The organism is Glutamicibacter sp. BW80 (genome assembly GCF_002332385.1).
GTDB lineage: Bacteria > Actinomycetota > Actinomycetes > Actinomycetales > Micrococcaceae > Glutamicibacter.
Genome location: NZ_NRGV01000015.1, coordinates 1 through 229,584 on the forward strand (window position 1 = coordinate 1; position 229,584 = coordinate 229,584).

Genomic DNA, 229,584 nt, shown 5'->3' on the forward strand with positions numbered 1-229,584 from the left:
CATGAAAAATCTGGGCTAGCCGGCCGGTTTCTTTTCTGCGGAATTCAAGAACGCAACGACCAGGACCGCGGCGATGGCCACCAGGCCGGGCAGCATGAGGGCCTGGCCCAAGCCCACCGCGGTGGCCTCGTCTATCGCGTCGGCGCCCTGGGCCCGGACCTTGAGGATCTGTGCGGAAACGCGCGATTCCATCATCACGGCGATCAGCGCCGAACCGAGCACCGAGCCGATCTGCCGAGTGGTGTTATAAATGCCCGAACCGGCTCCGGCGTCGCGCGGGGTCAGATCCTTCGTCGCGGCCAGCGAAAGCGAGGGCCAGATCATCGCGGAGCCAAGGCCCTGCACGGTAGAAGGGACCAGCAAGGTCCACAGCGGTGTCTCGGCATGCATCATGAAGGCGTACACCACTGTCGCTCCACCGAGCAGTGCAAAACCGGGAACCGCAAGGGTGCGCGGATTGAGCCTATTAACCGTCTTGCCCAGCACCGGTGCGGCAAAGATCGCCACAATGGCCATCGGCGAGATCATCAAGGCCGACTGCGTGGGGGTCAAGCCTCGCACATTTTGCAAGAAGAACACCATCGGCAGGCTCATGGTCGCGATGCTCAGGCCCATGCAGCTAATGGCGAGATTCGCCAACGAGAAATTGCGAACGGCGAACAGGCGCAGCGGAACCAGAGGTTCCTTGGCCGTTTTCGATTGCCACCAGATGAAGACGCCAAAGAGGACTATGCCCAGAGAGATCAGATGCCAGGAGGATAGCGGGCCGATAAACGGTTCCCAATTCGTCGCCTCGCCCTCCTGGATGCCAAAGACCAGCGCAAACATGGCAACCGCCGAAAGCAGCACTCCGACCCAATCGAAGGAGTGCGCCTGCGGTGCCAAGCGGGGCACGAATTTCAGCAGCATGATGAAGCTGAGGACCGCAATGGGCAGGTTGATGAAGAAGATCCATTGCCAGCCGATGGAATCCACCAGCAGCCCGCCGGCAATCGGGCCGACCAAGGTGGCGATACCGGCCACCGCGCCCCATAAGCCCATCGCAGCTCCGCGGTGCTGGTACGGGAAGAGCCTGGTAATCAGCGTCATTGCCTGGGGTGAGATCAGTGCCGCGCCCAGGCCCTGGACCGCTCGTGCAAAGGTCAGCGAGGCCAGTGAGGTAGACAGCCCGCACCAGAGGGAGGCGAGCGCGAAAACCAGCAACCCGATCAGGTAGATATTGCGCGGACCAAAACGGTCACCCAGACGGCCGGTGATCAGCAGCGGCACCGCGAAGGTCAGCAGATAGGCACTGTTGATCCACAAGATCCCCGAGATGTCTGCATCCAGGGATTCCATGATCGCGGGCATGGCCGTGGACACGATGGTGGTGTCCAACAGGATCATGAAAAAACCAATGACCAGAGCCCAGAGGGCGCTCCATGCGGTTTTTCGATCAAAGTCTGCTTCGGGGCTCACAATTTTTGGCACTGACCAAGAATAATGCTTGCAGGGTGAAACTAAAATAGCGCGGTGGGCTCGGCCCCGGAATCAGTCGAAGCTCACAGTGCCATCGATGCGGGTGGTCACATCGCCACTGACCCAAACCCCGTATTCGGTCGCCTCGATATGCAAGATGGCTTCACGGCCCACACGCGTTCCCTGGCGCACCGTGTAGCGCTGCGGGGCAAGGCCGGATTTAGTCAGCCACACGCCAAACCCGGCATTGAGCGAACCGGTCGCCGGGTCCTCTTGGATGGCTTCGCCCGGAACGAAGGCCCGAACCTCGAAGTCTGCCGGAGGCTGCAGCACCACCGAGCCGAAGCGCTCCTCCGAACGCGTCTGATCGGAGTAGTCCAGGGGACGCAATTCTTCGCGGGTTCCGGAGATCCGCGGCAGCACGGTGGCGTGAGGCTGCCAGACGCCCTGGGCCACGCTTGACGCGGTATACGGGCCAATGACTCCAAGCTCCAAGCCGTCCAAGGCTGCGTAATCCGGTTCGATCCCCAGCACCAGGTCGGCGTCGCGCAACACCAGCCCCGCATGGTGGGGGCCGTTGACCAGCCACTGGTGCGCGATGACGTCTTCTGCGTTGATCCCCAGCCCGGAGATCGCCCACTGCAGCACGTCAGCTTCCAGCGGACCGCTGCGCGTCAGCGGGGGAGCGAGGAAGGCGAGGCGGCGTGCATGGTCTGCGCCGGCCTCGCGCTCGATCCGCACCTGGATCAGCCCTGCATCGCATTGCTGGATCAGATGCCCGTTCGGGCTGGCCTCACCGCCCGCCTCGATCCAGGCGTGCGCGGCCCCAAGAGTTGGGTGGCCGGCAAAGGGCAGTTCGGTGGTCGGGGTGAAAATGCGAATCGCGTAGTCGGCTTCGGCGTTGCTGGGGGAAACGAAGAAGACGGTCTCGGAAAGATTCAGCCACTGGGCAAAGCGCTGCATCTGCTCGGAGTCCAATTGATCTGCCTCAAAGACAACGCCGAGCCCATTGCCATTGAAAGCAGTGGGGGCAAAAACGTCAACCTGCTGATAAGCAAATGTGCGATACATATAAGCATCGTGGCACATTATTCAGCAGGTTGACACGGTGTTACGCGCTTGCACCCGTCATGACGGCAGGCTCATAGCGCGGGCACAGGTTAGTACCAATAGTGGGCTACATCGATCACCAATCGCGATCCCTGATCCGGGGCGGAGAGGACGAAGGCCCTCATGGGCAGGCGTGCCCGCGTGGAGATTCCGACCTTGGTTTGGCCTTCAAAACTTCCCAGCCAAACTTGCTGGCGGAAGGTCTGATAGTTCAGCGTCTTGACGGTGGCGCCCGGGTTGTAGCTCGGGCTGGCCCCGGCCTTCAACAGAATTTCCAGTCGAGCTCCGCCTGTGGTGCTCACTTCCTGCCCCGAGCCAATACCGGTCAGCGCGCTGACGTATTTCACCGAGTAGCCGGCCGGAGTACCGCTGAGGTCCAGGACCATCCGGTCAAAGCAGGTGTGGCGTCCGGTACGGATATTCGTCATCGACGACGTAGTTGAGCTGGTTGAGGTTTTGGCCAAAGAACCCCAATATACGGTTTCGCAAGCGATCGCTGGGCTAGCGGCCGGGGCGGCTGCCGCCACGGGAGCCACCGAGAGCATCGTTGCTGCAGTGAGCGCTGTGAGTAATCCGAGTTTGGTGCGGCGCATGTGGACCACCGGCTTTCTATCGATTGCGCCCTGGAGCCCGGTTCGAGCCCTTGAGACTACTAAAGCCCCGTCGCCAACCAGGTGCAATAGCCCGCAGCGAACTGGAATTCATCTGGTGCGCTTCCGTAATGCGTGCGGGCTCTGCGGGGTTTACCCAAGGTGTCGCACAGCCTTCGGCTAGGGTCTTGTGACATGCTTGAAGGATGTTGCCAAGCCCATCCGCACCAATCGATGACACTGTCGACGAAGTAATTGAAGTTTCCCGCTTCCTACCCGAATCGTTGCAATTTCTGGTGGTTGTCGCCGTTGGATTAACCATTGCCGCGATCCTCGCCTTCGTGATCAGCGGGCTGACCCACCGCATTTTCCAACGCACCGGGCTCGGGGAGATCAACGTCAAGGGCGCGCGGATTCCGATCTTCGGCACCTTCGCTTCGATCATCCTCAAAACCTCGATCCTTGCCTTCCAGCGGGAAGCCGCGGGCTACAAGTTCTGGCAGTTTGCGCTGCTGATCTGCCTGGTCTTCTTCCTCACCTGGCTGATTATTGTGCTGGTGAAGATCGTCGAAGAGGTAGTGCTGGCAAGAATCCGAAGCCGCTTCGGCCCGGGCCGCCGGCTGGCCAAGGTGCAGACCCAGGTGGGACTGCTGCGCCGCGTGCTGATAGCGGTTTTGTGCATCATCGCGGTAGCCGCCGTGCTGCTGACAATCGAGCAGGTCAGGGCGTTGGGCGCAGGTATTCTTGCCTCAGCCGGCCTGGCCTCGGTGGTTGTCGGCCTGGCCGTGCAGTCCTCGCTGGCCAACGTGTTCGCCGGGCTGCAGATTGCCTTTACCGATTCGGTCCGCGTGGATGACATCGTGGTGGTGGAAGCCGAACGCGGCACGGTAGAGGAAATCACGCTGACCTATGTGGTGGTGCTCCTGATCGACGGTCGCCGCATGATCCTGCCCTCGACCTACTTCACCACCACGCCATTTGAGAACTGGTCGCGGCGCAGCACCGAAATCGACGGAAATATCACCCTGCAACTGAAGCTCAACGCACCGATCGAATACCTCCGTACCCGCACCACCGAATTGCTTGAATCCTCGGATTGGTGGGACGGACGAACTAACAGCCTGCTTGTGACCGATACCTACGGCGGGTTGCAAACGGTGACCATTTATTTATCTTCCAGGGACCCGGGGGACCTGTGGAACCTGCGCAATATGCTGCGCGAGAAGCTCTTGAGCGAGCTGGTGCAGGGCTACCCGGAATGCCTGCCGGATCCGCGCACCATGCAAAACCCGAATATGTAGTGCGGGCGCCGGCTCAGAGGCGCAGCGCCGCCGGGCCGTAGTCGAGGTACTGCTGCTCGCGGGAGGTCGACTCGCGCAAGGCCTGGATGAGCAGTTCGGCCTTGTCGATGAGGTCCTGGATCATCGAATCGTCGCGTTCGATCCAGATGAACTCGGGGACGGCCTGCACCGGGACGAAGTTATGGTGCTGTTCCCAGACGAATAAGGTCCGCTGCGCGCCGATGACATGCTGCTGCCAGAGCACCTGGCGCAGGTAGTTCTTCGGAATCTTCTTAAACGGCTTATTGGTGGTCTTGATTTCGGCGAGCACCGGAGAACCGTCCTCGTCGAATCCCAAGCCGTCGGGGGTTGCCAGGTGCAGCCGGGAATGCTGCGCATGGAAAAGCTGGGAGGACGGGAAGATGTTGAAGTTCTCCTGCACCCAGGCGGCGATCACCGGTTCGCGGCGCCGTCCGTGATCGGTGTAGGTATTTCCGGAGAACCCCGAGCCATAGAGCTTGTCCCAGGCCGCGTTGCGGATGGACTTCTCCGTGGAGAGCTTCGCGACGTCGGTGGCGGTGATGCCCTGTGCCCGTGCCCGCAACCATTCGATGCGGTTGGTGGAATCTGCCAACACTCGTTGGAGGCATTCATGGTCAATCCGAGGCACGCTAGTCACCTGATCCATTGTTCCCCATAAAGGGCCCGAACCGGTGCAGCATCGCTGGCGACGGTGCGTGAGCCTAGTCGCTGACGTGGGCGATGGCCGCTAATAATTGCTGCAGCGTTGGGGTGTCGTTGCCCCGGAACTTCTCTTCGCCGTTGGCGAGCAAACGGATCACGGGTGTTGAAGTCACACCCATTTCCTGGCCGCGGGCGACCTGTTCGACCACATCGATTTCTTCGACGGCCAGCTGCGGAAGCAGTTTCGCGGCGCGCAGGACTACCTGCCGGGTCCGCACGCACGGGGCGCAGAAAGGCTGGGTATACAGTTCAAGCTTCATCGCCTTCGAGCCTACTGCGAAATGGCCCCGAACGCGGTGAGCTGGCTCCTACCGCGGGATGAGATCGCCCACCAAGAACTCCATCGGCGCTCCGAGGCGCCCAGCGGGCGGACTTGGGAACATTGGAATATGCTTCAGAACTCGAGGGTTTCCAACCCACTTATTTCGGCCAGAGGGCTCACCCGCAGCTATGGCACCACGCACGCGCTGGACGGCATCGATGTTGCCCTGGAACTCGGGACCGCGGTGGCCATTATGGGCCCCTCGGGTTCGGGGAAGTCCACTTTGCTCCATGCTCTGGCCGGCATCGAATTGCCGGACTCAGGCACGGTGACACTCAACCTTCCCGGCCAGGGGCCAATACAGGTCGAGCAGCTCAAGGACGCCGCGCGCACCAAGCTGCGCCGCGAGGCGTTCGGATTCGTCTTCCAGTCGGGCCTGCTGATTCCCGAGCTCACGGCCGAGGAAAACGTGGCCATGGCCCTGATGATCAATGGCGTGCCACGCGGCGCAGCAATCGCGCGCGCCGTGGACGCCTTGCAGCAATTGGGTCTGGCCGGAATGGAGCAGCGCCGCATCGGCCAGCTCTCCGGCGGCCAATCCCAGCGTGTGGCGATCGCCCGCGCCCAGGTCACCGGGGCCAGCGTGGTCTTTGCCGACGAGCCGACCGGTGCCCTGGATTCGGTCACCGGCACCGAGGTGCTGGACACCTTGCTGCGCTGCACCGTCGGGGCAGGGAAGACCCTGGTGATGGTCACCCATGACCGGCAGGTGGCCGCGCGCTGCGATCGCGTGCTGACGCTGCACGATGGAAAGATCACCGCAGATGATGCGCTGGTTGAAGGGAACCGCTCATGAATATCCTGCATATGGCGTGGCTGCTGGGGCGGCCCACCAGCGCCAGCCGCACCCCGCAGCTGCTCACCGCAGGTGCCTATACGATGGTCAGCGCCATGGTGCTCATCGTGCTCGGCGGAGCCTGGTCCTTCACCAAGCTGGACGGCGATGCGCAAAGCTTCTATGTGCCACTGGCGGCGTTCGCCTTGGTGCTGCTGATCGTTCCCTTGCTCGTGCTGGGTTCCTCGGCCGCCAAGCTTTCGGCGCGGGCCCAGGACCGGGCCTTGTCCTCCCTGCGACTGCTGGGGGCCACCGGATTCCAGGTGCGCGCCGTGGCGGTCATCCAGGCGGCGGTGACCGCGCTGGTCGGCGCCCTGGCCGGAGTGCTGCTGTATCTTGCGCTGGCTCCGGCCGTGGCGCGGGTCCCCTTCCAGGGCCAAGCCATCGGCACGGGGATCTTCCTGCCGGCCGGTGCCGCGGCCTTGGCGGTATTGGCCGTGGTGCTGCTTTCGGTGCTCAGCGCGCTGGCCGGACTGCGCAAGCTGGTGATCACCCCGCTCGCCGTGGCGACCCGGCGCGTGGCCCCGGTGCTTAGCTGGCTGCGCGCGGTCATTGCGGTCGGAAGCATCGTGGTGCTGTATACGCTGTTCAGCAACGTGGGGTTGCTGCCGGTTGGCCTGGGCGTGCTGATCGCGGTCATCATCGGCGGATTCGCGCTGGGCTTGCTGGCGCTGAACCTCATTGGGCCGTGGCTGGTGGCCAAGGTGGGCACCTCGAAGCTGAAGACGGCCACCAGCGCCGAGCAGCTGCTGGCGGCCCGGATGATCCTGGAATCTCCGGTGGCCGCCTGGCGCCAGGTCTCCGGGGTGGCCATGGCCTCCTTCGTGGCGGTGATCGGCGGAACCGGGGCGGCCATGTTCGACTTCGGGGATGCCCAGAGGACCGGTACCTGGGAAGACTATCTCGGCACGGATGTGCTCACCGGCGTGCTGGTGACGCTCGGCCTGGCCCTGATTTGCGTCGCGATCTCGGCGGCCATCAGCCAGTGCGCAGGGACCTTGGACCGCGAAGAGCTGTATTCCGGGCTGAGCAAGCTGGGGATGGACCTGGGGGTGATCAACGCGGCCCGGGTGAAAAGCCTGATGATTCCGGCACTCACCGTGGCGATCGGCTTCACGGTGGCATCCGTGGTGCTGGTGCTGCCTTTTGCCTCGCTGGCGCTGCTGATGAAACCGCTGACCGTGGGCACGGTGCTGGCGGTGCTGGCGGCCGGGCTGCTGATGATCAGGATGTCGCTTAATATTGCAGATCCTCGCCGGTTGTTGCTGGCGGCTTCGCATCGTGACTAATGAACCGGGGAAATATTAGGTGCCGCTAAAGCGATTCCGCGCAAAGAGACGTGGATTACATGTCCTTCGTGTTGCGTATTGAATCGCAATCAGCGTAATGTTGCATGCGGTTCGCATAGGCTAACCTAAGTAACCGCTATCTCATGACAACTCGCTACGTCTGGATTATGACCCATGAACATTTCGCGCCGTGCTGGCCTGCTGGCAGCATCCTCCGCAATTCTGGCACTCGGCCTCAGCGCCTGTGGCTCAGCTTCTTCTTCGGAACCCACCGCCTCGGCGACCGCGGAGGCGAGCTACGCTCCGGTGAGCATTGAGCACATCTACGGCGAAACCGAGATCACCAAGAAGCCAACCAAGGTAGCAACCATTTCATGGGTCAACGCGGACGCGCTGCTGGCGCTGGGCACCGTTCCGGTGGGCATGGATATCGATGCTTACGGGCAGAACGACAACAACTCGACCGATTGGAAGGACGCGAAGCTTGAAGAGCTGGGCGCTTCCATCGGCTCGGAAAAGGCTCCGACCCAGTACGACATCGCGGACGGGGTGAACTTCGACGAGATTGCCCGCTCCAAGCCAGACGTGATCTTCGCGGCCTACTCGGGACTGACCCAGGAGCAATACGACAAGCTCTCCAAGATCGCCCCCACCGTGGGACCGCTGAAGGCCAACTACCTCACCAGCTGGCAGGACACCACCGAAGCGGCCGGCGACCTGCTGGGCAAGAGCGAGCAAGCCGAGAAGCTGGTCTCGGATCTGGAAGGCGAACTGTCGGCGCAGGCGGACAAGTTCCCTGCGCTGAAAGACGCGACATTCGCTTCGATCGATCTCTCCAGTCCGAAGACCATGTATGTCTACGCCACGGGGGACAACCGCCCGCGTTTCCTGACCTCCTTGGGCATGAAGCAGGCCGAGATCGTCACCGAGAACACCCCCAAGGACGCGTTCTTCTTCGAATGGTCCCCGGAGCGCGCCAACGAATTGGAGGCAGACGTTGTCTTTGCCTCGGCGCTCGCCGGGGACGACATCGACGACGTGGTCAAGAGCAACAAGCTCTACGGCCAGCTTCCTGCGGCAGCTACCGATGCGGTAGCGATCCTCGGTGATGATCAGGCAGTTCTCTCGGTTTCGGCGGCCTCCCCGCTGTCCATCGAATGGGCAATCGACAACGTGGTGCCCACCATCGCCAAGGCCGCAGAGAACGCGGCCAAGTAAGCCTTAAGAATTCATCGCCAAGTAGTGCAATTGCGCTTCCAGGGAACTGCTAGCCGCGCCAGCCAGGCGCGGATCCAGGTCGGGGTAGACAAGATCCAGCAACTCCGCTGGTTCGGCGTCTGCCCCGGCCTTGCCGAGTTTCACCAGGGCGCCGCGCACTTGCTCCAGACGAGACTCGCGGTGCTCCCGGTAGGCGTTCAGCAATTTATGCGAGCCAGTATGCTGCTCGCCATGGGCCGGATGCAGCGGCATGTCCGCCAAGGCCGAAAGCCGCGCCAAGGAGTCCAGGTAGTCGGCCAGCGTTCCATCGGGATGCTCAAGAATAGTGGTTCCGCGGCCGAGCACGGTATCTCCGGTGAACAACGCACCTTGCTGGCCTTCACGGACAAAGCACACCGAGTCCGAGGTGTGGCCCGGGGTGAAGAGCACGCGCAGGGTGGTTGCGCAGTATTCGAGCCGCTCGCCATCGCTCAAGGGTTCGGCGTTGCGGCAGAATTCGGCGAGCCGGGCCCGCACCGGTGCTCCGGTCAGCTCATGGAGCAGCGGGATCCCTCCGGAATGATCCCCATGGCGGTGCGTCAACAAAATCATTTGGACATCAAAGGCCGCCAACGCGCGCAGATGCGCTGGCATGTCGGGCCCCGGATCCAGCACGAGGACTTCGGTGTCGTGGCTCAACTGCGTGGTCTGCGGGTCGAAGAGCAGATAGGTATTTGTCCCCTCCAAGGTCATTTCCGAGGGGTTGTCCGCGCGCAGCACGGCAATACCGGGGGACAAAACGGTGGGAAAAGCAAGATGTTCCATGACAACGAGTGTAGGAAGCAATGACGGCCACCGAAAGCACCAAGCGCAGCAGCGCGCCGAAGATGAAGCTGGGACGTAAGATTGCCGCCTGCCTGGGCCTGCTGGCCGTGCTGGGGATTGCGGTGATCGCCTCGCTGATTTTTGGTGCGCGACCGGTTGCGCTGGGGACCCTCGCGGATTCTTTTACGAACTTTGACGACGGCGTCTCGGACCATGTGGTCGTGCACTCGCGCATTGCCCGGACGGTGGGCGGAATTGTTGTCGGCGCCGCCCTTGGACTCTCCGGTGCCGCCATGCAGGGGTTGACCCGCAACCCGCTGGCGGACTCCGGAATTCTTGGCTTGAATGCCGGCGCGGCCCTAGCGGTCGTTACGGGTATCGCATTCTTTGGAATGACTTCTCTGACCGGCACCATGATCGCTGCCTTCCTCGGCGCCGCGGTGGTGATGGCCTTGGTGTATGTGGTGGCCAGCGTGGGTCGTGAAGGCGCCACGCCGATCAAGCTTGCGCTGTCCGGCGCGGCCCTCTCGGTGGGATTCACCGCGGTGACCAGCGCGGTGCTGATGGTTTCAACCCTGGCCCTGGACGAGTTCCGCTTCTGGCAAATCGGCACGCTGGCGGCCCGGGGCGTGGAAACCTACCTGCTGGTCATCCCGGTCGTTGCCGTCGGTGCGTTGATCGTGCTGGGCACCGCGCGGGTCTCCAACGCGGTGGCCATGGGCGACGATTCGGCGACCGCGCTGGGCTTCCGGCTGGGACGGGCGCGAGTCCTCGGATCGGTGGGCATCGTCTTGCTGGTCGGAACCGCCACCGCGGTGGCCGGGCCCATTGCCTTTGTCGGGCTGATGATTCCGCACGCGGTGCGGCTGCTCGTCGGGTCGGACTACCGGTGGCTGATGCCGGCGAGCCTCATCGCCGGGCCGATCCTGCTGCTGGTCGCGGACACCTTGGGGCGGGTGATCAATCCGCCGGGAGAAATCCAGGTCGGCGTGATGTGCGCAATTCTTGGAGCGCCGCTATTCATTATCATGATGCGCAGCGGCATGAAGTCGGTGACCCTGTAATGGCACCAGTACAAAGCGTGCTGCCCGCCCGGCGCAAGCAACGAGTGCTCTCCAGCGTGCTCTGGCTGCTCCTGGCTTTCGCCGCAGCCTCCGTAGCCTATATTTTCTGGGGCCGGGACAGGCTGCCGGCCGAAGAGATCTTCGCGGTCTTTTCCGGTGAAACGGTGCCCGGAACCAGCTTCATCCTGCTGGAGGACCGGTTGCCGCGCATTGCGGTGGGTGCCCTCGCCGGGGCCGGGCTGGGAATTTCCGGTTCGCTCTTCCAGCGCTGGCTTGCCAATCCGCTGGCGAGCCCGGACGTGATCGGCGTGGGCTACGGGGCGGCCGCCGGCGCCATCGTGGCGCTGATCTACTTCGGCACCACCGGCTGGCAGCTGAATGCCGCCGCGCTGGCCGGCGGCCTGGCCGTGGCGGCTCTGATCTACTGGCTGTCGGCTTCGGGCAAGCGCACCGGTTCCCGGCTCATCCTGGCCGGTCTGGCCATCGGTGCGATGCTGCAGGCAATCATCCAGTACCTGCTCACCCAGGCCCAGCTGAACACCGCCGGAGACGCGATGCGCTGGCTGACCGGGTCGCTCGCGCCGAGCACCTGGGAACGTGCCACGATCCTGCTGGTATCCCTGGGAATCCTGGCGCTCTGCTTGCTTCCGGTGGTGGTGCGGCAGCTGAAGCTGCTGGAACTCGGAGACGATGCGGCCGCGGCGCTGGGCCTGAACGTTTCCAGGGCGCGGATCTTGCTGGTGTTCGTGGCCGTGGCATTTGGCGCCATCCCCATTGCGGTCACCGGGCCGCTGGCCTTTGTCGCGTTTCTCGCCGGCCCGATCACCGCCGCGCTGACTCGCGGGGCAATGAATATCTGGCTCGCCGGGCTGACCGGAGCGGTCATTGTGGTCGTTGCAAACTTTTTCGCCGCAAATCTGTTTTCGGATTTGTCGCTGCCGGTGGGCGTCATCACCGGTGCATTCGGCGCACCATTCCTGATCTGGGTGCTGGTGCGTTCCAACTCAACAGGAAGCGGGGGATAACCCATGGCCCAACTCCAGGCAACCGATCTGACTCTGGCCTATGACAAGGTCACTATCGTGGACGAGCTGTCCCTGGATATCCCCACCGGGCAGGTGAGCATCGTTGTCGGGGCCAACGGCTGCGGCAAGTCCACCCTGCTGCGGGCGCTGTCGCGTCTGATGCGCCCGGCCGGTGGCCAGGTGCTGCTCGACGGGCAGGATATCCACACGCGCCCGGCCAAGGAGGTAGCCCGGACGCTCGGGCTGCTTCCGCAGTCGCCCACCGCGCCGGACGGAATTACCGCCCGCGAGCTCATCAGCCGCGGCCGCTACCCGCATCAGGGGCTGTTCAAGCGCTTCGGCCCCGAAGACGAGGCGGCGGTCAACCGCGCCCTGGACCTGACCGGCACCATGGAGCTGGCGGACCGCGCGGTGGACGAGCTCTCCGGCGGACAGCGCCAACGCGTGTGGATCGCCATGGCCCTGGCCCAGGAAACCGAGCTGCTGCTGCTCGATGAACCCACCACCTTCCTGGACGTAGCCCACCAGCTCGAAGTGCTGGACGTGATCAGCGAGCTGAACCGCACCCGGGGAATCACCGTGGTGATTGTGCTCCATGACCTGAACCTCGCCGCGCGCTATGCCGATCACCTCGTGGCCCTGCGCGGGGGAAAGATCTACGCCGCCGGCCACCCCAACGATGTGGTGACCGAACGCACCGTCAAGGACGTGTTCGGCATGCCCAGCCGGGTGATCCCGGACCCGGTAGCCGGCACCCCGCTGGTGCTGCCCATCGGCCGCCACCGCGTGCTGCGCACCGAAAACGTGCTGGCCGCACAGGGGATCGTGCGCTCCGCGGAGAGTGCCCAGGCCCCTAAGCCGGCGGCGCAACCGCCGAAGCCTGCGGCCCCCGAACCGGAGGCCGCGCAGGAGACGCGGATGCGTCCGGGATCCGAGCATCTGGCAACCCTGGCCTACCAGTGCACCGTCTTGCGCACCCAGGATCTGGCGCCTTCCTTCCGGAGGATCACCATCGGCGGCGCCGACCTGGCGCACTTCGGAACGAACAGCCACCCGCTGGATATGCGGATCAAGCTGCTGCTGCCGCCTGCCGGAGGTTCGGCATTGACCCCGCAGATCGCGGCCCTGCGTCCACGGGCCCTATCCAGCCCGGCGGACCAGGAAGGCTGGTACCGCCGCTGGCTATCGATCGACCCGGCGACGCGCGGATATATGCGCACCTACACGGTGCGCGCCTTCCGGGAGATGGGGCACCGCGACAACCTCGGGGATACCGCCGAACTGGATATCGACTTTGTGATGCATGGCGAGGTTGTCGATGGCCGCCTGCGCGGCGGCCCGGCGACCGAATTCGCCGATCGGGCGCAGATCGGCGACGAACTGCTGCTGCTGGGTCCGAACCGGGCGTTGAGCGATGAAACCTACGGGGGAATCGAATTCCGTCCGGGCGGCGCCGGCCGCGTGGTGCTGGCCGGCGACGAGACCGCGGCCCCGGCAATTTGTGCGATTCTCGAGGCGCTGCCATCCAATGTGACCGGCCACGCCCTGATTGAGGTTCCGGAGACCACCGACATTCTGGGCGCTTCCACCCGCTCCGGAGTATCGGTGCAATGGCTGACGCGTGGCACCAGCGAGCATGGGGTGCTGCTTGCGGCGGCGGTACGCGACGTGGTGGCTATTCCGGCGGCCGGCGCGGTGCATACCGACGCGGATCCCGAAGACATTGACGTGGACGCGCAGATCCTGTGGGAAACCGGCGCCGCAGAATCCGCACCGTTCTATGCCTGGATTGCCGGCGAGGCGGGCATGGTCAAGGACCTGCGCCGCTATCTGGTGCGCGAGGCAGGCATTGACCGAAAGCAGGTGGCCTTCATGGGGTACTGGCGTCGCGGAAAGACCGAAAACTAGGCGAAGCAGTTAGAGATGAGGGCGGTTTCCCGGGACTTTTATCCTGCGGGAAACCGCCCTCTTTTGTGCTCAATGACCTTGGATTAGCACCGCGGACTGCCTGCTGCATCTGCAACGAGCAGCCCCAATATCCGGGTGAGCTCGCTGCGGTCCTCCGCACCGAGGCTCGCGAAGAATTCCTCGTGGCTTTGCTTGCGTTCGGCATGCAGAATTTGCAGCAGCTCGCTGCCCGACGCGGTCAGCGTGATCAAGCTGGCGCGGCGATCGGCGGGATCCGCGGTGCGTGTGGCTAGCTCCTTGGCGACCAGCTGGTCGATGACCTCGGTGGTGGAGCGCGGGGCAATGTGCAGCCTTTCGGCTAATTGCGAGTTGCGCATTCCCTCGGTTCCTTCGCGTCCCAGCAACATCAACGTTCGTACTTGATGCGGGGTGATGCCGTAGGGCGTGAGGGTATGGCGCCACTTGCCGCGAAGCAAACGCGAACTGCGGTTGAACAGGTCGACCAAGTCAGGGCCGGACTCTTGGGTAGGCATGGTTAAAGAATAGGGTGTTCTTCCCGACAAACTCAAGATGGAACCACATAGTGAGGTAACCTCTGTTATTCTGGTTTGTGAACACAGAGATAAATGGAGGTGCGCATGATTCCCATGGCAATGGGTGGCCCCGGCGGCGGGCGCCCGGGGGATGCAAAACAGGATAAGGAATGGCTGGCGGAGCATCCGGTCTCGCTGCACCGGGTGGCCGGGCTTTTTCGCCCGCACCTGAGAACCGTCATCGTGGTGATATTGCTGATCGTGGCCTCATCGCTGATTGGGCTGGCGCAACCATTTATCGTCCGTGAACTCATTGACGTGGCTATTCCCGAGCAGGACGTCAAGCTATTGCTGGCGCTGGCTGGCGGGCTGGTCCTCATTGCCTTGATCAACGCGGTGCTCGGCGTGATTCAAACGTGGCGAGCGACCCTGATGGGCCAGAAGGTGATGCATGGATTGCGCACCGGACTGTTCGCCCACCTGCAGAAGCAGTCCCTGGCCTTTTTCACCAATGCTCGCTCGGGGGAGGTGCAATCCCGGCTGACCAACGACGTCGGCCAGATGCAGTCGGTGATCACCAACTCGGCGACTTCGATCGCCTCCAACCTGACCACCGTGGTGGCCACCGCTTGCGCGATGGTCGCCATTTCCTGGAAGCTGAGCCTGATCTCGCTGGTGGTCCTGCCTCCGGCCATCATCCTGGCCAGGCAAACCGCCAGGCTGCGGCGCAAGATCACCGGAGCGCGGCAGCGGGAAATGTCCACGCTCACCTCGATTATCGAAGAACGTTTGAGCATCTCCGGGGTACGCCTGGCCAAGGTGATGGGTACCGGCACGCTTGACGCGGAGCAGTTCACCGAATCCAGTTCGAAGCTCATCGATCTGGAGATGCGTAGCGCTTTGGCCGGTCGTTGGCGCATGGCCGCGATGTCGATCATCTTTGCCGCGGTGCCAGCGGTTCTCTACATCGTGGCCGGTCTTCCGGTCACCGGGGATGGCATGAGCATCGGCACCTTGGTGGCCTTTACCGGACTGCAGGCAGGGATCTTCCGCCCGGTGCTGGGGCTGATGAGCATCTCCATCCAGTGGGTCTCGGCGATGGCACTATTCAGCCGGGTCTTTGAATACCTCGATGCCGATCAGGCGCTCCCGGTCCCGCATAACCCGCGCCAGCTCGTGGCCAGCGAGGTGCGCGGAGAACTGGAGCTCAAGGATGTGAGCTTCCGCTATCCCGGGGCGCGCACCGACACCTTGCGGGAGCTCAACCTCAAGCTAGCGGCCGGTACCGTCACTGCCATTGTGGGCGCCACCGGTTCGGGCAAATCAACGCTGGGCTCGCTGCTGCCGCGGCTCTTGGATCCGAGCTCTGGCAGTGTCACCTTGGACGGCGTAGATCTTCGCGAGGTGAAGCCACAAGAGATCGCCGCGGTGGTCTCCGTGGTGGCGCAGGAAAGCTATCTGCTCCATACCAGTGTGCGCGAGAACCTGCTCTGGGCCGCGCCGCACGCCAGCGAGGGGCAATTGTGGCAAGCCTTGGAGGCGGCGCAGATTGCGGAGCTGATTCGCGGGTTGCCCGAAGGGCTGGATACCCGCGTCGGTCAACGCGGCCACCGTTTCTCCGGCGGCGAACAGCAGCGGCTCGCGATCGCACGCACCATGCTGCGCAGCCCGAAGCTCCTCGTCCTGGACGAGGCAACCAGTGCCCTCGATACGGTGACCGAGGCGCTGGTGCAGCAGGCCCTGGATCGATTGTCTTTCGGGCGCACCACGCTGCTGATTGCGCATCGGCTGAGCACGGTGTTGCGCGCAGATCAGATCGTGGTGCTCGACGAGGGGCGGATAGCCGAGTCCGGGACCTTTGAACAGCTGGTGAAGCTCGACGGGAAATTTGCCCGCCTAGTGCGCAATAGCGAGTTCGCCCAGCAGCCCGGCTAGTCGCAGAGCGGCGTGGTTGGTGCGTGCGGTGCGATTGCGGCTAAAATTTTAGGCAACGCAGTCTCCAGGGCGGCATGCTCCGCTGGCGTGAGCGAATCGAACAGCGTTTGGCGAATGAACTCAACGTGCTTCGGAGCCGCTTCGCGAATCACCTGCCAGCCGAGTTCGGACAACCCGATCTGGTGGCCGCGGCGATCCGAGGCATCTGAGCAACGGGTAATCAGCGACTTGGCCTCCATGCGGCGCAATAGGTGCGAGAGCCGGGAGCGGTCCCAGCGCAGCTCCTCGGCCATCTCGGCGGGGCGAAGGGAAGACTCTTCGGCCTCGGAGAGTACCGCGAGGACCGAGTATTCTCCGGACTGCATGGCGGAGTCCTGGGTGAGCTGACGATCCATGGCGCTGGGGAACTGCCAGAGGAACTCGCGAATGGTCCGCCAGAGGTCTTGCTCGCGGTCGTTGAGCCAGCGGGTATTTTCGGTTCCCATGTTTTCTATTCTCCTGAAGCGTTAAGTGCTGCGGGGCAGGCCAGCAAAGTTGTTGACACATCAATTATCTCGTGTAATGTTGTTTTTAGCAAGAGTTGATGATGCGTCAACCATAATGGTTGGGCGTACCGCCACGTAAGGAAGTAGAAACATGCTGAAGATCGCCATCATTACCGGTTCCACCCGCCCAGGACGCAATAACGCCGCAGTGGCGCAGTGGGTGCTGGAGCAGGCGCAGCAGCGCAACGACGCAAGCTACGAACTGGTGGATATCGCCGACTTCAACCTGCCGCTGCTGGACGAGGCCTTCCCGGCCGCGTACCAGAACTACCAGAACGAAGCCACGAAGAACTGGTCGGCTAAGATCGCCGAATTCGACGGCTACGTCTTCATCACTCCCGAATACAACCACTCGATCGCACCGGCCCTGGCTAACGCACTGTCCTACCTGAACGCGGAATTCTCCAACAAGGCAGCCGGAATTGTCGGCTACGGCTCGGCCATGGGCGCGCGTGCGGTGGAGCACCTGCGCGGCATCCTTTCCGAACTGCAGCTGGCCCACGTGCAGAAGACCGGCATGTTCTCGCTGTTCACCGACTTCGAAAACTTCTCCGTATTCAAGCCGACCGAACAGTCCGCCGCCTCCGTCCAGCCGATGTTCGACCAGCTGATTTCCTGGACGACCGCCATGAACACCGTGCGCGCCGGCGACATGGCCAACGCCTAAATTTTCATCAAGAGAACTGCGCGAAGCCGGCAAACAAACTTTTCGCAGTTCTGCGCAATTGACTACTTTTTTACCAGCCCAGCGGGTTAACCTGAGAGCTAAGAGCCTCAGAGGAACTACGCCAGATGCTTTAAGGGGAGAAATGACCAAAGAATTTTCGACCAAGGGTGCCTACGTCACCGGAGGCGAGTTCAGCCGGGATACCAACTACATCCAGGACCGCATCGTGGCGGACCCGCGCCCCGAAGCTTTTGCCGCTGGCGTGCCCAATAGCTCGATCGGCCACCCGCAGGCCGGGCTCGGCGACGGTGCGCAGCTGTGGCCGGTGGAAGCCGGGCGCTACCGCCTCGTGGCCGCACGCGCCTGCCCCTGGGCCAACCGCACGCTGATTGTGCGCCGCCTCCTCGGCCTGGAAGACGCGATATCGGTCGGCTTGCCCGGCCCAACCCATGACTCGCGCAGCTGGACCTTCGACCTGGACGCGGGCGGCAAGGATCCGGTGCTGGGTACCGAGCGTGTGCAGGAAAACTATTTCAAGCGATTCGCGGACTACCCGCGCGGCATCACCGTCCCGGCAATCGTGGATATTCCCACCGGGGCAGTGGTGACCAACGACTACCCGCAGATCACCTGGGACATGTCGACGCAATGGAAGGAATTCCACCGCGATGGCGCGCCCAACCTGCTGCCCGAAGATCAGCTAGAGCAGATGCTGCCACTGATCAAGCGCATCTTCACCGAGGTGAACAACGGCGTCTACCGTGCCGGATTCGCCGGCGACCAGCGGGCCTACAACGACGCCTATGACCGGCTCTTTGGCACGCTGGACTATCTCGAAGAGCGACTGGCAACCCGCCGCTTCCTCATGGGGGACCACATCACCGAGGCCGATGTGCGCCTGTTCACCACGCTGGCCCGCTTCGACCCGGTCTACCACGGTCACTTCAAGACCAACCGCAACAAGCTGATCGACATGCCTAACTTGTGGGGCTACGCCCGCGACCTGTTCCAGACCCCAGGGTTTGGCGATACCACCGACTTTGAGCAGATCAAGGCGCACTACTACGTGGTTCACGAAGACATCAACCCCACCGGGATCGTGCCGAAGGGGCCGGAGCTGAGCAACTGGCTCGAAGCCCACGGGCGCGAAGAGCTGGCGGATTCCGGACCGTTCCTCGACGGTACCGCACCGGGCGAGGTGCGCGCCGAAGAGCGTGTGGCCGCGGGGCATAACCCGATGTATCCGGCCTGAATGAATCGAAGGCAAACCCGCTGAACCGACGCATCGAGAGGTCCTGGCAATGTCCCGGCGAGAACTCACGGAGTTTTCACCGGGTCATTGCCCGTTAAAAAACGAACATGGCACACCTGGTCATCTGCACTTGTGGGGTGGACATGGCAGGATTATTCATATGACGATCATTGCGGCAGCTGACGGTTCTGCACTCGGTAACCCTGGACCTGCCGGTTGGGCCTGGTATATCGACCACGAAAACTGGGGAGCCGGGGGCTGGGACCACGGAACCAACAACATGGGCGAGCTTCAAGCGGTGCTCGAGCTCTTCCGCGCCACGGCCAAAGAACCCGAAACCGAACTGAAAATCCTGTGCGATTCCCAGTACGCCATCAACTGCATCACCAAGTGGATGCCGGGATGGAAGAAAAAGGGCTGGAAGAAGTCCGACGGCAAGCCGGTGCTCAACCAGGACATTCTGCGAGAACTAGACGCGGTGATCGTTGGACGCAAATACACCTTTGAATGGGTCAAGGGCCATGCCGGCCACGAACTCAACGAGGAAGCCGATGACCGGGCCCGAGCCGCCGCCACCGCATATCAAAGCGGGAAGGACCCGGACGCCGGGCCCGGCTATACCGGCTCCTCGGGCACGATTGCTGGCAACGAACCGGGCCAAGCCCCGCCTCCGGTGGCTGAGGCCGCCGCCGAACCAGCCGTGGACGTGGCAAGCACCGTCTTCGAATTGGAGCAGGGTCTGCTCGACGCGCAGGTGCGCGCGAACTTCACCGAGGTCAGCGATTTTCTGCACCCGAGCTACCAGGAAGTCTGCCGTGACGGTTCGCTGCTGGATGTCTCCACCGTGCGCTCGATCCTCGACGCCGGCGGTGCGCTTCCGGCCACCGGTCCGGTGCAGCTGCTCACCGCGCGTCCGCTGGATTCCAAGCTGGTGCTGATCGCCTACCGGATGAGCCCGGAAGGCTCGCAGGTTTTGGTCTGCTCCTCGTGGTGGCAGCAGACGGAGCGGGGCTGGAAATTGCGTTTCCGCCAGGAAACAGTCGAGAGCCACGCCTAGATTTTTGCCCTTTCGCACTAGTGTTAGTTGACAAGCAGCAAGCACTTTAAGGATTTTCATGGATTCGGTCATTACAGAAGATTTCGCGCCCCTCGCCGAAGCGCTTGACGCCCGAGCGGCGGAAGAAGAGGGCTATTCGGCCCAGCTCGCGATTTATCACCGCGGGCAGCTGGTGCTCAGCCACGCGGTCGGCGATCATCTCGCCGGCGACGCGGTGACCTGCGTCTTCTCCTGCACCAAGGGCCTGGGGGCGCTGGTCATCGCGATGCTGATTCAGGACGGCTTGCTCGATCCGGCCAAGCCGATCGGAACCTACTGGCCCGAATTCGCCAGCGGCGGCAAGCAGCGCCTGACCCTGGGCGAAGTGCTCAGCCACCAAGCCGGCGTGCTCGGCGTCCCCGGGGGAGTTCCAAGCGAGGTTCTGCTCAACTCGGCCGAATACGCCAAGGTGCTGGCCTCGATGCCGAGCATCTGGCCGCAGGGACAGAATATCGTCGGCTACCACGCCATCACCATGGGCGTACTCATGGAAGAACTGGTACGCCGGGTCACCGGCCAGGAACTCAAAGAAGTCTACGAACAGCGCATCCGCAAGCCGCTGGGAGTCGACGCCTTCATCGGCCACGGCGCAGAACTCGAACCGCGCTACCGCGACGTGCTGCCCGCGCTGGATGAAGCACCTGCCTTCATGGACCCGTTCTCGCCGTCCGGGCTCTCGGTCAACTCCACCTCGGGCTTCGCCCTGGAATCCGGACCGGTGTACAACTGGCACGAACTGGCGAACTCGCCACAGGTCCGGCAGCTGGGTCCCGCCTCCATGGGCGCGGTGGCCAACGCCCAGGCGCTCGCCGGGATCTACGCCGCGTCCTTCGGCGCGGTGCCGGAGCTCGGCGCCACCGAGGGGCTGCTCAGCGCAGATACCTGGGCCGAGGTTTCCACCGAACTCGTCTACGGACCGGACCGCACCAACGGTCAGTTGCAGGCCTTCGCCGTCGGTTTCATGAAACCCACCGCGCGCAAGGACTACGGCTCGATCTTCGCCTATGGGCATGACGGGGCGAATTCGTCGCTGGCCTTCGCCGACCCGGCCTACCAGCTGGGCTTCGGCTACATCCCTTCGCGCAATGAAGGAGAAAAGGATATCTCGACCGGCGTGCGCCTGAGCCAGCTGGCCCGCCAGCTCATCTTGGCCAAGGGAGCGAAATGAAATTCCTTGCATTAGGGGATTCCTTCACCGAAGGTGTCGGAGATATCAGCATGGTGCGCCCTAACCGGGTGCGCGGTTGGGCCGACCGGGTGGCCGAGGTGCTGGGCACCCAGGGCGACTGGGAATACGCGAACCTTGCCATTCGCGGCAAGAAGATCTCCCAGGTCATCAACCAGCAGCTCGACGCCGGGCTGGCGTTGGAACCCGATCTGGTGACCATCTATGCAGGGGGCAACGACATTCTGCGCCCCAGCGCCGATCTGGACGCGCTCATGCGCGGTTATGACGGGATGGTCCGCCGATTTGCCGAGTCCGGCAGCACCGTGGTGCTGTTCACCGGGTTCGACACCGTGGATTCCCCGCTATTCAACAAGACCCGTCCGCGGACCGCCATCTACAACGAGAAGATCCGCGAAATCGCTGACACCCATGGTGCGCTGGTGGCCGACTACTGGCGCTGGCGGGAATTCTCGGACCTGCGCTATTGGGCGGGGGACCGGCTGCATATGAACGAATTCGGCCACGCGTTGATGGCGCGCAAGGTGCTCGAACTGCTCGGCAGGCACGGCATCGTTGAGCCCGAATGGGCCGGGCAGATCAATCTTCCGGGGTTGCCGCAGCTGCCGGTCAACTCCCGTGGCGAGAGATTACGCGAGGATATGGGCTGGGTGAAGGAGCATTTGGGACCCTGGATCAAGCGCCGGCTGACGGGCACGTCCTCGGGAGACTCCTTGCCAGCGAGATATCCCGCCTATGTAAAACTCGCTCAAGGCTCCAGTGCAAGTTAATTTGTGAATCTAACCGAGCCGCCGGTCTTGGATAGAAGCATGCGGTGCAGGTAAGATGGTGATGTGTTTTGGATCATCAGATCCACGGCACAGCCTTCGACGGATGGCGGGAGAGACCCGTTCACACCATGGATGGGCGCCGTAGGAGCAATTCCTCCCCAGGAAACTCTCAGGCCCCCGTACCGCCATCACGAGGCAACTCTGGAAAGAAACCGGCCCGTTCCGGTTCACCGAAGGTGCAAGCGCCCGGCTTTGTAGGTCGGATGCGTAAAACTCTCAGGTTATGCAACAGGGATGGGGAGGGACAGAGACCTTCCTTTGGCATGCGCCAAGACAGATCCCCCTGGAGATAACTGCACCATGACTATTACGCAGACCTCGGCATCAACGAGTAGCGAATTCGTGTCCCGCCACATTGGCCCACGTCCGGCCGATGCAAACCACATGCTCCAGACGCTGGGTTACTCCAGCCTCGACGAGCTGATCGACACCGCAGTTCCGGCCGACATCCGCCAGGGTGCGGCATTGGATCTTCCTGCTGCCCTGAGCGAAACCGAAGCGTTGGCTCACCTGCGCAACCTGGCATCCAAGAACGTGATGAAGACCCAGATGATCGGCCAGGGCTTCTACGACACCTTCACGCCAGCGGTGATTCGCCGCAACATCGTGGAAAACCCGGCCTGGTACACCGCCTACACCCCGTACCAGCCAGAAATCTCCCAGGGCCGCCTCGAAGCGCTGCTGAACTTCCAGACCATGGTCATGGACCTGACCGGCCTGCCCATCGCCAACGCCTCGATGCTCGATGAGTCCTCATCGGCGGCCGAAGCCGTGCTGATGATGCGCCGTTCGAATAAGAAGAAGGCCAGCGGCAAGACCGTGCTGGACTCGAACATCTTCCCGCAGACCATCAAGGTCATCGAAGGCCGCGCCGACGCGCTCGGCTTCGAAATCGAAGTTGTTGACCTCTCCCAGGGTCTGCCGGAAGGCGACATCTCGGGTATCGTGCTCCAGCAGCCGGGCAACGACGGCTCGATTGCCGACCACAAGCAGATCATCGCCGCCGCCAAGGACGCCGGCGCGATGGTCACTGTCATCGCCGACCTGCTCTCGCTGACCATGATCACCCCTCCCGGTGAACAGGGCGCGGATATCGCAGTGGGCAACACCCAGCGCTTCGGGGTGCCGCTGTTCTTCGGCGGACCGCACGCTGCCTACCTCGCCGTCGGCGCGGGCCTGCAGCGCTCGATGCCCGGGCGCCTGGTCGGTGTCTCCACCGATGACGCCGGCACCCCAGCCTACCGCCTGGCACTGCAGACTCGCGAGCAGCACATCCGCCGCGAGAAGGCCACCTCCAACATCTGCACCGCACAGGCGCTGCTGGCCATTTGCGCCTCGATGTATGGCGTCTACCACGGCCCGGCGGGCCTGAAGCAGATCGCGACCCGGGCGCACAACCACGCTCGCGTCATCGCCAGCTCGCTGGTTTCCGGCGGCTTCACCCTGGCGTCCGACTCCTTCTTCGACACCGTTGTGGTCAACGTCGAGAACGCGGAAGCGGTCATCGCCAAGGCGGCCGAAGCCGGCATCAACCTGCGCAAGGTTTCCGAAACCCAGGTGGGCATCTCCACCGATGAGGCAACCACCGCGGATATCGTGCGCACCCTGGTCGAGGTCTTCGGCGTTGAGCTGTCCGTACCGGAGGGCTTCGAGATCCCCGAGGCGCAGGTGCGCACCAGCGCCTACATGACCCACCCGATCTTCAACACCATCTCCTCCGAGACCCAGATGATGCGCTACCTGCGTCGCCTCTCGGACCGCGACCTGGCCTTGGACCGCACCATGATCCCACTGGGCTCATGCACCATGAAGCTGAACTCGGCCGCCGAGATGGAATCCATCACCTGGCCGGAGTTCGCCACGATCCACCCCTACGTTCCCGCCGAGCAGTCCATCGGCTGGCGCGAACTGATCACCGACCTCGAAGGCCGGTTGACCGCCATCACCGGTTACGCCGGCATCTCGATCCAGCCCAACGCCGGCTCGCAGGGCGAATACTCCGGGTTGCTTGCCATCTCCGGCTACCACGCCTCGCGCGGCGAATCCCAGCGCGACGTCTGCCTGATCCCGGCTTCGGCCCACGGCACCAACGCGGCTTCGGCCGTGCTGGCAGGGATGAAGGTCGTCGTGGTGAAGACCGCAGCGGACGGCACCATCGACGCAAACGACCTGGATGCCAAGATCGAGGCCAACAAGGACGTCCTGTCGGCCATCATGATCACCTACCCATCCACCCACGGGGTCTACGACGCCGACGTGCGCGAGGTCTGTGACAAGATCCACGCCGCGGGCGGCCAGGTCTACATCGACGGCGCGAACATGAACGCCCTGGTGGGCCTCGCGCAGCCGGGCCAGTTCGGCGGCGACGTCAGCCACCTGAACCTGCACAAGACCTTCTGCATCCCGCACGGCGGTGGCGGACCGGGTGTCGGCCCGGTCGCTGTCGCCGAGCACCTGGTGCCATTCCTGCCCGGCGACGCTTCGGGCAGCTACACCGAACGCGACGGTGTGCCGGTAGTGTCCACCGCTTTCGGCTCCGCCGGCGTGCTGCCGATCTCCTGGGCCTACATCGCGATGATGGGTGGCGACGGGCTGACCGAAGCAACCAAGACCGCGATCCTGAACGCAAACTACATTGCCAAGCGCCTGAACGAGTACTTCCCGATCCTGTTCACCGGCAACAAGTCCCTGGTGGCCCACGAGTGCATCCTGGACCTCCGCGAACTGACCGCGAAAACCGGTGTGACCGCAGAAGACGTGGCCAAGCGCCTGATCGACTTCGGATTCCACGCACCAACGCTGTCCTTCCCGGTCTCCGGCACCCTGATGGTGGAGCCAACCGAGTCCGAGGACCTGGCGGAAATCGAACGCTTCATCGAAGCGATGATCACCATCCACCAGGAAATGCAGGAAGTGCTGTCCGGGGTCTACACCATCGAAGAGTCGCCGCTGCGCAACGCACCGCACAGCGCCACCGCGCTGATCTCCAGCAATTGGGACCGCAAGTACAGCGTCGAGCAGGCCGCCTTCCCGGTAGCCAGCCTCAAGCGGGACAAGTACTTCCCGGCCACCGGGCGCATCGACGGCGCAGCCGGTGACCGAAACCTGATCTGCTCCTGCCCAGCTCCTGAAGCCTTCGAAGACTAGGACATCGCGATGACTGAGACAAGCACCGATATCAAGCACACCGCGCTGCACGGCAAGCATGCCGAGCTTGGCGCTTCGTTCACCGACTTCGGCGGCTGGGATATGCCGCTGAAGTATGGTTCGGAACTTGCCGAGCACAAGGCCGTGCGTTCCACCGCGGGCCTGTTCGACCTGTCCCACATGGGCGAGGTATGGCTCACCGGTCCCCAGGCCGGCGAGGCGTTGAACACCGCGCTGGCCGGCAACCTGTCCATCATGAAGGTCGGCAAGGCGAAGTACTCGCTGATCCTCAACGAAGCGGGCAAGATCCTTGACGACTTGATCGTCTACCGCCTCGGCGAAGAGCGCTTCCTGGTCGTGCCAAACGCCGGCAACGCGCCGGTTGTGGCGGCCGCACTGGCCGAGCGCGCAGCAGGTTTCGACGTCGTGGTGGATGACGCCTCGGCACGCACCTCGCTGATCGCTGTACAGGGCCCGAACGCCGAGGCGATCGTGGCATCGCTGGCGGCGGATGAGCAGACCGCAGCCGCGGTGCAGGAACTGAACTACTACGCGGCCATCGAAGTGGTTCTCGGCGGAATCGACGTGCTGCTGGCCCGCACCGGCTACACCGGCGAAGACGGCTTCGAGCTGATCATCGCCAACGAAGACGCCGCCGCCATCTGGGACAAGACCGTCGCAGCCGGCACCGGCCACGAACTGGTCCCTTGCGGGCTGGCTTCGCGTGACTCCCTGCGTCTGGAAGCCGGCATGCCGCTCTACGGCAACGAGCTTTCCGTCGAGCGCACCCCCTTCGATGCCGGCTTCGCACCGGTGGTGTCCTTCAAGAAGACCGAGAACTTTGTCGGTCGCGAAGCGCTGGAGGCACTGCGCGGACAGACACCGCCACGCAAGCTGGTGGGCCTGAAAGGTCTGGGCAAGCGCGCCGGCCGAGGCGGGTACGCCATCGTCAAGGATGGAGCGACCATAGGTGAGATCACCTCCGGCCAGCCATCGCCGACCTTGGGCTACCCGGTAGCACTGGGCTACGTAGATGTTGCATTTAGTGAAGTGGGAACCGAGCTAGATGTCGACCTTCGTGGCAAGACATTGCCATTTGTGGTCGTAGAACTGCCGTTCTACACCCGAGCAAAGTAACGTTTAACCTAAGCGGGCGTTCGTAAGACGCCCACCATTTCCCTTGGGAGAGGAATTATCGTGAGTAAAGTTCTTTCATCGTTGCGCTACTCGGCCGAGCACGAGTGGATCGATGCAGCATCACCAGCCAAGATCGGTATCACCCAGATCGCCGCCGACGCACTGGGCGACGTGGTCTACGTTGACCTGCCAGAAGTTGGCGACACCGTCACCGCAGGCGAGACCTGCGGCGAAGTCGAGTCCACGAAGTCGGTTTCCGACCTGTACTCGCCGGTGACCGGCACCATCGTCGAGATCAACCAGGAAGCTGCAGACAATCCTGCAATCCTGAACGAAGATCCATACGGCAACGGCTGGCTGTTCACCGTTGAAGTTGAGTCCGAAGGTCCGCTGCTTTCGGCAGCAGATTACGCCAGCGCGAACGGTGGAAACGTCGAGTAATGAGCAACAAGACTTTTGAATCCCTCGCCCCGGCGTCGCTGACGCAGTCGCTGGCAGAGCTGGACCCGGAGATTGCGCAGCGCATTGACGCGGAGCTCGCTCGTCAGCAGCGTGGCTTGGAGATGATCGCTTCGGAGAACCATACCGCGCAGGCTGTGATGCAGGCGCAGGGTTCGGTGCTGACCAACAAGTACGCCGAGGGGTATCCGGGCCGCCGTTACTACGGTGGCTGCGAAGAGGTTGACGTGGTGGAGACGTTGGCGATTGAGCGTCTGAAGGCACTGTTTGGTGCGGAATTCGCGAACGTGCAGCCGCATTCGGGGGCGCAGGCCAACGCTTCGGTGTTCCACGCGCTGGTTCGCCCGGGGGATACGGTGATGGGTCTGAACTTGGCTCATGGTGGTCACCTGACCCACGGGATGAAGATCAACTTCTCGGGTCGTCTCTTTAACATCGTTCCTTACGGTGTGAATGAAGAGACTTATGAGGTGGATATGGATGAGGTGGAGCGCCTTGCCGTGGAGAGCCAGCCGAAGATGATTGTTGCTGGTTGGTCTGCGTATCCTCGTCAGTTGGACTTCGCTCGTTTCCGTGAGATCGCTGACAAGGTCGGCGCGTACTTGTTTGTGGATATGGCGCACTTTGCTGGTTTGGTGGCTGCTGGGTTGCATCCTTCGCCGGTGCCGCATGCGCATGTGGTGACCTCCACGACGCATAAGACTCTTGCTGGTCCTCGTGGCGGCATTATTTTGTCGAATGATGCTGATATTGCCAAGAAGATCAATTCGGCGGTGTTCCCTGGTCAGCAGGGTGGCCCGTTGGAGCATGTGATCGCTGGTAAGGCTGTGGCGTTCAAGATTGCTGGGTCACAGGAGTTCAAGGAGCGTCAGGCGCGGACGTTGGCTGGGTCGCGGATTTTGGCTGAGCGTTTGGGCCAGGCTGATGTGGCGGCTAAGGGCATTAGCGTGTTGACCGGTGGTACGGATGTGCATTTGGTTTTGGTTGACCTGCGTAACAGCGAGTTGGACGGACAGCAGGGCGAAGACCTCTTGGCACAGGTGGAGATCACCGTGAACCGCAACTCGGTGCCGTTTGATCCGCGTCCGCCGATGGTGACGTCGGGGTTGCGTATTGGTACTCCGGCGTTGGCGACTCGTGGTTTCTCGGAGGCTGCGTTTGGCGAGGTTGCGGAGATTATTGCGCAGGCTTTGATTGCTGGTGCTGATGGTAATGCTGGTGTGTTGCCGGAGCTGAAGCAGCGTGTGCTGGATCTGGCGCAGGCTCACCCGCTCTACCCGGAACTCGCGAAGGTTTCCGAGTAGCAGCTTTTAAGTAAGGAAGGCCCGGAAAGCAAAAACATCGCGTTCCGGGCCTTTCGTCTCTTGTGCGAATGCCAAACAGGCCACTATCGTGCATCACCGTGGACGGGGATCATCCTATTCTCTGCCTCACCACACACATTAGGTGTGAGCATCACCTATTGCCCCAAGTTCTAAGGATGTGAACCGTCATGGCGGTTAGCGTATTCGATCTTTTCTCGGTTGGTATCGGACCTTCCTCCAGCCACACCGTGGGACCAATGCGTGCGGCGCACGCATTCATTGCCCAGGTAATTCGCGAGGGGAAGATTGAGGCACTCGAATCCCTGCGCATCGACGTGTACGGTTCGCTTGCAGCGACCGGACGCGGGCACGGGACCTTCACCGCAATCATGCTCGGGCTGGAGGGCTTCGAACCTGAAGCCATTCTCCCGGCACAGGTAGATGAGCGTCTGGCACAGATGGAATCCACCGGTATTCTTCGTCTCGGATCTCAGTTGGAGGTGCGCAAGGATCTGAATTACAAGGTCAGTGACATGATTCAGCACCCGTTGACCGTCCTGCCCCGGCACACCAATGGCGTGAAGTTCATAGCCTTGGATGCAGCAGGTGCAGAACTGCTCAACGAAACATTCTTCTCCGTCGGCGGCGGTTTCATTGTCCGCGAAGGCGCCGAAGAACGTATCGAGAAGAATATCGAAGAGAAGATCAAGCAGCAGCCGTATCCCTTTACTACCGCTGCGCGCCTGATGGAACATTCGCAGAATACCGGCAAATCGATTGCCGAGATCATGATGGCCAACGAGGAGACCCTCCGTACCCGGGAAGAAATCCGCTCCGGCCTCGTCCACATCTACGAGGTCATGGAACAGTGCAAGGATGCATCGCTCGAACGCACCGGCGTGCTGCCCGGAGGATTGAAGGTTCGCCGCCGGGCACCCGAGTGGCACGAACGCTTGCGCAAGGAAGACAAGGATCGCGATCCGGTCTACTGGCAGGAATGGATCAACCTCGTGGCGCTGGCCGTCAATGAAGAAAACGCTTCGGGCGGTCGAGTCGTGACGGCCCCAACCAATGGTGCCGCGGGCATCATCCCTGCCGTCCTGTTCTACGCAACCCACTATGCACCAGGGGCCAAGTACTGGAACGAAGAGGAAAAGAACGACGCCGTGGTTCGCTTCCTGCTCACCGCCGGGGCGGTTGGCGTGCTGTACAAGGAACAGGCTTCGATCTCCGGTGCCGAGGTCGGTTGCCAGGGCGAAGTTGGTTCGGCTTCGTCGATGGCGGCCGGTGGGCTAGCCGAAATTCTTGGCGGTACCCCAGCCCAGGTTGAAAACGCAGCGGAGATTGCCATGGAACATAACCTTGGACTCACTTGCGACCCGATTGGTGGCCTCGTGCAGATTCCATGTATTGAACGCAACGCGATTGCCGCTTCCAAGGCGGTGAACGCGGCCAAGATGGCGTTGATGGGCGACGGCGAACACCACGTCACCTTGGACGAAGTCATCATCACCATGCGCGAGACGGGCAAGGATATGAGCGATAAGTACAAGGAAACCGCAATGGGCGGTCTGGCCGTCAACGTGGTTGAATGCTAATTCAGTACCCCTGATAAGCGTGCGGTAGGCATTTGCCCGCCGCACGCTTTTTTCATCTGGCGGATGTGATCTTGTCGCCTACGTGGCAACTATTGCCCAAGATGATGATAGAACTGAGGAGAAGGTTCTCGGGCGCACGCCCGAATGGATTCTAGGAGGTGAGCTGCATGGACGACGGTTCTAGTCGATCTATGTTCACGCGACCTCCGCATATCAGCCGCTGAGTTACACGCTAGATCCTGTGCAGCAGTGAGTGGGCTTTGGAGAGCCGCGCTTCAAATCCCTCCTCCACGCATGATTTCAGCCAACGATCACTAATGGACTTCTCACCTAGATTTCGCTAGGTGAACGCCTGCCGGTGATTCGCCCGCACCTCTGGAATGATGCGCCAATACACCGTTTGGGCTGATGACCTTGCACATTTCCAAAGAAGTAGACTTCTCTACTATTTCAACGCAGATCCAGGAGCATCTCGGCTCACCGGATTTCAACGAGCTTGCCTTCCTGCTGCGCGGGCTGAGCTTGCAGCAAACCCTCCAGCAGCTGCACCGGCTGCCGGCCAAAGACATGGCAATCGTCTACCGGCTGCTCGCCAAGGATCAAGCCCGGAGGGTTTTCGAACGCCTGGATCCTGCAATCCAGGCCGAATTGATCGGCAGCTTGCAGCAAGACGCGGTCAGCGAAACCTTTGCCGGGATGGCAACCGATGATCGGGTGGCGCTGCTCGATGAACTACCGGCGCAGCTTGCGGCGAAACTGCTGCGAGGCCTAGCTCCGGAGCAGCGCGAGGCGGTCAACGTCCTGCTCGGATATCGCGCTGGGGTGGTGGGGCATCTGATGAATCCTTACTTTGTCACGACCCGCCCAGAGCTGAGCGTTGCCGAAAGCCTGCAACGGGTACGAGGCCAATTGGATAGTGCAGAGAGTATCTACACGCTGGTAGTGACCGACGAAACGCGTCGCTTGCTCGGGGTAATTTCACTGCGCGCACTGATGGCCGCCGACGAAGAACAGCGGGTATCGGAGCTGCTCACCGTTGGAGTCGGTCTGAGCGCCGAGCAGTCCGCAACCGAGGCGGCTCGTCAAGTGGTGCTTAGCAAGGAACTGCTGATCCCGGTGGTGGATTCCGAGCAGCGGGTCCTCGGAGTCTTTAGCTCCACCGACGCGATCTCGATTCTGGCCGCGGCCGATGAGGAACGCGCTGCGCGCGGTTCCGGTGCCGAACCTCTGCGGCGTCCCTACCTGAGCACCGCGGTTGGTTCTCTGGTAAAAAGCCGCATCGTATGGCTGCTGGTGCTTGCCGTCGGGGCAAGCCTCACGGTCCAGGTGCTTTCGAGTTTCGAAGAAACCCTCGAGTCGATGGTGGTGCTCAGCTTGTTCATTCCACTGATCGTCGGCATCGGCGGCAACACCGGAAACCAGGCGGCGACCACGGTCACCCGAGCAATTGCGATGGGCGATGTTCGCGTCGGGGACCTCGGGCGGGTCATGCTGCGTGAGCTCTGTGTGGGGCTCATCCTCGGATTATGCCTGGGAACCCTCGGATTTGCGCTGGCCGGATTCATCTTCGGCGGATCCATTGCGCTGATTATCGGGATCACACTGGTGGCACTGTGCACGATAGCGGCAGGAGTCGGCGGAATCATGCCGATTATCGGCAAATGGCTGAAAGTCGATCCTGCGGTCTTTTCGAATCCATTCATCTCAACTTTTGTGGATGCCGCCGGGCTGATCGTGTACTTCAGCGTGGCAGTTGCCGTCCTCGCAAACTAGCATGCCCCAGCTCATGGCAACTTGTCTGTTGGAATAATATCCGGGGCTACAGCGTCACACTAGATATGCCTCTAAGTAAATTGTTCACCCCAGTCACCATCCCTACGCGCAGCGGAGCGGGCCTGATGCTGCGCAACCGGGTCGTGCTGCCACCTATGTGCCAGTACGCTGTTGACAAGACAGACGGCGTGCCCACGGACTGGCAGCTAGTTCACCTCGGCTCGATGGCCCATGGCGGTTTTTCGCTGATCGTCACCGAAGCTTCGGCGGTGGTACCCGAAGGCCGGATCTCGGATCGTGACGCCGGAATCTGGAACGAAGAGCAGGTCCAATCATGGGCACGCGTCAACGAATACGTGCACGCGCACGGTGCCGCAACGGCCATCCAGCTGGCTCACGCCGGGGCAAAGGCCTCGACCCATGGTTGGCTCCAGGAGCTCGAAGCCGAGCAGAAGACCGGAAGCATCGCCGTGTCCGAGGGAGGGTGGGACACCGTCACCTCCACGCCGAGCGAAATTTACGGTCTGAAACCAGCGAGCGGAATGACTCAAGAGCAGATCGCCGACTCCGTCCAAGCCTGGGCCGCGGCGGCGGAGCGTGCCGATGCCGCAGGTTTTGACATGATACAAATCCATGCGGCCCATGGATACTTGATTCACCAGTTCCTCTCGCCATTGTCGAATAAGCGAACCGATGAGTATGGCGGAAGCTGGGAAAACCGCACACGCTACCTTCGCGAGATCGTGCATGCGGTCGCGGCCCGCTGGCCCGAGAACAAGGCCCTGGGCATTCGCTTCTCCGGAGACGATTGGGTCGAAGCCGGCTGGCGCATCGCCGACACCATTAAATTGGCCGAGGAGCTCTACGCGGCAGGAGTGCGGGCCTTTGACCTTTCCAGCGCCGGAATCGGTGCCTTCCATGGCCCCAGCGGTCCCGGATACCAAGTCCCACTGGCCCAGGCGGTTAAGCAGGCACTGCCAGATGACGCCTTTGTGACCGCCGTGGGTGGAATTACCGAAGCGCATCAGGCCGAGCAGATATTGGTGACCGGACAGGCCGACGGCGTATGCATCGGGCGGGCGGCATTGGGCGACCCGCAGTGGCCAAACCGCGCCGCGCAGGTCTTGGGGGCTAGCAAGTCGCACCCCTCGCATTACTGGCGTGGGCGCTGGTAAAAAACTTAGGTCGGGTGGCTATTTGGGCTTTGCCCATGCGATCTTTTCGCTTTGCTCTTCCAGCTATCGACGCGCGGTGTTAGGTTAGTCACACGGAGCTAGTCGCACGGCGGCCAGGGGTCGCGTGCGGAAGGGAGTCAGCATGGCACTACGCGCGGATTCTAATGGAATCGACGCTTCGCTTTATCGGGAAAATGGTTCGTGGTGCACCGCTTTGGTGGATGCATCATTGGGAACCACCGCGGCGCACGAGGCAGCTGACCGATTGCCGGGGGAAGTGGCCAAACTACTGAAAAGCCAGCAGGCCAGCTCCAATGATATTGAAGCTGTGACCGGGGCTTTGGAACCGGCGAAGGGGCTTCGTGCACCGGTAGCTCGATTCATCGCAGTCCATGACGGGACGGTGGTGCTCAACGAACTCATTCCTGGATTGAAGGTCGAATCCGCCGCCGTGGATGCGGGGCCATTTCCGAATTTCACCGCCCTAGCCAGGGCGCGGGGTGGGGCATTTTCCTATCTTGTGGCCGAGGTCGGGCGCGATGGCGGAGAGGTGCACCTGTACAACACCACATCTCCGGAGCGAGTGGGCAGCCGCGGGATTGTGGGCTCACCGGAAGAAACTCACCATGCACGCAAGGTGCCAGGCGAGTATGACCAGCCGAAGAATCAGTCCGCGGCCGATGAGATGGCGCGACGCAACGCCGAGGAAGTTGCGGAACTGATCACCGAAATGTGCAAAGACACCTATATCAGGCTCATCGTGCTTTCCGGCGACGTGAAATCGCGAGAGGCCATCGCTGGGATGCTTCCGGTGGCGCTCAAGCCGTATGTCGAGGTCTTGGATGCGCACACGCGCACCGGCGGCGCGGATACCAAGCAGGTTGATGACCGCATTTCGCAGTTGGTCTCCGATACGCACGCCGAAGCGATAGCGGAGCTTGAGAAACGGGTGTCGGCTCAGGCTGGCAACGGCCGCGCGCAACTGGCCGTAGGCCTCGCCGAGGTGGTGACAGCGCTTCAATCCGCTCAGGCAGAAGTGGTGCTCGTTGGACAGTATCAAGATGAGCACACCCTGCGGGCGCTATCGGCCGAACCTTGGGTGGCCCATGAAGAGGGCGATGATCATTCGGACCTGGTCATGGGGCAGTGGCCGGCTCCAGAGGTGCTGCTTCGAGCGACGGCGTTGACGGATGCCACAATCCGTTATGTTCCCGACTCGATTCTTCCCGATGGAGTGGGCATCGCAGCCTTGCTGCGCTGGGCCAAGTCCTAAAACCGAGAAAGCTCCGCCGGTGAGAGCGCATGATGCGTGCTCACCGGCGAAGCTTTTTAGTGCCACCCTAGCTACGGGTTAGGTGCGTTATGGTCGTGGGGGTTCGCGTCCGGCTGGCTGGGATTGGGGTAGCCTTCCTGCGGTGGCTGCGCCGGAGGGTAGGCCGAACCGCTCTGTGGGGCGGGAGGAGCCCAATACGCCGCTGCCGGCGGAACCGGTGGATAGGCCGCCGGCCAAGGCTGCAACAGCTGTGGGGCACGGCGCTGCGGTGCCGGCCCGGCCGTTCTCTCGATATGCCGCCGCTTGGCCACCCAAAGCAGGATGTAGGTCACCAGCGCGGTGAATCCTATCGAAGTAAGCAGGCTAGAGAGCGAAGATTGCGTGGCGTTGATATCGACGGCTCCGACGGCGGCCAGCAGGAACAAGCCCACATTGTTGATCACGTGTATTGCGATGGCAGCTTCCAATCCACCGGTGCGCCAGGTGAGGAAACCTGCGGCTATGGCAAAGAATGCCACGTCAAGCAGCCCGTAAATATCGTACAAGTGACCAAAGGTGAATAGCGGCACCGGAAGCAATATCGCGAACAACGGGTGTTTAAGCCAGCTGCCAATGGTTTGCATGAGCATCCCGCGGAATACGATTTCCTCCGCCGCTGCCTGGAACGGCACCAGCAGCACCACGAGCAAGGCGAAGAAGAGCGGATTCGCGGGAAGGTTCTCTGCGGGGACATTCGTTGGAGCCACGAGGCCGGCGGCCTCGATGCCTAAACTAATCCCAAAATAAACTGCATAGAGCACGACCGCGATCCCGGTGCACAGGCCCAGCCATTTCCAGCGGATCTTGCCGGCCACGGAGATCAAGAGCCCCAGTGGTTTGGGGCCGAGCAGCAGGTAGGCGAAATACGCTACCGGGATCAATACGATCAGCGAGAGCATGGTGAAGAGGAAGACCGCAGGGTCGGCCATGTTCATGCTGTCGAAAGCCATCATCACCGGATCGGTCGGCTCGTCAAGCCGCGTCCCCAGCGAGCTGAAGAGCACGATCATGAGGCCTATGAGCAAGATGACAATTGCCACCAGGTAGAAACCCGTGGCCGTTCCCAGCAATGCCAAGGGGCGCCACCACGCATACTTCGGATCCCGGCGCATCAGACGATGGAACTCGTATCGAGGTTCATCGGCGCTTACTGCATTGGGTATAGGCCCATTAATCTCTGGCATGCTCATAATATAATTTTCGCCCCGAACAGGTTCATTAGGTATGAACCTTGCGGAGGATTTGTTGGATCATCCTTTAGGGGTGTTCATTACCCGGTGTACAGGTTGGCTGACTAGACTTGGGCGCGACGAGTTCTGAAAATTCCTTTGAGGAGTACACCGCACGTGGGGCATCACCATCACGATCAGCCGATTTTGCAAGACCCGAGCCGCAGGCGCCGAGCCTCAATCATTCTGTGGGCCCTGCTCGCCCCCGTAGGGGCGCTCGCTCTGATCATGGTCATCGCGCTCTGGCCGCAGGGCAACTATGATCGCTTTGCACTGAATGGCGCAATGGAGACAACCGGTGGCGCGAGCATGCAGGTCGGCACCGTGAGCAGATCTGCGGTCGAGGACTGCCCTTCGAGCATCGGGCTTGAAGATGTCGGAGGCAAGACGCTTGAATGCAACGTCACCTACCTGATGCCAGATAGCGGCGGCGCCGAAATTCAACTGGAGATTCCACCGGAGACGCTGCATTCCCGCGAAGCGCGTTCCGGTGACCAGATTCGATATTTGGACCTGTCAAGCGTTGACTCGGGCAGCGGCAGCCCCTATGTCTTTGTGGATTTCGTGCGCACCTTGCCGATGGCCCTGCTGGCGGTGGCTTATGGCCTGGTGGTGGTACTGGTGGCTGGCTGGCGTGGTGCTCGCGCGGTCATTGGGCTCGTCGGCGGCATCGCGTTCATGATCATTTTCATGGTGCCTGCGTTGCTGGAGGGCGGGAATCCCGTGCTGATTGCGCTGACGGGTTCGACCGCGATCATGTTCGTGGCGTTGTATTTCGCCCATGGGCTCAACGCGAAAACGTCCACCGCACTGCTCGGAACGCTCTTTGGGCTGGCGGTGACGGCCGGTTTGGCGGTGTGGCTGACCGACGCCGCGGCGCTCACCGGAGCCAATGATGAACACGCGATGACCCTGTCCACCGTGGTGCCGCAAATATCCCTGCCTGGCCTGCTGATCTGCGGCCTGTTGGTGGGTGGCATGGGTGTATTGAACGACGTCACCATCACCCAGTCCGCAACGGTCTGGGAGTTGGCGGAGACCGCTCCGCACGCTTCGGCCAGGGAGTTGTTCTTCAAGGGCATGCGCATCGGTCGCGACCACATCGCCTCGACCGTGTATACGATTGCCTTCGCCTACGCGGGTGCGGCCCTGCCGATCCTGGCCATCGCGGCATTGAGCGATCAGAGCTTCGGGACCACCTTGAGCTCGGGCTCGATGGCGGAGGAAGTCATCCGAATCCTCATTGGTTCCATCGGCTTGGTCCTCGCGATCCCGGTCACCACCGCTATCGCTGTGGTTGTCGTGAAGGCGACCGGTACCGGCGGTGCGCACGGTAAAAGCAGTGTGCCGCTCGGACGGCGAGCAGCGCTAAGTGCGAATGGTTCTCAAATCTAATGTAGAATAGTTCTCAATAGCGTAATGGGTGAATGGAGACTATTAGATGAAAAACCGTGGAATGCTGGCCTCATTGGTGACGATCCCGCTGACCGGCTTGCTGCTGGCTGGATGCTCGGCAAATACGACCGCCGAGGCGCAGGGCACCGAGGAACCAGCTGCCGGTGGCAAGGTTGAGATTGTCACGACGATGAATGTGTACGGGCAGATTGCCCGGGCCATCGGTGGCGAGCATGTCCAGGTCACCGAAATTATCACCTCCACGGCGCAGGATCCGCACTCCTATGAGCCAACCGCCCGGGACAAGCTCACCGTGTCCAAGGCCTCGGTCGTCTTGGCCAACGGCGGCGGCTATGACCAATTCATGGACTCGCTGGTTTCCTCGTTGCCTGCTGAGCAGGCCGAGCAGGTACACCTGATCCACGCGGTGGACTCCTCTCCGGTAGCGGCGGAGAACGAAGAGGGCGAGGAACATGCCGAGCATGAGGGCGAGGAGCATGCCGAGGAAGCGCATGCCGAGCATGAGGGCGAGGAACATGCAGATGAAGCAGGCGATGACCATGCTGGACATGATCACGCGGAATACAACGAACATATTTGGTACGACCTGGACTCAATGGAAGCCCTCGCATCCAGTTTGGCTACCGAGTTAGGCGAATCCGACCCAGAAAACGCCGAGGCCTTCAAAGCCAACGCGGCAAACTTCGCGGAGGGGATCGGCGGACTGCAGGAGCAGCTTGCATCCGCGAAGCTCGATAAGCGAAGCTACGCCATGACCGAGCCGGTCCCATTCCATCTGCTAGAGGATGCAGGAATGGAAAATAAGACTCCTGCCGGACTGAGCGAAGCGGTCGAAGCCGGTGAAGGAATCGCGCCGCTGACACTCAAGGCATTGAGTGACACGCTGGGCGCAGGCGAACTGGATGTGCTGGCCTACAACGTGCAGACCGAAGGGCCTGAAACCACGGCACTTCGTGCGAGCGCCGAATCCGGCAAGGTGGCGGTAGTGGACTTCCGTGAAACCATCACCGACGACTCCAGCTACCTTGAATGGATGGAGAAAAATATTAACGCTTTGGCTTCCGCGATCGAAGGGTAGTTAAAACGTAGACTAGAGGTATGTCTCTGATTACCTCCCAAGTCAATCAAGTCGCAGGCCGTGCAAGGTCAATTTTCGCTGAACGTGCGGTGCGAACGCAGATTGCCGAGGCCAAGCAGGAATTGGGTAGGGCGGAGAATGTCCTCTTTTTCGCCGAGGGGCCCGGACAGTTCTACCAGCTCGGCGTGTGGCTGGAAACCTTCGAACGATTGGCGGCGCAGGGACAATCTGCCGGTGTAGTGGTCATGGACGCGTTGACGGCCCGGGAACTGCTCAAGGTCAGCAAATTGCCGGTTTATTTCACGCGTTCCATTGAGCAGATCGAGCGAAAGCTTACCGAGCTGGGAACCAGGACCATTTGCTACGTGAATAATTCCCAGCGCAATTTCACCATGCTCCGTTTTAACGGACCGGCGCATGTTCACTTGAACCACGGGGAGAGCGAAAAGGCCTCCATGGTTTCGAACCAGCTCAAGGCCTATGACTATGCCTGTGTTGCCGGTCCGGCAGCCGTGGCACGTATTTCCGAGTCGATTGCTCGTTTCGATGTCAAGCACCTGGTGCAGATCGGACGTCCGCAACTGGATGCTTTGACTCCTGAAAGTCCTTCGACAAAGATTCGAGTGCTCTACGCCCCGACATGGGAGGGCGACTCGGAGGCGATGGATTATTCCTCGGTGGTGCGGTTGGGTGAAAGCATCCTGACCCAGTTCGAGGGAGACAGCCGCTTCGAGGTGCGGTTCCGTCCACACCCCAAAACCGGTGACAATTCTGTAGCGGCCAAACGCGAAATCGCGGCGCTGCGCACTCGCTTTGCCGCGGAACTTGATCCGCTGACCGACCCGGGCCAGTCATTGGTATGGGCAGACGTCGCGATCTGCGACACCTCGGCGATGGCCTACGACGCGGTGGCGTTAAACGTTCCGCTGTTCCTGACCGGAGAACGCCCCTCGCAATTGCGTGATCGCTTACCGCAGGAGCAGCTATTGGGCTCGGCAAATGGGCTGGCACAGCGTGTGGCCGAGCTGGCCAAGGCCGGCGTCTCTGGTCGGCAAAAGCAACTGGCCCAGTATTTCTTCGCCACGACCGCTCCGGGAGATGCCACGAAAAAATTGGGCCAGTTGCTGGGTTCCGTCTAGCGCTGCAGGAACACGGTATTCTGCCACTCGCGGTGAGTATCCGTGTCGTGCGAGATCAGCACGTGCTTGACGTTGGTGTATTCATCAAATGAATACTGGCTCATGTCCTTGCCCATGCCGGAGGACTTGTATCCGCCGTGAGGCATCTCGGAAACGATGATGATGTGTTCGTTAATCCACACGCATCCGGCCTGAATCTGCGCGCTGGCACGCATGGCCCGGTTGAGGTCCTTGGTCCAAGCGCTGGCAGCCAGGCCGTACGGAGTATCGTTGGCCAGCTCGATCGCTTCCTCATCGGTTTCGAAAGGCAAGGCCACGAGCACCGGACCAAAGACCTCGTGCTGGACGATCTCGGAATCTTGGCTGGCCCCAACGAGCAGCGTGGGACGATAGAAATTCCCCGGGCCTTCGAGCCGGCGTCCACCGGCCAGGACGGTGGCACCGGCGTCCACCGCCCGCTGCACCATCGAGGAGACCTTCTGCAGATGGGCAGCGCTGATCAGGGCTCCCATATCGGTATTCGGATCCTGCGGGTCACCGACCGCCATGGCGTCCATCAGCTGGGCAACCCGCCGGGTGAATTTCTCGAATACCGACGAATGCACGTAGGCGCGCGTGGCGGCGGTGCAGTCCTGCCCCGCATTGATCGTTGAACCGGCAACCGCCCCATGGGCTGCCGCTTCGATGTCCGCGTCGTCGAAGACCACAAATGGCGCCTTGCCGCCCAGCTCCAGATGCACCCGCTTACCGGTCTCGGCCGCCATCGTCATGATCTTCAGACCGACTTGGGTGGAGCCGGTAAAGGACGTCATGCGAACTTGCTTGTGCCTGACCAATGCCTCGCCGACGCTTGCGCCGCTACCGACCACAACGTTGATCACGCCGTCGGGCAGACCGGCATCCTTGGCGGCTTGAGCGAAGAGCAGGCTTGTTCCAGGAGTTAGTTCGCTGGGCTTGAGCACGATGGTGTTTCCGGCGGCGATGGCCGGAAGCACTTTCCAAGCGGCCATCTGCAAGGGGTAGTTCCACGGCGAAATAGAGCCAACCACGCCAATGGGCTCCCGGCGAATCATCGAGGTCGTGTTTCCAGCGTAATCTCCGGAAGCCAGACCCTGCAGGTTGCGTGCGGCCCCAGCAAAGAAGTTCACGTTGTCGATCGAACCTGGCACATCAAACTCGGTGGACATGCGCATGCTCTTGCCGGTCTGCGCGGTCTCCACTTCGGCCAGTACCTGTGCGTGGGATTGCAGCTCGCGGGCCAGCGCCAACAGATGATCGGATCTCTCCCCGGGGGTGAGGGCCGACCAGGTCTTGAAGGCATTCGCCGCCGCCTGGACCGCCTCGTCTACCTCGTCCACGCTCGCAGTATCAACTTCTTCGAGTTGTTCTCCGGTCGCCGGATTGATTCGAATAAGTAGCTCACCGGTACCGCGGCGCCAGGAGCCGTTGATGAATTGGTGTCCTTGCGAAAAATTGAAACCTGACATGTTCTATCGTTCCTTGGATTTGTGGATTCTTTGCGGGCTAGAGACTCAGATAGATCTTGCGAAGAGTTTTCGTGACGCGCCATTCGGTATGCATCTGGGCGTGCAGCCGCACCAGGGCACCAGGGAAAAGCTCAATTTCTTGCGCGGCGAAACCCGCGCGCTGCGCAATCTTGATGTTTCCGGACCCGGAGAGCACCACGAAGTATTCGTCCGCTTCGATGTCGCGCATTGCGCCGATCGACATCTCCCAGATCCCGATGGACGTACCGGCTAGGTCACCGACCTCGTATACGGCGGTGCGGGTGCCGGCCGCGCCTAGTTGCAGATGCTCTGGAATGAGTTCGGCCGCTAGCGGGATGCTGGCAGCGTCAACGAGGGTGGCTAGCGGTCTGGTTTCTTCTGCCATTAGGAATCGAAGCCCATGCCGATCTTGTCCATGACCTTGAGGAAGGCCGGCCGTCTGCCCTCATTGCGATCGGCGCTGATCAGCTGGCTGGTCATGAGCTTAACCCCGACGTACGCGGCGGGTTCCGGAGGGAAGGGGATCGGCTTGGTGCGAACCATTTCCAGTTCGGTCAGCTCGGTCTTTTCGCCCGAGAGCAGATCCAGCATGACCTTCGCACCGAATCTTGTGGCGCCGACACCGAGTCCGGTGAATCCTGCGCAGTAGGCCACCTTGCCGCCGTGAGTCAGGTCAAAGAAGGAGAAGAAACGTGAGCAGGTATCGATGGCCCCGCCCCAGGCGTGGGAGAACTTCACGTCCTCCAGCTGCGGGAAGTTTCCGAAAAAATGGGCTGCGAGCTTCTCGAATGTGGAGCTATTGGTGTCGTAGCTCGAACGGACTTTGCCACCGAAATGGTAAATGGCATCGTAGCCCCCGTAGAGGATCCGGCAGTTGCCATTTTCGTCTACGGTCGGTCTGGCGTAGTGGAATCTATTGTTCAGATCGGCCAGCCCGACGGGCTCTTTCCAACCCAGCGAACGGCGTTGCGCTTCGGTCAGCGGCTCGGTCATCAATGCGTAATCGTAGACGGGGATGACCCTTGCCCGGTGACGTTTGAGCAAGGAGGGGAAGACATTGGTGGCTAAGGCCACGCGCTGGGCCCGAATGCGCCCGGCTGCCGTCAATACGAGTATTTGCCCATTGTTTTCTTTCAGCTCGGCCGCGTGGGTGTGCTCAAAGATGCGCACTCCCAGCTCACGGCAGACCCGGGCCAGTTCCCAAGCGAGTTTTGCCGGGTGCACCAGCGCCGTGGACGTTCGATCCAAGGAGCCCGCGAGGAAATCCGGGGAGTTGATGACTTCCTTGACTTGCTGGCCATCGAGATACTCGATGCCTTCGGACTCGGCAGCTTCGGCAACCCAAGGGACCTGATGCGGCTCGATAGCCACTTCGAGTACGCCAGCACGAGTGAACTCCACATCCATGCCATAACGCTCGACGGTGGCTTGGAACTCATCGAGATTTTGAGTTCCCAACTTTCCGAGCAGAGCATTTTCCTGAGGCAAATGGTTTTCGCCGTTGGCCTCACCATGTACCAGTGAGGCTTCGCAAAAACCGCCATTGCGCCCCGAAGCAGCCCAGCCGATGCGTTGCCCCTCGATGAGGACCACATCCCGGTGGGGGTCTCGTTCTTTAGCTTGAAGCGCCGTCCAGAGGCCGGTATATCCACCGCCGACAACGAGCAAATCCGCCTCGATCGAACCGTCCAACGCCTGCGTTGCATCGGGGCGGTGCTCGTTATCAAGCCAGTATGAGGTGTGCTTGGCACCGGACAGGGATTCTTTGATGTGCCCGGGCGAGGCATTCGCTTCGTGCCGGTCAAAGGTAAGGGGAAAATTCTTGCTCATTGGTGGTCCTCGAGTCGCATAAGTATGAAGTTTGCTGTGTTGGGTTGCGACAGGGGAATCACGAGCGGGCACAGGATGGCAGCGGGGATCTGGTCCCCAGGGATTGCAGGCGTAACGGATGCCGATTGCCGAAGGGCAGAATCGCGTATTGCGGCAAAGCGGGGCGCGGCATGATTCGATAGCCATTGGCTGGCCACGGATATCCCTCTTCTCGGAGTGCTTGCCTCGCAGTGAACGTCATTCATTACTTATCTAAGCCCGGTTTTTCGGGCAGGTCAAGGGAAAATTCAATTCTCTGTACAGCGAAGTGATGACATGAAACGGCTGAGGACCAGATCCATGATCTGATCCTCAGCGACTAATTTGCCGCGTATTGCGGTTTTGGCGTCCGACTTCGTGAACGATTGAGCAACACGGCCGCGAAGAACATCAGCAGGAGCTCGGCGGCTCCCACCACGAGCATTGGCACGGCGTGGGCAACATGTTCAGGTGCGGCACCTGAAGAGTGATGGGCGGCGCCTCCGGGGAGTCCTAGCACCATAATGATGTGCGCCAGCCCCATCAACGCGCTCATCAGCATCAGCGCCTGCGGTGACTCGCCTTGCGCCACCGCTAGTGCGCATTTTATGCACCATGCGGTCATGAGGAGCAGCGCCAAGGACCAGCCAAGGTTATGCGGTGCCGCGATGAGCAGCACCAGGTGGGAAGCTGACATGATGAGGGTCGCGGCCACCAGGACCCGGAGACCCGCCGGCACGGGATTAGCTGTCCGTTGAGCAGCATCCACCGGCGGAGTCCGATTCGGTTGAGCAACAGCCGTGCTTGGCTGGTTCCGGGACGTCCAGCGCCGGTGAACGGTCAAAGAACCCCTCGGGGCGGATCTTGAATCCAACGGTGTCCACCGGCATGATCGGCCAGTCTTCGGTTCGCGGGAAATGGGTCAGCGCAAAGGTGTGCCAGAGGCTCACCTCCTCGCCGTCGATGTTCTTGTCCGCCTCGATCCAAGAACCGATGCCGGCAACTCCCGGGTTCTGGTTGACAAAATCTCCGGTGGGGTAGCGCTGTGCCGCATTGCGCTGGGTAACCCAAAGCGCTTTGGAGGCAAATTCGGCACGCTTCTGCACCGAGGAGCCCTCGGCGGCGAGCAAGGTTGGAAGCCCCTGCGGCATGAGCTTGTAGCCTACCGGCTTGCCGAGGTAGTTCTTCGACTCTGGATTGGTCACTACCCAAGAACGCCCCGCGGCCATATTCGCGTCGCGAACCGCTTGCTGTTCGGTGGCCAGCACGGTGTGTGAACGGCTGAAGGCGTTGCCGCGCGGGTTCTCTGCGTTGATCGGCAGGCGGACGGCTTCCTCCTCGATGACCTGGCTGGGGCCGCCGTCCAGGGCAAAGTCGAGTCGGGCACCGAAGATGTGCTGGTGGAATGGTGCCCCTAGGCCCGGTGCCATTTCCGAGGCGAAACGCTCATCGAGCATGGCGGAGGTGAAGACGACGCCGGTGGCCTTGGCCTCGAATTCGATGGTGCCATCCAGGTAGAGGTACCAGTAGAAGCCGTAGTCGTAGTTGCCCACGGTGGTGAAGAAGCTGATCACCAGGCGACGGTTGCGCCGGGTGTACTTGACTCCGGACCAGTCATCGGAGTGCTTGGCGAGGATCGAGGCGTCCTCCTCGTGCATGCAAATGCCGTTGGTAATTGTCTGTGCTTCGCCGTTGGCGTCGGTGATGACCGGGGAGATGTAGTGGATCTCGCCGAGGCAGTCACAGCCCAGTTCCAGCGAGTTGGCGAATCGGCCCACCAGGTATTCGCCGGTGTCAAAATAGTTCTGCCAGCTGCGCACCGGAGAAGGGTCGCCATAGGGGACCACCATTTCGGCAATGGAGGCGCGATCCAGGATGCGGCGGCGCTGCTCCTGGTCGTCAAAGGCGATGTTGTAGAGCACTAGGCCTTCGCGCATATCGAAGCCGATATCCAGCGACCATTTCTCCCACTCGACGTGGTTTCCCTCGGTTACCGTGAAGCTTGCGCCCTCGGGCTGCGTGATTTCGATAGGGCGTTGGGTGGTGCGGACCGGACCGGTGAGTTCCGGGTCCGTGTAGTTTCCATGGGTTTCCGGCACCGGAACGATGCCAAAGTCCAGGAGCTGGTCCACGGTGCCGGCGATGGTGTCGATGTAGACCACGAGCCCGTCCACCGGGTGGGCCCAGGCGGAATCTTCGGCGAAGTCCTGACGGAAGGCGAGGCCGCGCAGGATGCGGCGGCCGGATTCCTGCGGGTACTCGAAGACACCGGCGGATAACGGCGCGACGCGAACCTGCTCGGGTTTCAGATTTCTTTTGGCCAGCGCCGCGGCCCACTGCTCGCTCTTGGCCAAGATTGCTTCGACCATTTCGAATTCTTCCACGAGCACCGGGAGCTGGCCGGTGGCACCCGGGTCCAGCTCTACGAGCGTTTCGATCTTCCCAGTGGAGAGGTCAAGGACTACATCCTTCGGCTCATTCTCCAGCCGGTCCAGCAGCATGGCGCGGACCCTGCGCCCAGGGGCCTGCGGGTTTGGATCTTCTAGTCCCATGTAGGCGATGCGGGTGTTCTGTCCGTAAATCCCCGCGGTCACCAAGATCTTCTTGGCCGCGGCAATTTCTTCTGCAGAGAGCAGGGAGAAGTTAGTTTTTGTATCTTGCATGACAAACGCATCCTTTGGATTGATGTGAGTCGAACCACTTTTTATTCTCTGCTTGTAGAGAATACGGAAAATGGCGACTCGTGGCAATAGCGCGCCGAAGAAAACTTGTCTTAGCTAGGCTGGGTGCATGCCAAGAATTGTTGACCACAACCAGCGGCGCCGCGAGATCGTCGAAGTCACCTGGCGCTTTATTGCCAAGCAAGGCTTTGACAAGCTGAACCTGCGCGACCTGTCCGCCGCGGCCGGCTACGCCAACGGTGGATTGAAAACCTATTTCCCGAACCGTGACGCGATTCTGGTCGCAACATTCAATTACGTCGCCGACTCCACTAGTCAGCGCATTGCCGAAAAGACCGCGACGCTCAATGGCGTAGATGCGATTCGCGCCTTTGCACTCGAGGTGCTCCCCTTGGATGAAGAGCGTCGCGACGAGGGGCGTGTTGCCGTGCATTTTTGGCATCTAGCGCTCGGCGAGCCGGATCTGGCCGAGGTGAATGCGGTGGCGATGGACCGCTGGCGCACAATGCTGGACGGCTGGCTAGTCGACATCTTGGGCAACGGACACCCGGGTGCGATGGTGGCACGTGACTCGCTGCTCAACTTCATGCTCGGCGCGCAGGGTGCGAGCGTGCTCGATGCCCGGACGAATACCGCGCAATCGCTGGTTGAGCAGCTGGAATACCAGCTGCATGCACTCCTGGCCCTGTCGCGATAAATAATCTTTATTCTCCACCTGAAGAATAAAGGTGACTTTGGAGTAGATCTGCCGTACCCTCAAACGTGACGCCCGACACAGCAGGGGTGCGTTCCAGAGAGGTCTCGATGTATCAGATTCAACATGTTGACTCGTTCAGCGCATGGTCCAGGCTGATCTCTGATGCCTTCGTGCAATTACGCAGCGAGCAGGTAACCTCCGGTCACTTCACGGCCAGCCTCGGGATCAATATGCTCGGCGACATCGGCCTGATGCGAGTTAATGCCAAGGCGCACACCGTCTTGCGCACCGAGGACCTGACCTCCACCGGAGACGGGGAATTCTACAAAGTCTCTTATCAGCTTGCCGGGCACGGCCTGTTGATTCAAGATGGACGCGAAACCGTGTTAGCCCCCGGAGACTTGGCAATCTACGATACTCAGCGACCCTACACGCTGAGCTTTGACCAAGCGGCTTCGGTGATGGTGGTGCTCATTCCACATCAGCAGTTTCGGCTCTCGCGCCATCAGGTCGGAGAAATCACCGCTACTCGCATGGAAGCCGGACATCTGCTTACCGGAACGGTTACGCCACTGCTGCGGCATCTGGGCGAAAACCTGGCACAGTGGGATCAATTTGGCGGCGCGGGACTTGCCCGCAATACCGTGGATCTGCTGGCGACCTCGCTGGGCGGGGTGCTTTCCCACGCCCATGCGGTGGACCCGCGGATTGCCCAGCGCGAACGAATTATCGAATTCATAGAGCAGCGACTAGAGGCTCCGGAGCTAACGCCCGCTTTTATTGCAGAAGCCCACTTCATCTCGGTGCGAACCCTGCATGCTCTCTTCGCGGAGGAGCCACGCAGCGTTGCCGCCCTCATCCGGCATTATCGGATGAAATACGCTGCCGAGCTTTTGAGTGACCCATTGCTGGCACAGGTGCCGGTCCAGAGCGTCGGCACCCGCGTAGGCATCGTCGATGCACCCGGATTTACCAGAGCCTTCGCCCGCGAATACGGGCTGACTCCCGGTAAATTCAGGCTCAAAGCGCTGGCCTGAGCCATCGTATGCGCGCATGGGCAAGAGCCCTGCACGCAATGGCAACGTGAATGTGAACCCCGTCATGGATCCTTGGGATATCGACAGATTGAGTGGGGAAACCAATGGGACTCGAACAACGCACCTTATCGGTGCCAGCACTGGTAGTCATGATTATCGCGGCCAGCGCACCGCTGACGGTTGTCGCCGGCGGCGTAACGACAAACTATGCGGTGACAGGCATGGATTCGGTGCCGCTGTCATTTGTCATTCTGGGAATTATCCTGCTGATCTTCAGCATCGGCTACACCGCGATGAGCCAGCATATACCCAACGCGGGCGCCTTCTACGCCTATATCGCCGGAGGCCTGGGCCAAGCCGCCGGCGTCGGCGCGGCTATGGTCGCGGTGGTCAGCTACAACCTCATGCAGATCGGCATCTATGGGCTCTTCGGGTTCGCGGCGGCTTCCTTCGCTTCCGCCCTCTTAGGCTCCACCATCCCTTGGTGGGTTATGGCGCTCGTCGCCTGGATTCTGGTCGGTGTGCTGGGGATGAACCGGGTCGATTTCTCCGTCAAAATTCTTGGATTCGTCGTCGCGCTGGAATTCCTCGTGGTCATTATCTACGATGCGATGACCTTCGCGGTTGCTCCGGAAGCACCAGAATTCAGTGCTGCATTTAATGCCGGTGACGCGATTGCTCCGGGCATGGGCGCGGTCATGGCGTTCAGTATCGCGGCCTTCATGGGGTTCGAGTCTGGAACCATCTACAACGAAGAGGTTAAGGATCCAAAGCGGACGGCCCGCCGTGCCACGCTGATTGCCGTCACGATCATCGCGGTATTCTATGCCTTCTCCGCGTGGGCCGTTGCCGTGGGCGAGGGGCAGGGAAATGTCGCCGCGGCCTCGGCAGAATTCGGACCCGATCTGATCTTCGTATTCCTCGGTGCCCATGCGCCGGGCTGGTTCGTTGACATCGCTAACCTGCTGTTCATCACCAGCCTGTTCGCCGCGCTGCTTGCCTTCCACAACGTGGTGGCACGCTACTTCTACTCCATGGGCCGCGGTGGAGCCTTGCCGAAGTTCCTCGCGAAGACCTCACGCCGAACCCACGCGCCGGTCGCCGGCTCCCAGGCCCAGTCATTGCTTGCCTTGCTGGTGATCGTGGTGTTTGCGGTGGTCTCCGCCGGCAAGGACCCGATATTTATCGTCTTCACCATGTTCACTTGGATGACAAACTCCGCCGCCTTCGGGCTGGTGCTGCTGATGGCGCTGACTTCATTCGCGGTGTGCGGATACTTCGCCCGGAACCGTACGGCAGATTCGCTGCTCACCCGTGTTATCGCCCCAATTGCTGCCGGGCTCGCGCTGAGCTTTGTCTTTGTCCAGATCGTCATCAACTTCGATGTTCTGATCGGCTTGGAGGAACCAGGGGCGTTGCCCTATATCCTGCAGGCGATAGTCATTGTGCCCGGTATCCTCGGCTTCCTGCTTTCTTGGTGGGTGCGAAAGCTCCGGAATAAGTCTGTTCAACCTCAAATCCATGAAACAACTCTGAACTAACCAAGGGAGATCTTAATGTCTTACTCCAACGCCCAAGAACTGCTGTCCGCCATTCAGCCGGCCTCCGGTGGCACCGAAATCTTTGACCCGGCCACCGGAGAGCTCGTCGGACGGGTGGCCCAGAACAGCGTGGCAGATTTGGACGCTGCGGTGAGTGCCGCCCGAACTGCGCAGCCTGCATGGGATGCACTCGGCCACGAAGAACGCAATCGTCTGCTGAACCTGGCGGCGGATCGTATCGAAGCCAACGCCGAGGCCTTGGCCGAGCTGCTTTCCCGGGAACAGGGCAAACCGCTCAACGGTCCCAACGCCCGGTTCGAAATTGGTGGATGCGCGGCTTGGCTGCGCGCCGCCACCGCCTATGAGGTGGAGCCGGAGGTCGTGGTGGATGACGGGGAGACCTATGCCGCCAAGCACTACCGGGCCTTAGGCGTGGTCGGCGCCATTGGACCATGGAACTGGCCAATGATGATCTCCATCTGGCAGCTGGCGCCTTCGCTGCGCATGGGCAATACCGTGGTGATGAAGCCCAGCGAATACACCCCGTTGTCGGTGCTGGCCTTGGGGCATGTCCTCAACGAGGTCTTGCCAGCGGATGTGCTGCAGGTGGTGGCCGGTGGCCGTGAAGTAGGAGAGAAGCTCTCCGGGCACCCGGAAATCAATAAGATCATGTTCACGGGGTCCACCCCGACAGGAAAGGCGATCATTCGCTCTTCGGCCGACACGGTCAAGCGGCTGACCCTCGAGCTCGGCGGAAACGATGCGGGAATCGTCATGGAGGACGCCGATCCGAAGGCCATCGCCGAGGATCTGTTCTGGGGCGCATTCATCAACACCGGCCAAACCTGTGCCGCCTTGAAGCGCCTGTACGTCCCGGAATCCATCTACACGCAGGTCTGCCAGGCCTTGACCGAGGTGGCCGCCAAGATGCCAATGGGCGTGGGTCTTGATGAAAACAACGTCCTCGGCCCGCTGCAGAATAAGGCCCAATACAATATCGTCGCCGACTTGGTCCAGGGTGCAGTGGACTCCGGCGCGACGGTGCTGCTGGGGGCCAACCCGGATAGCGAAGCTGCCGGATACTTCTACCCAACCACCCTGGTGGCAGATATCGATCCGCAAAACGACCTGGTGACCAAGGAGCAATTCGGTCCGGCCTTGCCGATTGTCAAGGTCAAGAACGTGGAAGAAGCCATAACCCACGCCAACTCGTTGGAGACCGGACTGGGCGCTTCGGTCTGGGGCTCGGATCGCGAGCAGGCTCTTGCCGTGGCGGCACGGATTCAGGCCGGCACGGTCTGGATCAATTCGCACGGCACGATCGATCCGCGCATTCCGTTCGGCGGGGCCAAGCAGTCCGGCTATGGGTTGGAATTCGGGCTGGATGGGCTCAAAGCACTGGCTCAGCCGCAGCTGATCAAGGGCTGATAAAAAGCGCAAAGGGTCCGCAACTCCGGCAAGGAGCTGCGGACCCTTTCGGCGCATCTGGCAGTTTCCCGCTAGCCGCGCAAGACCACCTCAACCGGCTCCATATCTTGGCCGGCCTTGTACTGGCCGTTGAACAGGGCCGAGCCCTGTTCGGTCAGCGATGCCGCGAAGCGGGTTTTGACCAGACCGAAGGCATTGGACACGGCGGTTTCGACCAGCTCGGCGATGGGCAGGCGCTCGCCGTTTTCGTTGGCGACGCTGAGCAGGACCAAATCATCGTGTTCTTCGATACGCGGTTCGATGAGGTCCAGCTTCATCATCCCGCCATGGCCCACGAAGGAGACGCGGCCGTTGAAGCGCAGCTCGCCTTCGGGGGATTTGGCATCCACGGCGACCGGGAACGCAAGGTTATTGCCAACCTGCCACACCCCGTTGGATGCTTCGATGCGACCGTCGGGAAGCGAAGAAATATAGCCCACAAAGGAAGCCTTCAGGCCCCACTCAAGGTGAGGCTGGAACGGATCACCCGCCGGTGCACCATTCATACCCATCATCGTGTTCATTCCCCTTTGCGGCTTGAGGTCGCGCGCGGTGCGCAAATTAGATCCGGGGATCAGTATTGCATATGCACTAGCTTGAAAGAGACTACTGGTTACCTTGTTTGCGCTCGTGGTACCAAATCTCCTCGATAAATGGTTCGCCGGTCTCACGAACCTCAACGACGACGTCGCTGAATGACGCGCCGTCTGGCAGCACCAAGCTGGTGGTAGCCCAGGAACCATTCCAATAGCCCAGATCCAGGCTTGTCGGCTCGTATTTCAGCGCAATGTTCGCCTCGAGGTGCTTCATAGAGGCGAAATAGCCGGTGGCGGCGACGATCGTGCACACGATGGCAAGCGCGCCGGAAGTGCCGGCAACGATCAGTTCGGTGCGGATCGAGGACTTCAAGGCATAAGTTTGCAGCCCGTCGGGCTTCCGCTGGAAGTCGCCGCGGCGGATCAGCCCGTGGATGAGCGTGGGGAAGCAGATCAGCAGCAAGGTGACCGCGACACCAAATAATACTAGTGGCCGCAGAAAATCGATCGGTTCGTATCCCAGCATCTCCATAATTCGATTCTAGCTAAAGGTACGCTTGCTGACCAGAAGAATTAAACACCAGCAGATTGTCCAATGGGTGGGGCCCGAGGTCGCCGCGGGCACCATGCAGGACGCGCCTAGATCCCCTTGCCGGGGTTGAGGATTCCCTGCGGATCGAATACCTGCCTGATGGAATGCTGCAGCCGAAGCGAACGCGACCCGATTTCTTCCTCGAGCCAGTCCTGCTTGAGCAGGCCGATGCCGTGCTCGCCGGTCAGCGTGCCGCCCAATCGTTGGGCCAGATGGAACATGTCGCCCAGTGCAGCCTTGGGTGCCCCGGAGGTGATGGACTGCCCCGGATCCACCACGATGACCGGGTGCAGATTACCGTCTGCGGCGTGGGCGATGGTGAAGATGCGCACGCCGCGATGCTCGCCGATTTCGGCCAAGCCGGCCAACGCCTCAGCGAGTTTGCTGCGTGGCACCCCGATGTCGCAGATCGACACCGTGCCCAGCTGCTCCATGCTGGGGATCGCCTGGCGCCGTGCCTCCATCAGCTGAGCCGCCTGCGCTTCGTCCTCCGCGCGGTCGATGCGCGATGCCAGCGGCATAATGGCCTCCACCAGCGCCTGCATTTCCAGTTCGGCGCCGAACCCGTCGGTTTGCGCCAGGAGCAGGGCGCCACCTAGCTCCCGGTGCCCGGTGCCCAGGGCGCCATCGATGGCCCAGAGGCTGGGCCCGTCCATGAGTTCCAGGACCGAAGGCTGCAGCCGAGCGGAAATAATCGCCGCGGCAGCCTGCGCGGCGCGGGACTCATCGGGGAAATAGGCGGCGGCGGTCGCGGTGCGAATCGGCTTGGGGCGCAGGCGCAGCACGGCCTCCACCACAATGCCCAAGGTTCCCTCGGAGCCGATGAAGAGGGCATTCATGTCGTAGCCGGCCACGCCCTTGATGGTGCGGCGCCCGGTGCGCAGCAGCTGCCCATCGGGGAGCACCACGGTCAGGGCCAAAACCGATTCGCGGGTCACCCCGTACTTGGCGCACCACATGCCCCCGGCATTGGTGGCGATATTTCCACCGATGGAGCAGATGGCGGTGCTTGCCGGATCCGGGGCATAGAACAGTCCGAGCTCACCGGCGGCGGCATTAACCGCCGCATTGATGACGCCGGGCTGAACCACCGCGATCTGCTCGACGGGATCGATGGAGATGATCCGATCCATTTTCGAGACATCCAGGACCACCTCGCCGCGCCGTGCCGTGGCACCGGCCGCCAAACCGGTTCCGGCGCCGCGCGGCACAATCTTCACCCCGAACTCGCTGGCCAGCTCCATGGCCAGCACCACATCCGCGGTGCTCCGGGCAAAAACCACGCCGTCGGCGAAAGAGTCCGGCAGATAACCCGAACGGTCGATGCTGGCCCGCTGGCAGTCCTCCGGAAGTGTCGAGGCCTGTGGATGCGCGTCTAATAGCTGCTTGCTGGACTGGTTGGCTTCTCCGGGGATCACGTGGACGTCCTTGGCTCGAGAGGGGGTGAGGGGTGTTAAAAAGGCCCGGCGGGAGCGCATAATGCTCTCCCGCCGGGCCCGATACAACTCATGGCTAGCCGGTCACGAACTTATCGGCGACAACCAGCGCCTGCTCCAGACGGTCCAGGGCTTCGACCAGCACATCGTCCGGGATGTTCAGGGCCGGAACCACATGCAGCCGGTTGAAGTTGGCGAAGGGCAGCAGCCCGGCAGCCTTGGACGCGGCCACCACCTCGTTCATCTCGGGGGAGGAGCCGCCGTAGGCCGCCAGCGGCTCGCGGGTTTCACGGTTCTTGACCAATTCGATGGCCCAGAACACCCCGGCTCCGCGGACCTCGCCCACCGAGGGGTGCTCCGCGGCGAACTGCGCCAGCCGCGGACCGATGATCTCATCGCCCAAGCGCTTGGCATTGGCCACCATGGACTCGTCCTCCATCGCGTGGATGGTAGCAACCGCCGCCGCGCAGGCCAGCGGGTGGCCCGAGTAGGTCAAGCCGCCAGGGTAGGGGCGTTCGCGGAAGGTCTCGAAGATCTCGTCGTTGATCGCCACGCCGCCCAGCGGCACGTAGCCCGAGTTCACCCCCTTGGCGAAGGTCAGCAGATCCGGGGTGACGCCCCAGTGGTTGACCGAGAACCACTGGCCGCTGCGCCCGAATCCCGCCATCACCTCGTCGGCGATGTACACGATCCCGTACTTGCGGGTCAGCTCGCGCACCCCGGCCAGATAGCCGGCCGGCGGCATATAGATGCCAGCGGTGCCCGGAATGGATTCGAGGATCAACGCGCCGATGGTCGAGGCGCCCTCCAGGACGATGGTGTCTTCCAGGTGCTTCAGCGCCCGCTCGGTTTCCTCCGCTTCGCTGGTTGAGCCGAAGTAGGACCGGTAGGGGTAGGCGGGGAAGAAATGCACCACCCCGTCGGTGGCGTGGTCCGAGGCGAAGCGCCGCGGGTCGCCGGTCGCATTGATCGCCAGCTGCGTGCCGCCATGGTAGGAACGGTAGGCGGAAAGCACCTTGTGCTTTCCGGTGTGCAGCCGGGCCATGCGGATGGCATGCTCCACCGCATCGGCACCGCCGTTGGTGAAGAAGATCCGATTCAGGTCTCCCGGGGTGCGCTCGGCGATGAGCCGGGCCGCCTCGGAACGCGCATCGTTGACATGCTGCGGGGCGATGGTCGCGATCTTCGCGGCCTGCTCCTGGATGGCCGCGATCACCTTGGGATGCTGATGGCCGATATTCGTGTTGACCAGCTGGCTGGAAATGTCGATCAGCTTCCGCCCCTCGCCATCCCAGACGTAGGAGTCCTGCGTCTTCAGAATGGTCATCGGGTTGAACGGTCCCTGCGCCTGCCACGAATGGAAGACGTGCTCGCGGTCCAGCTGGTAGGCGCGCTTGCCTGCTTCGATCTCTTCCGCCGAGATGTCGGCGGTGAGCTGTTCGGTCATGAATCTGGATCCTTCTACTCAAACCACGTGGGTACGCGGCGAAAATTAGTCGTTCTGCGGGAAGCCGAGGTTGATGCCGCCGTGGCTCGGGTCCAGCCAGCGCTTGGTGACCACCTTGTTGCGGGTGAAGAACTTGAATCCCTCCGGGCCGTAGGCATGCTGGTCGCCGAACAGCGAGGCCTTCCAGCCGCCGAAGGAGTGGTAGCCCACCGGGACCGGAATGGGCACGTTCACACCCACCATGCCGACCTGGATCTCGTTCTCGAAGCGGCGCGCGGCGCCGCCGTCGTTGGTGAAGATCGCGGTGCCGTTGCCGTACTTCGAGGCGTTGATCAGCTCGATGCCCTCGTTGAAGGTCTCCACGCGGACCACCGAGAGCACCGGGCCGAAGATCTCATCGGTGTAGATGGACATGTCGGTGCCGACGTTGTCGAACAGGGTGGGGTGCAGGAAGAAGCCGTTGCCGTCCGCGTCCAGCGCCCCGGTGCGGCCGTCGACCACCAGCGAGGCGCCGGACTCGATGCCCGCCTCGATGTAGCCGGCGACCTTGTCGCGGTGCTCGCCGGTGATCAGCGGGCCCATATCGCAGCCGCGGGTGCCGTCGCCCACGCGCAAGTTCTTGGCGCGCTCGGCGATCTTGGCGACCAGCTCGTCGGCGATGTTCTCCAACGCCACGACCACGCTGATCGCCATGCAGCGCTCGCCGGCCGCGCCGAAGCCGGCGTTGATGGCCATATCCGCGGCCAAGTCCAGATCGGCGTCGGGCAGCACGAGCATGTGGTTCTTGGCGCCGCCGAAGGCCTGGACACGCTTGCCGTTCGCGGTGCCGGTGGAGTAGACGTACTGGGCAATGGGGGTGGAGCCGACGAAGGACAGCGAAGCGATGCGTGGATCGTTCAGCAACGTGTCCACGGATTCCTTGTCACCGTGCACCACATTGAGCACGCCCTCTGGCAGGCCCGCCTCGGCGAACAGCTCGGCCATCCACTGGGCCGCCGAGGGATCCTTCTCCGAAGGCTTGAGCACTACGGCGTTGCCCGAGGCGATGGCGACCGGGAAGAACCACAGCGGCACCATGGCCGGGAAGTTGAAGGGGGAGATGATGGCCGAAACGCCGACCGGCTGGCGCTGGGACTGCACGTCCACCCCGGTGGAGGCGTTCTCCGAGTACTCGCCCTTGAGCAGGTAGGGGGCGTTGCAGCACAGCTCGACAACTTCCATGCCGCGCGCCACTTCGCCCAGTGCGTCATCGAGCACCTTGCCATGCTCCGCGGTGATGATGGCCGCCAGCTCGCCCTTGCGCTCGGCGAGCAGCTGGCGGAAGTTGAACATGATCGCGGTGCGGCGGGCCAGCGAAGTATCGCGCCACTTGGGGAATGCCGCGTGGGCTGCGGCGATGGCGGCTTCGGTGGTGCTCTTGGACGCCAAGGCGACTTCGCGGGCGATCTCGCCGGTGGCAGGGTTGTAGACCTTGCCGGTGCGGGTGTCGCCTTCGCCGGAGAACGGTGCGTTATTGACCCAGTGCTGCAGAGTTTCGGTCAGCGTAGTCGTCATGAGAAAGTCCCTTCAAGTGCGTTCGTGGTTATCTGATTCCATCTTGCGCCACCAGTATGACAAGCAACACAAGCGATGTGTCATGATTTAGGCAGAAGGTCTTACGCTTTGTAAAGGTTGACGGATGAGTGCTGAAACAACTGGTTCCCTGACCATGGCTGACGTGCTGGCGCTGAAGGTCGTGCAGAACGCCGAACCGCTGGTCCTTTCGGGGGAGAAGAACCTCGACGTGAGGCTGCGCTGGGTGCATGTCACCGAGTCGGCAGAGAACGTCGACCTGCTCTTCGGCCGGGAAGTAGTGCTCACCACCTTGCGGAATGTGGAGCCCACCGTGGCGCGGCTGCGTGCGTTCATGACCAAACTGGAGGATTCCGGAGCGGCCGGGGTGGTGGTGGAACTGCTGGAGGATCCCGGCGAGGCGGAGGCCGGCATCGGCGCACGCTTGGCCGAAGCGGTGAAAGCCCTGGCGCTGCCGGTGATCCGGCTGCGCAAGAAGGTGCGTTTCGTGGAGATTACCGAGGTCATCCACGAGCGCCTGGTGGCGGAACAGCTGGCCGCGGTGCAATTTTCCCGAAATGTCCACGAGATCTATACCGAACTTTCGCTGCATGAAGCCAACGAACAGCGCATCGTGGAGCGCACGGCGGAGCTGTTGCAGGCTCCGGTGGTCTTGGAAGATGTCCGGCACCATGTGCTCGCCCACGCCGGTGCCGGATACGGGGCCGAGTCGGTGCTGGAGCACTGGATCAATCGCTCGAAATTCGTCGGATACGCCGAACAGACCGGGCGCGGCCACGGCGCCGAGAGCTGGTTGCAAACCCCGGTCGGTGCGGTCCGCAGCCGTTGGGGCAGGCTGGTGGTTCCGGCCGAGCTCGAGGACGAGCATAACGCCGCCCTGGTCCTCGAACGCGCCGGCCAAACCTTGACCATCGCGCGGCTGGCCGGACGCGACCAGCGCGAACTTCTCTACCAGGCCCGCACCTCGATGCTGCACGAGCTGCAGCAGCACCACTCCTACACGGATAAGGAAGTGGCCGTACGCGCCGAGTCCCTTGGCCTGGATGCCGGAGCGCACTATGTCCCACTGGTGGTCGCGCTGGCCGTGGGGGAGGCCCACAGCCCCACGGACATCCAGCTGCGCGAACGAGAAGTGCTGGAGGTCGTGGACCAAGTGGCCGAGAACATGCGTCTGGGAGTGCTCGCCGGGTCGCTGCGCTCCGGATACCTCGGGGTCATTCTCCCTGTCGCGGCGAAGCAGCTGGTGGAAAACTCGCTGCAGCGGTTCACCCGACAGCTGACCGAGATGCTCTCCGCTCAGGTCGCCGTCGGGGTGGCGGCCGAAGAATTGAGCATCAGCGCGAGCGCTCGCCGGTTGGAAGAAGCGGCCCACGTCGCGGAGATCGTTCCCAACCTCCCGACCCGGGCCCGGCCCTACTACCGCTTCGCGGACCTGCGCTTGCGCGGGGTGCTCTCGGCCATGGGCCAGGATGCGCGCATGCGCAGCTTCGCGATGACCGAACTATCCGGGCTGCTGAACCCGCCAGATGTATCCGGTCTGGAGCTGCTTCAGCTATATCTGGAGCAGGCAGGCAATAAAAGCGCGTTGGCCAAACAGGGCTATCTTTCGCGGCCAACCCTGTATGCCCGGTTGGCGAAGCTCGAAGAGAAGCTTGGGGTATCGCTGGATTCGGCAGAATCCCGAGCCAGCTTGCAGGTAGCGTTGCTTTGGTATCGCATGCACGGATAACTGGATCCAGCAGTTGCACCCACCACGAGGCCGGCGGAGAAACGGAGCACCCATGCCCATCCTGAACAAAGATATGACCCTGTGTATTTCGCTCTCGGGGCGTCCTTCGAATCTCGGCACGAGATTCCACAATTACCTCTACGAGGAACTCGGGCTGAACTTCATCTACAAGGCGTTTGATACCCAGGATCTGGCCGGCGCCATCGCCGGGGTTCGCGCCTTGGGCATCCGCGGTTGTGCCATCTCGATGCCGTTCAAAGAAGAGGTGATGGAGCTCGTGGATGTCATCGAGCCCTCGGCAGCGTCCATAGAATCGGTGAACACCATCGTCAATGACCAGGGTGTGCTTCGCGCGTCGAATACCGATTACGAAGCGATAGCGACGTTGATAACCCGCCACGGGCTGAACCCGAACGCCTCGGTGCTGGTCCGGGGATCCGGAGGCATGGCGAAGGCGGTCAGCGCAGCATTCCGCGACGCGGGATTCGAAAAATTGACGCTACTTGCCCGCAACGCAGCTAGTGGAAAGGAACTGGCCGCGAAGTATGGCTACCGCCATCAGGTCGGCGACCCCGAACCTGGACACGATATTTTGGTGAATGTGACCCCGTTGGGAATGGACGGTCCGCACCAGGAGGAACTGGCCTTCGAAATGCCGCATCTAGCGGCCGCAGAAACCGTCTTCGACGTGGTAGCTTTTCCGGCGCAGACACCGTTGATCCGCGCCGCAGAACAGCTGGGGAAACAGGTCATCACCGGTGCCGAGGTGATCGCCTTGCAAGCGGCGGCGCAATTTGAAAAGTACACCGGAATTCGGCTCAGCGAGGACCAGGTGCGACGCGCTTCGGAATTCTCCCGCAGCTAGTCCTTGCTGGGGCGCTGCACGGGGACACCGTAGGGTCTGCGGACATCCTCGCGAGGTTCCTTCGACCATTCGGCGATCCACGGGCCGGTGCCTTCCGAGACATCACGCACTCCCTCTTCGAGCCATTGGAAGTCACCGTCCAAGAGCTTGGCGGCAACCTGTTCGTCGCGGTGCGTAGTATTGCTCCACAGATGGCTGAAGTGCTCTTCGCAGCGTTTGGTTGCCTGTTCGCAGAATGCCTGGGCCAGGGTTTCGGCCGAGAATCTTTGAGCGGCGCCCGAATCGTGGAGCGACAAGGTCTTGGTGATCGTTGCGGACATGGCGAATAGTTCGGCGCCGATGTCCACGATGCGTCCCAGGAATACCTGCTGCTTTTCCATGCTGGCCTGCCACCTCGCCATTCCGGCAAAGGTCTGGCGTGCCAGGCGGCGTGAACTGCGTTCGATGTACCGCAGGTGCTTGGCCAGCGGCCCCTGGTCCGCAAAGGACCCCGGCACGGTACCGGCTCCGACCATCAGTTTTGGCAGCCAGCGGGCATAGAAGCCGGAGGCCTCCATGGCTGCTCGGGCCTTTTCTTCCAGTGTGGAGTCGGTCTGCGCCAATGCCCCGGCGGCTTGGAGGTGAGCGTCCACCGCCTCGCGGGCAATCAACAGGTGCATGATTTCGGTGGAGCCCTCGAAGATGCGGTTGATGCGCAGGTCGCGAAGCAGCTGCTCGGCCGGGACAGCCCGTTCGCCTCGGGCGGCCTGGGAAGCGGCGGTTTCGAAACCACGCCCACCGCGGATCTGAATGAGCTCATCGGCAATCTTGCACGCGGCTTCGGAACTGTAGAGCTTGGCGAGTGCCGCTTCGATGCGGACATCTTTCATTCCCGCATCGGCAAGGCTCGCGCTCAGTTCAAAGACCGCCTCCAGCGCGTAGGTGCTTGCCGCTATATAGGAGAGCTTGGCGGCCACCGCCTGGTGCTTGCCCACAGGGTGGCCCCATTGCACCCTGGCTGCGGACCATTCGCGAGCAATTTTTGTGGCCCATTTCCCGGCGCCCGCGCACATTGCGGGAATTGATAACCGTCCGGTGTTCAAGGTGCTCAGCGCGATTTTCAGTCCCGAGCCTTCTCTGCTCAGCCGGTTCCCCACCGGCACCTTGACGGCGGAGAAACGGGTGACACCGTTTTCAATCCCGCGTAGTCCCATAAATGCGTTGCGATTTTCCACAGTGATGCCCGGGGAGTTCGCCTCGACGACGAACGCGGTAATTCCGCCTCCGCCTGCCGGTTCGGTTCCGCAGGCCTCGTGAGGCTTCACCGCTGCCATTACCACCAGCAGGTCGGCCACAACGCCATTGGTGGTCCAGAGCTTCGAGCCTTCCAGTTGGTAGTGCGTACCGTCCTCGCTCAGCGTTGCATGCGTCCCCAAGCGCGCCGGGTCGGAGCCGACATCGTTCTCGGTCAGGAGAAAAGCGCTGATTTCCCCTGCTGCGCAGCGCGGCAGATACTCGCGTTTCTGGGCCTCCGTGCCGAAGCGCTTCACGGGCTCAGGGACACCGATGGACTGGTGCGCCGAAAGCAGCGCTCCGAGTGCGGGGGACACCGAACCGACGCGCATCAAAGCGCGCCCATAGTCGAGCAAGCTCAGTTCCAACCCGCCGTATTCCTCAGGGATTTTCATGCCGAACGCGCCCACATCCCGTAGCGCGGCAATGTATTCATCCGGTACGCGTGCCTCTTCTTCAATACCGGAAACGTTGAAACCATCCAGCACAGTTTTCAGCTCCGCAAGGAATTCTTCCCCTCGTGCCGCGGCCTTCGGTTCCGGAACTGGCATCGGGGTGATCAGCGAGAAATCTACCTCACCCATATAGAGGCCCTTGGCGAAGCTAGGCCGTTCCCAGCCTTGCTCGCGAGAAGTCTCGGCAATTTCTCGGGCTTGGGCTGCGCCGACGCTTGCGCTTGATGGTTCCGGATTCGGGCACATGGCAGATCCTTTGCACTCCAGGCGCGTTTTGCCCTGGTGGCATCTGCGCCTGTCCTTTGGTTGGCCCAAGCCTAACCCTGAATTAGCAGACAAGAAAGGGGGCATGCCTTGGCGTGCAGAGGAGGAACCACGACTCGATGGAGAAGCCGAACAACACCGATGGCTGCGGCTCAGCGGGCACCACGGAGCATGAAGCGAAAATACTGCAAGGCCTGGCCCTGGCCTTGCCGCTCGCTAGGTCAGCGGATCAAAACGTACACAGCAATGCCCGGTTTCCGGTGTGACAGGACAGGCTCGGTAGAGGGCGTCGCCGGATTCGACGACCGCCCCTAACAGCTCTCGGTTCATCAGGCATACGGTGTCCCGGTGTTGCGCCGAAAGCTGGTGGAATGGGCAATCGGTGAGGTGAATTGAACCTGCGGCATCCGTCTGTGGCAGGTAACCGCCATTTGCCAGGATCTGTTGCAGGGAGTCTTTGGAGGCCGCAATGCTCCGTCCGGTTTCGCGCGATACTTCGGCGAGTAATTCATTGACCGGCCGTTGTTCCTGTGTCGCCCGTTCGATGGCTTTTGCCATGATTTGGGCGGCCAGGGTGTATTCGCGGTGCGGGACGCTCGCCTCGATCTCCTGGGCGACCGGGGAATACAGTTTCGCGGGACGTCCCGAGCCGGGGCCGGTGTTTTCGCGCAGCTTGCGAAACTCGTAGCTCAGCAGGCCTTCCTTGACCAGCCGTTCAAGCTGAAATGACACCGTATTTCGTGGCAGTCCCAGCGCCTGCGCTACCGCATCGCGGCTGGCCGGCTCCGCGGCGCGGGAGAGATATTCGTAGATTCTCGCGCGGAGCGGATCGGCTAGTGCGGAGACCGCCTGGACCGAACGTTTACGGGGAAAGAACTGCATAAGTTAAGTGTAAATCTAAAATTGGTTTTTGTTGACTTAGAGTGTGCGGAGTTCTAAAATCAGATTAACTGCTTTTAGAAAGGAGGGGTGGACATGGCTTCGACAGCTATGAGCGCAGCGGAGGTCCGCTCGCGCACATTGGAGCATCAGGCGTTTTTGCTGCTGCGCACAATCTTTACAGTGGCCCCGATCTTGTTCGGCTTGGACAAGTTCTTCAACTTGCTCACCGACTGGACGGTTTACCTCGCACCGTTGGCCACCGACATCATTCCGGTGTCGGCCCAACAGTTCATGTACGCCGTCGGCATCGTGGAAATTGCCGCCGGCCTCTTGGTGGCTCTGCGGCCCAAACTGGGTTCTCTCGTGGTGAGCCTCTGGCTACTGGGGATCATCGTGAACTTGCTGATCCTGCCCGGGTACTTTGATGTTGCCTTGCGCGACTTCGGACTGCTGGTCGGCGCGCTGGCGCTCAATCGGCTGGCTGCGGCGCGGGCTGCGGCGCACCGATAAAACCGACTCCCAGATAAATATAGCGACCGGCTCCGTGACGGAACCGATCGCTATATCCGGGTTGGAACCGGTTACCTTGGTATCGACTAGATCTTGTTGGCGGCCTCAGAGAGCACCGCCCGCAAGATCGATTCGATTTCATCGAATTCCGGTTGCGCGATGGTTAGCGGGGGCGCAAGCTGGATGACTGGGTCTCCTCGGTCATCGGCGCGGCAGTACAACCCGGCCTCCCATAACGCAGGGGAGAGGTACTGGCGGAGCAGCCGTTCGGATTCTTCGTCGTTGAAGGTCTCCTTGGTGCTCTTGTCCTTGACCAGTTCGATCCCGTAGAAGTACCCGGCACCGCGAACGTCGCCGACGATATCCAAGTCCTTGAGTTTGTCCAGGGTCGACTTGAAGTTCTCGGCATTGTTCTTGACGTTCTGGTTGAGTCCCTCGCGCTCGAAAATGTCGAGGTTTGCCATGGCTACGGCTGCCGCCACAGGGTGGCCGCCAAAGGTGTAGCCGTGATAGAACGTGGTGTCGCCCTTGGTGAATGGCTCGAAGAGCTTGTCCGAAACCACCATGACGCCCAGGGGCGCGTAGCCGCTGGTGAGCGCCTTCGCCGAGGTGATGATATCCGGGACGTAGCCGAAGTCATTGCAAGCGAACATCGAACCGATGCGGCCGAAAGCGCAGATGGTTTCGTCTGAAACGAGTAGCACATCGTGCTCGTCGCAGATTTCGCGTACGCGATCGAAGTACCCCGGAGGCGGTGGGAAACAACCGCCGGAGTTCTGCACCGGTTCCAGGAAAACCGCCGCGACGGTGTCGGGGCCCTCGAACTCGATAGCCTCGCGGATTCTTTCCGCCGCCCACAGCCCGAAGTCCTTTTCATTGTCCGCAAACATTTCCGGTGCTCGATAGAAGTTGGTATTCGGAACCCTGAAGGTTCCCGGAACCAGCGGCTCGAAGGGTGTCTTCATATCCGGCAAGGAAGTAATCGCCAACGCACCTTGCGGAGTGCCGTGGTAGGCCAAGGCGCGTGAAATGACCTTGGTTTTTCCTGGCAGGCCCTTCATCTTGAAATGTTGCTTGGCAAGCTTAAAAGCCGATTCCACCGCTTCGCCGCCACCGGTAGTGAAAAAGACCCTGTTCAGGTCTCCCGGTGCATAGTGTGCTAACCGCTCGGCCAGGTCGATTGCGGGCTCGTGCGCGTAGGACCAAAGCGGCATGAAAGCCAACTTTTCGGCCTGTTTGGCGGCCGCCTGCGCAAGCTCGGCGCGCCCGTGTCCGGCGTTGACGACAAACAGGCCCGAGAGTCCGTCAATGTATTCCTTGCCCTGACCGTCATAGATCTTGTGCCCCTCGCCGCGGGAAATAATTGGCACATTGCCACCATTGTGAAGGCCTGAGTGGCGGGCCATATGCATCCAAAGATGATCGCGAGCTGCCTGCTGGCGATCGGTACCGCGTGGAGTTGTACTCATCGTGTTCCCCAGTTGTATTCCTGTTTTTTCAAAGAAAGGTACGTGTACGTATTCGTGCTGACGACGCCTTCGGTGCCGCGGATCTTGCTGATCACGCGCAGGAGGTCTTCATCGCTGGAACAAATGACTTCGGCCAGGATGTCGGCGCTTCCTGCGGTCACCACGCAGTAGTCCACTTCTTGAACCGCTGCGATGCGGTCCGCGGTCCCGTTGATGTCGCTTGACGCGGTAATTCCGATCATTGCTTGACGGGTGAAGCCCAGCTCCAATGGGTTGGTTACCGCCACAATTTGCATGGCTCGACTGTCCACCAATTTCTGCACGCGTTGACGTACTGCAGCTTCGCTCAGACCCACAGCTTTGCCTATCGCCGCGTAGGATCGACGGCCGTCTTCTTGCAGCTGTTCGATGATTTCCTTGGAAATCTCATCGATTACCGCCGACGCGTGGCCATTCGGTGGCATGGTCATTCGGTATCGACCTCCCAGGTCTTTCGATGCGTATTCGCCACCCAAAAGCTTCCAGCGTTTTGGGTATAGCACCGACCCTACAGCTACTGATCCAGTTGCGAAAGGGGGAAATTTTGATTGTTTCCAGCATTGGAAACACGAAATTAACAAGGATTCTTGCGTCCGACCCTTGTTTCGCCAGCGAAGAACTGACATTATGAACGTCATTGATATGTTGTGTGGCACATCACAGCCACCCAATAATTCGGACAATTCAAGTTAGGACGGATCCATGTCTCACTCGCGAGGACAACTTCCTGAAGATCCAAAGATCCGAGCTCTCGTGCAAGCGATGAGCCAGCGATCGATGTCTCGACGCGGCGTGCTGGGGGGCAGCCGGCGCACTGGGGCTTACCGGCTTGCTGGCAGCTTGCGGAACCGGAGGAACGGGCGGTGGCGGCTACGGGCCAGCGGCTACCGTCAAAGACATTTCGGAAACCGACCCCACGGTCAATTGGGCCAACTGGACCTTGTACCTGGACTACGACGACAAGGAGAAGACCTACCCCACCCTTGACCAGTTCACGAAGCAGACCGGAATCAGCGTCAATTACGTCGAAGACATCGACGGCAACGACACCTATTACGGCAAGGTGCAAGGCCAGCTCAATGCCGGCCAGGATATTGGACAGGATCTGATTACGCTCACCGACTGGATGGCGGGGCGCATCATCCGCCAGGGATACACCCAAGAGTTGGATCATGCGAACATCCCGAACATGGCCAATTTGCTGCCGAATCTCCAAAATGTCGACTTCGACCCAGGACGAAAGAATTCGCTGACCTGGCAGACCGGCTACGCCGGAATCGCGTGGAACAAGAAGAAGTTCCCGAAGGGCCTGAAGAGCGTCTCGGATCTTTGGGATCCTGCGCTCAAGGGCCGCATCACCGTGCTCGACGAAATGCGCGACACCATGGGCCTGCTGATGTTGGAGAATGGCGTTGACATCACCGGTTCGTGGGGTGAAGCGGAATTCGGGGCGGCCCTGGATGATCTGCGCAAGAATATCGGCAACGGCCAGATCCGACAGGTTAAAGGCAACTCCTACAAGGAGGACTTCATCTCCGGTGACGCGGTGGCAGGCGTTGTCTGGTCCGGGGACATCGTGCAGATGAACTTCGAAAACGACGACCAATGGGAATTCGTCATCCCGGAAGCAGGCGGAGCCCTGTGGAGCGATAACTTGATGGTTCCCATCGCTTCACCGCGAAAGAGCAATGCCGAAGAGCTCATGAACTTCTACTACGACCCGAAAGTTGCCGCGGAAGTGGCAGCCTATGTGAACTTCATCTGCCCGGTTGTCGGCGCCAAGGAAGAAATGGAAAAGATCGATCCGAGCCTGGTGGACAACCCGCTGATCTTCCCGACAGACGAAGACCTGAGCCATGCACATGTCTTCCGTTCGTTGAGTGCTGATGAGGAAAACACCCTCGGCAGTGAATTCCAAAGCGCGATTGGAGCCTAGGGGTACGTATATGTCACGCCAACGCGCCATCAATGAGCAACGAGGCCGACTTGCCCAAGCCATCGGGCAGGCGCAAGCCAGCCGGCGGGGGGTTCTTGCCGGGGCGGCATCCCTTGCGCTCGCTGGACTGCTCAGCGCCTGCGGAACCAAAGGGGCCAGCAGCGGTCCGGCACAGGCATTAACCCCGGGAATAGATATTTCGGATACCGAACAACTCGTTCGATGGGCAAACTGGACCCTGTACCTTGACTACGACGACAAGGCCAAGCACTATCCAACGCTGGAACAGTTTAAGAAGTCCAGCGGTTTGGATGTGCGCTACGTCGAAGACATCGACTCGAATGATTCCTACTACGGCAAGGTGCAGTCGCAGCTGGCCTCCGGGCAAGATATCGGCCAAGACCTGATGGTGCTCACCGACTGGATGACCGAACGGGTGATCAGGCTGGGATACGTTCAGGATCTTGATCACGCGAATATTCCGAACCTGAAGAATCTGCTTCCCAGCCTGAAAGATGTCCGCTTCGACCCGGGACGCACCAAGTCGCTGACCTGGCAGTCCGGTTACACCGGCCTGGTATGGAATAAGGAAGAGTTCCCCAAGGGGCTGCGCAACGTTGCAGACCTATGGGCTCCTGAGCTCAAGGGCCGAGTGACGCTACTCGACGAGATGCGCGATACCATCCCGCTTCTGCTCCTTGACCAGGGTATCGATATTACGGGCCAATGGGGCCAGGAAGAATTCTCCGGCGCGATCGAAATCGTGGAGAAGAATATCCAAAACGGACAGATCCGCCAGGTTAAGGGCAACTCCTATAAGCAGGACCTGATCTCAGGCGATGCCTTGGCCGGGATCGCCTACTCCGGCGATATTACGCAGTTGAACTATGAGGAGGGCAACAAGTGGGAGTTCATCATGCCCGAGCGCGGTGGATTGATCTGGTCGGATAATTTCACGGTTCCCATCGGTGCAACGCATAAGAAAAATGCTGAAAAGCTGATGGATTTCTATTACCAGCCAGATGTCGCGGCGGAGGTCGCCGCCTACGTCAACTATTTGTGCCCGGTGGTTGGCGCGCAAGAAGAAATGGAAAGAATCGACCCGGATCTGGTCAACGATCCGCTGATATTCCCAACCGAAGAATTCCTGAACAAAGCAAGCACGGAACGCGAACTGTCGGTCGAAGAAGAAAACGACTTCCAAAACCAGTTCCAAGAAGTAATTGGGGTATAGAACGTGATGAATACCAACACCGCAGAACCATCGATCAAGCAGGTGGAACTGCCGCGCAGCGAGGGCGCGGACCTGCACCTTAAAGGCATCACCAAACGCTTCGCGGAATTTATTGCGGTCAAAGACCTGGACCTCACGGTTCCCTCCGGAACATTTTTCGCCTTGCTCGGGCCTTCCGGCTGCGGCAAGTCAACCACCCTGCGCATGATCGCTGGGTTGGAAGCGCCAAGTGAAGGCGAAATTTCAATCGGTGGCAAGGACGTCACCGCGCTGCCGAGCCACCAACGCGAAGTCAACACGGTCTTCCAGTCCTATGCGCTCTTCCCGCACATGACGGTGCTGGAGAACGTGGCTTTCGGGCTGAAGCGCAAAAAAGACAAGCAAGCCATGGAGAAGGCCCGGGCCGGACTCGACATGGTGGAACTAGCGCACCTTGCAAACCGCCGCCCCGAGCAGCTATCCGGCGGACAGCAACAGCGCGTCGCCCTGGCCCGGGCACTGGTGAACCGTCCACAGGTGTTGCTGCTTGACGAGCCGCTCGGTGCCCTCGATATGAAGCTGCGCCGGCAAATGCAGATGGAACTCAAATCCATTCAAACCGAAGTCGGCCTGACCTTCATCCACGTGACACACGACCAGGAAGAGGCCATGACCATGGCGGATGTCGTCGCGGTGATGAACGAAGGGCGAATCGAACAGATGGGGGCGCCGCGCGATCTATACGAACTTCCTAAAACAGCCTTTGTGGCAAACTTCCTGGGAAAATCGAACCTTATGCGCGGAACGGTTACCGGGGAACGAGACGGACTGCTGGAAGTTGCGGCCTCCGGGCACAAGATACTCGTTGCCGTGGACCGGGCCGTGCAACACGAGGGAGAGATCGTTGTCGGAGTGCGCCCGGAGAAGCTGCACTTGAACCATGAAGCACCCACCGAGGCGACGGGGTACAACGAGCTCAGCGGTGAGGTTATCGATGTGTCGTTCACCGGAACCACCACCGAGTATCTCATTGACGTGGCTGGCATTGGACGAATCGGAACTTTCGCGCAAAACCGTGGACAACAAGCGGCGGAAGTAGGGAACACCGTGTATCTCAGCTGGGATAGCGCGCACTCCTTCGGCCTGGCCGGCGATGAACTTGTCAATGCCGGAGTTGATAAAACATGAGCAATACGGTGATGACCAAGAAAGGAAAGATCTCGGACCTGCGCAGCCGGGACGAGATCAAGGCCGAACGCCGCAAGGGACGAACCGGGGTGTACCTGGTTGTGCCCGGTATGCTGCTGCTTCTATTGTTCTTCGCAGTTCCGGTCATGGTGCTGCTGTCGATGTCGCTGTACGCGAGACCGGAAGGCGCCGGCATCGGCGAGTTCGTCCCGGCACTTGAATTCCGAAATTATGCGACCGTGCTCGAGGCATACTGGCCCGACTTATTGCGCTCCTTCGGTTTCGCGCTCATTGCCACGGTGCTGGCACTGCTGATCGGCTATCCGATGGCCTACCTCGTCGCCGTGCGCTTGCGCCAGCATGGCTTGCTTCAAGGCATCTTGCTGGTCTTGCTGATTGCGCCGTTCTTCTCCAGCTTCATTCTGCGTACCCAGGCGTGGAAACAAATCCTGGCCGATGAAGGTTTCGTGGCGCAAACATTGAAATTCCTTGCGATCCTGCCCGCGGAAGCGCACCTGACCGCCACCCCATTTGCCGTGGTGGCCGGTTTGACCTATAACTTCCTGCCCTTCATGGTGCTTCCGATCTATGCGAACCTCGGCCGTTTGGATACGAGACTGTTGGAAGCCTCCGGGGATCTTTATGCCGGGCCGATGACCTCGTTCTTTCGGGTGACGCTGCCGTTGTCCGCGCCGGGTGTGTTCGCCGGCACGCTCTTGACCTTCATCCCGGCGGCCGGCGACTACGTGAATGCCGCGCTGCTGGGCAACAACCGAAACACCACGATGATCGGACAAGTCATCGATTCACGATTCTTCCGGGTCATCGACTATCCGGGAGCCGCGGCGCTGAGCTTCGTGCTGATGCTCTCGATCTTGGTGCTGGTCACGATCTATATCCGGCGTTTCGGAACCAAGGAATTGATGTAGGAGGCAATGATGAAACAAAAAATAGGGCGCTGGATCATTCCCGCCATTGCTGGACTGGCTTTCATCTACCTGCTGGTTCCGATCGCGTACATCTTCGTCTTCTCATTCAATGATGCGGGACGTACGAACCTTGAATGGCGCGGATTTACCCTGGACAACTGGCAGAACCCCTGCGGTGCGCCGGCCGTTTGCGAATCCTTGGTCAATTCCTTGCAGATCGGCGTGGTTGCCACGCTCGTGTCCACCGCGCTGGGTACCTGCATTGCCATCGGCCTGGTGCGCTACAAGTTCCGTTTCCGCAAGCTGACCGACGTGCTGATCATTCTTCCCCTGGCAACCCCGGAAGTTGTTCTCGGCGCTTCGCTCCTGGCACAGTTCCTGAACCTGGGGTGGGAGTTGGGATACACCACGATCGTGATCGCACATTCGGTGTTCTGCATGTCCTTTGTGATCGTGACTGTTCGGGCGCGAGTCTCTTCGCTGGATCCGCGTCTGGAAGAAGCAGCAGCTGACCTGTACTCCACCCCACGGGCCGCCTTCTTGAAGGTCACCTTCCCGTTGTTGGTGCCCGGCATCGTTGCGGCAGCGCTGCTGTCCTTCGCGATGAGTTTTGACGATTTCATCATCACGAACTTCAACTCCGGAACGTTCCAGACCTTCCCGAAGTTCATTTATGTTGCGGCAACGCGTGGCATTCCGGCCCAGGCTAACGTCATCGGTTCGGCAATGTTCATCACCGCGTTGCTGGTAGTAGTCATTGGACAGGTGATGGCCTATCGAAAGCGGAAACGTCTAGCGCAGGTTTAGCGCGGCATAAGAATGCCATAACACCCGCCAGTTCCTTCGCGTTGAGGAACTGGCGGGCTTTGCCGGTTAGGGCAAACAATTGGGACTGGATCTGCGAGAACCACCAGGCAGACCGCTGGCAACGGATTGTGCTGCGGCACTCGGTGCTATTCTCCGATTAGTTCTCGAACAGCGGTCTGAAGCATTGAGGCCCCAAGGTCTTGCGGCGTTCGCTGGGCTAGACCTTCGTGAGCATCGTGGCGCAGCGGACGAAGTCTGGCACCTCGCTGCCACTGACCTGCCGTATTGCCGGAGCAGAGCTGGCCTCGGTATCCGGCAGGGGACAGGGTAGGATTCAACCGATTAGAATATTCCCACAATGTGGTAGCGACTTACTGCGCGTGCGGTAGAGGAATGGTGTGAAAATACATGGGTGAACAGGTCGTCTGGCTTTCTGCTCAAGAGCGAAAGGCCTGGCTGGGGCTGAACACAATGATGTCATTGCTGCCCGCCGCATTAGATTCAGACCTTCAAGGCCTCGAAGGGATCACTCTCTTCGATTACCATATGCTGGCGATGCTCTCCGAGACGCCAGACCGTGAACTGACCATGACCGATCTTGCCGCCCGCACCAGCGCTTCACTGTCGCGCTTGTCCCATGTGGTGAAGAAGCTGGAGAAGCGCGGATGGGTGGTGCGTGCTCAATCTGCCGGAGACGCACGTGTGAAGATCGCCTCATTAACCAAGGAAGGTTGGGACGCGGTGGTCAAGATGGCGCCGCATCACGTCGCCACCGTCCGCGCACTTCTCCTCGAAACCTTGGATGACAAGGACGTTAAGGATCTTGCGAGGATTTCGCGCAAGGTTGTGAAGGTTTTGGACGCGGATCACTGGGTCTTAGAGGATTCCACCTCCGATTTGGCTCCCTGAGCAATCCCAGATATTCTTATAGCGCGTTAATCGCGTGTTTCGTTGTGCCGCCATTTCGGTGGAGCAGCGGGTACGCGTAGCCCGTAATACCGAATATTGCGACCATCTGAGTACGGGGAAATTGCTCAACCGGTTGCAAAGTTCACCGACTTACATACTTTAAGGCTCTTCGGTTGGTTCTCACCCAGCCTGGTTACCTTCCTAGTGTGCAGTATTAACGGTGTTTCACTGGTTGGCGGGGCTCATAACGCACTAAGTGGTGTCGTTATTTCGGTAAAGACACTGCGCGCGAGAACCGCCGAATTTTACTACTAACTAACTAAGGAGTGATCATGGCAGCTGTTTGCCAGGTAACCGGTACTACCCCGGGCTTCGGACATAGCATCTCCCACTCGCACCGTCGCAACAAGCGTCGTTTCGATCCGAACATCCAGAAGAAGCGCTACTGGGTTCCGTCCCTGCGCCGCAACGTGACCTTGACCCTTTCAGTTAAGGGCATCAAGCTCATTGACGTTCGTGGCATCGACGCTGTTGTTGCCGACATGCTTGCGAAGGGTGTGAAGCTCTAATATGGCAAAGAAGGATAAGGACGTACGTCCTATCATCAAGCTGAAGTCGACCGCCGGTACCGGATTCACTTACGTGACCCGCAAGAACCGTCGTAACGATCCAGACCGCATGGTTCTGAAGAAGTACGACCCAGTTGTCCGTAAGCACGTTGAATTCCGAGAGGAGCGCTAAGACATGGCCAAGAAGTCCAAAATCGCAAAGAACGAACAGCGCAAGGTCATCGTCGAGCGTTACGCTGAGAAGCGCCTCGAACTGAAGAAGACCTTGGTTGACCCGAACGCAACCGATGAAGCCCGCGAGGCTGCACGCGTTGGTCTGCAGAAGCTTCCACGCGATGCTTCGCCGATCCGCGTCCGCAACCGCGACTCCATCGACGGCCGTCCGCGTGGTACCTTCCAGAAGTTCGGTATCTCCCGTGTTCGCTTCCGCGACATGGCACACCGTGGTGAGCTTCCGGGCATCACCAAGTCTTCCTGGTAAGCCACAAAGTCTTACGGCTTTAGCTTTCTAGCGCGAATGCCGCCTCAATCCCGCAAGGGTGTGAGGCGGCATTCGTCTTTTAATCCGCCAGCTACTTGCGACGCGACCACCAACGCCTCGGCGTAGCCGTTTGCTGCCTCGGTTCAACATTCTGGACGGTTCGGCGTGCTGTCCAGGCCTGCACCTCGGCCTGGATATCGCGCAGTTTGGTGACCACCGGTGGACCGCCGAGTAACTGGCGGCGAGCGTCGACTATGCGCTGATTAAAATCGGCGAGGTGTTCGCGTACCGCGGCGGTAGTGGGCAGGCTATCTAGGGTCTGGTGTAGTTGTTCGTCTTCAACACGCAAGGTCAAGGCCGGCGGACCGAGACCGGAGAGCTGCTCTCGATGCATCATAGATTTTAACCTCCAGTCTGGATCGGTAGTGGCCGTGATGTGGTCAATATTCTTGCCAGCCAAGGGTAGGTTATCGAACTCTCCGCGAGCGAAAGCCTCATCCAAGGCGCTATTTGCAACTTCCCATGCTTCATCTTGGGCATAATATTGCAGGGGTGTACGCGCCGGTCCGGTGACACTTGGCTTGCCCGTTTTCTCGGCATACTCGTCTACCGGAACCGGCACATCGGAGGCGGCGGCCATTTGATAGCGGGCGGCATTCAACGCTGCGTGCTGTCCCGATTTCTCCGGTTTGCTGCTCACCCTTCCATGGTGGCATCCCCAGCACAGACCGGCAACAGGGCACGGTAGGCTGGGCTGCTGGCACCGCGATCTGCAGGGCAAGGCATAGTAGCGTTGAGCCATGAGCATTGAAGCCCGTGCCGGAACCCTGGACCGCTTAGGCTATGGAACGCCGCACCATGACGTGTACGCCAATCGAGCCCGTTGGGCTGGCCTCGGAGCAGGGAAAGCCGCCGTCGTAACCGGCGCCAATTCCGGCCTTGGATTCTTCACCAGCCTCGCACTGGCAGAAAGCGGCGCCCATGTGGTGCTCGCCTGTCGTAATGAAGCGAAGGCCGAGGTGGCCATGAAAGAGATCCAACGTCGTGTACCCCACGCGAAATTAGAGTATCTTCCCTTCGAAGCCTCATCCCTAGAATCTGCAACGGCACTTGGAAGCATTTTGCGTCATCGGGAGCTAGATATCTTAGTCGCCAATGCCGGGATGATTCGCACCCCGGCAACCCGGGTGGCCGGCAGCCTGGGATACGAGTCAACGATGAGCACAAACTTCTTGGGACACGCCCGACTAGTAGGGGAGCTCGCCGAAAATTTCCGCAGCCGGCCGATGCGTTTGATCGGCCTCGGATCGGTGTCTACGCTGTTGCTGAAAACAGACCCAAATAACTTAGCGCTGGATCACGGCTACCACGCCTATCGGGCCTACGCCCAATCCAAGGCGGCGGTTCAAGCATTCACTCTAGCCATGGACCACCGCCTGAAACAGCTTTCGTGGCCGTCGCGCGCCATCGCGGTACACCCCGGATATTCCATTTCGGGATTGACCCTCCCTGTGCCTGGAATCAACGAACCGCCCTATTTCAAGCGGGTCCGGGACCAAATGCAGGCCAGTTTCGCGCAGGGCAAACATGAAGGTTCGGTATCCCTCGTGGAAGCGGCGCTAAACCCCGGGATACCCGCAAGTCCCCGGGGGATCTATCTTGGTCCGCGGTTCCTCTCAAAAGGCGAATCTTCGCTGGCCAGACCGGCAAAAGTCACTCGACAGAAGCGGCTTATGGACCCCGTTTGGAAGATCTTTATTGAAGCGAATGGAGGGATGGATCCATTCAAAATTTGAGCTTCAGTGAACTTTCACACCATGTAACTTCACCGAATATCGGCAAAAACCGCGGATCTGTGCGCCTACTGTCGGTAATTGCTGGTAAGTTCTCTCAAGTAAGCCCGTGCGAGCGTGCGGCATCCGGCCCCCGGATTGGGGCGGCGGATCACTAGTCCAGGAGGACCACACATTGGCTATGAACCGTAGCGAACTTGTTGCCGCTGTTGCAGCTAAGACCGAAAACTCCCAGGTAGCCGTCAACGGTGTGCTGGATGCGCTGTTCGAAGTTTTCGTTGACCAGATCTCCCAGGGTGAGAAGGTTTCGATCCCAGGTTGGTTGGCCGTGGAGCGCACCGATCGTGCAGCTCGCACCGGGCGTAACCCACAGACCGGTGACGCTATCCAGATCCCAGCTGGCCACTCGGTCAAGCTGACCGCTGGTTCGAAGCTGAAGGCTGCTGTCTCCAAGAAGTAAGTCCCCAGACTTTTGCCGAGGGCCCGATTCTCTTCAAAGAATCGGGTCCTCGCATTCTTTAACGGTGAATGACACCAACCCCTTTGGGACATTGTTCTACCTAGCGTAGAATCGATCTGCAGGGTCAAATACTCCAACTGAACGGTAGCTCTTCGTGCTCAAGGACTTCGGCGCCACTCGCGTAATGCGCGGTTGGCTAGCTGCGAGCCTGTGCACCTGGACGGCATTCGCTGCGCACGCACACAGTGCGCCAACGCGAGCCTCGCTCGTGGTGATGGTTTTGATTACCTGCGTCTCGGCGGTCATCGCTACCTCCATGCTTGGCAAGAAATTCAGTTTGCCAGCTACCAGCATCGTAGTGCTGCTCAGCCAAGGGCTCTATCACCTGGCTCTGTCCGTCATGACTCACCATGCGCCGGCCGCATTGCCGATGACTCAACAACATGCCGGGCACCATCACGGTGCTGAGCTGACAGGAAATATCGCATCACAGTACGGTGCCGTGCAGTCCGATTCGATGCTCTACGCCCACATCTTGGCGGCGGTGACCAGCATTGTCGTATTGCATACCGGCGAACAGCTCTTGGCGATCATTGGTGGCCTGCTGACGTTGAGCACGGTGCGCCACATTCTGGCCCGCGCCCGAAGGCTCGTTCCAGAATTTCCGCAGGCACCAGCGACATTCATCGAACCGGTACTGAACCAAATCTCTGTCCTGCTCCGGCTTCCCGCCCGACGCGGGCCACCTTCCAACGTGTTGACCCTCTTCGCCTAAACGAATCAATACGCTTCGATCGTGCACCGAGGTGCACCGATCATTGGAAGGAAAAATCTTGAAAAACCTTACAAGCCAGCAGTCATCCCGCACGCACCTCGTGCGACTTTCGGCCGCCATGCTCGTGGCATTCTTTGCCGTGTTCAGCAGCATTAGCGCCGCTTCGGCCCACGACCAATTGATCTCCTCGGATCCTGCCAGCGGTTCGACAGTGACCGAATCACCGGAAGAAATCGACTTGGAATTCTCCGGAGTATTGCAGCAGCTTGCTGGAGCGGAAACCAGCGTGGTGGCCTTGAGCTCCGAGGACGGGACAAAGATCGCCAGCGAAGCTACGACCGAGGGCACCAACGTCACAGTGGTACCAGAGACGAATCTGAGCTCGGGAGCGTACACGTTGACCTACCGTGTCGCCTCCTCTGACGGACATCCAATCGAGGACAGCATCTCCTTCACCGTAGACGTGGCAGCGGAAGCCAGCGAGACCGCTAGCGCCTCAGCAAACAACGCGCCGGTGGAATCGGAACCCGCAGACCAGCAGCCTGAGCCGATTCAGGAACTCGGCTCACAGGTGAACCCGATTATTTGGGTCGTGCTTGGTGTGGTGATCCTCGGTGCTGCCATTGCGGTACTGGTGAAATTCACTCGCCAGAATAAGTAGGCCGCAGCGCCCCACGCGCAACAGCATCCACCTTTATGAGATCTTCGCAAGGCGAGGTGAGCCAGAGTAATACCGGCTGACCGATCGCGCGCATTTGCGCGCCCGATTCGCCGACCCTGCTGGATCAAGCCTTGCGAGCTAGCGAAAGCTGACACACCAATGAAGTATTTCAAGCTCACCGCCGCTCTTGCCGCGGCCACCACGTTACTGCTGACCGGTTGCGCTCAAGAACCCGCGAGCACAGCACCACAAAGCTCTACCGAGCAGGTGCCGGACACCCAGGCAGAAAATCTGCGAACGAATGAGACCTGGGCTAAAGCCGCCGAGCATGGCATGAGCGCCGCGTTCGGCGAATTGCGCAACGAAGGCGACTCAACGCTGGAACTGGAGTCTGTCACCGATAAAACTCACGGCACGGTGATAGAAATCCATGACACGCAGGGCCAAGGCGCCGAAGCGCGGATGGCGCAGCACGAAGGTGCATTGCTCATCAAGCCAGCCGAAGAAGTGGTTTTGGCTCCCGGCGGCACGCACTTCATGTACATGGATTTGAAGACCGAGCTGATTGCCTCGCAAACCTCCACGCTGGAACTGAACTTCAGCGATGGCTCCAGCGCTGAAGTGCAGTTCCCGATACGCAACTTCAGCGGCGCCAACGAAAGCTACCACGGGTCGTCCGAAGAGCATGCTGAACACGAGGGCCACTAGATGGGAGCGGCTAATGTCCAACCGACTAGGCGCGTAGTACTCGGTGGTTCGGCCGCCGCAGCCATTGGCGGCGTCTTTGCGGGCTTCGGCGCTGGGCGCGCTACCGCCGCCGAGAACGGTGGTGCCGAGCCAAAGGCAACCGACGCTGCGCACAACCCGCGATTCCAACCTTTCCACGGTAAATATCAAGCGGGTATCCTCACGGAACCGCAGGCTCATGCGGAATTCCTCGGATTCAACATGCACCTTGACGGGCTGGACCGCTCCGAGCGGATCGAACGGATTCGTTCGATCCTCAAAATGCTGACCGCGGACGCCCAGCGGCTGATGTCAGGTAGGGGAGTGCTTGCGGATACCGAACCGGAAATGTCGCATGCGGCAACCGATTTGACCGTGACGGTGGGAATCGGCCAAAGCATCTTGGAAGTTCTCGGGCATGACTCCGCGGTCTTGGGAAAGCTTCCGGCCTTCGCGGGAGAGAAACTCGACGCGCGCTACGGCCAGAGCGATCTGCTCATTCAATGCTGTGCTCAAGATCCGACCGTGCTGCACCATGCGGTACGTGCACTGCGTAAGAATCTACGTGGAATTACCGAACCCGCCTTTGCCCAAAGCGGTTTCATGCACGCGGCTCACCCCTTACGCCAAGGCCAGGGATTCCGAAACCTGTTCGGACAACTCGACGGGATCAACAATCCCACCGGGGAGGCGCGCGAATTAGCGGTGTTTGGCGATGCCCAGGAGCCGAGCTGGATCGCCGGCGGCACCACCTTGGTGCTTCGCCGGATCGAAATGAATCTGGACAAGTGGGACGAGGTGGATCGGGCCGGTCGCGACTTCGCTCTGGGGCGACGGCAAAGCGACGGCTCTCCGCTATCCGGGACGAAGCCAACGGATCCGGTGGATCTGCAAGCGGTCGACGGCATGGGGCTGCCTGCTGTTGCGGCTCATGCCCACGTGGCCAGAGCGAAACCGGAAACGGCTGATGAGGTACTGTGGCGCCGCGGCTATAACTACCACGAGACTCAGAGCTCGGGGTTGTTATTCGCTTCGTACCAGCGCGACCCGAGGCGCAGTTTTGTGCCGGTCCAACGCCGCCTGGCGCAAGTCGATGCGCTCAATGAATGGATTACCCACGTGGGCTCGGCGTTGTACGCAATCCTCCCCGGGGTCGCGGAAGGCAAATATTTGGGGGAAGGCCTATTCTCCCAAATTGAGCAGTAGGAGCACTACCAAGCGGGGAGGCGGTGTGAGATGCACCGCCTCACCGGCCCAAAACCACTACCCGATTCAAAGCCGGGTAAATGCAAGTGAGATGATGGAGAGGTTATGGCCACTCAAACTCCAAAGCCACCGGCGACCAGGTCGGCACCGCAGCAACCCTCCATATCGCGATATCTGCTACCGGCAATCCCGGTTATGGCGCTGGTCTTCCTCGGTGCGGCGCTATTCACCGGAATCGCCACTCCCAGCGAGCTCGCAGACCCCGGGGCCTTCGTGCGTTGGGCGTTGCCCATCTCCCGAGCGATCCACCACAGCTCCATGGCAATCACCATCGCCGCGCTCATCTTTGCCGCGGTCATACTTCCCCGCAGCACTAAGGTCCGGCGCCCCAGCGTCGAAGACGGGCGAGTAGAAGTGGGCCAGAGCCATCCGGCTTTCAACCGCGCGATGAACATTGCCGCCGGCGCTGGTGTGGTGTGGACCCTCGCGGCCGCTACCGTGCTGCTGCTGACCTTCTGGGACCTTGCCGGTGTGCCGATGAACCTCGACGCGAGCTATACCGCAGCAATTCTTGACTACATTCTGCAGTTGGCCACCGGCCGGGCCTGGGCTTGGATGATCGTCATCGCGGCGATCACCAGTTCCCTGGCCCTGGCAATTCGTTCGCACACCGGGGTGGGGCTGGCCGCGGTGTTCTCGCTCTTCGGCATTGTCCCCATGGCATTTATCGGCCACGCCGCCGGCGGAGATGACCACTACGGCGCGGTGAATTCCATTGCCCTGCACCTGCTTGCTGTGGTCATCTGGTTCGGTGGCATCGTGGTGCTGGCCTTGCTGTCGCCGACGCTGACTTCTGCCGCCCCCGGACGCTTCGAAACCCGTCCGGTGCTTGCCGGGCTGGTGCTCAGGCGTTTCTCCGCCTTGGCAACGGTCGCCATTGTCTTGATGGCGGGATCCGGTCTGGCCTCTGCAACGATCCGCATCACCGAGCCGGACCAATGGCTTTCGAGCTACGGGCTCGTGGTGATCGCCAAGGTGGGCTTGACTCTGGCACTTGGTTTCCTAGGCTTCATGCACCGCCGAAACGTCATTCCGCAACTGCTGGCCGGGAAACTCACGGCACTCAATGCGGCTTGGCGTGTGGTGCTGGCCGAATTCATCCTGATGGGCGCCACGATGTCGCTGGCTACGGTGCTGGCACGGACCGCTCCGCCCACCGATGACCAGCCCCCGGTGGAGGCCACCCCCGCACGGCTGCTGACCGGCTATGAACTTCCAGCGCCGCCGACCACTGCCAGCTGGTTCACCGTCTGGCGCCTGGATTGGCTGTGGGTTGCGGTGTGCTTCTTCCTGCTGGCCTTCTACCTCTGGGCGTTTATCATCCTGCGTCGCCGCGGAGATAAGCCAAGCTTCCCGCGGCTGTTCAGCTGGATCATCGGCTTGGTGGTGCTGTTCTACATCACCAGTGGTGCGCTGGCCGTCTATGGCAAGGTGCAGTTCTCGGTCCATATGGTCGACCACATGTCGCTGACCATGATCGCGCCGATCTTCCTGGTGCTCGGAACCCCGATCACCCTGGCCCTGCAGGTGCTTGGTTCACGAACCGATGGAACGCGTGGACCCCGCGAATGGATCTTGTGGGCGGTGCACTCGAAGTATTCGGCTGTGGTCACCCATCCGATCTTCGCCGCGGTGATGTTCGCCGGTTCGATTGTCGTTTTCTACTTCACCCCGATCCTGGAAATCGCGATGAGGTACCACGCGGGGCACGAACTGATGAACGTGCATTTCCTGCTCACCGGCTATATCTTCGCGCTGTCGCTGGTCGACGCGGACCCGATCCCCAAGCGCTACCCGTACCCGATGCGACTGATCGTGCTCCTAGCCACCGTCGCCTTCCATGCCTTCTTCGGAGTGGCGCTGATGGGCAACGAAAACCTGCTGGCTCCGGATTGGTACGGCAATATGGGGCGTACCTGGGGTGGCACCGCGATGGAGGATCAAGTGGTGGGCGCCGGGGCGATGTGGGCCATTGGAGAGGTGCCAACCTTAGTTTTGGCCATGCTCGTGGTGGTTTCCTGGCTGCGCCAAGACAAGAAGGACACCAAGCGATATGACCGCCAGGCTGACCGTGACGGAGATGCCGAACTGGCAGCCTACAACGAGATGTTTGCGAAGATGAAGCAGCAAGATGCAAAGGGAGAATATCGTGGCCGCTAAGGTATGGAAGCTGACCGCCGGAATGCTGGCCGGGGCACTGCTATTTTCCTCCTGCTCGGCTCAGGAAACGGGCACCGAAATGCCTGATGACCTCACGCACCAAAAAGCCACCGAGCAACCGAGCGAATCCGCCAAGGATCCAGCACCATCGGACTCCGCGGAAGCCGAACTGACTAAGGCGCAGGTGGTTGCCTCCACCGGTGCGGTGATGGCAGCGACCCTGGGTTTCCCGAACTCACGTCAGATCACCGCGGAAGAGCTCAAGGGCCTCGCGGTCGCCCCGACCGACACGCTGAAGGGTGTGGTCGTGCTGCCCGCGCAGTGCTCGGAACCGGTCGAAGAGCTGAACTGGTCCCCGGCGCAGCTGGGCACCGAGGTTGCGCGCACCGACTTCACCAATGAGGCGCAGAACATTGCCGGATCCATCGAAGTCGCCGAGGTGAAGAATCGCGAGAAGCTGGAGGATCACTACCGCACCGTGTTGGAGATCCGCACCGAATGCGAGAGCGTGAAACTCAATGGACCGGAATACACCGAGACGCTGAAGTTCTCCAGCCCCGGAATATCCGAGGTTGAGTCTCAGTTGTACTACACACGCACCGGAGATTCCGCGAACGCCCGCGAATCGCTGGTGCTATTGCAGAGCAAGGGAGACTATGTGGTGATGGTTTCATTCATGTCCACCGCTTCGCTGGCCGAGCAAGAATTCAACGACGTAGCCAAGACCATCATGGACACCGCGACCGCCCAGCTCTAAACGGCTTAGCATCGCTTCATACTGTTCTGCGGTGCAGGGCTAGTGGCAGATAATTGAAATCTCACTGTCGCATCTAGATAGTGAAGTCGCCTTGAAAGGACAATCATGAGTGCAACTTCCGACTCGGTACGCGCAAACTACAAGGTCAGGGCCAGCGAACTGGTGGGCCGCAACTGGCTGAATACCGGCGGAGAACAACTGAATCTCGAAGCCCTGCGCGGCAAGATTGTCCTTCTGGATTTTTGGACCTTCTGCTGCATCAACTGCCTGCATGTGCTGGACGAGCTGCGTCCGTTGGAAGCGGAGTACTCCGATGTCCTAGTCACCGTAGGCGTGCACTCGCCAAAGTTTGAGCACGAGGCAGACCCGGAGGCGCTCGCCGCCGCGGTGGAACGCTACGAAATCCACCACCCGGTGCTTGACGATCCAGAGCTTGTCACCTGGCAGGCCTACGGCGCTCGCGCCTGGCCGACGCTGGTGGTGCTCGATCCCGAGGGCTACATCGTGGCGCACCTTTCCGGGGAGGGCCATGCCCAGGGGCTGGGCTCTCTGGTCGACGAACTCGTGGCAGAGCATGAGGCCAAGGGAACCCTGCACCGCGGCGACGGACCCTACGTGGCGCCCGAGGCCCGCGAAGGGGATCTGCGTTTTCCGGGCAAGGCAATCGCCTTGGAGAACGGGAACTTCCTGGTCGGCGATTCCGGACACCACCGCCTCGTGGAGCTGGGCAATGACCTGAGCACCGTGGTGCGCACCATCGGCGCCGGGGTCAAAGGCTATGCCGATGGCGATGCGGATACCGCACAGTTCAACGAACTGCAGGGCCTGACCATACTGCCGGCGGAACTCGCCGCGAAGGTCGGCTACGACGTGATCGTCGCCGATACCGTCAACCACCGGCTGCGCTCGGTCAATTTGAGCACCGGGGCGGTCGGAACCGTTGCAGGCAATGGAGTGCAGCGCCTCTTGGACGCGGAGAACGCCCGCCAAGAGCAGCAGCCTACCGAGCTTGGCACCGACGCGTTGAACATCTCGCTGTCCTCGCCCTGGGACGTGCTCTACCACCCCTCGGGCAAGGTCATCATCGCGATGGCCGGCACGCACCAGATCTTCTCCTTCGACCCGGTCACCAGCGCGGTTGATGTCTTCGCCGGCAGCGGCCTGGAAGGCCTGTCCGACGGCAAGCCGCTCGAAGCGTGGTTTGCCCAGTCCTCGGGTTTGACCTTGGACACGAATGACGATGTGTGGATCGCCGACTCGGAGACCAGCGCCCTGCGCCGGTTGGAAATCGACGCGCAGGGCAACGCTGTCGCGGTGCACACCGCGATTGGCGCGGGACTCTTCGACTTCGGTTTCCGCGATGGCGAAGCCGAGCAGGCTCGCCTGCAGCACCCGCTGGGCGTGACCGCATTGCCAGATGGTTCGATTGCGGTGGCCGACTCCTACAATGGTGCGGTGCGCCGGTTCGACCCGGTGACCGGTATGGTTTCGACTTTGGCCAAGGGGCTGAAGGAACCTGCAGACGTGTTGCTGGACGATTCGGTGGACGGGGCCCCGGTGCTGCTGGTTGTGGAGACCAACACCCACCAGCTGATCCGCATCCCGGTTCCTGCCGAGGCGCTAGTGGTAGACGAGGGCGCGAGCCAGACCCAGCGTCCCAAGACCAAGGTGCAGTCCGGGAACCACGAGATCCTGGTGCGTTTCGCGGCGCCGAAGGGCCAGAAGCTCGATGACCGTTGGGGCGACCCGACACAGCTGAAGATCTCGGCCAGCCCCGAAGAGCTGATCCTCGAAGGTTCCGGTACCTCGGTGGGGCTGACGCGCACCTTGGTGCTGAACCCTGAAATTGCCGACGGCGTCCTGCATATCACCGCACGTGCAGCGGCCTGCGATGGCGAGCCCGGCGGCGAGATCCCAGATCATGCCGCGTGCCACCTGTACCAGCAGGATTGGGGCATCCCGGTAGAACTCGATGCCGGCGGCGATAACGAATTATTGCTTGATCTGCGCGGCGTGAACTAGCAATCATGCACTCAGCTCGGGGCGCACCAAGTATGGCTTGGTGCGCCCCGAGTATTTAAGTGACAGGAAATTGAGGAAACCTCACCAATTTTTCGGTACCCGGTCGCTAGACTGGATGCCGACGGGAGGAGTCGAAACATCTGGTGTTCGGCTAATTAATTCGTGGCAAATAAGATGTTCCGGGCACTGGAAGTGCCGAACTATCGTTTATGGGTTATCGGTGCGCTCGTTTCAAATATCGGCACCTGGATGCAACGTGTGGCCCAAGACTGGCTGGTGCTCACCGAGCTGACCGATCATGACGGGGTGGCCACCGGTATCACCACCGGCCTGCAGTTCCTGCCCATCTTGCTCCTCGGCCCCTACGCCGGCCTGGTTGCCGATCGGTATGACAAACGCAAGGTCCTGCTCGCAACCCAGACCTTTATGGGCCTCTGCGCGCTGGTGCTGGGCACCTTGGTCATCACCGGAACGGTCCAGCTGTGGCATGTCTATGTCCTTGCCACCCTGCTAGGCATCGGATCGGCCTTTGACGCCCCCGCCCGTCAGGCATTCGTCTCCGAGATTGTGCCCGGCACTCATCTGACAAACGCGGTGGCGTTGAACAGCGCCAACTTCAACCTTGCCAGGCTCGCGGGACCGGGCATTGCCGGTGCGGTGATCGCCTTGGTCGGGACCGGCCCGGCCTTCCTGCTCAACGGTTTGTCTTTCTTGGCGGTGCTGTTCTCGCTGAGCACCATGAAAGTCTCCGAACTGAGCCAGTCCAAACCCGTGGCTCGCGCCAAGGGGCAGGTGCGTGAGGGATTCAACTACGTTAAAAACCGCAAGGACCTGCTGCTGATCTTTGCCATGGCTTTTGTCATTGGCACCTTCGGGCTGAACTTCCAGATGACCAACGCGATGATGGCCGCCGAAGTGTTCGGGGTGGGCGCCGCAGAATACGGAATCCTGGGCAGCATTATGGCGGTCGGCACCTTCGCCGGCGCCTTGCTGGCGGCACGTCGCTCGAGGCCACGCTGGCGTTTCGTGATCGGTGGCGGCATCGCCTTCGGTGCGACCGCATTGCTCTCGGCGTTCATGCCGCACTATCTGCTCTTCGCCGCGAGCCTGGTCCTCGTCGGGTTGAGCGCGCTGACCTTCCTCAACAGCTGCAACACCATGGTGCAGACCTCCGTCTCGCCACAGTACCGGGCCAGAGTTCTGGCGCTTTATCTGATGGTGGTGCAAGGCGGAACGCCCCTAGGCGCCCCGCTGGTGGGTTGGCTCGCCGAGCTGCTGGGCGTGCGCGCAGCAGTGGCATTCGGCGCGGTGCTTTCGCTGCTGGTCAGCGTCGTCGCTCTGCTGGTTTGGCAGCGCTTCCGTCCCGACGCGGTGCCATTGCGCACCCAGTTCAGAGAACTCGTACCGGTTCGCAAACGACGAGGCTAATCCGGACTTATTCCTCGGTGCCTGCTACCGGAACCACGCTGACTTCGGAGGTGCTGGTGGTCAGCTGGGCGGTGAAGGAGAACTGCTCATTCACGGTCTTCTTCTCCAGCGTACCGGTACGCAGATCCTGCTCGGTCAACGACAATTTTGCGGTCACTTTCAACGGGCTGAGCACCCACGCGCCATTGTAGTAATTGACTTCAATGGTCGGGTACTTCGCGATGGACCACTCGATGGTCTCGGGGTTCACCCGTGAGGGAGTGTGATAGGCGAAGGGGCAGCCCGAAGGCATCAGCACCTGCTGCGCGGCGCATTCATTGAGGTAGGTGCGTACCTTGGAGTTGACCTGAGCAATAAATTCCTTGGTCGGCTGCGTCTTCAAGGAAATTTCCACCGGTTCCTTGGCAGGACCGGTCACCACGACTCCACGGGTGTCGGCCTCGAAGTTCTTGGTGCTGAAGCTCGCGTCGGTAATCGAGGGGTAGAACACCGGCAGGGTGCTCACCCCCTTGACCAGAGGGATCTTCTGATCATTGACGGCGACCTCGTTGACGGTATTGGCCTTGACCCGCACCGTAGGGAGCATCACCGGTTCAAAGGACCACTGGTCGAAGAACAGCCAGGACTTGCCGGTGCGGCGCAGGGTATAGGTGGATTCCTGTTCGACACCGTCGGCCTTGTACTTGGCGGTGACCGTATGCAAATCCGGGTCGTTCTCGGAAGAATCGGCCTTCTGCGCGTCGAATTCGGTAATCCCCGCTTGGGTGCGTTTGAGCACCTCACCGTCGAGTGCCACGGCGTCGCCCTGGGGAACTTGGGCTCCCATTAGGCCAAGTGCCTCGGCGCCTTCACCGGCAAGCAGATGCTTGTGCAACGACTCGACCGCGTGCTCTGCTGAGAACAGCGTGCGGTTGGCAACGAGGGCGCTAGTTACCGCCAGTGCAACGATGATGATGGCCGCAGTTGCCCAGCGCAGGGCGAGGCGCGGCACGGAGATACGAGATTTCATTATTAATCAGGCTAGCGGGTTTCCGTTCAGAGGTTGTAACTCAACGGCGGCGGCGTCGGCGTTTTGTGCCGAACATTCCGCGGAGCATTTCGCGCCCCACCATTTTCGCCGCGTCCATTGCGAAGTCCATCAGCGGGTTGACTTGATTGTTTGAAGAATCGTTGGGGCGCTGTGGGGGCGCGGAGGATGACGACGGTGATTTTGTACGTGACGAAGACGGCGGCGTGGATTCAACCGGTGGCTGTTCCGCCGGGCTCTGCGAACTGGGCGGTACCGAAGTGGGCTTGCCAAGAATTGAATCTGCGATCCGGCGTGCTTCGGCATCGACATCTTGCGCGTCCGATGATCCGGAACCTGGCGCCGCAGCCGGGGGTGCCGACTCTGCGGCCGCCGGTTGGCCATTGAGCATCTCCATGGCCGAACGCCTATCGACCGCCGTGGCGTATTTTGCTGCCAGCTCAGAAGCCTGGATCAGCGAAGCCTGGGTTTCCGGGGACGGCGGACCGATGCGTGAGCCCGGCGAGGTGAGCTTGGTCCAAGCCACCGGCGTCGGCGCACCGCGTTCATTGAGCACGGTAATGACAGCTTCGCCAACACCGGCTTGGGTGAGAGCCTGGCGCAGGTCCAGGGGACCAGCAGGGAAAGTCTTGATAATCGCCTTGAGTGCTTCACCGTCCTTGGGCGTGAAGACGCGGACGGCATGCTGTATCCGGTTGCCGAGCTGTCCGAGGACCTCGTCGGGCAGATCCGCGGGCGATTGCGTGACAAAGAATAGGCCAACACCCTTGGATCGAATGAGGCGGACGGTCGAAATGATCGCATCGATGAAGGCCTTGGAAGCGTCTTTGAACAGCAGGTGCGCCTCGTCGAGGAAGAAGACGAGCTTTGGCTTGTCCAGATCGCCGGCTTCTGGCAAGTCATCAAAGAGATCGGCAAGCAACCACATCATGAAGGTGGAGAACAGCAGCGGCTGGCGATTCAGCGAGGGCAGTTCCAGGCAGCTGATGATGCCGTTCCCGGCCTCGTCGAAACGCAGAAAGTCATCGGTATCGAATTCGGGCTGGCCGAAGAATTTATCCAGGCCCTGTGACTGCATGATGGTCAGTCCGCGCAAGATGACTGCGGCCGTTGCGGCGGGAACTCCGCCGAGACCTTCGAGGTCCTGCTTGCCGTCATCGCTGAGCAAGAAATTAAAGACCGCTTTGAGATCCTTGAGATCGTCCAAGGGCAGCTCACGCTGGTCGGCGTAGTGGAAAACCAACTGGAGGCACTCCTCCTGCGTCTCATTGAGTTCCAAAACGCGTGCAAGCAGGATCGGGCCGAAAGAATCAATGGTGGCACGCACCGAAAGCCCGTCGGTGCCCTCGCCAAGGGTCAAGAATTCCACCGGGTTCGCTCGTGCGGTGAACTCGTGGCCAATACCTGAAAGGCGTGCGGTGAGTTTGTCGCTGGGCTCTCCCTGCTGGGCCAGACCGCCCAGGTCGCCTTTGATATCGGCTAAGAAAACCGGCACGCCCTGAGCGCTGAGCTGCTCGGCCATCACCTGCAGGGTGACGGTCTTGCCTGTGCCCGTAGCGCCGGCAATGATGCCATGGCGGTTCAGCATTCTTAAGGGAACACGAACTTGTGCCTCAGGCTCCGGCGTTCCAGCGACAATTGCAGCGCCAAGCTCCAAGCCTGCGCCGTCGAAGGCGTAACCAGCTCGAAGCTGCGTGATGATCTCCTGCGAGGTACTTTCAACCATGCACATAGCCTACGCATCGCGTGAAGCTATCGGGAGAACGGCACGTAAAAATTCGTAGAAGACTTAGAAGGGATGCAAAAGCCGCTGCATAAAGGCCTTGGTGCGATGATGCGAGGGATTACCGAGAACCTGGGCGGCCGGCCCGTGTTCGACCACAACTCCACCATCCATGAACACCACGGTATCGGCCACATCACGGGCAAAAGCCAGCTCGTGGGTGACTAGCACCATTGACCAGCCCTCCTGAGCCAACTCCTTGATCACGGTCAGCACCTCGCCGACAAGTTCCGGATCCAGGGCGCTGGTTGGCTCGTCAAAGAGCAGCAGGTCCGGCTGCAGCATCAGCGCCCGTACGATGCCCACGCGCTGCTGCTGACCGCCGGAGAGCGAAGAAGGATAAGCCGCGGCCTTCTGTGAAAGTCCGACGCGCTCCAACAGTTCATTGGCTCTAGCCATCACCTCTTCGCGGGGCCGGCGCTGCACCTGCAAGGGGCCAATGGTCACATTTTGCAGCACCGTGAGATGGGGGAACAAGTGGTGACCTTGAAAAACCATCGCTGAGCGATCGCGGAGCACCTGGGCTTTCTTGGTCGGCAGCCCAGGGACAAAATGCACCTCGGGGCCACCGGCAAATGCTACGACTCCTTGATCCGGATTTTCCAGGCCGTTTAAGCAACGCAGTGCGGTAGTTTTGCCCGAACCAGACGGTCCAATGAGTGCTACAACCTCACCGGAATGCACAGTAAAATCTATGCCGCGCAGAACCTGATTGCTGCCGAATGCCTTGTGCAGCCCGGTGACGTTGAGCAAGGGGGTGGTATTCCTAGGCGACATACTTTTCAAGCCTGCTTTCCATGCGGTCCTGGATTGCCGAAAGGATCAGGCAAATGACCCAATAGATGGCTGCCGCTTCGAGATATAGCAGCATGAATTCATAGGTGGTAGCGGCGATTTCCTGGGCGCGCCGGAACATCTCGGTCACCAGAATCATCGATGCCAACGAAGTGTCTTTAACCAGCGAAATGAAGGTGTTCGACAGCGGCGGTACTGCCACACGCGTCGCCTGCGGCAAGATGAGCCGATACAGGGTGCGCGTACGGGACATCCCAATGGTGTAACCGGCCTCCCACTGCCCACCAGGCACCGACAGGATTGCGGCGCGGATGATTTCCGCGGCATAGCCTCCGACGTTGAGGGTGAATGCCAAAATGGCCGAAGGCCAAGGATCAATGGTGACTCCCAAGGAGGGCAAGCCATAGAAGATCACGAACAATTGGACCAATAACGGGGTGCCGCGGATGATCGAAATATAACCACGGGCAATTCCGGAGACCAGCTTGTTCGCGCTGATCCGCATCAGCGCGACCATCAACGCCAACGCCAAGCCCAGGCTGAAACTGATCAAGGTCAGGGGAATGGTGGCCATTAATGCGCCGCTGACCATCGGCCACAGCGAATCCAAGGCTAGCTGCCAGAGTGAATCCATTTGTTCTCTTCCCGTCCTAGACAGCGGACACTGGCCCAAAGTGGGTCCTTGGGCCAGCTTACGTGTCGAGGTGCGACGATCGAGGCTAGTTACTTGGTGATGTCTTCGCCGAAGTACTTTTCGGAGATCTTGGTGAGGGTCCCGTCAGCCGACAATTCCTCCAATGCGGTGTTGATGGCATCGCGAAGTTCGGTCTGGTCCTTCTTCAAGGCGACGACGGTCTCGGACTTCTCCTCGGACTCGGCAGCGATCTTGATGCTGTCATCCGGGTTGGTCGTCTGCGAATCCAGGAAGGTGAGTTTGTCGTTGACCGTGGCATCAACCCGGCCCTGCTTGAGCAGCGTGACGGCCTGGGCCCAACCCTCGACCGCCTGGATCTTGGCGCCCGCATCCTTGGCATCATCGTGGAAGCTACTGGTCAGCGACTGCGCAGTGGTTTTACCGTCCAGCGAATCGAAGGAAGTGATGTCGGTGTTCTCGCTTTTGGTGACGATGACACCGCTGGAGAAGTTGTATGGCTCGGAAAGCAGGTATTTCTCAACCCGTTCCGGGGTTACGTTGACCTGGTTGGCGATGACGTCAAATCGTCCGGCTTCCAGACCGGCGAAAATGCCATCCCACTGGGTTTCTTGGAACTCGACCTCTACGCCGAGCTGATCGCCGACTGCCTCAATGACTTCAACATCAAAACCGGTCAGCTGATCGCCTTCGTGGAAGGAGAAGGGACGGTAGGTGCCTTCGGTGCCCACGGTCAGCACGCCGCTGTTTTTCACATGCTGCAGCAGGTTTTCATCCGCGGCGGGGGAGCTGGCGGAGTCTGTACTTGAGGCACCGCATGCACTCAGTGCCAGTGCGAGTACTGCCGTAATTGCCAGAAGGGGAGCTGTGCGCTTCATGATGACCTAACATTTCGAGGTGACGAGGTGTTCTCTACCCAAATCAACGGTGCTGACTTACCGGGTATTCCGTAAGATTTCCGTGAATAAACCTATGAAGCAACTGACATGTCATATATCTTCTTCTGTAATCGATCATCCTTCACGGAATCTTCCGCTAAAGCCCGAGGAGCAATGCCAGAATCATCATCATGGGGACGGCGCAGATAGTGGTGAATAACACCGTATCCTTGGCGACCGTCACACCACGCTCGTAGCGTTGCGCGGTGACAAAAATATTCTGTGCGGTGGGTAGCCCGGCCATAATGACCGCCGCGACCAGCATCCCACCGGAAAGGCCAAAGAGGTAGGCGGCGGCCAACCATGCGAGCAGTGGCTGCAGGAATAGCTTCGCAACCGAACCCAGCAATACATCTGCCCGGCGTCCGGACTTCTTTTCCAAGGGTTTGGAACCGACCAGGGAGATGCCGAATGCCATCAGCATGGCTGGAATCGACGCACCGGAAATTAGTTCGATGGGCGCCAAGACCAATTCGGGAACCTCGAATCCCGTCAGCGCCACCACTAGTCCCAGCATCGAACCGATAATCATCGGGTTCTTCGCAGTGGCAACCACCAAGGCTATCGGGGTAGTGCGATGTGTGCTGGTCGTAGCATCTAGCATGGCCAGATTGATCGGCTGGTAGAGAGCCAGCTGAAACAGGATGATGGGCGCCGCATGAGACACGTCGCCCAGCACGTACAAGGCGATGGGCAGGCCAAGATTCGCGGAGTTCACCGTGGAGGCCGACATGGCCGCCACGATTCGTTCGGCCGGTTCGCGTTTGAGCCACTTATAGGTCACCAGATGGTAAGCCAGAGCCGTCAAACCGGCAGAGATCGCGGCAACCCACATCAGCGGCCCCAGTACGGCCACCGGTTCCGACTCGGCCAAGGTGACAAACAACAGCGCCGGACTGGCGACGAAAAACGTCAGCCGGCTCAGCACATGGCGTCCCTGTTCGCCCAGCACTCCGGTGCGACCCACCAGATAACCCACCAAGATCACTATCCAGATGATTGAGAATCCTGACAGCACACCGGTCATGGAAACTCCTCGGTTCGATAAGGCGCGGGATGCCAACGCAAAACGTCGGGACACCTGAGGTGTCCCGACGTTCGGCATAATGCGAGCGGGCGACGGGAATCGAACCCGCGTATCGAGCTTGGGAAGCTAGCGCTCTACCATTGAGCTACGCCCGCAATGCTCCGGGCGGCCTAATGGCGGCCCGGGCGAAGTCCAGCTTATCCTACGAAATCGCAGGTCAGAAATCTGCGAACCGAGATGTCCGAATTTTGACCCGATCTCACTCGGCCCGTTTTTCCTTGAGCAGTTCTTCCTTCAGGATGGCCACTCCATCCGCTGGAACTTCAAAGCTCAGTTCATCTCCCGGATTCACCACGAAACCGGTTCCTTCCAACGCGCGCACAATCGTGGCACCCTGCACCTTAACTCCATAGGGGGCCATGTCGATGTAGGAGCCAGGGATACGATCCAATCCGGTAAACAGCGCGACCATTGCGGCCCCTGCCGGGTTGGTGAGCAGCATCGGCTGCGCATTCTTGTTGTCCTCGGTCACCTCTTCGCGTGAGAGGAAGTAAACCTCGGCGGTCATGAAGGCGCTGATCACGGATCCGGAAAGTTCGGGTTTGTTAAGTCCGGCCTGCAACATCATCTCGAAGTGCGTTTTGGGACGTTCGCGTTCCTTGTCCATTGGCGTTTCGACGACCATATTCGGCTGTTCGTCGGGATTGCGTCCGTCCCGCGGGGCGTTGCTGTTATCGGAGCTCATGTACTCAAGCATGTCGCGCCAAACCCGCAGGTGCAAACGCCGAATGAGGAAAATCGGCGCAAAGGCCTAAAATAGTTGAAGAGCAATCATCATCATTTCCAAGGACTGAGCATGCCTGAATTTCGCTATGAAGATCTTCTGCCAATTGGCGAGGATCAGACCCCATACCGCAAGATTTCCTCCGAGGGCGTCAAAGTTGTCGCCGGACCGGACGGCAAGAACTTCCTGCAGGTAGCCCCCGAGGCACTGGAACAGCTGGCCGAAACCGCACTGCACGATATCTCGCACTACCTGCGTCCGGCCCACCTGCAGCAGCTGCGCAACATCCTCGACGATGACGATGCCAGCCCGAACGACAAGTTCGTGGCACTGGATCTGCTGAAGAACGCAAATATCGCCGCCGGCGGCATCCTGCCCATGTGCCAGGACACCGGAACGGCAATCGTCATGGGTAAGCGCGGCCAGCGTGTGCTGACCGAAGAGCAGGACGAGATTTCGCTATCGCGCGGCATCTACAACGCGTACACCCGGCTGAACCTGCGCTACTCGCAGCTCGCCCCGATCACCACCTGGGAAGAGAAGGCCACCGGCAACAACCTGCCCGCGCAGATTGACCTGTACGCAGACACCAAGGCCTGCCACGACACCGACTACAAGTTCCTGTTCATGGCCAAGGGCGGCGGCTCCGCCAACAAGTCCTTCCTGTACCAGGAGACCAAGGCGATCCTCAACGAGAATGCGATGCTGCGGTTCCTGGATGAGAAGTTGCGTTCGCTGGGAACGGCCGCTTGCCCGCCGTACCACCTGTCCATCGTCATCGGTGGAACCAGCGCCGAGATGGCCTTGAAGACCGCCAAATACGGGTCGGCCAAATACCTTGATTCGCTGCCCACCGAGGGTGCCATGACCGGACGCGGATTCCGCGATACGGAGCTTGAAGACAAGGTGCTGGAGCTGACCCGCCACTTCGGCATCGGCGCCCAGTTCGGCGGCAAGTACTTCTGCCACGACGTGCGCGTGGTGCGCCTGCCACGCCACGGTGCCTCGCTGCCGGTGGCTATCGCGGTATCCTGCTCCGCCGACCGCCAGATGATGGCGAAGGTCACCGCCGACGGACTGTTCGTCGAGCAGCTGGAAACCGATCCGGCGCGCTTCATGCCAGATGAGAACCACCCGGCGATCGCCGCGCACGACGACGAAACCGCTGGGGTCTCCGGCACCGGCGGATCCTCCGTGGTCAAAATCGACCTGAACAAGCCCATGGATGAGATCCTGGCCGAACTGTCCAAATACCCGGTCAAGACCCGACTGTCGCTGAACGGTCCGCTGGTCGTGGCTCGCGATATCGCGCACGCCAAGATCAAGGAACGGCTGGACGCCGGCGAAGAGATGCCGCAGTACCTGAAGGACCACCCGGTCTACTACGCGGGTCCGGCGAAGACTCCCGAGGGCATGCCCTCGGGTTCCTTCGGCCCAACGACCGCCGGTCGCATGGACTCCTACGTGGATCAGTTCCAGGCAGCCGGCGGCTCGATGGTCATGCTGGCCAAGGGCAACCGCTCCGGCCAGGTCACCGAGGCCTGCAACACCCACGGCGGGTTCTACCTCGGTTCGATCGGCGGCCCGGCCGCCCGCTTGGCGCAGGACTGCATCAAGAAGGTCGAGGTCGTCGAATATGAGGAGCTTGGCATGGAAGCTATCTGGAAGATCGACGTCGAAGATTTCCCGGCGTTCATCGTTGTCGATGACAAGGGCAATGACTTCTTTGAAGCGACCATGAAGCCGACCTTCACCGGCATTCCGGTTCGCGCCAAATAGTACGCGAACGTGGCTTAAATGCTTGGGGGCTCACCGAATGGTGAGCCCCCAAGCATTTAACATATGGGTATTGAACTACTTTTCGGTGAAACCGAAACCCCAGTCGCGATACGGGGGAAGGAAACGAAGCACCAGCAGGTCGTCGTCCTTGACCGGACCTGATTCGTCCTTCTTCTTGGAAGCCGGCGGAGCGGAATCTTCTTCGACGGTTGCCGCGTTTTCCACGGTTTTCTCGCCAGCCTCTTCGCTTGCCGCTGCTTTCGCGTCGTGCAGGAATTCGTGATACTCCTCGAAGGTTTCGGCCTTCGATTCCTTCATGGCCGCGGCGTGCTCCTTGCCGATATAACGCACATGCCATGGCTCGTACTTATAGCCGGTGATCTCTTCCATGCCTTCCGGATAGCGAATGATCAATCCGTAGTCCACCGCATGCTCGGCAACCCACATGCCGGCGTTCGTTAGGCCGAAAGATTCTTTGAGATCGGTGCTGCCGCCGATGCTTCCAACATCTGCGGCCAAGCCAAGCTGGTGCTCGCTGGTTCCTGGGCGTGCAGAAATGCGTTCGGCATAGGCCGTACCGTATTTGGCCTGGTACTGGTTGAAGAGCACCGCTTGGCGTCCATAGGATCGGTAGGCGCTCAAAAGCTTGATGGGGTGACCGGACTTGCGTGCCCCGGCAATCAAAGCCTCAACGGCCTCGGCCGCTTCGGGGCGCAGCTTATGGGAAGTTCCCGCGACATCCACCAGCTTCTTTGGCGTGTAATCGGCAGGGGAGAGCTGGGTGTCGGGATTGATCAACGCGAGGAAGCTTGCGGCATCGGTAAACTCTCCAGCCTCGACTACTGGCAGCGCTTCGGGAGCCGCATGAGCTGCCACGCTGCCAGAGAGCACAACAACGCCCGCCAAAACGGCACTAGTGACTGCTGAAGCCAAGCGCATGAAACGTACCTTCTGTTGTGGATCGGCGAATGGGACACAAGTCCCTAGACCACGATAGCCTCAAATCCTCTATAAACTATGGGAATTTGAGCAGAACCACATGTTTCGATGTCACCGGGTTCACCCGGTGCACAGCACAGTGTCCGCGAGAATGACCGGTAGCATCAAGGAGACGAATCAAGAGTCTTGCTTCGCGCATAAGATCCGCACCTAGCCCCAATCATGCAAGGAACTCGATCTAGTTGAATAAGAACGAACTCAAGGCCGATGGGTTCACCGGTTTTCGGCCCTTTAAGGCGCTGGAGACGAACCGTGTGCCACAGCGTCAGGGCATCTTTGCGGTCTTGCGCCCCGCGGATTTCGAACCGCGTTTCCTGGCGCGCAGCGGCGCCGGAATATTCAAGAAGAAAAACCCTTCGCTGCCGATTGAAGACTTGAAAGCCCGCTGGGTCCAGGAGGCGGACATCTTGTATATCGGAAAGGCCAGCCCGGGCAGCCAAGGAAATCGCGGCCTCCGCATACAACTGAAAGAGATCATCGATTTTGGGGCGGGCAAACCCCCGGGGCACTGGGACAGCCGTTTGCTCTGGCAACTTGCGGGCTCCGGGAAGCTCATCATTGCCTGGAAGGAACTACCAGCCGAAGACCTGAACCAGGCTCTGGCCAACTATCAAGCGAAGTTCCTTGCGCACTATGGCCAGCTACCCTACGCGAATATCGTTCAAACGCGCGCCTAGGGTGAGCGATTCAGCAGATTCGGGAATAGTTTGCCCTAAAAACGCTACTTTTTGGGTTTCCTACTGCGACTTACAGGGATGAACAGGATAAATTTAGTTACGTGTTGTATTCAGATCGTGATATTCGTCGAGAAATTGTATCCGGTGAAATTGGCTTAGAGCCGTTTGACCCTGAGATGGTGCAGCCCGCATCGGTTGATGTGCGCTTGGACAGATTCTTTAGGCTCTTTGATAATCACAAGTACGCTCATATCGATCCGGAACAGGATCAGAATGAGCTGACCCGGCTTGTTGAGGTCGCCCCGGACGAACCCTTCATCTTGCACCCGGGAGAATTCGTGCTGGGATCCACCTATGAGGCGGTGACTCTTGGCCATGGAGTTGCTGCGCGGCTCGAAGGCAAGAGCTCCTTGGGCCGCCTGGGTCTGCTGACGCACTCAACCGCGGGATTTATCGATCCGGGTTTCTCCGGTCACGTAACCCTAGAGCTGTCGAATATGGCAACACTGCCGATCAAGCTTTGGCCGGGATCGAAGATCGGGCAGCTGTGCTTCTTCAAGCTGACTTCGGATACCGAACACCCCTACGGCTCGGGTCCATACGGGAATCGCTACCAGGGGCAGCGCGGGCCGACCGCTTCACGTAGCCACCTGAATTTCCACCGCACCACTATCGAAGAATAAGTCCCGAGTTCCCCGCGCGCTGTTCTAGGGCAGGCTGCCCGGATAGGCCTTCGAGGTGTGGTTGCTCCTTAGCGCTAAGGAGCAACCACACCATCGCCATTTAAAGCATCAGGGCGCTTCCGCCGAGCCAAGAGCCGATGGCGAAGGTGACGACCAATGCCGTGGCCCCACCGATCAGCACGCGCAGCGTTGGGCGTAGCACCGGTGCGCCACCGAGCTTGGCACCTAAGATGCCGGTGACCGCCAGCGCGAGCAACACCGCGGCAAAGGTCACCGGAATCTTCAGTGGCCCAGGCAGCAGGACGGCGGTGGCAAAAGGCAGGACCGCACCGCTGAGGAAAGCAATAGCCGAGGCGATGGCCGCGTGCCACGGACTGAGCACCTCATCCGGATCAAGATTCAATTCGGCATCCAAATGGGCTCTGAGCACATCGTGCTCGGTCAGCTCAACGGCAACCTGTGCCGCGGTGCGGGCGCTCAGCCCCTTGTCCCGGTAGAGCTGGGTCAGCTCTTCGAGCTCGGCTTGGGGCGTGTCGCGCAGTTCGGCCTGCTCCTTCTCGATCAGCGCCCGCTGAGAATCTGCGGCGCTGGCGACCGACACATATTCACCGAGAGCCATGGAGATGGCTCCACCAATCACGGCTGCGGCGCCGGCGGTGAGGATCGGAGCGTTGGCGGTCGTGGCACCGGCAACACCGACGACCACGGCGGCAACCGAAACGATTCCATCATTTGCCCCGAGGACTCCCGCGCGTAACCAATTGAGCCGTTCGGCCACCCCCGAATCATGCGGCTCGACACCGTGCTCGGTATTTTCTGCGTTCATGAGCGACAGTCAATCACTAGTGCACCGGGCTTAGCCAGCAGGAGAAGATTTACGGCATTCGCGTTTCTAGCTGCCCGGTGTTTTGTGAGGCGAGCGGATCGGCAGCAGCAACAACAGGCCTAGCAGAAGCACCACTAAAATTCCCAGGATTCCATAACGTTGTGCCTGACCGCTCTCCACCAAGGGGGTGGCAAGGGCAATGGACAGTCCAAAGAGCGTCGGAGCAAGGAAGGAGACCGCACGTCCGGTGGTCGCGTAGAGACCGAAAAGTTCGCCCTCTCGCCCTTCGGGGATCATCCGGGACAGGTAGGAGCGCGAGGCCGACTGGGCCGGTCCCACGAATAGGGTGAGCAGCAGTCCGAAGATCCAGAATCCTGAGGCACCGGGGGAGAAGAACACCCCGGCCCCGGCAATCAGCAAGCCAATGAGCGAACCGGTGATTACCGCCTTCGGTCCAATCACGTCATCGAGGCGACCGCCTATTACCGCGCCGAGCGCGGCGACCATATTGCCCACAATTGCGAAGATGATGACCTCGGTGAGCGTAAAACCGAAGGTTCCGGCGGCAATCACGCCGCCGAAGGTAAAGATCGCGCTGAGCCCATCGCGGAAAACGGCCGAGGAGCCTAGGAAGAAGAGCAGATTGCGGTCTTCATGCCACAGGCCCACGATGCGGCCCCACAACACCTTGTAGGACTGCGACAACGGAATCTTCGTTGACACCGTCGAGGTGCTTTCGGGGATGACGAAGAATAGCGGCAGCGCAAAGATCAGGCACCACAGTGCGCTGAACACCGCGACCCACCGCAAGTTCAGCGAGTCGGCGGTATTCGCTCCGGGCCAGTCGACGATTGGCTGGACGAATCCGAAGAGCACCAGGGCCAGCGCCAGAATTCCGCCGACATACCCCATGCCCCAGCCGAAGCCGGAGACCTTGCCAACGGTGGCGCGCGTGGAAATCTGGTTCAGGACCGCGTTGTAGTTCACCCCGGCGAATTCAGAGAACAGCGACAAGGCCGCAATGATCCCGACACCAAAGAGCAGGTAGTTCGGATCGGGGTAAACGAAGAAGCCGGCGGCGCAGACCAGCACAAGCAGCAAGGTATTAACGATGATCCAGAGTTTGCGCCGCCCGGCGGCGTCCGCCCGGAGCCCGGTCACCGGAACGAGCAAGGCGATCAGCAAGCCTGCGATGGATAGGGCTTGCGAGAGGACCAGCGATGAATGGTCGGTATCACCGAAAAGTTCACTGGTCAGATACACGGTGAACACGAAGGTGATCATCACTGCGTTGATCGCCGCCTGGCCCCAATCCCAACTTGCCCAAGCCCAGGTGTACTTATTGAGCCACTTGCCACCGTGTTGGTCTACCACCGGTTCAATATTCGATCCCATGTGGGCATCGTACAGGTTTGCGGTGATCAGAAAATGAATTAGCACATGCATATGCCAGTGTCGGAATTCATCATGTTGTTCTCCGGTGGCGCAATTACTCCCCGAAGCGCTCAACAGTGCATAAAATCCCCTCTGGACTGATAAAATTGCGTAGCGGACATTTTCTGTTCGTCGGACTCTGGCCCCTTGTTCAGTCGACAGAGGAGACGTGTGTTAATAATTCTCATTGCACTCTTTGCAACGGCGACGTTGTCCCCAATGCTGTTCCGGGCGCTCAAAAGAAACGCCTTCTATGTAGTGGCAATTGTTCCCGCAGTGGGTTTTATCTGGCTCATCACACGCATGCCGGCCGTCCTGGCAGCAGACCCGACCTTGTCATCCGGGGCCCCGAACGCGCCACCTTCTTTGAGCATCGACTGGATCCCGGGCCTGAATATCGGGCTGAACTTCCGCATGGATGCGCTAGCCGCAAGCCTGCTGCTGCTGATCCTCGGCGTTGGCGCACTCGTGCTGATCTACTGCGGACGCTACTTCAAGAACGATGACCCGCAAATCGGTGGCTTCGCCGCCAAGATGGTCGCCTTCGCCGGCGCCATGACCGGCCTGGTGACCGCCGACGACGTCATCATCATGTTCATCTTCTGGGAAATCACCTCGGTGCTTTCCTACCTGCTCATCGGCTTCAGCCAGCACCTGATCACCGCGCGACGCTCGGCAATGAACGCGCTGATCGTAACCACCTTCGGTGGATTGGCCATGCTCGCCGGGCTGCTGATGCTTGGCGCTCAAACCGGCAGCTACCGGCTCTCCGAGTGGATCGCGCAGTCCGAACAGCTGGTCTCCACCGGAATGTTCGTTGACGTGGCAATCGCCTTGATCCTGCTCGGAGCCATCTCCAAATCCGCGCTGGTTCCCTTCCACTTCTGGCTGCCCGGAGCGATGGCCGCACCGACCCCGGTTTCCGCCTATCTTCACGCCGCGGCCATGGTCAAGGCCGGGGTATACCTCATCGCCCGACTGGCCCCGGGCTTTTCCGAAACTGCTTTTTGGGTGCCGCTCACCGTAGGCATTGGCGTGCTGACCATGCTGATCGGCGGTTACCGCGCGCTGAAACAGTATGACCTGAAACTGATCCTTGCCTTCGGCACCGTCTCGCAGCTTGGCTTCATCATTGCGATCTTCGGCTTCGGCACCGCCGAAGCCGCCTTCGCCGCGCTGGCATTGACGCTGGCACATGGCTTGTTCAAGGCCACCTTGTTCCTCACCGTGGGCATCATCGACCACAACACCGGTACCCGTGATATCCGCAAGCTCTCCGGACTGCGGCGCAGCATGCCGATCCTGGCGCTGATCGCCGCTATCGCCGTCGCGTCGATGGCGGGGATCCCGCCATTGTTCGGATTCGTCGCCAAGGAGGCGGTCTACGAGGCCGCCTTGCACCTGGACACCGGCTGGGGGACGTTCGCGCTGATCGGGCTGGTTCTGGGCGCCGCGCTGACCATGGCCTATTCCTTGCGCTTCCTCATCGGGGCCTTCGGCGTGAAACCGAAGATCGCCGGCGAGACCACGTATAAGCGTCCCTCGCTGATCTTCCTGAGCCCCCTGCTGGTGTTGACCTTGTGCACCCTGGCGCTGGGCCTCTACCCGAAATTCATCGAACCGCTGATCGCCCACTGGTCGCTCCTGCAGGGCGGACCGGGGCAGATGCATCTAATGCTTTTCGCCGGGTTCAACCCGGCCTTGGGACTGAGCGCCATCTCGGTGGCCATCGGTATTTTGTTCTTCTGGCTGCGCAAGCGCACCGATACCGGAGCGCCGTTGCGGCGCAGCGTGATTTCCGCCGAGGAAGTCTACCGCGGGAGCATCAACGTGCTGGACCGTGTCGCCATTTGGACCACCGGTCGTACCCAGCGTGGTTCGCTGTCCTTCTACCTGGGCGTGATCCTCATGGTCGTGCTCATCTTGCCGCTGTCCATCGCGTTGACCGTCGAAACTCCGTGGCCCACCAACTGGGTCATTGCCGATCATCCGGCCCAGCTGGTCATCGGCGCGATCATCATCACCGGTTGCGTGATCGCGATCGTGGCGCCGAAGCGTTTCATGGCGGTGCTGATGGTCTCGGTGACCGGCTACGGGATGGTTGCCATCTTCGCGCTGCAGGGCGCCCCGGATCTGGCGCTCACCCAGCTGTTGGTGGAAACCATCGTGCTGGTCTCCTTCGTGCTGGCGCTGCGCGCCCTGCCCAAACGCCTCTGGGTTGGCCTGACCGAGATCAATTGGGGCCGCGCGGTGCTCGCCATCGCGCTGGCGATCATGGTGGTGTATATCGCTATCGCGATGATGGCCGCACGCACCGAAGCCCCGATCTCGCTGGCCTACCCGGATCTGGCCTACTACGAGGGCTTCGGCGAGAACATCGTGAACGTGACGCTGGTGGACATCCGCGTCTGGGATACCTTCGGCGAGATCACCGTGCTGGCGGCTGCGGCCACGGGCGTGGCCTCGCTGATCTTCGCCGGCCGGAGCTTCGGGCAGCGCGTGCGCGCCCATCATGTAGCACCGGGAAGCATCGACCGCGGCTCCGAAGCCATGGGCGACCAGCGGAGCAAGGAAGTTGGGCTGCGCGTGGCCCGGCGTTTCGCCAGCTCCAGCAACCAGGACTGGCTGATGGCCGGCAACACGCTGGTGGCCGAACGGCGTTCGATCATTTTCGAGATTGTCACCCGGCTGGTATTCCACACGGTGCTGCTGCTCAGCGTCTATGCGCTGATCGCCGGGCACAACGCCCCCGGCGGGGGATTCGCCGGCGGGCTGATCGCGGGGCTGGCCTTGACCATCCGCTACCTTGCCGGCGGACGCGTGGAGCTCTCCGAATCGATGCGTGTCGCACCTGGCATGCTGATCGGTGGCGGCTTGGCCCTGGCCGGAATTGCCGGAGTGATTCCGGTGCTTTTCGGCGACCCGATCTTCACCACCTACGTATGGGAATTCTGGCTGCCGGTCTTTGGCGAACATAAGTTCGTCACCTCAACGATTTTCGATATTGGAGTGTATCTGGTGGTCCTTGGCCTCGTACAGGACGTCCTGCGCTCCCTGGGTAGCGAAATCGATGAGCTCTCCGAGGGGCGCTCACCGATCGAACAACACGATGTCACCCACGCCACGGCTTCGGGGGTAGGACGATGAGCGTGAATATTACCTTCCTGGTGATTACCGGCGTGCTGCTGGCCGCCGGATTCTATCTGGTACTGGAACGTACCCTGACCCGCGTGCTGCTTGGCATCATGCTCTTGGGCAACGGGGTGAACCTGCTGATCCTGACCAGCGGCGGACGCCGCGGGGTGGCGCCGCTGTTCGATTCGAGCATTGCCCCGGAGGAGTACTCCGATCCGTTGCCGCAGGCCTTGATCCTCACCGCCATCGTGATCACCTTCGCGGTGACCGCGTTCCTGCTCGCGATGATCTATCGTTCCTGGGCGCTGACCAGCGCCGATGTGGTTGCCGACGATACCGAGGATATTAAGGTTTCGCAGTCCACCGCATATGACGAAGAAGAAGATTCGCCGGTAGCCGAGGACACGACAGAATTCGTCGATGAAGAAGGCCGACCGATTAGAGAAGGGGAAGAGTAACCATGGAATTTCTCGAACTCTCCCCGCTGGCTGTTCTGCTGCCGATATTCGGTGCCGGCGCAGCGTTCCTGGCGCGCCGCCGCCTCCGTGTCCAGCGGCTGATCACGATCGGCATCCTCTGCCTGACGCTGGTTCTCGAAGCCGGCATGGTGGCAGCGGTGTGGGGCGGCGAAAGCTATGCCATCCATATTGGCGGCTGGGACTCGCCGTTCGGCATTGCGCTGATGGTCGACGGCTTCAGCTCCTTCATGCTGCTGATTTCGACCGTGGTGTCCCTCGCGGTGCTGTTCTACGCGACCAGCCAGGGCCTGGCCGATGGGGACGAACCGGGGCCGGTATCGGTCTTCCACCCGGCCTACCTGATTCTGCTCGCCGGCGTGTCCAACGCTTTCCTCGCCGCGGATCTATTCAACCTGTATGTCGGCTTCGAAATCCTGCTGACCGCCAGCTACGTGCTGCTGACCCTCGGCGGTACCGCCGAACGCATCCGCGCCGGAACCACCTATGTGGTGGTTTCGGTGGTGTCCTCGGTGATCTTCCTGATGGCGATCGCAATGATCTATGCCGCCACAGGTACCGTGAACATGGCAGACCTGGCGGTGAAGCTGCCCGAACTGGACCAAGGCCCGCACCTGATCCTGCACGTGCTGCTGCTTATTGCTTTCGGCATCAAGGCCGCCGTTTTCCCGCTCTCACTCTGGCTTCCGGACTCCTATCCAACGGCTCCGGCCCCGGTCACCGCGGTATTCGCCGGGCTGCTGACCAAGGTCGGGGTGTACGCGATCATCCGTACCGAAACGCTGTTGTTCCCCGGCGGGACGGTTAACGCCGCGCTGCTGGTGGTTGCGGCATTGACCATGGTCATCGGTATTCTCGGTGCGCTGGCCCAGACGGACCTCAAACGTATGCTTTCGTTCACGCTAACCAGCCACATCGGCTACCTGATCTTCGGTGTTGCCGTCGGCGGACCGCTGGCCATCGCCGCCACCATCTACTACGTGGGCCACCACATCATCGTGCAGACCTCGCTATTCATGGTTGCCGGGCTCATCGAACGCCGAGCAGGCAGCGCGAACGTGACCAAACTCGGCTCGCTGGCCAAGCTGTCTCCGATGCTTGCCGTGCTCTTCTTCATTCCGGCCATCAACCTCGGCGGCATCCCGCCCTTCTCCGGATTCCTCGGGAAGTTCGGGCTGTTGCATGCGGCGTCGTCCGAGGCAGACGCCTTGACTTGGGTGGTCATCGGCGCCGGGCTGCTGACCAGTTTGCTGACCCTGCTTGCGATTATTCGTGTGTGGGCGCGTATGTTCTGGCGCCGTGCGGCGGATGCCGAGGTGCCGAACGCGCAATTGATCGCAGAATCGACGCGGGTTCTGGAACATGCCGCGGCAGGCGGCGCCGAGTCCCCGCATCTGGGCAGGAAGCTTGCCCGCGAGTTGGAATCCGAGTCCCTGCCTTGGGGGATGCGCTACGCGACCGGTTCGCTCGTTGCCGCAGGTATCGCGCTGACCATTTTCGCCGGGCCGATCTTCGCCTTCTGTGAACGCGTGGCGGCCGAATTGATTGCACGTGAACCATTCATCAACGCAGTACTACCGTTGAGTTAGGAGGAAAGGCGCATGAAGGACAAGAACCTCAAACATCGTGACCAGCGCATCGATGATGCGCTGGATACCTCCGGTGTCCGTCACCGTGCCACCTTCAAGCAGGAGTGGCCGTTGCTCCTGCTGCTCATCTTCGTATGGGGTGCACTGTGGCAGGACTTCTCGGCCGGGAATCTATTGTTTGGCGCGATTATTTCGATCGTCATCGTGAATCTATTCCCGCTGCCGCCGGTGGTGCTTCCCGGACGAATAAACCTTTGGTATTGCCTGAAGCTCTTCGCGTGGTTCCTGATGCAGGTATTCGTCGCCAGCGGCCATGTGGCGCGAGTTGCGATAGTACGCCGTAAGAAGGCACGCAGCGCGGTGATCGCAGTGCCGCTGCGCACCGAATCTGACTTGGTAGTGATGACCGTGGGCCATGTGCTGACCCTGATCCCAGGTTCCTTCGTGGTGGACGTGGACCGCAGCAGTTCCACCTTGTACCTGCACTATCTCGATGTGAATAGCGATGCGGATGTGGAAAAGGCGCGAGCGAATATCCACGACATTGAACGCCGGTTGATCATGGCCATCGGAAGCCCCGATGAATACGAGGCGATCAAGAATGAATGCGGTCCGGATTTCTCCAGCAGGAAGCCCAAGAAATGATTGAAATAGCTGTATGGATTGGCGGAGTGATGTTGGCGCTGGCCTCTATCGCTTGCCTGTGGCGGGTTTTCAAGGGCCCCTCGATTCTTGACCGGGTGCTCGCTCTCGACGTCATGCTGTTGATCATTTCCAGTGCGCTGTGCCTAGACATGGCGCTGAACCGGCACACCGATTACCTGCTGTTCACGGTGGTTGCCTGCACCTTGGGATTCATCGGCTCGGTTACCGTCTCGCGGTTCGTATCGGATCAGAGGAACGCCTAATGGACACGTTCTTAGAAGCACTCGCTGCGCTCTTGCTGGTACTTGGTTCCCTGATGTCGCTGATCGCCGGAATCGGTTTAATTACCTTCCCGGATCTGCTTTCACGCATGCACGCGGCCACCAAACCACAAGTATTGGGCTTCCTGCTGCTCTTCGCCGGACTCATCATCCACTTGCGCAGCTGGGGACTGATCCCGGTCTTTGCTTTGGCCTGGGGATTGCAGCTGCTGACTGCCCCGGTATCGGCGCACATGATTGGCCGCGCCGGATATCGCACGAAGCACGTGGCGAAAGAAACCTTGCATGTTGATGAACTAAAACAGGTCATTAGCAATCATTCGCAGACGACCGGAACCACCGCAGCGGTGCCGCCAGCGAAACCTGCACAGAACGACGAGCCCGAGAGCACCTAGCTGCTGGTTAAACTTTGGTGGGGCAGGCCAAATGGCCTGCCCCACCAAAGGAATTCGGCAATGTTACTTGCTGAACTTCTTCATGGCCTTGTTGGTGCCGCGATCAGCCAGCACCTGGATAATCGATGCGACCACGGCGGAGAAAATGGCGAACCCCAAAGCCTGGCGCATACTCGCTTCCGCGGCTGCTTCCTTGCCGTGACGTGGCGCGTCGTTTCCGGTGAAGCCTTTCCAGACCTTGTCGACCAGTCGGCTTCCAAGCATTCCCGCTCCCATTGAAATTCCAAGGGTAACAAGCTTCTGCACTGAGTTCATGAGGACCTCGCATTCGCGTCGTAAGGTTTCGTTCTGTAGCCCAGCATACCTGCGGTATGGTGGTTGAGCAGTAATCATTCCGACAGGGGAGCGTCATGCCGTTCGCGGTGCAAGACGCTGAGAGTGCGATAGATCGCAGACCCTCGAACCTGCCCCGGCTAGTACCGGCGAAGGAAGTCGAGCATCTCGGATGCGGATCATGGCGCGCGATTAAACGCCCACCGGTCCGTGCATCTCCCCTCCTTACATAGGAGGACAAACCTTATGAACGTTGCACCAGCAACTAACCGTGCCAGCTGGCGCGTGGTCGACATCGTTGTGGCCTCGGTAATCGCGGTCGCCTCGGGCGTTATCTTTTGGGCTTGGAACGCCGGATACGGATTGGTCAGCCTTGCTTTCGTGGCTTTCCCACCGGCAAGCGCCTTCGTATCTGGCATGTGGCTTTTTCCCGCGGTGCTCGGTGCGTTGATTATCCGGAAACCCGGTGCCGCGCTGTATTGCGAGATCCTCGCCGCCGTCATCTCAGCCTTGCTAGGTTCCCAATGGGGATTAGCGGTGCTGTTCTCCGGCCTGATCCAGGGGCTCGGAGCCGAGGTGGTCTTTGCCGCAGTGAGGTACCGCCGGTGGAACCTGCCGGTGGCACTGCTTGCGGGATTCATGTCGGGAATTTTCGGCGGAATCGGCGAAGCCTACCTGCTGGGTTACTTCGCTGAGTACACCGAGGCGATGAAGCTGTTCCACGTAGTTGCCATGGGCATTTCCGGCCTAGTTATTGCCGGACTTCTCTCGTGGTTGGCAACCCGTGCTCTGGCGAAGACCGGTGCTCTGGGAGCATTGGCTAGCCGTTCGGCACACCTTGAAGGTTCGCTGCGCAGTGCCTGAATTGAGTTCTTCGACTACCGAAGCCACCCCCGGGCACCTCGGCGGTGGCGGCTTTGAGATCACGGCCGACAACTTTGGCTGGCACCATGCCGAACGTCCATTGCCGGCGCTCAGCGGACTGGACGTGCATATTCCTGCCGGGCAAAAGGTCCTGCTGCTAGGCCCATCCGGCGCCGGTAAATCAACGCTCTTGCACGCCTTGGCTGGAGTTCTTGAGATCGACGAACGGCAGCAGGCGACCGGCAAACTGCAGATTCAGCGACGAGATGCCTTCGCCCGAAGCTTCCCGGTCGGGCTGATGCAGCAAGACCCCGAAACACAGATCGTGCAGAGCCGGGTCGGTGACGATGTCGCCTTCGGCGCGGAGAATCTTGGAATGGCTCCGGAACTGATCCGGTCGCGAATCCCCGAGGTGCTTCGCGCGGTAGGACTTGGGAATCTGGACTTGTCGCACCGCACCCAGGAACTCTCCGGCGGCCAGAAGCAGCGGCTGGCCTTGGCCGGGATTCTTGCCATGGGCCCCGGTCTGATGCTTCTGGACGAACCAACCGCAAATATCGACCCTTCGGGGATCGAGCCGCTGCGTGATGCGGTGCTTGCCGCCGCCAATGACACCGGTGCGACACTGCTTGTGGTGGAACATCGCTTGCAAGCCTGGGCAGAGCACGTTGACCGCGTACTCGTCCTTGCCCCTGGCGGCGGGATCGCCCACGACCTCGAGCCGCGGGCGCTCTTTGAGAATGAAAAGATTCGCCGTGAATTAGCCATGGCGGGTATCTGGATTCCCGGCTACGTTCCACACACCGAACCTCTCCACTCACGCGAGGGCGAGGAACTGCTCGCGGCGGTGAAACTGCGCGCGGCGCGCCATGCACAAGCGGTGCCCACAGCCGAAATCAACTTGCGGCTGCGCGCCGGCCAAGCGTTGGTGATTCGCGGGGAAAATGGTGCAGGGAAATCCACCTTGGCGCTGACCTTAGGCGGATTGCTTGAGCCGGCTACGGGCAGTGTCGAAGCAAGCAGCAACCTGGCCGATGGGCTGAGTCCGCAGCCCTTCAGCTGGCGGGCAGGGGCATTGGTTGCACGGATCGGGTCGGTATTCCAGGAACCGGAACATCAATTCGTCACGCAAAGCGTCCGCGAAGAATTGGCATTCGCACCTACCCGGGCACGCCAGGCCGGGGTGGAGAACGAGAAGTACGCTCCAGCGCAGATAGCTCTGCGGGTGGAGGAACTGCTGGACCGCTTGGGGCTTGCCCATCTGGGCGAGGCCAACCCGTTCACGCTCTCCGGTGGCGAGAAACGCCGACTTTCGGTAGCGACGGTGCTGGCCGCCTCACCAGATGTATTGATCTTGGACGAACCGACCTTCGGGCAAGATGCCAATACGTGGCTGGAACTGGCCAACATCCTGATCGAGGCACTTGAATCGGGGATAACCGTGGTCGCGGTGACCCACGACGAAGATTTTGCTCACGCGCTCAACGCGGCGCAGGTCGTGCTGACCCGTGAGCATCCGGATGCCAAGCCGACACCGGTACGCCAAGGCCCGATGCTCGACGCGCCCCTAGGGGAGAGCTGGCTTGCAAAGATCAATCCGCTGGCCAAGCTGGGTGCGATCGCTGCGGCAACCTTGCCGTTGATCTCGACGATCGACTGGGTCTCTGCCTGCGTGGTTATCCTTGCCACGCTCTTTGCCTTGCCGCTGGCGGGCTTGCGTTTGGGCACGTTTATGCGCCGCGGCTGGCCACTAATTGTTGCCGGGGCCCTCGCCGCCTGGGGAATTGCCTTGGTAGGAGAAGACTCCGGCAAAACGCTGCTAAGCCTGGGGATGCTCAGCATTACCGAAGGATCGGTGAGCGCCGGAGTAGCTACCGGACTGCGTACCCTGGCGCTCGCGGTGCCCACGGTGCTCTTGCTTAGTTCCACGAACCCCAGCGACCTCGGCGGCGCCTTGGCGCAACAGCTCAACGTTCCGCACCGATTCGTCTTGGGAGCCCTTGCCGGGATGCGTCTGCTGGGGTTGCTGGTTGAGGAATTCACCACCCTGACCCTTGCCCGCCGCGCGCGAGGAGTCGGCGACCTTCGCTCACCAACCCAACGGGTGAAGGCGAAGCTCGGGCAGGTGCTAGCGCTGTTGGTGCAGGCGCTGCGCCGTGCCGGAAGGCTTGCGGTGACCATGGAAGCCAAGGGCTTTGGCACGGGAACACGTACCTGGGTGCGCTCCGTGTCCTTCACCTGGCTTGACGGCGCGGTGTTGGCGACGGGTGTGCTACTGGGTGCCTTGGCCATAGGTGCCGCCTTGTGGACGGGCACCTTCAACCTGGTCTGGAGTTAACGGACCGAAGCGCTGAGGTCGCTGAGCTCCGCATGGAGCTCGGCGTCTAGGCGCAGCGGTTTGGCGTCAAGGGTGTGGACCGCGGTGAGCAGCCGTACCGAAGAAACTAGCCAGACCCCATCGGCCTGATAGAGGTCCTCCGGTCGGAGCGGACCGTACCCCAGCTCCCAACCGTACTGTTCCGCCGCGTCGAAGATCGCGCTTTGGGTGGTACCGGGCAGGATGCCAGTTTCAAGCATCGGGGTGATCAGTCGTTTGGTCTCCCCGTCGCGTTGGGCAATGAGCACGGTGGAAGTTGGGCCCTCCAAGACCACACCGTCCGACGAAGTGAAGATGACGTCCTGGGCTCCGTGCTTGTGCGCGAAACGCAAGGCCGCCATATTCACCGCATAGGACAAGGTTTTGGCGCCCATCAGAAGCCAGGGGGCACGCTCGGCTAGCTTCGAATCGTAGCCGCGGTCCAGCAGCAGAACGTCGATTCCCGTCTCGCGCTGGTCTTTGCCCAACTGCGGGGCGGGGGCCACGGTAACCCAGCACAGCGCCTGCTCGGCGTCGGAATCAGCGCGGGAAACCACGAGCTTGACTACCGCTTCTTCGGCGCCGCCATCGGCGTCAAAGTCAGCCACGGCGGTATCGATGGCCGCGCGCCAGCGGTGCTCGTCGGGGATGACGAGATCGCAGGCCTCGGCAGAAATAGCCAGACGGGCCAGATGCGCTTCCATTTTGCGTACGGCCTGGTTGGTGTACAGCATCGACTCGAACACGCCATCGCCACGAGTCACGCCTTGGGCGGTTACTGGAAGTTGTGGTGCGTTAATATCGGCCAAGCGCCCGGCAGGATACGCCGGATCAAGGAATACGAGTGAGCTCATGGTTAAAGATTATCGAAACTTTGCCGCACTACGCGCCAATGAGGGCTTCAAGCACGCACAAGTCGCCAGGGATTGGATAGTCTAAGTCAAGGAGTTTGGCGCGCTGACTGCGTCAAAGACGCAAAATTCGTAAATGAAAAAGAGAGCGGAGCGTGTTTAGATGTTGCCTAGCGGCGAACTGTTGCTTCAGATTGGTGCCGTCCTGTGGCCAATCGCCGTAGCAATTGACATCATTGTGCGCTTCGTGATGATCGGCATCGTCCCCGGAAACCGCCGTCCAACCACCGCCATGGCCTGGCTATTGGCGATCTATTTCATTCCCGTGGCAGGTCTGGCCGCCTACCTGCTTTTTGCGAACCCGAGGCTTTCACGGCGACGTTTGGAGAAGCAACGCCGCGCCAACGAAAGCATCACGGACGCCACCGCCCACATGCAGCTTCCCGAAGAATTCCACTCCACCGAAGAATGGGTGGAATCTGCGGTCGTCCTCAATCGCAAGCTTGGGGCGTTCCCGCTTGACGGGGGAAACAAAATTGAGGTGCTATCCAACTACAAGGCATCGCTGGAATCCATGCGCCAGGCCATCGAACAGGCGCAGCGCTACGTGCACATCCAGTTCTACATCATGGGCGATGATGAAGAATATGTTGGCCCGGTCCTGGACGCGTTGGAAGCCGCGTCGCGCCGCGGGGTGAACGTCCGCCTGCTCTTCGACCATCTAGGCACCTTGCGCGTGACCGGCTACCGGGATTTGAAGAAGCGGCTGCGCAAATCCGACATCGAATGGCGCGCGATGCTGCCCATCGACCCGATTGGCCGGCGCTGGCGACGCCCTGATCTGCGCAACCACCGCAAGATCCTCGTGGTGGACGGTGCGGTAGCGTTCACCGGCAGCCAGAACCTGATCGAACCGGGCTACAAGCGCGAATCATCCCATGCCTTGGGCCGCGAATGGGTCGAGATGATGCTGCGCGTCGAGGGCCCCTTGGTGCGCAGCCTGGATGTCACCTTCGCAACCGATTGGTGGCAGGAGGATGACACTACCGATGTCTTGTCGGATTTGACCGAAGCCTCGCACCCGCTGTCACAGGCAGATCAGCCCGGAGCAACACTCGCCCAGGTATTGCCGAGTGGACCGGGCTACGAATCCGAAAATAACTTGCGGCTATTCAACACCCTGATGTACTCGGCCACCGAACGGCTGAAAATCACCAGCCCGTATTTCGTGCCCGACGATTCGCTGCTATACGCCATCACCACCGCCGCGCAACGCGGCGTCGAGGTCGAACTTTTCGTCTGCGAAAAAGGAGACCAGTTCTTGGTGCATCACGCGCAACAGTCGTATTATCAGCAGCTGCTGCAAGCTGGCGTGAGAATCTACCGCTACCCGGCCCCGAAGGTCCTGCACACGAAGTGTTTCACCGCCGATAGCGATGTTGCGGTGGTCGGCTCCTCGAATATGGACATGCGGTCATTCAGCTTGAATATGGAGATTTCGGTGATGATGCTCGGCCCCGAGATTGTCGACGCGGTGAACCAGGTGCAAGATCACTACCGCGAAATATCTTCGGAGCTGACCTTGAGTGAATGGCGCCGCCGTCCACGCTTGCAGCGCTGGATCGACAACGTCTGCCGGCTGACCGCGACGCTGCAGTAATCCACAGGGCTCACTCCCGCACCGGGAATTCCGTGCCGAGCGCCGAAAGCACACCCACGGATTTGGTGAGCACTTCTTCCCACTCCTCCTGCGGGTCGGAATCGGCGGTGATGGCACCGCCAAGCCCGAGGCTCAATTCCCAGCCATTGGTGGACAGCCGATCGCAGACTAGGCTACGGATGACTACCGAAAAATCCGCCGATCCGTCGTGGCCAAGGTAGCCTACGGCGCCGGAGTAAAGCCCGCGGGGCCGTTGCTCTTCCAATTCGTCGAGGATCTCCATACTCGAGAGCTTCGGTGCTCCGGTCATCGACCCCGGTGGAAACGCCTCGCGCAGGGCCAGGGCCGCGTCTTGGCGGCTTCGCAGCCTGGCATCAATGGTGGAAACCATTTGATGAACCGTCGCATAGGTCTCCACCGCGCACAGGCGTTTGACGGCTACCGTGCCGGGGAGCGCATAGTGCGACAAATCGTTGCGCAGCAGATCCACGATCATGATGTTTTCGGCGCGGTCTTTCGGGTGCGTGGCCAGATCGTGAGCCAGCGCTAGGTCTTCGGGCTCGCTTTTTCCGCGGGGGCGGGTTCCCTTGATCGGTTCGGCACGAAGTTTGCCGTGGGCGTCCAAGCTCAGGAATCTTTCCGGAGAGATGCTGGCGACTTCCAGATCCGCCAAGCGAAGGTAGTGCGCAAAAGGTGCGGGGCTGGATTCGCGCATCCGGCAGTAGGCTTCGAAGGGCGAGAAATCTTCGACCCGGGCTTTCAGCACCGTGGTGAGGCAGGCCTCGTAGGTGTTTCCCTCAAAAATCTGTTGTTGCACCCTCCGGACCTTCTGCCGATATCCGTTGGCCGAATCTGCGCATTCGAAGGCCAGGTTGGGCAACGAGGCGCTTTGGCGCGTGCCGGCCGCGGCGGCCGCCTCGATGATCTCGTTAAGCGCGGCTACCTGGTCGGCGGCGCAGTGGAGCATCAGTCGATCCAGCCGGTGGTCGACGACCAAGACGGCATCGGGGCAGAAGAACTGCGCGTCGGGCCGAGCCGTGCCATCTGCCAAAAAGACGGTGCGATCTCGCGCGCCGACCTCGCGGCCTAATTCATAGCCCAGATAGCCCACCCATTGCGGCAGCGGATAGTCGTGGGCCATCGCCGAATGCTGGGGCCACAACCGGTGCAGGGCGGTGAAGAACTCCCCGCCTTGCTGCACGGTGGCCGATCCGGCATGGACTACGGTCCGACTCGCTACGCTCGTAAGGACCGCGGAGCCCGGATCCAGCGCCAAGGCGAGCAACGAGTACCTATTGCGATCCAACGGATCGGTAAGTTTGTGGCTCGTGGATTCCAGCAGTGCGGCCCTCGGCAGGGCGGAGGCTACGGCCTCAAACAGGGCCGCTACATCTGCCGGCGCCGCGAAGGTCGCCTGCAGCGCTGGGGCCGGCGCCGGTTCATCGTGGGGGAGCAGGCGTTGCAGCGCGGCCGGGAGGAATCGATGCGCCGCGCGTAGCTGTTGGCTCGGGGTTTGCTCCGTTGCCGCATTCAGCACGATGGTGGCGTGTTCTTGCGGGGCCTCTGCGTGGAGATAGGCCGTCTCTTGGGCAGCCCACTGCTGCCAGTACGGGCGGTAGGTTTCGCCGTCTCGCGCCAACGCCCGCTCGCGGCGCAGGGTCGCGGGCGCGTCCAGCCAGATGCTCACATCCACGTAGTCGCGTGCAGCGGTTCCAGCGGCGCCAACGCCTTCGATGATGAGCACCGGGCCGGGGGCAAAGGTTCGTGGCGCCCCATATTGGTTCGTTTCCCAGTCCCAGGCTTGCCAAGCCACTTCGTGGCCTTGAGCCAGTTCGGGAAGGAGCTCAGCGTAGAGCTTCCGGGCGCGTCCGAGCCCATCCCATCCGGGATACAGGTCTTCGAGGTGCAAGATATCTGCGCTTGCGCTGGCCCCCAGGGTGGTGGCTAGGGCGGCCGCGAATTGTGTTTTACCCGCGCCGGAACGACCGTCGAGGGCAATAATATATGGTCTAGCGGTTTCCACGGGAGGCGATATTACTCCGCACATAATCGACGAGGGCGGGCAGGCTGGCAGCGATCATCTTCCAAGTTTCCCTGAAATCCCCGGCGTCGCCATACCAAGGGTCGTAAACCCCCTGGCTGTCATGGGGCTCGTTGGCAATCGCCGGATCGAAGGACCTGAACATGCGAAGCAGCGGACGATCGGCCTGGTCGATCTCGGCGAGGTCCGGCACAAGGAATTCGAAGTGATCGGTGTCCATCGCCAATACCAGATCCATTTGCGCCAGTTCTTCGGCGGTGAGCTGTTGCGCCACATGCCCGGTGGCATCGAGGCCATGCGCGCGCAGGGTATTTGCCGCCCGCGGGTCGATGGGATGGCCAATTTCCCCATCGGTGGTCGCCCTGGAAGAGAGCTCGACCTCGGAGACTCCAGCGTCGCCCAACGCATTTTTGAGCATGTACTCGGCCATAGGCGAACGGCAGATGTTTCCCGTGCACACGATCATTATCCGGAACATGTCATTAGTCTAGGCACAAGTGGGGCCAACCTTCGAGAGCTACGCGCCCTATTTATGAGAACAAAAAGGCAACGATTCATCTACGCGCTTCGGTGCCGTGGTGCTGCGCGGTGACTAATGCAGGAAAAGCAGCAGGGCCGCCACGAAAATGAAGAGCGTGCCAAAGACCAGATTGAGGATCTTTGCTCCGCGCGCGGTGGCGGTGAATCGTTGAAAGGTGCGTGCCGTGGCGGCGAAGAAGAACCACATCACCAAGATATCTACACAAATGATCGTGCCGATGTAGATGGCATACTGCGCGATGAGCGGCTGATCCGGACGAATGAACTGCGGGGTGAACGCCAAGAAGAACACGATGGCTTTGGGGTTTAGCAGATTCACCAGGATCCCGCGCCGAACCATCGCCCAGCGGCCCATCGCACCGCCTTGGGTGGTTCCGTCCGAGGTGACATCCGGTTTGGAAAGAATCATGCGGATACCCAGATACACCAGATAGGCCGCGCCGGCATAACGCACCGCGGCGAAGATCGCCGGTGAGCCGGCAACTAGGAGCCCGACTCCGGCGGCCACGATGATCACATGCATGAGCAATGCGATCTGCTGGCCGAGGATTCCCCAGATGGATGAGCGGAAACCGAGCCTCATCGCGTTGGTCATCGTATTGATTGCGCCAGCGCCCGGAGTGAAGCTGATGACGATGCTCGCTCCGAGCAGGGAGATCCAAAGTGCAAGAGTCACTTGATCAGCTTAGATTGTTTCGGCCCCCGGAGCAGATTTGGCTTCGTGACGTGACACCACTTCGGCTCTAGCGGCGTCGACCCCGGCTACGACTCGGCTCATGAATTCGGTAATGAGCGAGAGCTGCTCGGCATCGTAGTCGGCGACGATATCAAGCATGTTCTTGCCTAGGGGCAGGAACATCTCCCGTCCTTCGCGGCGTGCTTTGTCGGTCATCGCGATGCGTACGACACGGCGGTCCTTGTCGGTACGCTGCCGTTCGATATAGCCGATCTTTTCCAGCCGGTCAAGCATCGCCGTCGTTGCCGGCGAACTCAGCTGCAGCTCCCGGCTGAGATCACGCGGGGAGGGGAGGGTACTGCGTATCTGATACTTCATGATGATCGAAAGCGCATTCATATCGGTGCGGTGCGTGCCGTGGATCGATCCGGTCGACTCAACATATCGATCGGATGCAAGGCCGAATTCTCTTAATAGCGCCACAAGCTGATGGTTTGTAGTCGTAGACATGACTTTGATTGTATAGGCCATCAAATCATTCCATAATGGAACTACTTTCTGCTAGGCTGAGCTTGCCCGACATTCTTGGCAGAACCGTGTCATTGCGAAAAGGAACAAATCGTGCCGCATCTGAGAAAGCCAGAGTTGCCTTCGAAAAAGAAAGCCGTGGGAGTCCGCTTGGGGGTGTATTCCCTGGTGATCTTGCTTTGGTTGGCGATTGCAGGGGTGGGCGGGCCAACTTTCGGCAAGCTCTCCGAAGTCCAGACGAATGACCAGGTTGCCTTCCTGCCGGCAACCGCAGAGGCGACCCGAGCCCTTGAATGGCAGAACAAGTTCCGCACCTCGGATGCGATTCCGGCGGTGGTTCTGGTCACGAGCGAAACCGACCTCCCGGCCAGTGCCGGGGAGGACCTGGCCGCGCAGCTCGCGGACTTCGCCTATCTTGACGGGCAGGTTACCGGCCCCTTCGTTTCGGAAGACGGGCAAGCCGTTGAACTGCTGGTGCCGGTGAGCGCAGAGGTGAAAGCGAATGTTGGAGTCGAAGACCTTCGGGCGAAGCTGGCGCAGATCATCCCCGATGGCACCACGGGTTATGTCACCGGCCCCGCCGGGTTCAGCGCCGACCTCACCGAAGCCTTCGGCGGAATTGACGGGGTGCTTCTGGGCGTAGCCCTCGTGGCCGTGCTCGTCATCCTGCTGCTGGTCTATCGATCGGTGCTGCTGCCATTTGCAGTATTGCTCACCTCGGTGGTGGCGCTTTGCGCGGCGATCCTCACTGTTTACTACATGGCCGATGCGCAGTGGATCAGCCTCGACGGGCAGTCGCAAGGAATCCTGTCGATTCTGGTGATCGGTGCGGCGACGGATTACTCGTTGCTCTTCGTGGCGCGGCACAAGGAAGCTCTGGCGGAAGGCAAGGACAAGCGCCAAGCCGTCGCCAAGGCCTGGCGCAGCTCCTTGGAGCCGATTGTCGCCTCCGGCGGCACCGTGACGGTCGGCCTGCTCTGCCTGCTGTTCTCCGATCTGAACTCGAACAAGGCGCTGGGGCCGATTGGGGCCAGCGGCATCATCTTCTCCATCATTGCCGCTCTGACCTTCCTGCCCGCAGTGCTTGGCCTGCTCGGCAGGGCCGCCTATTGGCCATTCCCGCCGAAAGCCGCACAGCACGGTGAGCATGCCGTGGTGAAAGAAGGGCTGTGGGGGCGCATCGCGAACTTCGTCGCTGCCCATCCGCGTCCCATCTGGATCCTCACGTTGTTGGTTCTTGCCGCGGGTGCGCTGGGGGTAACCCAGCTCAAGGCGCATGGCGTTCCGCAAAGCGAGCTGGTCATTGGCGGTTCGGAATCACGGGACGGGCAGGCCGCCCTCGGTGAGCACTTCCCTGCGGGATCCGGCTCACCAGCCATCGCGGTGGTGAGCGAAGCCGATGCGGCCATCATCCTCGAAGATGTACTGGATGTCACCGGAGTGGACTCCGCTTACTTGCAGGCAGAAGACGGCGGGCCAGCCATGGCCGCACGCGGTGCCGACCCGCAAGTGATCGAGGGACGCAGCCTGATCTCCATCACATTGAGCGACGCCGCGGACTCGGATGAAGCCAAGGAAACCATTGGCGCACTCCGCGCGGCGGTTCATGCGGTGGACGCCGAGGCGCTGATCGGCGGAACCACCGCGACGCAGCTCGACACGGCCGATACCGCTCTGGCGGATTTGGCCAAGATCATTCCGCTGACACTCATAGCGATCCTGATCATTCTGATGCTGTTGCTGCGTTCGGTGCTCGCGCCGGTGCTGTTGATCGTCACCACGGTCATCTCCTACGGAACCGCAATGGGTGTGAGCGCCTTGGTGTTCAACGGCGTCTTCAAGTTCTCCGGCGCAGACCCGGCGGTTCCCCTGTTCGGTTTCGTATTCCTGGTGGCCCTCGGCGTGGACTACAACATCTTCTTGATGACGCGGGTGCGTGAGGAAACCTTGAAGTACGGAACCCGCGAGGGCATGCGCCGGGGGCTGAAGGTAACCGGCGGGGTGATCACCTCGGCTGGTGTGGTTCTGGCAGCGACTTTCGCGGCCTTGGGAGTCGTGCCGATCATGTTCCTCGCTCAGCTGGGATTTATCGTGGCCTTCGGGGTTCTGCTTGATACCTTCATCGTTCGAAGCCTGCTGGTGCCGGCGCTAGTGGAGGAAATCGGGCCGAAAGTCTGGTGGCCTTCAAAGCTCTCCAAGAAGGCCGAATAACCCCCGACGTGTCTGAGATCTCTTGATTTGCGGGCATTTGACGGACTCAGGCACTGTCTGGGTCCGTCAATGGCCTGTAGACTGGGGTTGTGCGCACCAGCAAGTGATTTGGTGATTCTCCCGGAAAGCTCGGTGCGCATTCGTCGACAGTTTAGATTTCCCGCTGATGATCTGCGCCGCAATGCGCCTTTCCTCTCCCCAAGTTATCGGCCCAATTACGGCTTTTGCTTGTGGTGGACTTCCTCCTGGCTCGGCGAAACCAAACGTCGAAACCGGCGTGCGAATCAGAGAGAAAGTTTGAGCGTGACTACAACTTTTAGCGCCCTTGGCGTGCCCGAAAACCTATCGAATGTTCTAGCGAAGCTAGGCATCGAATCGGCCTTCCCAATTCAGGAAGCAACCCTTCCCACCACACTTGCAGGCGGAGACGTCCTGGGCCGCGGACAGACCGGTTCCGGCAAGACCCTTGCCTTCTCGATCCCATTGGTAGCGCGCTTGGCGCAGCGACCACAACGTCGCAAGGCCCGCTTCCCACGAGCATTGATCATGGCTCCAACCCGCGAGTTGGCTACCCAGATCGCCAAGGCAGTGGACCCGCTGGCAGCAGCCTCCGGACTGCGCACCACCGTGATCTACGGTGGCGTGGCCCAGAGCCGCCAGGAGAGGGCCATGAACGAGGGCGTTGACATTGTCATTGCCTGCCCCGGTCGCCTTGACGATTTGATCAAGCAGAAGGTCGTTGACCTGTCCCAGCTGGAAATTTCGGTTCTGGACGAAGCCGACCACATGGCCGACATGGGCTTCTTGCCGGTAGTGCGCCGCATTATGGACCGCATGCCAACAGGGATCCAGCACATGCTGTTCTCCGCCACCTTGGACAATGGCGTGGACAAGGTCGTCAAACGCTACCTGAGCAATCCAACCATCCACTCGGTTGACGCCCCGGAAGCCGCGGTGAATACCATGGAACACCACGTCTTCGTGATCCCGGCTGACGACAAAAAGGAACTGATCCGTATTCTGGCTCAGGGCACCGGACGCCGCATCATGTTCATGCGCACCAAGCACCACGCCAAGAAGATGGCAGTTGTCCTTTCAAAGGCTGGAGTCCCGGCCGTTGATTTGCACGGCAACCTGTCGCAGAACGCTCGTGACCGCAACCTCGCAGCCTTCTCCTCGGGTGAGGCGAAGGTACTGGTAGCCACCGACGTGGCCGCCCGTGGCGTACACGTTGATGGTGTGGAGCTCGTTGTGCACGTGGACCCACCGGCAGAACACAAGGCCTACACGCACCGTTCGGGCCGTACCGCCCGCGCCGGTTCCAGTGGCACCGTAGTGACCATTTGTACTCCAGATCAGCAGGGTGATGTCGCGACCCTGCTCAAGCAGGCTGGCCTGAAGGTTCCTTTTGAGAAGATCAACTTGAACTCCAGCGTCGTTGCGAACGTCGTCGGTGAGGTCGCGGAATCGGTGGCTTATGTCGCTCCGGTTCAGCAGAAGTCATCGCCACGGAAGAAATCGGTGGCGGCCTCCGGTAGCGGATCCTCGCGTGGCGGCAACGGTGCGGTCCGTGGTGGCCGTTCGGCCCGTGGCACTCGCTCGGGTGGCGAAGGCGAAGCGCAGCGGAACTCCAACCGTCGCCCAGCTCGCGGCGCATCGGCTAACGCAGAGCGCCCAGCACGCGCAGGACACTCGGCCAATGCCGAACGTCCCTCGCGCGGCGGACAAAACGCCAATGCCGAGCGCCCAACCGGTGGCAACCGTGCGCCAAGCCAGGGCGGCCGCGGCGCAAGCGCCGGCGCGCCAGCTGCTGGTGGACGTTCCCGCGGTCCACGCCGCGCCTCGAGCCCGGCAACTCGTAGCCGCTAAGCTCTAGCGGCTAGTCCTTAGTCCTAGTCCCTCGGATCCGATCTCTATCGGATGCGGGGGACTAGTTCGTTTAATCCGCGCAGCTGCGGTCCGAAAGATTACCTCTATCGGATGATCCTGTGCGACTAGGCGAAACGTAGAGTTAAATTTACGAACTCACCCGTGAATTTACCCCATCAGGAGCTCTAACCGTGATCGAGACATTGCAGGATTTTGCCACATCATTCCCCGAACCGCTGCAGTGGCTAGCCGTGGCGATAGTCGCCGCGATCCCATTTGTGGAATCCTATTTCGGATCGGTGATCGGTGTACTGCTCGGGATGCCGGTGGTATTCGCGGTGATTGCGGCCGTGGTCGGCAATGCGATTTCGATGCTGCTCTTTGTCAATAGTGCACATGCGGTGCGTACGAAGGTGCGGCAGGGTGCCGGAACGGAAAACAAGGCACGCAAATACGAGAAGCTGCACAAGGCATTCGACAAGTACGGCATTGCCGGTGTCAGCCTCTTGGGGCAGACCATTCTGCCGTCGCAAATCACGTCCGCGGCATTGGTGTCCTTTGGTGCAAATAAGCAGAAGGTCATCTTCTGGCAGCTGATCTCCATTGTTCTATGGGGCACCGCTTTCGGGGCGCTTGCCGCTACTGGCCTCCCATTGCTGAGCAAGTAGGCATGCTCTGAGCGAACGAGCCACCCGCGGAAAATCCGCGGGTGGCTCGTTCGCGTGGTGCCCGACGGCAAATGCCAGCTGCTTCTGGCAGTTAAAAAGGAAGCAGGCAATCGGTCCGAAGGTGTTGACAACGCCGGCTAGCGCCCACATCTTCTGGGCGCCTTCGACCCGCGCGGCCGGTTGTGTGCCAGGGGTGCGCAAGGTGACAACTGCCAATGTCAGCTCAATAATTGCGGTGACCATGAGGCCGGCTCGTGAGCCGGCGGAGCGCCCGCTGAATGTTTTGCTCGCTGCCATGACCCGCCCCTTGCATAGTTCAGCCCAGCTCGCGGGTAAACCTGATCGCCGGGATTTTTTGCCTGCTGGGAATTATTCGCGCAACATGTCCGTTGTACAGTGCAGAACGCAAAGTTGAGTCAGGTTCGCTCAAGTTGATTTGACAGCCAAAAAAGGCCGTGCATAAACTTGAGTGCAGAACGCTCAATAGGGGCATCCGCCCCAAGCGTTAGTAATTTCCAACTACTGCAAAGGAGAGCCAATATGTCGCGTGCTGTAGGCATTGACCTAGGAACCACCAACTCGGTTGTATCCGTGCTTGAAGGCGGTGAGCCAACCGTTATCGCAAACGCGGAAGGCAACCGCACCACCCCGTCGATCGTTGCTTTCTCGAAGAGCGGCGAAGTTCTGGTCGGCGATATCGCCAAGCGCCAGGCAGTGAACAACATCGACCGCACTATCGCTTCGGTCAAGCGTCACATGGGCACCGACTGGTCCATCGACGTGGACGAGAAGAAGTACACCGCTCAGGAAATCTCCGCTCGTACCCTGATGAAGCTGAAGAACGACGCCGAGTCGTACTTGGGCGAAAAGGTCACCGACGCGGTCATCACCGTCCCTGCATACTTCAATGATGCCGAGCGCCAGTCCACCAAGGAAGCCGGCGAAATCGCGGGCATGAACGTGCTGCGCATCGTCAACGAGCCAACCGCTGCGGCGCTGGCCTACGGCCTGGAAAAGGGCAAAGAAGACGAACTCATCCTGGTCTTCGACCTCGGTGGCGGTACCTTCGACGTCTCCCTGCTGGAAGTTGGCAAGGACGAAGACGGCTTCTCCACCATCCAGGTCCGCTCCACCGCTGGCGATAACCGCCTCGGCGGCGATGACTGGGATCAGCGCATCGTTGACTGGCTGCTGGCTCAGGCCAAGCAGAAGGGCGCAGACCTGTCGAAGGACAAGATCGCACTGCAGCGTCTGAAGGAAGCTGCCGAGCAGGCCAAGAAGGAACTCTCCTCGGCCACCAGCACCAACATCTCGTTGCAGTACCTCTCGGTCACCCCAGAGGGTCCGGTTCACCTGGACGAGCACCTTTCGCGTGCCAAGTTCCAGGACCTGACCAAGGACCTGCTCGATCGCACCAAGAAGCCATTCCACGACGTGATCGCCGAAGCCGGCGTGAAGGTCTCGGAGATCGCACACGTGATCCTCGTTGGCGGTTCGACCCGTATGCCAGCCGTTGCCGATCTGGTCAAGGACATGGCCGGCAAGGAAGCCAACAAGGGCGTCAACCCCGATGAGGTCGTCGCCGTGGGCGCTGCCTTGCAGGCAGGCGTGCTGAAGGGCGAGCGCAAGGACGTGCTGCTCATCGACGTCACCCCACTGTCCCTGGGTATTGAAACCAAGGGCGGCGTGATGACCAAGCTGATCGAGCGCAACACCGCGATCCCAACCAAGCGTTCGGAGACCTTCACCACCGCGGAGGACAACCAGCCTTCGGTGTCCATCCAGGTCTTCCAGGGCGAGCGCGAGTTCACCCGTGACAACAAGCCACTGGGCACCTTCGAGCTGACCGGCATCGCCCCGGCACCGCGCGGCATCCCGCAGGTCGAGGTCACCTTCGACATCGACGCCAACGGCATCGTGCACGTCTCCGCTAAGGACAAGGGCACCGGCACCGAGCAGTCGATGACCATCACCGGCGGCTCCTCGCTGTCGAAGGAAGACATCGAGCGCATGGTGCAGGAAGCCGAAGCCCACGCCGAAGAGGACAAGGCCCGCCGCGAGGCAGCCGAAACCCGCAACGCCGCCGAACAGGCAGCCTACTCGGTTGACAAGCTCATCAAGGACAACGAGGACAAGCTTCCGGAAGAGGTCAAGACCGAGGTTCAGGCCGACGTCGACGCGCTGAAGGAAACCCTGGAGAAGCAGGACAACGACGACGAGGTCAAGGCCGCGTTTGAGAAGCTGCAGGCTTCGCAGACCAAGCTGGGCGAGGCAATCTACGCCAATGCCCCGACCGAAGGCGCCGAAGCTCCCGAGGGTGAGCAGGCTTCGAATGCTGATGAAGACATCGTCGACGCCGAGGTAATCGACGAAGACGACGAGAACGTCAAGAAGTAAGGGAGAGACGGGAATATGTCCGAGGCACAGGACCAGAACGCCAACTCCGGCCAGGAGCCGGAGAACGAGCAGGATGCCGCCAATGAGCAGCAGACTGCAGACGCTTTGGGTCAGGCCGAGGCGATCCTGAACGAGGCGGCCGCCGGCGTCGAAGAGGCGCAGGCTGAGGTCACCGAGAAGGAAAACGAGTTGCGCAACGACCTGCTCCGCCTGCAGGCCGAGTATGTCAACTACCGCAAGCGCGTCGAGCGCGACCGGGTGGCAGTGCGTGACAGCGCCGTCCAGTCGGTGCTCTCCACCTTGTTGCCGGTACTCGATGACATCGATGCCGCTCGTGCTCACGGCGACCTGGCCGATGGACCGTTCGCGGCCATCGCCAACAAGCTGGACACGGTATTGGCATCGCACGGCCTGGAGCGAATCGACGAGGCTGGGGTCGAATTTGACCCTAACGTCCACGAAGCTTTGCTGCGCCAGCCGGTCCCCGAAATTCCGGCGGACCATGTGGGACAGGTATTGCGAGCCGGTTACCGCAAGGGCACCTACACACTGCGCGCCGCGCAGGTGCTGGTCGCCACCGGCGAATAGCCGCACATCTAGATAGCGAAACTGCCCACTGCCGAGAATTCGTCAGTGGGCAGTTTCGAATCGCTAGTCGAAAGAAAGGGGGCCCTGATGGCAAGTCAGGACTGGATCGACAAAGACTTCTACGCCATTCTGGGCGTCTCCAAGGACGCCAACGAGGCGGACATCAAGAAGGCGTACCGCAAGCAAGCGCGTAAGTACCACCCGGATACCAACCAGGGTGATGCGGACGCCGAGCGGAAATTCAAGGACATCTCCGAGGCCAACTCGGTGCTTTCCGATAAGGAAGAGCGCGAACAATACGACGCCATCCGCGCCATGGGTGGAGGCGCCCGGTTCAGCGCCGGTGGCGCTGGCGGTGCCCCGGGCGGCCAGGCAGGATTCGACGACGTCTTCTCCAACCTCTTCGGTGGTGGGGGAGGCCCGCGCGGCCGCGGCGGACAGCCCGACTTCTCCGATCTCTTCGGCGGCGGGGCAGGCTTCGGCGGCGGATTCGGCCAAAGCGCCCCGCCACGCAAGGGAGCCGACCGAACGGCGAGCACCACCATCTCCTTCGCTGGTTCCATCAAGGGCACCACCATCGGATTGCGTGAGCAGAGCGGTGAAGTCATTGACGTGCGTGTTCCGGCCGGAATCAAGGACGGACAGTCGGTGCGCGTGCGCGGACGGGGCCAGGCTGGGGGAGCCGGCAACGGCGACCTGCTGGTCAAGGTTAAAGTCACCGAGCACCCGTTCTTCAAGCGCGAAGAGAACAACATTCGTGTTCACCTGCCGGTCACCTTTGATGAGGCAGTCCTCGGAGCGAAGATCCACGTGCCGACCCTCGACGGGGAACAGGTAGCCGTGAAGGTGCCTGCCGGATCGAACTCGGGCCGTACCTTGCGCCTGAAGGGGCGTGGGGTGAAGACCTCGAAGTCCACCGGCGACATGCTGATCGTCTTGGATGTGGTGATTCCACAGAACCTGAACGACAAGGCCAAGGCGGCCATCGAAGAATTCGCTGCCGCCACCGAGGGTGAAGATCCTCGCGTGGGTCTTGAGGCCAAGGCCAGGCTCTAGGCATAATCCTGGAGCGATGTAGTGCAACGCGTCGGCGTGCCCCGAAAGGGGCGCGCCGAGGTGGACAATGGATGTATCCCCAGCAGCGGAAGTAAGGAGACTGAATTTCATGGCCCACGAGTTCTTGCGACCTGTATTCGTCATTTCAGTCGCCGCGCAACTAGCAGACATGCATCCGCAGACGCTGCGGCAATACGACCGCATCGGATTGGTCTCTCCAAGCCGCCAAGCCGGCAAGCAGCGTCGCTACTCTCAACGCGATGTTTCGCTGCTGCGCCAGGTGCAGCTGCTGAGCAAAGAGGGCGTTTCGCTCGAAGGCATTAAACGCATCATCGAGCTGCAAAACCAGGTAGCCCACCTCCAAAGCCAAGTGGCCGAACTGCGCGATGAGCTGCACGCGGTCCAGCAAGGCCAAACCCGGGTTTTCGCCGCAGGTACGGCCGCCGGAGATGTGGTCTCCATGGCCCGTGGCATGCGACCGGCACGTCGCGAACCAAGCGTGACCCTATTTACCACCCGCCGCGCCATCGGCCGCTAGGCCCGCGCTCCGCGTACCTTGTTTTTGAGGGACCGAAAAATAAAAACCATGCAGGTCGCGGCGGGGAGGATCCTTCGCGTCATCAAATTTCGCAGGATCTAGAGAAGGTTTTCTGTACGGCGCTCTACAAGAAAACGATTAGCGGCCAGGCATACTGGTACCTGCGCGAAATGGCCTGGGCCGATGGGGGCAACCCAAGATGGATTCCGAATCCGGGCTGGAGAGCGCCAAGGACATCGAGAAATTGCTGGACCCCATGGAAGCGGCAACTGTACCGGAGGAAACGCGGCACCTGGGATTCGGATAATCAGCCATGGCCAAGGGGTATCCTGCAACGCCCGGACACCCCCGGGGCCACCGAGGGGAGCGGTGCGATGCTTTCCTATGGAATCCGACTTGCCCTCGTGCCTGTTGAAGATCCGTTGCCAGACTCGGACCCACCGGTAGTAGAGGGTGCCGCATTCGTCGAGGCAGGATATCTGGATCATGCGCACAGGCGCATACTCCCGCCGGACTTCTTCTGTGGATCGAGACAGGCCGTGGTTCGACGGCGCATCGTGTCCGGGGTCTTGAATTGGCGCACATCGCAATCGCGGCGGGCCCCGACTCTACCGGTCCCACGGGTATGGTCAGTTGCAAGCCGCGGTGTTAGGCTCTCGGCATGCGACGAGTCCTGCTTTCGACGGGTGTAGAGATGGCCGTAGAGGAAATGGGCGAAGGCAAGCCGGTTCTTCTCTTGCATGCCTGGGCTGAGACCCACCGCGTTTTCGATCGGCTCGCACCACTGCTTTCCACGTCCCTGCGACTGGTCATTCCAGATCAACGCGGTGTCGGCGAGAGCGACAAGCCGGCGGATGGATACGGGCTGGCCGACTCAGCCGAGGATGTAATCGCACTGCTCGATGCCTTGGGAATCGACTCGAGTTGGCTGGTTGGGACATCCAGCGGAGGCTACCTGGCGCAGCAGGCTGCTGTGACTTATCCAGAACGAGTGCGTGGATTGGTCCTTGTAGGCTCACCGAGCAACTTGCACCAATCACCTCCGGCCGCCATACGTGAACTGCTGGAATCGCTCCACGATCCGGTGTCCATCGAAGACATGAAGGCCTTCCGCGACGCTCTGCCCCTGCTAAGCCCTGTCCCGGATGCGTACGTCGAAACCCAGAAGCGTGCCGCGCTCACCATACCCCCGAGAGTTTGGCGGTCGACCTTCGACGGTCTGGTTGCCGCAACACCGCCGATTCGGTGCGGCCCCATCATCGCTCCTACACTGATCCTCTGGGGATCAGCAGAATACTTACTACCCGCGGACCAGCTCCACGAGCTGTCTGAGGCGATCAAGGACAGCTACATCGAGTCGTACGAAGGCACCGGTCATCTCGTGTTGTGGGAAAGGCCCGAGCGTGTAGCCGCCGACATAATCAAATTCATCTCGAGGGCACCGAATTGAAGCGGACTTGCCCCGCCCCGCGCCGATGGTTGATCAGTGCAATGCTGACACCTGCATCGCCCGGATACAGCGATGAACTAGGGCACCTCGACGAGGATTCTCCCGGTCTGAGGCGGAAAGCATAATTGCGGCGGGCGCGATATCCGGCAGGGCGACCCGGTCCAGGTGTTTTCGCCGATAGCGAGCAGCGCTTCCAAGGTATCCATCGCGTCCGGGGCGATGAGATGCACAAGACGGTCGATGGGGCTGATCCGTGGAACTTCCGGTTCGCCGGCTGCGGCCGCTGCGAGATCGAAGCGCAAAGCACGTTGCACAGCGGCCAACCATCACGCCAAAAGCCGAACTCTCCATAACCTGCTCGGCGAAGGTCAGCAAAACCAAATCCGCATGGCTTCAGTGTCGCTCCTTGCCTTCGAAAACGCCGAAGGCCCGAAGATCAGTGCTCAAAAACACGACCTTCTGCCCCGCCGAGGCTGACGGGACGGGACTGCTAGCGGGCGTTTCTTAGCTATGCACTTCGAGTTTCATGGGCTGCCTAGTTAACCTATATTTTGCTGGCCAGAAATGTATGGCCGAACTTTCCTTCGGGGCTAACTTGCCGAGGTTGAAGATCTCGGAAAGGTCCGAGCGGGCGGCGATCCCTTCGGTGAGCATACGTTGGGTCTTGGGCTGGACACCGGTGGGGGAGTAGTTCATTACGGTTTCCTGGATGCTACCGAATTGTTCGAGCGGCTCTCGCACCGAATGGTGTTCGTCAGCTTGTTCGTCTTCGCGACGCATGAGGAGGGCGATGTACCGGGCTTGGACGCAGATGAAGGCGTGTACGCGGATGTAGCGTTCGTTCCAGTGGTTCATCGGAGAAGCGGAAACCACGTGGGGTCCTTGAATTGCCGGAACCCGGATTCGGTATCGGACTGGACCGGAAGATCGGCTCTGCATCCCGGTGCCGTTTTACCACTGCTTTGGCATGGTGATGGGAAATCTCGGATGCACCGCGCACGGGACCACCATGGTGATTCCCGCCCCGAGCTTCGATGCCGAAACCACCTTGCGAGTCATTGCCGAGGAAAAATGCACCGGGGTATATGGGGTGCCCACCATGTTTATCGCCATGCAAAATCATCCCAGCTTTGGCACCCACGATCTGAGCACCTTGCGAACCGGAATCATGGCCGGCTCGGTATGCCCTGTCGAGGTGATGCGCCGCTGCCTCGAGGAGATGAACATGACCGAGATATCCATCGCCTATGGGATGACCGAAACCAGTCCGGTCTCCTGCCAGACTCGTGCCGATGATGATTTGGCCGCTCGCACGGAAACCATCGGCAGGGTGCATCCGCACCTGGAGGTCAAGATCGTGGACCCGGCAACCGGCGCGACGGTGGAACGCGGGCAACCCGGGGAGTACTGCACTCGAGGCTACTCGGTGATGCTCGGCTACTGGAACGACGCGGCGAAAACCGCAGAGGCCATCGACTCCGAGAATTGGCTGCATACCGGAGACCTCGCGGTGATGCGCGAGGACGGCTACTGCACCATTGTCGGGCGAATCAAGGACATGGTGATCCGCGGGGGAGAGAACATCTACCCGCGGGAAATCGAGGAGTTCCTATTCGGGCATCCCGATATAGAAGATGTCTCCGTGGTGGGGGTGCCAAACGAAAAATATGGTGAAGAGATCTGCGCCTGCATCACGATGAAGACTGGCAAATCGCCCCTTGGGGTCCAGGACATCAAGGACTTCGCCGAAGGGCAATTGGCGCATTACAAGATCCCGGCCTATGTGATGATCCTCGATGAGTTCCCGATTACGGTCACCGGCAAGATCCGCAAGGTGCAACTGCGCGAAGACGCGGCGAAAACCCTGCTTGGCTAAGGACCGCGGGAGCCTAGATGCGGCCGTGCTTGGCCAAACGCGCCAAGAGCCCCTGCTTTACGGTGGGCCATTCTTGCGGCAAAATCGAGAAAACCACGGTGTCGCGCAAGGTGCCTGTGCCAGCGTCATACATGTGATTGCGCAGCACCCCATCTTGCTTAGCGCCTAGCCGGGCGATAGCTTCCCGGGACTGCTGGTTATGCCAATGCGTGCAGAAAGCCACGGCGATGCAGTCGAGCTCTTCGAAGGCGCGCTGAAGCAGTAGGTACTTCGCCGCGGCATTGATGCCCGTGCCCTGGTGGTCAAGCCCCAGGAAGGTCGAACCAATTTCCACCCGACGATTGACCGCATCGATGGTGAGGTAGGTCGTCGCGCCCACCGTTTTATTGCTTTGCAGGTCGAGAATTGCGAACGGGGCCATCTTGCCCTCGGCCTGCAGAGCCAGCCGCCGGTCGATCTCGGAGTCCATGCCCTGCGCCGAAGGGATCTTGGTGAACCAGGCCTGGTCCAGCCCATCGCGGGCCACCATGGCTCCCAGATGTGCCGAATGCTTCCGGTCGAGCTGTTCGAGCCGGACGCCGGCGAATTCTAAGGTGGGGGATGCGCTGAGGGCCATGACTGCAAGTCTATTGCAATCATGGCCCTGCGAAACCAAGACTTACTTGGCTGTTCGGGCGAAGGCCAAGTCGAAGACTAAACGTCCTGCCTTCAAGGCCTTGCCTTCGAAGCTGGTGAGGATGCGACGCTCGAATCGTGGTGCCCAGCCACCGAGGTCATCAACGAATTCCGGTTCCGGGGCAAAGCCCTCCATGCCGTTCTGGCGCACCTTGGTCAGGTCGCTTTCCTCCCCGGCGGCGTTGCCGGGGTGCAGATTCTCGAATGCCTGGTGTGCTTCCAGCACTTCGCGCATTTGCTCGGCGTAGTTCGACCAGTCGGTGGCCAGGCGCAGGGTCCCGCCGGGTTTCAGCACGCGCGCGACCTTGTCCAGGAATGAGGAGGTAATGAGCCGGCGCTTGTGATGACGCGGCTTATGCCAAGGGTCCGAGAAGAAGATCCAGAGCTCATCGGCGCTATTCTCTTCGAGCATGACCTCTAGAACTTCTGGCGCATTGGCCTGCACCGCGCGAACGTTTTCCAGCTCGAATGATTCAACCTTGAGCATCAGCTGGGCCAATCCCGGAAGGTACACCTCAACGGCCAGATAATTGCGCTCTGGGTCATCCTTGGCGGCATTGGCGATGCATTCGCCCAGGCCCGTGCCGATTTCGACGATCAGCGGGGCAACACGTCCGAAGGCCTGCTCGGGGTCCAAGCGGAAGTCATCCGCCACCGAAGTATCTGCAATTTTACGCGGCGGCTCGATCACGTAGCGATCGGCGTTGCGCTCCCAAGCAGCCGCGCGGCGTCCTTGCAGTCGATTGCCTCGGCGTACGAAAGAGACCGGTTCGGCACGGAAATAAGATGGGTCTTTGGCCGCCTTGCCGGAGACTGCAGGCTGCTCTTCGCTACGTTCGCTCATGATTATTAATCCTAGCCGAGTACCGGCCGGCACAAACTTGGAAATTATGGGGCGTTGCACACCCGCCGAGCGGGAATCGAGAAATACTAGGGGGCGTTCCGGGTGTTCCCCTATGGCGAAAAGCCGCCTCGAACAGGCATCCTAGAAGTATGACAGATCTAGTGCGCGGTTTATTGAACATCATTTGGCTTGTATTCGGAGGACTTTGGCTGGCGTTGGGCTATGTCCTAGCCGGCATCATCTGCTGCCTTTTGATCGTCACGATTCCTTTCGGCATCGCGTCATTCAGAATTGCCGGTTATGCGCTGTGGCCCTTTGGGCGCACGGTCGTCGACCGCGGGCCGGTCGGCGCGTTTTCGACATTGGGCAACGTCATCTGGTTGATCTTCGCCGGTATCTGGATTGCCATTAGCCATGTGCTCACCGCGATCCCGATGTTCGTCTCGATTATCGGCATCCCACTAGGCATCGCGAACCTGAAGATGATCCCGGTATCCTTGATGCCGCTGGGCAAGGAGATCGTTCCTTCCGACTACTTCATCGGCAACGTTCGCCGCTAGTAGTCCGGTAACGAGCTAGGGGCCGATTTCCAGAACTTGGGGAGTCGGCCCCTACGCATTTGCGAGGTTTGCTCAACTTTCGGTGCGTGCCTCGAGCAGCTGTTCGCGAAGGATTTCTGCGTGTCCGCAGTGTTGGGCGAGCTCGCGCAGCAGGTGCAGCTGGACCCATGCGAGCGAGAGCGGACCACGTCGATTTCCGGAAAGCACCGCATCGTCCGCTAGGCCTTGGCGCATCTCGCGGGAGCGGGCTACCGCATCCCGATAGGCCATGCTGACCGAAGCGATAGTGTCCTCTGGCGCCAGGTCAAATGATTCATCCGGGGACTGCGCAATACCGAGTTCGGCGCGCGAGGCTCCGGTGACCGCCTCGCCAAACCAGACTCGTTCAACAAACACCGCGTGCTTCAGCAACCCGAGCAGGGTGGTCTTCGAGGCAACCAAACGTGCCCTGGCCTCGGTTTCGGTCATTCCGTCAAGATAGCCGAGCAGCATCTGGCGGTGCTGCTCAATGAACTCGTCCACCAGCTCGGCTGGGTCTTGGCGGTAGTGAATTGGCGCATCTGGATTAGTCATGCGACATACTGTGCCAGATGCGGTAGGGAGGACAAGACCGTGGGCTGCCAAAGATCGCGCGCAGACCCCTCGGCAATCCCGCGAGCTAAACGCCAGCAGGCCCTAGGCACGGGCTGAACACAGGACTAGAATCTTGAACATGCGTTCAGCTAAGGGTGGGCAAAACCCTGCGGGAAGCGCGTCGAACGCGTCGCCGCCGGGTAGCAGCGACCTGACCGCGCGCGCCAGGATCCGCGATGCGGCGGCCTTCCGGTTCGCGGTGGAGGGCTTCGGCGCCTCGGTGCGGGCCATCGCCTCCGACGCCGGGGTGAGCGCCGGCCTGGTGATGCACCACTTCGGCTCGAAGGCGAGGCTCCGCGCCGCGTGCGATGAGAACATGCTCGCCACGATTCGCCGGCTCAAGCGCGAGAATGTCGCCGAGGCCGCCGCGGGCCAGAGCCTCTTCGACAAGTTCGCGGCCGCCGAGGAGAATGCGGCGGTCCTCGGGTACGTCCTGCGGTCCATGCAGGACGGCGGCCCGCTGGCCCGGGAGTTCATCGACCATATGGTCGATGACGCGGTCGGCTACAGCCGCGAGGGCGTCGCCGCGGGGGTGATCGTGCCCAGCCGGGACGAAGCGGCGCGGGCGCGCTACCTCACGCTTTCCGCGCTCGGCGCACTGCTGCTGGAGGTGACGCTCAATCCACCGGCGGACCCAGCCGACCTCGCGTCGATCGTCCGCGGCTATCTGCGCAGCAGCTACCTGCCGATGCTGGAATTGTTCACCGAGGGCTATCTCACCTCCCGTCGTGCGCTGGAGGACTGCCTCGCATACATGTCCACCCCGCCCTAGCGGCAGGCGGCATTGCCCGGCGCGCCAGAGCGCGCTGACTAGCAACACCTGCGACAGGCATTTGAAAGTGAGCGAGCCATGAGCATGAGACCAGCTATCGAGATCCACGAGCTGTCCAAGTCCTTCGGCAGGGTGCGGGCCCTGGACGGGCTGAACTTGAGTGTGCAGCCCGGGGAGATCCGTGGTTTTCTGGGCCCCAACGGGGCCGGAAAATCCACCACCCTGCGGGTTCTGCTCGGCCTGCTGCGGGCCGACGCGGGCTCCGCGCGGTTGTTCGGCGCAGAGGTGTGGCGCGACGCCGTCAAGCTGCACCAGCGCATCGCCTACGTGCCCGGAGACGTCAGCCTGTGGCCCAACCTGACCGGAGGCGAGTGCATCGACTACCTCGCCCGGCTCGGTGGCCGCGCCGACAAGCGCCGGCTCAAAGCCCGCAAGGCCGAGCTGCTGGAGCGCTTCGAACTGGACCCGCGCAAGAAGACGCGCACCTATTCCAAAGGCAACCGGCAGAAGGTCGCGTTGGTTGCGGCCTTCCTGGCCGACGCGGAGCTGTACGTGCTCGACGAGCCGACCTCCGGGCTGGACCCGCTGATGGAGTCCGTGTTCACCGGGTACGTCCGCGAGGCCGGAGCCGCGGGCAAATCCGTGCTGCTCAGCAGCCACATCCTCTCCGAGGTCGAGAAGGTCTGCGACACCGTCACGATCATCCGCAACGGGAAGGACGTCGAGTCCGGCACGCTGGAGGAGCTGCGGCACCTCACGCGCACCAGCGTGAGCGCGGTGGTCGGCGCAGACCCGTCGGCGCTCGCCGCGCTGCCCGGGGTTCATGACCTGGCCACCACGGCCTTTGCCGGTGCCACCCGGGTCACGTTCGATACCGACAACGCGCAGATCGGCGCCGTGCTGACGGCGCTCACCGCACTCGAGGTGCGCAGCCTCAGCGCCACCCCGCCGTCGCTGGAGGACCTGTTCATGCGCCACTACGGCGATGTGCTCGACTCTGGCACCGCAGCGGCGAGTGGATCGCCGGAGGGCGCCAAGGGCGCGGGTGCGCGATGAATGCCCACCTCGCCTCCGTGTCGCCTGCTGCCGGGCCGCGTTCGGCCCGCGGATCGGCCTTGGCCGGAACCGGCGCGCTGGTGCGGTTCATGCTGCGCCGGGACCGCGTGCGGCTGGGCGTATGGACGGCGTCGATCGTATTCTTCTATGCGTACTTCGTGGTGGCACTTGGCGCCTTGGGCGATCAGGCGCTTGCCGGGCGCGCGCTGATCATGCAGACCCCGAGCGGCATCGCCATGGGCGGACCCGGATACGGCATCGAAAACTACACGGTGGGTGTGGCCATCGCCAACGAGGGCATCACCTGGATGGTCATGGGGCTGGCGATCATGAGCATACTGCATATCGTGCGGCACACGCGTGGCGAGGAGGAGAGCGGGCGCTCGGAGCTGGTGCTCGCCCGGACGGTCGGGCGGCACGCGCCCGCGGTCGCGGCGGCAATCACCCTGTGCGTCGTGAACGCGGTGATTGCGCTCGCCTCTGCGCTCGTCCTTTCCGGTGTGGGCGGGGAGGACCTGGCCCTGGGTGATGCGTTTGCACTGACCGCCGGGAGCGCGCTGAGCGCCATGGTGTTCGGCGCGATCGCCTTGGTAGCCGCGCAGGTGACCGAGCATGGCCGCAGCGCGGTGGGCATCAGTCTCGCGGCGTTCGCTCTGGCCTTCATGCTCCGCGCCGCGGGCGATATCCAGCAGCGGCACGGCAGCGCGTTGTCGTGGTTCTCCCCGATCGCCTGGCCGCAGCAGATGCGGCCCTTCGTCGACGTGCGGTGGTGGCCGGCCGCGCTGTGCCTCGTCGCCATCTTCGTGTTCCTCCTCGTCGGCGCCTTCCTCGGATCACGCCGCGACTTCGGCGGGGGGCTGATTGCGGTTCGCGCGGGCCGGTCCGATGCCCGGGCGGTGCTGCGCGGGCCGGCCACCCTCGCCTGGCTCCAGCAGCGCACCGCGTTCAGCTGGAGCGCCATAGGGTTGGGCCTCATGTGGTTCGCCTCGGGCACCCTGCTGCCGGACATCACCTCCATGATCGCCGAAATCCCGGAGAGCAATCCGGTCTTCGCCGCGGTGTTCGGTGCGGATCCGAGCCAGTTCACCACGGCCTTCCTCGGGGTGATGATCATGTTCGCCATGCTGTGTTGCGCCGCATACGCCGTCGTGATGGGGCAGCGGGCCAAGGTGGAGGAAGGCGCCGGCCGTGCCGAAATCGCGCTGGCCAAGCCGATATCCCGGCATCGCTGGTTCGGCGCCCAACTGCTGGTCGCGGCGCTGGGTACCGGCATGCTTGCCGCGGTCAGCATCTGGGCCATGTGGCTAGGCGCGGCATCCGTTGGCTACGCGGAACAGACGTTCGCTGACTATACCGGGGTGCTGTGGCCCTACCTTGTGGCCCTGGCCAGCTATCTGGGATTCGCCACGGTCCTGTATGCGTGGATCCCGCGGGCGTCGGGCGCCGGGTGGGTGCTGCTGATCTACACTTTCGTGATCGGCATGTTCGGCGGGCTACTGCAGGACCTGCCGGACTGGGTGCACGGGATCTCGCCCTTCTACTGGCTTCCGGCCGCGTTCACCGAGCAACCGGAGCTCGGGCACATGCTCGGGCTGGCGGGGGTCGCCGTCCTCTCGTTCGCGCTTGGCTTCGCCGGATTCCGCCGGCGTGACGTGCCGGCCGCCTAGATGTCGTTTCGCGGAGCACGCGCCCGGTAGCGGTGCTGGAACCGAATAATCATGGATCGCACCATTCTCTGGTGCATGAACCGGAGCTGGGGTTGAGCCGCGGACTATATGTCCGTACCTGAGCGGCCGGCGAAACTTCGGGGCAAGCTATTCGAGAAGCGGCGCGAAATTCTCAAAAATTGTTTCGCAACCGCGGAATATCGATATGAAGAGTAGAGTTGAGTTAAGTACACTCAAGTTTATGGGTTCACCCTCAGAGAGAAAGGATGCGCGTGGACACCAAGCTCACTACCAAAAGCCAAGAGGCACTATCTGCTTCCGGGATGAATGCGTCGACCGCGGGCAATCCGCAGATCGAACCGGCTCACCTGTTGAAGGCTCTGCTGGATCAGCGGGACTCGGTCGCCGTGGCGCTGCTGAAAACCGCAGGACTGGACGTTGACGCCCTCTCCGTCGAGGCAAGCAGCGCCATCAACGCTCTGCCGGCGAACTCCGGATCCTCCGTGGCCCAGGCGCAATTTTCGCGTCAGCTGCTCCAATCGGTCAGCACCGCCCAGGAGATCGCGAACAATATGGGGGACACCTATGTCTCCACCGAGCATCTGCTCATCGCGCTGGCCTCCGACCAGACCAAGGCCGGCGAAGCCCTGCGCAATGCCGGAGCCACCCGCGAGCTGCTGGTAGGAACCCTGCCAACCATCCGCGGGGACCGCAAGGTCGACAATCCGAACCCGGAAGACACCTTCCAAGCGCTGGAAAAGTTCGGTACCGATATGACGGCGCTGGCACGCTCGGGCAAACTGGATCCGGTCATCGGCCGCGACAAGGAAATCCGGCGCGTCGTTCAGGTGCTCTCGCGGCGCACAAAAAACAACCCCGTGCTGATCGGTGAACCCGGCGTCGGCAAGACCGCCGTCGTCGAAGGACTCGCCCAGCGCATGATCGCCGGTGACGTACCGGAGTCCCTTCGCGGCAAGACGCTGATCTCCCTGGACCTCGGGTCCATGATCGCTGGCGCCAAATACCGCGGCGAGTTCGAAGAACGGCTGAAGTCGGTACTCGAAGAGATCAAATCTTCCGCCGGGCAGATCGTCACGTTCATCGATGAGATCCACACGGTGGTCGGCGCCGGGGCCTCCGAAGGGGCCATGGACGCCGGAAATATGCTCAAGCCGATGCTTGCCCGTGGTGAGCTGCGGCTCATCGGCGCGACCACGCTGGATGAGTACCGCGAGAATATCGAAAAGGACCCGGCCCTGGAGCGCCGCTTCGCCCAGGTCTACGTGGGGGAGCCTAGCGTGAATGACACCATCGCGATCCTGCGCGGCCTGAAGGAGCGCTACGAGGCGCACCATAAGGTTTCCATCGCCGACTCGGCGTTGGTCGCCGCCTCCACGCTGTCCAACCGTTATATCTCCGGGCGGCAGCTGCCGGATAAGGCTATCGACCTGGTTGACGAGGCCGCGAGCCGGCTGCGCATGGAGATCGATTCCGCACCGGAAGAGATTGATGAGCTGCGCCGCGAAGTCGACAGGCTGACCATGGAAGAGCTGGCGCTCTCCGGGGAGAGCGACCCAGCCTCGATCGAACGGCTGGAGGCACTGCGTTTTGACATGGCGGATAAGCAGGAGAAATTGGACGCGCTCAACGCCCAGTGGGACGCGGAGAAAGCCGGGCTGAACCGCGTCGGCGACCTGAAGGTGAAACTGGACGACCTGCGCTCGCAGGCCGAAAAGTTCCAGCGTGAGGGGGACCTGGAGAATGCCTCGCGCCTGCTGTACGGGGAGATTCCGACGCTGCAAGGCGAACTTGAGGCAGCGGCCGAAGCCGAAGCCGGCAACACCGCGGAACACACCATGGTGGCTGATGAAGTCACGGCCGACGATATTGCCGAGGTCATCTCGGCCTGGACCGGCATCCCCGCCGGGCGGATGCTGCAGGGCGAAAGCCAGAAGCTGCTGCAGATGGAAGAGCGCATCGGACAGCGGCTGATCGGCCAGCAGCAAGCGGTTGCGGCGGTCTCCGACGCGGTGCGCCGCACACGTGCCGGAATAGCCGATCCGGACCGCCCCACCGGGTCCTTCTTGTTCCTTGGGCCTACCGGTGTGGGCAAGACCGAGCTGGCCAAGTCGCTGGCCGACTTCCTCTTTGACGACCCGCGGGCCATGGTGCGGATTGACATGTCCGAGTACTCCGAGAAGCACTCGGTCGCCCGACTCGTCGGAGCGCCCCCAGGATATGTGGGATACGAAGAGGGCGGGCAGCTCACCGAAGCGGTGCGCCGTCGACCATACTCGGTCATCCTGCTCGACGAGGTGGAGAAGGCGCACCCGGAGGTCTTCGACATCCTGCTGCAGGTGCTGGACGACGGCCGCTTGACCGATGGACAGGGCCGCACCGTGGATTTCAGGAACACGATCTTGATCCTGACCTCAAATTTGGGTTCCCAATTCCTGGTGGATCCAACGATGGAGGACAAAGACAAGAAGTCTGCGGTGATGAACGTGGTCAACGCGTCCTTCAAGCCGGAGTTCTTGAATCGCTTGGACGAGGTCATCATCTTCGATCCGTTGAGCATCGAGCAGCTTGGCAATATCGTGAAGCTGCAAATCGACCTGCTGGCCGAAAGGCTGTCCGAACGCCGGCTCAGCCTCGATGTGGACGAATCCGCCGGAGAGTGGTTGGCCTTGACAGGCTACGATCCGGCCTACGGAGCCCGTCCGCTGCGCCGGCTGGTCCAGCGCGAAATCGGTGACCGGCTAGCGCGGGCGATTCTCGGTGGCAGCATCCAGGATGGGGATGTGGTCAAGGTCGGTCTGGACCCGGCGGGCGATCGACTCATGGTCGCTCGTGGCGAGGCGCCGCAACCCTAATTCCAGAGCATTGGAAATAGCCGTGGCCGGTGGAATCCACCGGCCACGGCTATTGAAAATCTGCGGGGCCTAGCTTTCTTCGTTCACTGGGAGCAGCGAGTTGCGCACGTTGCCTTCGGAGAGGCTCAGGAAGCAGGAGACCTGTCGGTCTCCCTGTGTCCAGGTGCTTTCCGACGGGCGGGAGAAGTGATACGTCCAAGTTGAATCGAGGCCGGCGCTGGGGTCCAAGGAAACCGACTTGCACAGCGATTCGGACTCGGTCAGCAACTCGTTGGAGCCCGGGTATTCTTCGCCGGCTAGCTCGAAGGACCCGATGAGCTGAGCGTTATGTGCAGAATCACAGGTCACTACGGTCTGCAATGCCAGCGGAGACTCGAAGCCGCGGAGGCAGTCGCCGAGGATGAGTTGTTCCGGTGGAATGGACGCGGCGATAATTCCATCCAGGCCCGGGCTCGGATTCCGCTCCACATTGTTCGCCTCTGGCGTAGCTGGCGTAATAAAGCGAAGTACAACGAATACCACCGCAGCGCTTAGGGCTAAAACGGCAATGACAAGTAAAACCCACTGGCCGATTTGCCGTTTGGGCTTCTCCGGTTCGGGCTGCAACGGCGGTAAGGCCGCTTGCGGCTCGGGTAGATCTTTTTCCACCACCTGTAGTGCTCCTTGAAGGTTCGCCTTGGTTTGAAAGGGAGCAAGCTCACTAAATAGTCGTTGGACTAATCGACAGTCTAACGGGTCTGACACGTGTTGCGTTCAACGCTCGCCGTCGAATCGTGTTAACCTTTAATTACGAAAGAACTGATCACATATTCGGGGGCCTTCACCTATTAGGTGGACCACCTCCCGACTCTACTGAAAAGAGGGGGTCACGCCATGGGGCGCGGCCGTCAAAAGGCTAAAGCACAGCGTCAAGCGCGAGATATTAAGTACTACTCGCCCTCGACTGACCTTACGGCACTAGAGCGTGAGCTTGGTGTCCGGTCCGATTATCATGCCCAGAATCTGGAGCCTGATAATTCATCGCATGACGACGAAGAGTCTGATTACGACGAGCTGACTAAGAAGTACTCCGGAGACGACGACGCTGACTAATCCTCAGCTACTCAACCGAGAGTCCTTGGCTCGGGTGCCTGCCTTCATATGAAGTTGTGCAGCTCTTCAGTACATTTTTGCGACATGCCGCAACGACTAAGCTAAATTAGCTTCAAGGTCGTTGCGGCCTTTGTCGTCCCCGAATGCTCCGAAAGGTCAGAACGTGAGCACCCCCGAAGAGCTTTCCATCCAAATGGCCCATCACTCGGCCATCCGGTCCATGCAACGCATCGTGGAGCCGCAAGCGGATCCTTCCTCGGAAGAAGACGCCAGAGCCGGCGTGCAGGCAATGCTCGACCGAGGCAATGTGCTGGTGGTGACAGGGGCGGGAGTTTCCACCGATTCCGGGATCCCCGACTACCGGGGACCGAACGGCTCGCTTCAACGGCACCGTCCGATGACCTATCAGGAATTCAAATACCGTCCTGAGGCACGCCACCGCTATTGGGCGCGCGGGTTCGTGGGCTGGCGTCACATGTTCCAAGCCGAACCGAATGGAATTCACCGCCGGCTGGTGGACTGGGAAGATACCGGCCGGATCAGCGGAATCATTACGCAAAACGTTGACGGGCTGCACCATCGGGCCGGATCAAAAACGGTGATCCCGGTGCATGGCGACCTTTCGATTGTGCGATGCCTGGACTGCGGCCAGAGCGAGGACCGCCAACACTTTGACATCCGCCTGCAGGATCTCAATGTCGGTTACATTGAATCCGTTGAAATCGACCCCAGCGCCGTCAACCCGGATGGGGATGTGGAACTGCCGCAGTATTGGGTCGACCGGTTCACCATGGCTAATTGTGAAAACTGCGGCTCCTTGGCATTGAAGCCCGACGTGGTGTACTTCGGCGAAAGCGTGCCCGTGGAGCGCAAACAACAGATGGCGCAGCTCGAAGAGGCTTCTACCGGGTTGTTGGTGCTCGGCTCATCGCTGGCGGTGATGAGCGGGTACAAGATTCTGTTGAACTTCGTCAAACGCGGGTTGCCGGTCGCTTTGGTAACCAATGGTCATGTGCGCGGCGAGGAGAAAGCCACGTGGCGTTGGCGGGTGCCGCTGTCTCATGCGATGCGGCAGCTCGATTAGCTGCAGAAGGCAAAATGCGCGGCTGGGGATGCTCCGTACTCGTCGCCGCTAATCTTGGTTCCGCGCCCAGTGGAGCACAACGCACAGGCGGCAGGATGAAGAGCACGGTGAAAATAGTGCAGATCCCCTAGATCGTCCGCCAGATACGGGGCCGCGCGCTGCTTTGCAGAGGAGCGATGAGGAGGTATCGGAACAGGCCCCCGATGATATCGACAAAGATATCGGTGGCAGCGGAACTCCCCGGGGCGAGAACGTACTGGACGATCTCGAAGGCCAAGCTCACCCCGGCGATCATGCTAACGGCGAGCTAAGCGTCCTGGATAGACGCCAGGGGCCGAAACGGGACAAAATTCAGTCCAGCTTCAACCGGTGCGCTGGAGCCGGACTCGGCCCGGGCAGCGAACGGCACGAGCATCCTGCGCCGCAGCGATCCGGCGCCGGCGCCCAGCAGTCCCAGCCTAGCGCCAAACCGTGCCAATCCGGGCTCCGGGTGCTGTTCGCGTATGCCGCACCCCATGTCGAAGGGAGCGTATTCTCGCAGGCTGAAGGCTAGCCGGCGTGGGACTCGAGAACCTCCGCGGGCGAGAGCCAGTAGGTATTCCGGCGGGGAATTTGCGGCGGGTCCAGCGACCGGGGCAAGAGCACGGCCGGAGGCCGGTCTTTGCGGATGATGACTCGGAAGAGCCCGGCATGGCGCGCATGGTGGTGCCGGGGGCAGAATATCGCCCCGTTTTCAACACTCGTCTCGCCGCCTTCCTCCCACGGCAGGAGGTGGTCGGCTTCGCAGCGCCCCGCGGGCATGGTGCATCCCGGATAGAGGCAGCCACGGTCGCGGGCAATCAGGGCTCGTTTCATATGAGGCGGGAAAAGCCGTTCGGCCCGACCGACATCGAGAATCTGTCCATTGCCATTAAAGACGACCGGGAGGATCCCCGCATTGCACATCTGCGTGCGTGCCTCGGTATCGGAGAGCGGAATGCCGTTCTCGGTGATCGCGTAGCTCTTGTCGCCCGCGATCATTTTCGCGAAGTCCAGGTGCACGATGACCTGCGGGGTGACGATACCGGTGGTTTTCTTTCCCGTGGCGCCGGTGGATCGAAGCGCGCTGAGCAGCGCCGTCAGATGCCGCATCGCCGGGGTGAGGTCTTCGAAGGTCTGCGGGTAGAAGGAATCACCGGGCAGGTCTGCGGTCACCGCGGCATGATCCGCGGGAACCGGCGCCTCGGGTTCCGAGTTTCCCGGGCCTGTTTGGGCAGCGGACTGGTCGCCGGAATTCTCCGCCGGGACCCCTTGCGCTGCGGGGGTACCTTCTTGTGCCCAGCGGGGCATCGTTTCCGGATCGTTCCACGACGTGGTTGCTGGGGATGGCGCGGACACCGCTCCGGGCTCGGGAGTGGAATTGGATGACGGGCCGCCGCCTGCCTGCGCGTAGCTCCGCGCGGTCAACTGTGCGAGTTCTTGCCGGTTGCCGGCGATGGTCGCCGGATTGTCGATCTGCGTGCGGAGGGATTCGATGAGTTCCGCCTCATGGGGCAGCACCTTGAGCTGATAGATCACCAGTCCGTTGCGCATGCCCTTGCGGAAGATCCCGGCTTCGGCGACGAGTGCCTGGGGCGGGCGCTGCGTGCTGACCTGTTCTTGGACCAGCGTGCCCAGATGCGTCAGGGCGGTAGCCGGCTCCTGGCGAAGCAAGGTGGCCGCCTGCGCTTCGAGTTTGTCGCGTTGCGCGGCGGAGGAGAGGTCTTTTTGCACGCCGCGGAGTTTGCTGGCGGCTTGGGCCACGAGGCGGGGATCGGTTTCCCGGCCGGTGAATTCGGCGGACAGCAGCGGATAGCCCGGACCATGGCGCACCCCATCCTCGGTGACCCGCGCGATCAGCGCGTCCGCCTGGGCGAGCCGATAGTTGGCCGCGGAGACCGGTACCTGGAGCCATGAGGTGTACATCGAGGTGCAGTCGGTGAAGTGCGCGCGCCCGCTGGCCCGCTGGCCGGAAAGCTGCTCAAGGGTTTGGAGGGTGGGGGCCGGGCCGGCCTCGGCAACAGCCTGCAGGGACTGCTCGTCCAGTTGATGCGCACCGCTGGAGCGCAGCGCGTCGGCCGCATGAATCTGGCTGCGGGCGAGCTCGGCCGCGCAGCGCTCGGTCAGCCAGGCGAAGTACGCGGCGTGGCCCGGAGCGAGGTCGATCCCGGCCAGCGCGCGCGTGGCCTGCGCGACCTGGCCGACGGCTTTCGCCAGCTGATCCAGCGCCTGGACGGTGGCTGCATGCGTACTCATGTGCCCCAGCTTGCCCCACGAATGCCGGGTGCGGGCCGGCGGCGGGCAAGCTGTGGATAAGCGGGCAGAAAAAAAGGGGGCGAAACGGCACCGTGCTGGTGCCGCATCGCCCCCTTTTGCGGGATGCTTCGAAAGTTACTTGGCGTAGTTGCCGGTCAGCAGCACCGCGCCGCCGTCCACGCCCTTGGCGCCCTGGACGAAGTCCAGGCCGGCGGAGCTAGCGGAAGGCTCGAGGTTTTCGACCGAACCCATGATCCAGGCGCCCATGCCGGCCTTGTTCAGCAGTGCCACCGCGCGGTCGGCGACGTTCTGCTCGACCACCGCAACCATGCCCACGCCCAGGTTCAGGGTGCGCTCGAGGTCGGGCTGCGGCACATTGCCCAGCGCCGCAATGGTGGAGAAGACCGCGGGCAGGGACCAGGTGGAGCGGTCCACGCGGGCCATCAGGCCCTTGGGCAGCACGCGGGCCAGGTTGGCCGCCAGGCCGCCGCCGGTGACGTGGCTGAAGCCGTGCACGCCGAAGTTCTCCCCGTCGTTCAGCTCGCCGATCAGGTCCAGGCAGGCGGTGGTGTAGATGCGGGTCGGAACCAGCAGCTCTTCGCCCAGGGTGCGGCCGAATTCGGCGACCTCGCGCTCCAGCTCCCACTGCGCGTGGGCGATCACGCGGCGCACCAGCGAATAGCCGTTGGAGTGGATGCCCGAGGAAGCCATGCCGATGATGACGTCGCCGGCCTGCACGCGCTCCGGGCCGAGCAGCTGATCGGCTTCGATGACGCCGGTGGCGGCACCGGCCACATCGTACTCGTCCTCGGCCAGCAGGCCCGGGTGCTCGGCGGTTTCGCCGCCCACCAGGGCGGTGCCGGCCAGCTTGCAGCCTTCGGCGATGCCGCGCACGATATCCGCGATGCGCTCGGGGACGACCTTGCCGGTGGCGATGTAGTCGGTCATGAACAGCGGCTTGGCGCCGACCACCACGATGTCATCGACCACCATGCCCACCAGGTCCTGGCCGATGGTGTCGTGGATGTCCAGCTTCTGCGCGATCGCAACCTTGGTGCCCACCCCGTCGGTGGAGGTGGCCAGGTAGGGCTTCTTGTACCCGGTGAGGAAGGAAACGTCGAACAGGCCGGCGAATCCGCCGACTCCGCCGACCACGCCATTGGTGTGGGTGGCCTTGATCGCGCCCTTCATCAGCTCGACGGCACGGTCACCGGCCTCGACGTCGACGCCAGCTCCGGCGTAGGTGATGGAGGTTGGCTGCTCTTGCGTGCCGCTCATGGCAGATGGATCCTTTTCTGTCGTGAACACCGGATAGCCGGTGCCGCTTGCAACGAGGTGGGTGATGGATTGGTGACTAGAGAGTTGCTTCGAGCTCGGCATCCGGGCCGGGTTCGCAACCGCTCTGATTTGCCTGCTCCAGCAGGTTCTTGCCATGGCGCTCATCACCGGGCAGCGGGATCGGGTAGTCGCCGGTGAAGCAGGCGGTGCACAGCTTCTCCCGCGGCTGCATGGTGGCGCCGATCATGCCGTCCTCGGAGATGTACGCCAGCGAGTCGGCGCCGATGGACTTGCCGATTTCGTCCACGGCCGCGCCGTTGGCGATCAGCTCCGCGCGGGTGGCGAAGTCGATGCCGTAGAAGCAAGGCCACTTCACCGGTGGCGAGGAGATCTTCACGTGCACCTCGGCGGCTCCGGCCTCGCGCAGCATGCGCACTACCGCACGCTGGGTGTTGCCGCGCACGATCGAGTCGTCCACGACCACCACGCGCTTGCCGCGCAGCACGGTCTCCAGCGCATTGAGCTTCAGCTTGATGCCCAGCTGGCGCAGGGTCTGCGAGGGCTGGATGAAGGTGCGGCCCACATAGGCGTTCTTCACGAAGCCGTGGGTGAACGGAATGCCGGACTCCTCGGCGTAGCCGATGGCCGCCGGGGTGCCGGATTCCGGGACCGGGATGACGATGTCGGCGTCGGCGCTGTTTTCGCGGGCCAGCTGGCGGCCCATCTCCACGCGGGCTTCGTAGACCGAACGGCCGGCGATGGTCGCATCCGGGCGGGCCAGGTAGACGTACTCGAAGACGCAGCCCTTCGGGGTGGCTTCGGCGAAGCGGGTGGAGCGGATGCCGGTCTCGTCGATGGCGATCAGCTCGCCCGGTTCGATCTCGCGGATGAAGGAAGCGCCCACGGTGGCCAGGGCCGGCTGCTCGGAGGCAACCACCCAGCCGCGGTTCAGCCGTCCCAGCACCAGGGGGCGCACCCCGTGCGGGTCGCGGGCCGCGTACATGGTGTTCTCATCCATGAACACGAAGCAGAAGGCACCCTCGATCTTGGGCAGCAGCTCGAGCGCGGTCTCTTCGAGGCTCTGGCTCTCCTTGCCCGCAAGCAGGGCGGTGACCAGCGCGGTATCGGTGGTATTGCCCTGGGCGATTTCACCGCGCAGCTTGCCGCCCTCGGAGACCTGCTTGGCCTCGACCATTTCGGCCAGCTGCGCCGAGTTGGTGAGGTTGCCGTTATGCGCCAGGGCTACGGTGCCGGTCTGGGTCGGGCCCAAGGTCGGCTGCGCATTGGCCCAGTGGCTGGCGCCGGTCGTCGAATAGCGGCAGTGGCCCACGGCCAGGTGGCCGGTCATCGAGTTCAACGTGTTTTCGTCGAAGACCTGGGAGACCAGGCCCATATCCTTGTATACGTTGATTCGCGCGCCGTCGCTGGTTGCGATGCCCGCGGACTCCTGTCCGCGGTGCTGCAAAGCGTACAGCCCGTAATAGGTTAGTTTTGCAACTTCTTCGCCAGGTGCCCAGACACCAAAAACGCCGCATTCGTCCTGCGGCCCTTTTTCGTTGGGAAGCAAGTCATGATTCAGGAATCCATCGCCACGCGCCATGTCAATTATTCTCTCATGTATCTATTGGTCGACACCGACCGTTTATGTGGTGAACGGCGACCAGGTGCGCGGCCACCGCTTGCCTTCCTGGGAAGGGGAGGGCGCCTAGCCTTGTAGCTCGCTGCCGGTGTCCCCGGCCAGGGGCACCGCCAGTTTTTGGGTGGTCTTGCGCGAAGTGACGCGATCGATAATTACATATGCGAGCGCGCCCAGCCCGGTGCCAAGTCCCGCGCAGAACATGGCGAAGAATCCGACGGCCGATCCGACGGTGTAATCCATGGACGGTTCGCCAATCAAGCCAATGATTACGCCTACCAGGGCGCCGAGTACGGCGCCGGAGAGGACGATTGGCCAGAAGCGCGGTGCCGAATGAACCTGCACTTGGATCGGCTGGTCTGCGGATGACGGGGTAGCGGGGTGTTGCTCCATAGTTTTAAGGGTACTCAATTAGCGGCAGGTGTGCCGACAAGTCTGCCCTTAGTCCGGAGGCGTGCAGTTGGCCCGTTTGCGTGGCCGAAGCCCAGTCGGTGCGCCCGGTGACCAGTGAAAGCCATAATTCGGCGGGCATTTCGACCACATTAGGCGGCGTACCACGGGTGTGGCGGGGCCCTTCAATGCATTGGGTCACACCAAAGGGCGGAACCCGCACCTCAACCGAGTTCCCCTCGGCCCGCGAAGCGAGTTCCTCCAAGGCGAAACGTACCGCCATGGCCAGCGTTGGGCGGGCTGTTTTCCCTTGGGTTTCCGCGTTTTCAGCCCATTCGCGCAGCGCGGCGCGACCGGAGAGCTCATCGATTCTTCGCTTGATCGCCATGGCGTTAAATTCCCTTCCTTGGATGACGAAAAAATGTCATATTCCGCCCCTGGATTTCGTGCTCGGAGGGGCTAGCGGGCCGCGAAGTCCCGGCCGAGGTAGCAAAGCCCGGCAGTGCGCGCCCCGGCGGTGTGCGCTGTGGCGCCCAGCCGGCTTGATAATTCTTCCAGCTTCTGCGCGCTGAGCGCGCCATGGCTGGCCAATAGCCCCAGCGCCAGCACATCGATTCCGCGCGAAGCGCCATCAAGGATTTTCACCGCCACGCTCACCCCGTTGGGGGCGCACATCCCCAGCACTCCTTCGGCACCGAGCTTGGCGATGATTCCGGTGGACTCGATGACCAGCGTATTGGGGCTGCCCGCGCCGCGTACCGCCCACGGGTGTTCGCGCATGGCGCTGGCCACCGACCGCGCGGCCGGGTCGGTGGATACCGCCAGCTTTCGAAATCCCTCCGCCAGGGACCGCAGCGACATCTGCGGTGCCGGAGCTCCGCAGCCATCGACGCCCAGGAAAGTGATCGGCCCGCAGAATTCTTCCATCGCCCGGAAGGCCGAAAGCTGCACCGGATGCTCGGGTGACAGATAGCTGCCGAGCGGTTCGCCGCTGGCCGCCGCCGCCGCGAGAAAAGCGGCGTGTTTGCCCGAACAGTTGAAGGCAAGCTTGTTCTGGCTCTGGCCACGCGCGGCCATCTCGGAGCGTGTTGCCGAATCGCCGGGCCAGGAGGCCGGGCATTGCAGATGCTCTTCGCCCAGCTTCACCGAGTCGAGCACGCTGCGCGCGAGCAGCTGATGCTGTTCGGTTCCCAGATGGCTGGCGCAGGCGAGCGCCAGTTGCGCGGATTCCAACGCCGCCCCGGCGCGCAACGAACCGATCGCCTGAAAAGGCTTCAGCGCGGAGCGGGGAAAGATCAGGGCTTCGGGATCGCCGATGGCCTCCAGAACCTGCCCGGCCGGATCCAGAACTACCGCTGCGCCATAATGCCGCGATTCGATCACCGAATTGCGGGTGATCCGCAGCAGCTCGCTGCACTGTGTGATGTCTATCGCCGAACCCATGAGGCCAAGTCTAGGCGCAGGCCCGCACGGAGGGCTTTCCCAAGGAAGGCAAGCCCCCAGGGGCTGGCGCGGTGATCTGCGGCAACTTTTCATCCCCCGGTCACAGACCACTAATCGTGTGTGGTTCTCCGGTAAACTCGGTGCAGTGAAGGTACTGGTTATTGGCCCAGGCGGCCGTGAGCATGCAATTGTCCGTGCACTTAGTGCAGACCCCTACGTCAATGAGGTTCATTGCGCTCCCGGCAACGCCGGCATCGCACAGGACGTCACCACCCACGAGATCAACGCCCAGGACCCGCAGGCGGTGCTGGGGCTGGCGCGTGAACTTGCCAGCGAGCTGGTGATCGTCGGCCCCGAGGCGCCATTGGCCGCCGGCGTTGCCGACGCGCTCATCGAAGCCGGGATTCCGGTCTTCGGCCCAACCCGCGCCGCGGCACAGCTGGAAGCCTCCAAGGCATTCGCCAAGGACGTCATGGCCGCCGCGCAGGTGCCCACCGCCATGGCGCACGTGGCAACGACCGCGGCGGAAGCCGCAGCGGCGCTGGATGACTTTGGCGCACCCTATGTGGTCAAAGACGACGGCCTGGCCGCCGGCAAGGGGGTTGTGGTGACCGCGGACCGTGCCGAAGCGCTGGCCCACGCAGAGCTTTGCTTTGCCGCCGGCGGCACCGTGGTGATCGAAGAATTCCTTGACGGCCCGGAAGTTTCGCTGTTCGTCATCTGCGATGGCAAGCATGCCGTGCCGCTGTCTCCGGCCCAGGACTTCAAACGGATCTTCGACAATGACGAAGGCCCCAACACCGGTGGCATGGGCGCCTACTCGCCGCTTCAATGGCTTCCGGAAGGCTTCGTCGACGAGGTGATGGACCGCGTCGCCTACCCGACATTGCGCGAAATGGAAAAGCGCGGCACCCCGTTCACCGGCGTGCTGTACTGCGGCCTGGCCATCACCAAGCGCGGCATCCGCGTCATCGAATTCAACGCCCGCTTCGGCGACCCGGAGACCCAAGCGGTCCTGGCTCGGCTGAAGACCCCGCTGGGCGCGATTCTGCTCGCCGCGGCGAACGGCAAGCTCGACGATGCCGAGCAGCTGCGCTGGTCCTCGAAGACCGCCGTGGACGTGGTCATCGCCGCCGAGAATTACCCCGATGCCCCGGTCAAGGGCGCGGTGATCGAAGGGCTGGAAGAAGCCAACCAGGTCGGCGAGGTGCATGTGATGCATGCCGGCACCAGCACCGACGCCGAAGGCAACATCACCGTGGCCGGTGGCCGCGTCTTGGCGGTCGTCGCGCTGGGCGATGACCTGGCCGCCGCCCGGGCGAACGCCTACGCGGGTGTCTCCAAGATCAGTTGGAGCGGTGCCCAGTCGCGCAGCGATATCGCCTTGAAGGCCGAACGCGGAGAAATCGTAGTGAACGGGGAGAGCAAGTAATGGCAGGATTCCAGACCGAAACGCTTTCCCTCGAAGGCTGGGACCACTTCTATTCGGGCAAGGTGCGCGACCTGTACCTGCCCGCCGGGGTGGGTTTCGCGGACTCCGACCGGGTGCTGGTGGTCGCTTCGGACCGGATCAGCGCCTATGACTTCGTGCTGACCAGCGAGATTCCGGACAAGGGCAAGGTGCTGACCCAGCTGAGCCTGTGGTGGTTCGGGCAGCTGAGCGAATTCGCCAACCATGTGATCTCCACCGAGGTGCCCGAGGCGGTAGCCGGCCGGGCGATGGTGTGCAAGAAGCTTGAGATGTACCCCATCGAGTGCATCGCCCGCGGTTATCTGACCGGCTCCGGATTGGCCGAATACAAGGTCTCCTCGACCGTGTGCGAGCTGCCGTTGCCCGCGGGCCTGGTTGACGGTTCACGCCTGCAGCCGGCGCTATTCACCCCTTCGGCCAAGGCCGAGGTCGGCGAGCATGACGAGAACATCTCCTTTGCGCAGACGGTGGAACGCGTCGGCGCGCAGGTCTCCGAGGCGCTGCGCGAGAAGACCGTCGCCCTCTACGAACGCGCCGAGCAGATCGCCCGTGAACGCGGAATCATCCTTGCCGATACCAAGGTCGAATTCGGCGCCGATCCGAGCAACGGCGAGATCACGCTCGGCGACGAGGTGCTCACCCCCGACTCCTCGCGCTTCTGGGATGCCCAGTCCTACGCACCGGGCAAGGCCCAGGCGAGTTTTGACAAGCAGTTCGTGCGCGACTGGCTGACCTCAGCGGCATCCGGTTGGGACAAGAACTCCGGGGCAGAGCCACCGGCGTTGCCCGCAGAGATTGTGGAGAAGACGCGCGCCCGGTACATCGACGCCTATGAGCGTTTGACCGGGGAGAAATTCTCCGCCTAAGGGCAAAAACGAAAGGCCGGGGTGAAGGAGGAATTCCTTCACCCCGGCCTTTTCGCGAAGCAGAGAACTAGCCGCCCAGCTCGGCTGCGCCCTTGCGTACGTGATACAGCACGTAGCCGTAGCTCAACTCGGTCGCCAACGGGTGCCGCGCGATCCAGTCGCGAGCCAGATCCGCCGGAAATTCAAGGTGGAGTACCTTGGCGAGATCCTCCGTAGAGTCGAAGCTCCAACTGCTCATCACCTCATGGCGTTGGGCTCCCTGCGCGGCCCACCACCGCCGGATGTAGTCATCCTCGCCCTGATCCGACGCCCAAGGGCTCTGCCGCAAAAGTGAAGCGAATTCTCCGTGCTGGTGGTCGTTGTCGATCACCAGCAGCGACCCGCCGGGGCGCAGGACACGCAGGACCTCGCGGAGCCCGGCGGTGCAGTCGTAGTTCGCGGAAGGGAAGAAATAGGCGAAGCGCGCGTGCACCACCGCGACGCTGGAGTCCGCTAGCGGAAGATGTTCGGCAGACCCGTGCAGCACCTGAACCCGCGAACTACGCGCCCGTGCGGCGTCCAGCAGGCGCAGATCCGGTTCCACCCCGAGGACCGTGCCATGTTCGGTGAGATATTTGGGGAGCCAATAGCCGCTGCCGCATCCCAAATCCAGCAGGACCTTGCCCGCCCAGGGCGCCAGGGAGCACAAGCGCGCAAAGAGCACCCCGGTTCGATCCAGCGCGCTATTTTCAATCTCGTAGACTTCCGTGTCCGCCCCCTGGTTCGGGGCCGGAAGGAAGTCGCCCAATTCGTTTGCCATGTGCTTGCGGCCGGTTAGACCAGCGAGTCCTTCCACGCCTTGTGCAGCGAAGCGAAACGTCCCTCGTCCGCGATCAGCTGTTGCGGGGAGCCGTCCTCGATGATTCTCCCATCGTGCACCACCAGCACCCGGTCGGCGATCTGCACCGTGGACAACCGGTGGGCGATGATCAACGCCGTACGGTTCCCCAGCAGCTGCTGCAGGCCGCGTTGCACCGCGCGCTCCGAAGGAATGTCCAGCGAGCTGGTGGCCTCATCCAGGATCAGCACGGCCGGGTCGGCCAAGAAGGCGCGAGCGAAGGAGATGAGCTGGCGTTGCCCGGCGGAGACGCGACCGCCACGCTTATTCATGTCGGTCTCATAGCCTTCGGGAAGTTCGCGGATAAATTCATCGGCGCCCACCGCCCTAGCCGCATCCTGGATCTCCGCGAGCGTCGCGGTGGGCTTGCCGAGCGCAATGTTCTCGGCAACCGTCCCGGAGAACAGGAACGCTTCCTGGGTGACCATCACCACATGCCGGCGCAGTTCCTGATTCGAGAGCTCATTGATCGGGACCGAATCGATTTCCAGGCTGCCCGAGCGCAGATCGTAGAAACGGGAAATGAGTTTTGCGAGCGTGGATTTGCCGGCACCGGTCTGCCCGACCACCGCCACCGTTTGCCCGGCTTCAAGCTTCAGATCGAAGCGGTCCATGATGATCGGCCCGTGCCCGTAGCCGAAGACCGCGTCGCTGAAGACGATCTCTCCCTTGACCTGCTCGATACTGCGCGGTGCCAGCGGTTCCCTGACGCTAGGTTCCTCTTCCAAGAGCCCGGAGACCTTTTCGAGGGCTGCCGTGGCCGACTGCAAGGAGGAGTAGAACATGGCGATCTGTTCGACCGGCTGGAAGACGCGTTTAGCCGCAAGCAGCAGCGCCACCATCACGCCAACGGCCAGCGTCCCCTCCAGAATGCGGAAGCCTCCGTAGGCCAGCAATACCGCGACGGTGAGGTTTCCAATGAGCACCAGACCCGGCTGGAGGATGCCGAATAGGTTAAAGGAGCGCACCGAGTTGACCCGATACTTTTCGGCGACCTCGCCATAGTTTTCGTCATTTGCCGCTTCCCGGCGGAACGCCTTGACCGCGCGAATGCCGGTCATCGTTTCGACGAACATGGAGATCACCTTCGCGGAAACCACCCGGGACTCACGGTAGAGCACCTCGGACCGGCTCTGGTACCAGAAGAAGAGGATCGCCACCGGGATGGCCGCAATGCACAGCACCAGAGCGCTGCGCCAATCCAGGATGAAGATGGTGGCCAGCGTGAAAATCACGAAGACGCAGGAGGAGGCGAGTTCGGATACTCCCTGGTCCAGCAGTTCACGCAGGGTTTCCAAGTCCGAGGTCTGCCGCGAGATGATCCGGCCCGAGGTGTAGTTCTCGTGGAATTCGAGGCTCAACCGCTGAGTGTGGCGGAAGACCTGCTGACGCAGATCCAAGAGCATGGCCTGGGAAATGCGGGCGGCGCAATTGATGTACCAGGCCAGCAGGACTCCGGCCAATATGGCGCAAACAATGTAGGCGCCGCCGGAAACTCCCAGCGCGCCCCAGTTGCCCTCGCGGACCTGCGGCAGCGTCCAGTCGATGGCCAAGGCAATGAGGATTGGCAAGATGACGCGGGCCGCATTGGAAACCAGCACCAGCACCACGGTGAGAATGAAGAGTTTCTTCTGCGGCATGGCGAGCGTTGCCAGGAGCCTGAATGAGCGGCGGCGCACTCGTTTGCGTTGGGCGCCGGAAAGGTTGATATTGTCCTCTTCGGTGACACCTAGTGGTTGGCTCATCGCGCGACCTCTTCGCTCATCGGTGCTTCGTCATCCAGGCTGGCGATCACATATCGGTAATGTTCGTTCGTGCTCAGCAGGTGCGTGTGGCTGCCGATCGCGTCGATGCGACCATCGCGCAGCAACGCCACCCGGTCGGCGAGCATCACGGTGGAAGGCCGGTGAGCCACCACCAAGGTGGTAGTGCCGCCCAGCACCTCGCGCAGCTTCGTGGTGACCGCTTCCTCCGTGCGCACGTCCAAGGCGGAGAGCGGATCGTCCAGTACCAGGATCCGGGGCCGGGCGGCGATGGCGCGGGCCAGGGCCAGACGCTGGCGCTGGCCTCCGGACAAGGACAGGCCTTCTTCGCCGATGAGCGTATCGACCCCCTGCGGCAGCTGATAGGCGAAGTGCGCCTGCGCCACGTCAAGGGACTGCGCCAAGAGCTCTTCGCGCTGCGCGGGGCTGTAATCCGCCGGGGCGCCGAGCAGCACGTTCTCGCGGACCGAATTCGAGAAGAGGGTGGTGTCTTCGAAAGCTACGGCTATTTCTTTGCGCAGCTCTTCCAGATCCCATTCGCGCACGTCTTGCCCGTGCACCAGTACCTGCCCGGCGCTTACCTCATGCAAGCGCGGGATCAGGTTCAGCAGCGTCGATTTGCCCGAGCCGGTGATTCCGACCAGCGCCATGGTTTCCCCGGCGCGGATCGTCAGCTCGATATCGGCAAGGATGGGGCGCCCGCGCCCGGAGGCATCGGGGTAGGCAAATCGAACGTGCTTGAGCTGCACTTCGCCGGTGCGTTCGGCGGGGGACTTCGGCTGGTCGGGGGAGACGATGTCGTTGGAAGCGTCCATCACTTCGAAGTGGCGGTCCAGCGCGGTTTTGGTGCTCAGCGTCATGCCCAGCAGCATCCCCATGCCTTCCACCGGCCCTGCGATCACCGCTGCGATGGCGAAGTAGGCCACGAGCGAGCCGATGCTCAGCTGCCCGCCGGCAACCAGCGAGATGCCGATCAGCACGCCCAGCCCCAAGATCGTTTCGGGGATTGCCACGACGGCCATCAGGAAGCTGGCCAGGGTTTTGGCCTTGCTGATTTCCGTCTGCTGCAGCGACTTGGCCTGCTCGTTGAATCCGGCATACACATGGGGGCCGCGGCCGAAGGCCTTGATGACGCGAATGCCATGGACAGATTCTTCGACGGCGGTCGCGAGGTCACCGGCTTGGTCTTGGCTCAGCCGGCTCGCGGCCCGGTAGTTGTTGCGGAAGTGGTAGGCCTTGATCGAGATGGGGATGGCGCCTAGCAGGTAGAGCAATCCGAGGATCCACGAGTGGTAGAACATCAGCGCCAGGCCGGTGATCACGGTGACCGTGTCCACCACGAGCATCATGGCGCCGAAGGCGAGCCAGCGGCGCAGCAGCGACAGATCCGACATCGAGCGGGAGAGCAGTTGGCCCGAGCCCCAGCGCTCGTGGAACGCCACGGGCAGGCGCTGCAGATGTTTGTAGAAGCGGATGCGCATCTGCGCTTCCAACCCCGCCGCCGGGTTGAGCACGAATTGGCGGCGCAGGTAGATGAATAACGCTTCCAGGAAACCCAAGGCACCCACAATCGCCATGGCGATCCAGATTGCGTTGTTCGTCCCATCGCTGTCCAGGACGTTGTTCACCAGCCAGGCGAGGACCTGCGGAATGACGAGGGCGACAATGCCTGCGCCCAAGGCGCAGAGGAAGCCGCCGATGAGCCGCGGAAGAATCGGGCGGACAAACGGCCCCAGCCGTTTTAAGGTGGTTGTCAACGACACCGCTTCAGCTGCTTCTGAGTTTTGTTGTCGCGCCATGCGAGTTCCCCACCATCACCAATAACAATATCGACCGGACTACAGCCTACCGTCAGTAGTTGGGAAAATTCAATCAAATAATCACTAGTGGATAGATTATTTGTTGCTGGCTCAGAGACGGCTTCAGGCCCCGCACTTGAACCAAGTGCGGGGCCTGAAGGAGTGAATGATTAGTCCCTTGCGGTGAGCGTGAGCAGTACTGCCTCGGGCGGGCAGGCAATGCGAAATGGTGCGAAGCGAGAATGGCCCAGGCCGGCGGAAACATTCAGCGGGACGGTGCGCCCGGCATATTCCCATTCGGTCAGCCCGCGAGCTCGCCACGTCGGCAAATCGCAGTTCGACACCAGGGCGCCGTATCCCGGAATGCATACCTGTCCGCCGTGGGTGTGGCCGGCGAAGATGATATCCGCCCCGGCCTCGGTGAGTTGATCCAGCACTCGTTGGTAGGGGGCATGGGTTAGCGCGATGCGTACGTGCGGAGCCTGGTATCCGGTGACCGAGCCTTGCGGCCATCCAGCGAATTGGTCGCGTTCCAGATGCGGATCATCGACGCCGGTCAGATCAAGCCGGATTCCGTTGAGTACGGTGGAGTAGGCCCGGTTGGTCATGTTGACCCACCCGGCGGACCCGAAGGCCCGGTGCATCTCTTCGAAGGGCAACTTGTCACGGCTCGAAGGGTTCGGGGTGCCGGAGCCCGCGCTGAGGTAGCGCAACGGGTTCTTCAGGCGCGGCGCGTAGTAGCAATTCGAGCCGGGCACGAAGGCTCCGGGGAATTGCATCAGAGGCGTCAGCGCGTCGATCAGCGCCGGAACGCCATCGCGGTGGCTGAGGTTGTCACCGGTGTTGATCACGTAGTCGGGGCGCTCCTCGGCGAGCCGGTGCAGCCAGTGTCGCTTGAGTGCTTGCCCGGGGATCATGTGGATGTCCGAGAGGTGGAGCACGCGGATATCGCCCGCTCCGCGGGGAAGGACCTTGACGGTTTCGCGACGGAGCCCGAATTTCTGGGTTTCGTATAGTCCGTAGCCAAGCACCGCCGCGCCTGCTGCGACGGCGCCGCCGGCAAGCAGCGCTGCGGTGCCGGTGGCGCGGCCGAATGCCGAAGAGAAATTAGTGTGTTCAACCATGACCGGTCCGTCATTGTCCTTTCAAGGGAACAGACCCGTTCGGGTCTGGTGATAGTGCCAATCTAAACCGAAAGGCCGCGTTCAACCAAAGTTGAACGCGGCCTTTCGGTGACTACCTAGTCGTCCGAATCATCTCCGGGCTTGGCCGGAGTAGTCGGCTTCGACTTGTTTTGGCCGTTTCCGTTGCCATTGCCGTTGCCATTGCCATTGCCATTGCCGGTGGCTTCAGACTTGTCGTCGTCGGACTTCTTAGAATCCTCTTTTTCGGAGTCTTCCTTTTTGTCCTCGTCGTCTTCCTTCGGCTTCGGAGCTGGCTTCGGCTTAGGTGCCGAACGTGGGGCCCCTCCGAACGAGCTACGGTCGTATTCTAGGACAGCTTCCTCCATGAAATCGACCCATAGCGGCGCCGCATAGGTCGAGGAATCGACCATCTTCGGAGCGCGTACGTCGTTGATCATGGCACCGTGCATCTGGTTTTCTTCCAGCTCGCTCTGACCGTCGACGCGTCCAACCCAAGTAGCAGTTGAAATGCCGGTGGTGTAGCCAACGAACCACGTGGAGGTCGCGCCGTTGTTGGTGCCAGTCTTGCCGGCGATAGGACCAGCCACCTTCCCCTTGGAAACACGGTTCGTGGCGATCCTCTTTAAGGTGCCGTTGAGGTCAGCTACGTACTGTGGTTCGACTGCCTGAGTGCAGTCTCGCTTTGGCACCTTGTACTTGGTGCCGTCCTTGTCGACAACCGAGGTGATTGCCCGCGGCTCGCAATATTCTCCCTTGTTGGCGAATGCAGCAAACGCAGCCGCTTGGGACAAGGGGGTGATGTTCTTGGATCCGATGATGAATGAAGGATTCTGGGGTGACATTGGTGCCGGGTTTCCGTTGTCTCCCGACTGATCCATAACGCCGAGCTTATTGACGTAGTCAGTGATCGTGCATAGGTCTAGCTTCTTGGCTTCTTGAACAGTGGCCGAGTTGATGGACCAGTACAGGCCGTAATCGACTTTCATCGACCTGTAGAAACCGCGTGAAGCGTTGTTTACTTCCCATTCGCCTGCTGTCGTACTGCCTCCCGGGAGGCAAGAAGCTTTCCAGCGGTCACTGGTTTGGTAGAGGGGCTTTCGCGCGTTGATTGTGTCGTACATGTTGTGCCCCTCCTTCAGCCAAGCCAATGTGGTGTATGGCTTCATGGTTGAGCCACCCTGGAAACCGCCGGCGCCACCCAATGAGCGCTCGACATTGAAGTTCCAGACGGAATTGCCTAACCCTTCTGTTGGGCTGTATGTGGTGTTCTGCGCCATGGTGAGGATATTTCCGGTGCCCGGCTCAACAGAAACGACCGAAGCGTAAACATCCGTGTTTGACTTGGCCTTTGGATCGATCGCCTCGCGTGCATCCTTGGCGGCCTTCTTATTCAACGCGGAGTTCAGCGTGGTCTTGATGGTCATACCGCCGCGGAACAGCAAGTTCTCGCGGTCTTCCTTCGTCTTGCCAAAGTTCGAATCGCTGAGAACCAATTTTGAGACGTAGTCGCAGAAGTTAGCGTTCTCATCAGCAGCCATGCAACCAGAAGAGGATTTGCTAGGGTCCTCGCCCAAGTCCGACTTCACGGCCTCGTCGTACTCTTTTTTAGTGATCGCCCCGGTGCGGTACATGTTGCCCAGCACCTTGTTACGTCGGTCCAAGGAGCGTTCAGGGTTCTTGAGCGGGTTGTAGACGTTAGGCAGTTGCACCATGCCGGCGAGCATCGCCGACTGCTGCAGGTTCAGATCCTTGGCATCCACCGAGAAGAAGCGCTGCGCGGCAGCCTGCACGCCGTACTCGCGACCCGAGAACAGCACGAGGTTCAGGTAGCCCTCGAGGATTTCGTCCTTGGACATTTCCTTTTCGATGGCCACGGCGTACTTCAGCTCGCGGATCTTGTCCGAGTAATCCTTGCTGCCCGACACGGTGCTCTCTTCGGCCCCGGTCAAGATCTGGTTATTGACCAGCAGGTTGTTCACGTACTGCTGGGTCAGCGTTGACGCACCGGAACGCGAGGAGGAGGTCGCGTTGTTGATGACCGCACGGGCAATGCCCTTGGGGTCAATGCCGCTGTGCTCGTAGAAACGCTCGTCCTCCACCGAAACAATCGCTTTGCGCATGTACGGGGAGATGTCCTCGAGGTCCACCGGATCGCGGTTCTGTTCATAGAACGTCGCAATCAGCTTTCCATCGGAGTCCAGAACTTCTGAGGGCTCGGGTATGGGAAGCTTCTCGAATGTGCTCGGAAGCGCGCTTACAATATTATTTCCGGTGGTCAAACCGGTTTTTGCGATAGCTGCCACGGGAACGAGCATGCCCGCGGCCAGCACGCCACACAGGGCACTGATTCCGAAGAACGCAACGATCTTTCCCAAAGTGGTAGCTGTATCAAAAAAGGGTGACTTCTTGGCTGCCATACCTACTAGTTTACAAGGACGCGCTAACGTATCGAGTATGACTAAATGGGAATACGCCACTTTGCCGCTCGTTATCCACGCAACCAAGCAGATTTTGGACCAGTGGGGTGACGATGGCTGGGAGCTCGTAGCGATCGTTCCCGGCCCGAACGGCACCAATCCAGTGGCCTACATGAAGCGTCCAAAAGCCTAACTTTCAGAAGGAGTAAAACCCCATGCAAGAAGCTACTTCCTCGCGTGTCGAAGCACGCCTCGCAGAGCTCGATCTGACCTTGCCAGAGGTGGCAAAGCCGGTCGCCGCATACCTGCCGGCAATCACCACCGGCAACTATGTTTACACCTCCGGCCAGCTGCCGCTGATTAAGGGAGAACTCTCAGCTCTCGGCAAGGTCGGCGCCGAGGTTTCGGCCGAAGATGCCAAGGCCATGGCGCAGACTTGCGCACTGAATGCCTTGGCTGCCATCAAGGCAGAAATTGGTGACCTAGATCGCATTAAGCGTATCGTGAAGGTCGTTGGCTTCGTGTCCTCAGACCCGTCATTCACCGGTCAGCCCGGCGTCATCAACGGGGCCTCGGAATTCTTCGGAAATGTCCTGGGCGAGGCCGGTGTGCACGCACGTTCGGCCGTAGGCGTAGCGGTGCTGCCGTTGGACGCTCCGGTCGAGGTTGAGGTCATCGCCGAATTTGAGTAGTCCACAACGCGATTCCGGTGTGCGTCAGGGACGGTCCAGTCCGTCCGCCACGCGCACCGGAGTTGCGCGCCGCCTCGTAGAACTGCCGCCGCATCAAATTCCCGCGGCGGAAAACTGGTTCACTTTCGGTTCGCGGACCCCGCGCACCGCCCGCCGTGCTTCCTCGGTCTGCCTGGTTCAAGACGGGGTGCACGGAGTAGAAACCTTCCTGGGCTACCGCCCTGGCGAGTCCCCCCTGGGCAGCGTGGCATTTCCCGGAGGCAGCGTCGAAGCGGGAGACCGCGTCGAGTACAAGTGGCTCGGCCCGAACCTTTCGCAGTGGTCCAAGCGCATGGACGTGCTCGATCAGCAGCTCGTTCGCGCGCATCTGGTGTGCGCCATCCGAGAACTTTTCGAAGAAACCGGGATCCTGCTCGCCGGAACCGACGAACAGTCGGTGGTCGAAATGAACGATCCCGAGGAATGGATGTCCGCCCGCGAAGCCATCGCCGGACAGGACCTGGCCTTTGAAGAATTTCTTCGCCGGCGCGGGCTGGGCCTGCGCACCGACCTGTTGCGCCCGGTCAGCCACTGGCTGAGCCCCAACTTCGCCTTCCGGCGATTCGACACCTGGTACTTCACCGCAACGGTTCCCGTGCATCAGGAGCCCCGTCTGCTGCGTGCTAAGGGCAAGTGGGCGCAATGGTGCAGCTCCAAGCAGATCATGGCTCAGCGTGCCACCAGCGAGCTGGGAGACCGCATTGGCCAGCCGAGCACCGTTGGCCTGAGATTGTCACAGATCACCAGTCCAGCGGTCGAACAGATGCTGGAGCGGATGGCCGATGCCCACGGTGCGGTCGCCTATCTCTCGCGCGCACGCACCTTGGACGTGCAGCATCCGGACCTGTTGGTGCGTGACGGCACCTATTATCTCGAGGTGCTGAGCGCGCTCGGGGTCGAATCGACACGTCCTTGGCAGGCGGAACCCGGCCACTAGATCTTCGGTCGGAAAGCAAAGGCCGGACAACCCGCGAGGGGTGTCCGGCCTGTTGCTCAGCGGTGCTTAGCGCGAACGCTGACGCAGACGCTGGATGTCCAGGATCACGACGGCGCGGGCTTCCAGACGGAGCCAGCCGCGCTGCACGAACTCGGCCAGGGCCTTGTTCACGGTTTCGCGGGAGGCGCCGACCAGCTGGGCCAGCTCTTCCTGGGTCAGCTCGTGAGCGACCAGGATGCCATCGGTGGCTGGGCGACCGAAACGGTCAGCGAGGTCCAATAGCGCCTTGGCCACACGGCCAGGAACATCGGAGAACACCAGATCGGCCAGGGATTCATTAGTGCGACGCAGACGCGCAGCCAAAGCCTGCAGCAGCTGGATCGAGACCTCCGGGGAGTTCAGGATCGCCTTGCGCATGTTTTCATGGCTCAGACCAGCTAGTCGGGTCTCCGACACGGCGGTTGCGGTTGCGTTGCGCGGGTGTGGATCGAACAGCGCCATTTCGCCGAACAGTTCACCTGGGCCGAGCACGGCAATCAGGTTTTCACGTCCGTCGGCGGAAGTGCGGCCGAGCTTGATCTTGCCCGAGACGATGAAGTAGAGACGGTCACCCTGATCGCCTTCGCGGAACACTGATGCACCGCGAGACAGATCGACCTCGGTCAATTCTTCGGTTAGCGTGGCGAATACTTCATCACCAAGCGACGCGAAAAGCGGCGCGCGGCGCAGTACCTCGATATCCATTAAATCTCCTGTCAACAGTAGTAAGCGCTCACTTCATTGTGCCGTATTCGGTAACAATGTGACAGTTTCCACACGTGGTTTAACCAAGAAATGTTGAGAATCACGCTCGTCATACAAAAACTCGCGAATATCCTCGCAGAAATCCATCAGCTTCTAAGGGTACCTTGGGTTAATAGTAAGTTTGTGAATGAAGCGGGGTCTCGGTGCTCGGAGTATTCAGTTGGCTGGACGTCGCCATCTGCGTAGTTTTACTTTCATTTTTTATTGCCGGAATCCGCCGCGGCTTCCTCTATACGGTCGGGGACATGCTCGGTCTCATCGCCGGAGGCATTGCCGCGTTCTTCGCCATTCCGCTGGTTTCGACCTTCGCCTCAAACCCTTGGTGGCGGGTCGCGCTGATGGTCGCCACGGCCGCCGTGCTGATCATTTTGGGCCAGGCCCTGGGCAGGGTTATTGCCACCCGAATCAGGCGCTGGATGAACTTCGATTTCCTGCGTGCCGCAGACGGTTTGGCCGGTGGCGTGCTTTCGGTTTTCATCACCGCCACAATCATCGGCGCACTGGCATTTTCCACGTCAAGCATGGGTATTCCGCGGCTTTCCAGCGAAATCGACAAGTCGAAAATGATCGCCTCGATCCGCGGGATGACACCCGAGTTCGTGAACTCGGCCATCTCCTCGGCGCGTTCGGCGGTCATGGCCGAAACCATCCCCGCCCTGCTCGATCCCTTCGCCCCGCCGGTGGAGCCGGTCGAGGAAGGCCAATGGTCCGCCAACGACCTGCAGCGGGCCTCGGTGAGTTCGGTAGCCAAGATCTCCGGGACGGCCGTTCAGTGCGGTGTGAACCTCACCGGTTCCGGCTTTGTCATCGACGACCAATTGGTGATGACCAACGCCCATGTGGTGGCAGGTTTGAGCGCGGCTACGGTGGAGGTCGAGGGTGATCAACTTCACCGCGGAAAAGTAGTTTATTTTGATCCGGAAGCCGATATCGCGGTGCTGCGCGTCGACGGGATGGAAGCGCAGCCTCTGGAGCTCGCCGACGAGAATCTGGGCCGCGGCGAGCAAGCTGCCTTCATCGGCTATCCGGCCGGCGGGCCGCTGCAGGTGCGCGGCGCGGTGGTCGCCTCACGCGCCACGGTGTCCATCGCCAATATCTACGGCGAGAACCCTGCCTCGCTCTCGGTTTACCAGCTGACGGCCAAGGTGGCCCAAGGCAACTCCGGCGGTCCCATGGTCAACGATTCCGGCGAAGCGGTAGGCATGATCTTCGCCAAGTCGCGAGGCAATGACGAGGTGGGGTTCGCGCTGAGCCTGGAGGAGATCGAACGCGCCCTCGCCGCGGCCGGGGACCGCACCACCTCGATCAAGACAGGTGAATGCATCGGCGGCTAGCGGCCGATCAGGTGCGCCAGCTGCTGGACCGCGAGCCGGTAGCCGTTGATCCCGGCGCCGATGATGATCGAGGCGGCCACGGGGGAGACGTAGGAGTGGTGGCGGAAGGCCTCACGCCGGTGCACGTTGGAAATGTGGACCTCGATGACCGGCAGCGACACCCCGCTGAGCGCATCGGCGATGGCCACCGAGGTGTGCGTGTAGGCGCCCGGGTTCATGATGATGCCGGCTTTGGTCAGCCGCGCTTCGTGAATCGCATCGATGAGCACGCCCTCGTGGTTCGATTGGAAGGCCTCCACGGCGAGGTCGTATTCCGCCGCGGTGCGCTGCGCCAGCGCCTCGACATCTGCGAGCGTTTCATGGCCGTAGATTTCGGGCTCGCGGGTTCCTAGCAGGTTCAGGTTCGGTCCGTTGAGTAACAAGATGGTGCGCTTCGGGGAGTCGGTCATTGTTCAAATCTATTACAAAACTTTGCTTTAACAGCAGATATTCCCGGTATTACAGTGCTCATCGGAAGAAAGCCAGCTGTGCTTGCCGGCGACATTTGTCGTAATGTTGAATATACAAGTTCGTTTTAGTTAGGGGTCTGGATGGAACGCGGAACCAAGAGGGTCATTGGCAACGTGTCGGTCGGCGGGGCACTCATTGCAATTTTTGGCCTTCTCGCCGTCAGCCATCTGGATCCGGGCTTTTTGAATAATGATCCTGAACTGACGGCTAAAGCGAATGCAGGAACGCCGATTGTGCAAGGACCAGTGGTACCCAAACCGTTGCCAACAGAACTAGCCACGACCGACCAGGAATTGCGGAGTGCAAAGAGCATGGCGGTGGCAGCAGGGCGACCGGAGGCAGCTTGGGATAAAAACTGCGTTGGATGGGAATTCTCCCAGGCTGACGCGAATCAGTCGCCTTGGGCCAAACAAGCAATGAATACTTGGCTCGAATCGCATGGTGCAAGTTGCCCGGACGCGATTACCTGGCCCAATTATTTCGTGCAAAATTTTTCTGCCGACGAGATTGGTGAATTGACCGTCGTTCTGGAAAACGTAGCGAAAACTGAGAAATTGGCTGAAAATTCGGCGTATCAAGGGTTGGAAATGCATGCGCGCGAGATAGGTGATCGTCTCGCCGGAGAATTGCCGGACCTGCGCGAAGTTACGATCAAAATCGAATCCAGTTCGCGACAAGCCACCGTTGCGATTGATTAAAACCTAGATCTACTTCGCAGAAGCCGCCACCATGCCCGGCACTTTCCTACAACCGAGTGGCAATAGTTGTAGGAAAGTACACTGGGCGGCAAAGGCTTCCAAAGGAAGCACGTTTGAAGAAAACCAGCCGGTTCTACTTCTTCATCGACTGCGCGATCTGCGTCATCACGCTTGCATCGGACAGCGTGGTCGCGTCCCCGACCTCGCGGCCCTCGGCCACGTCCTTGAGCAGGCGGCGCATGATCTTGCCCGAGCGGGTCTTGGGCAGCTCGGGGACCACCAGGATGTGGCGCGGCTTGGCGATCGGGCCGATGTCCTTGCCCACGTGGGCGCGCAGCGTGGCGACCACATCCTCGCCTTCGGGCGGTTCGGTCTGCAGGATCACGAACGCGACAACCGCCTCGCCGGTGGTCTCGTCCTTGGCGCCGACCACCGCGGCCTCGGCCACGTACGGGTGGGCGACCAGCGAAGACTCGATCTCGGTGGTGGACAGCCGGTGCCCGGACACGTTCATCACGTCATCCACCCGGCCCAGCAGCCAGATGTCGCCGTCCTCGTCTTTCTTGGCGCCGTCGCCGGCGAAGTACATGCCCTCGAAGCGGGACCAGTAGGTCTCCTTGTAGCGCTCCATGTCGCCCCAGATGCCGCGCAGCATGGCTGGCCACGGGTCGCGGATGACCAGGAAGCCGCCCTCGCCGTCGGCCACCGAAACGCCGGCCTCGTCGACCACGTCGATGCTGATCCCCGGCACGGCGACCTGCGCCGAGCCCGGCTTGGTGGCGGTCACCCCAGGCATCGGGGTGATCATATGCGCCCCGGTTTCGGTCTGCCACCAGGTGTCCACGATCGGGGTTGGGTGCTCCTTGCGCTCGCCGTTCTTGCCGTTGTTGGTGCCGATGACATCGCGGTACCACATCCAGGCTTCCGGGTTGATCGATTCGCCGACCGAGCCGAGCACGCGCAGGCTGGAGAGGTCGTAGCCGTCGGGGATCTCGCGTCCCCATTTCATGAAGGTGCGGATCGCGGTCGGCGCGGTGTAGAGGATGGAGACCTTGTACTTCTCGATCAGTTCCCACCAGCGACCCTGATGCGGGGTGTCCGGGGTGCCTTCGTACATCACCTGGGTGGCGCCGTTGATCAGCGGGGCGTAGGTGACGTAGGAATGCCCGGTGACCCAGCCGATATCCGCGGTGCACCAGTAAACATCGGTTTCCGGGTGCAGGTCGAAGGTGTCGCGGTGGGTGACCGCGCCCTGGGCCAGGAAGCCGCCGGTGGTGTGCACGATGCCCTTCGGCTTGCCGGTGGTGCCCGAGGTGTAGAGCACGAACAGCGGGTGCTCGGAATCGTGGGCTACCGCGGTATGCTCGGTGGCGGCGGTGCCGACTACGTCATCCCACCACTTGTCCAGTGCACCGAATTCGGTCGGCTCGCCGTTGCGCTTGACCACCAGCACGTTTTCCACGGTGTGGCCGGGCTTTTCAAGGGCCGCATCCACCGCAGGCTTCAGCGGCGACGGCTTTCCGCGGCGCCAGGTGCCGTCCGCGGTGACCACGAGCTTGGCGTCCGCGTCATCGATGCGGGAGCGCAGCGCGTCGGCGGAGAAACCGCCGAAGACCACCGAATGGATCGCGCCGATGCGCGCGCAGGCGAGCATGGTGATCACCGCTTCGGGGATCATCGGCAGGTAGACGGCCACCCGGTCGCCCTTGGCGACGCCCAAGGATTCGAAGGCGTTGGCCGCCTTCTTCACCTCTTCGGTCAGCTGCGCGTAGGTGTAGCTGCGGGTGTCTCCCGGCTCGCCTTCGAAATGAATGGCAACCCGTTCGCCCAGGCCGTTCTCCACGTGGCGGTCCAATGCGTTATAGGCCGCGTTGAGTTTGCCGCCGACGAACCACTTGGCCACCGGTGCTTCGGACCAATCCAAGGTCTCGGTGAAATCGGTGTCCCAAGTCAACACGCTCCGTGCCTGTTGCGCCCAGTAGCCCAACCGGTCTTCGCTTGCTGCCGCGTACTGGCTCGCCGAGCCGATGGCTTGGTCGCTGAAGTCTTTGCTAGGGGCAAACGCACGAGTCTCATGCGATAGGTTGTCCAGGGTCTTGGAGTCACTCACCGGTGATCGCGTCCTTTCGGTTAAACAAAAATTACTCTGTGATCAAAGTTACACGCTCGAACGCCGAGCCTGTGGTTTGTGTCACTGACGGGGCCAGTAACGGGCATTTTGTGCGCCGAGCGGTCATTTCGACGCGGTGAAATGCAGGCAAACAGTGATATTTTTCCCGGCTCATGACACGATCATCTCGTGGCAGCAAAAGTGAAAGTTGAATCAGAGATCGGACTCAAACGGCGGGCACGGAAGATGCACCGCCTGTTGGCCGAGGCATACCCCTATGCGGTGGCCGAATTGGATTTCGAGAATCCCTTCGAGCTGCTGGTGGCAACGGTGCTCTCCGCGCAAACCACCGACGTCCGAGTCAATTCGATCACCCCACGGCTCTTCGCAAGGTATCCCGACGCGCTGGCGATGAGCCAGGCCGAACGCGGGGCACTTGAAGAACTGATCCGGCCCACCGGATTTTTCCGCGCCAAGACAGATTCCCTGCTGGGGCTTTCGGCAGCGCTGGTGGAACGCCACGGCGGCCAGGTCCCTGCACGGCTCGAAGATCTGGTTAAACTTGCCGGGGTGGGGCGGAAGACCGCGAATGTGGTGTTGGGAAACGCCTTCGGCGTCCCGGGCATCACCGTGGACACGCACTTCGGCCGGCTCGCCAACCGCTTTGGCTGGACCGCGGAAACCGACCCGGTTAAAGTTGAGCACGCCGTGGGCGAATTATTCGAAAAGCGCGACTGGACCATGCTCAGCCATCGCGTGGTCTTTCACGGGCGCCGAGTCTGCCATGCCCGCAAGCCGGCCTGTGGCGCCTGCGTCTTGGCAAAGCTCTGCCCGTCCTCCGGGATTGGCGAGGAGATTCCGGCGAAGGCACAGAAATTGCTGAAGTATGAGCTCGCTCCGGGACGCGAAGAATTGCTGCAGAAAATGCTCGAGGGGTCCACCCGCCGGGAACTGCGTGCCGAAGGATACGGACTGGACGCATGAGTGCACGTGCCGAGCTGGAAAAAGTCATCGCCACGCATGCCCAAAAAATGGGCTCTACGGTAAAACTTCCGAAACACTGGGTTTTCAACCAGATGGACGCCAACAGCGTGCGCAAGGCGGCGGTGCTCATCTTATTCGGGTCGGCCACCGGGCGGGGCGTGCACGAGGCGGCCAAGCCCGAGGAGCTAGACCTGCTTTTTGTGGAGCGCGCCTCCACGCTGCGCAAACATGCCGGGCAGATCGCCTTCCCCGGCGGCGGGATAGACCCCGACGATGGTTCGGCGAGCGCTGCGGCACTGCGTGAGGCGTGGGAAGAAACCGGGGTTGATATTTCAGGGATTGAAGTACTTGGCCAATTGACCGAAACCGAGCTTCCGGTCTCTAGCTTCTTGGTCACCCCCGTGGTGGGCTGGTGGCACACCGAATCCAGGGTCTATGCGGCGGATCTGCGCGAAAGCTCGGATGTCTTTCGGGCGCCGGTAACGCACCTGCTCGATCCGCATAACCGGCTGACCGCGGTGGTGCAGCGCGGTGCGCAACGCTTCAAATCCCCGGCCTTCGAATACGAGGGACACCTGATCTGGGGATTCACCGCGATTGTGATCGATCGTTTATTTGCCGAGTTGGGCTGGAACAAACCTTGGAACGCGCAACGCGAAATCAAGCTGAAGTAAGCGGCTATTTGCCTTCGGAATAGTTCTGCGAGATAGCGACGCTGACCGGAAAATTTGGGCTGTGCTCGCCAAAGAGCGTGCGTCCGGCGAGCAGCGCCGCGTGGCGCACCAACTCACCGAGGCGATCGGCCAGTTCTACCGGGCACTCGAAAACGACCTCGTCGTGAACGAAAAACACCTGCTGGCAGGACTGGGCCCATCCGGCCTGGCGAATCAGGTGACGGGCATGGCCCATCCACACCAACGCCCACTCGGCGGCGGTTGACTGCACCACGAAATTTCGGGTGAACCTGCCACGCGACCGTGCCGCGGCATCGGCGGCTCGTTGCCCGGCCTCATCTTGGGTAGCTCGCTGGGCTTGCACCCAACCTTCATCTGCCGGTGGGCAGCCGCGGCCTAGCCAGCTTTGAACTCCTTCGCCGCGCTCGCCTGCTTTCGCAGCCTGATCCACATACGCCATGGCCTGCGGGAAGTTTTTCTTCAAGGCCACGCCCACCGCACCGGAGGTGCCGCCACCGCCGCCGTAGATGACCGAGAGCATTCCCAATTTAGCCTCGTTGCGGTCCGAGACGAGCCTGGCATCGATGAGCCACTGATAAAGGTCATCTTGCTGGCCCGCCTCTTGGAGCCGACGATCTTGGGAGATCGCGGCGAGAATGCGTGGCTCGAGCTGCCGGCCGTCGGCAATGACGAAGGTGCGTCCTGCGGCGGTGCCCACCACCTGGCGGATCGAATGGGGCAGCTGCAGGGCTCCGCCGCCGCTGGCGGCCCAGCGCCCGGAGGCGACGGTGCCCAAAACGTAATGCGGGTGGAACCGCCCGTTCTTGACCCATTGGTCAAGCCAGGCGTCCCCGTGCGTGCTGGCCAGCCGGGAAAGCTTCTTGTATTCGAGGACCTGCTCGATGAGCGGATCCTTGAGCTGTTCCAGCTCCCAGGCCCGCACCGACTGGACTGAAAAACCTGCCCGGTGCAGGGCACGCAGGAGTTCGTGCGGGGAATCCGGGTTCAGCCCGGGCCACCGCAAGGCCTGTCCGAGGGCCTCGGCGAGGTGGGCGAGTTTGGCCGGACGCACCCCTTCGCCGACCGCAGGGCCAAGCTTCTCACGCAGCAGCGCACGGTGATCTGCCTCGTTCCAGGCAAGCCCGGCATGCTCCATTTCGCAGGCAACGAGCGCACCGACCGACTCGGCATGAATGAGCAATTCAAGCTTTCGGCGCGCTGCCGGCTCTTCGGGCAGAGCCTGGCGTTGGCGCACATACATGGCCACGACTTCGTCCAGGCTTTCCCCGTTGACGGGTGTCTCGAATAAGGCGTCTTGATTGGGCCTGGCCATTGGGCTGTGCGGGTTTTCCAGATCGATGTCATCCAGTTGCTGCGCACTCAGTGGGCTGCGGTGCAGGATTCGCTGCGTGAGCGAAAGCACGTGCGCCTTGGCAATGAAGACTCCCGCTGCCAGCAAGGAGGGCATCCAGTCCGCGGTGCGCAGCATGACCCAGCGTGGGGCATGTTCGTCTTCAATAGTGCGAACAGCCGCCGGGAACTGGGCTTTGGACACCGGGCGGCCCGGGAATACTGGCTTGCCACTTAGTGCGTGGCGAAGTTCGAGGATGGCGTAGCCTTCGGGGTCAGCGGCGATAAAGGCAAGCATGCTCATTGTTCTATTGTGCATTGAAGACGGACAATATCCCCAGCTTGCCAAGCATCGGCTCGGCAGCAGCGAAACGATGGCACCGTTCAACTATGAATTGGTTATCTTTTCCCAGCTCCGGCTCACCGCCGGTGAAGAGCGATGGGCGGTTTGTGGCAACCGAACAAGCCTACGATGCGCCGAGCTCGGCCGCGGTAGGCCCTGAGCGCCTCTGGGGCGCTGGCGAACTAGCCTGCACCCTGGTCAGCAACGACGAGCGGCTTGTCGAAAGCTGTGCGCTCATCGCCCTGGGGGCGGCCGTGCGCATACACCAATGTGCCGAGCTTAAGGATCTGCCGGCTCCCGGGAACGGCCCGGTGCTCTGGGGCGCGGATATGGCCGGCGAAGCACTGGCATTCCCCGGACTCTGCGACGTTGTCCTCGGCTTTGAAGAAGACGACCAGCAGCTGTGGTCGGTGGCCAGCCAGATCCCGCGTGCCAGAGTGGCCATCTTGCCCAGGGCGCAGCAATGGTTGGGGGAGTACCTCGGACTTTGGGGAATGCGCGCAGGCCAGGCGCATTGTCTTTCCCTAGGCTCCCTAGCCGGCGGCTTGGGTACCAGTACCTTGGCGGCGCTCGTTGCCCACGCGGGCACGCTGTGCGGATTGAAGAGCCTGCTGATCGATCTGGATCCCCATTCCACCGGATTGTGGCCGCGGGTGACGCTCGATCCGCCCACGGGAATCGGCTGGGAAGAGCTGTGCCGCTCCGGTGGCGCGTTGGCACCGCACCAGCTGGTGGATACCTTGCCAACGGTGCGAGACACCGCGGTTTTGACTTGGTCGCCCAGCGCCGCACCCAGCGAGCTGGATGAACAACTGGTGGTGCGATTATTGGCGGCGGCCAGGCAAGGCTTCGACCTGCTAGTGGTCGATACCGGACGCGCGGTGCACCCGCAGCGTGCGGTGCTTGAGCAATTCGTTGACCGGCAGGTCTTGACCTGTGAAGATACCGGCAAGCCACCGGTCGAAGCGCATATCCGCTGCGGTCCAAGGAACCTGAGAAATTCGAATACTGCGACGGGACAGTATCTAGGGCATTTTTCGAGCTTGCCGAGGATCTCCCGGGCGATACAACGCGGCGTGCTCTTTGACGCGCTGCGCTCTCGAAAAGTCCGCCATGCGCTAGCGGACCTGCGGCTCCTGCCAGAATCCGAGGGGAACAAGAGATGAGCACGGGCAAACACAGTGCGCAAGGTGCGGGGCACACAACGCGTCGCGAAGTCGATGAACGCATCCTCGAATCGGTGCGTCAGCGGGCGATGGCCACCGGTGGGCAACTCGACGCGGTAGCCCTCGCCGGGGCCGTACAGGATTCTGGGGCCGCCTTAGGCGCCTCGGGAGCCGCCGAATCATTAAAAGCACTGCAAGACGAAGTCGCCGGACTATCGGTACTCGAACCATTCGCCCAACAACCCGAGGTGACCGATGTCCTGGTTGACGGGCAGGGCAGGGTGTGGACCGACTCGCCTCGCGGATTGGAACCCACCGAATACGTCTTCGGGTCGGCCGAACAGGTCCGCAGGCTGGCCGTCCACCTAGCCTCGCTAGCTGGACGAAGATTAGACGATGCAAGCCCATTTATGGACATGAGCTTGAAACACTACCGAGTCCACGCGGTGCTCCCGCCGATTGCAACGCAGGGGCCGCTGATCTCGATCCGTGTTAAGAAAACCAAGCCCTTGGACCTCGCCGGGGTACTGGAACACGCCGCGTGCTGGTGGCATCCGTTGCTTGCAGAGATCATGGAAAGGGAACTGAATTTTCTCGTCACCGGAGGCACCGGCAGCGGCAAGACCACCCTGCTTCAGGCAATGCTCTCGCTGGCTCACGAGGGTCAACGCATCATTGTCGTGGAAGACTCCCAGGAGCTCCACGTCACCCACCAACATGTGGTCGGCATGCAGACCCGTGCGGCTAATGTTGAAGCGGCCGGCAACATCGAACTGCGCGATCTGGTGGTTCAAGCACTTCGGATGCGACCGGATCGGTTGATCGTCGGGGAGTGCCGAGGGGCAGAGATCCGAGATTTCTTGGCCGCAATGAATACCGGCCATCAAGGTGCTGCCGGAACTCTGCACGCCAATAGCCCCGAAGCGGTTCCCGCCCGCCTGGCAGCTCTCGGCGCGCTAGCCGGATGGAACCTCCAAGCGACAGCCCTGCAGGCGACCAGCGCGCTTGACCTTATTATTCACATGGCGCGCGGAGAGCAGGGGCAACGCGGTCCGGTGGCCCTAGGCATCCTGAACTCCGCGGGAGACGGGCAAATGAGCGTGATCACGGCGATCGACAGCAATCGGCACGCACCCCTGGACCGGGCTTCGTTGCCGATTCTTGAACAGAAACTCGGTCATGCAACTATCAGGGCGCTCGCCGAGCAGATGGCCCAAAGCGAAGGCTGAACGGCGATGTTGATTCTCCTGTTAAGCGCAGTGGCACTCTGGCTTTGGTTCCCTGGCACGGCTAAAAACGAAACGGGCGCTCGTCCCTGGCAGAAGCACGGTATTTTCGGGTCCACGCGACGGCCGGATGAGCCGAAGCATATGTTGGCCGAAGATGCCCGCACGATTCGCGAACTTGCCGCCTTGGTGCGCAGCGGACTCACTTTCTACCCCGCCGTTGATGCATTGCTGGCCGCCGAACACAGCCAGTGTCCGGTGCACCAGGCGCTTCACCAATTACGCGCCACGCACCGGCTGGGTGCTCGGAGGCCTAATCCGACTGAACCGACGGCGAACAACGCGCTTCCCTCGTCGGTGCATCGAATGCATTGGTGCTTGCGGGTTTCCGAGCGCAGCGGCGCAAGCCTTGCGGAGGTGCTGGAACGGTTGGCCGATGATTTGGAAGCAGACCTGGTCGCAACGCAAGCATTCGACGCCGCCATGGCCGGCCCCAAGGCCACGGCCAAGTTGCTGACCTGGCTGCCACTGGTTGGGTTCGGTGCCGGAATCCTTCTAGGCATTGACGTGCTAGGTGCCCTAGCCACCTCATGGGCGGCGCAGCTGAGCGTAGTCCTCGGGATGGCGTTGTGGCTGCTCAATCGGCTGTGGTGCAGGTTCCTGCTGCGCACCACCACTCGGCAGGCCCTGCAATGACTTTCTTCGCGTTGTGCTGTGCGGTTGCCGCGGTCTTGCTGGCTATTTCAAGCCACGAGAGGCACGAAAGAACGCTGAGCATCAAGCGTCCGCAAGCCAAAGCCGCTGACATCCAGAATCAACCTGTTGAGCTGATTCTGGATGTCAGCGCAAGCTTGTTGGATTCGGGAATGCCGATTAAAGACATTTTAGACACGCTAGGTCGCGGTGTCCCGCAAGGCGCACAGCTCTGCACCGTCGCACGATGCTTGGAAATGAACATGGAGTGGGATAAAGCCTGGCACTCGGCACCGGATTGGTTGCGACCACTTGAAAAGGCTTTGCGCTTCGCCCATGTCACCGGAGCCCCGGCGGCGAGCTTGCTGCGCAATGCGGCAGCGTTGCAGCGTCGCGAACGCAGCCAAAGAGTCGCAAGGCTGGGCGCGCAATTCGGGACCAGATTGGTGCTGCCCCTGGGCGCATGCGCCTTGCCAGCATTCATTGCCTTGGGCGTGGTGCCGCTGATTATTGCCTTGCTGCCGGGGCTCTGAACGAGTAATCCCCAGCTTGAAAGGAACCTAATCCGTGGAACGTTCAGGTAGCTCAAGCTGAAGGCACCACCCCAAATTATTTCGCATTTGGGAAACAACGAAAGGAAAAATCATGAAACGTATGGAAGCTATGCTTTCCGAGCGTCTTGCTGACGAAGAGGGCTCAACCACCGCAGAATTTGCTATGGTCACTCTGGCCGCCGTAGCCTTCGCCGGATTGCTGATCAGCATCCTGTCCAGTGGGGATGTGCGTGGCATGCTGATGGGTCTTATCAGCAAGGCCCTGTCGCTGTAGGCAATGAACTTCAACGATGAGAGAGGTAGCAGCACGGCGGAATTCGCGGTGCTGCTACCGGCTGTTGCCGTGTTTTTATCTTTGCTGTTGTGCTTTGGAGTGTTGGGTATGAAGCAGATCCAAGTGCAACAGGCTGCCGCTGCCATGGCCAGAGAACTGGCACGCGGAGAAGAGAGCTCGGTAGTGCATTCGAGCGGGATCAGGCTCGCCGGACATGACGCGACATATGCGATTTCACAGGGTGGGGGATTCTCCGAAGTTCATGTCAGCAAGTCTGTGCGCATTCCATTGCTCGGACCGATACAGGTCCATGGCGAAGCTAGCGTGGCGCTGGAATGAGAGAACCAGCCAGCGCGAGAGGCGAACGCGGCAACGGAACGGTGACGGCCACCGCATTAGTGGCGGTGGCACTGATCCTGGCCTCGGCGGTGCTCCTTTGGACGGCCGCGACCCATGCATCGATGCGTGCGGCGGCTGCCGCCGATCTAGCGGCGCTAGCCGCCGCAGATACCGCTAGAGGTCTTCGCGCCGGGGATCCCTGCGAGATCGCCCGAAGCGTATCGGCGGCCAATGAAGCCGAACTTGAGCACTGTGCCGTGGAAGACGGAGGAACCTCTGTGCGTGTAACCGTCAGCGTGCCGGTGACCTTCGTCGCGCTTGAGGTGAAGCTGCACGCGGCTACGGCGCGAGCCCGGGCCGGTGCACCACCGTTGGATCAGCGATGATGAGCAGGCTCAATATCCTGCAGTACGGTGTTGAGCAGAAGTATGGCTCCGCTTTTGTCCAAAGGGTTATTGCGGTTTCCACACTTCGGTGACTGCACACAGCTGGGGCACCCGTGGGCGCATTCGCAAGATTGAATGGCGTCTCGGGTAGCTCGCACCCAATCTAGGAAACGCTCGAAACCACGCTCGGCGAATCCGGCTCCCCCCGGCTGGGCGTCATAAACGAAGATGGAGGGGTGGCCGGTGTCCATATGAAGGGCCGTTGACACCCCGCCAATATCCCAGCGGTCCGAGGTCGCGACCAAGGGAAGCAGCCCGATCATGGCATGTTCGGCCGCATGCAACGCGCCCGGGAACTGGTCCACGGTGAGCCCGGCGCCCAGTAGCCGCTGTTCGGTGAGCGTGAACCACACAGATTTTGTATGGAGCTCACGAGCTTCCAGCTCCAGCGGTTCCTCGGAGAGCACTTCATTGGAGGCTACCGATTTGCGCTGGAACGAGACGACCTGAGTGGTGACGGTGACCTCGCCGAAAAATATACCGAGTTCTTGATGTTTGCTACTGCGCTCTTGGGAATGGATCTCTACCGTTGTCAGGTCACGGGCGTTGGTGTAATAATCCGGATTGACTCGACTGACCACGACCACGTGATTCTGTTCGTCGAGTTCTTCAACGTGGTAGCTGGCTCCTTGATGCACGTAAATGGCTCCGGGGTGTGCCTGATAATGCGTCTGCGGGGAGTCCATGGTTCCAAGCAGCGCCCCGGTTTCGGCGTCGATGATGTCGACCGGGCCACCACCGTCTGCCCGAATAGAGAACATCGAGGCAGCGTGTTGTGGATGCGTCCAGAACCATCCGGCCGGTCTGCGGCGCAAGTAGCCGCGTTGCACCAAGGAGTCCAGCAACTCTTCGGTCTGCGGACCAAAAAGGTCTAATTCTTCGGGCCGCAACGGGTGTTCCTGGGCGGCTGCGCACAGGTGGCCGCTGAGCACGTATTTATTTTGCGGGTCAAAGACCGTCGCTTCGACTCCGAGTTCAAAAATTGCCTCGGGATGGTGCACCAGATAGGTGTCGAGCGGGTCTTCGGCGGCGACAAATATTGCGAGCGCATCTTGCCCGCTTCTACCGGCACGACCGATCTGTTGGAAGAATGAAGCGCGCGTTCCGGGCCATCCGGCCACCACCACCGCGTCCAATCCGGCGATGTCGATGCCAAGCTCCAATGCGGATGTCGAGGTGACTCCCAATAGTTGGCCGGAGCGCAGCTGTTTTTCGACTTCGCGGCGTTCGGCCGGCAGGTATCCTGATCGATACGCCGCCAAGCGGACGCTGAGTTCTGGAGCGAACTTTTCCAAATGCTTGCGCGTGAGTGCCGCAATGGTCTCTGCGCCGCGGCGGGATTTGATGAACACGATGCTGCGCACATGGTCCGCCATTAAATCGGTGAGGATTGAGGCGCTCTCTGCGATCGCCGTGCGACGTACCGGGGCACCATTTTCGCCGGTCCGATCGGTCAAGGGCGGTTCCCACAGTCCGATGACTAGTTCCCCCGAGGCGGAGAAATCGTGGGTAACGGCCTGTGCCGGGGCGCCGATGAGCCTCGAGAAGGATTCTTCCGGGTCCGAGCTGGTTGCCGAGGCGCCGATGAAGACCGGGTCGTTTCCGTAGTGGGCGCAGATGCGCCGCAGCCGGCGCATCAAGTTTGCGACGTGGGCACCAAAAACTCCGCGATATGAATGCGCCTCGTCGATGACCACGTAGCGCAACCGTTTGAAGAAACGCGACCAGGCCTGATGGTTGGACAGGATGCCACGATGGAGCATATCCGGGTTGGTGAAGACAAAGTTCGCGTGTTGCCTGACCCAGCTGCGGGTCCCTTGGTCGGTGTCGCCGTCATAGCTAGAGGCCCGAACGCCTGGCACCTTCAAAGCCTGCACCGAGGCCAACTGGTCTGCCGCCAAGGCCTTGGTGGGGCAGATGTACAAGATGGTCCCTTGGGCCTCGGCGTCATTGGGGCCGGTCTCTCGGGTGCGGTAGAGCAGGTCAATACTGGGCATGAGATATGCCAAAGATTTGCCGGAGGCCGTGCCGGTAGAAATGATCGTGTGGTTTCCCGCATGAACGGATTCCGCGGCTTGCACCTGGTGCAGCCAGGGCCGCTGAATGCCTAGTTCCTCAAAGGTTTGCCGGACCGCGTCGTGGATCCAGGTCGGCCATGGCGCGGTGATCTCATCTTTCGCGGCCACCGACTTGCGATGGATGACCGCTTCGGGATCGTTTTGCCGATTGAACGGATCCAGCAACGCGCGCACGGACTTCACGTCTAGAGCCTCTCTGAGCAACGGTGGGTAGTTAAAAGCTTATCGCCGTCGAAAATAATTCCGACGGCGATCAGCGAAGAAATGGTGGCGGTTAGCCTTTGAACAGGACAACCTTGCCTAGCGAGGTCCAGCCCAAGGAAGCGTAGAGCTGCTGGCCGTCAACGGAGGCGATGAGCAGGCCCTCGTCCACATCGTGCTCTTGGGCCAGTGAGGCAAGCGCGCGCATGATCAAAGTTCCAAGACCCTGACGGCGGAAATCTGTACCGGTAATGATGCGGTCGAAGATCGCGAATCCGGCGACTGCCGAGACGTGGCCGGAAGCGGCTACGATCTCCTGATTGTCTTCTGGATGCAGCGAAACATAGGCATGGGTGCCGTCGCGTTCGATCTGGAAGACGAAGCCATCTGCGGGCAAAGGTACTTCGACGTCGTGCACGGCTAATTCGGTGACCATGAGGACTTCATCGTCTGCGGACACCTGAAGGCCAACCTCGCTGGCGGTACGCAGCAGTCCCTCGATCGAGTCATCGAATGCGGTGAGACGGCGCTTTGGATGCTTTTTAAGCGTCTCGGCGACCGCTGCGAGCTCTTCCTTGGAAGGCTCATAAATAACGTATTCCCAGTCCCCGGTCGTATCGTGACGGAGGGCCGCGTGGACTCGCCCCTCATGGCGGGTCTCGTATCCACGGACGCCTGCCCAGCCGTCTACCCAGGTACCAATCAGTTCATCGCTTGCGTTTGATGCCATGTTTTGACCCTACCCTGTCTCACCTAGGAATTAGCTGACGTTGAGCTAATCGTTGCTTACTTGAAACTATAGTCAATGCTGATACCCGGACAATGGTCGGGGCCGAGAATGTGACTTTGCTCTTTTGCGCGGCGATTTGTGCCGAAAAGCTACTACCCTTATATGGTGGCCATTCATCGCATCGTTTTGTATTACGCATTTACTCCGCTTCCCGACCCGGAAGCCGTCCGCTTGTGGCAGCGTTCGCTGCTGGAACGCTGGGGCTTGCGCGGTCGAATTATCATCTCCAAGGACGGCATCAACGGGACCGTTGGCGGCGAGATTTCTGCCGTCAAGAAATACGTGAAGGCTACCCGCGAGTTCCCTCCATTCACAAAGATGGATATTAAGTGGTCCGAGGGCTCGGCCGAAGACTTCCCGCGTATATCCGTCAAGGTCCGTGACGAAATTGTCACGTTCGGCGCCCCGGGCGAGATCGAGATCGACGAGAACGGTGTGGTCGGCGGCGGGGTCCACCTGCGTCCCGAGCAGCTGCACGAACTGGTCGAAACGAAGGAGAAGGTTGGGGAGAAAATTCACTTCTTCGATGGCCGAAACGCGTTCGAAGCCCAGATCGGCAAGTTCAAGGACGCGATCGTTCCAGCGGTGGAAACCACCCGCGAGTTCATGGATGAACTCGATTCGGGAAAGTACGACCACCTGAAAGATCAGCCGATCGTCACCTACTGCACCGGCGGCATTCGCTGCGAGGTGCTCTCCGCGCTGATGGTCAAGCGCGGTTTCCAAGAGGTTTACCAGATGCAGGGCGGAATCGTCCGCTACGGCGAACAGTACGGTGACAAGGGCCTGTGGGAAGGTTCCCTGTATGTCTTCGACAAGCGCATGCACACCGAATTCTCCGAGGATGCGGTGACCATCGGCGAATGCGTCGGTTGCCAGGGGCCCACGAACAAGTTCGAGAATTGCGCGAACCCGACATGCCGCAACCTGCGTCTCTTCTGTGAAGACTGCGCCAAGGATGAAGAATTGCGCCGGTGCCCAGACTGCACCGAAGTATCGATCGAAGCCTAGGCAAGAGCCAGCGCGCCGCATGATCTAGAGATCATGCGGCGCGCTGGCATTTAATCGGCGCTTAGGAACTTGGCCACAGGTCGAGTGACGCATCGATTACTTCGGTTTCCTCGGCCGTGGTGTCATAAACGCTGAAGCCTCGTGCTTGGTAGTTCGGGATGGCCGCTTCCCCATCCAACGAGCAGGTGTGCAGCCACACCCGGCCCACCGGCGGGAGATCTTCGAAGCGCGTGTGCAGATCCCAAGCCCGACGATTGGCTTCGCTGAGCAACAGACCACCGAGACCCTGCCCGATGGCTTCGGGGAATAGCCCGAAGTAGTAGATCTCTACCTCGCTCTGGGCCTCGGTCACCTCGGTCACCAGTTCCGCGTACCCCTTCGGCACCCCATCCTGGTAGAGCACATAGGTTTCAGAGCCCGCACGGCGCAGCGTCGCATCCCATTGTTCACGGCTGGAAGCCAGCCGATCTGCCCAGTTCAATTTGCTCCCCACGCTTTGATAGAGGAAGCGGGAAAACTCGGCCGAGATCTGTTGGGCGCGTTCGATCCTCGCATGCTGCGGAAGTTTTCTGGCACTCGGGCGCATTTCGGCACTCGAAAGCTGCTGCAAATAGGTGATGGTCACGACTGGCATACCGAACATCCTAAGGCGGTTGGGCAGTTGTTGCGCAGTCTTGTAACACCCGCGGACTCGTTAGACTTGGAACTGTGAATGCCGCTGAATTTTCTGCCATTGAAGATGCCCCTAGTAGTTACGACCTCGCGTTGCTGGACAAGCTCCATGCCGACTTGACAACAATGAAGTTTGGCTTTGATGCCATCACCGAGCTATTAGGTGATGATGCGGTGGCTGCTTATGGTCGGGATCAGATCCACCCGGCGCTTCGAGTTCTGAACAAGCAGCCCGAAGCCGGTTCCCTGGCGTGCGCCGTTCGGCTGTTCCAGTTGGGACAGGCGGAATCAGTCGCGGCGATCGCCGCGGCATTCCCCACGGTGCGTGCCGACGGGCTGCTCAAGCTCGGGTTGATTGAGCCATGGGCCTCGGGGTACCGGGCTAAGGTGGCGTTGGCGGTGCATGGCTCGGATGTAGATGGTGAATTGTGGGTGGCTCACGACCTGGGTTCGCACCAGCGTCCCGGGGTTCTGCGCACGGACCACGTTTTAGGCATTGGCCATGCTTCGCGCACGCTTGCGCAGGTCACCGTCCGTCCGGACGCTGAACGGGCCCTCGATCTCGGCACGGGATGCGGAATACAGCTATTCCATTTGCTCTCGCACTCCAAGCACGTGACCGCCACGGACCTTTCGGACCGCGCACTGGCGTTCACCCGGTTTAACCTGGTGCTCAACCACCGAGCTTTGAAGCTGGACCCGCAGCGGCTAGAAGAGCGGGTTACGCTATTGCAGGGCAGCCTGTTCGAACCGGTGGCCGGCCAGAAATTCGACTTGATCGCCAGCAATCCGCCATTCGTGATCACACCGCGCAATAAGTCCGAGCGTGAGCAAGACCGCTTCACCTACCGTGATGGTGGCATGGCCGGCGATTCCTTGGTGAGCACGCTGATTGCCCAGGCCCCCGAGCATCTGAACCCCGGTGCACATATGCAGATGCTGTCGAATTGGGAGATACCTCGCCTAGATGAGGAATCCAATGAACCATGGGCGCGGCGGGTCTCCGATTGGTTTGCCGATGACTTGGACGTCTGGGTGATTGAACGTGAACAGGCCACTCCGAGCGTTTATGCCGAAACCTGGTTGCGCGATGCGTCGCAAAGCGAGGACAGCGCCGCCTACGCGGCCGCCTATGACGCCTACCTCGACGACTTCGAATCCCGCCAGGTCGGTGCGGTCGGTTTCGGCATGGTGTATTTCCGCCGGCCCGCGCAACCGGAGGTAACCTTCCGTCTCTTCGAACAGATACCGCACCAGGTGGAACAGCCGCTGGCTCCTGCCTTGGAGCGAGACATTCTGATGGCAGATGCATTGCGCGAAGCCGGAGAAGAATGGAAGCAGTGGCACCTGCTAGTCGCAGAAGATGTCACCGAGGAACGCCATCAGCGCCCCGGTGCCGAACATCCAGGAGTGATCCTCTTGCGCCAGGGCGCGGGGATCCGCCGAACCGAAATTTTGGACTCGGCGCAGGCCGGATTCCTGTCGGCCTGCGATGGTGAATTATCGGTCGCGCAGTTGGTTGTAGCCCTTGATTCACTGATCGGTGAGGGCGAGGAGAATTTCACTGAAAGGCTTTATGAAGCTATTGCTCGCCTTCTGCGGCATGGAATGCTTCGTAAAATCTGAAACAAAGGCTAAACTTTTTCGTTATGACACGGAACACAGTCGAGGAAGACGGCGCGCAGCGCGCCGACGCGGAAGATCAACCCCCACAAGTGGTCTCGATCACCGACCCGCAGGCGATCCGCGCGCTGGCCCATGATGCTCGGCTGATCGTGCTCGACGAGCTTTTCGCATCGCAAACCACGCGCACCGCAACGGAGCTGGCATCGATGTGCTCATTGACGCCCAGCGCCATGAGCTATCACTTGCGCGCACTGGAGAAATACGGGTACGTGGCGCGCGCGGCCAGCGAAGGCGACGCGCGAGAACGCCGGTGGCGCGCCGCGGGCGAAAGGCTGGAGCTAAACACCCAGATCGATTCGACGAACGCGAAAACGGCCTACCTCAACGTGCAGTTGAACGCGTTCCGCACAAGGCTGAATGCCGAAGTGGAGCGGCGCGAGGCGGAAGCCAAGTCGGGAATCGAGCCGGATGCCGACCGCCCACCCTTGCTGACCAGTGGTTTAGTGTTTCTTCCCGAAGCGAAGCAAAAGGAGTTTAATCGGCGATTATTGGACCTCGTTTACGAGTATGAGGCAATGGCCACGGCCGAAGAACGCAACATCGACTCAAAGCGTATGTTCTACTTAATCTCACTACTACCCGAGTACCAGCACCCGGGTGGAGGTGCGAGCTAGAGAAAAGTTGTGCAGTTCTTCGGTGTAAGATCATCGGGAATTGCGACTGATTCTGGTCGCAAGGAATGGTGCTGCGATTGCCGCCCGAGCGTTACCTCGCTGGGAAGCGTTCGGAACCGCGTTGTATAAAAGGAGAGCTGTGCCCGCAAAGGCCAAGGAAAAGACCGGCAAGAAACTCGTTATCGTGGAGTCTCCTGCCAAGGTAAAGTCAATCGCCAAATATCTGGGCGAGGGCTTCGACGTGGACGCCTCGGTGGGCCACATCCGCGATCTTCCCCAGCCCTCCGAGCTTCCCACCGAGCTCAAGAAAACTTCCGTGGGCAAATTTGCGGTCGACATCGATAACGACTTCGAACCCTATTACATGGTGTACCCGGATAAGAAGAAGCGCGTTTCGGAGCTGAAGGCCAAGCTCAAAGATGCCGACGAACTCTACCTCGCAACAGATGCGGACCGCGAAGGCGAAGCCATCGCGTGGCACCTGCTCCAGGTGCTTAAGCCCAAGGTCCCGGTACGCCGTCTTGCCTTCACCGAAATCACCAAGGAAGGTATCGAGCGCGCCCTGGGCTCGATGCGTGAGCTGGATACCGATCTGGTCGATGCGCAGGAAACCCGCCGCGTCCTGGATCGCCTCTACGGTTACGAGATCTCTCCGGTTCTGTGGCGCAAGATTGCCCGCGGGCTCTCCGCCGGCCGTGTCCAGTCGGTCGCCACCCGGCTGGTGGTTGAGCGCGAACGTGAGCGCATGGCTTTCGTCTCCGCCGGGTACTGGGATGTCAAGGGAAGCTTCGCCACCACCGTTGGGGAAACCTTCGCCGCCAAGCTCTCCTCGGTGGACGGCAAGCGCGTCGCCTCGGGCCGCGACTACGATGACCGCGGCCAGCTGAAGACCACCCGCAACCCGGTCGCGGAGCTGAACCAGGAAGCCGCCGAATCATTGGTCAGCAATTTGGCCAACAGCGACTTTGCCGTCACCTCCGTGGAGGACAAGCCCTACACCCGACGTCCGGCAGCGCCCTTCACCACTTCGACCTTGCAGCAGGAAGCCAGCCGCAAGCTACGCTGGAGCTCGAAGCTGACCATGCAGATCGCGCAGCGTCTGTACGAAAACGGTTACATCACCTACATGCGTACCGACTCGGTATTCCTGTCGAATGAGGCCGTCCGCGCCGCCCGCACCCAAGCCACCGAACTTTATGGCTCGGATTCGATTCCCAAGAGCCCCCGCGTGTACAAGGGCAAGTCCGACTCCGCTCAAGAAGCCCACGAAGCAGTTCGTCCGGCCGGTGACATGTTCCGCCGCCCAAAGGACGTCCGCTCCCAGCTCTCCAAGGATGAATTCACCCTGTACGAGCTGATCTGGAAGCGCACCGTCGCCTCGCAGATGGCAGATGCCAAGGGATTCACCGCCACCATCAAGCTCGCGGGCACCGCTAGCGATCAGCGCGTTGCCGAATTCTCTGCCTCCGGTACCGTCATCACCTTCCGCGGTTTCCTCTCGGCCTACGAAGAAGGCAAGGACTCCGAGAGCGACGCGGCAGATAAGCCAGAGAACGCCGAGGCACGCCTGCCTCAGCTCGCCGTGGGACAGGGGCTGACCGGGGATGAGCTGACCGCACTGGGCCACGAAACCACCCCGCCGGCGCGCTATACCGAAGCGTCCATCGTCGCCGAGCTGGAAAAGCGCGAGATTGGCCGTCCCTCGACCTACGCGCCGACCATCTCCACCATCATGGATCGCGGCTACGTGACCAAGCGCGGCGGCGCCCTGGTGCCAAGCTGGATCGCGTTCTCGGTAATCCGCCTGCTCGAAGAGCACTTCGCCAAGTACGTGGACTACGACTTCACCGCACGCTTGGAAGACGACCTGGACGAAATCGCGCAGGGCAACCGTGCGCGCTCCGACTGGTTGAACATGTTCTACTTCGGCGGCAAGGGCGAAACCAGCCCGGAGGGCCTGAAGCACGTGGTGGACAACCTCGGCGACATTGACGCTCGGGCGATCAACTCCATCAAGATCACCGATGACATCACCTTGCGCGTGGGCAAGTTCGGCCCATACCTGGAACGCGCCATCCCGGAAGGCGCCGAAGAAGGCACCGACCCGCAGCGCGCGAATGTGCCCGAGGAACTGGCTCCGGACGAGCTGACCGCGGCGAAGGCCGAGGAACTGTTCGCCACCGCCCAGGTCTCCGAACGCGAGCTGGGCATCGAAGAGGCTACCGGCCGCAAGATCGTGGCCAAGGACGGCCGTTACGGCGCCTACGTCACCGAGATCATCCCGGAGCTCACGGAAGAGGAAATCGCCGCGCAGCCGGTGGAATACTACAAGAACGGCAAGCCAAAGCCGCCGAAGAAGCCGGTCAAGGTCAAGCCACGCACCGCGTCGCTGTTCAAGACCATGACCGTGGAAACCGTCACCCTGGATGAGGCTCTGCAGCTGATGAGCCTGCCCCGGGTGCTCGGTGCCGACGCCGAGGGCGAAGAGATCACCGTGCAGAACGGCCGCTTCGGTCCGTATCTGAAGAAGGGCAGCGATTCGCGTTCCATCGACAGCGAAGAGCAGATCTTCACCATCACCCTCGACGAGGCGCTGGCGATCTACGCACAGCCCAAGCAGCGTGGCCGCCGCGCCGCGGTGCCGCCGCTAGCCGAGTTCGGGGTGGACCCGACGAGCGAGAAGAACATCGTGGTCAAGGATGGCCGCTTCGGCCCATACATTACCGACGGCGTCACCAACATCACCGTGCCGCGCACAACCTCCTTGGAGGAGCTGACGCGTGAGCAAGCCATTGAGCTGCTGGCGGATAAGCGCGCCCGTGGCCCGGTGAAGCGCACGGCAGCGAAAAAGGCTCCCGCGAAGAAGCCCGCAGCCAAGAAGGCCCCGGCCAAGAAGGCGACCACGGCGAAGAAAACCACCGCCAAGAAGAGCGAGAAGTAGACTTCGTCTCTGAGTTGAGGAGCGCACCATGAGACTTGGCGTTTTGGATATTGGTTCGAATACCGTCCACCTATTATTGGTGGACGCCTACCCAGGCGCCCGACCGGTCTCTTATGCCTCGCATAAACGACCGTTGTCGCTGGTGCGCTACCTCAACGAGTATGGCGCCATCACCGAAGAGGGGCAGCAAGAACTCATCGCCTTCATCAAGGAGGCAGCCGAGTTCGCCAAAAGCCATCGGGTCGAAGACTTCATGGGATTTTGCACCTCTGCCATTCGGGAATCCTCCAATGGCGTAGCGGTGCTCGAACGGGTGAGCCGGGAAACCGGTGTGAGCCTGATGGAGCTTTCCGGCGAAGAAGAAGCCGGAATGACCTTCTACTCGGTGCGCCGCTGGTTCGGCTGGTCGTCCGAATCGATCCTCAACCTGGATATGGGCGGTGGTTCGCTCGAACTTGCGGTGGGCACCGACGAATTCCCCCAGGTCGCCTTCTCCGTGCCGCTGGGCGCCGGCAGGCTGACCCGCGAATGGCTGCCCAACGATTTGCCTTCGATCAAGGAAGTCCGGGAGCTGCGCAACTACGTGCGTGATGTGCTCACCGACCCGACCACCGAACTGCGCCAATACGGCAAGCCCACGCTGGCCACGGCCACCTCGAAAACCTTCCGGTCGCTGTCGCGGATCACCGGATCCGCCCCCAGCGGGGAGGGGCCATACGTCAAACGCGTGCTGCACCGCGACTCGCTGAAACTCTGGACCAACCGGCTGACCGCGATGAGCTGGGACGAACGCGCCGAACTGCCGGGGGTCTCGGAAATCCGCGCCCCGCAGCTGCTCGCCGGTGCGATCGTTGCTCATGAGGCGATGAGCGCATTAAAACTCAAAAGTGTCCGCATCTGCCCTTGGGCGTTACGCGAAGGCCTCATGCTGCGACGTTTTGATCACGTGATGTTTGACTCTTCGACACCGCTCAGTAGTAGCGTGGGGGTAGGAGAGGTTGCCTTGGGCTCGTTGAAGACCTTAAGTCTCGGCGAACCAACGGCCTAGCGCTTCACTGGAAAAGGCGCCGCTATGCAGCGGCGCGACGAGGAGGGGTCGGATATGGAAGACCAGCAGCGTGTACCTCGGGTACCGGTGACACTATCCAGTGCCTCGGTCTATCCGCTGACCGTACATGACGCCTTCGCGATAGCCAAGGACGTGGGCTACGACGGGCTTGAGGTGTTGGTGACCGGCAACCAGGCCAGTCAGTCAGCCACCGCGCTGATGGCCCTGATGGACAAATACCAATTGCCTATTATGGCGATACACGCGCCAACCCTGCTGCTTACCCAGCAGGTCTGGGGTTCGGCGTGGGCAAAAATCGAGCGATCGGTGATCCTGGCGAAAGCGGTAGGAGCCAGCGTGGTTGTTGCGCACCCGCCGTTTCGCTGGCAGGGGAACTATGCCGAAGGATTCGTCGAGGGCGTACGCCGGCTGACCGACTCCACGGGCATGAAAATCGCGGTTGAAAACATGTACCCGTGGCGCAGCCGCGGACGTGAATCCTCCAAGATGTATCTGCCGCATTGGAACCCGGTCCCCGAGGACTATCGCCATGTCACTTGGGACTTTTCCCATGCGGCCATTGCAACGATGAACTCTCGCCAAGCGTTTGAGGACCTGGGGGACAGGTTGACCCACGTCCACCTGTGTGATGGGTTGGATAACGGCAAGGATGAGCATTTGGTGCCCGGATTGGGTACGCAGCCGGTCGTTGAATCGCTGAATTTCTTGCGCGATTCCCAGTGGGATGGCGTGGTCGCGGTGGAAGTATCAACGCGCAAGGCCAAGCAGGCGGGGCAAAAAGAAGAATGGCTGGGCCAGACGCTCGAATTTGCACGCCAGCATCTGTCAATTAATCAAGACTCTGAACGGGTGACAAAATAACTGTATGAGCGAAGCTACGAATAATCTCCGACTCGCATTTTTGGGCACGGGCTCAATGAACGGAGCGATCCTGCGCGGTATCTTGGGCGCCGGACATGACCCGAAGAAAATTACCGCAACCCTGCGCAGCGACAACCGTGCCGCGCAACTGCGCGAACTGGGCATCAACGTGCTGATCGGCGACGAAGATCCCGAAGCGAATTCGAAGGCCGCCGCCGAAGCGGACATCGTTTTCCTCGGGGTGAAGCCGGTAGGGATTACCGCGCTCTGCGCCGAGATTTCCGAAGCCTTGCCTGCGCAGACCGTGGTGGTCTCGGTGGCCGCGGCGATTACCCTCGCCACCATGCAGGGGCAGCTGCGCGACGGACAGCCGGTGATCCGTTCCATGCCGAACACGCCGCTGATGGTTGGTTCCGGAGTCGTCGGCTTGAGCGCAGGCCAGGCGGTGAGCGAGACGCAAATCAACCTTGTCGCCGAGCTCTTTGCCGGTTCCGGGGAGGTCCACGTGATCGACGAGTCGCAGCAAAACGCGCTCGGGGCGATCTCGGGCTCCGGCCCGGCCTATGGCTTCTACCTGGCCGAAGCGATGACCAACGCCGGTATCGCCATGGGGCTCGACGAGAAGCTCGCCATGGATCTGGCCCGTGCCACCGTGGCCGGGGCCGGCAAGATGCTCGCTGACCCGCAGGCCAACCCGGCAGATATGCGTCGTGCGGTCACGAGCCCCAAGGGCACCACCGAGCAAGCGATTCTGACCTTCGATGCGCAGGGGATTCCAGCGATTATCGAAGCCGGGGCCAAGGCCGCCGCCGCGCGTGCCGCGCAGCTCAGCGCAGAACTCGGCTAATCCAGCGATTAAAAGTTCTATGGCGCCGGCACCCCGAACTGGGGGAACCGGCGCCATAGCCGTCTTAACGCCCGTTTAGGGGCGGGCGGCGAAGCGTTCGAGCAGGTCCACGTGCCCGGAGACGATCAATATGTCACGCCTCGTGACCATCGTGTCCGGCACCGCGTAGGTGAAGTCCTCGCCCGGGGTTTTCACCCCGACGATGGTGATCCCGTATTTGGAACGCACCTGCGATTCGGCCAGGGTGAAGCCCTGGGTTTCCTTTGGCGGGTACATCTTCACAATCGCGAAGCCATCATCGAACTCGATGAAGTCCAGCATGCGTCCACCGACCAGGTGGGCCGCGCGAACCCCGGCATCGGCCTCCGGATAAATCACATGGTTCGCGCCGATGCGGGTGAGGATCTTGCCGTGGGAAGGCGTAATCGCCTTCACCCAGAGGTGCTCGATCCCCAGATCCACCAGATTCACGGTAATCAGCACCGAGGACTCGATCGAGGTGCCCACCCCGACCACCGCGGAGCTGAACTCCTGGGCGCCCAGCTGGCGCAGCGCATCGATATTGGTGGCGTCGGCCGCCACCACATGGGTCAGCGTGCTGGCCCACTGCTGGACCAATTCCGGGCTGCGTTCGATGGCGAGCACCTCGCGGCCCTGCTTGACCAGGGTTTCGGCCACCGAGGCGCCGAAGCGTCCCAGTCCGATGACGAGCACCGGTGCGTTGTGCTCCATACTTTTCTCAGCCAATGATCGGCCTTTCTTCGGGGAGGCTATACAGCGTATCGCGATGACGCATGGTCAAGGCGCTGGCCAAGGTGATGCTTCCGATACGTCCGGCGAACATGAGGGCGCTCAGTACGTATTTACCTGCGGGAGGCATCTCTGCGGAGACTCCCATGCTCAGTCCTACGGTACCGAATGCGGAGATCGATTCGAACAACGCGCGGGAGAAACCGACCTCCTGGTCGATGGCCAGCAGCAAGCCGGTGGACACCATCACCAAGGTGGCGCCGAGGGCGACCACCGACACCGCCACGCGCATGGTGCCTTCCGGGATGCGCCGGCCGAAAGCCTTCGCATCGCGCTCGCCGCGCACCTCGGCCATGATCGCCAGGAACATCACGGCGATCGTGGTGACCTTGATGCCGCCGGCCGTGGAGGCCGAACCGCCGCCGGCGAACATCAGCGCATCGGTGATGAGCACCGAGACCTGGCTCATGTCGTTTTGGTCCACGAGGTTGAATCCGCCAGAACGGGTCATCACCGAGGCGAACAGGCCGTGGACGAGCTTGTCGCCGGAATCCATGGTCCCAATGGTGCGCGGATTATTCCATTCGACCACGAGCCACAGCAGGGCGCCGGCGACCAGCAGGATCAGGGTCACCATCAGGGTGAGCTTGGTGTGCAGATTCCATTTCTTCGCATTGAACCGGTGGACGAGCAGCACCATGATCACGGGGAAGCCCAGGGAACCCAGGAACACCCCGAACATCAGCGGGCCGAGGATCCACAGGTCCGTTCCGTAGGGCACCAGCCCGTCGGAGTGCGGGGTGAAGCCGGCGTTGTTGAAGGAGGAGACCGCGTAGAACACGCCGTGCCAGATGGCCGAAGGCAGGTTTTCGCCGAGCACCGCGAAGCGCGGGACCAGCAGCAGCGCAATCAACGCCTGCAGGCTGACCGCCGTCAGGATCACGATGCGCAGCAGCGAGCCGACCTCGCCCAGGGCGGAAGCCCCGGTGGTGTTCATGGAATTCTGCGCCATCAGCTTGCCGCGCACGCCGAGCTTGCGCGAGACCGCCAGGGAGAGGATCGAGGCCAGGGTCAGGATTCCCAGCCCGCCCATGAAGGCGCCGATGATCATGATCAGCTGCCCGGCGAAGGACCAGTGGACCGCGGTGGAGACCGTGGTCAGGCCGGTGACGCAGACCGCCGAGACGGCGGTGAACAGCGCGTCGTGCAATGCGGTCGCTTCCCCGGAAGCCGAGGAGAACGGTGCCGCCAGCAGGGAAGTGAAAATCGCGATGGCCACGAGGAAGGCGCCTAGGGCCAAGCGGGCGGGGGAGCGGACCGTGAAGTCGGCGATCCGCACGCGCAACGCCAACCACCGCTTGCGCCGCTTTTCGCGTAATTCAGCTACCCGCGCCTTGTCGCGCGGTTCGCTCTGGGTGCTCATCGCCTAAATTCGCCATTTCGTTGGGACGGAGGGTTCTCCTTGTAATTTACGCGTTCGCAACCGAATGCGCTCGTCTTAGCCCCGCGAAACACGTGCAAATTGTCCCGGACGGCCATAAATGGGTTACAAGGATCACAATCGGGTAGCCTACAAAGGTGTTAGAACCTCGACATGCGCCGCAACCCACCCTGGTGCTCTGGGATGAAAAGTACTTGAAGTACAAGTTCAGCGACTACCATCCGATGCACCCCGCCCGGCTTGAGCTGACCCATCGGCTCAGCAAGCAGCTTGAAGTTTATGATGCTCCGACGGTGAGCATCTCGGCCCCCGAGGTCGCCAGCGACGCCGTGCTGCGGACCGTTCACGACCAGGAGTATCTGGATCAGGTAAAGCAGGTCAGCGCCGACCCCACGCAGATTGCGGTCGACTTTGGTTTGGGAACCGAAGACGACCCGGTCTTCGCCGGGATGTATGAGGCGGCCGCGCGGATCGTGGGCGGTTCGGTGATCGCCGCGGAGGCGATCATGGATGAATCAACCGTGCGCGCGGTGAACTTCGCCGGCGGAATGCATCATGCCAAGCGCAACAAGGCCAGCGGCTTCTGCATCTTCAACGATGCCGCCGCAGCCATTCACCGCATGCTGGAGCGCGGCGCGAAACGTGTTTGCTATATCGATGTCGACGCCCACCACGGAGACGGCACCGAAGCGATCTTCTGGGACGATGACCGGGTCTTGACGATTTCCATCCATGAGTCGGGGCTTTCGCTCTTTCCCGGCACGGGGTTCGCCAACGAGACCGGAGGCCCGCAGGCCGAGGGCAGCGCGGTGAATATCGCCTTGCCCGCGATGACCGGGGACGCCGCGTGGATGCGCGCCTTCCACGCGGTGGTTCCGCAGCTGGTGCGCGCCTTCAATCCGGAGGTCATCGTGTCCCAGCACGGCTGCGACGCCCATCGCGATGACGACATGACCAATCTGAAGCTATCGGTGGATGCCCAGCGCCAGGTGGCTCTGGACATCTCCCAGCTGGCTGACGAAGTATGCCAGGGCCGCTGGCTGGCTACCGGAGGCGGCGGCTACAACGTCACCGGCGTAGTGCCGCGCACCTGGACCCACCTGACGGCCATCGCCGCCGGCAAGCCCATTGCGTTGCGCACCTATGTTCCGGAGGGCTTCCGGCGCCATGTGCTGGAAACCTACGGCCGAGCGGTACCGTACCTGATGGGGGACGACGCCCAATTGTGGTGGCGGAACTGGGAGGTCGGCTATGACCCGGCCGATCCGGTGGACCGTACGATCATCGCCACGCGTAAGGAAGTTTTCCCGCTCTATGGACTGGACCCGTGGTTTGACTAAGGCGTTCGCTTTCCTGTGATCAATCTCGACCCTCAACAGGGGCAAAAAATTCGTTCCTGTAAGGCCATATGCCGATAGGGTAATGTCTGTGGCTATTGACGAAGTATTTTCTGCATTGGCAGAACCAACCCGACGCAAGATCATCGAGGCGCTAAAGATCGAGCCGATGGCGGTTGGTGCCTTGGTGGTTCAGCTGGAGATATCTCAACCGACCGTCTCCAAGCACCTGAAGGTTCTGCGTGAAGCTGACCTGGTCAGCATGACCGCCCAGGGCCAACGCCGCATCTACAGTGTGCAGTGCGAAGCGATCGACACCTTGGTGTCCTGGTGCGTCGAGTTTTTGCCGGCCGAGGAGTCGGCGGCGGAGCTGGTGCCGGTGGACCTGGACCTGATTCAAGATCCGCAGGACGCCAATGCACTTCCAGCCGCAGCTCATCAGCTCGGACGCAGTGTAGGGCGGGGGCTCGAACAAGTCACGGGGAGAGCGCAAGAAATATTGGAGCGCTTCCCACGCTTCGGCCGTCGACGTTAACCATCTGACCTGAGTAAAAGCGGATTCGGGCATTGCGCTCGGTGATATTTACGTTACGCAGGCGAGCGCTGTATGTAACAAAGAATTTTCATTGAGAATGTCAGGCATGGCATTCTCTTGCGTGGGGCAGAGTTGCCGGGCCGGTGGGCTTTTGCGCGCCCCTGAGGCCTGCCCCAAGTGATGAGGAGAAAAACTTGGACAAGCAACTAGCGAGTATTCGCGACGAAGTCTTCCGCCGTAATCCCGGTGAGGCAGAATTCCACCAGGCCGTGACCGAAGTCTTCGAGAGCCTCGAAGCGGTGTCACAGAAGCACCCAGAGTATGCAGAGGCCGCTATTCTTCAGCGCCTGTGCGAGCCAGAACGCCAGATCATTTTCCGCGTGCCTTGGGTCGACGATCAGGGCCGTGTGCAGATCAACCGCGGTTTCCGTGTCGAGTTCAACTCCGCGCTGGGCCCCTACAAGGGCGGACTGCGGTTCCATCCCTCGGTATATCTGGGCATTGTCAAGTTCCTTGGCTTCGAACAGATCTTCAAGAACTCCCTGACCGGTATGCCAATCGGTGGCGGCAAGGGCGGCTCGGACTTTGACCCGCGCGGGAAGACCGACGGCGAAGTGATGCGCTTCTGCCAGTCGTTTATGACCGAGCTCTACCGTCATATCGGCGAATACACCGACGTGCCAGCCGGTGACATTGGAGTCGGTGGCCGTGAGATCGGTTACCTCTTCGGCCAGTACAAGCGAATCACCAACCGCTACGAATCTGGCGTGCTCACCGGTAAGGGGCTGAGCTGGGGCGGCTCATTGGTACGCCCGGAAGCCACCGGCTACGGCGCGGTGATCTTCACCGAAGAGATGCTCAAAACCCGCGGGATGAGCTTCGACGGCCAGCGCGTGGTCGTTTCGGGGTCCGGGAATGTGGCACTGCACGCCATCGAGAAGGCTCAGGATCTGGGCGCGAAGGTAATTACCGCCTCGGATTCCAGCGGATTCATCGTCGACGAAAATGGCATCGACCTTGAACTGCTGCGCCAGATCAAGGAGGTCGAGCGCGGACGCATCAGCGAATACGCCGAGCGTCGCGGAAGCAAGAAAGTATCCTACGTGGCCGACGGAAACGTCTGGGACGTGCAGGGCGCGGTAGCCCTGCCGTGTGCCACGCAGAATGAACTTGGAGCAGCCTCGGCGAAGAAGATGGTTGCCGCGGGAACTATCGCCGTGGCCGAAGGCGCGAATATGCCAACCACCGCCGAGGCGACCTCGGTATTCCAGGATGCCGGCATCCTCTTTGGCCCGGGCAAGGCCGCAAACGCCGGTGGCGTGGCCACTTCTGCGCTGGAAATGCAGCAGAATGCCAGCCGTGACTCGTGGACCTTCGAGCACACCGAGCTTCGTCTGACCGAGATCATGGTCGGCATTCACGAGCGTTGCGCCACCACCGCCGACGAATACGGGGTGCCAGGCAACTACGTCGCCGGCGCCAATATCGCCGGCTTCGTCAAGGTAGCCGACGCAATGCTGGCTCAGGGCCTGATCTAGTCCCTCGACTCGCAAGCGACCTGTTGGCCGCTGTCCCGACGCCATGCTTGGCATCGGGACAGCGGCCAACAGCCTTTAAAAGCTCCTATTTGAGATCTAAATGTGGTTCAGGTGTGTTCCGTGATGCAAAAGTTACGTAAGTGCGACTAGACTGGAATCGAGCGAACGTGAATATGATTGCCGATGTTGATCCCAAGTCGTATTTGTTCACGCGAGCAAAATAAACGACGAATCAGAGATCAGCGTCAGGAGAAATTCCCCTATGGCGGATAAACAGAATTTTGCAGGAGCCCGTTTCATGACGGTCGCTGAAGTGGCCGAGATGATGCGTGTTTCCAAAATGACGGTTTATCGCCTGATTCATGCAGGCGACTTGCCTGCTGTTCAATTCGGTCGCTCCTATCGCGTTCCGGAAAACGCAGTGGAAGCCTACCTGCAAGCTGCGGCGATTGATCCGCAGCGAGGAACAGGTTCCCTCGGTCGATAGCCGCGCGATGGTCAGAGCATGACCGAAAAGCGGGTAATCTATTAAGGAACGTTTAACGTCCGGTCAACCTTGTGGCTTATGCTTGTTCTTAGGCCTACATTTTGGTTGACATATTTATTTAGTTTGTGAGGAACCACTATGGGCTCTGTTATCAAGAAGCGCCGTAAGCGTATGTCGAAGAAGAAGCACCGTAAATTGCTTCGTAAAACTCGTCACCAGCGTCGTAATAAGAAGTAAATCTGCTTCAAGCAGCATTTGCCTCTTGGCAATTATCGCCACCGTATCAAGGCTTGACCTTGACGGTGGCGATTGCTTTTTCCCCAGCTATTTCCCGCGGCGGTTTGGCAGCGAACGCTTCGCGGCCCACACTGCGCCCAGCACGCCGGCCAGACGCAGGCTGATCCGTGCCGCACGCTGCCCGGTGCGGAAGTCGTAGACCTGCCATCCGCGACGCTTGGCGTAGGCCCTCAGCCGCGCGTCCGGGTTGATCGCAACCGGATGCCCCACCGCCTCAAGCAGCGGCACATCGTTGTAGGAATCCGAGTACGCCCAGGACTTGGAAAGCTTGATTCCACGTTCCCTAGCCAGCGTACGAACGGCCTGAGCTTTTTCGGCTGCATGCAAGATCGGGGTGGCCAGCGCGCCGGTGTATTTTCCATCCACGCTTTCAACCACGGTCCCTAAGGCGCCGGTGAGTTCCAAGCGTTCGGATATGACGTTCGCTACTTCCAGCGGGGTCGCGGTGACCAGCCAAACTTCTCGGCCCACCGCGCGATGCTGATGAGCGATGGAGACCGTGCCCTTCCACAGTTTGGGCTCGATGTACTCGTCATAGATTTCCTGGCCAATCTGCGCCATCTCGGCGACCGAAATGCCCTTGGCCATCAGCAGCGCACGGTCACGAATCTGATGGATGTCGCCCAGATGCTCACCGCGGGCGGCAAAGCGCAGCTGCTTGAGGGCAAACCAAAGAATTTCGCGTAGCTGGAAGAAGCGACGCTGATGCATCTTCCGGGCCAGCAAATATAGCGAGGCACCACGGACCATGGTGTTGTCTACGTCGAAGAAGGCGGCAACGACGTCGCGTGGCGCAGACGTGTTCTGGCTGGTGAGGTGCTCTGAAGACTGCATTTGATCCAGTTTATTTCATTGCCGACTTAGACGCTGGTTGCGGCTCGTGAGATTATGGACAGGTGAGTAAAATGCATGAGATCCAGTTGCTGGTGCGCCAAGGATGCCATTCGTGCGTGGCCGCCAGGGCGACAGTCAAAGACGTCACCGAACGGATGAACATGGAGTTCTCCGAAATAGACATCGACGAGCACCCCGAACTGCTGGCCCGCCACCACGAAGAGGTACCAGTGCTTCTCGTTGATGGTCAGGTTCGGGACTTCTGGACCATCGATGCCAAGCGGCTCGAACGCCTGTTGGGCAGCTAATGGCATGAGAGGCCCCTTGATGCGTTTACCGGACCGCTCGAAGAACAGCGCAGCGGCGCATGGCTGAACTTGAACCGCGGGTTCTGCCCGAAGCGACGCTGACCCGCCTGACCCAGTATTTGCGCGCGCTCAATGCGTTCGAAGCCCAGGGCGTGGAACGCACCAGCTCGGGTGTGCTGGCCAAGGAAGCCGGAGTGAACCCGGCGATCCTGCGCAAAGATCTTTCCTTGCTCGGTTCCTATGGAACTCGTGGCGTCGGATATGTGGTGACAGAGCTGGCCGAACACATCAACCGGACCTTGGGCCTGAACCAGGATTGGCGTGTGGCCATCCTCGGTGCCGGTAACCTCGGACGTGCCTTGAGCGGCTACGCAGGTTTTGCCAGCCGAGGTTTCCAGGTACGCGCCATCCTCGATACGGCTGAATCCCTGGTCGGAAGCGAGGTCGGCGATTTTGTCGTGGAACCGGTCGATGAGCTCGGCGCGGTGATCCGGCGGGAACAGATCAACATCGCGGTGCTAGCGGTGCCCGGAGTCGCGGCCCAGGGGCTGATCGACGCGCTTGCGGAGCATGGGGTGAAGTCGGTGCTCAGCTTCGCGCCACAGCCGCTGCGCATTCCGGCAGGCATGATCGTGCGCCGCGTGGACCTGTCCACCGAGCTGCAGATCCTGGCCTACCACGCGGTACAACGCTAGGCGGCAACCGGGCAGTTAAAATCCAAAGGCGTAGGCCGTGGCTCAGCTGAGCCACGGCCTACGCCTTTTTCAGCGCTGGGTCCGAGGACCCGAACGGTTTAGCGGTAGCCAGCCCGGCGCGCCTGGCGGCGCTGCGCGATGTACTGCGAGGAAGCCGGCAACCAGGCGAAGACCACGCCGACGATGCCCGCAATGAATCCAAGGGCGTAGACCACATTGATCATCGTGGCATCAGCTGCATTGGCGTACATGCTGAACATCGGCAGGCTGATCAGCATGCCAACTACGGAGATGGCCGCCAAGATCGTGGCGATGATCCGCATCGCGCGGACCCCTCGACCGACGAAGAAGCCGACCAGGAAGTAGGCGATGAGCGTGATGAACATGCCCACCACGGTGAAGGTGGTCATTGTGGAAGTGATCTGCGCCAGGAAAGTGTCCGGGTTTTCTATCATGCGTTCGATCTCTGCATTCATCGCGGCGTCGTTGGAAGACTCCATCTGCATGCGCATCTGATCTTCGAACATGGTCCACTGCGAACGCACCATATTGCCGAAGAGGTTGGTGCTGTTGATCAGCCAGCTGGCTACGGCGCTGAGCACCCCGGCAAGCATGATGAAAATAAACGCCATCTGCAAGGTCTTGGGACGTTCGGCAGGCGGCTGAACCGGAGCGTAGCCACCTTGCTGCTGGAACTGCGGAAGCTGCTGCGCTGCCGGCTGACCATAGGGGGTCGGCTGCCCACCGTAGGGATTTTCGCCGTAGGGGTTCGGGTTCGAACTCCCGGACCCGGCTGACGGGTCATAGGGCTGGCCTGGCTGGTTCGGATCGTTGGTGCTCATGATCGTCCTTTGATTGCTGCTAAACGGTGAGTAACTCTAACTACTAGCCTAGTCCGTGGCGTTTGTGATGTGCCCCTCCGAAAGGATGGTTTTTTGATATGGGAATCCCATGCAGAGGCTGTGAATACTTGATCGTGGCCACAATTTTCATCTTTTAGGTTGATTGTTTGAGAGACTGTAACCATGCCAGTTTCAACCGTTCATTTGTTGCGCCATGGGGAAGTTTTCAACCCGAACCGCGTGTTGTATGGCCGGATCCCGGGCTATGGCCTTTCCGAGCTGGGTTTCCAGATGGCGGATCGAGCCGGAGAGTACTTCGCCAAGCGTCAGGCCGAAGGCGCCCGTGTGGTCCGCCTGGTCGCCTCCCCGCTGCTTCGTGCGCAGCAGACCGCGCAACCTGCGGCCCAGGCTCTGGGCCTGCCCATCATTACCGATGATCGGGTGATCGAAGCAGGCAACAGCTTTGAAGGCCTGGCCCAGATCAAAACCCACCTGAAGAATCCGCGGTACTGGCCGCTGCTGCGCAATCCGCTGAAACCCTCATGGGGCGAACCGTACGCCGCGCAGGTCGCTCGCATGCGACAGGCCATGGACGACCAGCGCCAGGCGGCGGTGGCCGAACACGGCGACGGCGCCGAGATCATTATCGTCAGCCACCAGCTGCCTATCTGGGTGACCCGGCGCGCCGGTGAAGGCAAGCCGCTCTGGCATGACCCACGCCAGCGCGAATGCACGCTGAGCTCAATAACGAGTTTTGAGTTTGACGGAGACGAACTTCGCTCCGTGAATTACACCGAACCGAGCCCAGACCTGCTGGCGGGCGCGGCGAACATCCCTGGAGCCTAAGCCAAATGAATGAATCCTCGCAGAATCCTCGCTTCCTGAATCGTCGCACCATGCTGCGCTCGATGCTGGTTGCCGCGGCGGCTGTGCCGCTGGCCGCATGCTCGGTCACCGAGGATCCGCTAGCCAAGCAGGCGCGCTCCGGAGATAACAAAAACTACATCGCCGGCGACGGCGCGGTGCAGGAATATCTGCCCGCGAAGCGCAGCGAGCCAATCGAACTGACCTCCGAGACCTATCAGGGCACGCCCATCGATCTGGCGGCCCTGCGCGGTAAGCCGGTGGTGCTGAACTTCTGGTACGCCGCGTGCGCACCGTGCCGAATCGAGGCACCGCACCTGAAAGAACTCTCCGAGGACTTTGGCGAGGACGTTCCATTCATCGGAGTCAACGTCCGCGATGAGGCCGAAGCCTCGCTGGCCTTCGAGCGCAGCTTCGAAATCCCTTATGAATCCGTGCAAGACACCGATGGCCAGATCCAATTGGCGATGACCAAATACGTACCACTGCAGGCGGTTCCCTCCACGCTGGTTCTGGACCGCGAGGGACGGGTTCGCGCCCGCGTCATAGGTGCTATCGAAAAGGGGACGTTGAAGTCCCTGATCGACACCGCGCTCACCGAAGAGTTGTGAGCCTCCCGTTGATCTCTTCGAATCCCTTCGCCGACATTGCGCTCGACGGGTCGCTGCTGCTGGCCGCCCCGGTGGCCATGCTTGCGGGACTGGTTTCCTTCCTCTCACCGTGCGTGCTGCCCTTGGTCCCGGGATATCTCGGTTATGTCACCGGGCTGACCGGCGCCGATCTGCGCGAGCACCGCCGCGGTCGGGTCCTGCTGGGCGTGCTGCTGTTTGTCCTCGGATTCTCGGTAGTCTTTATCGCGGCCGGCGTGCTGTTCAGCCAGGCCACCGCGTGGCTGAAGTTCAACGGCGCCTGGGTAACCCAGGCCTTGGGCCTGGTCGTGGTGCTTATGGGCATCGTCTTCATGGGCGGAATTTCCTGGATGCAACGGGACCGAAAAATTCATCGGAAACCACCGGCAGGGCTCTGGGGAGCGCCGGTGCTGGGGCTGACCTTCGGTTTGGGCTGGGCCCCGTGCATCGGGCCTACGCTCAGCGCGGTGCTGATCATGTCCACTGGCACCGATGCGAACGTTGCCCGCGGAACGCTGTTGACGGTGTTCTATTGCCTTGGATTGGGTTTTCCGTTCATCCTGATCGCCCTCGGATTGCAGCGCGGCATGCAGGCGCTGGCATTCTTCCGCAAGCATCAGCTGCTGATTATGCGTCTGGGTGGGGGAATGCTGATCCTGCTCGGACTGGTCATGATCTCCGGGCTCTGGGGAACCTGGGTCGCTGAATTACAAAACTGGTTTGCCAATGAAGTGAGGTTGCCGATCTAATGGCGAAAAATAAACGAACCGGCAAAGACCGAGGCGACGCACCTGCCCTGGGTTTCCTTGGTTCGCTGCGGTGGATCTGGACGCAACTGACCTCGATGCCAACCGCCCTGTTCTTGCTGCTGCTGCTCGCGGTCGCTGCGGTTCCGGGATCGATCTTCCCGCAGCGGTCGATGAACCCCGAGACGGTCAATGAGTATCTCGAGCAGAACCCGGCAACCGGCCCCTGGCTTGACCGGTTCCAGCTCTTCGATGTGTATTCCTCCGCATGGTTCTCCGCGATTTATATTCTGCTCTTCGTTTCGCTGGTGGGTTGCATCATTCCCCGGGTGAAGAAGCACGCGCAGGCACTGCGCACCCCGCCGCCACGCACTCCCGCCCGACTCGATCGGTTGCCGCAGTACACCTCACTTTCGCTGGTTGAAGATGAAGCGGATACTCCTAGCGATGATGAAGTCATCGATGATGCCTACAAGGTGCTGCGCAAGCGCGGTTACCGTGTTGAGCGTCGCTCCGATGCAACCGGTCGTTCGGTAGCGGCCGAACGCGGCTACACCCGGGAAATCGGCAATCTGACCTTCCACATCTCGCTGATCGGTGTGCTCGTTTCGGTGGCCATCGGCGGAGCCTTCGGCTACGCCGGGCAGCGCGTCATCGTGGAGGGGGAGACCTTCGTGAACTCGCTGGTTTCCTATGATTCCTTCACCCCGGGCACCAGCTTCAACCCGGAGAATCTCACCGCCTATTCGGTGAAGCTGGACAAATTCGACATCGTCTTCGACCGCGAATCGAAGACGCACTTCGGCCAGCCCCTGGATTTCACCGCGCATGTGGAGACCCGGCGTTCTGCCGATGCCGAACCGGTGAAAGAAGAGCTGAAGGTCAACCACCCGCTGCGCATCAACGGCGCCGACGTGTACTTGGTCGGCAACGGCTACGCGCCGGTGGTGACGGTCCGTGACGGCAACGGGGATGTGTCCTTCTCCGGCCCGGTGGTTTCGGTGCCGCAGGACTCGGTGTACACCTCCCTGATGGTCATCAAGGCACCGGACGCGAAACCAGAACAGCTGGGTTTCCAGGGCTTCTTGCTGCCCACCGCCTTGGTCGATGAAACCGGCTTTGGCATCTCCGGGGATCCCAACGCGATCAACCCGCAGCTTCACCTGAACTCCTTCGCCGGAAACCTGGGCCTCGACGACGGCGTGCCGCAGAACGTGTATGTGCTGGACACCGAGAACCTCACCGAGGTGAATTCACGCAATCTCGACTCCGGCGGCATAGTGCTCGAAGCCGGGCAGACCTATGACCTGCCCGATGGCAAGGGGAGCATCGCCTTCGACGACCTGAAGCGCTTCATCGCCGTGGATGTGAATTACGATCCGAGCAAAACGCCGATCCTCATCTTCGCCTTCTTGTCCCTCGCGGGGCTGGCGGTCTCGCTCTTCACTCCGCGCCGACGCGTCTGGGTGAAGCTGAAGAACGAGGACGGGCAGCGCAGCATTGAATACGCGCTGCTGGCCCGCGGCGAGGATCCGCGCCTTGAACGTGAATCCGCAGAGTTGCACAATATCTTTGACAGCAAGTGGCCAGTGGCCAGCCAGAAGCAGGACCAAGGAGAAGTAAATGCCTAACGGCTCAAACCTCGCGCCAATCAACGAAACGCTGGGCAACTACAGCCAGCTGTTCATGTTGCTTTCGGCATTCGTCTACATGGTTGCCTTCATTTTCTTCGCGCTGGACCTGGCCAAGAGCAATAAGAGCATCAGCGAAATTGATGCGGCCGCATTAAAACGCGACTCCGAGATGCTCGTTGGTGCCGGAACGACCGCGGTGGCGCAGCCGAAACGCCCGAAGCGCGGTGCGCAGCCGGCGCGCGCCGACAACGTTGGCGAAGACATCGTCAACGACAAGATGAACTACACCGAGCACTCCTCGACGCGCAATATCGCACGCATCGCGGTGGTGCTGACCTGGCTTGGCGTGGCGATGCATGGCTTCGCGGTCGTCGCCCGCGGCGTCGCGGCGCACCGCGTGCCGTGGGGCAACATGTATGAGTTCTTGTCCACCGGCGCGCTGGTGGTCACCGTGGTGTACCTGGTGGTTTTGTTCTTCAAGGACCTGCGGTTCATGGGCAGCTTCATCATCGGCCTGGTGACCCTGATGCTGTGCGGCGCGACCCTGGGCTTCCCCACTCCGTTGGGCCACCTGGTACCCGCCTTGCAGAGCCCGTGGATTGTCATCCATGTGTCCATCGCGGTATTCGCCGCGGCGCTGTTCTCCATCAGCTTCGCCATGAACGTGCTGCAGCTGATCCAGCACTCGCGGATGAGCAAGCTGGCCGCCGGCCAGCCGGACAAGCTGCCATTCATGCGCTTGGTTCCCGGAGCGGGCGCGCTGGAGAACTTCGCCTACCGGATCAATACCATTTCGTTTGTCATGTGGACCTTCACCGTGATGGCCGGCGCGATCTGGGCCGAAGCGGCCTGGGGACGCTACTGGGGCTGGGATCCGAAGGAAGTCTGGTCCTTCGTGATCTGGGTGGTCTACGCCGGCTACCTTCACGCACGAGCTACCGGTGGCTGGACCGGGCCCCGTTCGGCGTGGCTGTCGATCATCGGTTACGGCTGCGTGATCTTCAACTTCACCATCGTGAATATGTTCTTCGACGGCCTGCACTCCTACGCCGGAGTCTAGCCCACACCCGGGACCCCGGTCGCCGGGGCAGCCCCGAGGGACGGACCACCCAAAGGTCCAGCCCTCGGGGCTTTTCCATGCCCGGGAAGCTCCTTGTCGTGATCAACCGATCCGGAAGTTGAAGTCCACCGCGGCTAAGCCGCCGCTCAACAGCCGCCAGCGGCAGCTTAGCGGCCTTCCGGGCTTGGAATCAGCACGGGCTAGCACCGCATCGATAACGTTGCGTAGAAAGAACTGCAGGGCCCGGCATAAGCCGGGCCCTGCAGTTCGCTTTGCTGAAAATTAGCTGTCTTTGGACGGAGTATCTGAATCGTCCGAAGAATTACCCTTATTAGGTTTCTTCTTCGCTTCGCGCTCTTTTCGTTTGAGTTCTTCCTCACGTGCTTTGAGCTCGGTTTCGCGCTGCTGCTGGCGCCGCCAGATTTCCAGCTGGCGGAGGAAATCCTCGTCGTCGTCGGGAGCATTCTGCGTGTCCGGGAACTTGCTTGCCCCCGCAGTTGGACGACCTAAAACAAACCACAATCCCGGCCCGAGCAGGGGCAGGAGAATGATGATGACTAGCCATGCCGTTTTGGGCAGGGAGCGCACCCGATGTCGCTCGGTGCGGGCACACTCGATCAATGTGTAGATCATGAGCGCCACCGAAATGAGTGCGGCAAAAATAATGATGCGGACCATGCCTCTAGTCTAATGACTTTCTGGCTCACAGGTTCATCGGTAGACTTTAACGTATGCAGTTTGTGAAATATTCGGTGCTTCGGTTGGGTCTGTTCTGCGTTGTCTTCTTGGCAATGTGGAAGCTAATGGCCTGGCCGATCTTCACCTCGGGCCTGATTGCCCTGATAGTCGCCTTTGCCGTGTCTTATTTGTTCTTCAACAAACTACGTTTGGCAGCAAACGAGGACGCGCGCAACGCCTTTGCCAAAACCAGCGCATCGAAGACCGAATCCCAGCTGGCCGAAGAAGCCATCGAGGATTCCTTCGACGAATCGCAGCGACCGGAAAACAAATAAGCGAAGCCTTCCAAAGTTGTTCACTTTGGAAGGCTTCTGTCTTAGAGCCAGGTGTGCAGCATGATGGCCAAGCTGAAGAGCGCGGCGTAGACCACGTTGACCAGGCCCGTCTGCTTGAGCACCAGCACCAGCTTAGGCAGCGATTCTTCGCGCAGCATCAGCCAGCTTGGAGCGGCGGCCGGGATGAAGCTGAGCAGGATGAGCCACATCCAACCGTTTGACCCCGTGAGCAACAGCGGCAGGACAATGGCGGCGCTCAACATCAGCACGTAGCTCAGCCGGGCCGACTGTTCGCCCAATCGCACCGCCAAGGTAATTTTTCCAACTTCGCGGTCCGTGGGAATATCGCGGACGTTATTTGCCATCAGCAGCGCACAGCCGATCAGGCCGGTACCGATCGCACCGAGCAGGGAAGCCAGCGTCAGCTGACCGATCTGCGTGTACGTGGTGCCCAGCGTGGCCACCAGGCCGAAGAAAATGAAGACGTAGAGATCTCCCCAACCACGGTATCCGTAAGGGTTCTTACCGCCGGTGTAACCCCAGGCGGCAAAGATCGCGGCGACGCCCACCAAGAGCAGCGGCCATGAAGCGGAAAGAATAACGAGCAGAAATCCGAGAATCGCCGCCAACCCGAAACATCCGAAAGCGGCGTTTCTCACGTGCTTCGGCTTCGCGAGTTTGGCGCCGGTCAGCCGCAGCGGGCCGACCCGTTCGTCGTCGGTTCCGCGGATTCCGTCGGAGTAGTCATTTGAGTAATTCACGCCGACCTGGAGCAGGAGCCCCACGAGCAGGGCAAGCACAAAGCGGAACCACAAAAATTGGCCGGTTTCGCCCACTGCGGCCGCGGTGCCGATGACTACCGGGGCGATGACGATGGGCAGGGTGCGCAGGCGTGCGCCGGCGACCCACTGGGAAAGCGTTGCCACTTCTCGTTCCTTTCGGCGAGACCAAAAACTCGGACCCCTTAGTTTCCCGCGAAACTTCGGGCAAGGCGAATCGGATCAGCCGCCGGCGCGCAACTCGTCGAGGATCCGGCGCCGATCAAACTTCCCGTTGGGCAGCATTGGAAGCCCGGAAGGGTAGTGGCGGACCCGTTTGGGAACGGCCGCGGATCCAATGGTTTGCCGCACGGCTTCAAAAGCATCCTGCGTATTTGTCGGACCTGAATAGGCTAAACCTACGCTTTGGCCCCATTGCGCGTCGGGGACCGGCAGCACCAGGCACTGCTGGAAGAACTCTTCGAGCAGCCCTTCGATTTTCCCGGCCGACAGTTTGACGCCACCGGTATTAATCACATCGTCCATACGCCCGGCGATGCTCAGCCGGTTGCCGTCGACGCTGCCCAGATCATCGGTGAGGTACCAGCGCGCGCCTTCGTGGATGACGAAGTGTTCGGCGGTGGCCTCGGGATTATTCGCGTAGCCGTCGGCGAGCATCGGGCCGGAGACCAGGATGCGTCCCTGGCGTTCGGCAAGTTTCACTCCCGGCAAGGCGGTTCCGTTGTAGACCAGACCGCCCGAAGTTTCCGCCGCGCCATAGGTTTGGAAGATCTTCAGGCCCAGATGCCGCGAGCTTTGCAGCAGGTCCTTGCTGGCCCGTGCGCCGCCGAGCAAGATGGCGTCGAAACGCTTCAGCACCGCAATGGTCCGTGGCTCCGGATTGTCCAGCAGGCGTGCCAACTGGGTGGGGACCAGGGAAGTCAGGCGGTGGGCATCGACCATTTCCTCGGCCGCGTCGGTGAACTTCTGCGCAGAGAAGCTGCCCTGAAGATCCATGCTCACCGGATTGGTCCCGGCAAAAAGCGAACGGGTCAGCACGCTGAGTCCCGCGACATAGTGCACCGGCAGGGCCAGCAGCCATTGTCCCTCGAAGCCGAGGTACTCGGCCGTGGCCTGGGCGCTGGCTGCCATCGCCGAGACGCTGAGCACCGTGCGCTTGGCCCTCCCGGTGGACCCGGAAGTGCGCACCACCACCATGGTCTGCGCAAACCCGGGAAGCTCCTCCGGGCGCAGATAAGCGACCTGCAGACCGCCGGGCGCCGAGGGGTCCGCAAGGACTTCCAGGGCCGGTCCGGAATCGTTGGCGTTGGCGGCCAACGCCTGCATGAGACTGTGGTGGGGTGCCTGCATACTCAGCTAATCCTCCGTGGCTTAGAAGTAGTACGGGTGGTTGGACCAGTCAGGGTCGCGTTTGCCGAGGAAGGCATCACGGCCTTCTACGGCTTCATCGGTCATATAGGCCATCCGGGTAGCTTCCCCGGCGAAGACCTGCTGGCCGGCCAGGCCATCATCTGCCAGGTTGAACGCAAACTTCAGCATGCGAATGGCCTGGGGGGACTGCTTGGCAATGTCTGCCGCGTACTCCAACGCAACCTCTTCGAGGCGGGCGTGCTCGACCGACTCGTTGACCGCGCCCATGCGCACCATGTCATCGGCGGAGTACTCACGGGCCAGGAAGAAAATCTCCCGCGCGGTCTTCTGGCCGACCTGTCGGGCCAGCAATGCCGAACCGTAACCCGCGTCGAAGGAGCCCACGGTCGCATCAGTCTGCTTGAACTTGCCGTGTTCCTTCGAAGCGATGCTCAGGTCCGAGACCACATGCAGCGAGTGGCCGCCACCGGCAGCCCAGCCGTTGACCACGCAGAGCACAACCTTCGGCATGGTGCGCATCAGGCGCTGCACCTCGAGAATGTGCAGTCGCCCGGCGCGGGCCGGATCGATTGATTCGCCGGTCTCGCCCTCGGCGTAGCGGTAGCCGTCACGGCCACGGATACGCTGATCGCCACCGGAGCAGAAGGCATGCCCGCCGTCCTTGGGCGATGGACCGTTGCCGGTGAGCAAGACGGTGGCCACGTTGCTGGTCATGCGCGCATGATCCATCGCGCGATAAAGCTCGTCTACCGTATGGGGGCGGAATGCGTTGCGCACCTCGGGACGGTCAAAGGCAATGCGCACCGTCGGCAGGTCGCGGAGGATCTCGCCGCTTGCCGCACGCTCCACCTGGCGGTGGTAGGTGATGTCGGTGAAATCGAAACCTTCGACAACGCGCCAACGCACGGGGTCGAAAATGTCGGAGACCTTTTCTGGCTGGGCTGAATTATTCTGGCTACTCACCCTCTAAATGCTAGTCGAACGGCCGGAGATCTCGGTGTAGGTGCGCGCAAAGACCGGTCTCTAGCAGAACGTGTCACGGCGATGATTCGTGCTTTGCGTGCCAAAGGGAGTAAATTTTCCTCGGAGCCTTGAGCCTGGCAGTCGCCATGGGCAAGCCGAGGACCTAAGCATTTCAGGAGTGAGTACGTGTCATCTAGCCACCACAATCCGGGCATCAAAGAAGCTGAGATCAGCTCCGAAGGATACAAAAAAACCCTCGGACGTCGACATGTGCAAATGATCGCCATCGGTGGTGCGATTGGTGTGGGACTTTTCATGGGATCTGGCGGTCGGCTGGCGGCTACCGGACCGGCGCTGATTTTCTCCTACGCGCTGGCCGGGGGCATCGCCTATCTGCTGATGCGGGCGTTGGGCGAATTGATCATGTACCGCCAAACCTCGGGTTCCTTTGTGTCCTATGCCGGTGAGCTTTTTGGCCCCAAGGGCGCCTTCGTCTCGGGCTGGATGTACCTCTTGAACTGGGTGATGACCGGAATCGCCGAGCTGGTTGCCATTGGCCTGTACTTCCAGTACTTCTTCCCGAATCTGCCGGTTGCGGCCTCGGCGCTCTGCGCGCTGGCGATGCTTGTGGCGATCAATTTGTTCAGCGCCAAGGCATTCGCGGAATTCGAATTCTGGGCCGCCTTCATCAAGGTCACCGCGATCATCTTGTTCCTCGCCGTTGGCACCTACATGGTGGTTACCAACGCGCAGATCGGGGAACACACCGCTTCGGTGTCGAACCTCTTTATCGGCAATGAAAACGGCGAAGGCGGCATGTTCCCGCGTGGATTCTTCGTCTCGATCCTGGTGCTGAACTCGGTGATCTTCGCCTATAACGCGATCGAACTGGTGGGTATCGCCGCAGGCGAGATGGAGAATCCGGAGAAGGAAGTTCCCTCTGCCATTCGCGCGGTGGTTTTCAGGATTCTCGTTTTCTACATCGGCAGCGTCAGCCTGCTCGCGATGATCTTGCCCTGGCATGAGTATGAATCCGGAGTCAGCCCGTTCGTCACCGTATTCGACAAGATGGGGTTGGCTTGGATCGGTTCGGTGATGAACCTTGTGGTGATTACCGCCGCACTGTCCTCGTGCAATTCCGGGCTGTATTCCATCGGCCGGATCTTGCGCACGATGAGCGGCAACGGGCACGCGCCGGCCTGGCTGTCCAAGATGAATAAACGCTTTGTTCCTTCGGCCGGCATCTTTACCGTGGGAGCGGTCTATCTGCTCGGCGTGCTGCTCAACGTGTGGCTTGGCGGTACCTTCGCCTTCGACCTCGCATTGAATACCGCCTCGATCGGCGTGCTGTTCACCTGGGCTACGATCTTCGCCTGCCAATTGATGCTGCGCAAGAAAAAAGGAAAAATTTCCAAGCTCCCCATGCCGGGAGCGCCGGTCACCGGATGGGTCGGCCTCGTTTCCTTGCTGGTCATCACCGCCCTGATCTCCTTCGATACCTTGACCGGAGAGAACGGCGAGGTGTTCCACATCGGTTTGTACACGATCGCCGCTATCCCGTTGTTCGCGATCCTGCTCTTCATCGGTTGGAAGTTCGTTGGCCAAAAGGCCAAAGTAACCGTGGACCACTAAAGCCTGCAGCAAACGACTAAGGGGTTTGGTTCATGCCCAATGGCGGGAACCAAACCCCTTAGTGCTTCGCGCCGAAGCCCTAGCTTTGCTCGGCCTTCGGCTCATTGGCCGGAACGGTGGCCAGAATGCCGGTGTCCAGTGCGTCCGGGATCTCGGTACCGCGCAGTGAAGCGCCTGCGGTCTCCGGCATGAACCTGATGGCCACCATGCCGATCACGCAGGCAATCATCATGTATACGGCCGGGAACAGCAGGAAACCCGAAGCATCGATGGCCGCTTCGTTGACGATGGCGGCGGTGCCGCCAAAGATCGCGGTCGCCACGTTGTAGGTGATGGCAAATCCGGCGAAACGCACATGCGAAGGGAACATCGCTGGGAAGGTCGCGGTAATCGTGGCGAGCTGCGGGATGTACAGCAAACCGAGGACCGCAAAGCCGACAATCGCCCACATGAAGCTCTGCCCCATAAGCCAGAACATGGGCAGCGCGAAGATGAACAGCCCGATCACGGAGATGTTCCACATGGGTTTTCGGCCGATCTTATCCGAGAGCGAACCGGCAAACGGGATCACCGCCATCATCGCTACCTCGCCGATCAAGATCGTTGCAAGGGAGGCGCTGGGGGCCAGCCCGATTTGCGTCTCCAAGTAGGTCGGCATGTAGCTCAGTAGCGTGTAGTTCACGACGTTCAAGGCGATGACCAGGCCGCTCATCACCAGCATGGGGCGCCAGTAGGAGCCGATGAGCGCCCGGAGGGTGCCGCTTTCCTGGGTTTCTCCGGCCGCTTCCATTTCTTGGAAGACCGGGGTGTCTTCGAGCTTGCTGCGCAGGTACAAGCCAATGAGGCCCATGGGCAGGGCCATGAAGAAGGGAATGCGCCAGCCGAAGTCCATCATGGCCTGCTCGCCGAGCATCACCTGCAAGGAGAGCATCACCGCGGTGCCGAGCGCGAAACCGCCCAGGGTGCCGAACTCCAGGAATGAGCCGAAGTACCCGCGCTTTTTATCCGGGGCGTATTCGGCCATGAAGGTAGCCGCGCCGCCGTACTCGCCACCGGTGGAGAAGCCCTGGACCATGCGCAGCAGTATCAGCAGGACCGGCGCGACGACACCGATCGAAGCGTAGGTGGGCAAGACGCCGATCAGGAACGTCGCCAGCGACATCATGATGATTGTCAGCGCCAGGATCTTCTTGCGTCCAAGCTTGTCGCCCAGGGGGCCCCACACCAGGCCGCCTAACGGGCGGACCAGGAAGGAAAGCGCAAACGTGGCCAGGGCCATCAGGGTCCCGCCCTCGGTGGGGAAGAAGTGCGCGGTGATATAGGTGACGGCTACCGCGTAGACGCCGTAGTCGAACCACTCGGTCATATTGCCCATTGCCGAGGCTGCGGTGGCTTTGCGCACTTCGCGTCGTCCGGCGGCGGTGCCCATATCGGGGCCGATGTCGTGGTTGAGATCGGGCGTGAAATTCTCGGTACCTGAATTGTTTTTTGGGTGGCTGTTTTCCGGCGGCATAAATGCTCCGTTACTTTTCAGCTTTCCGTCGACCGGATGCCCAAAGCCTTCCGAACTACATGGCCTTGGAGACGGTCCACGATCTGGGGATATCTCCAGAGTCGGTCAGTTACCAAAGGTTACGTGAGCTTCATTCTAGAATCAATCTTTGACATGCAGATCTTTCGTACCGTCTATATTTGGAGGAAGAATCTCCGCAACTTGGGAGCGAGCGAATCCACGCATTGCGCGTAGCTTTCTTGACGCTGGGCGAGCCTATCTGTGATTCTATTAGTGAACGAATGGTCGGTAAGTTTGCGTGGTGGGGATCACTCTGCTGGCATCAATATCTTTCCGGGACGGATGCTGCTCGCGCGAAGCGAGCCGGATCTGAATCCGGAGTACGAAGGAGTATTCATGGCTGAGGCATTCTTGGTGGGCGGAACGCGCACCCCTGTTGGCCGCTACGGCGGAGCGTTGAGCGGTGTCCGCCCGGATGATCTGGCCGCCATCACCATCCGCCAGCTCGTCGAAGATGCCGGGATCGATCCGGCCGCGGTCGAGGAAGTGATCTTCGGAAACGCCAACGGCGCCGGAGAAGAGAACCGCAACGTGGCCCGCATGGCCTGGTTATTGGCAGGTTTCCCCGACAGCGTCCCGGGCATCACGGTCAACCGGCTGTGCGCCTCGGGGATGAGTGCCATCACCATGGCAAGCCACATGGTCAAGTCGGGGGCGGCGGATATTGTCGTTGCCGGCGGCGTGGAATCCATGTCCCGGGCCCCGTGGGTTATGGAAAAGCCGGATAAGCCCTTCGCTAAACCGGGAGCCGTTTTCGATACGTCGATCGGCTGGCGCTTCACCAACCCGAGCTTCCTCTCCGGAGAACTCTCCCGCGATGGCAAGGCGACCTACTCGATGCCGGAAACCGCCGAAGAGGTCGCTCGGGTGTACAACATCTCCCGGGAAGACGCAGACCAGTTCGCGGTGGAATCCCACGCCAAGGCCATCGACGCGATCGCCGCGGGCCGCTTCAAGGACGAGATCGTTCCGGTCACCGTGAAGACCCGCAAGGGTGAACACCTCGTGGACACCGATGAAGGCCCACGCCCCGGCACCAGCCTGGAGGTCCTCTCCTCCCTGCGCCCGGTGGTCAAGGGCGGCTCGGTCGTCACCGCCGGAAACGCCTCCACGCTCAACGACGGCGCCTCGGCGATCCTCGTCGTCTCCGAACGGGCTATCGAACGTTTCGGCTTGAAGCCGCGCGCCCGGGTCATCGACGGGCAGGCGGCGGCCCTCGCGCCGGAGATCATGGGCATGGGCCCGGTCCCATCCACCAACAAGGTGCTGGCCCGGGCCGGGCTGAACATCTCGGATCTCGGTGCCATGGAAATCAACGAGGCCTTCGCCTCGCAGTCCTTGGCCAGCATGCGCGAGCTGGGGGTGGACCCGGGCATCGTGAACCGCGACGGCGGCGCGATCGCGCTGGGGCACCCGCTGGGATCCAGCGGTTCACGCATCGCGATCACCTTGCTGGGCCGCATGGAACGCGAGCTGAGCGGCGCCGGACGGAAGCTCGGCGTAGCGACCATGTGCGTTGGCGTCGGCCAGGGCGCTGCACTGCTGGTGGAAGGCGTCTAGGCATGAGCTTGAACCCCGCCGACTTCGGCACGCTGAAGATCTCGGAAACCGCAGACCGGCTCTGGGTACGCCTGCACCGGCCGGAAGTCCGCAACGCGATCGACCAGCAGATGGTCGATGAACTGCACGCGGTCTGCAGCCAGCTGGAACGCGAACCTAAAATCCTCATCCTGGCCGGCAGCCCCGGCCAGGAACCCACCGCGGAAAAGCCCAAGGGATCCAAGGGCATCTTCGCCTCCGGAGCCGATATTGCCCAGCTGCGCGAACGCCGACGCGAGGATGCGCTCGCCGGAATCAACTCGAGCATCTTCGAGCGGATCGCCAAGCTGCCGATGCCGGTGATCGCCGCCCTCGACGGCTACGCGCTGGGAGGCGGGGCCGAACTGGCCTATGCCGCCGACTTCCGCATCGGCACCGAAGAATTGCGCATGGGAAACCCGGAGGCCAACCTCGGCATCATGGCCGCCGCCGGCGCCACCTGGCGGCTGAAGGAATTGGTGGGGGAGCCGGTGGCGAAGGATATCCTGCTGGCCGGCAAGGTGCTCACCGGGGCCGAATGCCTGCGCGTGGGGCTGATCACCGAACTGCACGCCGCGAGCGAGCTGGATGCGGCCGCCGATGCGTTGGCCGATCGGATCGGCGCCCAGGACCCGCTGGCGGTGCGCATCACCAAGTCGGTATTCCACGCTCCACGCGAGGCGCACCCGATGATCGACACCCTGGCTCAGGGCATGCTTTTTGAGTCGCAGGCAAAGTTTGACCGGATGCAGGCATTCCTTGATCGAAAGAAGAAGTAGGCATATGAACAATGACGCCGTAGCAAATAAACTGCCCGGAACCGTCGGAGTCCTCGGCGGGGGCCGCATGGGTGCCGGTATCGCCCACGCGTTCTTGACCAGCGGAGCGGCCGTGACCGTGGTCGAACGCGATCAGGAATCGGCCGACGCAGCCTACGGGCGCGTCGCCGATTCGGTCGATAAGTCGCTCGCCCGCGGTGCGGTGAACGAGTCCCGCGAGGAACTCCTGGCCCGCTTTTCAACCAGCACCGACTACGCAGACTTCGCGGCCGCCGGTCTGGTCATCGAAGCAGTTCCCGAAATCTGGGACCTGAAGGTCTCCTCCTTGCAGGCAGTGGAGGCGGTGCTCGCGCCGGAGGCAATCCTTGCCTCGAATACCTCCTCGCTGTCCGTGACCGGCCTGGCCGAAGAACTGCAACGCCCGGCGAACTTCTTGGGTCTGCATTTCTTCAATCCGGTGCCGGCCTCCACGCTCATCGAGGTCGTGATCGGCAAGCAGACCGCGCAGGAACTCGTGCCAGCTTCGCGCGGCTGGGTAGCGGCGCTGGGGAAGACCGCGGTAGTGGTCAACGACGCACCGGGCTTTGCCTCCTCGCGGCTTGGCGTGGCCATCGCGCTGGAAGCCATGCGCATGGTCGAAGAAGGGGTGGCCAGTGCCGAAGACATCGACAACGCGATGGTGCTGGGATACAAGCACCCGACCGGACCGCTGAAGACCACCGATATCGTCGGACTCGACGTGCGTCTGGGAATTGCCGAATACCTCCATGAGACGCTGGGCGATCGTTTTGCTCCGCCGCAGATTCTGAAGGACCTGGTGGCCGAGGGAAAGCTTGGCCGAAAGACCGGCCAGGGTTTCTACACCTGGTAATCACCCCTGGTTTCAGCAGCCCGCTCGGAACGGCATCTCGCCGTTCCGAGCGGGCTGCTTTTTGCGCCAGGTGAATTTTCCTGCGAAAACACCAACCAGACCGCTTAATCGGTCAAGCAGATCGAGGCCGTCCGGCCCTTGCCCCGGGCCGCCACGACCCTATGGCTTTGATTGCTCGCTTCGAGCCTCCGCACCTCCCAATCGAGGTAACTCTTGATCGTGATCCCGGAATGTCCAAAGTGCGCGCAGATTGATGCGTTTGGCATTATCCAATTCCAGCTGGATGACCGCATCAGGCCCCCGGGCGGCGGAAAGGCTGATGGGGAGACGGTCTTGATTTAGGTATTCGAGGAACTTAGGATGTGAGCCAGTCGCGGTAGATTACCGGGGCGTCAGCGCTAGACGAACTGAATCTCATACGTTGAGCTTCCTCTTCGTCTGCCAGCCCACTTGCCTGGGATTATTTCCACGCGGGTGGGCTGACTTTTTATGGCATCAATTATCGGGTACGCGACATTTGAATCTCCCTAGAGTTCAATGGTGGGAGAAGGAGAACACGTGCATCAGTGGAATGAAGCTATAGAAGCCATCGACGCGGATCTGACCGAGCCAATTGATGTGGCGCGGCTGGCTCGCATGGCGCTGACCTCGGAATATCATTTCCGAAGAATGTTCGCTTCGCTCGCGGGTCTGCCGATATCCGAATACATTCGGCGGCGTCGGCTGACCGCTGCGACCGCAGAGATCATTGCCGGTGATGCTGTTCTGGATGTTGCCGTCCGCTACGGATATGGCTCGGGTGAGGCTTTTAATCGAGCCTTCAAGGCCCTGCATGGTTTGACGCCGAGCGAGGCACGCAGACCTGGGGCAGTTCTCCGCTCCCAACCTCGCTTGAGGATTCATGTACGCATTGAAGGGAGCCATGACATGAAGCACCGTATTGAAGAGCTGGGTGAGTTCCGGCTTATTGGATTTACCGCCCGGGTTCCACTGATCCATGAGGGGCCAAATCCGCACATCATCGAATTCCAGAGGAGTCTTGTTCCGGAACAGATGCTCCGGCTCAAAGAGCTGGCGGAACCTGGCCTGCCGGGCATGGTTTCGGCGTCGGTCAACATCGAAGATTCACGGGACGAAGGCTCGGAACTGGATTACTGGCAAGCCGTAGCCACCACGCAGGAGATCCCGCAGGGTTTTGAAGCTATCCAGGTCCGCGCTGGCACCTGGGTGGTCTTTGAAGCCGAAGGGAAATTCCCGGAGGTCCTTCAACGCCTCTGGGCGGACGCGGCCACCGAATGGTTCCCGGCTAATCCATATCGCTGGGTTCCCGGTCCCGAGCTGCTCAGCATCCAGCCAGATGCCGATGGCAGCAGCGGACGTGGCCAACTATGGATTCCGGTGGAGTCTGCTCGACTCTAACCGCCCTGCCGGCAGCGAAACTCGATAAGAATCACCACCAAGGTGCTGGTTCTTATCGAGTATCGCTGCCTTCTGCTTAGGCGAACATGCTCGCGAGCAAGGAGGTGAATAACGCGTCGGCGTCCCGTTCCAGCCCCTTGGAGGTGAACCAGTCGCACATATTCACGCAGTCGCGATGCAAGAAGTCCAGCCCGTGCAGATTCCCGGCCAGGTCCACGCACTGGGGCACATCGATCACCACCAGGCGCTCGCCTGCGACCAGCAGGTTGTAGGCCGACAGGTCGCCATGGGCGATGCCTATGGCCGCAAATTTCTCCATGGCCTCGGCCAGTTGGTCCCAGAGCATTGGCAGGCGCGGATCGTTGCGCGGCAGCTGCTGCAGCCGCGGTGCCGCGACACCGGGGCGGTCCGGATCCGCGATGAACTCCATGAGAATCTCGGTTCCCTCGATTTGCACCGGGTAGGGGACCGGTATGCCAGCGGCATGGCAGCGGCGCAAATAGGTCCATTCCGCGCTCGCCCACTGCATGGCGGCGATTTCGCGTCCATAGCTGGAGTTGTTGTCGATGGCTCGATTATCACGCGAGCGGCGCGCGGAGCGCCCCTCGCTGTAGGACTGCGAACGACTGAATTGCAGCTGGTCCCGCTTGCGATAACGCTTGGCCGCCAGCAACACGCTGCGCTGCGAGGTGGCACGCTCGATCAGGAAGACCTCGCCTTCCTTGCCGGTTTTCAGCACGCCGAGCTCGAGGTCGATGGCCGCGGCGTCCTCGATCAACCATGCGGGATACGGCTTGGGACCGCGACAGGATTTTTCGATCAACGGCCAGCTGGAATAGCGCTGCTGGGGACCTAGCTCATCGATTGAGGTTTCGTCCCAGGTAATGGTTTTTCGCCGGGTGCGAAGCTGAGGTTCGGAATCGTCTAAATTGGCGAATTTTCCGGGGTATGAAGACACTGTGAGTCCTTGGGAAGTAGGGGTGGGAATGTATGCGGGCAGAAGACATTCATCGTTACCCCTCCTTCTTGACAGACTAATTGGCACTTGCCAATGACTAGAACTCTACAGGAACCAGCCGATGTGATGCAATGGGTTCCATGGGCCACGCTCCCGACTATCGCCGACTTCCCGAAGATGTGAACTGGGATGGGTCGATCAATGCCCGATGGATCACCGGGGCCTTCTATCGCATGGGGCGCCATGAATGGCTTACGAGCCTCGGCTGGCAGCAGATGCGCCGGGACGGAATCGAACGCGTCATCGACCTGCGCAACCACGGGGAGGTCAAACGGCGCGAACATGACCCGGTGGTTGACCAAGGGGTTCTGGAAGGGATGGAAATCCTCCGGCTGCCGCTGGAGGCCGCCGGCAGCGAGCGCTTTGCGGCGGTTGCGGTGCCCTATATGAATCACACCAGCATGTACCGGCTGGTCTGCGAAGAGTTCGGCGGCCAGCTGCGCGCGGTGTTCGAGGCGCTCGCCGAAACCGAGCGCGGCACGGTGGTGCACTGCTCTGCTGGACGCGATCGCTCGGGGCTTGTCGCCACGCTCCTGCTCGATCTCGCCGGGCGGCGCGGGGAAATACTTGAGCAGGATGAGCTTGCGGTGCGCGGCATCAACGAATGGCACCGGGTCTCCCCGCGCAAGCACCCCTACGAATCCCATCAGGGTGAACCCGAACTGCGCCGAGCGATCGCCGAACGCGCTGCGGAACTGGAAATATTCCTCGAATGGCTGGGCAGCGCTCGGGGCTTCCTGGCGACCTGCGGCCTGTCCGAAACCCAATTGCAGCGGCTGCAATTGCTGGCTAGCCGACCACGGCCGTGACAGTTCGGCGGCCTTGGTTGTAAGCTCACCGCATGAGCCCTCAGCCACTGCACCATGCGTTCAACTACATCGAGCTAAGCGTCACCGATCTGGCCGAAGCCAAGGCTTTTTATGCCGGCGCCTTCGGCTGGGTTTTCAACGACTATGGGCCAAATTATGCGGGGATCGGCTCGGGTGCTGGGGACGGCGAAGAGGTGGGCGGGCTTACGCTCGCCGAGGCGCCGCGCGCGGCCGGCGGCCCGCTGGTCCTGTTGTATTCCGAGGATCTGGATGCAACGGCTCAGGGGATTACCGCCGCTGGCGGCCGGATACTGCAAGGACCCTACGAATTCCCCGGCGGGCGCCGGCTGCACTTTGCCGATCCGAGCGGAAACGAGCTCGGGGTCTGGGCGAAACGCTGAATCCCGGCCAGCGAGTTGGCTGCCCACGCGTCGGCCGGGCTTGATCGGTGTAGCAGTCAGGGTAGGCATCCCGGCGCTGGCCGCACGGTGACGGGTCGCATTGGACTCCGCTGCGACGACCACCGTGCCGAAGATGGAGGCGTACTTCACCGCAGTCCAGGAGCCCGCCGCTTCGCCGAGCTCGATGCTCCATGGTTCTGCGGGCGGGGTAGCGGAGGACGTATTAGCCATTGTTTCTGCTCCCGAGTGTCGTCGATCACGTGGTTGCTGATACTGTTAATGGTATTACTGACCGATCGTTCAGGAAGGAATTATGTCGATGTCGACATCCCAGATTGGTGTGGTCCCAAGTTTCATTGCCGGTCAATGGCAAACCCCCGAAGCCCAGGGCGGCACCGAAGTCCGCGACGCCAATACCGGTGAGCTGCTCACCACCGTCACCGGCGGAAGCCTAGACGTCGCAGGAGCCGTCGCGTACGGCCGCGGCGTCGGACAGCGCGAGCTGTCCAAGCTTTCCCTGCATGAGCGGGCCTTGAAGCTCAAGGAACTTGCCATGTACCTCAACGAGCGCCGCAAGGATCTCTACGAGGTCTCCTATAAGACCGGCGCCACGAAGATCGACTCGATGGTCGATATCGACGGCGGCATCGGCGTGCTGTTCACCTTCTCTTCCAAGGGACGCCGTGAACTTCCCAACAGCAACGTCATCATCGACGGCAACGCCGAACCGCTGAGCAAGGACGGATCCTTCCTCGGCTCGCACATCTACACCGCGCTGTCCGGGGTAGTCGTCCAGGTCAACGCCTTCAACTTCCCGGTTTGGGGAATGCTTGAAAAGTTCGCACCGGCCTTCATCGCCGGGGTGCCCACCATCGTGAAGCCGGCGACACCTACCGGGTACCTGACCGAAGTCGCTGTGCGCATGATCATCGAATCGGGCATTCTGCCCGAAGGGTCGCTGCAGCTGATCTCGGGCTCCGCGCGCGATTTGATGGATCACCTCGACTACCGCGATATGTTCTCCTTCACCGGATCGGCGGCGACCGCCAGCCGGTTGAAGTCCCACCCAAACGTGATCGACGGGGGAGTGCGCTTCAGCGCCGAAACCGACTCGTTGAACGCCGCGATTCTTGGTCCGGATGCGGTGGAGGGCACCGCTGAATTCGACGCCTTCGTCAAAGCGGTTGTCGGCGAAATGACCTCCAAGGCCGGACAGAAGTGCACCGCTATCCGCCGTAATATCGTCCCTGCCGGCCAGGTCGACGCGGTGATCAATGCGATCGGCAAGCGCATCGATGAGCGTGTGGTGCTCGGTGACCCGCGCGTTGAGGGCGTCACCATGGGCGCGCTCGCCTCCGTCGAGCAGCTGCGAGACGTGCGCGCCGCGGTCCAAGACATGCTCGACGCCGGCGGCGAGCTGGCCTTTGGCCGCTTGGATGCCCCGGCGGTACGCGTGGCCCCGGAACGCGATGCGATCGCCGAAGGCGGGGCCTTCATGTCTCCGCTGGTATTGCGCTGGGAGGATGCCCGCAACCCGATCCTGCACTCCCGCGAAGCCTTTGGCCCGGTGTCCTCGGTCATCGGCTACGATTCCGTGGATGAAGCCATCGAGCTGGCGGCCATGGGCTCCGGTTCGCTGGTCGCCACGGTGTGCACCAATGATCCGGAAATTATGCGCGCGCTGACCCTGGGCATCGCAGCGCACCACGGGCGCGTGCACATCCTGAACCGCGAGACCGCACGCAGCACCACCGGCCACGGCTCGCCGGTACCTCACCTGGTCCACGGCGGACCGGGCCGCGCCGGCGGCGGCGAGGAACTGGGCGGTATCCGCTCGGTGATGCACCACATGCAGCGCACCGCGGTGCAGGGTTCGCCGAATATGCTCACCGCGCTGACCGGCGTGTGGCACACCGGTGCCGCGCGGCAGCTTGCCGGCAGCGAGAAGTTCGGCGCCACACCCGGCAACGTGCACCCGTTCCGCAAGTCGCTGGCCGAACTGAAGATCGGCGACGCACTGGCCTCGGACCTGCGCCAGGTCAGCCAGGAGGAGATCACCGCCTTCGCCAACGAAACCGGTGACACCTTCTACGCCCACGTGAACCCGAAGGCCGCGGAAGCCAACCCGTTCTTCCCGGGCACCGTGGCGCACGGCTACCTGCTGGTCTCCTGGGCCGCCGGGCTCTTCGTGGAGCCGGCTCCGGGACCCGTGCTGGCCAACTACGGCCTGGAGAACCTGCGCTTCATCACCCCGGTGGCCGTCGGTGATTCGGTGCGCGTCACGTTGACGGCCAAGAAGATCACCCCGCGGGTCACCGATGAATACGGCGAGGTCGCCTGGGATGCGATTCTGCACAACCAAGACGATGAGATCGTCGCGACCTACGACGTGCTGACGCTGGTGGAGAAGGAAGACACCATCTATGCCAACTGGCAGGACTAAGAGCCGAGAATAAAAGAGCAGTGGCTGCGGANNTCCGCAGCCACTGCTCTTTTGTCGTTTCGAAAGTGCCGGAGGCTAGTCGGCCACGGCAGGTGTTCCGACCGCGTGATCCGCCGAGTCCCGCCGCGGCAGCGCGCGCCACATGAACCAGGCATAGAGCGAGGCGATGACCATGAACACCCAGACCAGCAGCAATGCGAAGGCCGGGTTGTTGGCGAACAGGGTCGCCACGTAGACGGCCGAGGCCAGGGCCATCAGCAGCCACCCGGCACGGATGCCGCAGGCGATGAGCGCGAAGGAGACCAGCACCACGGCCTCGGTGAGATAGGAAACCCAAATGGTGCCGGTGCCGGCAGTAAACGCGAAACCGGTGGTGAGCATTTCACCGAGGTGCAAGGCGGTGAGCACCGCCACCCCGAGCACCGCGGCGATGATTGCGGAGAGCCCCAACGGTGCACGGAGCACCTGCCGGGTGAACTTTCCGTGGAACTTGTATCGGGAGAACCGCCAGAGGCCGAAGACTCCGATGAGCAGGGCCGGGATCGCGTACACCAGGAACAGGGTGTCATACTGCATTGAAATGACCAGCGGACCGGCGAAGACCGCGAGAATTTGGGCCCACCAACCTAGATCATTACGGTGTGCCAGCAAGGCACAGGCGACCACCGAGAGCAGCGCGCTCAGTGAGAACAGTGCGACCTGCATGCCTGAATCGGTGCCTGGCAGCTGGGAGAAAAGAGTGTAAAAAAGTTCTTCCACGACGCTTCTTAGATTGACTGGGAAATGATCGGGCGGGCGCAAAACGCACCCTAATGATGCTATCGCCGCAACCTGTGAAGACGATTATCGGCCGAGTTCGGGAAGGTAATAAAAAGCTCGACCCCGAGGCGACCGCGCCAAATGGGCGGTCCCTCGGGGCCGAGCTGGTGAATTTATTCGCCGGTGGAATGCAATCCGTCGAAGAGCAAGGTGATCGCCTGATCTTCCAGGGTTTTTGCATCGATCGGGCCATCTTCACGGAACCAGTCGACCACGGAGTTGATCAGGCCGAAGAGCAAACGTGCGGTGGCGCGCGGATCGAGATCCGCGCGGAGCTTCCCGGCGGACTGCGCCGCGGTCACCAGCTCGGCAAGCTGGCGGTCCATGGCGCGACGACGTTCCAGCGCGGCGCGTTCCAGCTCCGTGTTGCCACGCAGCCGCAGCAGCAAGGTCACGTAGCTGCGCTTGGAGATCAGGATGCGGAAAGTTGCACGCAAGAAGAAATCCAGGCGCTCATCGGCGCTGCCCTGATGGGCGCGCACCTCGATGATGACCGCCTCCAGCGGAATCAGCGCCTCATCGAGGGCCAGCCGCAGCAGATCCTCTTTGGAGGGAACATGGTGGTAGATGGCGGACTTGCTGATGCCCAGCCGGTCCGCCAGCTTACCCATCGAGGTAGCTTCATACCCGTGTTCGTTAAAAGCCTCGACCGCGATGCGCAGGACGGACTCCTGGTCGTAGCCCGGGCGTCCCCTTTTGAGCGGGGTGTTAGCTTTGTCGATAAGTCTCATGATCCCTCGATTATCCCACGACAAGCAGGCTTTACTTGTCTCGCATGTCATAGATGCGCTTGAGCTTGCCCATGGAGCGCTCGAGCGATTCCGGATCCAATACTTCGATGGCGCAGGAGGATCCCACATGGATCTTGATCAGTTTCGCCAGGTCGGTTGCCGCGGTGGCGGCTTCCGCGGCCGACGCGCCGGCCCGGCGCTCCACCTTGACCGCGAGCTGGTCCATGCGGCCCGGACGGGTCAGCACCAGCTGGAAGTGCGGCGAGAGCGCCGGCAGCTTCAGGATCAGCTCTTCGATCTGGCTTGGGAAGAGATTCACCCCGCGCAGAATGATCATGTCATCGCTGCGCCCGGTGATGCGGCCCATGCGGCGGTGGCCGGGGCGGATCGAGCCGGGCAGGAGGCGGGTCAGATCGTGGGTGCGGTAGCGGATGATCGGCAGCGCCTGCTTGGTCAGCGAGGTGAAGACCAGCTCGCCGTGTTCGCCGTCGTTCAATACTTTGGTTTCGTCGAACGCATCCACGATTTCGGGACGGAAATGGTCCTCCCAGATGTGGCTGCCGTCCTTGAGCTCGACCGATTCGCCGGCCACGCCCGGGCCCATGACTTCGGAGAGGCCGTAGATATCGCAGGCGTCGATGCCGAACATCTCTTCCAGCTCGTGGCGCATCTCTTCGGTCCACGGTTCGGCGCCGCAGACGGCGACCTTCAGCGAGGTGTCGCGCGGGTCCAAGCCTGCCCGCTGCATGGCATCGCCAATAGTCAGCAGGTAGGTCGGGGTGCACAGGATCGCGTCCGGCTCGAAGTCCTTGATCAGCGTAATCTGTTTTTCGGTCTGTCCGCCGGACATCGGAATGACGGTAGTGCCCAGGCGCTCGGCAGCCGCGTGCGCGCCCATGCCACCGGTGAACAAGCCGTAGCCGTAGGCGTTGTGGACCTTCCAGCCTGGCTTGACTCCGGAGAGGCGCAAGCAACGTGCGCCCATCTTGGCCCAGTCATCCAAGTCCTGCTGGGTGTAGCCCACCACGGTGGCGCGGCCGGTGGTGCCCGAGGAAGCGTGGATCCGCGCCACCTGATGCTGCGGAACGGCGAACATGCCGAAGGGGTAGCTCTTGCGCAGATCTTCTTTTTCGGTGAACGGGAACAGCTTCAGATCTGCCAGTTCCTTCAAGTCTGTGGGGTGCACGCCAGCCGCATCGTATTTGTCCTTGTAGTAAGGAACATTGGTGTACGCGTAGTCCAGCGTTTCCTTCAGTCGAGTGAGCTGAATCGACTCGATCTGGTCCCGGCTCATCGTCTCTTCGGGATCCAGTGGGTTGGGCAAGTTATCGCGGTCAGTTGGCTGTGACATGCTCATACTTTCGTGTGGTGACTGAATGTTTTAGCGGTTCTTAGGCTTGGGAACGGTGCGCGAGCGGCCCCTGAACTCGGCCACGGTTTCAATCCCGCCATTCGTTCCCGGCTGGGTGACCGTGATGTCGTAAATTCCGCTGCGTCCTTGCTGCGAGACGCGCTGCGCGGTTGCCGTCAGCAGGCGTCCCGGGATCCCTGGCTTGAGGAAATTGATGTCTGCGCCGGAGGCCACGGTGATGGTGTCCGCGGAGCCTTCCGGCGGATTGCAGCTCAAGGCAAACGCGGTATCGGCCAGCGAGAAGATCATTCCGCCATGGGCGATGCCGAAGCCGTTGAGCATTTCCTGGCGAAGCGTCATCGTAATGACCGCAAACCCGTCGCTCACTTCCACCACTTCAATGCCCATCCACTGGGTGGCATAGTCATTGTGCAAGATTGCGTGGGGTAGTGACTTATCGATTTGGGTTTCGCTCATAGGGACCTCCGCCGAATTAGTTACCGAACGATCATTAGGTAATACTAGATTGTGACCCATCTCAAGCCCTGCTGTCTAATGGCGGACGTCACAATTACGCGGAGAGCCGGCGCCGCTCGGCGGCAAAGGCGCTGATGAGCACGCAGAATAAAGGGTTCCTCGCACTGCTGGTATCCCATCACCGAACCGGTTTCGCACCGCGCCGAAAAACGAAACCGCCCACAGCCATCGAAATCAATCGAAGGTTGTGGGCGGATCGGTGGATTCAGGCTTAGGTTCCCTCGCGGGTTACTTCGCCGTGGCCGGGTTCTTGCCCAGCGCATCGAGGGCAAAGGCGTAATCCCAGGCGCGATTCTTCCACGCCTCGTAGCGGCCCGAGGCGCCGCCGTGGCCGCCTTCCATCTCGGTTTTCAGCAAGATCGGTTCGCTGCCGGTGCCGACCTCGCGCAGCTTCGCCACCCATTTGGCCGGCTCCACGTAAAGCACGCGGGTGTCGTTCAAGGAAGTCACCGCGGCGATGCGCGGGTAGTCCACGGCCGCAACGTTCTCGTAGGGGGAGTAGGCCTTCATGTACTCATAGACCTCCTTGTCCTCGATCGGGTTGCCCCATTCTTCCCACTCCAGGGCCGAGAGCGGCAGCTCCGGATCCAGGATCGAGGTCAGCGGGTCCACGAAGGGAACTTGGGCGATGATCGAGGTGTACAGCTGCGGGGCCAGGTTGGCGATGGCGCCCATCAGCAGGCCGCCCGCCGAGCCGCCCAGAGCCGCGATGCGCGCCGGATCGGCCCAGCCCGCATCGATCAGATGCACCGTGGCATCGATGAAGTCGGTGAAGGTGTTCCGCTTGGACAGCTTCTTGCCCTGCAGGTACCAGTCGCGGCCCAGCTCGCCGCCGCCGCGCACGTGGGCGATCACGAAGACCACCCCGCGGTCCAGCACGCTCAACCGCGGAATCCCGAATCCCGGATCCATCGACGCCTCATAGGAGCCGTAGCCGTAGATCAGCACCGGATTCGGCACCGAGGTGTCCAAATCCGCGCGGCGCATCACCGTCAACGGAATCTTCGTGCCATCGGCGGCCGTCGCCCATTCGCGCGTGGACAGGTAGTCCGCCGAGTCGTAGTCGTTCACCGGAGTCTGCTTGCGCAGCACCAATTCCTTGTCATCCAGCCACAGGTCGTAGACGCGCGCCGGAGTGAAATCCGAGGTGTACCCGATGCGGATCAGCGGGGCTTCCAGATCTGCGAAGGTGGCGGCGGCGGTGAACAGCTCCTCGTCGAAGGCCGGCTCGAGCACCGGCAACTGCGATTCGGTGCCCAGCGATTCCAGCGGAATCAGCTGAACCCGTTCACAGGTATCGCGACGCACGGAAACCACCAGATGCGTGGCGGTCAGCGCGGTGCCCTCGATCTTGACCGTGGACTCGTGCCCGAGCACCGTGCGCCAGCTTGCCGGGTCGGTGTCGGCGCCCAGCTGCGCCAGCTCGACCAGCGAGAGCATATTGTTCGGTGCCTGGTGGTCGTGGGTGATCAGGGCGCGCCGATCGTCTCCGGGCAGCAGGTCGACCCCGTGGAGCAGACGCAGTTCGCGCGGAACGAGCAAGCGCACCTGTCCGTCCTTGTCGTTCAGATCCAAAACGCTGGTCTCCGCGTATTCGGAGTTGCCGCTGGAAATCAGCAGCTGCTGGAGGTCTGCGCTGAGATCGAAGCCGAGCCACATGCCCGGATCATCTTCCTGGAAAACCACCGTATCGCTGGCCGGATCGCTGCCCAGCACGTGGGCGCGCACCTGGTGCGGGCGCCACGTGTCGTCAACGACCAGGTAGTAGACGGTGGAGGAATCGGGGGAGAAGGCCAGTCCGTAGAACACGCCCTCGATGACGTCCGGAAGCAGCTGCCCGGTTTCCAGATCCTTGATGTACAGGGTGAAGCGCTCATCGCCCTGGGTATCGATGCAGTATGCCAGCAGGTTGCTCGGCTCGTTGATGGCCATGCCGCCCAGCGCGAAGAACGACTGGCCCTCGGCCAGCTGATTGCCGTCGAGCAGCACCTGCTCCCCGGGCAGCGCTTCGACCGGGTCGATGACCGGCGGAGTCCAGTCGGCGCGGGTATCGGGGGAGTCTTCGGCCTTGACCCGGCACTGGATGGTGTAGGGCTTACCTTCAACCGAACGGGTGTAGTACCACCAGCCGCGCCGCCGCGTGGGAACCGACAAATCGGTTTCAACGGTGCGCGCCTTGATCTCCTTGAAGATCTCCTGGCGCAGCTCTTCCTGATCCGAGGTGACCGCATCGGTGTAGGCATTCTCCGCGTTCAGGTGGTCCAGTACCTGCTTGCTGGTTTTTTCCCGCAACCACTCATATTCGTCGGTGAAGTTATCACCATGGAATTCGCGGATCGTGGGAATCTTCGCTGCGAGCGGCGCGCTAGCGGTAATCGATGCAGAAGTCATGCACCCATTCAATCTCACCAGCGGCGATTGTGGGGTTGGCTATGCTCAGCGCGGACAGGAATCGGGCGGCAAATTCCTCGTTTTGGCACGCGGACATGGTGCAAAGGGTGTCGGCCGGCCGACATTGGCCATAGGCTAACTAACATAAAGAATCGAACTGCACCAAGGGCAAAGCGCCCTATTCGCAATAGAAAGTGATTCAGCAGTGAAAAACACACGCACAACTTTGAGGTCGAGGCGTTTGACTCGGTGGATTGCTGCGGCTGCCATCGGTTTCATGGCGCTGGTGGCCGGGGCCCCCGGGGCGTTGGCCCAGGGCAACGAGAGCGTCGAGGGTCAAACCTACGTCATCGGCACCGACACCACCTTCGCTCCGTTCGAGTTCCGCCAGGATGGCGAGCTCACCGGGATCGACATGGATCTGATCAATACCATCGCCGAGGAACAAGGCTTCAACGTCGAGATTCGTTCCCTGGGCTTCAGCGCTGCCTTGCAGGCGTTGTCCTCGAATCAGGTCGATGGCGTGATCGCCGGTATGTCGATTACCGACGAGCGCAAGGAAATCTATGATTTCTCCGAGCCATACTTTGAATCCGGTGTTCAGATGGCGGTGGATCGCGACGACGAGACCACCAAGGGCTATGAAGACCTCGAGGGCGAAACCGTTGTAGCCAAGACCGGTTCAGAGGGCGAGACCTACGCGAAGTCCATCGCGGACGAGTACGGCTTCACCGTCAAGTCCTTGGACCAGTCGGCCACCATGTACGAATCGGTGAAGTCCGGCAGCGCCGTGGCCGTCATCGACGACTACCCGGTCCTTGCCTACGGCATCGCGCAGAACAACGGTTTGAAGACGGTGACCGACAAGGTGCCGGGCGGCTCCTATGGTTTCGCGGTCAACAAGGGCGAGAATACCGCGCTGCTGGCGGCCTTCAACGACGGGCTGGCCGAGCTGAAAGCCAGCGGGGAGTACGACAAGATCCTGAACGAGTACCTGGCCGATCCGAGCGCGGCGGTGCCCAGCAACTTCTTCGACCTGGTGGCCAAGTCCTTGCCGGCGTTGATGACCGGTTTGGGGAATACCCTGTTGGTGACGGCGATTTCCTTCGCGGTGGCCATGGTTCTTGGTCTGCTCTTCGGCTTCATGAAGATTTCGGGCAACATCGTGGTCCGCGGAATTTCGACGTCATTCGTCAATATCTTCCGTGGCACGCCGCTGCTGCTCTGGGCCTTCATGTTCTACTTCGGTCTGCCTCAGCTCACCGGCTGGGATGTCAGCATCTGGGTTGCAGGTGTGCTTACCCTGTCGCTGAACGCCGGCGCGTATATTGCCGAGATCGTTCGCGGCGGTATCCAGTCGGTTGATCCAGGGCAGCTGGAAGCCTCCCGTTCGCTGGGCCTTGGCTACGGAAAGTCAATGCAGAAGGTTGTGGTGCCGCAGGCCTTCAAGATGATGACTCCGTCCTTGATCAACCAGCTGATCATCATGCTCAAGGATTCCTCCCTGCTGCTCGCCATCGGCTTTGCCGAGCTGCTCTACCAGGGTCAGCAGATCTACGCGGCGAACTTCCGTGTCACCGAGACCCTGTTCATCGTCGGCATCATCTACTTCATCGCCATCATGGCCCTGACCAAATTGGCAAACTTTGCCGATCGGAGGTTTAACAAGTGAGCACCGTAAGCGAGCAAACCGCCACGTCGAAGATCCAGGTCCAGGAACTGCGCAAGTCCTTCGGCTCCAACGAGGTCCTCAAGGGCATCGATCTTCAGGTGGGCGAAGGCGAGGTTGTCTGCGTGATCGGGCCTTCGGGCTCCGGCAAGTCAACGCTGCTGCGCTGCCTGAACAAGCTGGAGGATATTTCCTCGGGCAAGGTGGTTGTTGACGGATTCGACGTCACCGATCCGAAGGTCGATATTAACCAGGTCCGTCGCCATGTGGGCATGGTGTTCCAGCATTTCAACCTGTTCCCGCATATGTCGGTGGCAGAGAACATCATGTTGGCACCGGTGGAGCTGAAGAAGCTGAACCGGACCGAGGCGCGGGCCAAGGCCGAAGAGCTGCTGGCCCGTGTGGGCCTGGCGGAAAAGGCCAATGCCCGTCCGGCCTCGCTTTCCGGCGGACAGAAGCAGCGTGTGGCGATCGCCCGTGCGTTGGCGATGTCCCCGGGCATCATGCTCTTCGACGAGGCAACAAGCGCGTTGGACCCGGAGATGGTTGGCGAGGTGCTGCAGGTGATCAAGGAACTCGCCGACTCGGGCATGACCATGGTGCTGGTCACCCACGAGATGGGCTTCGCCCGCGAAGTGGGGGACCGCGTGGTCTTCATGGATGGTGGTGTGGTTTGCGAAGAAGGCAAGCCAGAGGAGCTGTTCGGCAACCCACAGCAGGAACGTACCCGCGACTTCCTCTCCAAGGTGCTCTAGGTTTTCCTAGCGCTACCGCGTAAATTCGGCCCGCCCTTGCAGCGTCCTCACCCGAGGCGGTGCCAAGGCGGGCCGAATTTGTGTGCGCACTTATTGGGCTTGGTTGTTGCACCACGCAACATTAGTTGAAGATTAAAGTAAATTAACTTAGGCTGGAAGCAGAGCTAGCGCCGACCTGTCGGCGCGGAGCTGACCATTCGAGATCCAATGCATTTGGAAAATTCACCAGGAGCACCCATATGAATAACCTCATCGATAATCCACGCCTGCAGGTCATCGCCCAAACCATGCTGCGCCTTGCCTTCGGCTTCCTCTTCCTGGCTCACGGCTGGCAGAAGTATTTCCAGTTCACCCTCGAAGGCACCACGGCGGCCTTTGGCCAGATGGGCGTTCCGGCCGCCGGAATTATCGCACCGGTCGCCGCTACCCTTGAAATCGTCGGCGGTGCAGCTTTGATCCTCGGCTTGCTGACTCGCGTGTTCGCAGGCTTGCTGGGTGCGCAAATGGTCGTTGCGCTATTCATGGTCCATGTTCCGGGTGGCGTTTTCGTGGAGAACGGCGGCATTGAGCTGGTGCTGGCATTGGCCGCCGGCGCCCTTGCGTTGCTCCTCGTGGGGCCGGGCCGCGTATCGGTCGATGCGTTGATCTTCAAGAGCAAGAAGGCCACCGTAAACGCATAGCCGGTAGCCGCAAAACCCTATAAATGCCCCAGGTGCCGCCTGGGGCATTTTTGCGCCCTCAGACCCATTTCGGGGCGCCTGCCTTCGAATGTGACGCCCGTCCCGGCGGTGGTGTTGACGTGATCGAGCGCACCCTCATATACTGAACGAACGGTCAGTATGTAAATTGAATTTCAGTGAGGTGAACCATGGCCCCGACCACACCGCAGGAGCCGGGACTGAGTGCCGTCCCAAGCTATGAAGAGCAGCAGTCGCAGGCGCGCTTCGACGCCCTGATCAACGACGATTCCCGGGTAGAACCTCGAGACTGGATGCCAGAGCCCTACCGCAAGACATTAACCCGTCAGGTGTCCCAGCACGCTCACTCCGAAATCATCGGCATGCAGCCAGAAGCCAACTGGATTACGCGCGCCCCATCCTTGAAGCGCAAGTCGATTCTGATGGCGAAGGTCCAGGACGAGGCCGGCCACGGTCTATACCTGTACTCCGCGGCCGAAACCCTGGGCACCGACCGCGACGAGCTGAACGACCAGCTGCTGACCGGACGCGCCAAGTACTCCTCGATTTTCAACTACCCGGCACGCACCTGGGCCGATATGGGAGCCATCGGTTGGCTCGTCGACGGTGCTGCCATCGCCAATCAGGTGCCGCTATGCCGTGCCTCCTATGGTCCATACGGACGCGCAATGGTGCGCATCTGCAAGGAAGAATCCTTCCATCAGCGCCAGGGATTCGAAATCCTGCTCTCCCTCTCCCGCGGCTCCGAGGCACAGAAGAAGATGGCGCAAGAGGCCATCAACCGCTTCTACGAGCCCTCGCTGATGATGTTCGGTCCACCGGATGACCAGTCGCCGAACTCCGCCCAGTCCATGGCCTGGAAGATCAAGCGCTTCTCCAACGATGAACTGCGCCAGCGTTTCGTGGGCATGATCGAAGAGCAGGTCAAGGTGCTGGGCATGACCCTGCCGGATCCGGACCTGCACTTCGATGAAGAGAAGAAACAGTGGATCCACAAGGAGCTGAACTGGGACGAATTCATGAACGTCATCAAGGGCAACGGTCCAGCCAACGCCCAGCGGCTTGAACACCGCCGCAAGGCCCACCGCGAAGGTGCCTGGGTCCGTGAAGCCGCTACCGCATACGCCGAAAAGCAAGAACAAAGTGAGGTTGCCTAGCATGAGCCAAAAGAGCAATTGGCCCCTGTGGGAAGTATTCGTCCGTTCCTCCCGCGGACTCTCGCATGTGCACGCCGGATCGCTGCATGCCCCGGATAAGGAAATGGCCCTGCGCAACGCCCGGGATCTGTACACCCGGCGCAACGAAGGCATTTCCCTCTGGGTGGTGCTTTCCACCGATATCATCACCTCCGACCCGGACAGCAAGGACGCGTTCTTCGAGTCGCCGCAGGGCAAGGACTACCGCCACGCCACCTACTACAAGGCAAGCGAAGGGGTGAAGCACCTGTGAACCACGAAGAGCTCGACGCTTCGCTCGATAGCTTCGGCGACGCGCTGGCCTCGGCCACCCGCGTCACCCCGGGCAACGCGCTGCGCCCGGAAGACATCGCGGTGGCAGGAGCCAAGCCAAGCGACGAAGTCGCCGCCTATGCCCTGCACCTCGGAGACGACGCACTGATCCTGGCCCAACGGCTTTCGCACTGGATCTCCCGTGCGCCGGAAATCGAGGAAGATATTGCCTTGGGCAATATTGCCCTTGATATCCTCGGCCATGCCCGTTCATTTTTGACCTATGCCGGTTTGGCTTGGGATAAGACCGAAGATGATCTGGCCTACTGGCGCGAGGAAGAGGAATTTACCTCGCTGCATATCGTGGAGCAGCCAAACGGACATTTTGGCGTGACCATCATGCGCCAGCTCATCGTCTCGATCTACCAGCACCTGCTCTACAGCCGATTGCTGGAATCGACGGATGAAACCATCTCGGCGATCTGCGCCAAGGCGGTCAAGGAAGTTGATTACCACCGGGACCACGCCATCGCCTGGACCATCCGCTTGGGACGGGGAACCGAGGAATCGGCCGAAAAGATGCGCCACGCGCTGGAGATCCTCTGGCCATACACCGGAGAGATGTTCCAGGACGAGGAGCTGCACCGCACACTCGGCGAGGTGGCGGTTCTCCCGTCCTCGCTGCGCGATGCATGGGACGCGGAGATCACCGCCGTCCTCGCCGAAGCCGGGCTAGAAAAACCGAAGTCGGGATCGGCGATGGCGCATGGACGCGCCGGAGAGCATTCCGAACATATGGGCTACATCCTGGCCGAGATGCAAGTTCTTGCCCGCAAGCACCCCGGTGCGAGCTGGTAACCGATTCCCTAATCCGTTTGAAGGGAGCAGCAGTCTTGAGCAATGCAATAACCAGTGCAGAAGAACTCTATGGCGTTGCCGCGAAGGTCACTGATCCAGAAATTCCGGTGCTGTCCATCGCGGATCTGGGCATCTTGCGCGAGGTCAACGCCAATGCGGACGGCAGCGTGCAGGTGGTGATCACCCCGACCTATTCCGGTTGCCCGGCCATGGACGTGATTACCGAAGATCTGTACCTGGCCTTCCGCGCGGTGGGCATCGAGAAGGTCGACGTGAAGCTGGTACTGACCCCGGCCTGGTCGACCGACTGGATGACCGAGGATGGCAAGCGCAAACTCGAAGAGTATGGAATTGCCCCGCCGACCGGTACCGGACATAGCGGGCGCGTCACCGTAGGCATGAGCGTCAAGTGCCCACGGTGCCATTCCCTGAACACCCGAGAGCTCGCGCGCTTCGCTTCGACTTCGTGCAAGGCGTTGTACTCCTGCAAAGACTGTTTAGAACCCTTCGACTATTTCAAGGTGCTTTCATGAGCGAACAAACTACCCCCACCCGTCGTCGGGCCACTTTCCACCGCCTGACGGTCGCCGAGGTGCGCCGGCTGACCAAGGATTCCATCGAAGTCAGCTTCGCGATCCCGGCAGAGCTTTCAAGCGACTTCGATTACTTGGCAGGCCAGTACGTCGCGCTGCGCAAGGAACTGCCAAACACGGAGGGCGAACTAGTTGAGGTTCGCCGCTCCTACTCGATCTGCGCGGCACCGACCGGTGAGCTGATCAAGGTCGCAATCAAGCGCGACCTTGGCGGCCAATTCTCCACCTGGGCCAACGAAGAACTTGTCGCCGGAGACCAGATCGACGTGATGAGTCCCACCGGCGCGTTCATTTCGAAGCACAAGCTCACCGAAATGAACGACCCGAGCTCGGTGGATACCGTGAACCAGGACCAGTTCGTGGCGGTGGCCGCCGGCAGCGGGATTACCCCGGTCTTGGCGATTGCACGCACCATTCTCGAAGCGAACGAAAATACCCGATTCGACTTGATCTACGCCAATAAGGCGGCCATGGACGTAATGTTCCTGGAGGAGCTGGCAGATCTGAAGGATCGCTACCCGGCTCGCTTGGCATTGCACCACGTGCTGAGCCGCGAACAGCGCATTTCCCCCTTGCTCTCCGGACGTATCGATGCCGAGAAGCTTTCGGCCTTGCTTACCAATGTGCTGCAGGCACAGCAGGTCGACGAATGGTTCCTCTGCGGTCCCTTCGAACTGGTCCAGATGGTTCGCGATCAGCTCACCGAGCTGGAAGTCCCGAGTGAAAAGGTGCGCTTCGAGTTGTTCACCACCGGTGAGCCGAATCGTCCGCAGGGCCATGTGGGACGGCCCGTGCTTGTCGATGAAAACGAGAAGAGCATCGAAATCAGCTTCACCCTCGATGGCTTGCAGGGAGAGGTGAAGTCCCCGGTACGGGCCAACGAAACCGTGCTCAATGCGGCTCTGCGAGTCCGCCAGGACGTTCCCTTCGCCTGCGCCGGCGGGGTCTGCGGCACCTGCCGTGCCAAGGTCACCTCGGGAACCGTGTCCATGGCGGAGAACTACGCGCTGGAACCGGAAGAGGTGGAGGCCGGCTACGTGCTGACCTGCCAGTCGCACCCAACCAGCGACAAGCTCAGCGTCAACTTCGACTCCTAGGGGATAAGCCATGATCGAGCTAAGCATTGACCAGGGCATCGCCCGCGTGGTGCTCAACGCACCGAAGAAGATGAATTCCTTGGACCCGGCCGCTCTGCGTGAGCTCTCCGAGGCCTACGACCGGGCAGCGTCCGGGGTGGCCGAGGGAACGGTACGAGCGCTGGTGCTCACCGGCGAAGGCCGCGGATTCTGTGCGGGCCGGGATATTTCCGGAGTCAACCCGGCCGATGACGACGTCATGGGGTACCTGGATGGACAGGTTCAGCCGCTGCTGGAGAAGATGTCCAGTTTCCCGGCCCCCACCTTCGCCATCGTGCAAGGCGCCTGCCTGGGTGTTGGGCTGGGCCTCGCGGTAGCCACCGACGTAGTGTATGTCGCGGAGAATGCGAAGATCGGTTCGCCGTTCGCAAATCTCGGCGCCACCCTCGACTCCGGCGGGCACTGGCTGCTCACCGAGCGTCTGGGAGCCCACCGGACGCTCGACATGATCTATACCGCCGAGCTGATTTCCGGCGCGGAGGCCGTGCGCTCGGGACTATTTTCTCGCGCGTTCCCGGCCGAGGAACTGATCGAACGCAGCGAAGAGATTATCTCGAAGGTGGCCCGCGGCGCGACCCAGGCCTTTGTCGCGTCCAAGGCGCTTGTCGCCGAGATCCGCGATCAGCGGGTAGGGCTCTGGACCTCCATGCGCACCGAAAACAAGGCGCAGGCGGCGCTGTGCGACACCAGCGACTATGCCGAAGGGTTCAAGGCCTTCCAGGAGAAACGGCCACCGGTCTTTACCGGCGGCAACTAAACGGCGAAAAGCGGGCGGAACAGTAAATGCTGTTCCGCCCGCTTTTTGCTGTCCGCGCTTAGCGGGTATCGGAATCCTCGAAGATCAGTAAGGTCTGGGTGTCCAGCACCGTAGGCAAGGATTGCAGATGTTCAAAAACCACGCGTCGCAGATCCAGATTGTCTTTGGCACGGACCAGTAGAATCACATCGAAATTTCCGCCGACCAGACCAATGTGGTGCACCTCGGGAATCGAGGCGAGGTGGTCGCGCAATTCCCGCCAGGAGTGCTGGCGCAATTTCAGGGTTACATATGCGCTGGCTTTCAACCCCGCCTTCACCGGATCAATCACGGCGGTATATCGGGTGATGACCCCGGCATCTTGCAGTTTTGCGATTCGCGAATAGGCGTGGGCCCGGGAAACGTGCACGCGCTGCGCCACCGTCGTCACCGATTGCCGCCCGTCGTTGGTGAGCTCGGCCAAGATCGCTCGGTCAACATCGTCCAGCTTCAGCTCCGCATCCGCGGCCATTTCTTCTCCTTGCAGGGGCAGGACGAGTATTCGCCAAACCCATTTTGTGCGTACTAATCGTCTACAAGTATACGGATCCTCAGCGCAACTTTCTACGATTCGACTCCGGACTGGATACAAATTGAGTGCCCTGCGCATAATTGATTGCAAATGATGTTTGGGTGAGTTGAGTCACAGGACATGGTTTCTTGAGACCCAACCAGAGAATGAAAGGCGGGATGGCATGAGCACCGAAGCTCACGAAGATCGCATCTCCGAGGTCAGCAAGAAGTTCGGGATTACCCCCGAAGATTACATGCTGCCAGCGCGGCACATGATTAATCTTCTGGATCCGGATGGAACGCTGCGCGAGCAGAGCGAGCAAGGCACCGAGCCGGGGCACGAGTACCCGCTGCCAAGCCCCGCCGAGCTCATGGACGCATATTCCGCCCTCGCCGTCGGCCGCCGTGTCAACGACCAGAACTCGGCCCTCGTCCGTCAGGGACGCATGGCCGTGTACCCTTCAAGCCACGGACAGGAAGCCTGCCAAGTGGCTGCGTCCCTGTGCCTGGACGCCGGCGACTGGCTGTTCCCGACCTACCGCGACACCGTCGCCGTGCTCACCAAGGGCGTAGCCCCGATGGAGGTCATGACCAGCTTCCGCGGTGAATGGCACTGCGGCTACGATCCCAAGGCGTACAACTGCGCTCCGATGTCCACCCCGCTGACCACCCAGCTGCTGCACGCGGTTGGCGTGGCCCATGCGGCCAAGTTGCGCGGGGAGAACACCGTGGTGGTCGCCATGTGCGGCGACGGCGCCACCAGCGAGGGCGACTTCCACGAGGCGCTGAACTTCGCCGCGGTCTTCAAGCTTCCGGTGATCTTCTTCGTGCAGAACAACAAGTACGCCATCTCCGTGCCGCTCGCGCAGCAGTCGGCCGCACCCTCCTTGGCGCACAAGGCCGTCGGCTACGGCATGGCAGGCGAGCGCGTAGACGGCAACGACCTGATGGCGCTGATGGCCGTGATGGGACGCGCGGTGCGGCTGGCCCGCGAAGGCAACGGCCCGTTGCTGATCGAGGCGCACACCTACCGCATGCAGGCCCACACCAATGCCGACGATGACAAGCGCTACCGCGAGGACGCCGAGGTCAAGGGCTGGATCGCCAAAGACCCGGTGACGCGCATGCAGGCCTACCTCGACGATGCCGGACTGCTCACCGAGGAAGCGCAGGCGAAGATCACCGAGCGCGCCGAGGCGGTCGCGAAGCAGCTGCGCGACGGCATGAACCAAGACGCCGATACTCCGCCGAGCGAATTGTTCGAACACGTATTTGCTTCCAAAACCACTCAGCTGGCCGAGCAGCAGGCGCTGCTGGCCGACGAACTAGCCCGCGAGGAGGCCTAGCCATGACCGCCACGACATCACGGGTGAACCCGAACGTCAGCGATGCAACCGCACGCGCAGCCGCCCAGGCAGCGAACGAAAACCAGCCGGTCACCTTCGGCAAGGCGCTGAACACCGCGCTCGCCGACGCGCTGGTGGCCAACGACTCCGTGGTCATCTTCGGCGAGGATGTGGGAACCCTGGGCGGGGTCTTCCGCATCACCGACGGGTTGACCGAACGCTTCGGCACCGACCGCTGCTTCGACACCCCGCTGGCCGAGTCCGGCATCGTGGGCATGGCCATCGGCATGGCCATCAACGAGATGCGCCCGGTGATCGAAATGCAGTTCGACGCCTTCGCCTACCCGGCCTTCGAGCAGATCGCCTCGCATGTGGCCAAGATGCACAACCGCACCCGCGGGAAGGTGGAGCTGCCGATGGTCATCCGCATCCCGTATGCCGGCGGCGTGGGCGGCGTGGAGCACCACTGCGATTCCTCCGAGGCATACTACGCGCACACCCCGGGACTCAAGGTCTTTACCCCGGCCACCGTCAAGGACGCGTACCTGATGCTGCGCGAGGCGATCGACTCGCCGGATCCGGTCGTGTTCTTCGAACCCAAGAAGCTCTACTGGTCCAAGGAGCAGGTGGACCTCACGAAGCTGGCCGCCGAGTACGAAGCCAAGCGTGCGGCACGCACCGAAGGCAGTGCGCGGATCGCCCGAGCCGGCTCCGACGCCACGCTGATCACCTACGGGCCGAGCGTGTCCACCGCCATGGAAGCGGCAAAACTCGCCGCCGAGGAGGGCATCAGCCTCGAAGTCATCGACATCCGCACCATCGTGCCCTTCGACGATGAGACCGTCTGCGCCTCGGTACGCAAAACCGGACGCGCGATCGTCGTGGCCGAAGCCCAAGGGTTCGTCTCCGTAGCCAGCGAAATCGTGGCCCGCGTCCAGGAACGCTGCTTCCACTCCTTGGCCGCCCCGGTATTGCGGGTGACCGGTTTCGACATTCCTTATCCGGCACCAACCTTGGAGAAATACAACCTGCCAAGTGCCGAGCGCATCCTCGATGCGGTAGATCAACTTCAGTGGGAGGCATAAATGAGCGTCAAGACTTTTCTCCTGCCCGACTTGGGCGAGGGGCTGACCGAGGCGGAACTTGTTCGCTGGATGGTTGCCGCCGGCGACTCGGTGGCCGTGGACCAGCCCATCGCAGAGGTGGAAACCGCCAAATCATTGGTGGAGATCCCCTCGCCTTTCGAGGGCGTAGTTTCCACCTTGCACGGCGAGGCCGGCCAGATGATGCTGGTTGATGAGCCATTCTTCTCGGTGAATACCGGGGGAGCGGAAGCAGCCCCGGACGACGATCCAGCCGCCGGTGCGCAGAGCTACCTCGAGGAGGAGCTTGCCGGAACGCAAGCGCCAGCGGAAGAAGACGAAGGCAGCGGCAACGTGCTGATCGGCTACGGAACCGGTGCCGCCAAGACCGGCGCCAGCCGCCGCCGTCGCCCGCGCAACGGCATCACCACGGCAGCGGCTTCCAGCGAAACGACCTCGGTGGCCACCCGGGTTATCAATCCGCTGGTGCGCAAGCTCGCCCGCGAGAACTCCGTGGATATCAACCAGGTGCGCGGCACCGGAGCCGACGGGCTGATTCTGCGCAGCGATGTGCAGTCGCTCATTGGCCAGGGCGCAGCTGCTGCCGATTCTCCAGCTCCGGCCAAGCAGGAGCAGGCCAAGCAGGAGCAGGCCAAGCCTGCCCAGGGCTCGGCAGCGCAGCCGGCCTCCGCGGAGGCCGATGCGCGCACCGGCTTGCCGGTGGCCAGCTCGCAGGTGCTTACCGGCGTGCGCCGGACCATCGCCAACGCGATGGCCACCTCGCGCCGAGAGATTCCCGAAGCTACTGTGTGGGTGGACGTGGATGTCACCAAGCTGTTGAAGCT

At 61.2% G+C, this 229,584-nt stretch carries 213 protein-coding genes, 1 tRNA gene, 1 pseudogene and 2 riboswitches (1 of these 217 only partly in view); of the genes and pseudogenes, 134 read left to right on the plus strand and 81 right to left on the minus strand.

Annotation, left to right across the window (positions count from 1 at the left end; all coding sequences use genetic code 11):
* Positions 1-15: 15 nt before the first annotated feature.
* From CIK76_RS02435 to CIK76_RS02445, 3 genes are all read right to left on the minus strand, one after another.
* Positions 16-1,470 (minus strand): DHA2 family efflux MFS transporter permease subunit, encoded by a 1,455-nt coding sequence (locus tag CIK76_RS02435; protein WP_096283214.1) that lies wholly within the window; start codon positions 1,468-1,470, stop codon positions 16-18.
* Positions 1,471-1,530: 60 nt separating this feature from the next.
* Positions 1,531-2,529: a PhzF family phenazine biosynthesis protein gene (locus CIK76_RS02440; RefSeq protein WP_096283215.1), complete on the minus strand. Its 999-nt coding sequence runs from the start codon at positions 2,527-2,529 to the stop codon at positions 1,531-1,533.
* Between the two features lie 89 nt (positions 2,530-2,618).
* The gene (locus tag CIK76_RS02445) at positions 2,619-3,161 is read right to left on the minus strand and encodes a hypothetical protein (protein WP_096283216.1); all 543 of its coding nucleotides are present in this window, start codon (positions 3,159-3,161) and stop codon (positions 2,619-2,621) included.
* A gap of 203 nt (positions 3,162-3,364) precedes the next feature.
* Between CIK76_RS02445 and CIK76_RS02450 the strand changes: the two genes are divergently transcribed.
* Entirely contained in the window at positions 3,365-4,459 is a 1,095-nt protein-coding gene (locus CIK76_RS02450) for a mechanosensitive ion channel family protein (RefSeq protein WP_096283217.1), read from the plus strand.
* Positions 4,460-4,472: 13 nt separating this feature from the next.
* Here CIK76_RS02450 and CIK76_RS02455 read toward each other — a convergent pair whose 3' ends face one another.
* A complete protein-coding gene (locus tag CIK76_RS02455) occupies positions 4,473-5,108 on the minus strand; it encodes a YqaJ viral recombinase family protein (protein ID WP_255248321.1) in 636 nt (211 codons plus the stop codon).
* A gap of 73 nt (positions 5,109-5,181) precedes the next feature.
* The gene (locus CIK76_RS02460; RefSeq protein WP_096283219.1) at positions 5,182-5,442 is read right to left on the minus strand and encodes a thioredoxin family protein; all 261 of its coding nucleotides are present in this window, start codon (positions 5,440-5,442) and stop codon (positions 5,182-5,184) included.
* 129 nt (positions 5,443-5,571) lie between these two features.
* Here CIK76_RS02460 and CIK76_RS02465 point away from each other — a divergent pair, with 129 nt between their 5' ends.
* The 3 genes from CIK76_RS02465 (at position 5,572) to CIK76_RS02475 (ending at position 8,846) form a co-directional block, all read left to right on the plus strand.
* Entirely contained in the window at positions 5,572-6,300 is a 729-nt protein-coding gene (locus tag CIK76_RS02465; protein ID WP_096283220.1) for an ABC transporter ATP-binding protein, read from the plus strand.
* A complete protein-coding gene (locus tag CIK76_RS02470) occupies positions 6,297-7,628 on the plus strand; it encodes an FtsX-like permease family protein (protein ID WP_096283221.1) in 1,332 nt (443 codons plus the stop codon). The genes CIK76_RS02465 and CIK76_RS02470 overlap by 4 nt, the downstream gene beginning before the upstream one ends.
* Positions 7,629-7,802: 174 nt before the next feature.
* A complete protein-coding gene (locus tag CIK76_RS02475; RefSeq protein WP_096283222.1) occupies positions 7,803-8,846 on the plus strand; it encodes an ABC transporter substrate-binding protein in 1,044 nt (347 codons plus the stop codon).
* 3 nt (positions 8,847-8,849) lie between these two features.
* Here the strand turns inward: CIK76_RS02475 and CIK76_RS02480 are convergent, their stop codons facing one another.
* Entirely contained in the window at positions 8,850-9,650 is an 801-nt protein-coding gene (locus tag CIK76_RS02480) for an MBL fold metallo-hydrolase (protein WP_096283223.1), read from the minus strand.
* A 20-nt stretch (positions 9,651-9,670) separates the two neighbouring features.
* On the opposite strand from CIK76_RS02480, the gene CIK76_RS02485 reads away from it, so the two are divergent.
* From CIK76_RS02485 to CIK76_RS02495, 3 genes are read left to right on the plus strand one after another with little or no spacing between them, the layout of a single operon-like run.
* A complete protein-coding gene (locus tag CIK76_RS02485) occupies positions 9,671-10,714 on the plus strand; it encodes an iron chelate uptake ABC transporter family permease subunit (RefSeq protein ID WP_096283224.1) in 1,044 nt (347 codons plus the stop codon).
* Positions 10,714-11,739, plus strand: a complete 1,026-nt coding sequence (locus tag CIK76_RS02490; protein ID WP_096283225.1) for an iron chelate uptake ABC transporter family permease subunit — start codon at positions 10,714-10,716, stop codon at positions 11,737-11,739. The genes CIK76_RS02485 and CIK76_RS02490 overlap by 1 nt, the downstream gene beginning before the upstream one ends.
* 3 nt (positions 11,740-11,742) lie before the next feature.
* Positions 11,743-13,647, plus strand: coding sequence for an SIP domain-containing protein (locus tag CIK76_RS02495; RefSeq protein WP_096283226.1), 1,905 nt, complete (start codon positions 11,743-11,745; stop codon positions 13,645-13,647).
* An 83-nt stretch (positions 13,648-13,730) separates the two neighbouring features.
* On the opposite strand, the gene CIK76_RS02500 is transcribed toward CIK76_RS02495, so the two are convergent.
* Positions 13,731-14,180, minus strand: coding sequence for a MarR family transcriptional regulator (locus tag CIK76_RS02500; RefSeq protein ID WP_176484060.1), 450 nt, complete (start codon positions 14,178-14,180; stop codon positions 13,731-13,733).
* Between the two features lie 105 nt (positions 14,181-14,285).
* On the opposite strand from CIK76_RS02500, the gene CIK76_RS02505 reads away from it, so the two are divergent.
* On the plus strand, positions 14,286-16,115 hold the full coding sequence (locus CIK76_RS02505) for an ABC transporter ATP-binding protein (RefSeq protein ID WP_096283227.1): 1,830 nt from the start codon (positions 14,286-14,288) through the stop codon (positions 16,113-16,115).
* On the opposite strand, the gene CIK76_RS02510 is transcribed toward CIK76_RS02505, so the two are convergent.
* A complete protein-coding gene (locus CIK76_RS02510) occupies positions 16,112-16,600 on the minus strand; it encodes a MarR family transcriptional regulator (protein ID WP_096283228.1) in 489 nt (162 codons plus the stop codon). The two genes, CIK76_RS02505 and CIK76_RS02510, sit on opposite strands and share 4 nt — an antisense overlap.
* Positions 16,601-16,751: 151 nt before the next feature.
* Here CIK76_RS02510 and CIK76_RS02515 point away from each other — a divergent pair, with 151 nt between their 5' ends.
* The 13 genes from CIK76_RS02515 to CIK76_RS02575 all read left to right on the plus strand — a co-directional run bounded on the left by CIK76_RS02515 (position 16,752) and on the right by CIK76_RS02575 (position 33,557).
* Entirely contained in the window at positions 16,752-17,327 is a 576-nt protein-coding gene (locus CIK76_RS02515; protein WP_096283229.1) for an NAD(P)H-dependent oxidoreductase, read from the plus strand.
* Positions 17,328-17,469: 142 nt separating this feature from the next.
* Positions 17,470-18,579: a glutathione S-transferase C-terminal domain-containing protein gene (locus CIK76_RS02520; RefSeq protein ID WP_096283230.1), complete on the plus strand. Its 1,110-nt coding sequence runs from the start codon at positions 17,470-17,472 to the stop codon at positions 18,577-18,579.
* Between the two features lie 160 nt (positions 18,580-18,739).
* A complete protein-coding gene (locus CIK76_RS02525; protein ID WP_096283231.1) occupies positions 18,740-19,636 on the plus strand; it encodes an RNase H family protein in 897 nt (298 codons plus the stop codon).
* Positions 19,637-19,694: 58 nt separating this feature from the next.
* On the plus strand, positions 19,695-20,843 hold the full coding sequence (locus CIK76_RS02530; protein ID WP_096283232.1) for a serine hydrolase domain-containing protein: 1,149 nt from the start codon (positions 19,695-19,697) through the stop codon (positions 20,841-20,843).
* Positions 20,840-21,631: an SGNH/GDSL hydrolase family protein gene (locus tag CIK76_RS02535; RefSeq protein WP_096283233.1), complete on the plus strand. Its 792-nt coding sequence runs from the start codon at positions 20,840-20,842 to the stop codon at positions 21,629-21,631. The genes CIK76_RS02530 and CIK76_RS02535 overlap by 4 nt, the downstream gene beginning before the upstream one ends.
* A gap of 97 nt (positions 21,632-21,728) precedes the next feature.
* A riboswitch (glycine riboswitch) is annotated at positions 21,729-21,826 on the plus strand.
* Positions 21,827-21,991: 165 nt separating this feature from the next.
* Positions 21,992-24,838, plus strand: coding sequence for an aminomethyl-transferring glycine dehydrogenase (gene gcvP / locus CIK76_RS02540; RefSeq protein WP_096283234.1), 2,847 nt, complete (start codon positions 21,992-21,994; stop codon positions 24,836-24,838).
* Positions 24,839-24,847: 9 nt separating this feature from the next.
* Complete coding sequence (gcvT, locus tag CIK76_RS02545; RefSeq protein WP_096283235.1) at positions 24,848-25,975, plus strand: glycine cleavage system aminomethyltransferase GcvT; 1,128 nt, start codon at positions 24,848-24,850, stop codon at positions 25,973-25,975.
* Positions 25,976-26,035: 60 nt separating this feature from the next.
* Positions 26,036-26,416 (plus strand): glycine cleavage system protein GcvH, encoded by a 381-nt coding sequence (gene gcvH, locus CIK76_RS02550; RefSeq protein ID WP_096283236.1) that lies wholly within the window; start codon positions 26,036-26,038, stop codon positions 26,414-26,416.
* Positions 26,416-27,738 carry a serine hydroxymethyltransferase gene (gene glyA / locus CIK76_RS02555; protein ID WP_096283237.1) on the plus strand — a complete coding sequence of 441 codons (1,323 nt, stop codon included), beginning with the start codon at positions 26,416-26,418 and terminating at the stop codon, positions 27,736-27,738. The genes gcvH and glyA overlap by 1 nt, the downstream gene beginning before the upstream one ends.
* 188 nt (positions 27,739-27,926) lie before the next feature.
* Positions 27,927-29,336, plus strand: a complete 1,410-nt coding sequence (locus tag CIK76_RS02560; RefSeq protein WP_096283238.1) for an L-serine ammonia-lyase — start codon at positions 27,927-27,929, stop codon at positions 29,334-29,336.
* Positions 29,337-29,744: 408 nt separating this feature from the next.
* The gene (gene mgtE / locus CIK76_RS02565; protein WP_096283239.1) at positions 29,745-31,109 is read left to right on the plus strand and encodes a magnesium transporter; all 1,365 of its coding nucleotides are present in this window, start codon (positions 29,745-29,747) and stop codon (positions 31,107-31,109) included.
* 65 nt (positions 31,110-31,174) lie between these two features.
* The gene (locus CIK76_RS02570; RefSeq protein ID WP_096283240.1) at positions 31,175-32,284 is read left to right on the plus strand and encodes a tRNA-dihydrouridine synthase; all 1,110 of its coding nucleotides are present in this window, start codon (positions 31,175-31,177) and stop codon (positions 32,282-32,284) included.
* Positions 32,285-32,426: 142 nt separating this feature from the next.
* Positions 32,427-33,557, plus strand: coding sequence for a hypothetical protein (locus CIK76_RS02575; protein WP_255248322.1), 1,131 nt, complete (start codon positions 32,427-32,429; stop codon positions 33,555-33,557).
* Positions 33,558-33,628: 71 nt separating this feature from the next.
* Here the strand turns inward: CIK76_RS02575 and CIK76_RS02580 are convergent, their stop codons facing one another.
* Complete coding sequence (locus CIK76_RS02580) at positions 33,629-34,786, minus strand: CPBP family intramembrane glutamic endopeptidase (RefSeq protein ID WP_096283241.1); 1,158 nt, start codon at positions 34,784-34,786, stop codon at positions 33,629-33,631.
* A 156-nt stretch (positions 34,787-34,942) separates the two neighbouring features.
* Between CIK76_RS02580 and CIK76_RS02585 the strand changes: the two genes are divergently transcribed.
* The 3 genes from CIK76_RS02585 to CIK76_RS02595 are packed head-to-tail and all read left to right on the plus strand — an operon-like array spanning position 34,943 to position 38,458.
* Positions 34,943-36,220, plus strand: a complete 1,278-nt coding sequence (locus tag CIK76_RS02585; protein WP_096283242.1) for a YibE/F family protein — start codon at positions 34,943-34,945, stop codon at positions 36,218-36,220.
* A 46-nt stretch (positions 36,221-36,266) separates the two neighbouring features.
* Positions 36,267-37,319 (plus strand): zinc ABC transporter substrate-binding protein, encoded by a 1,053-nt coding sequence (locus CIK76_RS02590; RefSeq protein WP_096283243.1) that lies wholly within the window; start codon positions 36,267-36,269, stop codon positions 37,317-37,319.
* A gap of 20 nt (positions 37,320-37,339) precedes the next feature.
* The gene (locus tag CIK76_RS02595; RefSeq protein WP_096283244.1) at positions 37,340-38,458 is read left to right on the plus strand and encodes a CDP-glycerol glycerophosphotransferase family protein; all 1,119 of its coding nucleotides are present in this window, start codon (positions 37,340-37,342) and stop codon (positions 38,456-38,458) included.
* Here CIK76_RS02595 and CIK76_RS02600 read toward each other — a convergent pair.
* The 5 genes from CIK76_RS02600 to CIK76_RS02620 form a co-directional block, all read right to left on the minus strand.
* Entirely contained in the window at positions 38,455-39,945 is a 1,491-nt protein-coding gene (locus tag CIK76_RS02600; protein ID WP_096283245.1) for a gamma-aminobutyraldehyde dehydrogenase, read from the minus strand. The genes CIK76_RS02595 and CIK76_RS02600 overlap by 4 nt on opposite strands.
* A 37-nt stretch (positions 39,946-39,982) precedes the next feature.
* Positions 39,983-40,351: a cupin domain-containing protein gene (locus CIK76_RS02605; protein WP_096283246.1), complete on the minus strand. Its 369-nt coding sequence runs from the start codon at positions 40,349-40,351 to the stop codon at positions 39,983-39,985.
* Positions 40,351-41,796, minus strand: a complete 1,446-nt coding sequence (locus tag CIK76_RS02610) for an FAD-dependent oxidoreductase (RefSeq protein WP_096283247.1) — start codon at positions 41,794-41,796, stop codon at positions 40,351-40,353. The genes CIK76_RS02605 and CIK76_RS02610 overlap by 1 nt, the downstream gene beginning before the upstream one ends.
* Before the next feature lie 358 nt (positions 41,797-42,154).
* Entirely contained in the window at positions 42,155-42,511 is a 357-nt protein-coding gene (locus CIK76_RS02615; protein ID WP_141393442.1) for a hypothetical protein, read from the minus strand.
* 46 nt (positions 42,512-42,557) lie between these two features.
* Entirely contained in the window at positions 42,558-44,477 is a 1,920-nt protein-coding gene (locus tag CIK76_RS02620) for a primary-amine oxidase (protein ID WP_096283249.1), read from the minus strand.
* A gap of 127 nt (positions 44,478-44,604) precedes the next feature.
* On the opposite strand from CIK76_RS02620, the gene CIK76_RS02625 reads away from it, so the two are divergent.
* The 4 genes from CIK76_RS02625 to CIK76_RS02640 all read left to right on the plus strand — a co-directional run bounded on the left by CIK76_RS02625 (position 44,605) and on the right by CIK76_RS02640 (position 49,198).
* Entirely contained in the window at positions 44,605-45,192 is a 588-nt protein-coding gene (locus CIK76_RS02625; protein ID WP_096283250.1) for a TetR/AcrR family transcriptional regulator, read from the plus strand.
* A gap of 107 nt (positions 45,193-45,299) precedes the next feature.
* Positions 45,300-46,229, plus strand: coding sequence for a helix-turn-helix domain-containing protein (locus tag CIK76_RS02630; protein ID WP_096283251.1), 930 nt, complete (start codon positions 45,300-45,302; stop codon positions 46,227-46,229).
* Between the two features lie 104 nt (positions 46,230-46,333).
* A complete protein-coding gene (locus tag CIK76_RS02635) occupies positions 46,334-47,770 on the plus strand; it encodes an APC family permease (RefSeq protein WP_096283252.1) in 1,437 nt (478 codons plus the stop codon).
* A 15-nt stretch (positions 47,771-47,785) separates the two neighbouring features.
* Positions 47,786-49,198: an aldehyde dehydrogenase family protein gene (locus tag CIK76_RS02640; protein ID WP_096283253.1), complete on the plus strand. Its 1,413-nt coding sequence runs from the start codon at positions 47,786-47,788 to the stop codon at positions 49,196-49,198.
* Positions 49,199-49,269: 71 nt separating this feature from the next.
* Here CIK76_RS02640 and CIK76_RS02645 read toward each other — a convergent pair whose 3' ends face one another.
* The 5 genes from CIK76_RS02645 to CIK76_RS02660 all read right to left on the minus strand — a co-directional run bounded on the left by CIK76_RS02645 (position 49,270) and on the right by CIK76_RS02660 (position 54,802).
* On the minus strand, positions 49,270-49,752 hold the full coding sequence (locus CIK76_RS02645) for an HtaA domain-containing protein (RefSeq protein WP_176484061.1): 483 nt from the start codon (positions 49,750-49,752) through the stop codon (positions 49,270-49,272).
* A 91-nt stretch (positions 49,753-49,843) separates the two neighbouring features.
* Positions 49,844-50,305 (minus strand): hypothetical protein, encoded by a 462-nt coding sequence (locus tag CIK76_RS19270; protein WP_176484062.1) that lies wholly within the window; start codon positions 50,303-50,305, stop codon positions 49,844-49,846.
* A gap of 107 nt (positions 50,306-50,412) precedes the next feature.
* The gene (locus tag CIK76_RS02650) at positions 50,413-51,783 is read right to left on the minus strand and encodes an FAD-linked oxidase C-terminal domain-containing protein (protein ID WP_255248323.1); all 1,371 of its coding nucleotides are present in this window, start codon (positions 51,781-51,783) and stop codon (positions 50,413-50,415) included.
* A 94-nt stretch (positions 51,784-51,877) separates the two neighbouring features.
* The gene (locus tag CIK76_RS02655; protein WP_096283256.1) at positions 51,878-53,248 is read right to left on the minus strand and encodes an aspartate aminotransferase family protein; all 1,371 of its coding nucleotides are present in this window, start codon (positions 53,246-53,248) and stop codon (positions 51,878-51,880) included.
* A 45-nt stretch (positions 53,249-53,293) separates the two neighbouring features.
* A complete protein-coding gene (locus CIK76_RS02660; RefSeq protein WP_096283257.1) occupies positions 53,294-54,802 on the minus strand; it encodes a CoA-acylating methylmalonate-semialdehyde dehydrogenase in 1,509 nt (502 codons plus the stop codon).
* Between the two features lie 124 nt (positions 54,803-54,926).
* Here CIK76_RS02660 and CIK76_RS02665 point away from each other — a divergent pair, with 124 nt between their 5' ends.
* Positions 54,927-56,549 (plus strand): PucR family transcriptional regulator, encoded by a 1,623-nt coding sequence (locus CIK76_RS02665; RefSeq protein WP_096283258.1) that lies wholly within the window; start codon positions 54,927-54,929, stop codon positions 56,547-56,549.
* Between the two features lie 52 nt (positions 56,550-56,601).
* Positions 56,602-57,414, plus strand: a complete 813-nt coding sequence (locus CIK76_RS02670) for a shikimate 5-dehydrogenase (RefSeq protein WP_096283259.1) — start codon at positions 56,602-56,604, stop codon at positions 57,412-57,414.
* Here the strand turns inward: CIK76_RS02670 and CIK76_RS02675 are convergent.
* Complete coding sequence (locus CIK76_RS02675; RefSeq protein WP_096283260.1) at positions 57,411-59,387, minus strand: acyl-CoA dehydrogenase family protein; 1,977 nt, start codon at positions 59,385-59,387, stop codon at positions 57,411-57,413. The genes CIK76_RS02670 and CIK76_RS02675 overlap by 4 nt on opposite strands.
* A gap of 234 nt (positions 59,388-59,621) precedes the next feature.
* Positions 59,622-60,287, minus strand: coding sequence for a helix-turn-helix domain-containing protein (locus CIK76_RS02680; protein WP_096283261.1), 666 nt, complete (start codon positions 60,285-60,287; stop codon positions 59,622-59,624).
* A gap of 93 nt (positions 60,288-60,380) precedes the next feature.
* Here CIK76_RS02680 and CIK76_RS02685 point away from each other — a divergent pair, with 93 nt between their 5' ends.
* Positions 60,381-60,797, plus strand: coding sequence for a hypothetical protein (locus tag CIK76_RS02685; RefSeq protein ID WP_096283262.1), 417 nt, complete (start codon positions 60,381-60,383; stop codon positions 60,795-60,797).
* Positions 60,798-60,883: 86 nt separating this feature from the next.
* On the opposite strand, the gene CIK76_RS02690 is transcribed toward CIK76_RS02685, so the two are convergent.
* Positions 60,884-62,266 (minus strand): aspartate aminotransferase family protein, encoded by a 1,383-nt coding sequence (locus CIK76_RS02690; RefSeq protein WP_096283263.1) that lies wholly within the window; start codon positions 62,264-62,266, stop codon positions 60,884-60,886.
* A complete protein-coding gene (locus CIK76_RS02695) occupies positions 62,263-62,736 on the minus strand; it encodes an Lrp/AsnC family transcriptional regulator (protein WP_096283264.1) in 474 nt (157 codons plus the stop codon). Before CIK76_RS02695 ends, CIK76_RS02690 begins: the two co-directional genes overlap by 4 nt.
* 398 nt (positions 62,737-63,134) lie before the next feature.
* On the opposite strand from CIK76_RS02695, the gene CIK76_RS02700 reads away from it, so the two are divergent.
* The 9 genes from CIK76_RS02700 (at position 63,135) to rpsN (ending at position 70,337) form a co-directional block, all read left to right on the plus strand.
* Positions 63,135-64,241: a spermidine/putrescine ABC transporter substrate-binding protein gene (locus CIK76_RS02700; protein WP_343252103.1), complete on the plus strand. Its 1,107-nt coding sequence runs from the start codon at positions 63,135-63,137 to the stop codon at positions 64,239-64,241.
* Positions 64,242-64,251: 10 nt separating this feature from the next.
* The gene (locus tag CIK76_RS02705; protein WP_096283265.1) at positions 64,252-65,475 is read left to right on the plus strand and encodes a spermidine/putrescine ABC transporter substrate-binding protein; all 1,224 of its coding nucleotides are present in this window, start codon (positions 64,252-64,254) and stop codon (positions 65,473-65,475) included.
* Between the two features lie 6 nt (positions 65,476-65,481).
* Positions 65,482-66,642 carry an ABC transporter ATP-binding protein gene (locus tag CIK76_RS02710; protein ID WP_096283266.1) on the plus strand — a complete coding sequence of 387 codons (1,161 nt, stop codon included), beginning with the start codon at positions 65,482-65,484 and terminating at the stop codon, positions 66,640-66,642.
* A complete protein-coding gene (locus tag CIK76_RS02715) occupies positions 66,639-67,571 on the plus strand; it encodes an ABC transporter permease (protein WP_217990332.1) in 933 nt (310 codons plus the stop codon). The genes CIK76_RS02710 and CIK76_RS02715 overlap by 4 nt, the downstream gene beginning before the upstream one ends.
* A gap of 9 nt (positions 67,572-67,580) precedes the next feature.
* A complete protein-coding gene (locus tag CIK76_RS02720) occupies positions 67,581-68,378 on the plus strand; it encodes an ABC transporter permease (RefSeq protein WP_096283532.1) in 798 nt (265 codons plus the stop codon).
* Between the two features lie 408 nt (positions 68,379-68,786).
* Entirely contained in the window at positions 68,787-69,287 is a 501-nt protein-coding gene (locus tag CIK76_RS02725; RefSeq protein ID WP_096283267.1) for a MarR family transcriptional regulator, read from the plus strand.
* A gap of 332 nt (positions 69,288-69,619) precedes the next feature.
* The gene (gene rpmB, locus CIK76_RS02730; RefSeq protein WP_096283268.1) at positions 69,620-69,856 is read left to right on the plus strand and encodes a 50S ribosomal protein L28; all 237 of its coding nucleotides are present in this window, start codon (positions 69,620-69,622) and stop codon (positions 69,854-69,856) included.
* Between the two features lies 1 nt (position 69,857).
* Positions 69,858-70,028, plus strand: a complete 171-nt coding sequence (gene rpmG / locus CIK76_RS02735; RefSeq protein WP_022874359.1) for a 50S ribosomal protein L33 — start codon at positions 69,858-69,860, stop codon at positions 70,026-70,028.
* 3 nt (positions 70,029-70,031) lie between these two features.
* The gene (gene rpsN / locus CIK76_RS02740; protein WP_060702423.1) at positions 70,032-70,337 is read left to right on the plus strand and encodes a 30S ribosomal protein S14; all 306 of its coding nucleotides are present in this window, start codon (positions 70,032-70,034) and stop codon (positions 70,335-70,337) included.
* Between the two features lie 91 nt (positions 70,338-70,428).
* Here the strand turns inward: rpsN and CIK76_RS02745 are convergent, their stop codons facing one another.
* Positions 70,429-71,037: a DUF1992 domain-containing protein gene (locus CIK76_RS02745; RefSeq protein ID WP_176484063.1), complete on the minus strand. Its 609-nt coding sequence runs from the start codon at positions 71,035-71,037 to the stop codon at positions 70,429-70,431.
* Between the two features lie 100 nt (positions 71,038-71,137).
* On the opposite strand from CIK76_RS02745, the gene CIK76_RS02750 reads away from it, so the two are divergent.
* The 10 genes from CIK76_RS02750 (at position 71,138) to CIK76_RS02795 (ending at position 82,385) form a co-directional block, all read left to right on the plus strand.
* Entirely contained in the window at positions 71,138-72,133 is a 996-nt protein-coding gene (locus CIK76_RS02750) for an SDR family NAD(P)-dependent oxidoreductase (RefSeq protein WP_096283270.1), read from the plus strand.
* Positions 72,134-72,305: 172 nt separating this feature from the next.
* A complete protein-coding gene (locus CIK76_RS02755) occupies positions 72,306-72,590 on the plus strand; it encodes an HU family DNA-binding protein (RefSeq protein WP_096283271.1) in 285 nt (94 codons plus the stop codon).
* Between the two features lie 184 nt (positions 72,591-72,774).
* Positions 72,775-73,365, plus strand: a complete 591-nt coding sequence (locus CIK76_RS02760; protein WP_096283272.1) for a hypothetical protein — start codon at positions 72,775-72,777, stop codon at positions 73,363-73,365.
* A 58-nt stretch (positions 73,366-73,423) separates the two neighbouring features.
* Positions 73,424-74,026 (plus strand): copper resistance protein CopC, encoded by a 603-nt coding sequence (locus CIK76_RS02765; RefSeq protein ID WP_096283273.1) that lies wholly within the window; start codon positions 73,424-73,426, stop codon positions 74,024-74,026.
* 159 nt (positions 74,027-74,185) lie between these two features.
* Positions 74,186-74,734 (plus strand): copper chaperone PCu(A)C, encoded by a 549-nt coding sequence (locus tag CIK76_RS02770; RefSeq protein WP_096283274.1) that lies wholly within the window; start codon positions 74,186-74,188, stop codon positions 74,732-74,734.
* Complete coding sequence (locus tag CIK76_RS02775; protein WP_096283275.1) at positions 74,735-75,958, plus strand: Dyp-type peroxidase; 1,224 nt, start codon at positions 74,735-74,737, stop codon at positions 75,956-75,958.
* Positions 75,959-76,063: 105 nt separating this feature from the next.
* On the plus strand, positions 76,064-78,178 hold the full coding sequence (locus CIK76_RS02780; RefSeq protein WP_096283276.1) for a cytochrome c oxidase assembly protein: 2,115 nt from the start codon (positions 76,064-76,066) through the stop codon (positions 78,176-78,178).
* Positions 78,168-78,935: a hypothetical protein gene (locus CIK76_RS02785; RefSeq protein WP_096283277.1), complete on the plus strand. Its 768-nt coding sequence runs from the start codon at positions 78,168-78,170 to the stop codon at positions 78,933-78,935. The genes CIK76_RS02780 and CIK76_RS02785 overlap by 11 nt, the downstream gene beginning before the upstream one ends.
* A gap of 105 nt (positions 78,936-79,040) precedes the next feature.
* The gene (locus CIK76_RS02790) at positions 79,041-80,957 is read left to right on the plus strand and encodes an NHL domain-containing thioredoxin family protein (RefSeq protein WP_096283278.1); all 1,917 of its coding nucleotides are present in this window, start codon (positions 79,041-79,043) and stop codon (positions 80,955-80,957) included.
* A 174-nt stretch (positions 80,958-81,131) separates the two neighbouring features.
* Positions 81,132-82,385, plus strand: coding sequence for an MFS transporter (locus CIK76_RS02795; RefSeq protein WP_096283534.1), 1,254 nt, complete (start codon positions 81,132-81,134; stop codon positions 82,383-82,385).
* Positions 82,386-82,392: 7 nt separating this feature from the next.
* Here CIK76_RS02795 and CIK76_RS02800 read toward each other — a convergent pair whose 3' ends face one another.
* From CIK76_RS02800 to CIK76_RS02835, 8 genes are all read right to left on the minus strand, one after another.
* Complete coding sequence (locus CIK76_RS02800; protein WP_096283279.1) at positions 82,393-83,394, minus strand: hypothetical protein; 1,002 nt, start codon at positions 83,392-83,394, stop codon at positions 82,393-82,395.
* Positions 83,395-83,434: 40 nt separating this feature from the next.
* Complete coding sequence (locus CIK76_RS02805) at positions 83,435-85,138, minus strand: helicase HerA-like domain-containing protein (RefSeq protein ID WP_096283280.1); 1,704 nt, start codon at positions 85,136-85,138, stop codon at positions 83,435-83,437.
* A 63-nt stretch (positions 85,139-85,201) separates the two neighbouring features.
* Positions 85,202-85,972, minus strand: a complete 771-nt coding sequence (locus CIK76_RS02810; RefSeq protein WP_096283281.1) for an amino acid ABC transporter ATP-binding protein — start codon at positions 85,970-85,972, stop codon at positions 85,202-85,204.
* Positions 85,962-86,624, minus strand: coding sequence for an amino acid ABC transporter permease (locus CIK76_RS02815; protein ID WP_096283282.1), 663 nt, complete (start codon positions 86,622-86,624; stop codon positions 85,962-85,964). The genes CIK76_RS02810 and CIK76_RS02815 overlap by 11 nt, the downstream gene beginning before the upstream one ends.
* Before the next feature lie 89 nt (positions 86,625-86,713).
* On the minus strand, positions 86,714-87,520 hold the full coding sequence (locus CIK76_RS02820) for an amino acid ABC transporter substrate-binding protein (RefSeq protein WP_096283283.1): 807 nt from the start codon (positions 87,518-87,520) through the stop codon (positions 86,714-86,716).
* A 157-nt stretch (positions 87,521-87,677) separates the two neighbouring features.
* Positions 87,678-88,607: an AEC family transporter gene (locus tag CIK76_RS02825; RefSeq protein ID WP_096283284.1), complete on the minus strand. Its 930-nt coding sequence runs from the start codon at positions 88,605-88,607 to the stop codon at positions 87,678-87,680.
* An 84-nt stretch (positions 88,608-88,691) separates the two neighbouring features.
* A tRNA-Gly gene (locus tag CIK76_RS02830) sits at positions 88,692-88,762 on the minus strand.
* A gap of 104 nt (positions 88,763-88,866) precedes the next feature.
* Positions 88,867-89,352 carry an SseB family protein gene (locus CIK76_RS02835; RefSeq protein WP_176484064.1) on the minus strand — a complete coding sequence of 162 codons (486 nt, stop codon included), beginning with the start codon at positions 89,350-89,352 and terminating at the stop codon, positions 88,867-88,869.
* Between the two features lie 111 nt (positions 89,353-89,463).
* Here CIK76_RS02835 and CIK76_RS02840 point away from each other — a divergent pair, with 111 nt between their 5' ends.
* Positions 89,464-91,170: a fumarate hydratase gene (locus CIK76_RS02840; RefSeq protein WP_096283286.1), complete on the plus strand. Its 1,707-nt coding sequence runs from the start codon at positions 89,464-89,466 to the stop codon at positions 91,168-91,170.
* A 75-nt stretch (positions 91,171-91,245) separates the two neighbouring features.
* Here the strand turns inward: CIK76_RS02840 and CIK76_RS02845 are convergent, their stop codons facing one another.
* A complete protein-coding gene (locus CIK76_RS02845) occupies positions 91,246-92,109 on the minus strand; it encodes a M15 family metallopeptidase (RefSeq protein ID WP_096283287.1) in 864 nt (287 codons plus the stop codon).
* Between the two features lie 242 nt (positions 92,110-92,351).
* Between CIK76_RS02845 and CIK76_RS02850 the strand changes: the two genes are divergently transcribed.
* Together CIK76_RS02850 and dcd are read left to right on the plus strand one after the other, a co-directional pair.
* Entirely contained in the window at positions 92,352-92,846 is a 495-nt protein-coding gene (locus CIK76_RS02850) for a hypothetical protein (protein ID WP_096283288.1), read from the plus strand.
* 101 nt (positions 92,847-92,947) lie between these two features.
* Positions 92,948-93,529: a dCTP deaminase gene (dcd, locus tag CIK76_RS02855; protein ID WP_096283289.1), complete on the plus strand. Its 582-nt coding sequence runs from the start codon at positions 92,948-92,950 to the stop codon at positions 93,527-93,529.
* A gap of 100 nt (positions 93,530-93,629) precedes the next feature.
* On the opposite strand, the gene CIK76_RS02860 is transcribed toward dcd, so the two are convergent.
* A complete protein-coding gene (locus tag CIK76_RS02860; protein ID WP_096283290.1) occupies positions 93,630-94,355 on the minus strand; it encodes a VIT family protein in 726 nt (241 codons plus the stop codon).
* A 66-nt stretch (positions 94,356-94,421) separates the two neighbouring features.
* Positions 94,422-95,750, minus strand: coding sequence for an MFS transporter (locus CIK76_RS02865; protein WP_096283536.1), 1,329 nt, complete (start codon positions 95,748-95,750; stop codon positions 94,422-94,424).
* Between the two features lie 210 nt (positions 95,751-95,960).
* Between CIK76_RS02865 and CIK76_RS02870 the strand changes: the two genes are divergently transcribed.
* The 6 genes from CIK76_RS02870 to mnhG are packed head-to-tail and all read left to right on the plus strand — an operon-like array spanning position 95,961 to position 102,310.
* Positions 95,961-98,936: a Na+/H+ antiporter subunit A gene (locus CIK76_RS02870; protein WP_096283291.1), complete on the plus strand. Its 2,976-nt coding sequence runs from the start codon at positions 95,961-95,963 to the stop codon at positions 98,934-98,936.
* Positions 98,933-99,382 (plus strand): Na(+)/H(+) antiporter subunit C, encoded by a 450-nt coding sequence (locus CIK76_RS02875; RefSeq protein ID WP_096283292.1) that lies wholly within the window; start codon positions 98,933-98,935, stop codon positions 99,380-99,382. The genes CIK76_RS02870 and CIK76_RS02875 overlap by 4 nt, the downstream gene beginning before the upstream one ends.
* Before the next feature lie 2 nt (positions 99,383-99,384).
* On the plus strand, positions 99,385-100,989 hold the full coding sequence (locus tag CIK76_RS02880) for a Na+/H+ antiporter subunit D (protein ID WP_096283293.1): 1,605 nt from the start codon (positions 99,385-99,387) through the stop codon (positions 100,987-100,989).
* A gap of 12 nt (positions 100,990-101,001) precedes the next feature.
* Positions 101,002-101,634, plus strand: coding sequence for a Na+/H+ antiporter subunit E (locus tag CIK76_RS02885; RefSeq protein ID WP_096283294.1), 633 nt, complete (start codon positions 101,002-101,004; stop codon positions 101,632-101,634).
* A complete protein-coding gene (locus tag CIK76_RS02890) occupies positions 101,631-101,897 on the plus strand; it encodes a monovalent cation/H+ antiporter complex subunit F (protein WP_096283295.1) in 267 nt (88 codons plus the stop codon). Before CIK76_RS02885 ends, CIK76_RS02890 begins: the two co-directional genes overlap by 4 nt.
* Positions 101,897-102,310, plus strand: a complete 414-nt coding sequence (mnhG, locus tag CIK76_RS02895) for a monovalent cation/H(+) antiporter subunit G (RefSeq protein ID WP_096283296.1) — start codon at positions 101,897-101,899, stop codon at positions 102,308-102,310. Before CIK76_RS02890 ends, mnhG begins: the two co-directional genes overlap by 1 nt.
* Positions 102,311-102,373: 63 nt before the next feature.
* On the opposite strand, the gene CIK76_RS02900 is transcribed toward mnhG, so the two are convergent.
* A complete protein-coding gene (locus CIK76_RS02900) occupies positions 102,374-102,625 on the minus strand; it encodes a DUF4235 domain-containing protein (protein WP_096283297.1) in 252 nt (83 codons plus the stop codon).
* Between the two features lie 74 nt (positions 102,626-102,699).
* Positions 102,700-102,818: riboswitch (TPP riboswitch) on the plus strand.
* A gap of 71 nt (positions 102,819-102,889) precedes the next feature.
* Here CIK76_RS02900 and CIK76_RS02905 point away from each other — a divergent pair.
* Positions 102,890-103,507, plus strand: coding sequence for an ECF transporter S component (locus CIK76_RS02905; protein WP_096283298.1), 618 nt, complete (start codon positions 102,890-102,892; stop codon positions 103,505-103,507).
* Positions 103,500-105,845 carry an ATP-binding cassette domain-containing protein gene (locus CIK76_RS02910; RefSeq protein WP_343252104.1) on the plus strand — a complete coding sequence of 782 codons (2,346 nt, stop codon included), beginning with the start codon at positions 103,500-103,502 and terminating at the stop codon, positions 105,843-105,845. The genes CIK76_RS02905 and CIK76_RS02910 overlap by 8 nt, the downstream gene beginning before the upstream one ends.
* Here the strand turns inward: CIK76_RS02910 and CIK76_RS02915 are convergent.
* Positions 105,842-106,717 (minus strand): aminodeoxychorismate lyase, encoded by an 876-nt coding sequence (locus tag CIK76_RS02915; protein ID WP_096283299.1) that lies wholly within the window; start codon positions 106,715-106,717, stop codon positions 105,842-105,844. The two genes, CIK76_RS02910 and CIK76_RS02915, sit on opposite strands and share 4 nt — an antisense overlap.
* 160 nt (positions 106,718-106,877) lie before the next feature.
* Between CIK76_RS02915 and cls the strand changes: the two genes are divergently transcribed.
* On the plus strand, positions 106,878-108,374 hold the full coding sequence (gene cls / locus CIK76_RS02920) for a cardiolipin synthase (protein ID WP_096283300.1): 1,497 nt from the start codon (positions 106,878-106,880) through the stop codon (positions 108,372-108,374).
* Between the two features lie 10 nt (positions 108,375-108,384).
* Here cls and pabB read toward each other — a convergent pair whose 3' ends face one another.
* From pabB to CIK76_RS02940, 4 genes are all read right to left on the minus strand, one after another.
* On the minus strand, positions 108,385-110,397 hold the full coding sequence (gene pabB / locus CIK76_RS02925; RefSeq protein ID WP_255248324.1) for an aminodeoxychorismate synthase component I: 2,013 nt from the start codon (positions 110,395-110,397) through the stop codon (positions 108,385-108,387).
* Complete coding sequence (locus CIK76_RS02930; protein WP_096283302.1) at positions 110,384-110,893, minus strand: low molecular weight protein-tyrosine-phosphatase; 510 nt, start codon at positions 110,891-110,893, stop codon at positions 110,384-110,386. The genes pabB and CIK76_RS02930 overlap by 14 nt, the downstream gene beginning before the upstream one ends.
* 114 nt (positions 110,894-111,007) lie before the next feature.
* Positions 111,008-111,631, minus strand: coding sequence for a LysE family transporter (locus tag CIK76_RS02935; protein WP_096283303.1), 624 nt, complete (start codon positions 111,629-111,631; stop codon positions 111,008-111,010).
* A 9-nt stretch (positions 111,632-111,640) separates the two neighbouring features.
* A complete protein-coding gene (locus CIK76_RS02940) occupies positions 111,641-112,141 on the minus strand; it encodes a MarR family transcriptional regulator (RefSeq protein WP_096283540.1) in 501 nt (166 codons plus the stop codon).
* A 156-nt stretch (positions 112,142-112,297) separates the two neighbouring features.
* On the opposite strand from CIK76_RS02940, the gene CIK76_RS02945 reads away from it, so the two are divergent.
* From CIK76_RS02945 to CIK76_RS02980, 8 genes are all read left to right on the plus strand, one after another.
* Positions 112,298-114,370: an efflux RND transporter permease subunit gene (locus CIK76_RS02945; RefSeq protein WP_255248334.1), complete on the plus strand. Its 2,073-nt coding sequence runs from the start codon at positions 112,298-112,300 to the stop codon at positions 114,368-114,370.
* Positions 114,371-114,673: 303 nt separating this feature from the next.
* Positions 114,674-116,239 (plus strand): DEAD/DEAH box helicase, encoded by a 1,566-nt coding sequence (locus tag CIK76_RS02950; protein ID WP_096283304.1) that lies wholly within the window; start codon positions 114,674-114,676, stop codon positions 116,237-116,239.
* A gap of 191 nt (positions 116,240-116,430) precedes the next feature.
* Complete coding sequence (locus CIK76_RS02955) at positions 116,431-116,907, plus strand: hypothetical protein (protein WP_096283305.1); 477 nt, start codon at positions 116,431-116,433, stop codon at positions 116,905-116,907.
* 540 nt (positions 116,908-117,447) lie between these two features.
* Positions 117,448-119,304 carry a molecular chaperone DnaK gene (gene dnaK / locus CIK76_RS02960; RefSeq protein WP_096283306.1) on the plus strand — a complete coding sequence of 619 codons (1,857 nt, stop codon included), beginning with the start codon at positions 117,448-117,450 and terminating at the stop codon, positions 119,302-119,304.
* A gap of 15 nt (positions 119,305-119,319) precedes the next feature.
* Positions 119,320-119,892: a nucleotide exchange factor GrpE gene (locus CIK76_RS02965; RefSeq protein WP_096283307.1), complete on the plus strand. Its 573-nt coding sequence runs from the start codon at positions 119,320-119,322 to the stop codon at positions 119,890-119,892.
* A gap of 87 nt (positions 119,893-119,979) precedes the next feature.
* Entirely contained in the window at positions 119,980-120,948 is a 969-nt protein-coding gene (locus tag CIK76_RS02970) for a DnaJ C-terminal domain-containing protein (RefSeq protein WP_096283308.1), read from the plus strand.
* Between the two features lie 109 nt (positions 120,949-121,057).
* The gene (locus CIK76_RS02975; protein ID WP_096283309.1) at positions 121,058-121,486 is read left to right on the plus strand and encodes a MerR family transcriptional regulator; all 429 of its coding nucleotides are present in this window, start codon (positions 121,058-121,060) and stop codon (positions 121,484-121,486) included.
* Positions 121,487-122,147: 661 nt separating this feature from the next.
* Positions 122,148-122,936, plus strand: coding sequence for an alpha/beta hydrolase (locus tag CIK76_RS02980; RefSeq protein WP_096283310.1), 789 nt, complete (start codon positions 122,148-122,150; stop codon positions 122,934-122,936).
* A 77-nt stretch (positions 122,937-123,013) separates the two neighbouring features.
* Here the strand turns inward: CIK76_RS02980 and CIK76_RS02985 are convergent, their stop codons facing one another.
* A complete protein-coding gene (locus tag CIK76_RS02985; RefSeq protein WP_141393443.1) occupies positions 123,014-123,250 on the minus strand; it encodes a hypothetical protein in 237 nt (78 codons plus the stop codon).
* Positions 123,251-123,440: 190 nt separating this feature from the next.
* A complete protein-coding gene (locus tag CIK76_RS02990) occupies positions 123,441-123,809 on the minus strand; it encodes a hypothetical protein (protein ID WP_141393444.1) in 369 nt (122 codons plus the stop codon).
* A 28-nt stretch (positions 123,810-123,837) separates the two neighbouring features.
* On the opposite strand from CIK76_RS02990, the gene CIK76_RS02995 reads away from it, so the two are divergent.
* Positions 123,838-124,812: an AMP-binding protein gene (locus tag CIK76_RS02995; protein WP_343252109.1), complete on the plus strand. Its 975-nt coding sequence runs from the start codon at positions 123,838-123,840 to the stop codon at positions 124,810-124,812.
* Between the two features lie 13 nt (positions 124,813-124,825).
* Here CIK76_RS02995 and CIK76_RS03000 read toward each other — a convergent pair whose 3' ends face one another.
* Together CIK76_RS03000 and trmB are read right to left on the minus strand one after the other, a co-directional pair.
* Positions 124,826-125,428: a GNAT family protein gene (locus CIK76_RS03000; RefSeq protein ID WP_096283313.1), complete on the minus strand. Its 603-nt coding sequence runs from the start codon at positions 125,426-125,428 to the stop codon at positions 124,826-124,828.
* A 42-nt stretch (positions 125,429-125,470) separates the two neighbouring features.
* Positions 125,471-126,331 (minus strand): tRNA (guanosine(46)-N7)-methyltransferase TrmB, encoded by an 861-nt coding sequence (gene trmB / locus CIK76_RS03005; protein WP_096283314.1) that lies wholly within the window; start codon positions 126,329-126,331, stop codon positions 125,471-125,473.
* Between the two features lie 149 nt (positions 126,332-126,480).
* On the opposite strand from trmB, the gene CIK76_RS03010 reads away from it, so the two are divergent.
* Complete coding sequence (locus CIK76_RS03010) at positions 126,481-126,891, plus strand: YccF domain-containing protein (RefSeq protein WP_255248325.1); 411 nt, start codon at positions 126,481-126,483, stop codon at positions 126,889-126,891.
* A 72-nt stretch (positions 126,892-126,963) separates the two neighbouring features.
* On the opposite strand, the gene CIK76_RS03015 is transcribed toward CIK76_RS03010, so the two are convergent.
* Complete coding sequence (locus CIK76_RS03015; protein WP_096283316.1) at positions 126,964-127,464, minus strand: DinB family protein; 501 nt, start codon at positions 127,462-127,464, stop codon at positions 126,964-126,966.
* Positions 127,465-127,603: 139 nt separating this feature from the next.
* Between CIK76_RS03015 and CIK76_RS03020 the strand changes: the two genes are divergently transcribed.
* The 4 genes from CIK76_RS03020 (at position 127,604) to clpB (ending at position 133,892) form a co-directional block, all read left to right on the plus strand.
* Entirely contained in the window at positions 127,604-128,296 is a 693-nt protein-coding gene (locus CIK76_RS03020) for a TetR family transcriptional regulator (protein ID WP_096283317.1), read from the plus strand.
* Between the two features lie 84 nt (positions 128,297-128,380).
* A complete protein-coding gene (locus CIK76_RS03025; RefSeq protein ID WP_096283544.1) occupies positions 128,381-129,352 on the plus strand; it encodes an ABC transporter ATP-binding protein in 972 nt (323 codons plus the stop codon).
* A complete protein-coding gene (locus CIK76_RS03030; protein WP_096283318.1) occupies positions 129,349-131,019 on the plus strand; it encodes a hypothetical protein in 1,671 nt (556 codons plus the stop codon). Before CIK76_RS03025 ends, CIK76_RS03030 begins: the two co-directional genes overlap by 4 nt.
* A 272-nt stretch (positions 131,020-131,291) precedes the next feature.
* Positions 131,292-133,892: an ATP-dependent chaperone ClpB gene (clpB, locus tag CIK76_RS03035; RefSeq protein WP_096283546.1), complete on the plus strand. Its 2,601-nt coding sequence runs from the start codon at positions 131,292-131,294 to the stop codon at positions 133,890-133,892.
* Positions 133,893-133,961: 69 nt separating this feature from the next.
* On the opposite strand, the gene CIK76_RS03040 is transcribed toward clpB, so the two are convergent.
* Positions 133,962-134,540, minus strand: a complete 579-nt coding sequence (locus CIK76_RS03040; RefSeq protein ID WP_176484065.1) for a septum formation family protein — start codon at positions 134,538-134,540, stop codon at positions 133,962-133,964.
* Positions 134,541-134,765: 225 nt separating this feature from the next.
* On the opposite strand from CIK76_RS03040, the gene CIK76_RS03045 reads away from it, so the two are divergent.
* Complete coding sequence (locus CIK76_RS03045; protein ID WP_096283320.1) at positions 134,766-134,984, plus strand: DUF3073 domain-containing protein; 219 nt, start codon at positions 134,766-134,768, stop codon at positions 134,982-134,984.
* A gap of 193 nt (positions 134,985-135,177) precedes the next feature.
* Entirely contained in the window at positions 135,178-136,068 is an 891-nt protein-coding gene (locus tag CIK76_RS03050) for a Sir2 family NAD-dependent protein deacetylase (RefSeq protein ID WP_096283548.1), read from the plus strand.
* A 549-nt stretch (positions 136,069-136,617) separates the two neighbouring features.
* Here CIK76_RS03050 and CIK76_RS03060 read toward each other — a convergent pair.
* The 6 genes from CIK76_RS03060 to CIK76_RS03085 form a co-directional block, all read right to left on the minus strand.
* Entirely contained in the window at positions 136,618-138,342 is a 1,725-nt protein-coding gene (locus CIK76_RS03060; protein ID WP_096283322.1) for a DUF222 domain-containing protein, read from the minus strand.
* Positions 138,343-138,477: 135 nt separating this feature from the next.
* Entirely contained in the window at positions 138,478-139,620 is a 1,143-nt protein-coding gene (gene purM, locus CIK76_RS03065; RefSeq protein ID WP_096283323.1) for a phosphoribosylformylglycinamidine cyclo-ligase, read from the minus strand.
* 76 nt (positions 139,621-139,696) lie between these two features.
* The gene (purF, locus tag CIK76_RS03070) at positions 139,697-141,220 is read right to left on the minus strand and encodes an amidophosphoribosyltransferase (RefSeq protein WP_096283324.1); all 1,524 of its coding nucleotides are present in this window, start codon (positions 141,218-141,220) and stop codon (positions 139,697-139,699) included.
* A 105-nt stretch (positions 141,221-141,325) separates the two neighbouring features.
* On the minus strand, positions 141,326-141,649 hold the full coding sequence (locus CIK76_RS03075; RefSeq protein ID WP_096283325.1) for a hypothetical protein: 324 nt from the start codon (positions 141,647-141,649) through the stop codon (positions 141,326-141,328).
* A gap of 4 nt (positions 141,650-141,653) precedes the next feature.
* The gene (locus CIK76_RS03080; RefSeq protein ID WP_096283326.1) at positions 141,654-142,034 is read right to left on the minus strand and encodes a sterol carrier family protein; all 381 of its coding nucleotides are present in this window, start codon (positions 142,032-142,034) and stop codon (positions 141,654-141,656) included.
* A 71-nt stretch (positions 142,035-142,105) separates the two neighbouring features.
* On the minus strand, positions 142,106-143,089 hold the full coding sequence (locus CIK76_RS03085; RefSeq protein WP_176484066.1) for an asparaginase: 984 nt from the start codon (positions 143,087-143,089) through the stop codon (positions 142,106-142,108).
* A gap of 145 nt (positions 143,090-143,234) precedes the next feature.
* On the opposite strand from CIK76_RS03085, the gene purD reads away from it, so the two are divergent.
* Positions 143,235-144,521 (plus strand): phosphoribosylamine--glycine ligase, encoded by a 1,287-nt coding sequence (gene purD, locus CIK76_RS03090; RefSeq protein WP_096283330.1) that lies wholly within the window; start codon positions 143,235-143,237, stop codon positions 144,519-144,521.
* Positions 144,521-145,426 (plus strand): phosphoribosylaminoimidazolesuccinocarboxamide synthase, encoded by a 906-nt coding sequence (locus CIK76_RS03095; RefSeq protein ID WP_096283332.1) that lies wholly within the window; start codon positions 144,521-144,523, stop codon positions 145,424-145,426. Before purD ends, CIK76_RS03095 begins: the two co-directional genes overlap by 1 nt.
* A 67-nt stretch (positions 145,427-145,493) precedes the next feature.
* Here the strand turns inward: CIK76_RS03095 and CIK76_RS03100 are convergent, their stop codons facing one another.
* The 5 genes from CIK76_RS03100 to CIK76_RS03120 all read right to left on the minus strand — a co-directional run bounded on the left by CIK76_RS03100 (position 145,494) and on the right by CIK76_RS03120 (position 153,427).
* Entirely contained in the window at positions 145,494-146,225 is a 732-nt protein-coding gene (locus CIK76_RS03100) for a class I SAM-dependent methyltransferase (protein WP_096283334.1), read from the minus strand.
* A 14-nt stretch (positions 146,226-146,239) separates the two neighbouring features.
* A complete protein-coding gene (locus tag CIK76_RS03105) occupies positions 146,240-148,048 on the minus strand; it encodes an ABC transporter ATP-binding protein (protein WP_096283336.1) in 1,809 nt (602 codons plus the stop codon).
* Positions 148,045-149,865: an ABC transporter ATP-binding protein gene (locus CIK76_RS03110; RefSeq protein ID WP_096283338.1), complete on the minus strand. Its 1,821-nt coding sequence runs from the start codon at positions 149,863-149,865 to the stop codon at positions 148,045-148,047. The genes CIK76_RS03105 and CIK76_RS03110 overlap by 4 nt, the downstream gene beginning before the upstream one ends.
* A gap of 170 nt (positions 149,866-150,035) precedes the next feature.
* Positions 150,036-150,989 carry a metallophosphoesterase gene (locus CIK76_RS03115; RefSeq protein WP_096283340.1) on the minus strand — a complete coding sequence of 318 codons (954 nt, stop codon included), beginning with the start codon at positions 150,987-150,989 and terminating at the stop codon, positions 150,036-150,038.
* 116 nt (positions 150,990-151,105) lie between these two features.
* Positions 151,106-153,427, minus strand: coding sequence for a transglycosylase domain-containing protein (locus CIK76_RS03120; RefSeq protein WP_096283342.1), 2,322 nt, complete (start codon positions 153,425-153,427; stop codon positions 151,106-151,108).
* Positions 153,428-153,464: 37 nt separating this feature from the next.
* Between CIK76_RS03120 and CIK76_RS19275 the strand changes: the two genes are divergently transcribed.
* The 3 genes from CIK76_RS19275 to CIK76_RS03135 are packed head-to-tail and all read left to right on the plus strand — an operon-like array spanning position 153,465 to position 155,095.
* Complete coding sequence (locus CIK76_RS19275) at positions 153,465-153,620, plus strand: hypothetical protein (RefSeq protein WP_096283344.1); 156 nt, start codon at positions 153,465-153,467, stop codon at positions 153,618-153,620.
* A 22-nt stretch (positions 153,621-153,642) separates the two neighbouring features.
* On the plus strand, positions 153,643-154,119 hold the full coding sequence (locus tag CIK76_RS03130; RefSeq protein ID WP_096283346.1) for a RidA family protein: 477 nt from the start codon (positions 153,643-153,645) through the stop codon (positions 154,117-154,119).
* Positions 154,112-155,095, plus strand: coding sequence for an NUDIX hydrolase (locus tag CIK76_RS03135; RefSeq protein ID WP_255248326.1), 984 nt, complete (start codon positions 154,112-154,114; stop codon positions 155,093-155,095). Before CIK76_RS03130 ends, CIK76_RS03135 begins: the two co-directional genes overlap by 8 nt.
* A gap of 66 nt (positions 155,096-155,161) precedes the next feature.
* Here CIK76_RS03135 and CIK76_RS03140 read toward each other — a convergent pair whose 3' ends face one another.
* Positions 155,162-155,839, minus strand: a complete 678-nt coding sequence (locus tag CIK76_RS03140; protein WP_096257040.1) for a Crp/Fnr family transcriptional regulator — start codon at positions 155,837-155,839, stop codon at positions 155,162-155,164.
* 203 nt (positions 155,840-156,042) lie between these two features.
* On the opposite strand from CIK76_RS03140, the gene CIK76_RS03145 reads away from it, so the two are divergent.
* Positions 156,043-157,233, plus strand: coding sequence for a MarP family serine protease (locus CIK76_RS03145; RefSeq protein WP_096283350.1), 1,191 nt, complete (start codon positions 156,043-156,045; stop codon positions 157,231-157,233).
* Here the strand turns inward: CIK76_RS03145 and aroQ are convergent.
* Positions 157,230-157,682 (minus strand): type II 3-dehydroquinate dehydratase, encoded by a 453-nt coding sequence (gene aroQ, locus CIK76_RS03150; RefSeq protein ID WP_096283352.1) that lies wholly within the window; start codon positions 157,680-157,682, stop codon positions 157,230-157,232. The two genes, CIK76_RS03145 and aroQ, sit on opposite strands and share 4 nt — an antisense overlap.
* A 141-nt stretch (positions 157,683-157,823) precedes the next feature.
* On the opposite strand from aroQ, the gene CIK76_RS03155 reads away from it, so the two are divergent.
* Positions 157,824-158,441 (plus strand): hypothetical protein, encoded by a 618-nt coding sequence (locus CIK76_RS03155; protein WP_096283354.1) that lies wholly within the window; start codon positions 157,824-157,826, stop codon positions 158,439-158,441.
* Positions 158,442-158,574: 133 nt separating this feature from the next.
* Here the strand turns inward: CIK76_RS03155 and acs are convergent, their stop codons facing one another.
* A complete protein-coding gene (acs, locus tag CIK76_RS03160) occupies positions 158,575-160,551 on the minus strand; it encodes an acetate--CoA ligase (protein WP_096283356.1) in 1,977 nt (658 codons plus the stop codon).
* A 201-nt stretch (positions 160,552-160,752) separates the two neighbouring features.
* Between acs and nth the strand changes: the two genes are divergently transcribed.
* Together nth and CIK76_RS03170 are read left to right on the plus strand one after the other, a co-directional pair.
* The gene (gene nth, locus CIK76_RS03165) at positions 160,753-161,535 is read left to right on the plus strand and encodes an endonuclease III (protein ID WP_255248327.1); all 783 of its coding nucleotides are present in this window, start codon (positions 160,753-160,755) and stop codon (positions 161,533-161,535) included.
* The gene (locus CIK76_RS03170) at positions 161,532-162,209 is read left to right on the plus strand and encodes a CoA pyrophosphatase (RefSeq protein ID WP_096283360.1); all 678 of its coding nucleotides are present in this window, start codon (positions 161,532-161,534) and stop codon (positions 162,207-162,209) included. Before nth ends, CIK76_RS03170 begins: the two co-directional genes overlap by 4 nt.
* A 4-nt stretch (positions 162,210-162,213) precedes the next feature.
* Here the strand turns inward: CIK76_RS03170 and CIK76_RS03175 are convergent, their stop codons facing one another.
* Complete coding sequence (locus CIK76_RS03175) at positions 162,214-163,863, minus strand: bifunctional 3'-5' exonuclease/DNA polymerase (protein ID WP_176484067.1); 1,650 nt, start codon at positions 163,861-163,863, stop codon at positions 162,214-162,216.
* A gap of 146 nt (positions 163,864-164,009) precedes the next feature.
* Here CIK76_RS03175 and CIK76_RS03180 point away from each other — a divergent pair, with 146 nt between their 5' ends.
* The 7 genes from CIK76_RS03180 (at position 164,010) to CIK76_RS03210 (ending at position 168,540) form a co-directional block, all read left to right on the plus strand.
* Positions 164,010-165,068, plus strand: coding sequence for a hypothetical protein (locus CIK76_RS03180; RefSeq protein ID WP_141393445.1), 1,059 nt, complete (start codon positions 164,010-164,012; stop codon positions 165,066-165,068).
* A complete protein-coding gene (locus tag CIK76_RS03185) occupies positions 165,065-166,297 on the plus strand; it encodes a TadA family conjugal transfer-associated ATPase (RefSeq protein WP_096283366.1) in 1,233 nt (410 codons plus the stop codon). Before CIK76_RS03180 ends, CIK76_RS03185 begins: the two co-directional genes overlap by 4 nt.
* A gap of 141 nt (positions 166,298-166,438) precedes the next feature.
* A complete protein-coding gene (locus CIK76_RS03190; RefSeq protein WP_176484068.1) occupies positions 166,439-166,990 on the plus strand; it encodes a type II secretion system F family protein in 552 nt (183 codons plus the stop codon).
* Positions 166,924-167,520: a type II secretion system F family protein gene (locus tag CIK76_RS03195; protein ID WP_176484069.1), complete on the plus strand. Its 597-nt coding sequence runs from the start codon at positions 166,924-166,926 to the stop codon at positions 167,518-167,520. Before CIK76_RS03190 ends, CIK76_RS03195 begins: the two co-directional genes overlap by 67 nt.
* Positions 167,521-167,632: 112 nt before the next feature.
* Positions 167,633-167,815 (plus strand): DUF4244 domain-containing protein, encoded by a 183-nt coding sequence (locus CIK76_RS03200; protein WP_096283372.1) that lies wholly within the window; start codon positions 167,633-167,635, stop codon positions 167,813-167,815.
* A gap of 3 nt (positions 167,816-167,818) precedes the next feature.
* On the plus strand, positions 167,819-168,154 hold the full coding sequence (locus tag CIK76_RS03205) for a TadE family type IV pilus minor pilin (RefSeq protein ID WP_096283374.1): 336 nt from the start codon (positions 167,819-167,821) through the stop codon (positions 168,152-168,154).
* A complete protein-coding gene (locus tag CIK76_RS03210) occupies positions 168,151-168,540 on the plus strand; it encodes an Rv3654c family TadE-like protein (RefSeq protein ID WP_096283376.1) in 390 nt (129 codons plus the stop codon). The genes CIK76_RS03205 and CIK76_RS03210 overlap by 4 nt, the downstream gene beginning before the upstream one ends.
* Here CIK76_RS03210 and CIK76_RS03215 read toward each other — a convergent pair.
* Entirely contained in the window at positions 168,531-170,861 is a 2,331-nt protein-coding gene (locus CIK76_RS03215; protein WP_096283378.1) for a DEAD/DEAH box helicase, read from the minus strand. The two genes, CIK76_RS03210 and CIK76_RS03215, sit on opposite strands and share 10 nt — an antisense overlap.
* Positions 170,862-170,952: 91 nt before the next feature.
* The gene (locus tag CIK76_RS03220) at positions 170,953-171,609 is read right to left on the minus strand and encodes a GNAT family N-acetyltransferase (protein ID WP_096283380.1); all 657 of its coding nucleotides are present in this window, start codon (positions 171,607-171,609) and stop codon (positions 170,953-170,955) included.
* A gap of 165 nt (positions 171,610-171,774) precedes the next feature.
* On the opposite strand from CIK76_RS03220, the gene CIK76_RS03225 reads away from it, so the two are divergent.
* Positions 171,775-172,680, plus strand: coding sequence for a rhodanese-related sulfurtransferase (locus CIK76_RS03225; protein WP_096283550.1), 906 nt, complete (start codon positions 171,775-171,777; stop codon positions 172,678-172,680).
* 61 nt (positions 172,681-172,741) lie between these two features.
* Here CIK76_RS03225 and CIK76_RS03230 read toward each other — a convergent pair whose 3' ends face one another.
* On the minus strand, positions 172,742-173,314 hold the full coding sequence (locus CIK76_RS03230; protein ID WP_096283382.1) for a GNAT family N-acetyltransferase: 573 nt from the start codon (positions 173,312-173,314) through the stop codon (positions 172,742-172,744).
* A gap of 74 nt (positions 173,315-173,388) precedes the next feature.
* On the opposite strand from CIK76_RS03230, the gene CIK76_RS03235 reads away from it, so the two are divergent.
* The 6 genes from CIK76_RS03235 (at position 173,389) to proC (ending at position 181,370) form a co-directional block, all read left to right on the plus strand.
* Positions 173,389-174,978, plus strand: a complete 1,590-nt coding sequence (locus tag CIK76_RS03235; protein ID WP_096283384.1) for a methyltransferase — start codon at positions 173,389-173,391, stop codon at positions 174,976-174,978.
* 23 nt (positions 174,979-175,001) lie between these two features.
* Complete coding sequence (locus tag CIK76_RS03240) at positions 175,002-175,652, plus strand: helix-turn-helix domain-containing protein (RefSeq protein WP_096283385.1); 651 nt, start codon at positions 175,002-175,004, stop codon at positions 175,650-175,652.
* A gap of 139 nt (positions 175,653-175,791) precedes the next feature.
* On the plus strand, positions 175,792-178,593 hold the full coding sequence (topA, locus tag CIK76_RS03245) for a type I DNA topoisomerase (RefSeq protein ID WP_096283387.1): 2,802 nt from the start codon (positions 175,792-175,794) through the stop codon (positions 178,591-178,593).
* Between the two features lie 28 nt (positions 178,594-178,621).
* The gene (locus CIK76_RS03250) at positions 178,622-179,641 is read left to right on the plus strand and encodes a Ppx/GppA phosphatase family protein (RefSeq protein WP_096283389.1); all 1,020 of its coding nucleotides are present in this window, start codon (positions 178,622-178,624) and stop codon (positions 179,639-179,641) included.
* 24 nt (positions 179,642-179,665) lie between these two features.
* Positions 179,666-180,523, plus strand: coding sequence for a sugar phosphate isomerase/epimerase (locus CIK76_RS03255; RefSeq protein WP_255248328.1), 858 nt, complete (start codon positions 179,666-179,668; stop codon positions 180,521-180,523).
* Positions 180,524-180,527: 4 nt separating this feature from the next.
* Positions 180,528-181,370: a pyrroline-5-carboxylate reductase gene (gene proC, locus CIK76_RS03260; RefSeq protein ID WP_096283391.1), complete on the plus strand. Its 843-nt coding sequence runs from the start codon at positions 180,528-180,530 to the stop codon at positions 181,368-181,370.
* Positions 181,371-181,445: 75 nt separating this feature from the next.
* Here proC and CIK76_RS03265 read toward each other — a convergent pair whose 3' ends face one another.
* Both CIK76_RS03265 and CIK76_RS03270 read right to left on the minus strand, forming a co-directional pair.
* The gene (locus tag CIK76_RS03265; RefSeq protein ID WP_096283393.1) at positions 181,446-182,102 is read right to left on the minus strand and encodes a TrkA family potassium uptake protein; all 657 of its coding nucleotides are present in this window, start codon (positions 182,100-182,102) and stop codon (positions 181,446-181,448) included.
* A 7-nt stretch (positions 182,103-182,109) separates the two neighbouring features.
* Complete coding sequence (locus tag CIK76_RS03270) at positions 182,110-183,543, minus strand: potassium transporter TrkG (protein ID WP_096283395.1); 1,434 nt, start codon at positions 183,541-183,543, stop codon at positions 182,110-182,112.
* Positions 183,544-183,785: 242 nt separating this feature from the next.
* On the opposite strand from CIK76_RS03270, the gene CIK76_RS03275 reads away from it, so the two are divergent.
* The 5 genes from CIK76_RS03275 to CIK76_RS03295 all read left to right on the plus strand — a co-directional run bounded on the left by CIK76_RS03275 (position 183,786) and on the right by CIK76_RS03295 (position 187,695).
* The gene (locus tag CIK76_RS03275) at positions 183,786-184,901 is read left to right on the plus strand and encodes an acetoin utilization protein AcuC (RefSeq protein WP_096283554.1); all 1,116 of its coding nucleotides are present in this window, start codon (positions 183,786-183,788) and stop codon (positions 184,899-184,901) included.
* Positions 184,902-184,989: 88 nt separating this feature from the next.
* Positions 184,990-185,433 carry a metalloregulator ArsR/SmtB family transcription factor gene (locus CIK76_RS03280; RefSeq protein ID WP_096283556.1) on the plus strand — a complete coding sequence of 148 codons (444 nt, stop codon included), beginning with the start codon at positions 184,990-184,992 and terminating at the stop codon, positions 185,431-185,433.
* Positions 185,434-185,627: 194 nt separating this feature from the next.
* The gene (gdhA, locus tag CIK76_RS03285; protein WP_096283398.1) at positions 185,628-186,971 is read left to right on the plus strand and encodes an NADP-specific glutamate dehydrogenase; all 1,344 of its coding nucleotides are present in this window, start codon (positions 185,628-185,630) and stop codon (positions 186,969-186,971) included.
* A gap of 262 nt (positions 186,972-187,233) precedes the next feature.
* Entirely contained in the window at positions 187,234-187,458 is a 225-nt protein-coding gene (locus CIK76_RS03290; protein ID WP_096257016.1) for a helix-turn-helix domain-containing protein, read from the plus strand.
* Positions 187,459-187,596: 138 nt separating this feature from the next.
* A complete protein-coding gene (locus CIK76_RS03295) occupies positions 187,597-187,695 on the plus strand; it encodes an AURKAIP1/COX24 domain-containing protein (RefSeq protein WP_005504750.1) in 99 nt (32 codons plus the stop codon).
* Positions 187,696-187,782: 87 nt separating this feature from the next.
* Here CIK76_RS03295 and CIK76_RS03300 read toward each other — a convergent pair whose 3' ends face one another.
* On the minus strand, positions 187,783-188,589 hold the full coding sequence (locus CIK76_RS03300) for an HAD-IB family hydrolase (protein ID WP_096283400.1): 807 nt from the start codon (positions 188,587-188,589) through the stop codon (positions 187,783-187,785).
* Positions 188,590-188,660: 71 nt separating this feature from the next.
* Between CIK76_RS03300 and CIK76_RS03305 the strand changes: the two genes are divergently transcribed.
* Entirely contained in the window at positions 188,661-188,897 is a 237-nt protein-coding gene (locus CIK76_RS03305; RefSeq protein ID WP_096283402.1) for a glutaredoxin family protein, read from the plus strand.
* Positions 188,898-188,953: 56 nt separating this feature from the next.
* A pseudogene (locus CIK76_RS03310) lies at positions 188,954-189,592 on the plus strand (redox-sensing transcriptional repressor Rex); the annotation flags it as partial.
* A gap of 98 nt (positions 189,593-189,690) precedes the next feature.
* Here CIK76_RS03310 and CIK76_RS03315 read toward each other — a convergent pair.
* Positions 189,691-190,434, minus strand: coding sequence for a DUF4199 domain-containing protein (locus CIK76_RS03315; RefSeq protein ID WP_096283406.1), 744 nt, complete (start codon positions 190,432-190,434; stop codon positions 189,691-189,693).
* A gap of 183 nt (positions 190,435-190,617) precedes the next feature.
* On the opposite strand from CIK76_RS03315, the gene CIK76_RS03320 reads away from it, so the two are divergent.
* From CIK76_RS03320 to ccsB, 5 genes are read left to right on the plus strand one after another with little or no spacing between them, the layout of a single operon-like run.
* Positions 190,618-191,280 (plus strand): histidine phosphatase family protein, encoded by a 663-nt coding sequence (locus CIK76_RS03320; protein WP_096283408.1) that lies wholly within the window; start codon positions 190,618-190,620, stop codon positions 191,278-191,280.
* A gap of 5 nt (positions 191,281-191,285) precedes the next feature.
* On the plus strand, positions 191,286-191,909 hold the full coding sequence (locus CIK76_RS03325; RefSeq protein ID WP_096283410.1) for a TlpA disulfide reductase family protein: 624 nt from the start codon (positions 191,286-191,288) through the stop codon (positions 191,907-191,909).
* Complete coding sequence (locus tag CIK76_RS03330) at positions 191,906-192,676, plus strand: cytochrome c biogenesis protein CcdA (protein WP_255248329.1); 771 nt, start codon at positions 191,906-191,908, stop codon at positions 192,674-192,676. Before CIK76_RS03325 ends, CIK76_RS03330 begins: the two co-directional genes overlap by 4 nt.
* Positions 192,676-194,304 (plus strand): cytochrome c biogenesis protein ResB, encoded by a 1,629-nt coding sequence (locus CIK76_RS03335; RefSeq protein WP_096283412.1) that lies wholly within the window; start codon positions 192,676-192,678, stop codon positions 194,302-194,304. The genes CIK76_RS03330 and CIK76_RS03335 overlap by 1 nt, the downstream gene beginning before the upstream one ends.
* The gene (gene ccsB / locus CIK76_RS03340; protein WP_096283414.1) at positions 194,297-195,367 is read left to right on the plus strand and encodes a c-type cytochrome biogenesis protein CcsB; all 1,071 of its coding nucleotides are present in this window, start codon (positions 194,297-194,299) and stop codon (positions 195,365-195,367) included. The genes CIK76_RS03335 and ccsB overlap by 8 nt, the downstream gene beginning before the upstream one ends.
* Before the next feature lie 282 nt (positions 195,368-195,649).
* Here the strand turns inward: ccsB and CIK76_RS03345 are convergent, their stop codons facing one another.
* Positions 195,650-196,045: a PLDc N-terminal domain-containing protein gene (locus CIK76_RS03345; protein WP_096283416.1), complete on the minus strand. Its 396-nt coding sequence runs from the start codon at positions 196,043-196,045 to the stop codon at positions 195,650-195,652.
* Positions 196,046-196,098: 53 nt separating this feature from the next.
* Between CIK76_RS03345 and CIK76_RS03350 the strand changes: the two genes are divergently transcribed.
* The gene (locus CIK76_RS03350; RefSeq protein WP_096283418.1) at positions 196,099-196,380 is read left to right on the plus strand and encodes a DUF4229 domain-containing protein; all 282 of its coding nucleotides are present in this window, start codon (positions 196,099-196,101) and stop codon (positions 196,378-196,380) included.
* A 41-nt stretch (positions 196,381-196,421) separates the two neighbouring features.
* Here CIK76_RS03350 and CIK76_RS03355 read toward each other — a convergent pair whose 3' ends face one another.
* From CIK76_RS03355 to CIK76_RS03365, 3 genes are all read right to left on the minus strand, one after another.
* Positions 196,422-197,306 carry a 1,4-dihydroxy-2-naphthoate polyprenyltransferase gene (locus tag CIK76_RS03355; protein WP_096283420.1) on the minus strand — a complete coding sequence of 295 codons (885 nt, stop codon included), beginning with the start codon at positions 197,304-197,306 and terminating at the stop codon, positions 196,422-196,424.
* A 75-nt stretch (positions 197,307-197,381) separates the two neighbouring features.
* A complete protein-coding gene (locus CIK76_RS03360) occupies positions 197,382-198,509 on the minus strand; it encodes an AMP-binding protein (protein WP_096283422.1) in 1,128 nt (375 codons plus the stop codon).
* Positions 198,510-198,530: 21 nt separating this feature from the next.
* A complete protein-coding gene (locus CIK76_RS03365; protein ID WP_096283424.1) occupies positions 198,531-199,493 on the minus strand; it encodes a 1,4-dihydroxy-2-naphthoyl-CoA synthase in 963 nt (320 codons plus the stop codon).
* 186 nt (positions 199,494-199,679) lie between these two features.
* Here CIK76_RS03365 and CIK76_RS03370 point away from each other — a divergent pair, with 186 nt between their 5' ends.
* Complete coding sequence (locus CIK76_RS03370) at positions 199,680-201,125, plus strand: amino acid permease (RefSeq protein WP_255248330.1); 1,446 nt, start codon at positions 199,680-199,682, stop codon at positions 201,123-201,125.
* 79 nt (positions 201,126-201,204) lie between these two features.
* On the opposite strand, the gene CIK76_RS03375 is transcribed toward CIK76_RS03370, so the two are convergent.
* Positions 201,205-202,554: an MFS transporter gene (locus CIK76_RS03375; protein WP_255248335.1), complete on the minus strand. Its 1,350-nt coding sequence runs from the start codon at positions 202,552-202,554 to the stop codon at positions 201,205-201,207.
* Between the two features lie 480 nt (positions 202,555-203,034).
* Between CIK76_RS03375 and CIK76_RS03380 the strand changes: the two genes are divergently transcribed.
* The 4 genes from CIK76_RS03380 to CIK76_RS03395 all read left to right on the plus strand — a co-directional run bounded on the left by CIK76_RS03380 (position 203,035) and on the right by CIK76_RS03395 (position 207,345).
* Positions 203,035-204,258 (plus strand): thiolase family protein, encoded by a 1,224-nt coding sequence (locus tag CIK76_RS03380; RefSeq protein ID WP_096283560.1) that lies wholly within the window; start codon positions 203,035-203,037, stop codon positions 204,256-204,258.
* A gap of 2 nt (positions 204,259-204,260) precedes the next feature.
* Positions 204,261-205,055 carry an enoyl-CoA hydratase/isomerase family protein gene (locus CIK76_RS03385; protein ID WP_096283430.1) on the plus strand — a complete coding sequence of 265 codons (795 nt, stop codon included), beginning with the start codon at positions 204,261-204,263 and terminating at the stop codon, positions 205,053-205,055.
* Between the two features lie 4 nt (positions 205,056-205,059).
* Entirely contained in the window at positions 205,060-205,926 is an 867-nt protein-coding gene (locus tag CIK76_RS03390; RefSeq protein WP_096283432.1) for a 3-hydroxyacyl-CoA dehydrogenase family protein, read from the plus strand.
* A gap of 558 nt (positions 205,927-206,484) precedes the next feature.
* A complete protein-coding gene (locus tag CIK76_RS03395; RefSeq protein WP_096283562.1) occupies positions 206,485-207,345 on the plus strand; it encodes an AraC family transcriptional regulator in 861 nt (286 codons plus the stop codon).
* A 76-nt stretch (positions 207,346-207,421) separates the two neighbouring features.
* Here CIK76_RS03395 and CIK76_RS03400 read toward each other — a convergent pair whose 3' ends face one another.
* Positions 207,422-208,303: an RIO1 family regulatory kinase/ATPase gene (locus CIK76_RS03400; RefSeq protein WP_255248331.1), complete on the minus strand. Its 882-nt coding sequence runs from the start codon at positions 208,301-208,303 to the stop codon at positions 207,422-207,424.
* A gap of 140 nt (positions 208,304-208,443) precedes the next feature.
* On the opposite strand from CIK76_RS03400, the gene CIK76_RS03405 reads away from it, so the two are divergent.
* From CIK76_RS03405 to paaZ, 3 genes are all read left to right on the plus strand, one after another.
* Positions 208,444-209,172: a tyrosine-protein phosphatase gene (locus tag CIK76_RS03405; RefSeq protein WP_176484070.1), complete on the plus strand. Its 729-nt coding sequence runs from the start codon at positions 208,444-208,446 to the stop codon at positions 209,170-209,172.
* A 32-nt stretch (positions 209,173-209,204) separates the two neighbouring features.
* Positions 209,205-209,573: a VOC family protein gene (locus tag CIK76_RS03410; protein WP_096283436.1), complete on the plus strand. Its 369-nt coding sequence runs from the start codon at positions 209,205-209,207 to the stop codon at positions 209,571-209,573.
* Between the two features lie 319 nt (positions 209,574-209,892).
* Positions 209,893-212,016, plus strand: a complete 2,124-nt coding sequence (gene paaZ, locus CIK76_RS03415) for a phenylacetic acid degradation bifunctional protein PaaZ (protein ID WP_096283438.1) — start codon at positions 209,893-209,895, stop codon at positions 212,014-212,016.
* Positions 212,017-212,091: 75 nt separating this feature from the next.
* Here paaZ and CIK76_RS03420 read toward each other — a convergent pair whose 3' ends face one another.
* The 5 genes from CIK76_RS03420 to CIK76_RS03440 all read right to left on the minus strand — a co-directional run bounded on the left by CIK76_RS03420 (position 212,092) and on the right by CIK76_RS03440 (position 217,845).
* Positions 212,092-212,775 carry a nicotinamide mononucleotide transporter gene (locus CIK76_RS03420; RefSeq protein WP_096283440.1) on the minus strand — a complete coding sequence of 228 codons (684 nt, stop codon included), beginning with the start codon at positions 212,773-212,775 and terminating at the stop codon, positions 212,092-212,094.
* Positions 212,776-212,948: 173 nt separating this feature from the next.
* Positions 212,949-213,566: a TetR/AcrR family transcriptional regulator gene (locus tag CIK76_RS03425; protein WP_096283442.1), complete on the minus strand. Its 618-nt coding sequence runs from the start codon at positions 213,564-213,566 to the stop codon at positions 212,949-212,951.
* Between the two features lie 31 nt (positions 213,567-213,597).
* Positions 213,598-214,917, minus strand: a complete 1,320-nt coding sequence (locus CIK76_RS03430; protein WP_096283444.1) for an AMP-binding protein — start codon at positions 214,915-214,917, stop codon at positions 213,598-213,600.
* Positions 214,918-214,947: 30 nt separating this feature from the next.
* Positions 214,948-215,394 (minus strand): hydroxyphenylacetyl-CoA thioesterase PaaI, encoded by a 447-nt coding sequence (gene paaI / locus CIK76_RS03435; RefSeq protein WP_096283446.1) that lies wholly within the window; start codon positions 215,392-215,394, stop codon positions 214,948-214,950.
* Positions 215,395-215,682: 288 nt separating this feature from the next.
* Positions 215,683-217,845, minus strand: a complete 2,163-nt coding sequence (locus CIK76_RS03440) for a S9 family peptidase (protein ID WP_096283449.1) — start codon at positions 217,843-217,845, stop codon at positions 215,683-215,685.
* A gap of 277 nt (positions 217,846-218,122) precedes the next feature.
* Here CIK76_RS03440 and CIK76_RS03445 point away from each other — a divergent pair, with 277 nt between their 5' ends.
* The 9 genes from CIK76_RS03445 to CIK76_RS03485 all read left to right on the plus strand — a co-directional run bounded on the left by CIK76_RS03445 (position 218,123) and on the right by CIK76_RS03485 (position 225,759).
* Positions 218,123-219,517 (plus strand): amino acid ABC transporter substrate-binding protein/permease, encoded by a 1,395-nt coding sequence (locus CIK76_RS03445; protein ID WP_096283566.1) that lies wholly within the window; start codon positions 218,123-218,125, stop codon positions 219,515-219,517.
* The gene (locus CIK76_RS03450) at positions 219,514-220,269 is read left to right on the plus strand and encodes an amino acid ABC transporter ATP-binding protein (protein ID WP_096283451.1); all 756 of its coding nucleotides are present in this window, start codon (positions 219,514-219,516) and stop codon (positions 220,267-220,269) included. The genes CIK76_RS03445 and CIK76_RS03450 overlap by 4 nt, the downstream gene beginning before the upstream one ends.
* Positions 220,270-220,508: 239 nt before the next feature.
* Positions 220,509-220,949, plus strand: a complete 441-nt coding sequence (locus CIK76_RS03455; protein WP_096283454.1) for a DoxX family protein — start codon at positions 220,509-220,511, stop codon at positions 220,947-220,949.
* Between the two features lie 188 nt (positions 220,950-221,137).
* Positions 221,138-222,124 (plus strand): 1,2-phenylacetyl-CoA epoxidase subunit PaaA, encoded by a 987-nt coding sequence (gene paaA, locus CIK76_RS03460; protein ID WP_096283456.1) that lies wholly within the window; start codon positions 221,138-221,140, stop codon positions 222,122-222,124.
* 1 nt (position 222,125) lies between these two features.
* Positions 222,126-222,416 carry a 1,2-phenylacetyl-CoA epoxidase subunit PaaB gene (gene paaB / locus CIK76_RS03465; RefSeq protein ID WP_096283458.1) on the plus strand — a complete coding sequence of 97 codons (291 nt, stop codon included), beginning with the start codon at positions 222,126-222,128 and terminating at the stop codon, positions 222,414-222,416.
* Entirely contained in the window at positions 222,413-223,273 is an 861-nt protein-coding gene (gene paaC, locus CIK76_RS03470) for a 1,2-phenylacetyl-CoA epoxidase subunit PaaC (RefSeq protein ID WP_096283460.1), read from the plus strand. The genes paaB and paaC overlap by 4 nt, the downstream gene beginning before the upstream one ends.
* A gap of 35 nt (positions 223,274-223,308) precedes the next feature.
* Entirely contained in the window at positions 223,309-223,806 is a 498-nt protein-coding gene (gene paaD, locus CIK76_RS03475; protein ID WP_096283462.1) for a 1,2-phenylacetyl-CoA epoxidase subunit PaaD, read from the plus strand.
* Positions 223,803-224,963: a 1,2-phenylacetyl-CoA epoxidase subunit PaaE gene (paaE, locus tag CIK76_RS03480; RefSeq protein WP_096283464.1), complete on the plus strand. Its 1,161-nt coding sequence runs from the start codon at positions 223,803-223,805 to the stop codon at positions 224,961-224,963. The genes paaD and paaE overlap by 4 nt, the downstream gene beginning before the upstream one ends.
* Before the next feature lie 10 nt (positions 224,964-224,973).
* Positions 224,974-225,759 (plus strand): enoyl-CoA hydratase/isomerase family protein, encoded by a 786-nt coding sequence (locus tag CIK76_RS03485; RefSeq protein ID WP_096283466.1) that lies wholly within the window; start codon positions 224,974-224,976, stop codon positions 225,757-225,759.
* A gap of 58 nt (positions 225,760-225,817) precedes the next feature.
* Here the strand turns inward: CIK76_RS03485 and CIK76_RS03490 are convergent, their stop codons facing one another.
* The gene (locus CIK76_RS03490) at positions 225,818-226,270 is read right to left on the minus strand and encodes an Lrp/AsnC family transcriptional regulator (protein WP_096283468.1); all 453 of its coding nucleotides are present in this window, start codon (positions 226,268-226,270) and stop codon (positions 225,818-225,820) included.
* Positions 226,271-226,493: 223 nt separating this feature from the next.
* Here CIK76_RS03490 and pdhA point away from each other — a divergent pair, with 223 nt between their 5' ends.
* The 3 genes in view from pdhA to CIK76_RS03505 are tightly spaced (at most 2 nt apart) and all read left to right on the plus strand, a layout consistent with a single transcriptional unit that may run on beyond the window.
* On the plus strand, positions 226,494-227,657 hold the full coding sequence (gene pdhA, locus CIK76_RS03495; RefSeq protein ID WP_096283470.1) for a pyruvate dehydrogenase (acetyl-transferring) E1 component subunit alpha: 1,164 nt from the start codon (positions 226,494-226,496) through the stop codon (positions 227,655-227,657).
* A gap of 2 nt (positions 227,658-227,659) precedes the next feature.
* A complete protein-coding gene (locus CIK76_RS03500) occupies positions 227,660-228,742 on the plus strand; it encodes an alpha-ketoacid dehydrogenase subunit beta (protein WP_096283472.1) in 1,083 nt (360 codons plus the stop codon).
* Positions 228,743-229,584, plus strand: the 5' portion of a protein-coding gene (locus tag CIK76_RS03505; protein WP_096283474.1) for a dihydrolipoamide acetyltransferase family protein. It continues 574 nt past the right edge of the window; 842 of the gene's 1,416 nt are visible here — the first part of the coding sequence; the start codon lies at positions 228,743-228,745; its stop codon lies beyond the right edge, outside the window.

Excerpts from the sequence above, each read along its gene's own strand:
- CIK76_RS03000 (WP_096283313.1), bottom strand. The coding sequence starts at position 125,428 with ATGGCCCTCAGCGCATCCCCCACCTTAGAATTCGCCGGCGTCCGGCTC.
- CIK76_RS02805 (WP_096283280.1), bottom strand. The coding sequence starts at position 85,138 with ATGGTTGAAAGTACCTCGCAGGAGATCATCACGCAGCTTCGAGCTGGT.
- pdhA (WP_096283470.1), top strand. The coding sequence starts at position 226,494 with ATGAGCACCGAAGCTCACGAAGATCGCATCTCCGAGGTCAGCAAGAAG.
- CIK76_RS02820 (WP_096283283.1), bottom strand. The coding sequence starts at position 87,520 with ATGAAGCGCACAGCTCCCCTTCTGGCAATTACGGCAGTACTCGCACTG.
- CIK76_RS02760 (WP_096283272.1), top strand. The coding sequence starts at position 72,775 with ATGCGCGGTTGGCTAGCTGCGAGCCTGTGCACCTGGACGGCATTCGCT.
- CIK76_RS02570 (WP_096283240.1), top strand. The coding sequence starts at position 31,175 with ATGCCTCTAAGTAAATTGTTCACCCCAGTCACCATCCCTACGCGCAGC.
- CIK76_RS02800 (WP_096283279.1), bottom strand. The coding sequence starts at position 83,394 with ATGAAATCTCGTATCTCCGTGCCGCGCCTCGCCCTGCGCTGGGCAACT.
- CIK76_RS02930 (WP_096283302.1), bottom strand. The coding sequence starts at position 110,893 with ATGTTCCGGATAATGATCGTGTGCACGGGAAACATCTGCCGTTCGCCT.
- CIK76_RS03015 (WP_096283316.1), bottom strand. The coding sequence starts at position 127,464 with ATGACTAATCCAGATGCGCCAATTCACTACCGCCAAGACCCAGCCGAG.
- dnaK (WP_096283306.1), top strand. The coding sequence starts at position 117,448 with ATGTCGCGTGCTGTAGGCATTGACCTAGGAACCACCAACTCGGTTGTA.
- CIK76_RS02590 (WP_096283243.1), top strand. The coding sequence starts at position 36,267 with ATGAAAAACCGTGGAATGCTGGCCTCATTGGTGACGATCCCGCTGACC.
- CIK76_RS02485 (WP_096283224.1), top strand. The coding sequence starts at position 9,671 with ATGACGGCCACCGAAAGCACCAAGCGCAGCAGCGCGCCGAAGATGAAG.
- mnhG (WP_096283296.1), top strand. The coding sequence starts at position 101,897 with ATGGACACGTTCTTAGAAGCACTCGCTGCGCTCTTGCTGGTACTTGGT.
- CIK76_RS03130 (WP_096283346.1), top strand. The coding sequence starts at position 153,643 with ATGCAAGAAGCTACTTCCTCGCGTGTCGAAGCACGCCTCGCAGAGCTC.
- CIK76_RS02695 (WP_096283264.1), bottom strand. The coding sequence starts at position 62,736 with ATGACCATGCCACCGAATGGCCACGCGTCGGCGGTAATCGATGAGATT.
- CIK76_RS02670 (WP_096283259.1), top strand. The coding sequence starts at position 56,602 with ATGCCCATCCTGAACAAAGATATGACCCTGTGTATTTCGCTCTCGGGG.
- CIK76_RS02900 (WP_096283297.1), bottom strand. The coding sequence starts at position 102,625 with ATGAACTCAGTGCAGAAGCTTGTTACCCTTGGAATTTCAATGGGAGCG.
- CIK76_RS03325 (WP_096283410.1), top strand. The coding sequence starts at position 191,286 with ATGAATGAATCCTCGCAGAATCCTCGCTTCCTGAATCGTCGCACCATG.
- CIK76_RS02795 (WP_096283534.1), top strand. The coding sequence starts at position 81,132 with ATGTTCCGGGCACTGGAAGTGCCGAACTATCGTTTATGGGTTATCGGT.
- CIK76_RS02660 (WP_096283257.1), bottom strand. The coding sequence starts at position 54,802 with ATGACGACTACGCTGACCGAAACTCTGCAGCACTGGGTCAATAACGCA.
- CIK76_RS02685 (WP_096283262.1), top strand. The coding sequence starts at position 60,381 with ATGGCTTCGACAGCTATGAGCGCAGCGGAGGTCCGCTCGCGCACATTG.
- CIK76_RS03300 (WP_096283400.1), bottom strand. The coding sequence starts at position 188,589 with ATGCAGTCTTCAGAGCACCTCACCAGCCAGAACACGTCTGCGCCACGC.
- CIK76_RS03390 (WP_096283432.1), top strand. The coding sequence starts at position 205,060 with ATGAACAATGACGCCGTAGCAAATAAACTGCCCGGAACCGTCGGAGTC.
- CIK76_RS02790 (WP_096283278.1), top strand. The coding sequence starts at position 79,041 with ATGAGTGCAACTTCCGACTCGGTACGCGCAAACTACAAGGTCAGGGCC.
- CIK76_RS03375 (WP_255248335.1), bottom strand. The coding sequence starts at position 202,554 with ATGGGCACCGCCGCCGGACGACGCGAAGTGCGCAAAGCCACCGCAGCC.
- CIK76_RS03115 (WP_096283340.1), bottom strand. The coding sequence starts at position 150,989 with ATGGTTGAACACACTAATTTCTCTTCGGCATTCGGCCGCGCCACCGGC.
- CIK76_RS03025 (WP_096283544.1), top strand. The coding sequence starts at position 128,381 with ATGAGACCAGCTATCGAGATCCACGAGCTGTCCAAGTCCTTCGGCAGG.
- CIK76_RS03100 (WP_096283334.1), bottom strand. The coding sequence starts at position 146,225 with ATGGCAAACGAATTGGGCGACTTCCTTCCGGCCCCGAACCAGGGGGCG.
- CIK76_RS02965 (WP_096283307.1), top strand. The coding sequence starts at position 119,320 with ATGTCCGAGGCACAGGACCAGAACGCCAACTCCGGCCAGGAGCCGGAG.
- CIK76_RS02655 (WP_096283256.1), bottom strand. The coding sequence starts at position 53,248 with ATGACCGAACAGCTCACCGCCGACATCTCGGCGGAAGAGATCGAAGCA.
- CIK76_RS19275 (WP_096283344.1), top strand. The coding sequence starts at position 153,465 with ATGACTAAATGGGAATACGCCACTTTGCCGCTCGTTATCCACGCAACC.
- CIK76_RS02690 (WP_096283263.1), bottom strand. The coding sequence starts at position 62,266 with ATGAGTACAACTCCACGCGGTACCGATCGCCAGCAGGCAGCTCGCGAT.
- CIK76_RS02635 (WP_096283252.1), top strand. The coding sequence starts at position 46,334 with ATGGGACTCGAACAACGCACCTTATCGGTGCCAGCACTGGTAGTCATG.
- CIK76_RS03110 (WP_096283338.1), bottom strand. The coding sequence starts at position 149,865 with ATGGCGCGACAACAAAACTCAGAAGCAGCTGAAGCGGTGTCGTTGACA.
- CIK76_RS03255 (WP_255248328.1), top strand. The coding sequence starts at position 179,666 with ATGCAGCGGCGCGACGAGGAGGGGTCGGATATGGAAGACCAGCAGCGT.
- CIK76_RS03205 (WP_096283374.1), top strand. The coding sequence starts at position 167,819 with ATGAACTTCAACGATGAGAGAGGTAGCAGCACGGCGGAATTCGCGGTG.
- CIK76_RS02845 (WP_096283287.1), bottom strand. The coding sequence starts at position 92,109 with ATGCGCTTGGCTTCAGCAGTCACTAGTGCCGTTTTGGCGGGCGTTGTT.
- CIK76_RS03020 (WP_096283317.1), top strand. The coding sequence starts at position 127,604 with ATGCGTTCAGCTAAGGGTGGGCAAAACCCTGCGGGAAGCGCGTCGAAC.
- CIK76_RS02880 (WP_096283293.1), top strand. The coding sequence starts at position 99,385 with ATGGAATTTCTCGAACTCTCCCCGCTGGCTGTTCTGCTGCCGATATTC.
- CIK76_RS03360 (WP_096283422.1), bottom strand. The coding sequence starts at position 198,509 with ATGCAGGCACCCCACCACAGTCTCATGCAGGCGTTGGCCGCCAACGCC.
- CIK76_RS03050 (WP_096283548.1), top strand. The coding sequence starts at position 135,178 with ATGGCCCATCACTCGGCCATCCGGTCCATGCAACGCATCGTGGAGCCG.
- CIK76_RS02515 (WP_096283229.1), top strand. The coding sequence starts at position 16,752 with ATGCTGAAGATCGCCATCATTACCGGTTCCACCCGCCCAGGACGCAAT.
- CIK76_RS03315 (WP_096283406.1), bottom strand. The coding sequence starts at position 190,434 with ATGAGCACCAACGATCCGAACCAGCCAGGCCAGCCCTATGACCCGTCA.
- CIK76_RS03445 (WP_096283566.1), top strand. The coding sequence starts at position 218,123 with ATGGCGCTGGTGGCCGGGGCCCCCGGGGCGTTGGCCCAGGGCAACGAG.
- CIK76_RS02725 (WP_096283267.1), top strand. The coding sequence starts at position 68,787 with ATGGGTGAACAGGTCGTCTGGCTTTCTGCTCAAGAGCGAAAGGCCTGG.
- CIK76_RS02575 (WP_255248322.1), top strand. The coding sequence starts at position 32,427 with ATGGCACTACGCGCGGATTCTAATGGAATCGACGCTTCGCTTTATCGG.
- CIK76_RS02710 (WP_096283266.1), top strand. The coding sequence starts at position 65,482 with ATGAATACCAACACCGCAGAACCATCGATCAAGCAGGTGGAACTGCCG.
- CIK76_RS03095 (WP_096283332.1), top strand. The coding sequence starts at position 144,521 with ATGGCAGGATTCCAGACCGAAACGCTTTCCCTCGAAGGCTGGGACCAC.
- CIK76_RS03405 (WP_176484070.1), top strand. The coding sequence starts at position 208,444 with ATGGGCCACGCTCCCGACTATCGCCGACTTCCCGAAGATGTGAACTGG.
- rpmB (WP_096283268.1), top strand. The coding sequence starts at position 69,620 with ATGGCAGCTGTTTGCCAGGTAACCGGTACTACCCCGGGCTTCGGACAT.
- CIK76_RS02750 (WP_096283270.1), top strand. The coding sequence starts at position 71,138 with ATGAGCATTGAAGCCCGTGCCGGAACCCTGGACCGCTTAGGCTATGGA.
- CIK76_RS02480 (WP_096283223.1), bottom strand. The coding sequence starts at position 9,650 with ATGGAACATCTTGCTTTTCCCACCGTTTTGTCCCCCGGTATTGCCGTG.
- CIK76_RS02450 (WP_096283217.1), top strand. The coding sequence starts at position 3,365 with ATGTTGCCAAGCCCATCCGCACCAATCGATGACACTGTCGACGAAGTA.
- CIK76_RS03085 (WP_176484066.1), bottom strand. The coding sequence starts at position 143,089 with ATGGGTTCGGCGATAGACATCACACAGTGCAGCGAGCTGCTGCGGATC.
- CIK76_RS02875 (WP_096283292.1), top strand. The coding sequence starts at position 98,933 with ATGAGCGTGAATATTACCTTCCTGGTGATTACCGGCGTGCTGCTGGCC.
- CIK76_RS02815 (WP_096283282.1), bottom strand. The coding sequence starts at position 86,624 with ATGGATTCACTCTGGCAGCTAGCCTTGGATTCGCTGTGGCCGATGGTC.
- paaZ (WP_096283438.1), top strand. The coding sequence starts at position 209,893 with ATGTCGACATCCCAGATTGGTGTGGTCCCAAGTTTCATTGCCGGTCAA.
- CIK76_RS02640 (WP_096283253.1), top strand. The coding sequence starts at position 47,786 with ATGTCTTACTCCAACGCCCAAGAACTGCTGTCCGCCATTCAGCCGGCC.
- rpsN (WP_060702423.1), top strand. The coding sequence starts at position 70,032 with ATGGCCAAGAAGTCCAAAATCGCAAAGAACGAACAGCGCAAGGTCATC.
- paaB (WP_096283458.1), top strand. The coding sequence starts at position 222,126 with ATGAGCCAAAAGAGCAATTGGCCCCTGTGGGAAGTATTCGTCCGTTCC.
- paaA (WP_096283456.1), top strand. The coding sequence starts at position 221,138 with ATGGCCCCGACCACACCGCAGGAGCCGGGACTGAGTGCCGTCCCAAGC.
- CIK76_RS02620 (WP_096283249.1), bottom strand. The coding sequence starts at position 44,477 with ATGCAAGATACAAAAACTAACTTCTCCCTGCTCTCTGCAGAAGAAATT.
- CIK76_RS02865 (WP_096283536.1), bottom strand. The coding sequence starts at position 95,750 with ATGGGATCGAATATTGAACCGGTGGTAGACCAACACGGTGGCAAGTGG.
- CIK76_RS02975 (WP_096283309.1), top strand. The coding sequence starts at position 121,058 with ATGGCCCACGAGTTCTTGCGACCTGTATTCGTCATTTCAGTCGCCGCG.
- CIK76_RS03030 (WP_096283318.1), top strand. The coding sequence starts at position 129,349 with ATGAATGCCCACCTCGCCTCCGTGTCGCCTGCTGCCGGGCCGCGTTCG.
- CIK76_RS02970 (WP_096283308.1), top strand. The coding sequence starts at position 119,980 with ATGGCAAGTCAGGACTGGATCGACAAAGACTTCTACGCCATTCTGGGC.
- CIK76_RS03305 (WP_096283402.1), top strand. The coding sequence starts at position 188,661 with ATGCATGAGATCCAGTTGCTGGTGCGCCAAGGATGCCATTCGTGCGTG.
- CIK76_RS02600 (WP_096283245.1), bottom strand. The coding sequence starts at position 39,945 with ATGTCAGGTTTCAATTTTTCGCAAGGACACCAATTCATCAACGGCTCC.
- CIK76_RS03175 (WP_176484067.1), bottom strand. The coding sequence starts at position 163,863 with ATGAGCATGCTTGCCTTTATCGCCGCTGACCCCGAAGGCTACGCCATC.
- CIK76_RS02465 (WP_096283220.1), top strand. The coding sequence starts at position 5,572 with ATGCTTCAGAACTCGAGGGTTTCCAACCCACTTATTTCGGCCAGAGGG.
- rpmG (WP_022874359.1), top strand. The coding sequence starts at position 69,858 with ATGGCAAAGAAGGATAAGGACGTACGTCCTATCATCAAGCTGAAGTCG.
- CIK76_RS03500 (WP_096283472.1), top strand. The coding sequence starts at position 227,660 with ATGACCGCCACGACATCACGGGTGAACCCGAACGTCAGCGATGCAACC.
- CIK76_RS02705 (WP_096283265.1), top strand. The coding sequence starts at position 64,252 with ATGTCACGCCAACGCGCCATCAATGAGCAACGAGGCCGACTTGCCCAA.
- CIK76_RS02675 (WP_096283260.1), bottom strand. The coding sequence starts at position 59,387 with ATGTGCCCGAATCCGGAACCATCAAGCGCAAGCGTCGGCGCAGCCCAA.
- CIK76_RS03010 (WP_255248325.1), top strand. The coding sequence starts at position 126,481 with ATGACAGATCTAGTGCGCGGTTTATTGAACATCATTTGGCTTGTATTC.
- aroQ (WP_096283352.1), bottom strand. The coding sequence starts at position 157,682 with ATGACCGACTCCCCGAAGCGCACCATCTTGTTACTCAACGGACCGAAC.
- proC (WP_096283391.1), top strand. The coding sequence starts at position 180,528 with ATGAGCGAAGCTACGAATAATCTCCGACTCGCATTTTTGGGCACGGGC.
- CIK76_RS02500 (WP_176484060.1), bottom strand. The coding sequence starts at position 14,180 with ATGCCTACCCAAGAGTCCGGCCCTGACTTGGTCGACCTGTTCAACCGC.
- CIK76_RS03120 (WP_096283342.1), bottom strand. The coding sequence starts at position 153,427 with ATGGCAGCCAAGAAGTCACCCTTTTTTGATACAGCTACCACTTTGGGA.
- CIK76_RS02490 (WP_096283225.1), top strand. The coding sequence starts at position 10,714 with ATGGCACCAGTACAAAGCGTGCTGCCCGCCCGGCGCAAGCAACGAGTG.
- CIK76_RS03440 (WP_096283449.1), bottom strand. The coding sequence starts at position 217,845 with ATGACTTCTGCATCGATTACCGCTAGCGCGCCGCTCGCAGCGAAGATT.
- CIK76_RS03155 (WP_096283354.1), top strand. The coding sequence starts at position 157,824 with ATGGAACGCGGAACCAAGAGGGTCATTGGCAACGTGTCGGTCGGCGGG.
- CIK76_RS03105 (WP_096283336.1), bottom strand. The coding sequence starts at position 148,048 with ATGAGCCAACCACTAGGTGTCACCGAAGAGGACAATATCAACCTTTCC.
- CIK76_RS02720 (WP_096283532.1), top strand. The coding sequence starts at position 67,581 with ATGAAACAAAAAATAGGGCGCTGGATCATTCCCGCCATTGCTGGACTG.
- CIK76_RS02610 (WP_096283247.1), bottom strand. The coding sequence starts at position 41,796 with ATGAGCAAGAATTTTCCCCTTACCTTTGACCGGCACGAAGCGAATGCC.
- gcvP (WP_096283234.1), top strand. The coding sequence starts at position 21,992 with ATGACTATTACGCAGACCTCGGCATCAACGAGTAGCGAATTCGTGTCC.
- CIK76_RS02460 (WP_096283219.1), bottom strand. The coding sequence starts at position 5,442 with ATGAAGCTTGAACTGTATACCCAGCCTTTCTGCGCCCCGTGCGTGCGG.
- CIK76_RS03075 (WP_096283325.1), bottom strand. The coding sequence starts at position 141,649 with ATGGAGCAACACCCCGCTACCCCGTCATCCGCAGACCAGCCGATCCAA.
- CIK76_RS02860 (WP_096283290.1), bottom strand. The coding sequence starts at position 94,355 with ATGAACGCAGAAAATACCGAGCACGGTGTCGAGCCGCATGATTCGGGG.
- CIK76_RS02475 (WP_096283222.1), top strand. The coding sequence starts at position 7,803 with ATGAACATTTCGCGCCGTGCTGGCCTGCTGGCAGCATCCTCCGCAATT.
- CIK76_RS03250 (WP_096283389.1), top strand. The coding sequence starts at position 178,622 with ATGAGACTTGGCGTTTTGGATATTGGTTCGAATACCGTCCACCTATTA.
- CIK76_RS02645 (WP_176484061.1), bottom strand. The coding sequence starts at position 49,752 with ATGATGGGTATGAATGGTGCACCGGCGGGTGATCCGTTCCAGCCTCAC.
- CIK76_RS02775 (WP_096283275.1), top strand. The coding sequence starts at position 74,735 with ATGGGAGCGGCTAATGTCCAACCGACTAGGCGCGTAGTACTCGGTGGT.
- CIK76_RS02625 (WP_096283250.1), top strand. The coding sequence starts at position 44,605 with ATGCCAAGAATTGTTGACCACAACCAGCGGCGCCGCGAGATCGTCGAA.
- CIK76_RS02510 (WP_096283228.1), bottom strand. The coding sequence starts at position 16,600 with ATGGGAACCGAAAATACCCGCTGGCTCAACGACCGCGAGCAAGACCTC.
- trmB (WP_096283314.1), bottom strand. The coding sequence starts at position 126,331 with ATGAGCGAACGTAGCGAAGAGCAGCCTGCAGTCTCCGGCAAGGCGGCC.
- CIK76_RS03410 (WP_096283436.1), top strand. The coding sequence starts at position 209,205 with ATGAGCCCTCAGCCACTGCACCATGCGTTCAACTACATCGAGCTAAGC.
- CIK76_RS03045 (WP_096283320.1), top strand. The coding sequence starts at position 134,766 with ATGGGGCGCGGCCGTCAAAAGGCTAAAGCACAGCGTCAAGCGCGAGAT.
- CIK76_RS02665 (WP_096283258.1), top strand. The coding sequence starts at position 54,927 with ATGAGTGCTGAAACAACTGGTTCCCTGACCATGGCTGACGTGCTGGCG.
- purM (WP_096283323.1), bottom strand. The coding sequence starts at position 139,620 with ATGAGCGGCACGCAAGAGCAGCCAACCTCCATCACCTACGCCGGAGCT.
- CIK76_RS02810 (WP_096283281.1), bottom strand. The coding sequence starts at position 85,972 with ATGTCGCCTAGGAATACCACCCCCTTGCTCAACGTCACCGGGCTGCAC.
- CIK76_RS03240 (WP_096283385.1), top strand. The coding sequence starts at position 175,002 with ATGACACGGAACACAGTCGAGGAAGACGGCGCGCAGCGCGCCGACGCG.
- CIK76_RS02890 (WP_096283295.1), top strand. The coding sequence starts at position 101,631 with ATGATTGAAATAGCTGTATGGATTGGCGGAGTGATGTTGGCGCTGGCC.
- CIK76_RS02825 (WP_096283284.1), bottom strand. The coding sequence starts at position 88,607 with ATGACCGGTGTGCTGTCAGGATTCTCAATCATCTGGATAGTGATCTTG.
- CIK76_RS03275 (WP_096283554.1), top strand. The coding sequence starts at position 183,786 with ATGCACCCCGCCCGGCTTGAGCTGACCCATCGGCTCAGCAAGCAGCTT.
- glyA (WP_096283237.1), top strand. The coding sequence starts at position 26,416 with ATGAGCAACAAGACTTTTGAATCCCTCGCCCCGGCGTCGCTGACGCAG.
- CIK76_RS02615 (WP_141393442.1), bottom strand. The coding sequence starts at position 42,511 with ATGTCAGCTTCCCACCTGGTGCTGCTCATCGCGGCACCGCATAACCTT.
- CIK76_RS03060 (WP_096283322.1), bottom strand. The coding sequence starts at position 138,342 with ATGAGTACGCATGCAGCCACCGTCCAGGCGCTGGATCAGCTGGCGAAA.
- CIK76_RS02520 (WP_096283230.1), top strand. The coding sequence starts at position 17,470 with ATGACCAAAGAATTTTCGACCAAGGGTGCCTACGTCACCGGAGGCGAG.
- CIK76_RS02530 (WP_096283232.1), top strand. The coding sequence starts at position 19,695 with ATGGATTCGGTCATTACAGAAGATTTCGCGCCCCTCGCCGAAGCGCTT.
- CIK76_RS02525 (WP_096283231.1), top strand. The coding sequence starts at position 18,740 with ATGACGATCATTGCGGCAGCTGACGGTTCTGCACTCGGTAACCCTGGA.
- paaE (WP_096283464.1), top strand. The coding sequence starts at position 223,803 with ATGAGCGAACAAACTACCCCCACCCGTCGTCGGGCCACTTTCCACCGC.
- CIK76_RS03490 (WP_096283468.1), bottom strand. The coding sequence starts at position 226,270 with ATGGCCGCGGATGCGGAGCTGAAGCTGGACGATGTTGACCGAGCGATC.
- CIK76_RS03210 (WP_096283376.1), top strand. The coding sequence starts at position 168,151 with ATGAGAGAACCAGCCAGCGCGAGAGGCGAACGCGGCAACGGAACGGTG.
- CIK76_RS03485 (WP_096283466.1), top strand. The coding sequence starts at position 224,974 with ATGATCGAGCTAAGCATTGACCAGGGCATCGCCCGCGTGGTGCTCAAC.
- CIK76_RS03220 (WP_096283380.1), bottom strand. The coding sequence starts at position 171,609 with ATGGCATCAAACGCAAGCGATGAACTGATTGGTACCTGGGTAGACGGC.
- CIK76_RS02505 (WP_096283227.1), top strand. The coding sequence starts at position 14,286 with ATGATTCCCATGGCAATGGGTGGCCCCGGCGGCGGGCGCCCGGGGGAT.
- CIK76_RS02770 (WP_096283274.1), top strand. The coding sequence starts at position 74,186 with ATGAAGTATTTCAAGCTCACCGCCGCTCTTGCCGCGGCCACCACGTTA.
- CIK76_RS02560 (WP_096283238.1), top strand. The coding sequence starts at position 27,927 with ATGGCGGTTAGCGTATTCGATCTTTTCTCGGTTGGTATCGGACCTTCC.
- CIK76_RS02885 (WP_096283294.1), top strand. The coding sequence starts at position 101,002 with ATGAAGGACAAGAACCTCAAACATCGTGACCAGCGCATCGATGATGCG.
- CIK76_RS03425 (WP_096283442.1), bottom strand. The coding sequence starts at position 213,566 with ATGAGACTTATCGACAAAGCTAACACCCCGCTCAAAAGGGGACGCCCG.
- CIK76_RS03345 (WP_096283416.1), bottom strand. The coding sequence starts at position 196,045 with ATGGTCCGCATCATTATTTTTGCCGCACTCATTTCGGTGGCGCTCATG.
- CIK76_RS02495 (WP_096283226.1), top strand. The coding sequence starts at position 11,743 with ATGGCCCAACTCCAGGCAACCGATCTGACTCTGGCCTATGACAAGGTC.
- CIK76_RS03190 (WP_176484068.1), top strand. The coding sequence starts at position 166,439 with ATGTTGGCCGAAGATGCCCGCACGATTCGCGAACTTGCCGCCTTGGTG.
- gcvT (WP_096283235.1), top strand. The coding sequence starts at position 24,848 with ATGACTGAGACAAGCACCGATATCAAGCACACCGCGCTGCACGGCAAG.
- CIK76_RS02980 (WP_096283310.1), top strand. The coding sequence starts at position 122,148 with ATGCGACGAGTCCTGCTTTCGACGGGTGTAGAGATGGCCGTAGAGGAA.
- CIK76_RS03350 (WP_096283418.1), top strand. The coding sequence starts at position 196,099 with ATGCAGTTTGTGAAATATTCGGTGCTTCGGTTGGGTCTGTTCTGCGTT.
- CIK76_RS02840 (WP_096283286.1), top strand. The coding sequence starts at position 89,464 with ATGCCTGAATTTCGCTATGAAGATCTTCTGCCAATTGGCGAGGATCAG.
- paaI (WP_096283446.1), bottom strand. The coding sequence starts at position 215,394 with ATGAGCGAAACCCAAATCGATAAGTCACTACCCCACGCAATCTTGCAC.
- CIK76_RS03200 (WP_096283372.1), top strand. The coding sequence starts at position 167,633 with ATGAAACGTATGGAAGCTATGCTTTCCGAGCGTCTTGCTGACGAAGAG.
- CIK76_RS03320 (WP_096283408.1), top strand. The coding sequence starts at position 190,618 with ATGCCAGTTTCAACCGTTCATTTGTTGCGCCATGGGGAAGTTTTCAAC.
- CIK76_RS03430 (WP_096283444.1), bottom strand. The coding sequence starts at position 214,917 with ATGTCACAGCCAACTGACCGCGATAACTTGCCCAACCCACTGGATCCC.
- CIK76_RS02835 (WP_176484064.1), bottom strand. The coding sequence starts at position 89,352 with ATGAGCTCCGATAACAGCAACGCCCCGCGGGACGGACGCAATCCCGAC.
- CIK76_RS03290 (WP_096257016.1), top strand. The coding sequence starts at position 187,234 with ATGGCGGATAAACAGAATTTTGCAGGAGCCCGTTTCATGACGGTCGCT.
- CIK76_RS02680 (WP_096283261.1), bottom strand. The coding sequence starts at position 60,287 with ATGCAGTTCTTTCCCCGTAAACGTTCGGTCCAGGCGGTCTCCGCACTA.
- CIK76_RS03295 (WP_005504750.1), top strand. The coding sequence starts at position 187,597 with ATGGGCTCTGTTATCAAGAAGCGCCGTAAGCGTATGTCGAAGAAGAAG.
- CIK76_RS02905 (WP_096283298.1), top strand. The coding sequence starts at position 102,890 with ATGAACGTTGCACCAGCAACTAACCGTGCCAGCTGGCGCGTGGTCGAC.
- CIK76_RS02535 (WP_096283233.1), top strand. The coding sequence starts at position 20,840 with ATGAAATTCCTTGCATTAGGGGATTCCTTCACCGAAGGTGTCGGAGAT.
- CIK76_RS03270 (WP_096283395.1), bottom strand. The coding sequence starts at position 183,543 with ATGAGCACCCAGAGCGAACCGCGCGACAAGGCGCGGGTAGCTGAATTA.
- ccsB (WP_096283414.1), top strand. The coding sequence starts at position 194,297 with ATGCCTAACGGCTCAAACCTCGCGCCAATCAACGAAACGCTGGGCAAC.
- CIK76_RS03380 (WP_096283560.1), top strand. The coding sequence starts at position 203,035 with ATGGCTGAGGCATTCTTGGTGGGCGGAACGCGCACCCCTGTTGGCCGC.
- CIK76_RS03080 (WP_096283326.1), bottom strand. The coding sequence starts at position 142,034 with ATGGCGATCAAGCGAAGAATCGATGAGCTCTCCGGTCGCGCCGCGCTG.
- CIK76_RS02470 (WP_096283221.1), top strand. The coding sequence starts at position 6,297 with ATGAATATCCTGCATATGGCGTGGCTGCTGGGGCGGCCCACCAGCGCC.
- CIK76_RS03385 (WP_096283430.1), top strand. The coding sequence starts at position 204,261 with ATGAGCTTGAACCCCGCCGACTTCGGCACGCTGAAGATCTCGGAAACC.
- CIK76_RS02595 (WP_096283244.1), top strand. The coding sequence starts at position 37,340 with ATGTCTCTGATTACCTCCCAAGTCAATCAAGTCGCAGGCCGTGCAAGG.
- purF (WP_096283324.1), bottom strand. The coding sequence starts at position 141,220 with ATGGCGCGTGGCGATGGATTCCTGAATCATGACTTGCTTCCCAACGAA.
- CIK76_RS02940 (WP_096283540.1), bottom strand. The coding sequence starts at position 112,141 with ATGTCTACGACTACAAACCATCAGCTTGTGGCGCTATTAAGAGAATTC.
- CIK76_RS03455 (WP_096283454.1), top strand. The coding sequence starts at position 220,509 with ATGAATAACCTCATCGATAATCCACGCCTGCAGGTCATCGCCCAAACC.
- CIK76_RS02630 (WP_096283251.1), top strand. The coding sequence starts at position 45,300 with ATGTATCAGATTCAACATGTTGACTCGTTCAGCGCATGGTCCAGGCTG.
- CIK76_RS03335 (WP_096283412.1), top strand. The coding sequence starts at position 192,676 with ATGGCGAAAAATAAACGAACCGGCAAAGACCGAGGCGACGCACCTGCC.
- CIK76_RS19270 (WP_176484062.1), bottom strand. The coding sequence starts at position 50,305 with ATGGAGATGCTGGGATACGAACCGATCGATTTTCTGCGGCCACTAGTA.
- CIK76_RS02580 (WP_096283241.1), bottom strand. The coding sequence starts at position 34,786 with ATGAGCATGCCAGAGATTAATGGGCCTATACCCAATGCAGTAAGCGCC.
- cls (WP_096283300.1), top strand. The coding sequence starts at position 106,878 with ATGTTGCCTAGCGGCGAACTGTTGCTTCAGATTGGTGCCGTCCTGTGG.
- CIK76_RS03170 (WP_096283360.1), top strand. The coding sequence starts at position 161,532 with ATGAGTGCACGTGCCGAGCTGGAAAAAGTCATCGCCACGCATGCCCAA.
- CIK76_RS02440 (WP_096283215.1), bottom strand. The coding sequence starts at position 2,529 with ATGTATCGCACATTTGCTTATCAGCAGGTTGACGTTTTTGCCCCCACT.
- CIK76_RS03265 (WP_096283393.1), bottom strand. The coding sequence starts at position 182,102 with ATGGAGCACAACGCACCGGTGCTCGTCATCGGACTGGGACGCTTCGGC.
- CIK76_RS03185 (WP_096283366.1), top strand. The coding sequence starts at position 165,065 with ATGAGCACGGGCAAACACAGTGCGCAAGGTGCGGGGCACACAACGCGT.
- CIK76_RS03230 (WP_096283382.1), bottom strand. The coding sequence starts at position 173,314 with ATGCCAGTCGTGACCATCACCTATTTGCAGCAGCTTTCGAGTGCCGAA.
- CIK76_RS02445 (WP_096283216.1), bottom strand. The coding sequence starts at position 3,161 with ATGCGCCGCACCAAACTCGGATTACTCACAGCGCTCACTGCAGCAACG.
- CIK76_RS02715 (WP_217990332.1), top strand. The coding sequence starts at position 66,639 with ATGAGCAATACGGTGATGACCAAGAAAGGAAAGATCTCGGACCTGCGC.
- CIK76_RS02915 (WP_096283299.1), bottom strand. The coding sequence starts at position 106,717 with ATGAGCTCACTCGTATTCCTTGATCCGGCGTATCCTGCCGGGCGCTTG.
- CIK76_RS02780 (WP_096283276.1), top strand. The coding sequence starts at position 76,064 with ATGGCCACTCAAACTCCAAAGCCACCGGCGACCAGGTCGGCACCGCAG.
- mgtE (WP_096283239.1), top strand. The coding sequence starts at position 29,745 with ATGACCTTGCACATTTCCAAAGAAGTAGACTTCTCTACTATTTCAACG.
- CIK76_RS02605 (WP_096283246.1), bottom strand. The coding sequence starts at position 40,351 with ATGGCAGAAGAAACCAGACCGCTAGCCACCCTCGTTGACGCTGCCAGC.
- CIK76_RS03140 (WP_096257040.1), bottom strand. The coding sequence starts at position 155,839 with ATGGATATCGAGGTACTGCGCCGCGCGCCGCTTTTCGCGTCGCTTGGT.